The sequence below is a fragment of the Pseudomonas sp. PI1 genome (assembly GCF_000812405.1).
Classification (GTDB): Bacteria; Pseudomonadota; Gammaproteobacteria; order Pseudomonadales; family Pseudomonadaceae; genus Pseudomonas; species Pseudomonas citronellolis.
Map to the genome: position 1 here is coordinate 1 of NZ_JWMC01000102.1, position 168914 is coordinate 168914.

The following is a 168914-nucleotide window of genomic DNA, read 5'->3' on the forward strand; positions in this document are numbered from 1 at the left end:
GCGCTCCTACAGGGGAATGGCGCGGGTGGGGTTGCGTAGGAGCGGATCTCATCCGCGAATCGCGCCGGGACGTCCGGCTATCGCGGACAAGGTCCGCTACGACCGTGCCCCCTGGAATTGTAGGAGCGGGCCCTGCCCGCGATTCGCGCGCAAGGCGCGCTCCTACAGGGGAATGGCGTGGGTGGGGTTGCGTCGACATCGTAGGATGGGTTGAGCGGAGCGATACCCATCGCCATGGTCCGATGGGGATCGCAAGCTCAATCCATCCTGCGAAGAGCGTCCCTGCACGGTTGGCGTACAACCGCGAACGGTTGTACGCCCTACAACGCGGCGCCTTGCCCGGCCGGGCGGATGTCGTGGTCGGCCAGCCAGTCCAGGGCGCATTCGCGCAGGCGTTCGGACTGGTAGTCGTACCAGGCCTGGAGCAGGTCCGGGTAGCCCATGAGCACGTGGCGGAAGGCCTTGAACGGCTTGCGCCCTTCCAGGGCCGAGGCCATGGCGGCGTAGGCGTGGGGTTCGCCGACCTCGCGGAGGAAGTCGCGCATCAGCTCCAGGGATTCGCGGCTGCTCAGCGGCTCGATCGGCAGCAGCCGCTCCGGGTCCTGCTCCAGCAGGAGCAGCAGGTCCGGGTCGGGGGAGTCGCTCAGCAGCGGCACCACCTGGCCGCTGCCCAGGTCCAGGTAGTGCTCTATGTCGCCGGTGTCGAGGGCGACGGCGAGTTCGTCGAGGTCGATGGTCAGCGGGCGCATGGTCACTCTCCGGTTGGGCGAGAGCCCAGCCTATCCCATGCGCGGCCTTCCTGTCCGCTGCAATCCTGTTACAGGCGGAAGCGCCCGACCTGGCCCTGCAGGTCGCTGCCCAGGCGCGCCAGTTCGTTGCTCGAGGCGGCGGTCTGCTGGCTGGCGGCGGCCGATTGCTCGGCGATGTCGCGGACCTGGCCGACGCTGCGGCTGATCTCGGCGGCGACGCTGCTCTGCTGCTCGGCGGCGGAGGCGATCTGCAGGTTCATGTCCTGGATCTGCGCCACGCTGCGGGCGATGGCGGACAGCGCGTCGCCGGCGCGGCGCGTCAGCTCGACCGAGTCGCCGGTCAGCTCGCGGCTGTCGTCCATGCACTGGGCGGCATCCTCGGCGCCGCGCTGCAGGGCGGCGATCAGCGCCTCGATCTCGGCGGTGGATTGCTGGGTGCGCTGGGCCAGCGCGCGCACCTCGTCGGCGACCACCGCGAAGCCGCGCCCGGCCTCGCCGGCGCGGGCCGCTTCGATGGCGGCGTTGAGGGCCAGGAGGTTGGTCTGCTCGGCCACCGACTTGATCACGTCGAGCACGCTGCCGATCTTCCCGCTGTCGCCGCGCAGGCGCGCCATGGCCTGGGTGGAGCGTTCCACCTCGGCGGCCAACTGGTCGATGCGGGCGATGGCCTGGCCGACCACCTGCTCGCCGTCGCGGGCCTGGGCGTCGGCCTGGCGGGCGGCACCGGAAGCCTGCTCGGCGTTGCGCGCCACTTCCTGCACGGTGGCGGCCATTTCCTCGATGGCGCTGGCCACCTGCTCGGTTTCCAGGCGCTGGCTGTCGACGCCGGCGCGGGTCTGCTCGGTGACCGCCGACAGCTCGTCGGCGGCGGTGGCCAACTGGCCGACGCTGCCGCCGATGTGGCCGATCAGCTCGCCCAGGCTGTCGCGCATGCGCAGCATGGTGCGCTGCAACTGGCCCAACTCGTCGCGGCGCTGCAGGTGCAGGTCGCCGCCCAGGTCGCGGGACAGGTCGCCCTGGGCGATGTGCTCGGCCAGTTCGAGGGATTCGTGCAGCGGGCGGACGATCTGGCGGTTGATCGCCCACACCGAGAGGGCGCCGAAGAACAGCGCGAACAGGGCGGTCAGCGCCTGGTGCCATTGCGCCTGGCTGGCTGCCGCGTCGCGCTGTTGCAGCCCTTCTTCGAACAGGGCGCCGCTGGCGCGGAACAGGGCTTCGGCACGGCTGTCGAGGCTGGGGTTGGCTTGGGCGCGCTGCTGCTGGTCGGCGCGCAGCAGGTCGTCGGCGGCCTGGGCGTAGTCGGCAAGGGCCTGGCGCAGGGCGTCGAGGCGGGGCCCAGCGAGGCCGTCGCGGGCCAGGCGCTCACTGCCGGCCTGCAGTTCGCCCAGTTCCGAGCGCAGGCGCTGGGCCTGCTCCGCGCTGCCTTCGAGCTGGTAGCGTAGGCGCGCCAGTTCCGCCTGGCGGGCGCCGCCGTCGAGCTGACCGATGTGCGTCAGGCGTTCGCTGTAGGCGCCCTGTTCGTTCAGGCCCTGGATGCCGCCGAGCAACACCAGCAGGGTCAGCAGCAGGCAGATGCCGAAGCCCACGGCGAGCTTGAGGCTGACGTTCATGCGGCCGAGCTGAAGGACCAGCCAATCGTACATGTCGAATACTCCAGGCAGACGAGGCCGCGGGACGGGCCCGAAGCCGGAAATGCAGGCTGTTTTGTCGTTCTTCTTGTCGTACAGGCGAGGGACTTTTTCGGGACGCATCTGTGTGCGTCACAGCTTATCGGCGATGCTGTCTGAAACTTCAGTGCCAGATTGGTAATTTTTCTTACGTCGGCAAAGGCCCGCCAGGACGGCGGGCCGGAGGGGAGGGCTCAGAGGCGGAAGCGGCCGACCAGGCCCTGCAGCTCGGTGCCCAGGCGCGCCAGCTCGACGCTGGAGGCGGCGGTCTCCTCGCTGGCGGCGGCGGTCTGCTCGGAGATGTCGCGCACGCTGAGCACGCTGCGGTTGATCTCCTCGGCCACCGCGCTCTGTTGCTCGGCGGCGGCGGCGATCTGCTGGTTCATCGACTGGATGCCGGAGACGGTGCGGGTGATGGCCTCCAGCCGCTCGCCGGCGCGGCGCGCCAGTTCCACGGTGTTGTCGGTGAGCGCGCGGCTGCTCTCCATGCGCTGCACGGCCTGCTGGGTGCCGCTGTGCAGGCCGGCGATCAGTTCCTCGATCTCCTCGGTGGACTGCTGGGTGCGCCGGGCCAGGGCGCGCACTTCGTCGGCGACCACCGCGAAGCCGCGCCCGGCGTCGCCGGCGCGGGCCGCCTCGATGGCGGCGTTGAGGGCCAGCAGGTTGGTCTGCTCGGCCACCGCCTTGATCACGTCGAGCACGCTGCCGATCTTCTCGCTCTCGCGCTTGAGCTGCTGCACCGCCTCGTTGGAGCGGCCCACCTCGCCGGCCAGGCGGTCCATCTGCCCGACCGCCTCGCTGACCGCCTGGGCGCCGGCGCCGGCCTCGCGGTCCGCGGCGCTGGCGGCTTCCGAGGCTTCCTCGGCGTTGCGCGCCACTTCCAGCACGGTAGTGGCCATCTCGGTCATGGCCGTGGCCACCTGGTCTGTCTCGCTCTTCTGGTTGTTCACCCCGGCGCTGGTCTGCTCGGTGACCGCCGAGAGTTCCTCGGCGGCGCTGGCGATCTGGGTGACGCCGTCGTGGATGCGGCCGATCAGCTCGCGCAGCGACTGGTTCATGCGCTGCATGCTGGCCTGCAGCTGGCCCAGCTCGTCGCGGCGCTCGACGCGCAGTTCCTGGCTGAGGTCGCCGTCGGCGATGCGCGCGGCGGCGGCCAGCGACTGGCGCAGCGGCAGGACGATCTGCCGGGTGATCAGCCAGGCCGCCAGCACGCCCAGCACCAGGACCAGCAGCGAGGCCAGGGCCAGCAACTGCTTGGCGTGGCTGGCGTCTTCATTGCGCTTGGCGGTCTGGCCGTCGCTCAGTTCAACGCTGAGTTTCTCGATCAGCAGGCCGCTGTCGCGCATCTGGTCGCGCGCCTGCTGGCTGTTGTTGACTTCGTTGCGGTAGCGGTCCAGCGCCTTGCGGTAGTCGCGCAGGGCGTTCACCACGGCCTGGTAGTTGGCCTGCTGCTCCGGCACGGCGGCCTGGGCGCGCTGTTCCACGGTGGCGGTGACCTGCTCCAGGGCGCTGATCGCGCCCTGTTCGAGGCTGGGGTCTTCGTTGGCGGTGTAGCTGAGCACCTGGAAGCGGGCGTCCATCAACTGGCGGCCCAGCTCGGAGACGTCGGCGATGGCCTTGAGGGAGTCGACGCTGCCGCTCTCCACCAGGTGCTGCTCCACCAGCTCCAGCCCCTGGGTGACCACCGAGGCCTTGCGGATCAGCGTCTTGCGCGCGCTGTCGCGGCTGTCGAAGGACTTCCGCAGGCCCTTGAACAGGGTGCGGTACTGGCTGGTGAGCTGGCGTTGCTGCTCGACCTTCTCCAGGTCCGAGGGCACGACGAGCAACTGGCCGACGCGCTGTTGCTGCCGGTCCAGCTCGTTGATGCTCTGTTCCACCAGCTTGGCGTCTTCCGCGGTGCGGCTGGACTGGTATTTCAGGCGGGTGGTGCGCAGGTCCTTGGTCATGGCGAGCAGCTTGGAGATTTCGCCGATCTTGTCGCCCCGGGATATCAGGCTGTTCAGGTTGAGCGCGCCGGTCAGCGCGATGAGCAGGGTGAGCAGCAGCACCAGGCCGAAGCCGATGGCGAGTTTCCAGTTGACCGTGAGATTGCTGAACCAGCGGGACATGAACGCGGCGCTCCAGGGGACGATGGGGCTGCGGCTGCCGCGGGGGCGGCCGCCGATTGACCAATGCCTGTCATATCGGCGAGGCGACACGAATCTGAAATTTCTTTAGTAAATTTCTGACCGACGATTCCCGGTGGGGGCTGCCGAGAGGGTTCGGGTCAGAACAGCCGGGCCAGCAGGGCGGTGACCGCGGTTTCCACGCGCAGGATGCGCTCGCCCAGTTGCACCGGGGCCAGCCCGGCCTCGCGCAGCTTCTCGACTTCGTAGGGAATCCAGCCGCCTTCGGGGCCGATGGCCAGGGTCACGGCCTGCTCGACTGCGCGCGGGCACTCCGGCCAGGGCCCGGGGTGGCCGATCAGCCCCAGGCTGCCGGCGGCCAGGGCCGGCAGGCGGTCTTCGACGAAGGGCTTGAAGCGCTTTTCGATGGTCACTTCCGGCAGCACGGTGTCGCGGGCCTGCTCCAGGCCCAGGACCAGTTGCTCGTGGATGGCTGCGGGCTCCAGGAAGGGCGTCTGCCAGAAGCTTTTCTCCACCCGGTAGCTGTTCAGCAGCACCAGGCGCGGCACGCCCATGGCGGCCACGGTCTGCAGCACGCGGCGGAGCATCTTCGGCCGCGGCAGGGCCAGCAGCAGGGTCAGCGGCAGCTTGGCCGGCGGCGCCTGGGTGAAGCTCACCTGCAACTGCGCCTCGTCGCGGGAAAGGCTCAGCAGGCGGCCTTCGCCCATCAGCCCGCCCAGGCGGCCGACGCGCAGGCTGTCGCCGCTTTCGGCGCGGTGCACTTCGTGCAGGTGGGTGAGGCGGCGGTCGCGCAGCAATACGCGGTCCGCCGCGACGAAGTCGGCGTCGTCGAGCAGCAGCAGGTTCACGGGCGCGTCGCTGGCGGCTGGTCGCCTTTCTCTTCGGGCTGCTCGTCCTCGTCGCGGTTGCGCTTGCGGATCAGCCGGCTGAACAGCACCCCGGCCTCGAACAGCATCCACATGGGCACGGCCAGCAGCGTCTGCGACATCGGGTCCGGCGGGGTGAGGACCATGCCGACCACGAAGCAGCCGATGATGACGTAGGGGCGGATCTTCTTCAGGTAGGCCACGTCGACCACCCCGATCCACACCAGCAGCACCGTGGCCACGGGGATTTCGAAGGCCACGCCGAAGGCGAACAGCAGGGTGAGGAAGTCCAGGTAGCTGTTGATGTCGGTCATCGGCGTCACCCCTTCCGGGGCCTGGCCGAGGAAGAAGTGGAACATCAACGGGAACACCAGGAAGTAGGCGAAGGCCATGCCGGTGTAGAACAGCACCACGCTGGAGGCCAGCAGCGGCAGGGCCACGCGCTTCTCGTGCTTGTACAGGCCGGGGGCGATGAAGCCCCAGATCTGCGCCAGGATCACCGGCATGGCCAGCAGCACGGCGACGATCATGGTCAGCTTCAGCGGCGCGAGGAAGGCCGAGGCCGGGTCGATGGCGATCATGGTCGCGCCTTCCGGGAGGAAGCGGCGCAGCGGCGCGGAGGCCAGGGCGTAGATCTTCTGCGAGAAGTACAGCAGGCCGATGAAGATCACGAAGATCGCCACCACGCAGCGCAGCAGGCGCGTGCGCAGCTCGGTCAGGTGCGAGACCAGGGGCATTTCCTGGTCGTTTTCGGGCTGTTCGGGTTTTTCGTCGCTCATGGGGTACGCGGCGTCTCGGACGGAGGGGCGGCGGCCGGCGCGGCCGGGGCCTCGGGCGCTGCTGGCGCGGCGGGTGCCTCGGGTGCGGCCGGGATACCGACGCCGGGCATGTTGGCCAGGCGGCTGTTCGGGGCGATGGTCGGCGGCGCCGGCGGTGCCGTGGGCTCGGCCTGCGCGGCGCTATCGGCCGGCGGCTGCTGGCCGGTGAGCGGCGCCATCAGCTTCTGCGCTTCACGCTCCATCTGCAGGATGTGCTCGTTGTGCAGTTGCCGGCGGATCTCGTCGGCGCCCAGCTCGCGTTCCACTTCCTGCTTGATGGCGTTGAAGCTGCGTTTCAGCCGGCCGATCCACAGGCCCGCGGTGCGCGCGGCGCCGGGCAGGCGCTCGGGGCCGAGCACCAGCAGGGCGACCAGGCCCACCAGCAGCAGTTCGCTGAAGCTGATTCCGAACATGGCGTTCTTCCCATCAGTCCTTGCGCTGCGGCTCTTCGACCTTCTGCGCCTGGGCGTCGATGGTGTGCGGCTGGTTCAGCGGCGGGTTGGCCGGCGGCTGCTGCTGGGGCTTCTCCTCCTCTTCGGTGTTCATCGCCTTGCGGAAGCCCTTGACCGCCTCGCCGACGTCCGAGCCCAGGGTCTTCAGGCGCTTGGTGCCGAACACCAGCACCACCACGATCAGGATGACGACCCAGTGTTTCCAGTCAAAGATGCCCATCTTGTTCTCCTCGAAGTAATCGGGTTCAGGCCGACGGCTGGCGCGCAGCTTTCTCGTCGTGGCCGGAGAGGCCGAAACGGCGCTCCAGCTCGTCCAGCACCGCCTGGGGATGCTGGCCGAGGGCGGCGAGCATGACCAGGGAATGGAACCAGAGGTCGGCGGTTTCGTAGATCAGGTCCGTGCAGTCGCCGCTCTGCGCGGCGTCCTTGGCGGCGAGGATGGTTTCCACCGATTCCTCTCCGACCTTTTCCAGGATCTTGTTCAGTCCCTTGTGGTACAGGCTGGCCACGTAGGAGCTTTCGGGGGCGGCGTTCTTGCGCCCCTCCAGCACCTCGGCCAGGCGCGCGAGGGTGTTGTCACTCATGGCTGTGCCCCGGCTTGTCGTAGATGGCGTGCGGGTCCTTGAGCACCGCGTCGACGACCTTCCAGCCGCCGTCCTGGTAGACCCGGTAGAAGCAGCTTTCGCGGCCGGTGTGGCAGGCGATGCCGCCGACCTGCTCGACCATCAGGATGACGACGTCGGCGTCGCAGTCCAGGCGCAGTTCGTGCAGCTTCTGTACGTGGCCGGACTCCTCGCCCTTGCGCCAGAGCTTGCCGCGCGAGCGCGACCAGTAGATGGCGCGGCCCTCGGCGGCGGTCAGGGCCAGGGATTCGCGGTTCATCCAGGCCATCATCAGCACGCGGCCCGTCTTGTGGTCCTGGGCGATCGCCGGCACCAGGCCGTCGGCGTTCCAGTGAATTTCGTCCAGCCAGTCTTTCATCTTCGCTTCCGTACAGCGGGCGTTTTCGCGCCCCGCGGCAGTTTCATCAACGACCAAGTGTGCCAGCAGTGGCGACGACTGGCTATCGGCGCAGAATCAGATACAGACCGCCGGCCAGCATGGCCCAGGCCGGCCAGGCCTCGATACTGTGGGTGGCCAGGCCGATCTGGGTGGCGCCGGCCACCAGCACTGCGCCGATCAGTCGCGGCACCCAGGCGCCGGCCAGGGGCTGGGCGCCGGTCGCTTGCGGCTCCCGGGGCTGCGCCAGGCGCTCCAGGGTGTCGCGGGTCATCTGCGCCAGGTGCGGCAGCTGCTCGACGTGCTGCTGGGCGTTGCGCAGCAGCTGGGCGGGGCTCATGCGCTCGCGCATCCAGCGTTCCAGGTAGGGCTGGGCGGTGCTCCACAGGTCCAGCTCGGGGTAGAGCTGGCGGCCCAGGCCCTCGATGTTCAGCAGGGTCTTCTGCAGCAGCACCAGTTGCGGCTGCACTTCCATGTTGAAGCGCCGCGCGGTCTGGAACAGGCGCAGCAGCACCTGGCCGAAGGAGATGTCCTTGAGCGGCTTCTCGAAGATCGGCTCGCACACCGTGCGGATCGCCGCCTCGAAGTCGTTGACGCGGGTTTCCGCCGGCACCCAGCCGGAGTCGATGTGCAACTGGGCGACCTTGCGGTAGTCGCGCTTGAAGAAGGCGATCAGGTTGCGCGCCAGGTAGTCCTGGTCCTCGTCGGTGAGGCTGCCGACGATGCCGCAGTCCACCGCGATGTACTGCGGGCTCCAGGGCGTGCGGGTGCTGACGAAGATGTTGCCCGGGTGCATGTCGGCGTGGAAGAAGCTGTCGCGGAACACTTGGGTGAAGAAGATTTCCACGCCGCGCTCGGCCAGGGCCTTGAAGTCGGTGCGCTGGTCGCGCAGGGTGTCCAGGTCGGTGACCGGGATGCCGTAGATGCGCTCCATCACCAGCACCTTGGGCCGGCACCAGTCCCAGTACACCTGGGGCACGTAGAGCAGCGGCGAGCCGTCGAAGTTGCGCCGCAGCTGGCTGGAGTTGGCCGCCTCGCGCAGCAGGTCGAGTTCGTCGTAGATGGTCTTCTCGTAGTCGCTGACCACCTCCACCGGGTGCAGGCGGCGGGCGTCGGCGGAGACGCGCTCGGCCAGGCGGGCGAGGATGAACAGCCAGGACATGTCGGCGCGGATCACGGGCTTCAGGCCCGGGCGGATCACCTTGACCACCACTTCCTCGCCGCTTTTCAGCTGTGCGGCATGCACCTGGGCCACCGAGGCCGAGGCCAGCGGCTCGCGCTCGAAGCGGGCGAAGACCTGCTCGACCTTCGCCCCCAGCTGTTCCTCGATCAGCGCCACCGAGGCTTCCGGCGGGAACGGCGGGACCTTGTCCTGCAGGCGCGCCAGCTCATTGGCGATGTCGTCGGGCAAGAGGTCGCGGCGGGTGGAGAGGATCTGCCCGAACTTGATGAAGATCGGCCCCAGGCCTTCCAGGGCCAGGCGGATGCGCTCGCCGCGGCTCAGCTCCAGCTTGCGCCGCGGCAGCCAGCGCCAGGGCAGCAGGCCGCCGAGCAGGCGCAGATACCAGGGCAGCATCGGCAGTTCGAGGATGAGGTCGTCGAGGCGGTAGCGGATCACCACGCTCTGGATGCGCAGCAGGCGGCGGAAGGCGAGCAGCTTCATGCGTCGGGTTTCAGCTTCTTGGACAGGCGCGCCAGGCGCGCGTCGAGGCGGTCGAGGGCGACCTTCAACTGGTCGAGTTCGGCGAAGCGCGCTTCGGCTTCGTTGCGCCCGACCAGGGTGCGGCTTTCCTCGGCGAGGTAGTCGGCCAGGCTCAGGCGCAGGCTTTCCAGGCTGTCGCCGGCCCAGCGCGCGCCGCCGCGCAGGCGGCTGCCGAGCAGTTGCGCGGGCAGCGGGCCGAGCCAGCGCTGCACTTCGTATTCCCAGTCCAGCTCCAGGCTCTGGAGGATGTCGGCCAGCTCCAGGAGCAGGGCGCTATCGCCGCCCATCTCCACTTCCGGGCTGTGCAGCACGCTGGTCTTGTCGGCCGCCAGGGCCAGCTGCAGCAGGCGCCCGGCCGGGGCGCGCAAGGTGCAGTCGACCGCGGCCTCGTGGTGCGCGGCCAGGTGCAGGCCATCGGCGTCGGGGAGGATGAACAGGCGCAGCGGCGGCGCCTGGCAATCCACTTCCAGGACCCGCCCGGCGAGCCGGGCGAGGCGCTGCAGGGCCACGCCGTCCAGGCGCAGCACGCGGTTCACGCCGGCTTCGGCGCTGGCCAGCAGCGCCTGGGTCAGGAGCGCCATCTCAGGGCTTGATGCCGCGGTGCAGGGCGACCACGCCGCCGGTCATGTTGTGGTAGGTGACGCGGTCGAAACCGGCCTCGACCATCATCGACTTCAGGGTTTCCTGGTCCGGGTGCATGCGGATCGACTCGGCCAGGTAGCGGTAGCTGTCGGCGTCGTTGGTGACCAGCTTGCCCATCAGCGGCAGCAGGGTGAAGGAATAGGCGTCGTAGGCCTTGGACAGCAGGCTGCTGGTGGGCTTGGAGAATTCCAGCACCAGCAGGCGCCCGCCCGGCTTGAGCACCCGCAGCATGGAGCGGATGGCGGCGTCCTTGTGGGTGACGTTGCGCAGGCCGAAGGCGATGCTCACGCAGTCGAAGTGGTTGTCCGGGAAGGGCAGCTTCTCGGCGTCGGCCTGGACGAACTGGACGTTGCCGGCCACGCCGCTGTCCAGCAGCTTGTCGCGGCCGACCTTGAGCATGGAGGCGTTGATGTCCGCCAGCACCACCTCGCCGGTGGGGCCGACCAGGCGCGAGAACTGGCGGGTCAGGTCGCCCGTGCCGCCGGCGATGTCGAGCACGCGGTTGCCGGCGCGCACGCCGGACAGCTCGATGGTGAAGCGCTTCCACAGGCGGTGGATGCCACCGGACATCAGGTCGTTCATCAGGTCGTACTTGGCGGCGACCGAGTGGAACACCTCGGCGACCTTCTCGGCCTTCTCGCTCTCGCGCACGGTCTTGTAGCCGAAGTGCGTGGTGGGGTCGGCGGGGCCCTGGTCCCCGGCGGGTTTGCGCGGCTCGCTCATGGCGTTTCTACCCTGGAAGTCAGTGGCGGGCATTCTAACAGGATGTGGGAAAAACGCCGCCCCGTGGCGCGGGGTGCGGCGAAACGTCGTGCGGCGTATCATCCACCGGTCTGTCATTCCGGAGTCGCCCATGTCCCGCATCCACGTCGAACGTCCCCATTGCCTCGGCCGCGAAGCCGCCCGCGAGAAGGCCCAGAAGCTGGCCGAGAAGCTCGCCCGCGAGCACGGCGTGAGCTACGAGTGGCAGGGCGACGTGCTGACCTTCAAGCGCAGTGGCGTGGACGGGCGCATCGAGGTGGGCGAGGACCGCGTGGCGGTGGAGGTCAAGCTGGGCCTGCTGCTGTCGGCCATGGGCGGGATGCTCAAGGGCGAGATCGAGCGCGCGCTGGACAAGGCGCTGGCCTGAGGCCGAGCACCTTGTCCGGCGCTCCGCGCCGGCTGGTATGTGTTTTCTAATTTTCCCCGATACCTTGCACTCAAGCTCGCAACGCTGCGGGCCTCTACGGACCCCCGAGAACAGTGTGAGGAAACCATCATGGCCAAGGTCGCCAGCAAGAAGAAAGTCGAGAAAGCCGTCAGCGAATCGTCCCTGATCACCGACGTCAAGCACTACGCCCGCCAGATCTGGCTGGCCGGCCTGGGCGCCTATGCGCGTGTCGGCGCCGAAGGCACCGAGTACTTCAAGTCGCTGGTGAAGGAAGGCGAAGGCCTGGAAACCAAGGGCCGCCAGCTGGTGACCGAGCAGGTCGAATCGGCCAACGACAGCGTCAAGAGCAGCGTCTGGCTGGTGAAGGACAAGTTCGAGGTGCAGCTGGACAAGGTCGAGAAGGCTTTCGACAGCCGCGTGGCCTCCGCGCTGAACCGCATGGGCATTCCGTCGCGGCAGGATGTCGAGGCGCTCTCTGCTAAGCTTGACGAGCTGAGCGCGGTGCTCGAGCGTGTCGCGAAAACTCATTGAGGAGAGCGGGATGGCTGGCAAGAAAACTACCGATAAAAAAGAGTCCAGTTGGGTCGGCGAGATCGAGAAATACTCGCGGCAAATCTGGTTGGCTGGTCTGGGGGCCTACTCGAAGGTCAGCAAGGACGGCAGCAAGCTGTTCGAGACCCTGGTCAAGGATGGCGAGAAGGCCGAGAAGCAGGCCCGGACCGAAGTCGATAAATCCGTCGGCGCGGTGAAGTCCACCGCCCGTTCGGCGCGTTCCAAGGTCGACGAAGTGAAGGACCGCGCCCTGGGCAAGTGGGGTGAGCTGGAAGAGGCGTTCGACAAGCGCCTGAACAGCGCCATCTCGCGCCTGGGCGTGCCGAGCCGCAACGAGGTGAAGGACCTGCATGCGAAGGTCGAGACCCTGACCAGGCAGATCGAGAAACTCACCGGCGTCAGCGTCAAGTCGGTGGCCAAGCCCGCCGCCAAGGCCGCTGCGAAACCTGCGGCCAAGGCTGCAGCGAAGCCCGCCACCAAGCCGGCCGCCAAGACCGCGGCGGCCAAGCCCGCTGCCAAGGCTGCTGCGAAACCGGCTGCGGCCAAGGCCGCGGCGAAGCCTGCAGCCAAGCCGGCCGCCAAGCCTGCTGCTGCGAAGGCCGCGGCGAAACCGGCCGCCAAACCGGCTGCCGCCAAGCCTGCGGCGAAACCGGCTGCTGCTAAACCGGCAGCCAAGCCTGCCGCGGCGAAGAAGCCGGCGGTGAAGAAGCCTGCGGCGCCCAAGGCGGCCAAGCCTACTGCAGCGGCCACGCCGGCCGCGGCTCCGGCTCCGGCGGCCACCCCGGCGCCGGCTGCGGCAGCTCCGGTCGCTCCGGTAGCGGCTCCGGCCACGCCGCCGACCCAGGCCTGACGCGTTACCCGTGGTACCCGACGCCCGGCCTCGTGCCGGGCGTCTTCATTTCAGGCGTTCAGGTAGCGCTGCGCCAGGCGCTCGGCAGCCAGCCGCGAGTCGCCGCGCAGGTGCGGCGCCACCAGCATCATCACCTGGTAGACCACCAGGCGTATCTCGCCTTCGCGGCCGAGGATGCGCTGGTAGTCCAGGGAGAACAGCAGGGTCAGGGTGATCTGCTCCACCAGTTGGCCGAGGGCGTCGGTGTCGCTGGTCAGCTCGCCGTCGGCCTTGAGCCGGGCGAGCAGGGCGGCCAGGGTGCGCTTGAGCGCATTGAGCCAGCTGCGCATGCCGCGGGCCAGCTTGGGCAGGCGCCCGGCCAGGTTGGAGAGGTCCTGGAAGAGGAAGCGGTAGTGCGCCAGGCGCTCAACGATCAGGTGCAGGAACAGCCAGTAGTCCTCGGCGCCCAGGCGCGCGTCGGCGGGCGGGTCGAGCAGCGGCTGCAACTCCTCCTCGAAACGGGCGAACAGGGCCAGTACCAGCGGCTCCTTGCCGTGGAAGTGGTAGTACAGGTTGCCGGGGCTGATACCCAGCTCGGTGGCGATCTCCAGGGTGGAGACGTTGGGTTCGCCCTGCTCGTTGAACAACAGCAGGGCGCATTCGAGGATGCGGTCGCGGGTTTTCATCCGTGTGCTGGTTCCGGCTTCGGGAGGCTCGACGATAGCCGGGGCGGGGCGCGCCGGCCAGTCCCTCGAAAGCGTGAGGGGGTGGGTTTTCTGCGACCGTGCTGCCCTGAAGTCGTAGGGCGCATAACCGTTCGCGGTTATCCGCCGATGCGCCGGGGCCACAGCCAACGCCCAGGTCAACCCCGGAGCCGCCGGAAACCAAGGCCAAACGGCGGATAACGCCGTAGGCGTTATGCGCCCTACGTCAGACCTGTCCGGTACAGCTCCATCGAGACTCACCGCTCGTGCACGTAAGTCCCCGGCGCCGCTTCCATCGGCGGGTGCTCGGCGTTGCCCAGTTCGAAGCTCACCGGCCGGCGTTCGCCCGAGCGTTCCTGGATCCACGCCAGCCACACCGGCCACCAGCTGCCTTCCTGGCGCTGGGTGTCGTAGTACCAGGCGCGCGGGTCGGAGGCGAGCTTGCCGTTCTCGAAGTAGCAGGCCTTGGGGTTGCCCGGCGGGTTGAGGATGCTCTGGATGTGCCCGCTGTTGGACAGCACGAAGCGGCTGTCGCCGCCCAGCAGCAGGGCCGAGCGGTAGACCGCGTCCCAGGGGGTGATGTGGTCGGTGATGCCGGCGACGTGGAAGTTGTCCACCGCCACCTTCTTCAGGTCGATGGGCGTGCCGCAGATTTCCATGGCGCCGGGGCGGGCCAGCGGGTTGTGTTTGAAGAAGTCGAGGAAGTCGCCGTGCAGCGCCGCCGGCAGGCGGGTGTTGTCGTTGTTCCAGTAGAGGATGTCGAAGGCCGGCGGCAGCTTGCCCAGCAGGTAGTTGTTGACCCAGTAGTTCCACACCAGGTCGTTGGGGCGCATCCAGGCGAACACCTTGGCCATGTCCTTGCCCTCCAGCACGCCGTGCTGGTAGGAGCGGCGCTTGGTGCTTTCCAGCGTCTGCTCGTCGGCGAACAGCGCCGCCGGGGTTTCCACCTGGCTGTCCAGCAGGCTCACCAGGTAGGTGGCGCTGGCGATCTTGCGCAGTTGCCGGCGCGCCTGCAGGTGGCCCTGCAGCGCGGCGATGGTCAGGCCGCCGGAGCAGGCGCCCATCAGGTTGACGCTGCGGCTGCCGCTGATCGAGCGGACCACCTCGATGGCCTCGTCCAGGGCCTTCACGTAGGTCGACAGGCCCCACTCGCGGTGGCGCGCATCGGGGTTGCGCCAGCTGACCATGAACAGCTGCAGGTTGTTCTTCAGGGCGTACTGGACGAAGCTCTTTTCCGGGCTCAGGTCGAAGATGTAGTACTTGTTGATCTGCGGCGGGACGATCAGCAGCGGCTTGGCGTGCAGGTGCTCGCCCAGGGGCTTGTACTGGATGAGTTCGAGCATCTCGCTGCGGAACACCACGGCGCCCGGGGTGGTGGCCAGGTTGCGGCCGACCTCGAAGGCGTGCTTGTTGACCTGGCTGGGCATGCCGCCGTTGTGCAGCAGGTCGTCGAGCAGATGGCGGCCGCCCTTGAGCAGGCTCTGCCCGCCGGTGTTGAACAGCTCCTTCACCGCCAGCGGGTTGATCAGGCTGTTGGTCGGCGCCATGGCGTCGGCGAACAGCGACAGCAGGAAGCGCGCGCGGGCGCGGTCGTCGCCGTCCAGGTCGCTCTCGTCGATCCACGCCAGCAGTTGCTGCTGCCAGGCCAGGTAGGCCTGCAGGGTGCGCCGGTAGAAGGGGTTGAGGCGCCAGGACGGGTCCTGGAAGCGGCTGTCCTGGGGGTTGGGCTGCAACGGCGAGTCACCCAGCAGCACGTGGCCCATCTGCTTGCCGAAGGCCGCCAGGTGGCGGGCGCTGTGCAGCGGCCGGCGCACGCCCTGGACGGCGAGCTGGCGCAGGGTGGACAGCATGTCCTTGCCGCGCAGGCCGACCATGGCGCTCTGGGCGTTCATGAAGTCGGCGGGGGCCGGCAGCCTGCCGGTGCTGGAGTTCTCTCGCATGTGCAGCTCTCCCTGGGAAAAGAACCGTCGTCAGTCGGGCGCAGCAAGGCCCGTACCAGAATCGGCGCAGGTGCATTCCTGACGCACGCAGGGGCTGAAGCATAGGCACGAATCGGCGCGCCTGCCGGTCACCGACGATGAACGTGCACTGTTACGAGGCGATGATCGAGGCCGGGGGTCAGCCGGCCTTGGGGGCGAACGGGCGCGGGTGCATGACCGCGCGCTGCCGTTCCTCGGCGAGGAACTTCATGATGATCGGCGCCACCGTCTCGGCGCGGGTCACCAGGAACAGGTGGCCATCGTCGATCACGTGCAGCTCCGCGTTGGGGATGCGCCAGGCCAGCAGGCGCATGTTCACCAGCGGGATGATCGGGTCGTCGTCGCCGGCCAGCACCAGGGTCGGCTGCTGGATGCGGTGCAGCCAGTGGATGCTGGTCCAGCCCAGGCCGGCGAACAGCTGCCAGTAGTAGCCCAGCTTGCCCGAGGAGCGCACCTTGGCGGCGAAGGCCATGGCCAGCCGGGGATCGCGGCGGAAGGCCCCGCCGTAGATGTCCGGGGCGATGTGCGCGCCATAGGATGGCTGGATGTAGCGCCGCGGGCTGGCCATGCGCCAGAGCACCTTGGGCTTGCCCGGGACCATCACCGCCCCGGCGGCGGTGGCCGCCAGGATCAGCTTCTTGCAGCGCTCGGGGTAGTCGTGGGCGAACTGCTGGGCCAGGGCCCCGCCCCAGGACACGCCGATGGCGGTGACCTGCCCGTAGTCCAGGTAATCGAGCATGCGCGCGGCCAGCTTGGCCAGGCCGGGGAAGCGGTAGGGCGTGCTCGGCGTGGACGAGCCGCCGACGCCGGGCACGTCGAAGGCGATCACCTCCAGGTCCGGGTCCAGCGCGGCGACGAAGGGGAACACCAGCTCCAGGTTGGCGCCGATGCCGTTGAAGATCAGCAGCGGCGTCATGTGCCCCTTGCCCGGGCGCACGGCGGTGCGGATGGTCTGCCCGTCGAGGTCGATGGTGCGGAACACGAAGGGCTGCGGGGCGAGCACGCGCGCCCGCGTCTCGGCCGGCTGCTGCGGCTCGGCCGCCTTGGCGGCGGGGCGCGCCTTGCGCTGGCGCGTGGCCTGCGGCGCCGGCTCGGGCTGGGCCGGCGCCTCCTGCTGCGCGGTGGCGTCGGGGAGGTTTTCTGTCTTCATCGTTCGTGTACGTAGGTGCCGGGGGATGCTTCGCCAGCCGGGTGGGCCTTGTTGCCCAGGGCGGTCGGCGCCTTTTTCAGCTTGCCCGCGCGCTCGGCCAGCCACTGTTGCCAGTGCAGCCACCAGGAGTCGGCGTGCTTGCTCGAGTTTTCCTGCCAGGTCTTCGGATCGACGGACAGGTCCGGGCCGGTCATGAAGCGGGCCTTGGGGTTGCCCGGCGGGTTGAGGATGCTCTGGATGTGCCCGCTGTTGGAAAGGATGAACTCGCACTTGCCGCCGAGCAGGCGCGCCGAGCGGTAGCAGGCTTCCCAGGGGGTGATGTGGTCGCTGAGGCCGGCCACGCAGTAGAAGTCGCAGGTGACCTGCCTGAGGTCGATGGGCGTGCCGCCCACTTCCAGGGCGCCGGGGCGGGTCAGCGGGTTGCTCTTGAACATCTCCACCAGCTCGCCGTGCAGCGCGGCCGGCAGGCGCGTGGTGTCGTTGTTCCAGAACAGGATGTCGAAGGCCGGCGGCTCGTTGCCCAGCAGGTAGTTGTTGACCCAGTAGTTCCAGATCAGGTCGTTGGGGCGCATCCAGGCGAACACCTTGGCCATGTCCTTGCCCTCCAGCACGCCGGACTGGTAGGAACGGCGCTTGGCGGCTTCCAGGGTCTTCTCGTCGGCGAACAGGGCGACGGTGGTGTCCAGCTCGAAGTCCAGCACGCTGACCATCTGGGTGAAGGCGTGCACCTTCTCCTCGCCCAGGGCCGCGTAGTGGCCGAGCAGGGTGACGGTGGTGATGCCGCCGGAACAGGCGCCGAGCATGTTCAGGTCCTTGCTGCCGGTGATGGCCAGGACCACGTCGATGGCTTCCTTGAGCGCCTCGATGTAGGTGGTCAGGCCCCATTCGCGCTGGGCCTTGGTCGGGTTGCGCCAACTGACGATGAAGGTCTGCACCTGGTTGCGCAGGCAGAAGCGCGCCAGGCTCTTCTCCGGCGACAGGTCGAAGACGTAGAACTTGTTGATCTGCGGCGGCACCACCAGCAGCGGGCGCTCGTGCACGCTCTCGGTGATCGGCCGGTACTGGATCAGCTCCAGCACGTCGTTGCGGAACACCACCGCGCCCTCGGTCAGGGCCAGGTTCTTGCCGACCTCGAAGGCGTCCATGTTGACCTGGCTGGGCATGCCGCCGTTGTTCACCAGGTCCTTGGCCAGGTGGCTGAGGCCGTCGAGCAGGCTCTTGCCGCCGGTCTCGAAGAAGCGCTTGACCGCGGCCGGGTTGCTCAGGGTGTTGGTCGGCGCCATGGCTTCGGTCATGAGGTTGATGACGAACTGGCCGCGGTTGATGTCCTGGGGCGACAGGTCGCTGTTGCCGATCCACTGCTGCAGCTCCTTGCGCCAGGCCAGGTAGGTCTGCAGGTAGCGGCGGTACAGCGGGTTCTGGCTCCAGGCCGGGTCGTTGAAGCGGCGGTCGTCGTCGGCCGGGCGCAGCTGCGAGGTACCGAGCAGGACATTCTTCAGCTCCAGGCCGAAATGGCCGACGTGCTTGACGCTGTGGAAGGGCTGCCGGAGGGCCTGCAGCAGCACCATGCGGGCAGTGGACAACAAATCCTTGCCGCGAATGCCTATCACCGGGTTGAGGTTCAGGGTGTTTTCCGCGGCTTGCTGGGGCAGATCGTTGTTCTTCTTTTCGGTCATCGGCGACGCTCCATTGTCCTGAGACGAATACTGGCGGGGCTGCACCTAGGTGACGGGCCAAGTACTGCTCGGGTTAGCGGAACGTGGAGCAGGCTCCACGCAGGTCAACACTTGGCGGCATCGCTGGGGTCCTGGGCCCGCGTCTGCAACGGCGTTGCACTGACTTGGTTACCCGAGATTCCCCCGCCGCGCAAGCTGGTGCAGCGTGGTTCCCTGCGCCCGAGTATGTCGCGAAAGATTAGAAAACGCGCCCTAGAGCGCTCGCTCGTCCGCGGCTCGAACACGGGGAACACGCGGTTTCCAGTGTGCAGGGCGAATGTTGCAAATGACGTGCCCTGATCGGGGGCAGGAGGATGGCGAGGCGCCGGCGCCGGGTAAACCGGCGCAAAGGTGGGTTCAGAGCATCAGCCGGACCACCGACTCGTCGGGGTCGCGGGACTTGCCGGCGGCGGCCAGCTCGGCGAGGTATTCGGCCCACAGCTGGTCCTTGCGGGTGCACAGCTGGTAGAGGTAGTCCCAGCTGTACAGGCCGCTGTCGTGGCCGTCGTCGAAGGTCAGCTTGAGCGCATACTGCCCGGCCGGCTCCAGGCCGATGAGGGCGACGTTCAGCTTGCCGACCTGCAGCACCGGGTTGCCATGCCCCTGCACCTCGGCCGAGGGCGAGTGCACGCGCAGGAACTCGGCGGAGAGGTCGTAGGACTGCTCGCCGTACTTCAGCGTGAGGGTGCGCGAGGCCTTGTGCAGCTGGATGGCGGTGGGGATGTGCATGGGAAACTCCGACTAAAGGCTGCTCTTCGTAGGATGGGTTGAGCTTGCGAAACCCATGCGGTTGCGGTGATGGGTATCGCTGCGCTCAACACCATCCTACGACGGTGAGGGGCATCGGCTTTTCGCTCTTGCCTATAGCTTCCAGCCTATAGCCTCCAGCGGCTGTTAGAGAATATACCGCGACAGATCCTCGTCCTGCGCCAGCTCGCCCAGGTGGCCGTTGACGTAGGCGGCGTCGATCACGATCGGCTTGTCGCTGTGCTCGCTGGCCAGGTCCGCGGCGTCGAAGGAGACTTCCTCCAGCAGGCGTTCCAGCAGCGTGTGCAGGCGGCGGGCGCCGATGTTCTCGGTCTTCTCGTTGACCTGCCAGGCGATCTCCGCCAGGCGCTGGATGCCGTCGTCGGCGAAGGCGATGTCCAGGCCCTCGGTCTTGAGCAGCGCGGTGTACTGCTCGGTGAGCGAGGCGTGCGGCTCGCGCAGGATGCGCTTGAAGTCGTCCGGGCTCAGGGCCTTGAGCTCGACGCGGATCGGCAGGCGGCCCTGCAGCTCCGGCACCAGGTCGCTGGGCTTGGACAGGTGGAAGGCGCCCGAGGCGATGAACAGGATGTGGTCGGTCTTGACCATGCCCAGCTTGGTGTTGACGGTGCAGCCCTCGATCAGCGGCAGCAGGTCGCGCTGCACGCCCTCGCGGGAGACGTCGGCGCCGCCGACGTTACCGCGCTTGGCGATCTTGTCGATCTCGTCGATGAAGACGATGCCGTTCTGCTCCACGGCTTCCAGGGCGCGGGCCTTGAGGTCTTCCTCGTTGACCAGGCGCTGGGCCTCCTCGTCGCGGATCAGCTTCATGGCCTCGGCGACCTTCAGCTTGCGCGTCTTGCGCTTGCCCTTGCCCATGTTGGAGAACAGGTTCTGCAACTGGTTGGTCATCTCCTCCATGCCGGGCGGCGCCATGATTTCCACGCCGGCCGGGACGTCGGCCACTTCGATGTCGATTTCCTTGTCGTCCAGCTGGCCTTCGCGCAGGCGCTTGCGGAACAGCTGGCGGGTGTTGGAGTCCTCGCGCGCCGGCTCGTCGCCGAAGCCCGCGGTGCGCGCCGGCGGCAGCAGGGCGTCGAGGATGCGTTCCTCGGCGGCGTCCTCGGCGCGGTACTTGACCTTCTGCACTTCCTGCTCGCGGAGCATCTTGATGGCGGCGTCGGCCAGGTCGCGGATGATCGACTCGACGTCGCGGCCGACGTAGCCCACCTCGGTGAACTTTGTCGCTTCCACCTTGATGAACGGGGCGTTGGCCAGCTTGGCCAGGCGCCGGGCGATCTCGGTCTTGCCCACGCCGGTGGGGCCGATCATCAGGATGTTCTTCGGCGTCACCTCGGCGCGCAGCTCGGCCGGCAGCTGCATGCGCCGCCAGCGGTTGCGCAGGGCGATGGCCACGGCGCGCTTGGCGTCGTCCTGGCCGATGATGTGGCGGTTGAGTTCGTGGACGATCTCGCGGGGAGTCATGGACATTTGTTCGGCTACTCCGGAGCGACAGGGCCTCAGACGGCGCTGTCGAGCTCCTCGATGGTGAGGTTCTGGTTGGTGAACACGCAAATGGAGCCGGCGATGTTCAGCGCCGTTTCGGCGATCTCGCGGGCGGACATGGCGTCATCGGCCTTTTGCAGCAGGGCCATGGCCGCGGCCTGGGCGAAGCCGCCGCCGGAGCCCATGGCGATCAGGCCGTGCTCGGGTTCGACCACGTCGCCGTTGCCGGTGATGATCAGCGAGGCGTCCTTGTTGGCCACCGCCAGCATGGCTTCCAGGCGGCTCAGGGAGCGGTCGGTGCGCCAGTCCTTGGCCAGCTCGACGGCGGCGCGGACCAGGTGCCCCTGGTGCTTTTCAAGCTGCTGCTCGAAGCGTTCGAAGAGAGTGAAGGCGTCGGCGGTGGCGCCGGCGAAACCGGCCAGCACCTGGCCGTGGTAGAGGCGGCGGACCTTCTTCGCGTTGCCTTTCATGACGGTGTTGCCAAGGGAAACCTGGCCGTCGCCGCCCATGACGACTTTGCCGTTGCGGCGGACAGAAACGATAGTGGTCAAGGGGGAGTTCTCCACACAGCGGGGCATTGGTGCCCGAATGCGGAGTCATATGGGGATGAAGGACGCGGCCTTCAAGGCAGGGCGACGGACGTGCCTTGAAGGCGGTGTCCTGCGGGCGCCGCGCGAGCCCGCCCAAGGCGGGCCCGCGCGGGGCTTCAGCGGGTCTGGCGCTGCTGTAACAGCAGGTTGCTGAAGCCGTTGGCCGACAGTTGTTTCTGCGCCGCGGAAACCTGCGAGCGGTCGCTGAACGGGCCGACCATCACCCGGTACCAGGTCTCGTCGCGCACCGCGCCGGATTCCACCCGCGCGCTCTGGCCGAGGAGGATCACCTGGGCGCGCACGCGGTCGGCGTCGGCCTGCTTGCGGAACGAACCGGCCTGCAGGAAGAACTGGGTGGCGGCCACCGCCGGCGGGGCGATCGGCTTGCTCGCCGGGGCCGTGGCCGGCGGCGTGGCCTTGGCCTGGGCGGCCGGTTGCTGCGCCGTTGCCGGTTGCGGCGGCGTGGCCGGCTTGACCACCGCCGGCGGCGGCGGAACCTGGCCGTTGAGCGCGGCCTGGGCGCGGGCGGCGTCGATCTTTGCCGCTTCCTCCGGGGTGCTGACCACCGTCGGCGTCTGCGGTTTCTCCGGCACGGCTTCCGGCGGCACCACCACTTCCGAGCCCGGCAGCAGGGTGTAGAAGTCGTACTTGGGCTTCACCGCGATGGCCGCCGGCGGCTGCGCCGGCGTGGCCGGCTTGGCGCCCTGGGCGATGCCCGGCTTCTGCTGCTCGGGCTTCTCCCGGCGCACGTCGTTGCGGCCCGGTTCCAGCTTCGTCAGGAACATGATGAAGCCGCCGATGGCAAGGCCTGCGACCAGCCACACCCAGCCGGGGACCGAGGTCTTCTTGGCCGGGGCCTGGTAGCGGCTGGCGCCGCGCTTGGGAGCGGGTTTCTTCTTGGCCATGGAGGGTTACATGCGTTCCAGGGTTTCCAGGCCCAGCAGTTCCAGGCCCTGCTTGAGGGTGCGGCCCGTCAGTGCGGCCAGTTTCAGGCGGCTTTCCTGCTGCTCCGGGGTCTGCGCGGCGAGGATCGGGCAGTGCTCGTAGAAGCTGGAGAACAGCCCGGCCAGTTCGTACAGGTAGGCGCAGAGGATGTGCGGCACGCCCTTGAGCGCGACATTGTTGAGCAGGTCGCCGAACTGCGCCAGCTGGGCGGCCAGGGCCTGCTCCTGCGGGGCTTCCAGGACGATCTTGCCGCCGACCTCGTCATAGCCCTTGCCCAGCTTGCGGAAGATGCTGGCCACGCGGGTGTAGGCGTAGAGCAGGTAGGGCGCGGTGTTGCCCTCGAAGCTGAGCATCTGCTCGAAGTTGAAGCTGTAGTCGCTGGTGCGGTGCTTCGACAGGTCGGCGTACTTCACCGCGCCGATGCCCACGGCATGGGCGATGTGGCGCAGTTCGTCCTCGCCCAGCTCGGGGTTTTTGGCCTTGACCAGGGTGTAGGCGCGTTCCTCGGCTTCGTCGAGCAGGTCGATCAGCTTCACGGTGCCGCCGTCGCGGGTCTTGAACGGCTTGCCGTCGGCGCCGTTCATGGTGCCGAAGCCCATGTGCTCCAGGTCCATGCCGGCCGGGACGAAGCCGGCGCGGCGCGCCACCTCGAACACCTGCTGGAAGTGCAGGGCCTGGCGCTGGTCGACGAAGTACAGCACGCGGTCGCAGTGCAGCACCTTGTTGCGGTAGCGCATCGCCGCCAGGTCGGTGGTGGCGTACAGGTAGCCGCCGCCGGCCTTCTGCACGATCACCGGCAGCGGGTTGCCTTCGGCGTTCTTGAACTCGTCGAGGAACACGCACAGGGCGCCGTCGTCCTCGGTCAGCAGGCCCTTGGCCTTGAGTTCGTCGACCACGTTGGCGAGGTCGTCGTTGTAGGCGCTCTCGCCCTTGACGTCGGCCATGGTCAGCTTCACGCCCAGCTGGTCGTAGACCTTCTGGCAGTGCGACAGGGAGATTTCGTTGAAGCGCGTCCACAGGCGCAGGCACTCGGCGTCGCCGGCCTGCAGCTTGACCACCAGTTCGCGGGCGCGGTCGGCGAACTCGGCGGACTCGTCGAAACGCTTCTTGGCGGCGCGGTAGAAGACTTCCAGGTCGTGCAGCTCGGCCTGGGCGTCCACCGGCTGCTCTTCCAGGTAGGCCAGCAGCATGCCGAACTGGGTGCCCCAGTCGCCGACGTGGTTCTGGCGGATCACGGTGTCGCCGAGGAATTCCAGCACGCGGGCCACGGCATCGCCGATGATGGTCGAGCGCAGGTGGCCGACGTGCATCTCCTTGGCCAGGTTCGGCGAGGACATGTCGATGGCCACGCGCTGCGCCGGGCCGGCCTTGCGCACGCCCAGGTGGTCGTCGCCCAGGGCGGCGTCGAGGCTCGCGGCCAGCCAGGCCTGGTCCTGGAAGAAGTTGAGGAAGCCGGGGCCGGCGATCTCCACCTTGGCCACCTGCGGGTTGGCCGGCAGCGCGGCGACCAGCTTGGTGGCCAGGTCGCGCGGCTTCAGGCCGGCGGGCTTGGCCAGCATCATGGCGATGTTGCTGGCGTAGTCGCCGTGGCTGCGGTCCTTGGTGGTCTCGACCTGGATGTCCGGGCTCAGCCCGGCCGGCAGGGTGCCGTCCTCGACGAGGCTGGCGAGGGCGTGCTGGATCAGCTGGCGGATGGTGTCTTTCATGGCGTTTCTCCGTGCTCGCGCGCGACTCGGGGCGCTCGACCGCATATCTGGCTCAGAACCGCGCATTATCGGTGCCTGAAGGGCGCAGCAGCAAGCCGTAAGCTTAAAGCTACAAGCAAAAGCCCTTCCGTACCTTGATTTGCCCCAGTCAGATCGCCGCTTTTGCTTTTTTCAGCTTTCAGCTTTCAGCTTCCAACTGCTCTTTCTAGAACAAATCGATCGGATCGACGTCCAGCGACCAGCGCACCTGGCGCCCGCCGGGCATGCTTTCGAGGATCGGCAGCCAGCACGACAGCAGGCGGTGCAGCGGCACGCGGGCGCTGCTCATCAGCAGCAGCTGGGCGCGGAAGCGGCCGGCGCGGCGTTCCATGGGCGCCGGCACCGGGCCGAGCAGCTCGACGTCGCTGCCCAGCTGCGCCTGCAGGCGCTCGGCTTCGGCGCAGGCTTCTTCGAGGAAGCCTTCGGCCTGGCCCGGCTTGTGCGCCTCGGCGCGCAGCAGGGCCAGGTGGCAGAACGGCGGCAGGCCGGCGGCGCGGCGCTCGGCCAGGGCCTGGTCGGCGAAGGCGAAGTAGCCCTGCTCGGTGAGTTGCACCAGCAGCGGGTGGTCGGCCAGGTGCGTCTGGATCAGCACCCGGCCGGGCTCCTCGGCGCGGCCGGCGCGGCCGGCGACCTGGACGATCTGCTGGGCCATGCGCTCGCTGGCGCGGAAGTCGGCGGAGAACAGCCCGCCGTCGGCGTCGAGGATGGCCACCAGGGTGACGCGCGGGAAGTGGTGGCCCTTGGCGAGCATCTGGGTGCCGACCAGGATGCACGGCTCGCCCTTGTTGATGGTGGCGAACAGGTCGCGCATGGCGTGCTTGCGCGAGGTGCTGTCGCGGTCGATGCGCAGCACCGGGTAGTCGGGGAAGAGGATGCGCAGGCGCTCCTCGGCGCGCTCGGTGCCGGCGCCGACCGGGCGCAGGTCCAGTTGGCCGCACTTGGGGCATTGGCGCGGCGGGCGCTCGCGGTGGTCACAGTGGTGGCAGCGCAGCTCGCCGGAGCCCTGGTGCAGTGTCATGCGCGCGTCGCAGCGCGGGCACTGGCTGATCCAGCCGCAGTCGTGGCACAGCAGGGTCGGGGCGAAGCCGCGGCGGTTCAGGTACACCAGCACCTGCTGGCCGGCGCCGAGGGTTTCGCCGATGGCCCGTTGCAGCGGCATCGACAGGCCGGCGTCCAGCGGCAGGCTCTTCACGTCCAGGCGCTGGAACTTCGGCGCCTGGGCGCCGCCGGCGCGCTGCGTCAGGCGCAGCAGGCCGTAGCGGCCGCTGGCGGCGTTGTGCAGGCTTTCCAGCGAGGGTGTGGCCGAGCCGAGCAGGATCGGCACCTTCTCCAGGCGCGCGCGCACCAGGGCCAGGTCGCGGGCGTGGTAGCGCAGGCCTTCCTGCTGTTTATAGGAGGCGTCGTGCTCCTCGTCGATGATGATCAGCCCGGGGTTCTTCAGCGGGGTGAACAGCGCCGAGCGGGTGCCGATGACGATGTCCGCCTCGCCGTCGCGCGCCGCCAGCCAGGCGTCCAGGCGCTCGCGGTCGGTCAGCGCCGAGTGCAGCAGGGCGATGCGCGCGTTGAAGCGGCGCTCGAAGCGGCTCAGCGTCTGCGGGCCGAGGTTGATCTCCGGGATCAGCACCAGCGCCTGCTTGCCGGCCTCCAGCACCTGGTGGATCAGCTGCAGGTAGACCTCGGTCTTGCCGCTGCCGGTGACGCCGGCCAGCAGGTAGCTGTGGAAGGCGCCGAAGCCGGCGCGCACCGCTTCGCAGGCGGCGCGCTGCTCGGCGTTGAGCGGCAGCTCGGCCTGGGCCAGCCAGCCGCCGTGGTGTTCCGCCGGCACGTGGCGGCGGCTCTCCAGCGTGGCCAGGCCCTTTTCCACCAGCAGGTCGAGGCTGTCCTTGTTGATGCCCAACTGGCTCAGCAGTTCATGGAGCACGCCGTGGGGGTGCTGCTGCAGCGTCTGCAGGGCCTGGCGCTGGCGCGGCGCGCGGGCCAGGCGCGGATCGTCCAGGCGCGCGCCGGGGACGGCGAGCCAGAAGCGCTGCACCCGCGCCTCGGCCGGCTCGCCCTGGCGCAGCAGGTTGGGCAGCGCCCAGGACAGGGTGTCGCCGAGGCTGTGCTGGTAGTACTGCGCGGTCCAGCGGCACAGCTCCAGCAGGTGCGCCGGCAGCGGCGGCTCGCGGTCGAGCACGGCCAGCGCCGGGCGCAGCTTGTCCTCGGGCACTTGCGAGCTGTCCGCCAGCTCCACCAGCACGCCGACGATCTCGCGGCGGCCGAAGGGCACGCGCAGGCGCACGCCGGGCTGCAGGCGGCTGGGGTCGAGCCCGCGCGGCGGCAGGTAGTCGAACAGGCGGCGCAGCGGCGAGGGCAGGGCGAGGCGCAGGATGCTGGGTCGGGGCACGCTGTGGGCTTTCCGGGGCGTCGTGAGGCGGCGATCTTAGCACGGGCCGCGGCGACGGTCGGTCGGCGCCCCGACTTGCGCTGGACAAAGTCTCTGGTATGATCCACGCCCTTAATTTGCGTGCGGTGCCCGGTAAAAGATCCCGCCCGCGGTCCTCGAAGGCCGTGGCTCGGCTTCTGCCAGAGACTGGGTGGCGGCACACCAACCAGAGGAAGACATCATGAAACCGGAAATCCATCCCGCGTACGAAGAAATCGAAGCCACCTGCAGCTGCGGCAACGTGATCAAGACCCGTTCGACCCTGTGCAAAGGCATCCACCTGGACGTCTGCTCCGAATGCCACCCGTTCTACACCGGCAAGCAGAAAGTCGTGGACACCGGCGGCCGTATCGATCGCTTCAACCAGCGCTTCGCCATGTTCGGCGGCAAGAAGTAAGAGCGATTTCCGGAAAAGCCCCGATGGCCTTTCCCGATCTGCTGAAAAAGGCGCCCCTGCGGGGCGCCTTTTTTGTGCTCGCGATTTGCCTGGGCGCACCGGCCCTGGCGGCGTCCTGCCCGGCGCCCAGCGGCGCCGGCACGGTGCGCGTGGCGCGGGTGGTGGATGGCGACACCCTGAAGCTGGCCGATGGCCGCAACGTGCGCCTGATCGGCGTCAACGCCCCGGAACTGGCCCACGGCGGGCGCAGCACCGAGCCCTTCGCCGAGGCCGCGCGGCAACGCCTGCAGGCGCTGGTGGCGGCCAACGACGGCGAATTAGGGTTGCGGCTCGGACGCCAGGGCAAGGACCATTACGGTCGCACCCTGGCCCACCTGTACGACCGCCAGGGGCGCAACATCGAGGCGCAACTGCTGGCCGAGGGCCTGGGCTACCTGGTGGCGGTGGCGCCCAACACCGAGTTGACCGCCTGCCAGCAGGCCGCCGAGCGCGAGGCGCGCAAGGCCGGCCGCGGCCTGTGGAAACGCCCGCCGGTGCGGGACGCGCAAAGCCTGCGCCAGAGCGGCTTCGTCATCGTCCGCGGGCGCGTCGCCCAGGTGCAGCGCAACCGCGGTGGCCTGTGGCTGGAGATGGACGGTTCGCTGGTCCTGCGGATCGAGCCTAAGCTGTTGAAAGCGTTCGATAAGCGCACGTTGGCGGCGCTGCCCGGGCGCACCCTGGAAGCGCGCGGCTGGGTGATCGACCGCGCCGCGCGCGGCGCCGTGAAACCGGGGCAGGCACGCTGGATGCTGCCCATCACCGACCCGGCCATGCTGGAGCTGCTGCCATGACCAAGACAAGGATGCTGTTGCTCACCTGCCTGTTCACGCTGGGCGGCGTGCTGGGCGGCTGCGCGGTCAACCCCGCCACCGGCGAGACCGACTTCGTCACCATGAGCGAGCAGGACGAGCTGGCCCTCGGCCGCCAGGCCAGCCAGGAAGCGGCCAAGCAGTACCCGCGCTACGCCGACGAGAAGCTCCAGGCCTACGTCCAACAGGTGGGCGAACGCGTCGCCCGGGTCGGCGACCGGCCCACCCTGCAGTACCGCTTCACCGTGGTCGACAGCCCCGACATCAACGCCTTCGCCCTGCCCGGCGGCTACATCTATATTCACCGCGGGCTGATGGCCTACCTCAATTCCGAAGCCGAGCTGGCCGCGGTGCTGGGCCACGAGATCGGCCACGTCACCGCCCGCCACAGCGTGCGCCAGCAGAGCCAGGCCAGCGCCTGGAACGTGCTCGGCGCGGCCGTGGCCATCGGCACCGGGGTCAGCGCCGCCGGCGACCTCACCAACGTCCTCGGCACCGCCGTGGTGCGCGGCTACGGCCGCGACATGGAGCTGCAGGCCGACGGCCTGGGCGCCAAGTACCTGGCCCGCGCCGGCTATGACCCCAAGGCGATGATCCAGGTGGTGCGGGTGCTGAAGAACCAGGAGGACTACGCCCGCCAGGTCGCCCAGGCCAAGGGCGAGGCGGTGCAGCCGGTGGGCTACCACGGGCTGTTCGACACCCACCCGGACAACGACCGGCGCCTGCAGGAGGTGCTGGGCCCGGCCCAGGCCCTGGCCGGCGGCCAGCAGGAGGTCGGCCGCGACCGCTACCTGAAAGCCATCGACGGCATGCCCTTCGGTGATTCCGCCGAGTCCGGCATCCGTCGCGGGCAAAGCTTCTACCACGGCGAACTGGGCTTCACCCTCAGCTATCCCAGGGGCTGGGGCATGCTCAACCAGCCCACCGCGCTGATCGGCTACCCCGAGGACCAGCAGGCCTACATCGGCATGAAGCTGGTGCCACGCGACGGCCAACTGAGCCCGCTGGAATACCTGCGCAAGGGCGCCGGCGGCCGCCTGACCGACGAGCAGGAACTGAACCAGGCCGGCCTGAAGGGCGCCAGCGCGGTGATCCCCGGTTCGCCCGCGCGACGTGTGGCGGTGATCTACAAGGACCAGGGCGCCTACCTGTTCGTGGGTGTGGTCAAAGGCCGCGCCTCGCTGGAAAGCCGCGACGCCGAGTTCCTCTCGGTGATCCGCAGTTTCCGCCCGTTGCGCGCCGACGAACGGAAGCTGGCCGAGCCGCGGCGCCTGCAGCTGGTCCAGGCGAGGGCCGGGCAAAGCCTGGAACAGCTGGCAAAGGGCGGAAACGAGCCGGAATCTGACGCGATTTCTCGTATACGATTACTCAATGATTTGTATCCAACCGCTCAGCCAAAACCCGGGGAATGGTTGAAAATCGTGCGTTAGCAGCATTGACACCGGAGCCCTGAAGCTATCTTGGCAGGCGCTTTCTTCCCGCGTATGCTCGGTCGCCCGTCTGTCCAACAAGCAATAAAGCGGAAGTGCCAAAAATGTCTGATCTCAAGACCGCTGCCCTCGAATATCACGCGCAACCCCGCCCCGGGAAACTCAGCGTCGAGCTGACCAAGCCCACCGTCACCGCCCGCGACCTGTCGCTGGCCTACAGCCCGGGCGTGGCCGAGCCGGTCCGCGAGATCGCCCGTGACGCCGAACTGGCCTACAAGTACACCGGCAAGGGCAACCTGGTCGCGGTGATCTCCGACGGCACCGCCATCCTCGGCCTGGGCAACCTCGGCCCGCTGGCCTCCAAGCCGGTCATGGAAGGCAAGGGCGTGCTGTTCAAGCGTTTCGCCGGCATCGACGTGTTCGACATCGAGGTCGACGCCGAGAGCCCGCAGGCCTTCATCGACACCGTCAAGCGCATCTCCATCACCTTCGGCGGCATCAACCTGGAAGACATCAAGGCGCCGGAGTGCTTCGAGATCGAGCGCGCGCTGATCGAGCAGTGCGACATCCCGGTGTTCCACGATGACCAGCATGGCACCGCCATCGTCACCGCCGCCGGCATGCTCAACGCCCTGGAAATCGCGGGCAAGAACCTGGAAAGCGCGAAGATCGTCTGCCTGGGCGCCGGCGCCGCCGCCATCTCCTGCATGAAGCTGCTGGTGAGCATGGGCGCCAAGGTCGAGAACATCTACATGATCGACCGCCAGGGCGTGATCCACGCCGGCCGCACCGACCTGAACCAGTACAAGGCGGTGTTCGCCACCGAGACCGACAAGCGCACCCTGGCCGACGCCCTGGAAGGCGCGGACGTGTTCGTCGGCCTGTCCGGCGCCAACCTGCTCAGCGCCGAAGACCTCAAGCGCATGGCGCCGAACCCGATCGTCTTCGCCTGCTCCAACCCGGACCCGGAGATCAAGCCGGAACTGGCCCACGCCACCCGCAACGACGTGATCATGGCCACCGGCCGTTCGGACTACCCGAACCAGGTGAACAACGTGCTGGGCTTCCCCTTCATCTTCCGCGGTGCCCTGGACGTGCGCGCCACCCGCATCAACGAAGAGATGAAGATCGCCGCCGCCCTGGCCCTGCGCGACCTGGCCAAGGAGCCGGTGCCCAAGGACGTGTGCGAGGCCTACGGCGTATCGTCCCTGGAGTTCGGCCGCGAGTACATCATCCCGAAACCCATGGACAAGCGCCTGATCACCGTGGTCTCCGATGCCGTGGCCAAGGCCGCCATCGAGAGCGGCGTGGCTACCCTGCCGTATCCGAAGCACTATCCGCTGCAGTCGGTGGAAGACGTGTTCAAGGGCTGACCGGGCCGCTCTCTTCGGCTTGAGGCCGAAGGTGAAAGCGCCGTTTCTTCCGTGAGGGGGGAACGGCGTTTTCGTTTGTGCATCGGCGCGGGGCGGATGAATCGCGGGCGGCGTCCGCTCCTACCGTATGAGCGAGCATGGCTTTTCGTAGGATGGTGTTGAGCGAAGCGATACCCATCACCGCCACCGCATGGGTTTCGCAAGCTCAACCCATCCTACGAAGAGCGCCTCGGCGTGGCCCGCGAGACAGGTGCTCCTCCGCATCCCTCACCCCAGCCCTCTCCCAGGGGGAGAGGGGGCTAGTCCGTGCCGAGAGAAGGCTTGGTTTCAGCCGGTAGTCCCTGTGCTAGCCGGCTAACGCCGAAACATCAGCGCACTCCGAACGGTCCCCTCTCCCTTCAGGGCGGGGCGCGCAGCCGAGGGTTAGGGAGAGGGAGCGGAGCCAAGCCAGGGCAGCGGAATCGCCGGGGAGTTCCATTCGCGAGCAAGCTCGCTCCTACGAGAAGCCGGCTAGGAGTTCTCCCGCAAAACACCCTGCAACAGCCTGTCACGGGCATCCCGGGGCAGGGGACTATGCTGTAGGAAGGCGCCGCCCCTTCATTCGCCCGCGGCGCCGCTTCGGTCCTGGCCGGGGAGGCGTGCCATGTCCACGCTGTTTCGCCGCTGCGCTTTGCTCCTGCTGCTGTTCGCGGCCGGGGCGCTGGCGGCCCCTCCGGCGGTGGTGCTGACGGTGGACGGGGCCATCGGCCCGGCGACTTCCGACTACGTAGTGCGCGGCCTGCAACGCGCCGTGGACGAGGGCGCGCCTCTGGTGGTGCTGCGCATGGACACCCCCGGCGGGCTGGACAGCGCCATGCGCGACATCGTCAAGGCGATCCTCACCAGCCCCATCCCCGTGGTCGGCTACGTCGCCCCCAGCGGCGCGCGGGCGGCCAGCGCCGGCACCTACATCCTCTACGCCTGCCACCTCGCCGCCATGGCCCCGGGCACCAACCTGGGCGCCGCCACCCCGGTGCAGATCGGCGCGCCCGGCGCCCCGGAAAAGCCCCAGGGCAAGGACGGCAAGCCAGCCGTCAGCGAGGAAGACACCCTCAAGCGCAAGCAGGTCAACGACGCGGCGGCCTACATCCGCGGCCTGGCGCAGCTGCGCGGGCGCAATGCCGAATGGGCCGAGCGCGCGGTGCGCGAGGCGGTCAGCCTGTCCGCCGAAGAAGCCATGAAGCAGAAGGTCGTCGACCTGCAGGCCGGCGACCTCGACCAGTTGCTGCGCGCCATCGACGGGCGCAAGGTGCAGGTGGCTGGGCAGGCGCTGAGCATCCACAGCGCCGGTCTCGCCTGGGTCGAGCACCAGCCCGACTGGCGCACCCGCCTGCTGGCGGTGATCACCGACCCCAGCGTAGCGCTGCTGTTGCTGATGATCGGCGTGTACGGACTGATCTTCGAATTTGCCAACCCCGGCCTGGCGCTGCCCGGCGTACTCGGCGGCATCTGCCTGCTGCTCGGGCTCTACGCCATGCAACTGCTGCCGGTGAACTACGCGGGGGTGGCGCTGATCGTCCTCGGCCTGGCCTTCATGGCCGCCGAGGCCTTCGTGCCCAGCTACGGCAGCCTGGGCATCGGCGGCATCGCCGCCTTCGTGATCGGCGGGCTGATCCTGCTGGACACCGACGCGCCGGGCTTCGGCATTCCCCTGGGGCTGATCGTCGGCGTGGCCACGGTCAGCGCGCTGTTCATCGCCGGGGTGCTGGGCGTGGCCATGAAGAGCCGGCAGCGCCAGGTGGTCAGCGGCGCGGCCGGCCTGGTGGGCAGCCTGGCGACCGTGGACGCGGTGGCCGACGGGGATGCCCACGCCGGCTGGGTACAACTGCAGGGCGAACAGTGGCAGGTCCGCTGCGCCCGGACCCTGCGCGCCGGCCAGCGGGTCAAGGTGCTGGCGCGCGACGGCCTGCGCCTGGAGGTGGCGGCCGACGACGAATCGGGAGGTGACTGATGGGTATTCCCTTCGGACTGCTGGTGGCGCTGGTCCTGCTGCTGATGCTGGTGGCCAGCGCCCTGCGCATCCTGCGCGAATACGAACGCGGGGTGGTGTTCCAGCTCGGCCGTTTCTGGAAGGTCAAGGGCCCGGGGTTGGTGCTGGTGATCCCGGTGGTGCAGCAGATGGTCCGCGTCGACCTGCGCACCGTGGTGCTCGACGTGCCGCCGCAGGACGTGATCTCCCGCGACAATGTCTCGGTGAAGGTCAACGCGGTGGTGTACTTCCGCGTGCTCGATCCGCAGAAGGCCATCATCCAGGTGGAGAACTTCCTCGCCGCCACCAGCCAGCTGGCCCAGACCACGCTGCGCGCGGTGCTCGGCAAGCACGAGCTGGACGAGATGCTGGCCGAGCGCGAGCGCCTGAACCTGGACATCCAGAAGGTGCTGGACGCGCAGACCGACGCCTGGGGCATCAAGGTGGCCAACGTCGAGATCAAGCACGTCGACCTCAACGAGTCCATGGTCCGCGCCATCGCCCGCCAGGCCGAGGCCGAGCGCGAGCGGCGGGCCAAGGTGATCCATGCCGAGGGCGAGCTACAGGCCTCGGAGAAGCTGATGCAGGCCGCGCAGATGCTCTCCCGCGAGCCCGGCGCCATGCAGCTGCGCTACATGCAGACGCTGGGCAGCATCGCCGGCGACAAGAACTCCACCATCGTCTTCCCCATGCCCATCGACCTGCTCAAGGGGCTGCTCGAAACAAATGGACAGACTAAGAAGTGACTGACGGCAGGTCGGATGGGACTGAGGCGTCTACCCTGTAGGTTTTCTGAAAATTCCTTACCGTCCCCTAGCGGACGGACTACGGGGGAAACCATGAGCTACCGCAACCTGGCGGCCCTGACCCTAGTGTCATCCGCCCTTTTCGCCGGCTGCGCCGGCTCCCCGCAGATGAGCTGGTCGCGCGTCGGCGACTCCGCCCAGCGCGCCGTCCTCGACCCCGGCACCTGGGCGCCGGTGGCCGGCGCCGCGGTGATCGCCGCCGGCAACTGGGACCACAAGTGGCAGAAGTCCGCGGCCAACCACGAGTGGCTGTTCGGCGGCGACGCCAACTCCGCCGCCGACCACATGCTCAACGCCAGCACCGCGCTGAGCGTGGTCACCGGCCTGGTGGCCGCGCCCAGGGGCAGCGAGGGCGAGGAGAAGTGGGCCTGGCGCGGGCGCAACCTGGCGCTGCTGGCCACCGACCGCTACGCGGTGACCGGCCTGGTGGAGGAGTGGAAGGAGGTGTCCGGGCGCGACCGCCCCGACGGCATTCCCGACGACTCCTTCCCTTCCAAGCACACGGCCGTGACCGCCGTGCACAACAGTTTCACCCGGCGCAACCTGGACTACATCGACATGGACCCGACCCTGCGCTTCACCGCCAAGGCCGGGCTCTACACGGTGGACGGGCTGACCGCGCTGGCGCGGGTGGAAGGCTCCAAGCACTACCCAACCGATACTTTGGTGGGCATGGCGGTGGGTAATCTCGCCGCCAACTTCACCTACAATCTGTTCCTTGAGGGATCGCCAGACAGCGCCTATTCCTTCGGCGTTCTGCCCGAAGCCGGTGGGGGAATGAGCCTGCGCGCGGCGATGCTTTTCTGAGTCCGCCCGCTTGCCGGTAGCGGGGCGCGGGCCTCGAGCAAGGAGAGCCATGCTGCTGCGTGCCCTGCTGATCGCCCTGGCCTTGCCGTTCTGCGCCCAGGCCGAAGAGCCGCTGAACCTGGTCGCCGACCGCTGGCCGCCCTATGCCGACGCGCAGATGCCCGGCCGCGGCCTGGCGGTGCATTTCGTCAGCACCGCGCTGACCCGCGCCGGCTACGCCATCCACTACGCCGAGGTGCCCTGGCCGCGGGCCCTGCACGGGGTGCGCAACGGCGAGTACGACGTGCTGGTGGATTCTTGGTACAGCGCCGAGCGCGAGACCTTCGGGCAGTATTCCGAGCCCTACCTGGTGAACCGCCTGCGCTTCCTCAAGCGCAAGGGCTCGCCCATCGTCTTCGAGCGCCTGGCCGACCTCTACCCGTTCCGCATCGCCGTGGTCCGCGGCTACAGCTACACCCCCGAGTTCAATGAGGACCGCCGGCTGCACAAGGTGCCGGTGCTGTCCTTCCCCAACGCCGCGATGATGGTGGTCGCCGGCCGCGTCGAGCTGACTCTGGAGGACGAGTGGACCGCCCGCTACATCCTCGAACACGACCTGAAGGATGAGCGCCACAAGCTGGAGTTCCTGCCTCAGCCGCTGTCGGAGAACCCGCTGTACATCCTGGTCAGCCGCGCCAACCCGCGCCACGCGCAGATAATCGAAGACTTCAACCGCGAACTGCGGCTGATGCGCGAGGACGGCAGCTACGACGCCTTCATGGACCTGCGCGGGCCCTGAGCCGGGCTCAGGCGGCGGCTTCCTGCTCGGCGCCGATCTCCTTCTTCAGCAGGTGCGCGGCCAGGCTGCGCAGCGGCGCCAGCTCGCGGCAGATCAGCGCCAGCTGCGTCTGCACCAGGCGCTGCGGGTCTTCCAGTTCCTCCGGCACCTGTTCCAGGCGCTTGGCCAGGTCTTCCTCGGTATCGCTGTGGATGGCCACCGGCTTGCGCTGGGCGAGGCTGGCGGCGATGTCGTCGAGGCTGGCGGTGAGCTGCTCGGCGGCTTCGCCGATCAGCGCGTTGGCCGGCGACTCCGGCAGGCGGTCGCGGTGCGCGCCCAGGGCCGAGAGGTAGCTGAGCAGGGTGTGCGAGAGCACCAGGAAGCGGAAGCCCAGCTCGGCGTCCTTGCGGAAGTGGCCGGGCTCCAGAAGCATGTTCGACAGCGTGGTGGAGAGCGTCGCGTCGGCGTTGTGGGCGTTGCGCCGGGCGGTGCGGTAGATGAGGTCGTCGCGCTTGCCGCTGGCGTACTGCTGCATGATCTCGCGCAGGTAGCGGGCGTTGCAGGCCAGGGTGCCGCCGACCAGGCTGTGCAGGCGCCGGCCCTGCCAGTCGGGGAGGATGAGGAACACCGCCAGGCCGGCGATGAAGGCGCCCAGCAGGGTGTCGAACAGGCGCGGCAGGATCAGCCCGTAGCCGTTGCCCACCTGGTTGAAGCACAGCAGCACCAGCAGGGTGATGGCCGCGGTGGCCAGGGTGTAGCGGGTGCTGCGGGTGGCGAAGAAGGCCACCCCGGCGACCACCGCCAGCAGCGACTGCACCAGCGGGTTGGGGAACAGGTCGATCAGCGCCCAGCCGGCCACCAGGCCGACCAGGGTGCCGAGGATGCGCTGCACCAGGCGGATGCGCGTGGCGCCGTAGTTGGGCTGGCAGACGAACACCGTGGTCAGCAGGATCCAGTAGCCCTGGGTCGGGTGGATCAGGTGCAGCACGCCGTAGCCGGCGGTCAGCGTCAGGCCCAGGCGCAGGGCGTGGCGGAACAGCAGCGAGGTGGGCGTGAGCTGCTGGCGGATGCGTTCGAAGGCGTCACGCAGCGAGCGTGGCGAGCGGTCCAGCAGGGCGCTGTCCTGTTCCTCGGCGAGGGCGTCGGGGTTGCTCGCGCCGCTGAGCTTCTGGTCGAGGGTGGCGAGGTTGCCGGCCAGGGCGCCGAGGGAGCGCAGCAGCGAGCGCCAGGCCGGGTTGCCCTGCTGGCGCAGGTATTCCAGCGAGGCCTGCAGGTCGGCCAGGGCCTGCTCGCTGTCGTTGTAGTCGAAGCGCTGGCGCAGGCGGATGGCCCGCGACAGCGCCTGGCAGGCCTTGCCCTGCTGGTTGAGCAGGCGCTGGCAGCGGAACAGCACGTCGCTGTGGAAGAAGGCCTCGGCCAGGCGGTTGTAGGGGTAGTGCGAGGAGCTGGCGCGCTCGTGGACGTCCTGGGCGATGAAGTACAGCTTCAGGTAGCGGCTCAGCTTGGGCCCCGGGCGGCCATGGCTGAGGCGGCTGAGGATGGTTTCCTTGGCCTGGTTGAGCGTCACCACCAGCCTGCCGTTCTGCCGCGCCAGGGCCAGGCGCCGGTCCTCGACGTTGAGCTGGCGCAGCGGTTCGAACAGCGTCGATTTGATCTTCAGGTACTCGCCCAGCTCGAAGTAGGCGCGGGCCAGCACCTGCTGCACCGGCTGGTTGGCGAAGAGCGCGTTCCACAGCACCGAGAGCGCGCCGTACCAGGCCGCGCCGGCCACCAGCAGCAGCGGCTCCTGCCACAGGTCGCCGGGGGCGCCGCCGCGCTGGTCGACGCCGATCATGGTGTAGATGGACAGGATCAGCGTGGCCGAGGCGATGGCCGCATAGCGCTCGCCCAGCGCGCCCAGCAGCGTCATGCCGAACGCCGACAGGGCCAGGCCGGCGACGAACAGCCAGGGGTAGGGGAACAGCAGCTCCACCGCCAGCGCGGCGATGAGGAAGCACACCAGGGTCACCAGCAACGCCTTCAGGCGGCCCAGCCAGTGGTCGTCGGTCTCGGCCAGGGCGCTGGCGATGATGCCCAGGAACAGCGGGATCACCAGCTCGGTGCGGCCCAGCAGCAGGCAGGCGGCCATGGCCCCGGCCAGGGCGATGAACACCCGCAGGCTGTAGGCGAACTTGTCCAGCGCCCACAGGCGCCGCAGGGTCTCGAACAAGGGGGAGGAAAGCATGCGCGTCGGGGACTTCCGAGGTGTCTCTGCGCTGAGACTAGCGGATCGCCTGGCGCGCGGCTATTGGTTGCGGGGGATGCTTTTCGTGGGAGCGAGCTTGCTTGCGAAAGGTGCTTGCCCTGAAGAGCGCCCTCTCCCTAACCCTCGGCTGCGCGCCCCGCCCTGAAGGGAGAGGGGACCGTTCGGAGTGGATGAGTATCCCGCAGTCAGCCGGCAGCTCCGTCGGTTTTCGGCTGAAACCATTCCTCCTCTCGGCACGGACAAGCCCCCTCTCCCTTCAGGGAGAGGGCTGGGGAGAGGGGACGGCGGTGACCTCATGCACCGTTATGACCAGGAAACTCCGTTCGCGAGCAAGCTCGCTCCTACGAAGAGCCCCGCGCGTCAGAGGATGCGCACCTTGAACGAACGCCCCTTGATCCTGCCTTCCTGCAGGCGCTTGAGCGCCGCCTTGGCCTGGTCGCGCTGCACCGCCACGTAGGCCTGGAAGTCGAAGATGGCGATCTTGCCCACCGCGCTGCCGGGCAGGCCGGCGTCGCCGGTGAGGGCGCCGAGGATGTCGCCGGGGCGCAGCTTGTCCTTGCGCCCGCCGGCGATGTTCAGGGTGGTCATCGGCGGCAGCAGCGGCGCCGGGTTGGCGCGCAGGAAGTCGATGCGCTCCCAGTTCAGCGGCTTGCCCTGCAGGTCCTCGATGGCCTGGGCGCGGGAGGCTTCGGCCGGGGCCACCAGGGACAGCGCCAGGCCCTTCTCGCCGGCGCGGCCGCTGCGGCCGATGCGGTGCACGTGGACCTGGGCGTCGCGGCTCAGCTCGACGTTGATCACCGCCTCCAGGCCCTCGATGTCCAGGCCGCGGGCGGCCACGTCGGTGGCCACCAGCACGCTGCAGCTGCGGTTGGCGAACATCGCCAGCACCTGGTCGCGCTCGCGCTGCTCCAGGTCGCCGTGCAGGGCCAGGGCGGAAATCTTCTGCGCGTCCAGCGCCTGGGCCAGCTCCACGCACTGCTGGCGGGTGTGGCAGAAGGCTACGGCGGACTGCGGGCGGAAGTGCTGCAGCAGGCGCACCACCGCATCCATGCGCTGGCGCGGCTCGATTTCGTAGAAGTGCTGTTCGATCTGGCTGTCGTCGTGCAGCGCCTCCACTTCCACACGCTCGGGCTGGCGCAGGAACTTCGCCGCCAGTTGCTCGATGCCGGCCGGGTAGGTGGCCGAGAACAGCAGGCTCTGCCGGCGCGCCGGGAGCTGGCCGATGATGTCGGCGATGCTGTCGTAGAAGCCCATGTCGAGCATGCGGTCGGCCTCGTCCAGCACCAGGGTGTTCAGCCCGTCGAGCACCAGGGAGCCGCGGCGCAGGTGCTCCTGCACCCGCCCCGGGGTGCCGACCACCACGTGGGCGCCGTGCTCCAGCGAGCCGATCTGCGGGCCGAAGGGCACGCCGCCGCAGAGGGTCAGCACCTTGATGTTGTCGGCGGCGCGGGCCAGGCGGCGGATCTCCTTGGCCACCTGGTCGGCCAGCTCGCGGGTCGGACACAGCACCAGCGCCTGGCAGCCGAAGTAGCGCGGGTTCAGCGGGCTGAGCAGGCCGATGCCGAAGGCCGCGGTCTTGCCGCTGCCGGTCTTGGCCTGGGCGATCAGGTCGCGGCCCTTGAGGATGACCGGCAGGCTGGCGGCCTGGATCGGCGTCATCTCTTTGTAACCGAGGGCTTCGAGGTTGGCGAGCAGGTCGGCGGAGAGGGGCAGGCTGGAGAAGGCGGTGGAGGTCACGAAGAAAAAACCCGACAGGCGTGTGGGCGCGCAGTGTAGCAGGAGGGGCGCCGCAGGGCCCTGGAGAAACGGGTAAAACCCGCGAATCCACTGGCGTTGGTCAACACCCGTCCGAAACGGACGGACGGTCGTATAGTGTATGTTTATACAGATTCGCTTTCCGCAGGTTTTTGTCGTAGAGTGCCTCCACTGTGTTTGCATGGGTCGCCGTCGATCGTGACCTGATGCGGTCGGTTATTCCACCCCGTCCTGCTCGACTCCTTGTAACTCCTTGCAACTCAGTTCCTGCCACTCTTTTGTGGCTATTTCTACATCTACGTTCCAAGGAGAACACCATGTCGAATCGTCAGAACGGCACCGTCAAATGGTTCAACGAGACCAAAGGCTACGGCTTCATCACCCCTGAGAGCGGCCCGGACGTCTTCGTTCACTTCCGCGCCATCGAAGGCCACGGCTTCAAGACCCTGGCCGAAGGCCAGAAGGTCAGCTTCGAAGTCGTGCAAGGCCAGAAAGGCATGCAAGCCGAGCGCGTTCAGGTAATCAACTAAGATTCCCTGGCGTCGCCGAAAACCCCGGATGGAAACATCCGGGGTTTTTTGTTGCCTGATTGGCGTAGGCCATCTGTACTGCCATTGCCCCCGACTCCGGAGCCCGATCCATGAAACCGCGCCTCGCCGGCCTGTTGCTGGCCTTCATCTGCCCCACGCTGTTCGCCGCGCAGCCGGCCACCTGGGGTTGGGTCGAGCAGGCCAGGCTGATGCCGGAGAACGCCCTGCTCAAGGTGCGCCTGGACACCGGCCTGCAGACCTCGGTGATGGACGCGCGCAACCTGGTGAAGATCCGCAAGAACGAGCAGCGCTGGGTGCAGTACGACATCCTGGTCAAGGACGCGGCGACCGGCCAGGTGCAGCGCCTGCCCTTCGAGCGGCCCGTCGAGCGCACCCTCAAGGTTCGCGGCGCCAACGGCATCGAGCATCGCCCGGTGGTGAGCATGGACCTGTGCCTGGGCGACAAGGTCTACCGCGAGCAGTTCGCCCTGGCCGACCGCGAGGGCAGCGACTACCCGGTGCTGCTGGGCCGCCGCAGCCTGGAGCACCTGGGCGCCGTGGACGTGTCGAAGACGCTGACCACTCCGCCCACCTGCAAGCCCTGATTCAGTGCCCGTCGTCGGGCTCCAGGCGCCGTGGCGCCTGGGCCGAGCGGCCGTCGTCGCGGGCCAGCTGGAAGAAGATCGCCGCCGCCGCCATCGACATCAGCCCGACGCTCAGGTAGGTGGCGTGGAAGGCGCCGAGCACGTCGCCGGCGTTGATCTCGACATCGCTCTTGAAGCCGCCCAGCAGCGCCGCCGCGCAGGCCACGCCGAGGCCGATGGACAGCTGCATCACCACCGACAGCAGGCTGTTGCCGGCGCTGGCGTTGTCGTCGCGCAGGTCGATCAGCGTCAGGGTATTCATCGCCGTGAACTGCAGCGAGTTGACCCCGCCCAGCAGGCCCAGGTGGATCAGCAGCCAGAGGTAGGGCGTGTCCTGGTCGATCAGCCCCAGGCCGGCGATCAGCGAGCCCAGCAGCAGGGTGTTGCCCACCAGCAGGCGGCGGTAGCCGAACAGGTCGAGGATGCCCTTGGCCAGCGGCTTGACCACCATGGCCATGGCCGCCAGCGGGATCATGGTCATGCCCGCCTTGGCCGGCGCGAAGCCCAGGCCCACCTGCAACAGCAGCGGCGTGAGGAAGGGCAGGGCGCCGCTGCCCTGGCGGGCGAACAGGTTGCCCAGCACGCCGACGGCGAAGGTGCGCGTCTTGAACAGGCTGGGCGGGAACAGCGGCGCCTCGACGTTGAGCGCGCGCAGCCAGTAGGCGGCCAGCAGCACCAGGCCGCCGATCAGCAGCATCACCACCCGCACGTGGGGCATGTGCAGCTCGCCCAGGCCTTCCAGGGCGATGGTGATCAGCACCATGGCGCCGCCGAAGAGCAGGAAGCCGGGGCTGTCGAAGCGGCTGCGCGCGGCGCCGCGCAGGTCGGGCATGAGACGGATGGCGAAGACGATGCCGAGCAGGCCCACCGGGATGTTGATGAGGAAGATCCAGTGCCAGCTGGCGTACTCCACCAGCCAGCCGCCGAGGGTCGGGCCGGTCAGCGGGCCGAGCAGGCCGGGGATGGTGACGAAGCTGAGCACCCGCACCAGGTCGCTGCGCGGGTATACGCGCAGGATCACCAGGCGCCCCACCGGCATCATCAGCGCGCCGCCCAGGCCCTGCACCACGCGGGCGACGACCAGCACCCCGAGGCTCGGCGAGAGCGCGCAGAACAGCGAGCCGAGGCTGAACAGGAAGATCGCGAAGATGAATACCCGGCGCGTGCCGAAGCGGTCGGCGATCCAGCCGGAGGCGGGGATCAGCAGCGCCACCGTGAGCAGGTACGAGATGACCACCGCCTGCATGCGCAGCGGGTCTTCGTTCAGCGAACGGGCCATGCTCGGCAGCGCGGTGTTGAGGATGGTGCCGTCCAGCGCCTGCATGAAGAAGGCGACGGCCACCAGCCAGGGAAGGATGCGGGCGATGCGCGGGGTGAGGATGAAGGGCTCGCTCATGATGGGTCCTTGTTCGGCTCCCGCAAGCATAGGCGGGGAGGGCGGTGCTGCGCGAGGGGCGCGCCAGAGCCGTTGCGCTGGCGCGGCGGTGCGCCTGTGCTGGACCTGAAGGGGCTTTCGAGGGGATCGACAGGCATTCGCCGCGACCCGGGCGCAGGCGCCGCAAGTTCGCGCCGAGGTGGCGGAACAATGGCACCCGCCGCCAGTCCAATCTGCGTCCCGCGCACCTTCGGCGCCGGACGCCACTGCATCAGGAGATGTCGATGACCGTCAGATTCCGTGTCACCTGCGCCGCCGCGGCGCTGCTCGCCGCCAGTTCCGCCTTCGCCTTCAACCTGGGGGACGCCGCCAAGGCGGTGTCCGGCGTGGCCGAGGGCGGCAACCCGGGCCAGGTGGCTTCCACCCCGCAGACCAGCGGCCTGCTCGGCGCCCTCACCGGGCAGCTGGGCGTCAGCGACGAGCAAGCCATCGGCGGCACCGGCGCGCTGCTCGGCCTGGCCAAGAACAAACTCAGCGGCACCGACTACACCCAGCTGGTGAAGGCCGTGCCGGGCCTGGACAAGCTCAGCGGCGCCAACGCCCTGGGCGGCCTCGGCGGCAGCCTGGGCAACCTCGGCGGCACCGGCGCCAAGGGCCTGCTGGGCAACGTCGACAGCATGGGCGACGTGAACAGCGCCTTCAGCACCCTGGGCATGGACCAGGGCATGACCGGCAAGTTCGCCGGCGTGCTGCTGGACTACTTCGGCAAGCAGGGCGTGAGCAGCAACCTGCTGGGCAGCCTGGGTAGCCTGTGGGGCGTGGGCGGCTGACGCTGGGTATATCCCTGTAGGAGCGCGCCCTGCGCGCGAATCGCGGGCAGGGCCCGCTCCTACAGTCCACCGAGAGGCATGGCGTTCCATTGTAGGAGCGGACCTTGTCCGCGATTCCGACGGCGAGGCCGGCGCCTGCTGGGTATCGCTTCGCTCAACGCCATCCTACGGTTAAACCTGACGGAGCGTTCGGAACGAAGGGCATGGCCATCAGTCGAAGCCAGTGACCGCCCATGCCGAGGCGGGACCTGCCTGCCGCGGAGCCTCCGATGATCGCCCGAGCCCTTCCCATCCTCGCCGCCTGCGCCTGGCTGGCGGCCTTCCCGGCCGCCGCCGAGACCTTCGAGGAAATCCCCAGCGCCGAGTCCGGTGCCGCAGCCACGGCCGCCAACGGCCTGGTGGAGACCCTCGGCCAGCGCCTGAACATCAGCGACGAACAGGCCATCGGTGGCGCCGGCGCCTTGATCGGCCTGGCCATGAACCGCCTCGACGACAGCCAGGGCACGCAGTTGCAGAAGCCTACCGGGGCTGGACCAGCTGTCCTCGGGCAACCTCGGCGGCGGCATCGGCGCCCTGCTGGGCGGCGCCGGGCAGTTGCTCGGCGGCATCCAGAACCTGCAGGACGTCGACCAGGTGTTCAACGTGCTGGGCATGAGCGAAGGCATGGTCGACCGGTTCGCCAGCGTGATGCTCGACTACCTGGTCAAGCAGGGCCTGAACAGCCAGTTGCTGGGCACCCTAGGCAAGCTCTGGGAAAGCGCCCCGCTGCCTTCCACCCCGGCCACCACGGTGGCCGGCAAGGCGATCTAGCTCAGAACTCGGCGCGCAGCGCGTCGATGCGCGCGTCCTTCTCTTCCCACAGGCGCGACACCCAGGCCTGCACGTACTGGCGGAATTCCGCGTCGTTCTCGTAGTCGCCCTGCCACAGCGCGGGGTCGATGCCGTGGGTGCGGATGTCGACGATCACCCGCGGCACCCTGCCGCTGAGCAGGTCCCAGAAGCCCGGCTTGGGGCCCTTGGGGTAGACCACGGTGACGTCGAGCATGGCGTCCAGCTGCTCGCCCAGGGCGGCCAGCACGAAGGCCACGCCGCCGGCCTTGGGCTTGAGCAGGTTCTGGTAGGGCGACTGCTGCTGGGCCTGCTTGGCCGGGGTGAAGCGGGTGCCTTCCAGGTAGTTCACCACCGTCACCGGCATGCCCTTGAACTTCTCGCAGGCGGCCCGGGTTATCTCCAGGTCCTTGCCCTTGAGCTGCGGGTTCTTCTCCAGGAAGGCCTTGGAGTAGCGCTTCATGAAGGGGTAGTCCAGGGCCCAGAAGGCCAGGCCGAGGAAGGGCACCCAGATCAGCTCCTTCTTCAGGAAGAACTTGAAGTAGGGCGTCTTGCGGTTGAAGGCCTGGACCAGGGCCGGGATGTCGACCCAGGACTGGTGGTTGCTCACCACCAGGTAGGAAGTGTCGCGGCGCAGCTGGTCGCCGCCGCGGATGTCCCAGACGGTGGGCGTCATCAGGGCGAAGATGGCCTTGTCGATCTCCGCCCAGGTCTCGGCGATCCACATCACCCCGTTGGAGCAGGCGTCCTTCAGCGCCTTGCCCGGCAGCACCAGCTTGAGCAGGGCGATCAGCAGCATCGGGCCGATCAGGATCAGGGTGTTGAGCAGCAACAGGAGGCTGGTGACGATTCCGGTCAGCGTGGCCCACATGGCGGTGCGATTCCTTGTTCCGGTTGGCGCGGCCATGATACGCAGGCGGCGCGGCCAGCCCAAGCCACCCCCTCCCGCGACGTGCGCCGGCGCACTATGCTCTGGGAACCTGTTCCGATGATTGCCTGCCATGCCTGACTCCTTCTATGTGCGCCTGCCGGTCAAGGACGTGACCCTCGGTATGTACGTCCACGAGCTGTGCGGCTCCTGGATGGAGCACCCGTTCTGGCGCCGGCGCTTTTTGCTGGAAGACCCCGAGGACCTCAAGCGCCTGCGCGAAAGCGGCGTGCACGAAGTGCTGATCGACCCGGCCAAGGGCCTCGCGCCCCGCCCAGCGCTGGCCCCCGGCGAGCCCGCCGCACCGCCGCCGGCCTCGCCCGAGGAGGCGCCGGAGAAGCCCTGGCGCGCCATGGAAGACGAACTGCGCGCGGCGCACTGGCTGTGCGTGCAGTCCAAGCGCGCGGTCATGGCGATGTTCCAGGACGCGCGCATGGGCAAGGCGGTGAACGGCGAGCACGCCCAGGAACTGGTGGAGGAGATCGCCGCCTCGGTGCAGCGCCATCCCAATGCGCTGATCAGCCTGGTGCGGCTGAAGAACGCCGACGAATACACCTACCTGCACTCGGTGGCGGTGTGCGCGCTGATGATCGCCCTGGCGCGCCAGCTCGGCCTGGACGAGGCGCTGGTGCGCGAGGCGGGCGCGGCCGGGCTGCTGCACGACATCGGCAAGATGCACGTGCCCATGGAGCTGCTGAACAAGCCGGGGCGCCTGGACGAACAGGAGTTCGCCCGGGTCCGCGAGCACCCGCAGCGCGGCCTGGACATCCTCCTCCAGGGCCGCCAGGTCGGCGCCCTGGTGCTGGATGTGTGCCTGCACCACCACGAGAAGCTCGACGGCAGCGGCTACCCGCACCGCCTGGCCGGCGAGCAGATCAGTCTGTTCGCGCGCATGGGCGCGGTCTGCGACATCTACGACGCCATCACCTCCGACCGCCCCTACAAGGCCGGCTGGGACCCCGCCGAGTCGATCCGGCGCATGGGCCAGTGGTGCGGCACGCACCTGGACGAGCAGGTGTTCCGCGCCTTCGTCAAATGCCTGGGCATCTACCCGGTGGGCTCGCTGGTGCGCCTGGAGAGCGAGCGCCTGGCGGTGGTGCTGGAACAGCATCCCGAGGCGCTGCTCACCCCGGTGCTCAAGGTGTTCTATTCGATCCGCACGCGCGCGGCGATTCCCCAGCAGGTGCTCGACCTGGCCAGGCTCAAGGGCCGCGAGCGCATCGTCGGCCGCGAGTCGCCGGCGCAGTGGGGCTTCCGCAACCTGGAGACGCTGTGGAGCGGCCTGGACCGCCGCCGCGGCTCGCTGTTCGACGCCTGACAGCGGCCGCTGGCGAACCCCGGGCCGGCATGGTAGTCCTATGCGCCAAGCATCCCGAACTGCCCTGGAGATTCCCGTGAAACCCGTTCTCGCCCTGCTTTCGCTGCTCGTCCTGCCCGGCCTGGCACTCGCCGCCGAGCCCAAGCTTTACGGGCGCTACGAATGGGTCGGCCTGCCCGAGCTGGATCAGACGCTGCAGGCCAAGATGGACACCGGCGCCTACACCTCGTCGCTGTCGGCCAAGGACATCCAGCTGTTCCAGCGCGACGGCGACCAGTGGGTGCGCTTCCGCCTGGCCACCAAGGACGGCGGCGACTCGCAGTACGAGCACAAGCTGGCGCGCATCTCCAAGATCAAGAACCGCGCCGACGGCCGCGAGGAAGACGACGAGGAGGAGAACCCGGTGGCCCTCAGCGAGCGCCCGGTGATCCTGCTGCCGGTGTGCCTGGGCGGCGACCAGCAGGTGATCGAGGTCAACCTGGTCGACCGCAGCCACTTCAACTACCCCTTCCTGATGGGCGCCAAGGGCCTGCGCAAGTTCCACGTGGCAATTGACGCCAGCGAGCGCTTCGCCGCCGGCAAGCCCAACTGCTCGGGCAGCCGCGAAGCCGATTGACGGGGCGCGGCCCTTGCGGCTTGATGGAAGGCCCGCCACACCGCGCACGGAAGCCATGCCGCACATCCTCATCGTCGAAGACGAAGCCGCCATCGCCGACACCCTGCTCTATGCCCTGCAGGCCGAAGGCTTCGCCACCACCTGGCTGAGCCTGGCCGGCGAGGCCCTGCAGCGCCTGCGCGAGGAGGCCTTCGACCTGGTCGTCCTCGACGTCGGCCTGCCCGACATCAGCGGCTTCGAGGCCTGCCGCCAGCTGCGCCGCTTCTCCGAGGTGCCGGTGATCTTCCTCACCGCCCGCGATGCCGAGATCGACCGCGTGGTGGGCCTGGAGATCGGCGCCGACGACTACGTGGTCAAGCCCTTCAGCCCGCGCGAGCTGGCTGCGCGGGTCAAGGCCATCCTGCGTCGCGGCCCGCCCCGGGCCAGCACCGAGGCCGTCCCGGCGGGGCCCTTCCGGGTGGACGAGGAGCGCTGCCTGATCCACTACCGCGGCCAGGCGCTGAACCTCACCCTCCACGAATTCCGCCTGCTCCAGGCGCTGCTGGCGCGCCCGGGCCGGGTGTTCAGCCGCGAGCTGCTGCTGCAGGCCCTGGGCGTGGCGGCCCAGGCCGGCTACGAGCGCAACATCGACAGCCACATCAAGAGCCTGCGCGCCAAGCTGCGCCAGGTGGCCGCGGACGCCGAGCCGATCCAGACGCACCGCGGCCTGGGCTACAGCTACGCGGCGGAGAAGGCCTGATGCCGCTGGGCGTGCGGATCTTCCTGGCGTACTTCCTGTTCGTCGGGCTGACCGGCTACTTCGTGCTGAGCACGGTGATGGACGAAATCCGCCCCGGGGTGCGCCAGTCCACCGAGGAAACCCTGGTGGACACCGCGAACCTGCTGGCCGAGATCCTGCGCGAGGACCTGAAGAACGGCACCCTGGTCCACAGCCAGTTGCCCGAGCTGCTCAAGGCCTACGGCGCGCGCAGCCCCCAGGCGGACATCTGGGGCGTGCGCAAGAACGCGGTGAACCACCGCATCTACGTCACCGACGCCCGCGGCATCGTCCTGCTGGACTCGGCGGGCGAGGCGGTGGGCCAGGACTACTCGCGCTGGAACGACGTCTACCTGACTTTGCAGGGCAAGTACGGCGCGCGCTCCAGCCGCGAATCGGCGGACGACCCGGACTCCTCGGTGATGTATGTGGCGGCGCCGATCAAGGATGGCGAGAAGATCATCGGCGTGGTCTCCGTCTCCAAGCCCAACCGTACCCTGCAGCCCTACATCGAGCGTTCGCAACGGCGCCTGGCCTGGCTCGGCGGCGGCCTGATCGTGCTCGGCCTGCTGGTTGGCGGGCTGCTCTCCTGGTGGCTGAGCGGCGCCTTGCGCAAGCTTACCCGCTACGCCCAGGCGGTCAGCGAGGGCCGCCGCGCCGAACTGCCGCGTTACCGCGGCGGCGAGATGGCGCAACTGGCCGAGGCGGTGGAGCGCATGCGCGTACAACTGGAGGGCAAGGCCTACGTCGAGCGCTACGTGCACACCCTGACCCACGAGCTGAAGAGCCCGCTGGCGGCCATCCGCGGCGCCGCCGAACTGTTGGAAGGCGAGATGCCGGCGGAGCAGCGCAGGCGCTTCGTCGACAACATTGCCGGCGAGAGCCAGCGTTTGCAGCAACTGGTGGAGCGCCTGCTGAACCTGGCCCAGGTGGAGCAGCGGCAGGGGCTGGAGGACAGCGAACCGGTGTCGCTGCGTGAGCTGGTGGCGGAGCTGTTGCAGGCCAACCTGGCGCGGCTGGAGGGCTTGCGGGTGGAGAATGCTGTGCCGGCGGAGGCGGTGGTGACGGGGGAGCGTTTCCTGTTGCGCCAGGCGCTGGGCAACCTGTTGGACAATGCGCTGGATTTCACGCCGGTTGGTGGGGTGATTCGCTTCGGTGCGCTGCGCGAGGATGGGCGCTGGCGACTGGGGGTGTTCAACGAGGGACCGGTGATTCCGGGCTATGCGCTGGAGCGGCTGACGGAGCGGTTCTACTCCTTGCCGCGGCCGGGGACGGGGCGCAAGAGCACGGGGTTGGGGTTGAACTTCGTTGCCGAGGTGGCGGGGTTGCATGGTGGAAGGTTGGGCGTGGGGAATGTCGAGGGTGGGGTGGAGGCTTGGTTGGAGTTGCCGGGGGGCTGACAAGGGAAGAGCCTGAGAGCCCCTCTCCCCAGCCCTCTCCCTGAAGGGAGAGGGGGCTTGTCCGTGCCGGCTGAAAGCAAGACTTCAGCCGGGCGTCACAGCATCCGGCGAACTCCAGAGCATCCAAGCACTCCGAACGGTCCCCTCTCCCTTCAGGGAGAGGGTTAGGGAGAGGGAAAGGCGCCCACCGACCACACCAAAGCAAGCCCCCACACAATCCCCACAAATTCCCCATCCCCCCACCACGAAGCCCCCACAGTACCGACCCAGACTCTCCACCACCCCAATCCCCCCGGAGAGTCCCCATGAACCGACCCCTGCTCTTCAAGCTCGGCGCCATCGCCGTGCTCATGCTCCTGCTACTGGTCCCCCTGCTGATGATCGACGGCCTGGTCGGCGAGCGGCAGGCCTACCGCGACGGCGTGCTGCAGGACATCGCCCGCAGCTCCGCCTACGCCCAGCGCCTGCGCGGGCCGCTGCTGGTGGTGCCCTACGTGCGTCAGGTGCTGGAGTGGGAGCGCGACGAACGCAGCGGCACCCGCGTGCAGGTGCAGCGGGAGAAGCGCGGGCGCCTGTACTTCCTGCCGGAGACCTTCCTGGTCGATGGCCAGATGACCACCGAGCTGCGCCACCGCGGCATCTACGAGGCGCGCCTGTTCCACCTGGAAAGCCGCGTCAGCGGCAGCTTCGTGGTGCCGGCGCACTACGGCGTGGGCGACGACCTGGCCAGCTATCGCTTCGAGCAGCCGTTCCTGGCGGTGGGCATCAGCGACGTGCGCGGCATCCAGAACGCCCTCAAGCTGAACCTTGATGGCCGCACCCTGGACTTCGCCCCGGGCAGCCGCTCGCAGCGCCTGGGCGAGGGCGTGCATGCGGCGCTGCCGCTGGAGGCCAGCGCCGCCGAGCAGCGCTTCGACTACGCCTTCGAACTGGCCTTGCTGGGCAGCTCGCGGCTGGACATCACCCCGGTGGGCCGCGACAGCCAGGTCAGCCTCAAGGCCGACTGGCCGCACCCCAGCTTCGGCGGCGAGTTCCTGCCGGTGGAGCGCAGCATCGGCGCCGACGGCTTCAGCGCGCGCTGGCGCACCAGCTTCTTCGCCAGCAGCATGGAAGAGGCGCTGCAGAACTGCTTCGCCGGCAAGGGCTGCGACACCTTCGACTCGCGCGGTTTCGGCGTCAGCCTGGTGGACCCGGTGGACCAGTACCTCAAGGCCGACCGCGCGCTGAAGTACGCGCTGCTGTTCATCGGCCTGACCTTCGCCGGCTTCTTCCTCTTCGAGGTGCTCAAGGGCCTGGCCCTGCACCCGGTGCAGTACGCGCTGGTCGGCCTGGCCCTGGCACTGTTCTACCTGCTGTTGCTGTCGCTGGCCGAGCACATCGGCTTCGAGCGCGCCTACCTGGCCTCCGCCGGCGCCTGCGTGGCGTTGATCGGCTTCTACCTGTGCACGGTGCTGCGCAGCGTGGTGCGCGGCTGTGCCTTCGGCGCCGGCCTGGCACTGCTCTACGCCATGCTCTACGGCCTGTTGCGGGCCGAGGACTATGCGCTGCTGATGGGCTCGCTGCTGCTGTTCGCGCTGCTCGCCGGGGTGATGGCGCTGACCCGCCGGCTGGACTGGTACGGCGTCGGCCGGCGCGCGGACGAGCCGAGCTTCTCCCTGGACGAAGTGAGCCACGAAGGCTGAAGGAGGCCGCTATGCACCTGCTGACGCGTTTCACCCTGTGCCTGGCCGGCGGTCTGCTGCTGAGCGTGATGGCCCTGCCGCTGCTGATGTTCGTCGGCCACTTCGAGCTGATCGCCTGGCTCGCCGCCAGCGGCAAGCCGCTGGCCTGGTTGGCGCTGCACCTGCCGCCGGCGGATTTCTGGGACGGCCTCACCGGCGCCCGGGACGCGGCGAACAATCCCCACGTGCGCTCCTTCCTGGAACTGTGCGCGGGCTTCGCCCAGCTCGGCCTGCTGCTGGCGCTGCCGCTGTACTACTGGGGCGCACGGCGATGAGCGCCTGGCGCGGGTTGCGCGAGGAGCGCCGGGCCGGCCGGCGCTTGGCGCGGCAGATCGCGGTGCTGGTGCTGCGGGCGCGCGAGGAAGGGTTCGCGAGCAAGGCTGGACCCGCTCTTCGTAGGATGGGTTGAGCTTGCGAAACCCATGCGGTCTGGTGATGGGTATCGCTTCGCTCAACGCCATCCTACGAGGGGCTGCCGTAGGCTTTTCGTAGGGCGAATAACGCGCCAGCGTTATCCGCCGTCGACGCCGCGCCGCTCCGTCAGACCGGCTGCGTGGCCTGCAGCGATGGGCGCTGGGCGGCCTCGGCGTACCAGGCCGCGAGCTTCGGGTACTGCTCGCGCCAGGCCCAGTCGGGGCGGCGGAAGTCGAGGTAGCCCAGGGCGCAGGCCAGGCCGATGGCGGCGATGTCGAAGCGCTCGTTCAGCGCCGCGAAGGCCTCGCCCTCGAAGTGCGCCAGGGCGCGTTCGATCTTCTGCTGCTGGCCTTGCAGCCAGCCATCCCAGCGCTTCTCCTCGGGGCGCACGAAGGTTTCGTAGCGGCTGATCACGGCGGCGTCCATGATGGCGTCGGCCAGCGCGGCGAGGGTCAGGCGCTGCCAGCGCTGCGGGCCTTCGCGGGGGATCAGCGGTGCGCCGGCGTGCTGCTGGTCGAGGTATTCGACTATCACCCGGCTGTCGTACAGGGCCTGGCCGTCGGCCAGGCGCAGGCAGGGGATCTTGCCCGCCGGGTTGCAGGCGTTGACGCCGCTGTCCGGGCTCACCGGGCTGAGGTTGGCGGCCTGCAGGCGCACTTTGTCGAGCTGGCCGGTCTCGTGCAGCAGCACCATGACCTTGCGCACGAAGGGCGAGGCGGGGGCGTGGAACAGGGTGAGGGTGGGGCTCATGGAATCTCCTGGTTACTCGCGGATGACCAGCAGGCGGTCGCTGCCGGCGTCGGCGCCCCAGACCTCGCCGGGGCGGCCGCTGAGCTGGCTGACTCGGGCCTCGGCCTGGTCGCTGGGGTAGGCGGTGAATTTCTCGCTCTGCGGGTCGAAGCGCAGCACGGCGTCGCCGCCCAGGTCGCTGAGCCACACGCGGTCCATGGCATCGACGTAGAGCGCGCCGGGCTGCGGATGGTCGCCCGGCAGGCGCCAGCTCTTCCACTTGCCGTCGCTGGGGTCGAAGCGCCCGAGCCGTCCGCTGCCGGCCTCGCTCACCCACAGCCGGCCGATGGAGTCGGCGCCCAGTTGCTGCGGCCGGCCGCCCTGTTCGGGCAGCGGGAAGCGGGTGACGGCCTGGCCGAGAGGGTCGATGCGGTTGATGCTGTCGTCGTCGGCGGAGGCGTACCAGACCTGGCCGTCGGGCGTCACCGCCAGGCCCTGGGCGCCCTTGCCGCCGGGTGTGGCCCAGACGTCGAGCTTGCGCGTGGCGGGGTCGATGCGGCCGTAGAAGCCCTTCGCGCCGGTGAACCAGATGTCGTGGTCGTCATCGAACACCAGGCTGTCCAGGCCCGCGTCGGCGGCCTCCTTGGGCAGCGGCACGACTTCGCTGCCGAGGCGGTCCGGGTCGACGCGGACCAGGGCGTTGAGGCCGCTGTCGGCGATCCAGGCCTCGCCATCCGGGCCGGCCAGCACGGCGCGCGGCACCGAGCCCTTGCCCAGGCTGACCTGCTCGTCCTGCCCGCTTTGCGGGTCGAAGCGGCCCAGCGAGCCGTTGCCCTCGGCGACGTACCACAGCCGGCCATCGTCGAGCATGGCCACGGCCTGGGGCGCGGCGCCCTTGGTCAGGGGGTAGTACTGCGGGTCGGCGGCGTGGGCGGCGCAGCTCAGCAGAAGGCCGAGCAGGGCGGGCAGGAATCGCGGGCTTTGCGGCATTGGGGAGGCTCCCGGGCGTGGCCGTTGGAAGGCGCACTGTAGCGCGCCACGCGCCGGGAGGCGAACGGCGCGCGGGGAACGCGCCAGGGGAGGGACTTCAGCTGGCCGTCACCACTTGTAGGTCAGGCTAGCCACCACCTTGCGCTGGTCGCCGTAGTAGCAGTAGTAGCCATCGCAGGTGGAGATGTAGTCCTTGTTGAACAGGTTGCTGGCGTTGACCGCGACCGAGGCACCCTTGAGCGAGTTGTCCAGCTTGCCCAGGTCGTAGTGCACGGCGGCGTCGGACAGTGTGTAGGAGCCTGCGTAGCCGTCGAAGGTGTTGGCCTGGTCGCCGTAGGTGTCGCCCACGTAGCGGATGCCGTAGCCGACGCCGAAGCCATCCAGCGCGCCGGCGTGCCAGGTGTAGTCGGCCCACAGCGAGGCCTGGTTGCGCGGGATCAGTTGCAGGCGGTTGCCATCGTACTGGCCCTTGCGCACCTCGGTGTCGGTGTAGCTGTAGCTGCCGATCAGCTTGAGGTTCTCGGTGAGGTTGGAGTTGGCTTCCAGTTCCAGGCCGGTGACCTTGACCTCGCCGGTCTGGCTGGTCACCGAGACGCCGCCGACGTTGTCGGAGACGCTCACGTTCTTCTGCCGCAGGTCGTACACGGCGGCGGTCAGCAGGGTGTCGCTGCCGGGGGGCTGGTACTTAACGCCCAGCTCCCACTGCTTGCCCTCGGTGGGCTTGAAGGAGGAGGTGCTGGTGACGTCGGCGCCGCTGGAGGGCTGGAACGACTCCGCATACGACAGGTAGGGCGCCACGCCCGAGTCGAACACGTAGCTGATGGCGGCGTTGCCGCTGAACTTCTGGTCCGACTCGGAGTTGGTGGCGTTGCCGGCGTTGTGGAACTTGGTGCCGGTGTGTACCCAGTCCTGGCGGCCGCCGAGGGTCAGGCGCCAATGGTCGAGGGCGATCTGGTCCTGGATGTAGGCGCCGGTCTGGAAGGTCTTCTGGTCATAGTCGTAGAAGGCCGAGGAGCGCGGCGGGCGGACGATCGGCTGGCCGTAGACCGGGTTGATCACGTTGCTCGGCGGCACGCCGAAACCGAAGATCGACAGGTAGTTGGTGTTGCTGCGGTTGTGGTCCAGGCCCAGCAGCAGAGTGTGCTTGAGATCGCCGGTGGCGAAGTCGGCCTGGAAGTTGTTGTCCACCACGAACTGGGTGACGTCCTCTTCGGTCGAGGTGCTCATGCGGCTGATGGTGCCATCGTCGGTCACTACCGGCGGGCTGCCGGCATAGAGGGTGGTCGGGGTGATGGCGTCGAACGACAGGTCGTTCTTCATGTAGCGCAGGTTCTGGCGGAACTGCCAGACGTCGTTCAGGCGGTGCTCGAAGCTGTAGCCCAGCCAGTAGGTGGTGCGGTCGTAGTGTTCCCAGTCCGGATCGCCCAGGTTCTTGTGATGGGAGATGTCGCCGAAGGGGGCGTCGTACTTGGTGCCCTTGAGCGGCAGGAACTGGGTGGTGATGCCGGTATCGTCTCGGGTGAACTGGCTGAGGAAGGTCAGCTTGGTGTCGTCGTCGATGTTCCAGGTAAGGCTGGGGGCGATGTTGTAGCGCTTGTCCGGGATGTGGTCGACCTGGGTGTTGCTGTCGCGCACCACGCCGCTGACGCGGTACAGCAGCTTGCCCTGGTCATCCAGCGGGCCGGTGCTGTCGAAGTTGATCTGCTTGTGGTTGTAGTTGCCCACCTGCAGCTGCACGGCATTGGCCTGCTCGGCCTGCGGGCGCAGGCTGACCATGTCCAGCAGACCGCCGGGCGGCGTCTGGCCGTACACGGAAGAGGCCGGGCCACGCAGCACGGCGACGCGCTCCAGGTCCCAGGTATCGAGCTTCGGGTTGGCGTAGACGCCGGTGGCCATGGGCAGGCCGTCGAGGAACTGGGTGGGCTTGAAGCCGCGCACGCGCAGCCAGTCGGAACGGGTGTCGCTGCCATAGCTGCCGGCCACCGTGCCAGGCATGTAGCGCACGGCATCGTCGAGGTTCAGCGCTGCGCGGTCCTGCATCTGCTCGCGGGTGGCCACGGAAATCGACTTGGGCGTTTCGAGGATCGAGCTATCGGTCTTGGTGCCGGTCATGGTGCGAGTGGCGACGTAGCCGACGGTCGGCCCTTCGGGGTCTTCCTGGGAAGCGCTCACGGTGGTGGCGCCCATGGCCAGGGTGTCCTTGGGCAGCGGGCGCACGCTGTAGCTGCCGGATGCGTTCTCCACCAGCTCCAGGCCGGTGCCTTCCAGCGCCTGGCGCAGCGCGCCGAGGCCGTCGAAGCGGCCCTGCACGGCATGGGCGCTGCGGCCGTTGGCCAGGGCCGGGTCGATGCTCAGGCTGATGCCGGCTTGCGCGGCGATGCGGTTGAGGGTGCTGGCCAGCGGGGCGGCGGGCAACTGGTAGTCGCGCATGGCATCGGCTGCGACGCAAGCCAGCGGGCTGGCGAGAAGGATGGCGGCGGCCAGCAGGTGCGGGCGGAAGGCCATGGTGGGGGACGGCATCGGGGATTCACTCCTGGGTGTGAATATGTCTCGTTCGCCTGATTGCCGGTCGAGAATCGAAAAGTGATAGGGCTGTGCGGAAAAAAATTTCGCGGGGCCTGTTTCCGGACCGCCCGGCCGCGCGTAGGGGCGGATTCCATCCGCGATCCGGCTACCAGGCCGGCACCATGCCTTGTAGCGGCATGGCAGGAGAAACACGAACGTAGGATGGGTGGAGCGAAGCGATACCCATCGCCATGGCCGCATGGGTTTCGCCAAGGCTCAACCCATCCTACGAAGAGCGTTTCGCGCGGCCGGCAAGGGGCTCAGCCCCGCGGCACCACTTTCGTCCACCAACCGCCGTGCCGCTCGATGCGCACCGGCAGGCTCGGCGGCAGCGAATCCAGGGCCAGGTCGGTGTCGCGCAGGGAGAAGCTGCCGCTGATGCGCAGGTCGGCCAGCGCCGGGTCCAGGCCCAGGTAGCCGCTGCGGTACTGGCCGAGTTTCTCCAGCAGGTCGGCCAGCCGCATGTTGTCGGCCACCAGCATGCCGTGGGTCCAGGCGTCGGCGGTGGCGCTGTTGGCCTCCAGCGGGCCCAGGCCGTCGGCGCGCAGCAGCACGTGGCGGCCCTGGGGCACGACGGTTTCGTCGCGGCCCCGCTCGGGCCTGGCCGCCACCGCCGACTGCAGCACGCTGAGCAGGGTGCCGTCGGCCTGGCGTTCCACCAGGAAGCGGGTGCCCAGGGCGCGCAGGCGGCCGTCGCGGGTTTCGACGATGAATGGGCGGCTGTCGCCGTGGGCGGTCTGCACCATGATTTCGCCGCTGAGCAGGACGATGCGCCGCTCGCTGGCGTCGAAACGGATGTCCAGGGCGGTGCGGCTGTCCAGTTGCACCAGGGTGTCGTCGGGCAGGCGCAGTTCGCGCAGCTCACAGGTGCCGGTGACCACGTCGGCCAGGGCGTAGCGCAGCGGCAGGTAGCGGTTGCCCACGCCCAGCGCCAGCACCCCGGCCAGCAGCAGCGACAGGCCGGTGCCGGCCAGCCGGCGCAGCTTGCGCCGCGATTCGCCCGGCGCGCGCAGCAAGGCGCTGCGCGCCGCGGGGCCGGCGGCCGCGCTCAGGTTGCGGTCGAGCATGCCCAGCTGGCGCCAGGCGCGGGCGTGTTCGCTGTGGGCGGCGTGCCAGTGGGCGAAGGCGGCTTCGTCCTCGGCATGGGCCTCGCCCGAACCCAGGCGCAACTGCCAGGCGATGGCCTCGTCGAGAATGCGGACCGAGACCGGGCCCTTCATGTCGGCTCGCCGTACAGGGCGATGTAGCACTGGCGCAGGCCCTGGGCGATGTACTGGCGCACCCGCGGCACCGACACGCCCAGGCGCTCGGCGATCTCGGCGTGGCCCAGGCCGTCCAGGCGGTTGAGCAGGAAGGCGCTGCGCGCGCGGCTGGACAGCTTGCCCAGCAGGCGGTCGATCTCGCGCAGGTCGGCGAGGATGAGGAACTGGGTTTCCACCGAGGGCTGTTCGGCCTCGGGCAGTTGCAGCAGCTCGTCGAGGTAGGCCTGCTCCAGCGCCTGGCGGCGCCAATGGTCGACCAGCAGGCCCTTGGCCACGGTCACCAGGAAGGCCCGCGGCTCGCGCAGGCTGGGCAGCTCGCGGCGGCCGAGGATGCGCACGAAGGTGTCCTGGCCGAGGTCCTCGGCGCGCTGCGGGCAGCCGACGCTGCGATTGAGCCAGGCGAGCAGCCAGTCGCGGTGGTCGCGGTAGAGCGCGCCTACGAATTCGCCATTGCCAGTCTGGACTGCCGACACCTTTGCTCCCCCACCCCGATTCGGAATGAACGACAAAACGATAACTATTCGCAAATGATCGCAAAGTGCAACCAGCCAGCGCAATCGGCGCCTGTCGGTTTTCGGGAAAAAGGCGGGCCGGAAATGAAAAAACCGCCCCGAAGGGCGGTTTTTCAGCTTACGCAGGCGCGAATCAGAGGCCGTTTTTCGCCTTGAATTCGCGACGACGGCGGTGCAGCACCGGCTCGGTGTAGCCGTTGGGCTGCCTGGTGCCTTCGACCACCAGTTCCAGCGCAGCCTGGAAGGCCACGTTGTCGTCGAAGTTCGGCGCCATCGGGCGGTACAGCGGGTCGTTGGCGTTTTGCCGGTCGACCACCGCGGCCATGCGCTTGAGGCTCTCGACCACCTGCTCCTCGGTGATCACGCCGTGGCGCAGCCAGTTGGCCAGCAGCTGGCTGGAGATGCGCAGGGTGGCGCGGTCTTCCATCAGGCCGACGTCGTTGATGTCCGGCACCTTGGAGCAGCCGACGCCCTGGTCGATCCAGCGCACCACGTAGCCGAGGATGCCCTGGGCGTTGTTGTCGATCTCGTTCTTGATCTCTTCCGCGCTCCAGTTGGTGTTGGGCGCCAGCGGAATGCTCAGGATGTCGTCGACCGAGGCCGGCGCGCGCTTGGCCAGTTCGGCCTGGCGGGCGAACACGTCGACCTTGTGGTAGTGCAGGGCGTGCAGGGTGGCCGCGGTGGGCGAGGGCACCCAGGCGGTGTTGGCGCCGGCCAGCGGGTGGGCGATCTTCTGCTCGAGCATGGCGGCCATCAGGTCAGGCATGGCCCACATGCCCTTGCCGATCTGCGCCTTGCCCTGCAGGCCGGTGGCCAGGCCGACGTCGACGTTGTTGTTCTCGTAGGCGCCGATCCACTTCTCGGTCTTCATGGCGCCCTTGCGCACCACGGCGCCGGCTTCCATGGAGGTGTGGATTTCGTCGCCGGTGCGGTCGAGGAAGCCGGTGTTGATGAACACCACGCGCTCGCGGGCTTCCTTGATGCAGGCCTTGAGGTTGATGGTGGTGCGGCGTTCCTCGTCCATGATGCCGACCTTCAGGGTGTTGCGCGGCAGGCCCAGCACGTCTTCGACGCGGCCGAACAGCTCGTTGGTGAAGGCGACTTCTTCCGGACCGTGCATCTTCGGCTTGACGATGTACACGCTGCCGGTGCGGGTGTTCTTGCGGGTGGTGTTGCCGTTGAGGTTGTGCACCGCGATCAGGCTGGTGAACAGGCCGTCCTGGATGCCCTCGGGCACCTCGTTGCCGTTCTTGTCGAGAATGGCGTCGTTGGTCATCAGGTGGCCGACGTTGCGCACGAACAGCAGGGAGCGGCCGTGCAGGGTCAGCTCGGAGCCGTCGGCCTTGGTGTAGACGCGGTCCGGGTTCATGGTGCGGGTGAAGGTGGTGCCGCCCTTGCTGACTTCTTCGGCGAGGTCGCCCTTCATCAGGCCCAGCCAGTTGCGGTAGATGACCACCTTGTCGTCGGCGTCGACCGCGGCGACCGAGTCCTCGCAGTCCATGATGGTGGTCAGCGCGGCCTCCATCAGCACGTCCTTCACGCCGGCGGCGTCGGTCTGGCCGATGGGGCTGGCGGGGTCGATCTGGATCTCGAAGTGCAGGCCGTTGTGCTTGAGCAGCACGGCTTGCGGCTTGGCCGCCTCGCCCTGGAAGGCGATGAACTGGGCGGCGTTCTTCAGGCCGCTCCGGCTGCCGTTCTTCAGGGCGACGACCAGCGCGCCGTTGTTCACGCTATAGGCGGTGGCGTCGACGTGGCTGCCGGATTCCAGCGGCGCGGCTTCGTCGAGGAAGGCGCGGGCGAAGGCGATGACCTTGTCGCCGCGGACCTTGTTGTAGCCCTTGCCCTTCTCGGCGCCGTTCTCTTCGCTGATGGCGTCGGTGCCGTACAGCGCGTCGTACAGCGAGCCCCAGCGGGCGTTGGAGGCGTTCAGGGCGAAGCGCGCGTTCATCACCGGCACCACCAGCTGCGGGCCGGCCATGTGGGCGATTTCTTCGTCGACGTTCTGGGTGCTGGCCTGGAAGTCTTCGGCTTCGGGCAGCAGGTAGCCGATCTCCTGCAGGAAGGCCTTGTAGGCCGCGGCGTCATGGGCCTGGCCGGCGCGGGCCTGGTGCCAGCCATCGATCTTGGCCTGCAGCTCGTCGCGCTTGGCGAGCAGGGCCTTGTTCTTCGGGGCCAGGTCGTTGACCACGGCCTCCACGCCTGCCCAGAACTTGCCGGCGTCTATGCCGGTACCGGGGATGGCTTCGTCGTTGACGAAGTCGAACAGGACTTTGGCGACCTGCAGGCCACCGACTTGAACGCGTTCAGTCATTGCTTGCCTCACTCTGCTCAGGACCAGCTCGGAACCCAGGCAAGACGCCTTGTAGTCCGAGCCGCGGAATACTACATGATGCCGTGGGAAAAATCAGTGGGCTTGCGTCGCGGTTAGACCAAAGAACGCATCTCAGTCACGTAGCAGCAATAATGTTCGCAAAAAAATGGTGGATTGTTCCAGATAAATCTGAAAACAGTACACGATTTATTCGGCGAGGAACCTGCGACGCCCCGTCGCAGCTGGCTCCGCGCCGCGGCCTATACTCAGGCTTCACCCTCGGAGGATCACCATGCCCATCGCCCGCGCCACCCTTGCCGACCTCGACGACCTGGTACCGCTGTTCGCCGGCTACCTGGACTTCTACGAAGTGCCGGCGCCCCCGGCGGACATCCGCGACTTCCTCGGCCAGCGCCTGGAGCGCCACGAGTCGGTGGTCTACCTGGCGCGCAGCATCGACGGCGTGGGCCTGGGCTTCGTCCAGTTGTACCCCTTCTTCGCCTCCCTGGCACTACGCCCGGCATGGCTGCTCAGCGACCTCTACGTGATCCCCGCGGCGCGCCGCGACGGCTATGGCGAGGCGCTGATGAACGCCGCCCGCGCCCACGCCGAGGCCAGCGGCGCCTGCGGCCTGCAGCTGGAAACGGCGAAGGACAACCGCAACGCCCAGGGCCTGTACGAGCGCCTGGGCTACCAGCGTGACGAACGTTTCTACACCTACTGGCTGGACCTGGGCCAGGCCCGGGGCTGACGCATCGACGCAGGAGGCTGCCATGAATCATCTCGTGCTCACCATCATCGCCCAGGATCAGCCGGGGCTGGTGGAACGCATCGCCCAATGCATCGCCGGCCACGGCGGCAACTGGCTGGAGAGCCGCATGTCGCGCATGGCCGGGCAGTTCGCCGGGATCCTGCGGGTGGCGGTGCCGGCCGAAGGCTACGACGAACTGGTAGAAGGCCTGCAGGAGCTGGGCGACCACGGCATCCGCGTGCTGCTGGCCGACAGCGGCATCGAGCCCTCCTGCAACTGGAAGCCGATCCACCTCGACCTGGTGGGCAACGACCGCCCGGGCATCGTCCGCGACATCACCCGCCTGCTGGCCGAGCACGGCGTCAACCTGGAGCGGCTGACCACCGAGGTGCTGCCGGCGCCCATGAGCGGCGAACCGCTGTTCCACGCCGACGCGGTGCTGGCGGTGCCGCTGACGTTGCCGCTGGAGCAGTTGCAGCAACACCTGGAGGACCTGGCCGACGACCTCATGGTGGACCTGAATTTCCACAAGGAGGACTGACGCACAGGTGAAAGGCCTCCGTCCTGTGCATAAGTCTGTTGAGGAAATGTGTGTCAAGCGCTGAATGCCCCGCAGAGTGGGGCTCCAAGCGCAGCCGATCGTTGTGAACAGAACGCCAGGGGTTGCCCACAATCGCCGTGGGTTGTCCTGTTGGTTGGCTGTGGATGGATGGCTACACATCAGGCCAAACGTGGCCTGTGGCGGATCGCTCAGAAAATGATCCGTGCCCGGGGCACTCGCTGGCGGGGGCGGCTTATCCACGTCTTTGCACAGAAACCGTGGGTCGCGCTGTGGGCAACTGTTGTATGCCTGGCTACAGGCCGCGTGGAATCCGGGCTTGGAGGAAGTGATCAAAAATGCGCCAGGGCCGTCGAAGCCCTGCACAGAAACCCGGGAAAGCCCTGTGGAAAACCCCTGGGTAGATCGCCAGGGGCCTTTATCGACGAGCCTTGCGGGAATTTGTACTAGTTCTGAACAGCCATTCTCGCCGCCGTCAGGGTGTTCCGATTGTGTGGCGGCGCTATGGGGTTATCCCCGGCAGCGCTGGATGAAGCTGTGGAAAAGTTCCGGATGCCTTGCTGCAGGCCCCGCCAGGCGGGGCCTGCAGCTTGTCGCTCAGGAAATGATCAGGCGCGCCGCAGGCGGTACCAGATGTCCACGCTGTACACCACCAGCGCCAGCCAGATGCAGCCGAAGGCCACCAGGCGGGTGGAGTCCAGGTGCTCGCCGAACAGCAGGACGGCCTGCAGCAGCACCAGGGTCGGCGCGATGTATTGCAGGAAGCCGAGGGTCGCGTAGGGCAGGTGGCGGGCGGCGGCGTTGAAGCACACCAGCGGCACCAGGGTGATGGGGCCGGCGGCGGCCAGCCAGAGCGCCTGCGGGGTGGTCCAGAAGGCCAGGTGGGCGCTGGGGCCGTCGGCGAACAGCAGCAGCCAGCCCAGGGCCAGCGGCAGCAGCATCCAGGTTTCCACCACCAGGCCGGGCAGGGCGTCCACCGGCGCCTGCTTGCGGATCAGCCCGTAGAAGCCGAAGGTCAGCGCCAGCACCAGCGACACCCAGGGCAGGCTGCCCAGCTGCCAGACCTGCTGGGCCACGCCCAGCGCCGCCAGGCCCACGGCCACCCATTGCAGCGGGCGCAGGCGCTCGCGCAGCACCGCCAGGCCGAGCAGCACGTTGATCAGCGGGTTGATGTAGTAGCCCAGGCTGGCTTCGAGCATGTGCCCGTTGTTCACCGCCCAGACGTAGACCAGCCAGTTGCTGGCGATCAGCACCCCGCTGGCGCCGAGCACGGCCAGGCGCCGCGGGTTGTCCAGCAGCTCGCGCCACCAGCCGGGGTGCTTCCACACCAGCAGCAGGGCGGCGCCGAACAGCGCCGACCAGATGGCCCGGTGGGTGATGATTTCCAGGGCGGGAATGCTTTCCAGCAGTTTGAAGTAGACCGGGAAGAGTCCCCAGATGACATAGGCGGTCAGGCCCAGGGCATAGCCCCGGCGGGGATTGGCGGTGGCCATCGGACGTCCTTGCGGCAGAAGAAAAGAGTGGCCGCGCCATTCTAGGGGGCGCGGCCGATGTTGTCTGTGCGTTCAGTTTCTGCCGGGCGTAACGGCGGACGTTACGCCGCGGCCAAACCGCGGGAACCTAGAAAACAACGTAAGCGGGCCCTGCCCGCGATTTCGCGCGCAGGGCGCGCTCCTACAGGGGAATGGCATCGGCGCTCGGGCTTTCCCCTCACCCCAGCCCTCTCCCGGAGGGAGAGGGAGCCAGTCCGTGCCGGGAGGAGGCCTGGTTTCAGCCGGCGATCCCTGTGCCAGCCGGCTAACGCCGAAATACCCGTGTACTCCGAACGATCCCCTCTCCCGGAGGGAGAGGGAGCCAGTCCGTGCCGGGAGGAGGCCTGGTTTCAGCCGGCGATCCCTGTGCCAGCCGGCTGACGCCGAAACACCCATGTACTCCGAACGGTCCCTCTCCCGGAGGGAGAGGGAGCCAGTCCGTGCCGGGAGGAGGCCTGGTTTCAGCCGGCGATCCCTGTGCCAGCCGGCTAACGCCGAAACACCATGTACTCCGAACGGTCCCCTCTCCCGGAGGGAGAGGGAGCCAGTCCGTGCCGATAGGGGGCCTGGTTTCAGCCGGCGATCCCTGTGCCAGCCGGCTGACGCCGAAACACCCGTGTACTCCGAACGGTCCCCTCTCCCAGAGGGAGAGGGAGCCAGTCCGTGCCGGGAGGAGGCCTGGTTTCAGCCGGCGATCCCTGTGCTAGCCGGCTAACGCCGAAATACCCATGTATTCCGAACGGTCCCCTCTCCCTCCGGGAGAGGGTTAGGGTGAGGGGGCCGCAGGCCTGCTCGCTCGATTCCGTGCCCCTATGCGCTCCGTGAGGCACGGCGTTTCCCCCGCACAAACAGGCCCGTGAATCGCGCGCAGGGCGCGCGATGGGATGGCTCAGAACAACCGCAGCGGCTCCTCGTCCAGCGCCGCCAGCTGCTCGCGCAGCACCAGCACCTGCTCGCCCCAGTAGCGCTCGCTGCCGAACCAGGGGAAGCTCGGCGGGAACGCCGGGTCGTCCCAGCGCCGCGCCAGCCAGGCGCTGTAGTGCATCAGGCGCAGGGCGCGCAGGCCCTCGATCAGCGGCAGTTCGCGCGGGTCGAAGTCGTGGAACTCCTGGTAGCCGTCGATAAGCTCGGAGAGCTGCAGCAGGCGCTCCTGGCGCTCGCCGGCCAGCATCATCCACAGGTCCTGCACCGCCGGGCCCATGCGGCAGTCGTCGAGGTCGACCATGTGGTAGACCTCGTCGCGGCACAGCAGGTTGCCCGGGTGCAGGTCGCCGTGCAGGCGGATGGAGGTGTAGCGGTTGTCGGCGAACAGGGCGTCCAGGCGCTTGAGCAGGTCGCGGGCCACCGATTCGTACGCCGGCAGCAGGCTCTTGGGCACGAAGTTGCCTTCCAGCAGGGTGGCCAGGGACTCATGGCCGAAGTTATCCACAGTCAGCTGCTCGCGGTGCTGGAAGGGGCGGACGGCGCCCACCGCGTGCAGGCGGCCGAGCAGCTGGCCGAGGCGGTACAACTGATCCAGGTTGCCCGGTTCCGGCGCGCGGCCGCCGCGGCGGGGGAACAGGGCGAAGCGGAAGCCGGCGAACTCGAACAGGCTTTCGCCGTCGCGCACCAGCGGCGCCACCACCGGCACCTCGCATTCGGCCAGCTCGGCGGAGAAGGCATGTTCCTCGCGGATGGCCGCGTCGCTCCAGCGTCCGGGGCGGTAGAACTTGGCCACCAGCGGCTCGCTGTCCTCGATGCCCACCTGGTAGACGCGGTTCTCGTAGCTGTTGAGCGCCAGCACCCGGGCGTCGCTGAGGTAGCCCAGGCTTTCCACCGCGTCGAGGACCAGGTCGGGCGTAAGGGCGGAGAAGGGATGGGACATGGCTGCGATCCAGGGCAGTGAACAGGCCCCTAGTCTACGCACACCGCCACGGGATTGCTGGCCCCTGCGCCATTACGCCTGGGGAGGCTCTTCGTAGGATGGGTTGAGCGAAGCGAAACCCATGCGGTCATGGCGATGGGTATCGCTTCGCTCAACGCCATCCTACGTTGGGGTTCTCCTGCGGGGCCGGCGTTAGTTGCCGCAGACGCTGAACTGGAAGCCGGCCTTTGCCAACGCCTCGGGATGTGCCTTCAGGTAGCTGAAGAAACGCTCCGCCAGCTCGCGTCGCGGGCCTTCCACCAGCACTTGGTAGTACTGCGGTTGCGGGGCGCAGGCGTAGGGCAGCGGCGCTTCGCCGCGGCCCCGGGTGTGCAGCGCCTGCACGCTGTGGGCGCCGTCGTCGGCGAAGAACAGGTCGAAGGCCATGCCCTGGCCGATGTCGCGGGCCAGCTCGGCGCTGTCGCCCTCGATCAGCAGGACCTTGTTGCCGGTCTGCAACTGGTACTGGTCGGCCAGCGCCTCCAGGGCCGCCATCGGCTGGTGACCGCTGGCCACGCGCAGCACGTCGGGGGTGGCCTGGCCGAGCGACGGCAGCAGGGCGCTGCATGTCAGCAGCAGGGGGATCAGGAAGCGGCGCATGGGCGGGGGCTCCGGCAGTGGGATGGCCTATTGGAACCCCAGGGCCGGCGCCGGCCCTTGACTCAAGGCAGGCTTCGCTCAGACCGGCGTGCCGAGGATCACCTGGGCCGGGGAGAATTGCGTGCGCACCCGGCTGCCGGCGGCCAGGCGCAGGATGTCGATGCGTTCCTGGTCCACCAGGGCGCAGAGCATCTGCCCGCCGGGCAACTGGATGCGCACTTCGCTGGGGCCGTCGCCGGCCTCGCGGATGTCCTCGACCCGTCCTTCCAGGGCGTTGAGCCCGGCCGGGCATTCGATCTGCGGCAGGTCGACGTAGAGCCAGCCGGCCTTCATCAGCGCGATCACCGGCAGGCCCTCGCGCAGCTCCAGCTTCTCGGTGCTTTCGCGGGTGATACGCGCGTGGATGCGCGCGCCGCCGGGCAGGTCGACGCCGATCAGGTCGTTCAGGCCCGCCGGCTCGATGCTGCAGACGCGCCCGTGCAATTGGTTGCGCGCGCTGGTGCGCAGCATCAGGCGGCCGATCAGCTCCAGGTCCTCGCCGTCTTCCTCGATGCTTTCGAGCATGCGCTCGCGCAGTTCCTCCAGGCGCTGGTACAGCGCCAGCAGGCGTTCGCCGGCCGGCGTCAGGCGCGCGCCGCCGCCGCCCTTGCCGCCGACGCTGCGTTCCACCAGCGGGCGCTCGGCCAGGTTGTTCAGCTCGTCCACCGCATCCCAGGCGGTCTTGTAGCTCATGCCGGCGGCCTTGGCGGCCTGGGTGATGGAGCCCAGCGCGGCGATCTGCGCGAGCAGGGCGATGCGTTGCGGGCGGCGGGTGACGTGCTGGGTGAGAAGGCTGAGGCTGGTCATCGTTTTCGTTGTTGTGTTCGCGATAGGGCGAGGCTGGTAGCTGCGCCGGCAAAAGGCAAGTGGAATCCGTCGGCTGCCGGTGCCGGGGTCAGCCCGGCTTCGGCGTGCGGGCCAGGCAATAGACGTCCACCCGCGCGGCGCCGGCACGCCGCAGCAGCTGCGCCAGGGCCGCGGCGGTGGCGCCAGTGGTCAGTACGTCGTCCACCAGCGCCAGATGCAGGCCGCGCAGGGCCGCGCCGTCGTCCAGGGCGAAGGCCTGGCGCAGGTTGCGCTTTCGCTCGGCCTTGTCCAGGCCCTGTTGCGCCGGGGTGTCGCGCACCCGGCGCAGCGGCTGGCGCCAGGGCAGGCCGAGGTCCGCGGCCAGGCGCCGGGCCAGCAGCTCGGCCTGGTTGAAGCCGCGCTGACGCTGCCGGCGCGGGGCCAGGGGCACCGGCAGGAGCAGGTCGGGCACCGGCAACCCCTCGGCGAAGGCGTGGCGCAGGTGGCGCCCCAGCAACTGGCCGAGCAGCCGGCCCAGGGGCCGGTCGGCCTGGTGCTTGAAGCGGGTGATGGCGCCGTCCAGCGGGAAGGCGTAGCGCCAGGGCGCCAGCACCTGCTCGAAGGGCGGCGGCCGGCGCAGGCATTCGCCGCAGGTCAGGCCGTGTTCCGGCAGCGGCAGGGCGCAGGTGTTGCAGTGGCTGCCCAACCAGGGCAGGTCGGCGTCGCAACCGGCGCACAACGCCAGGCCGGTGTCGGCCGGGCCGCCGCAGAACAGGCAGTCCGGCCGCAGAACGAAAAGCTCGCGCAGGCGGGCGAAGGTGAGCAGGGTGGCGTCCTCCGGGTGAGGCCCCGGCGGACGCTCAGTGGATCAGCCAGCTCATCACGATCAGGCCGAGCACGGTGAGCAGGGTGCCGCCGAAGAAGGAGCGCCGGACGAAGGCGCGGATGCCACTGTAGAGCAGCAACAGGCCGAGGAAGAGTAGGACGAAGCTGAAGATCGACACGTCCATTCCGATGGCCCGGGCCAGGCCGTGGAGGAACTGGTCCATGGCCGCCCAGATGGCGCCCAGCAGGCCGGAAAGGAGGTCGACGACGAAGCGGATCGCCTTGCCGAGGGTCTGGCCGAGCCAGTCGAAAGTGCCTTCTGTTTCCATGAGCTCGCGGGATTCCTTCGAGTGCCTGTGCTGTTGGAGTGGCGTTCTGCCCCCAGGTTCACGGCGCATGAATGATTGTTCAAATAATAGTCACTTGTCGACTTGTGACTTCAACTTGGTTGACAGCGACCAAGGCTTACATATCATGCCTCCAAAGCCTGAACCGTCGCGCCCTGCCGTGGCGGCCGAGAACAACGAGGCGTCAGCCCGCGTCCGAAGGAATTCCCCATGAGTGCAACCGCCTCCATCGCCACCCGCCACGACTGGACCCTCGCCGAAGTGACGGCGCTCTTCGAGCAGCCCTTCAACGACCTCCTGTTCCAGGCGCAGACGGTGCACCGCGCGCACTTCGACCCGAACCGCGTGCAGGTCTCGACCCTGCTGTCGATCAAGACCGGCGCCTGCCCGGAAGACTGCAAGTACTGCCCGCAGTCCGGCCACTACAACACCGGCCTGGACAAGCAGAAGCTGATGGAAGTGCAGAAGGTGCTGGAAGCGGCCGCCGAGGCCAAGGCCATCGGCTCCACCCGCTTCTGCATGGGCGCCGCCTGGAAGCACCCCTCGGCCAAGGACATGCCCTACGTGCTGGAAATGGTGAAGGGCGTGAAGAAGCTCGGCCTGGAAACCTGCATGACCCTCGGCAAGCTGACCCAGGAGCAGACCCAGGCCCTGGCCGAGGCCGGGCTGGACTACTACAACCACAACCTCGACACCTCGCCGGAGTTCTACGGCAACATCATCACCACCCGCACCTACGGCGAGCGCCTGCAGACCCTGGCCTACGTGCGCGAGGCGGGGATGAAGATCTGCTCCGGCGGCATCCTCGGCATGGGCGAGTCGGTGGCCGACCGCGCCGGCCTGCTGATCCAGCTGGCCAACCTGCCGGAACACCCGGAGTCGGTGCCGATCAACATGCTGGTCAAGGTCAAGGGCACCCCGCTGGCCGAGGAGAAGGACGTCGATCCCTTCGACTTCATCCGCACCCTGGCCGTGGCCCGGATCATGATGCCGAAGTCCCACGTGCGCCTGTCCGCCGGCCGCGAGCAGATGAACGAGCAGATGCAGGCCCTGGCCTTCATGGCCGGCGCCAACTCGATCTTCTACGGCGAGAAGCTGCTGACCACCCGCAACCCGCAGGCCGACAAGGACATGCAACTGTTCGCCCGCCTGGGCATCAAGCCCGAGGAGCGCGAGGAGCACGCCGACGAGGTGCACCAGGCCGCCATCGAGCAGGCCCTGGTCGAGCAGCGCGATTCGCAGTTGTTCTATTCGGCCGTCTGACGACGGCAAGCTGGAAGCTTGAAGCCGGAAGCTTGAAGTAGCCGGTCCGGGCTTCTAGCTTTCAGCTTCTCGCTTCGAGCTTCCTGCCATGTCCTTCGATCTCTCCCCCCGCCTCGCCCAGCGCCAGGCGGACGATCTCTACCGCCAGCGGCCGTTGCTGGAGTCGCCGCAGGGCCCGCTGGTGCGGGTGGACGGCCGGCCGATGCTGGCCTTCTGTTCCAATGACTACCTGGGCCTGGCCAACCATCCCGAGGTGATAGCCGCCTTGCGTACCGGCGCCGAGCGCTGGGGCGTGGGCGGTGGCGCCTCGCACCTGGTCAACGGCCATTGCGGGCCGCACCACGAGCTGGAGCTGGCGCTGGCCGAATTCACCGGGCGGCCGCGCGCGCTGCTGTTCTCCACCGGCTACATGGCCAACCTGGGCGCGGTGACCGCGCTGCTGGGCAAGGGCGACACCGTGCTGGAAGACCGCCTCAACCATGCCTCGCTGCTGGACGCCGGGCTGCTCAGCGGCGCGCGCTTCTCGCGCTACCTGCACAATGACGCGGCCAGCCTGGCGCAGCGCCTGGGCAAGGCCGAGGGCAACACCCTGGTGGTCACCGACGGCGTGTTCAGCATGGACGGCGACCTCGCCGAGCTGCCTGCGCTGTGCGCCGAGGCCAAGCGCCACGGCGCCTGGGTGATGGTCGACGACGCCCACGGCTTCGGTCCGCTGGGCGCCAACGGCGGCGGCATCGTTGAGCACTTCGGCCTGGGCCTGGACGACGTGCCGGTGCTGGTCGGCACCCTGGGCAAGGCCTTCGGCACCGCCGGCGCCTTCGTCGCCGGCAGCGAGGAACTGGTGGAGACGCTGATCCAGTTCGCCCGCCCGTACATCTACACCACCAGCCAGCCGCCGGCGCTGGCCTGCGCCACGCTGAAGAGCCTGGAACTGCTGCGCGCCGAGAGCTGGCGCCGCGAGCACCTGGGCAGGCTGATCGCGCGCTTCCGCCGTGGCGCCGAGGCCATCGGCCTGACGCTGATGGACAGCTTCACGCCGATCCAGCCGATCCTCATCGGCGGCAGCCGCCAGGCCATGGCGCTGTCGGCCGCGCTGCGCGACCACGGCATCCTGGTCGGCGCCATCCGCCCGCCCACCGTGCCGGCCGGCAGCGCGCGGCTGCGCGTGACCTTCAGCGCCAGCCACAGCGAGGAGCAGGTCGACCGCCTGCTCGAAGCCCTGGAACAGAGCTGGCGCCAGGTCTCCACCAGCCTGCTGGCGGAACTCGATGCCGAGGAGGGCGAGGATGCGTGACCAACTGATACTGCTGCCCGGCTGGGGCCTGGGCAGCGCGCCCCTGGAGCCGCTGCGCGACGCGCTGCTGGAGCAGGCGCCGCACCTGCACGTGCACATCGAGCCGCTGCCGCGGGAGGCCGACCCGGCGCTATGGCTGGACGAACTGGACGACGAGCTGCCCGAAGGCAGCTGGCTGGCCGGCTGGTCCCTGGGCGGCATGCTCGCCGCCGAGCTGGCCGCGCGCCGCGGCGAGGCCTGCCGCGGGCTGATCACCCTGGCCGCCAACGCCAGCTTCCGCCAGCTCGACGACTGGCCGCAGGCCATGCCCAACAGCGTCTTCGAGGACTTCTTCGAAGCCTTCCTGCTGGAGCCGGAGCTGACGCGCAAGCGCTTCACCCTGCTGGTCAGCCAGGGCGCCCGCGACGCCCGCACCCTGGCGCGGCAGCTGCAAGTGGCGCTGCCGGCGCTGGAAGCCGGGGCGCTGAGCGCCGGCCTGCAACTGCTGGGGCGCCTGGACACCCGCGCGGCGCTGGAGCGCTACGACGGCCCGCAGCTGCACCTGTTCGCCGGCAACGACGCGCTGGTGCCGGCCGGCGCCGCCGATGCGCTGCTGGGCTGGTTGCCGGACGTGGAGGTGAACACCATCGCCGGCGCCAGCCACGGCCTGCCGCTGGAGCGCCCGGACGAGGTGGCCGCGGCCATCCTGGCTTTCATCCACGAGGGCGACGATGTCTGATCCCCTGGGCGGCGCGCTGCCGGACAAGCGCCAGGTCGCCGCTTCCTTCTCCCGTGCGGCCGCCACCTACGATGCGGTGGCCGAACTGCAGCGCGGCGTCGGCGACAGCCTGCTGGCGCGCCTGCCGGTCGACCTGGCGGTGCGTCGCTGGCTCGACCTGGGTTGCGGCACCGGCCACTTCAGCCGTGCCTTGGCCCGGCGCTTTGCCGAAGCTGAAGGCCTGGCGGTGGACATCGCCGAAGGCATGCTGCGCCACGCCCGCGAGCACGGTGGCGCGCAGCACTTCATCGGCGGCGACGCCGAGCGCCTGCCGCTGCGCGGCGAATGCTGCGACCTGCTGTTCTCCAGCCTGGCCATCCAGTGGTGCGCCGACCTGCCGGCGGTGCTCGGCGAAGCGCGCCGGGTGCTGCGCGAGGGCGGCGTGTTCGCCTTCAGCAGCCTGTGCATCGGCACCCTCGGCGAGCTGCGCGCCAGCTGGCAGGCGGTGGACGGCTTCGTCCACGTCAACCGCTTCCGCGCCTTCGCCGACTACCAGGCGCAATGCGCGGCCAGCGGGCTGGAAGTGCTGCAGCTGTCCACCGAAGACCGCGTGCTGCACTTCCCCGACCTGCGCAGCCTGACCCACGAACTCAAGGCCCTGGGCGCCCACAACCTCAACCCCGGCCGCCCCGGCGGGCTCACCGGGCGGGCGAGGGTGCGGGCGCTGATCGAGGCCTACGAACGCTTCCGCCAGCCCGAGGGGCTGCCGGCGACCTATAGGGTGGTCCACGCCATCCTGCGCAAACCCATCTCTTCGTAGGAGGGGACTCCGGCAAACACGACGCCCGTAGGATGGGTTGAGCGAAGCGATACCCATCACCGCCACCGCATGGGTTTCGCAAGCTCAACCCATCCTACGAAAGCCCCTCGGCGCAGCCGGCACCTACACGTATAGCCCTTGAGGAACCCCATGCCACACGCGTTTTTCATCACCGGCACCGACACCGAAATCGGCAAGACCACCATCGCCGCCGGCCTGCTGCACGCCGCGCGCATGGCCGGTATGTCCACCGCCGCCGCCAAGCCGGTGGCCTCCGGCTGTGAGCGCCGTCCCGAGGGCCTGCGCAACGGCGACGCCCTGGCCCTGCTGGGCGAGTGCAGCCTGCCGCTGGCCTACGAGGAGGTGAACCCCTTCGCCTTCGAGCCGGCCATCGCCCCGCACCTGGCGGCCCGCGAGGTTGGCGTGGCGCTGAACGTCGACACCCTGGCCGGGCCGGTGCGCCACGTGCTGGCGCGCGGCGCCGACTTCACCCTGGTGGAAGGCGCCGGCGGCTGGCGCGTGCCCCTGGCCGGCGAAGAGAGCCTGTCGGACCTGGCCATCCGCCTCGACCTGCCGGTGATCCTGGTGGTGGGCGTGCGCCTGGGCTGCATCAACCACGCGGTGCTCAGCGCCGAGGCCATCCTGCGCGACGGCCTGCCGCTGGCCGGCTGGGTGGCGAACATCGTCGACCCCAGGACCTCGCGCCTGGAAGAGAACCTGGCGACCCTCGCCGAACGCCTGCCGGCGCCCTGCATCGGCCGCGTGCCTCACCTGGCCGCGCCGACGCCCATGGCAGTGGCCGCGCACCTGGACCTGGGCATTCTTGATCTTCCGGACTGATGGCCTTTGAATATCATCGGCGATCCTGCTTGAATAGGCGGCAGGTTCCTCCGAGGAAGATCGACCATGGAAATCTCCGGTAACGCATTCAGTACCGGTCTGCAGGGGCTGCAGCGCGGCCTGCAGCAGGTCGACCGTGCCGCCGCGCAGGTGGCCGCGCAGCCCGTGGCCAAGGACGACATCGCCCGGCCCGTGGTGGACATGGAAATGAGCAAGTACGCCGCCCTGGCGTCCAGCCGCGTCCTGCAGACCGCCGACGAAACCCTCGGGACGCTGATCGACATCAGCGTCTGACGCTTTTCCTCCCTTCAGAATTTCCTCTCAGCAGCTTCGGATAGTCGTCTGTCGACGGCCTGCGGCTGGGCTTTACTTATCCCTATCGATACCTGCGAATGCAGCGCTCTGGCCCGTGCCCTTGCGCGTGACCGGGCGGTCGGTTTGCGCGCTTGACAAGGGTAGGGCGTAAACGTATGTTTCAAACGCCTGTTTGAGAGTCGAGGCGCGCGGCGCATCGGCTGGGCGGCCGGGAACGCTCCCGTACAGCGACCGCAAGCACCGGTCGCCCATTAACCAGAACCCTTCGTAGAGGTTTACCGCTATGCCTGATTACAAGGCCCCCTTGCGTGATATCCGTTTCGTTCGCGACGAGCTGCTGGGCTACGAAGCGCACTACCAGAACCTGCCGGGCGCCCAGGACGCCACGCCGGACATGGTCAATGCCATCCTCGAAGAGGGTGCCAAGTTCTGCGAACAGGTGATCGCCCCGCTGAACCGCGTCGGCGACCAGGAAGGCTGCACCTGGAGCCCCGAGGGCGTGAAGACCCCCAGCGGCTTCAAAGAGGCCTACCAGCAATTCGTCGAAGGCGGCTGGCCGAGCCTGGCCCATGACGTCGAGCACGGCGGCCAGGGCCTGCCGGAATCCCTGGGCATGGCCATCAGCGAAATGATCGGCCAGGCCAACTGGTCCTGGGGCATGTACCCGGGCCTGTCCCACGGCGCCATGAACACCCTGCACGCCCACGGCACCCCGGAGCAGCAGGCCACCTACCTGACCAAGCTGGTGTCCGGCGAGTGGACCGGCACCATGTGCCTGACCGAGCCGCACTGCGGCACCGACCTGGGCATGCTGCGCACCAAGGCCGAGCCCCAGGCCGACGGCACCTACAAGGTCACCGGCACCAAGATCTTCATCTCCGCCGGCGAACACGACATGGCCGACAACATCGTCCACATCGTGCTGGCCCGCCTGCCCGACGCCCCGCAGGGCACCAAGGGCATCTCGCTGTTCATCGTGCCGAAGTTCCTGCCCAACGCAGAAGGCGGCGTAGGCGAGCGCAACGCCGTTTCCTGCGGCTCCATCGAGCACAAGATGGGCATCCACGGCAACGCCACCTGCGTGATGAACTTCGACGCCGCCACCGGCTTCCTGATCGGCCCGCCGAACAAGGGCCTGAACTGCATGTTCACCTTCATGAACACCGCTCGCCTGGGCACCGCGCTGCAAGGCCTGGCCCACGCCGAGATCGGTTTCCAGGGTGGCATCGCCTACGCTCGCGAGCGTCTGCAGATGCGTTCGCTGACCGGCCCGAAAGCCCCGGAAAAGGCCGCCGACCCGATCATCGTGCACCCGGACGTGCGCCGCATGCTGCTGACCGCCAAGGCGTTCGCCGAAGGCAACCGCGCCATGCTGTACTTCGCCGCCAAGCAGGTCGACATCGTCCAGCGCAGCCAGGACGAAGAGCAGAAGAAAGCCGCTGACGCGATGCTGGCCTTCCTCACCCCGATCGCCAAGGCGTTCATGACCGAAGTCGGCTTCGAAGCGGCCAACCACGGCGTGCAGATCTACGGCGGCCACGGCTTCATCGCCGAGCACGGCATGGAGCAGAACGTCCGCGACAGCCGCATCTCCATGCTGTACGAAGGCACCACCGGCGTTCAGGCGCTGGACCTGCTGGGCCGCAAGGTGCTGATGACCCAGGGCGAGGCGCTCAAGGGCTTCACCAAGATCGTGCACAAGTTCTGCCAGGCCAACGAAGGCAACGAAGCCGTCAAGGAATTCGTCGCCCCGCTGGCCGCGCTGAACAAGGAGTGGGGCGAGCTGACCATGAAGGTCGGCATGGCCGCCATGAAGGACCGCGAGGAAGTCGGCGCTGCGTCGGTGGACTACCTGATGTTCTCCGGCTACGCCTGCCTGGCCTACTTCTGGGCCGACATGGCGCGCCTGGCTGCCGAGAAACTGGCGGCCGGCACCAGCGAGGAGGGCTTCTACAAGGCCAAGCTGCAGACTGCGCGCTTCTACTTCCAGCGCATCCTGCCGCGTACCCGCGCCCACGTCGCCGCCATGCTGTCCGGCGCCGGCAACCTGATGGACATGGCCGAGGAAGATTTCTCCCTCGGTTACTGATCCTGCCGCTGCCGTCAGCCCGCTGCATGGCGGGTTGCTCAGAAAGCACCCTGCGAGCCCAGTGCTCGCAGGGTGTTTTCGTTTCCACGCCTGCACTTCTTGGCGCACGGCTTGATCGCTATACCAATATGGGTATAGATTCGTTCGGCCATTCACAAGGAAGCCGAGCCATCAGTGAAGTCGTTGATCTGGATGGGCAGCAGCAAGAGGGATCTTCTGGATATGCCTGACGATGTCCAGGATGTGTTCGGCTTTGCCCTGCACCAGGCGCAGGAAGGTGGCAAGCATCCCCAGGCCAAGCCGATGAAAGGCTTCTCGGGTGCCGGCGTGCTGGGGGTTGTCGAAGACCATGATGGCGACACCTATAGAGCGGTCTATACAGTGAAATTTGCAAGGGCGGTCTATGCTCTGCACTGCTTCCAGAAGAAATCGACCAAGGGCATAGAGACTCCGCAGCACGACCTGGAGCTGATCAGGAAAAGGCTGAAGGATGCGCAAGCCCATGCGAAGAGCGTAGAGAATGATTGAGTTCGAAGAAGGCAGCGGCAACGTCTATGCCGACCTCGGCAGGGCCGATGCAGGCGAGATGCAGGTCAAGGCCAGGCTGGCATCCAAGATCGGCAGCATCATCAAGGCCCGCCACTTGACCCAGACCCAGGCGGCGGAAATCCTCGGGCTCCCTCAACCCAAGGTTTCCGACATGTTGCGTGGGAAATTCAGAGGCATCAGCGAGGCCAAGATGATCGACTGCCTGGCCCGGCTCGGACGTGACGTGCAGATCGTGGTCAAGGCCGCACCCCGTTCACGCCGTGAGGGCCGGGTGGAAGTAGTCTTTGCCTGATCGAGCCCGCCCTCCGGCGGGCTTTTTCGTGTGTGGCCGCAGTGTCGGCCAGGCGCCGGTTATGGCCGCGCATTCATCGCGCGCAGAGTGATTGCCGGGGCTTTCCGGCGCACAGTAGGTTCGGGGTTGATCCGCGCCGTTTTGGCGCCGAACCGACTGGAGAACCGCCATGCCCGAGTACAAGGCACCCCTGCGCGACATGCGCTTCCTGATCGACGAAGTCTTCGATTTCGCCGGCCGCTACCAGGCCCTGGGGGCGACCGATGCCAGCCCGGACATGGTTTCCGCCATCCTCGAGGAGGGCGCCAAGTTCTGCGAGCAGGTGCTGGCCCCGCTGAACCGCTCCGGCGACGAGGAAGGCTGCCACTTCGACAACGGCGTGGTGACCACGCCCAAGGGCTTCAAGGAGGCCTTCGCGCAGTACGTCGAGGGCGGCTGGAACGGTGTGTCCTCCGACCCGGCCTACGGCGGCCAGGGCCTGCCGCATTCCCTCGGCCTGCTGGTCAGCGAGATGATCGGCGCGGCCAACTGCTCCTGGGCCATGTACCCCGGCCTGACCAAGGGCGCCATGGCCGCCATCCACGCCCACGGCAGCGCCGAGCAGAAGCAGGCCTACCTGCCGCGCATGACCGCCGGCACCTGGACCGGCACCATGTGCCTGACCGAACCGCACTGCGGCACCGACCTGGGCATCATCAAGACCCGCGCCGTGCCCAACGCCGACGGCAGCTACGCCATCAGCGGCACCAAGATCTTCATCTCCGCCGGCGAGCACGACCTGAGCGAGAACATCATCCACCTGGTGCTGGCCAAGCTGCCCGACGCGCCGGCCGGCACCAAGGGCATCTCGCTGTTCATCGTGCCCAAGTTCCTGCTCGACGCCAGCGGCGAGGCCGGGGCGCGCAACGCCGTGGCCTGCGGCTCCATCGAGCACAAGATGGGCATCAAGGCCTCGGCCACCTGCGTGATGAACTTCGACGGCGCCACCGGCTACCTGATCGGCGAGGCCAACAAGGGCCTGGCCTGCATGTTCACCATGATGAACCACGCGCGCCTGGGCACCGGCATGCAGGGCCTGTGCCTCGGCGAAGTGAGCTACCAGGGCGCCGTGAAGTACGCCCAGGAACGCCTGCAGATGCGCGCCCTGACCGGGCCCAAGGCGCCGGACAAGCCGGCCGACCCGATCATCGTCCACCCCGACGTGCGGCGCATGTTGCTGACCATGAAGGCCTTCAACGAGGGCAACCGTGCCCTGGCCTACTTCACCGCGCAGTTGCTGGACATCGAGCACCTGTCCGACAACGCTGAGGAACGCGAGCAGGCGGCCAACCTGCTGGCCTTCGTCACCCCGATCTGCAAGGCCTTCATGACCGACACCGGGCTGGAGGTGACCAACCACGGCATGCAGGTGTTCGGCGGCCACGGCTTCATCCGCGAGTGGGGCATGGAGCAGTTGGTGCGCGACTGCCGCATCGCCCCGATCTACGAAGGCACCAACGGCATCCAGGCCCTGGACCTGCTGGGCCGCAAGGTGCTGGGCAGCCAGGGCAAGCTGCTGCTGGGCTTCACCAAGCTGGTCCACCAGCTGTGCCAGGCCAACGCCGAGCACCCGCAGCTCAAGGCCCAGGTGGCGCAGCTGGCGGCGCTGAACAAGCAGTGGGGCGAGTTGACCCAGAAGGTCGGCATGGCGGCCATGAAGAACCCCGACGAAGTGGGCGCGGCGGCGGTGGACTACCTGATGTTCTCCGGCTACGTCACCCTCGGCTACTTCTGGCTGCGCATGGCCCTGGTGGCCCGGCAGAAACTGGAGGAGGGCGCCGCCGAGGCGGACTTCTACCAGGCCAAGCTGGCCACCGCGGACTTCTACTTCGCCCGCCTGCTGCCGCGCGCCGCGGCGCACCTGGCGGCGGTGGAAGCCGGCGGCGAGACGTTGATGCGCCTGTCCGCCGAGCAGTTCGCGCTCTGATCGCGCTGCCAGCGGCCCCGGTTGCCCCAGGGCGGCCGGGGCCGCTGGCTGTCCGGTGGATAAATATTGTGACCAATAATTAATTATTCGGTCACAACATGACGCTATGTCTCTGAAGTGTTTGCGGAGTAAGCTCCGCCGGCGTACCCTTGCGTACCTTCTATCCTGAATACCGCTGGCTGCTTGTTCAGCCGTTGTTTCGCTCGAGGATTCCCAACATGGCTGACTACAAAGCACCCCTGCGCGACATGCAATTCGTCCTCAACGAAGTCTTTGAGGTCAGTAAGCTCTGGGCCGAACTGCCCGGCCTGGCCGAGATCGTCGACGTCGATACCGCCGGCGCCATTCTCGAGGAAGCCGGCAAGGTCACCGCGGGCGTGATCGCCCCGCTCAACCGCAGCGGCGACGAGGAAGGCTGCAGCTGGAGCGCCGAGGGCGTGAAGACCCCGGCCGGCTTCCCCGAGGCCTACCGCACCTACGCCGAAGGCGGCTGGGTGGGCGTGGGCGGCTCGCCGGAGTTCGGCGGCATGGGCATGCCCAAGGTGATAGGCGCGCAGGTCGAGGAAATGGTCAACTCGGCCAACCTGTCCTTCGGCCTGTACCCGATGCTTACCGCCGGCGCCTGCCTGTCGCTGCTCAACCACGCCAGCGAAGAGCTCAAGGCCAAGTACCTGCCGAACATGTACGCCGGTACCTGGGCCGGTTCCATGTGCCTGACCGAGCCCCACGCCGGCACCGACCTGGGCATCATCCGCACCAAGGCCGAGCCCCAGGCCGACGGCAGCTACAAGGTCAGCGGCACCAAGATCTTCATCACCGGCGGCGAGCACGACCTGACCGAGAACATCGTCCACCTGGTGCTGGCCAAGCTGCCCGACGCGCCGGCCGGCTCCAAGGGCATCTCGCTGTTCCTGGTGCCCAAGGTGCTGGTCAACGAGGACGGCTCCCTGGGCGAGCGCAACGCCGTGTCCTGCGGCTCCATCGAGCACAAGATGGGCATCAAGGCCTCGGCCACCTGCGTGATGAACTTCGACGGCGCCACCGGCTGGATCGTCGACGCGCCGAACAAGGGCCTGGCGGCCATGTTCACCATGATGAACTACGAGCGCCTGGGCGTCGGCATCCAGGGCCTGGCCACCGGCGAGCGTTCCTACCAGAGCGCCGTGGAATATGCCCGCGAGCGCATCCAGAGCCGCGCGCCCACCGGCCCGGTGGCCAAGGACAAGGCCGCCGACCCGATCATCGTGCACCCCGACGTGCGCCGCATGTTGCTGACCATGAAAGCGCTGAACGAGGGCGGCCGCGCCTTCTCCAGCTACGTCGCCATGCAGCTGGACACCGCCAAGTACAGCGAAGACACCGCCGTGCGCCAGCGCGCCGAGAGCCTGGTGGCGCTGCTGACCCCGGTGGCCAAGGCCTTCCTCACCGACATGGGCCTGGAAACCACCGTGCACGGCCAGCAGATCTTCGGCGGCCACGGCTTCATCCGCGAGTGGGGCCAGGAGCAACTGGTGCGCGACTGCCGCATCACCCAGATCTACGAAGGCACCAACGGCATCCAGGCGCTGGACCTGGTGGGCCGCAAGATCGTCGGCAGCGGTGGCGCCTTCGCCAAGCTGTTCAGCGACGAAATCCGCGCCTTCACCGCCTCGGCCGGCGCCGAGCTGGCCGAGTTCACCGGCCCGCTGAACGCCGCCGTGCAGAACCTGGAAGAACTGACCGCCTGGCTGCTGGACCGCGCCAAGGCCAACCCCAACGAGATCGGCGCGGCTTCGGTCGAATACCTGCACGTGTTCGGCTACACCGCCTACGCCTACATGTGGGCGCTGATGGCCCGCGCGGCGCTGGGCAAGGAAGGCCAGGACGACTTCTACGCCAGCAAGCTGGGCACTGCGCGCTTCTACTTCGCCCGCCTGCTGCCGCGCATCCACTCCCTGACCGCCTCGGTGAAAGCCGGCAGCGAGTCGCTGTACCTGCTCGACGCTGCGCAGTTCTGATCGGCGCAACCTGACAAGGCCCCGCTTCGGCGGGGCCTTGTCGTTTCAGGGGTGCAACGGTTTTGTAAGCCTAGGCTTACACGTCGTGGTGTCATTTGGCGTCTATCAGCTCGTCGGCGCGAGGGGTAACCTTCTCCTCAGTCAGGACATTGCGCAGGAAGCGCCAACGACAAAACGGAAAGAAAGGGATTCCACCACGGACGGTGGCCAGCACGGACGTCAGGATATCGGTCTGCAAAACCCCGCTCGCAAGGCGGGGTTTTCTTTTGCCTGCGATTTTTCCTGCCCGGCCAACTGTAGCGGGCCTTGCCCGCGATTCGCGCGCAGGGCGCGCTCCTACAGGGGGACGGTGCGGGTGGGGCGGCGTAGCGGATCTCATCCGCGATCCGCGCCGGGACGCCCGGCTATCGCGGACAAGGTCCGCTCCTACGGGGGAGGAATACCGTGCCTCCCGGCAACCTGTAGGAGCGGGCCCTGCCCGCGATTCGCGCGCAGGGCGCGCTCCTACAAGGGGAATGGCGCGGATGAGATCCTACGCCCTCCGGCAAACACAACGACCCGTAGGATGGTGTTGAGCGAAGCGATACCCATCGCCACGACCGCATGGGTTTCGCCAAGGCTCAACCCATCCTACGAAGAGCACTCTGGCGCGGCCTGCAAGACCGGTGCGCCTACGAAAAGCTCTGCACCACGCCTTCCAGCAGCGAGCGCAGCAACTCAACGGTGCTGTGCTGGCGCTGCGCATCGCGGTACACCAGCCCCACGCTCAGCGGAATGCGCGGCTCGCTCAACGGTTTCCACAGCAGGTCGCGGTTGCTGTGCAGTTGCCGCGCGCGGCCCGGCAGCACCGTGGCGAAGCGGCTGTGGGGCAGGCTGTCGAGGATGCCGCTCATGTGGTTCAGCTCGGCCTGCACCCGCGGCCGGCGGCCGATGGCGGCCAGTTGTTCCTGCCAGATCTGCCGGGCGCGGAATTCCTCGCCGAGCAGCAGCATCGGCAGCTCCGCGGCCTGGGCCAGGGACACCTTCTTGAACTCGCGCAGCGGGTGGTCGGCGGGGATCACCAGTTGCAGCTCGTCCGGGTACAGCTCCACACCGTGCAGCGCCGGCTGGCGCGGCGGCAGGAAGCCGATGCCGATGTCCAACTGCCCGGCCAGCAGCCGGCGTTCGATCTCCACCCCGGACAGCTCGTAGATGCGCACCTGCAAATGCGGCTGCGCGGCGTGCAGGCGCTCCACCAGATAGGGCACCAGGCTGGCGTTGACCGTCTGCAGCACGCCGATGGCCAGGCTGCGCGCGGCCTGGCCGCGGAAGCCGCGCAGGGCCTCGTGGGCGCGCTCCAGGCCTTCGAGCAGGGGCACGGCATGGTTGTACAGCGTGTGTGCCGCCACTGTCGGCACCAGGCGCTTGCCGACGCGCTGGAACAGGGCCACGTCCAGGCTCCGCTCCAGTTGGCGGATCTGCTGCGACAGCGCCGGCTGCGACAGGGCCAGGCGCTCGGCGGCACGGCCGACGTGGCCTTCCTCGTAGAGCGCGACGAAATAGCGGAGCTGGCGGAAATCCATAAGCTTGGCTTATCAACGAAACTGGAAAATCGAAATGGATAGGAGGCTATCCGAGGCTCTAGTCTAGTGCCTGTCCGCTGCTGCAGACGGGTAGACAAAGGTGGAAGGCATCGTCATCCAGGGTGTTTTCATAGGCAAAGTCGAAGAGTGCTGGGGCGGTCTGGTCAGCGCCATCGACAAGCTGGAAAGCCGCGAAGAAGTCTGGCTGGGCAGCGAAGGCCTGCCCGGCGACGAACAGGCCGACCTGCGCCACCACGGCGGCCTCGACCGCGCGCTGCACCACTACCCGGCCGAGCACTACCGCCACTGGCGCAAGCAGCACCCGCAACAGCGCTGGCAGCAACCGGCCTTCGGCGAGAACCTCTCGACCTTCGGCGTCAGCGAGGCGGATGTGTGCATCGGCGACCTGTTCCGCTGGGGCGATGCGCTGATCGAGGTCAGCCAGCCGCGTTCGCCGTGCTACCGCCTGGGGCGCCGCTGGAACCTTCCGGAACTGCCGCTGGAGTTGCAGCAGCAGGGCCGCTGCGGCTGGTTCTACCGGGTGCGCCGCGCCGGCATGGTCAGCGCCGCCGCGCCGCTGGAGCTGGTGCAGCGGCACTACCCGCAGCTGAGCGTCGCCAGCCTGCTGCGCTGGTATTTCGGCGAACCGCTGGAGCGTTGCGGCTTGCGCCAGATGATGGCGTGCGACGCGCTCTCGCTGCGCTGGCGCAAGACCGCCGCGCAACGCCTGGCCAGTGGCGTGGTGGAAGACTGGACGGCCCGCCTGCAGGGCCCTGAATGCCTGGGCAGCGGCCCCGCCTGACGCGGCGGCTGCCCACAACCTGCCTCGCGCCCGCCCCCGGACGTCGTTTTGGTCCATCGGGGCGGCTTTTATTCCCGGCCGGGGCGTTCTGCCCCGGGACCGGCGGCGGCCTGCCGGCCGCATCGCGGATGAATCCGTTCCTACGCTGCACCAGCCATGGCGTAGCCCATGTAGGAGCGCGCCCTGCGCGCGAATCGCGGGCAGGGCCCGCTTACACCCTCAGGCGAACACACACCGTAGGATGGGTTGAGCGTAGCGATACCCATCGCCAATGACCGCATGGGTTTCGCAGGCTCAACCCATCCTACGAGGGAAAGGCAGGGCTTCAGAGTTCGATCTCGCCCCCCGCCAGCGCGCACAGCTCGGTGAAGTCGACGATCTCCGTCTCCCTCCCGTTGACCCGCAGCAGGCCGTTCTTCTGCAGGCGGGTGAAGCTGCGCGACACGGTCTCCACCGCCAGCCCCAGGTAGTCGCCGATCTCGTGGCGCGACATGCTCAGGCGGAAGCGCAGGGCGGAAAAGCCGCGCTCGCGGAAGTGCGCGGAAATGTTCAGCAGGAAGGCGGCGATCCGCGAATCGGCGTTGAGCCGCGAGAGCAGCAGCTTCATCTGCTGGTCCTCGCGGATCTTGCGGCTCATCATCAGCAGCAGCTGGTGCGACAGCCCGGGAATCTGCTGCGACAGCAGCTCCAGTTGGTCGAAGGGAATCTCGCTGCACAGGGTGCTTTCCAGGGCGATGGCCGACACCGGGTAGCGGCCCTCGTCCATGCCGGAGAAGCCGAAGATCTCGTTGGCGTAATAGAAGCCGGTGATCTTCTCCAGGCCCTGCTCGTTGGTGGTCACCGTCTTCAGCGAGCCGGACCGCACCAGGTAGACGTTGTGGAAGGCGTCGCCCTGGCGGAACAGGTGGTCGCCCTTGTGCAGCAGGTGACCGGGCTTGATGAGGGCTTCCAGCTCCTGGAGCTTGTCGTCGCTGAGGGTGGGCGGTGCCAGTCGGCAATTCTTGCAATAAGGCTGCGGCTTCAGCATCCGATTCATCCGGTTATCCCCTGTACGCCCGACCGAACCGCGTCCGGCGGCCTTTTTATCTCCTAAGAACATAGCAATAGATGGGCGTCTGTCATCCCGCGCGCACGGTCAGGCTTCCCCTTGGCTGGGCTGCCGCGGGTCGCTGTGGATTTGTGCCGGGCTGGCTTCATGAAATTAGGTGTGTTAGTTTTCATGAAAAACAAGCATGACAATTTCACGAGGTCGCCATGTTCCTGCAATCCAGCCAGCCCGTCGGCACTTACTACGCCGCCGCCAACCCGGAGTTGCTGCAGCCCCGCGCGCAGCTGACGGATGCGCTGGAGGTCGAGGTGCTGGTGATCGGCGCCGGCTTCAGCGGCCTGCACACCGCGCTGCAACTGGCCGAAGGCGGCCGCCAGGTCTGCGTCATCGAGGCCAGCCGCATCGCCTGGGCGGCCTCCGGGCGCAACGGCGGCCAGGCGCTGCCGGGCTGGTCCAGCGACCTCGGGCCGATCGAGGCCGACCTCGGCCATGAAGGCGCCCTGCGCCTGTGGCAAGGCATGCTCTGGGCCGCGCGGGAAATGCGTGACCTGCCGCAGCGCCACGGCTTCGACTGCGACTACCGCGTCGGCCACCTGTGGACCGCCGTGCTGCCGCGCCGCGTCGGCATGCTCGAAGAGTGGCAGGGCGAGGCTGCGCGCCGCTGGGGCTACGAAGGCCTGCAGATGGTTTCCCGCGCCGAGCTGCCGCAGTGGATCGCCAGCGAACGCTACCTGGCCGGCCTGTACGACCCGAATTCCGCGCACCTCAACCCGCTGAAACTGGCCTACGGCCTCGCCGGCGCGCTGGAGAAGGCCGGCGGGCGCACCTTCGAGCAGACCCGCGCGCTGCGCTACAGCGAGCAGGGCAACGGCTATCTCGTCGAGACCGAGCACGGCAGCATCCGCTGCGCCGCCCTGGTGCTGGCCTGCAACGCCTACATCGACGGCCTGGACAAGGAAGTCTCCGCACGCATCCTGCCGGTGGGCACCTACCAGGTCGCCACCGCGCCGCTGGGCGCGGAGCTTGCGCACTCGCTGCTGCCGAAGAACTGCTGCGTCACCGACAACCAGTTCGTCCTCGACTACTTCCGCCTCACCCCCGACCACCGCCTGCTGTTCGGCGGCGGCTGCACCTACCTGGGCGGAATGCCCTCGGACATCCGCGCCGCCACCCGGCCCTACGTCGAGCGGGTGTTCCCGCAACTGCGCGGGGTGGAGCTGGAATACGCCTGGGGCGGGCACATCGACTGCAGCATGCGGCGCACCCCGGACGTCGGCCGCCGCGGCGACCTCTACTGGCTGCAGGGCTATTCCGGGCATGGCGTGCTGCCCAGCCTGGCCGCTGCCCACGCCGTCAGCCAGGCGATGCTGGGGCGCAGCGAGGAGCTCGACCTGTACCAGCGCCTGAGCAATCCCGGCTTCCCCGGCGGCCAGCGCTTCGCCGCGCCACTGGAAGCCGTCGGCAAAGCCTGGTATCGCTTGCGGGACTTCTTCTGATCCGAGCCGGAAAGCGCCTATGCAAGAACACCAGAACGAACACCTCGCGACCCTCATCCGCGACCTGCGCAAGCACAAGAACCTGACCCTCGGTGCCCTGGCCGAGCGCATCGGCCGCTCGGTGGGCTTCCTCTCCCAGGTCGAACGCGGCCTGTCGCGCCCCACCGTGGCCGACCTGACGGCCATCAGCGAAGCCCTCGGCGTGCCGACCACCTACTTCTACGCCGAGGGGCCGGCGCGCGAGCTGGCCTGGGTGACGCGCCCGGCCGACCGCCGCACGCTGTACTACGCCGGCGGCATCACCGACATCCTCGCCTCGCCGAACATGTCCGGCGGCTTCTCGATGCTCGACAGCATCCTCGCCCCCGGCGCCACCAGCGGCGAGGACCACCTCAACGACAGCTCCGAACAGGGCGGCTTCGTGCTGGAGGGCGAACTGACCCTCTGGTACCAGGACGAGACCGTCACCCTTTACCCCAACGACAGCTTCCAGCTGCCGCCGCACGCGAAATTCCGCTACGGCAACCTGACAGACAAACCAACGAGGGTGCTCTGGATCTTCACCTGAAGGCATCCGGCCGCGCCCGACACAGGCACCAAGAAGATGAACCGCCAAACCTTCCCCGACCTGCTCAGCGAAGTACGCGCCTTCCGCGCCCAGAACCCGGACGTGCGCTACGTCGACCTGATCTGCCTGGACATCCCCGGGCACTTCTACGGCAAGCGCTACCCGGTGGACATGCTGGAGAAAGTCGCCGCCGGCTCGCCCCTGAAACTGCCGCAGAACTGCGTGCTGCTGGGCGTGCAGGGCGGCCTGCACCCGATCGGCGACTACTGCTTCAACGACGGCGACCCGGACGCGCCGCGCCGGCTGATCCCCGGCACGCTCAAGCCGGTGCGCTGGGAGAGCCAGCCACTGGGGCAGATGATCATCAGCTCCGACGGCACCGAGGCGCCCATCGAGTTCGAACCGCGGGAAGTGCTGGCGCGTGTGCTCAAGCGCCTGGAAGGCAAGGGCATCCGCCCGGTGGTGGCCTTCGAGCTGGAGTTCTACCTGTTCGACAGGAAACTCAAGGACGGCCTGCCGCAGTACCCGCGCGACCCGCTGTGCGACGACGAGGACGACCAGCCGAACATGCACATCGAGCGCCTGTCGCGCTTCTCCGACGTGCTGCATGAAATCGTCGAAGCCTCGCGCGAGCAGGGCGTGGACGCCAACGTGATCACCGCCGAGATCGGCCCGGGCCAGTTCGAGATCAACTTCGCCCACTGCGAGGACGGCCTGCACGCCGCCGACCAGGCCGCGCTGTTCACCCGCGCCACCCGTGGCGTGGCGCTCAAGCACGGGCACCGCGCCAGCTTCATGAGCAAGCCCTACCTGCATGCGCCGGGCAGCGGCATGCACGTCCACGTCAGCCTGTACGACCGCGACGGCCGCAACCTGCTCGACGGCGAGGGCCAGCGCCCGCTGCGCCACGCCGTGGCCGGCTGCCTGGAGCTGCTGCCGCACTGCATGCCGATCTTCGCCGCCAACCACAACGCCTACCGCCGCTACGGCTCGCGGGTGAACGCGGCGAGCAAGGCCAGCTGGGGCTTCGAAGACCGCGACGCCTGCATCCGCATCCCCGAGTCCGACGGCAGGAACCTGCGCATCGAGCACCGCCTGGCCGGCGCCGACGCCAACCCGTATCTGGTCCTGGCGGCCATCCTCACCGGCATGGAATACGGTCTGGAAGCGGGCAAGGAACCCATCGCCCCGCTGAACGAGGACCGCGACAGCGGCATCGACTTCCCCCGCGACATGCTCGGCGCGGTGGCGGCCATGGAGAACCATCCGATAGTGAAGGAAGGGCTCGGCAGCGAGTTCGTCTTCGTCTACTGCGAGAACAAGCGCCACGACCATCTGGAATTCATGGACGAGGTCAGTGCGCGGGAATACCGCTGGTTCCTGTAGGAACCGGCCCATGGTCGGCTGCGCGTCGGCATAACTGCGTTGGAAACAGGCGAGAGCTTGCTCATTTACCGCGCGTAAACTCCGCGCTCTCGCCTGTCTCCGCCTTGTTCTGCTCTAGCTCGCCGGCCCTGGGCCGGTTCCGGTATTCAAGGAAGCGGCGGGGAGGGTAGCCCCGCCGCGGCGTCCGCCGTTTGGGTGGACGCAAGGCATGGAATGCCTGGAGGGAAAGCCGCGCTGCCGGGCGGGTAGCCCCCTCGACGAGGGCGGTAGCGCGGTTCGCGCCGCAAGGGCGCGGGTGTCGCTGGCGGCGGCCGGGTAGGGCCGCCGCCGTCGCATCAGCCGATGGTCATCAGGCTGGCGTTGCCGCCGGCGGCCGCAGTGTTCACGCTCAGGGCGTGCTCCACCAGCAGGCGTTCCAGCGGTACGTCGGTTTCACCCTTGCCCAGGCCGTGCACGCCAACGATGGCGCCCTTGCGCTTGGCAGCCTGTTCGCACACCTCGCGCAACTGGTCGGAATCGCCGTGGTGCAGGATGGCGTCGAAGGCGGCTTCGGCGGCGGTCCAGTCGTTGACCAGCTCGATACGCTTCTGCACTTCCTTCGGCAGGCTGTCGCGCAGCTCGCGCTGGCTAGCCGGCCATACCGCCAGGCTGCCCACCGCCAGGCTGGCGGCCAGTTGCACCAGCAGGTCGGCGCGCTCCTCGGCGAGGTTCAGCACACGCTCGCGCGGCAGCAGGGTGTAGGTGTTGCGCTCGCCGGTCGGGCCGGTCAGCACGTGGCAGGCATAGCTCTGCGCCAGGCTGGCGAACTCGTCCGCCACCTTCGCCAGTTCCGGCTCCTGCTTGGCCGCCCAGTCGCGCAGGGTTTGCAGGGCCTTCTCCCGCTCGGCCGGGCGCGGCAGGGCCTGCACGTTATCGCCGGCCAACTGCTTGGCCACCGCATCGCGCGGGCGGGTCGACAGCAGGCGGAACAGGTACAGCGGGCCGCCGGCCTTCGGGCCGGTGCCGGACAGGCCTTCACCGCCGAAGGGCTGCACGCCGACCACGGCGCCGACGATGTTGCGGTTCACGTACAGGTTGCCGACGTGGGCGTTGCCCACCACCTGGCTGATGGTCTCGTCGATGCGGGTGTGCACGCCGAGGGTCAGGCCGTAGCCGGAGGCGTTGATCTGCGCCAGCAGCTGGTCCAGGTCGGAGCGCTCGTAGCGCACCAGGTGCAGCACCGGGCCGAAGATTTCGCGCTTGAGCTCGTCGAAGCTGTCCAGCTCGATCAGCGTCGGCACCACGAAGGTGCCGCGCTTGAGCGCGTCGCCATTCACCCGCGCGGCCTGGAAGACCTTGCGGCCCTTGTCGCGCATGGCCTGGATGTGGCGGTCGATGTTGCCCTTGGCCTCGGCGTCGATCACCGGGCCGATGTCCACGTTCAGGTGCTCCGGCGAGCCGAGGGTGTATTCGGCCATGGCGCCCTTGAGCATCTGCACCACGCGGTCGGCCACGTCGGCCTGCACGCACAGTACGCGCAGGGCCGAGCAGCGCTGGCCGGCGCTGTCGAAGGCGGAGTTGATCACGTCCACCACCACCTGCTCGGCCAGCGCCGAGGAGTCGACGATCATCGCGTTCATCCCGCCGGTCTCGGCGATCAGCGGAATGGCGCGGCCCTGGGCGTCCAGGCGGCCGGCGATGTTGCGCTGGAGGATGCCGGCGACTTCGGTGGAGCCGGTGAACATCACGCCGCGCACGCGCTCGTCGCCGACCAGGCGGGCGCCAACGGTTTCGCCGCGGCCCGGCAGCAGCTGCAGCACGCCGGCCGGCACGCCGGCTTCGAGCAGGATGCGCACGGCCTGGGCGGCGATCAGCGGGGTCTGCTCGGCCGGCTTGGCCAGCACGGTGTTGCCGGCGGCCAGGGCGGCGGCCACCTGGCCGCTGAAGATCGCCAGCGGGAAGTTCCACGGGCTGATGCACACCACCGGGCCCAGCGGGCGGTGGCTGTCGTTGGAGAAGGTACGGGCCTGGGCCGCGTAGTAGCGCAGGAAGTCCACCGCCTCGCGCACCTCGGCGATGGCGTTGGCGAAGGTCTTGCCGGATTCGCGCACCAGCAGGCCCATCAGCTGCTGCATCTCGCCTTCCATCTGGTCGGCGGCGCGCTCCAGCACGGCGGCGCGCTCTTCCGGCAGGGTGGACTGCCAGATCGGCCCGCTGGCCTGGGCGCTGAGCAGGGCGTTGTTGACGTCCGCCTCGCTGGCCTCGTGTACCTGGCCGACGATGTCGCGGTGGTCGGCCGGGTTCTTCACCGGCTCGGCCGCGGCGGGCGCCGGGGCTTCGCCGCCGAGCACCGGCTGGGCGACGTAGGCCTGGTTGGTGCTGGTCAGCAGCGCCGAGGAGAGCGAGCCCAGGCGGTGTTCGTTGGCCAGGTCCAGGCCGGCGGAGTTGGCCCGGCCTTCGCCGTAGAGGTCACGCGGCAGCGGGATGCGCGGGTGTGGCAGGCCGAGGGTGCCTTCCTGGGCGGCCATCTGCTCGACCTGCTGCACCGGGTCGGTCACCAGGTCCTGCAGGGAGATGCTGTGGTCGGCGATGCGGTTGACGAAGCTGGTGTTGGCGCCGTTTTCCAGCAGGCGGCGCACCAGGTAGGCCAGCAGCGTCTCGTGGCTGCCCACCGGGGCGTAGATGCGGCACGGGCGGTTGAACTTGCCGTCGGCGACCTTGCCCACCACCTGCTCGTACAGCGGCTCGCCCATGCCGTGCAGGCACTGGAACTCGTACTGGCCGGGGTAGTAGTTCTGCCCGGCGATCTGGTAGATGGCCGACAGCGAATGGGCGTTGTGGGTGGCGAACTGCGGGTAGATGGCCTCCGGCACCGCCAGCAGCTTGCGCGCGCAGGCGATGTAGGAAACGTCAGTGTAGGGCTTGCGGGTGTAGACCGGGTAGCCCTCCAGGCCGTTGACCTGGGCCAGCTTGATCTCGCTGTCCCAGTAGGCGCCCTTCACCAGGCGGATCATCAGGCGGTGGCGGCTGCGCTTGGCCAGGTCGATCACATAGTCGATCACGTAAGGGCAGCGCTTCTGGTAGGCCTGGATGACGAAGCCGATGCCGTTCCAGCCGCTCAGCGACGGCTCGAAGCACAGGCGTTCCAGCAGGTCGAGGGAGATTTCCAGGCGGTCGGCTTCCTCGGCGTCGATGTTGATGCCGATGTCGTACTGCTTGGCCATCTGCGTCAGGCCCAGCAGGGTCGGGTACAGCTCGTCCATCACCCGGTCGTACTGCGCGCGGCTGTAGCGCGGGTGCAGCGCCGAGAGCTTGATGGAGATGCCCGGGCCTTCGTAGATGCCGCGGCCGTGGGAGGCCTTGCCGATGGCGTGGATGGCCTGCTCGTAGGAGGCCAGGTAGCGCTTGGCGTCCTCGTCGGTCAGTGCGGCCTCGCCGAGCATGTCGTAGGAATAGCGGAAGCCGCGGCTTTCCATGTTCGCGGCGTTGGCCAGGGCCTCGCCGATGGTCTCGCCGGTGACGAACTGCTCGCCCATCAGGCGCATGGCCATGTCCACGCCCTTGCGGATCAGCGGCTCGCCGCTCTTGCCGATGATGCGGTTGAGCGAGGAGGTCATGCCCGCCTCGGTGTGGGTGGACACCAGCTTGCCGGTGATCAGCAGGCCCCAGGAGGCGGCGTTGACGAACATCGACGGGCTCTGGCCCAGGTGCTGGCTCCAGTTGCCGTTGCTGATCTTGTCGCGGATCAGCGCGTCACGGGTGGCCTTGTCCGGAATGCGCAGCAGCGCCTCGGCCAGGCACATCAGCGCCACGCCCTCCTGGGACGACAGCGAGAACTCCTGCAGCAGGCCCTGCACCAGGCCCTGGCGGCCGCCGGCGCTCTTCTGGTTGCGCAGCTTCTCGGCGATGCCCAGGGCCATCTTGTTGGCGGCCTCGGCCTTGTCCTGCGGCAGCCGGGCCTGCTCCAGCAGCATCGGCAGGGCCTCGGTTTCCGGGCGGCGGTAGGCGGAGGTGATGGCGGCGCGCAGCACCGACTGCGGCAGGATGCTTTCGGCGAAGTCCAGGAACACCTGTAGGCCCTGCTCGTTCAGCGCCTCCAGCGATTCGTCGCCGGCCGCGGCGGCCAGCCCGGACTGCGCGGCGGGGGAGAGACCACCCTCGATCTGTTCCAGATAGTTGAAGATCGCCTGCTTGATGATCCAGTGCGGCGTGCGCTCGATGGCTTGGGCGGCTTGCTTCAGACGTTCACGGGTGGCGTCGTCCAGCTTCACGCCAAGGGTGGTGGTGGCCATGGTTGTACCTGTTATTGAAAGTGGGCACGGCGGAAATGTGGCGAGAATTTAAACGCCGGACGACAAAGGTGCAACCAGGTGCAACCAGCCGTTGGTCGAACTCGACGGACTGTGTAGAAAGGTGACCTTGCCGGCGGATGCAGCGGATGCCCGGCGATCGCTGCAAGAAGCGGACCTTGCCTTGCATTTTAGGAGAGCGGGCATCTGCGCGCTGGGGCGGGAGCGGGGTTGCACCTTTTCGGTACGCAGAGGCCTGGCCCTGCCCGCAACCATGGCCCGCAAAAGGATTGAACGCCAGCGAAGCGGCCGTGGTCGATGCTGGTGTCAGTAGCCACAGTTACAAGGAGCACCCGCCATGGACCTGATCCGCATCCTCATCGCCATCATCCTCCCGCCCCTGGGCGTGTTCCTCCAGGTCGGCTTCGGCGGGGCGTTCTGGCTGAACATCCTGCTGACGTTGCTGGGGTACATCCCCGGTATCGTGCATGCGGTTTACATCATTGCGAAGCGATGAGGGCTGCTGCATGGCCGGGGTGTCGCCGCCGGGGTGGCGTTCGGTAGCCCTCTCCCTAACCCTCTCCCTGAAGGGAGAGGGGACCGTTGGGCAGACGCTGGCGCTCTGGAGTCAGCCGGCAACACCGAAAGTTAACGACTGAAGCCGGTCCCCCTCTCGGCACGAACAAGCCCCCTCTCCCTTCAGGGAGAGGGCTGGGGAGAGGGAGCCCAAGTCAAAGACCACACCAGAGCCAACCCTGGCGCCCCGTAGGATGGCGTTGAGCGCAGCGATACCCATCACCATGCATACCACCCAACCCTACGACTCCCGCCGGACCTCCCGCTCCATCAACCCCACCGCATCCCCAAATCGCACCCACAACTTCCCCTGCCAATCCAGCACGCTCAACTGCTGCCCCTGCACCCGCTTCACCCTTCGCCGCGGCAAATCCGGATCACTCTGCCGCGCATCCCGCAACGCCGGCACCACCTCATTGCTCAACCACTGCCGCAAGCCCCGGTTCTCCGGGTGATAGAAATGCACCATCAGCAACGCATACACGCCGCTCTCGCTGACCAGCCACTCACGCGTCATCTCGCCGCCAGCCACCTGCAGACACTCGAACCGCTGCTGGTCGGCATCCAGTTTGTGGATAACCCGCGTGGACACATGGCTGTTGGTCAGCCGCGCCAGGTCGCGCCCGACGAACCACGCCTGGTTCTCGATCAGCATCGCCCGCAGGGGTCGGCGATGGCGCAGGAAAACCGAAGGGACGAGAACGGAATCGGAAGTAGAAGAAAGGGTCATGCTGTCGCTCTTTGCTGCATCGAAGAAGCCGCCACCCAGGCAATCCGGAGAAGGGAGGCGGACCGTGCAAGGGTGGAATCCCGGAAGCAACCAACCGGTCGGGCAAAAGCCCGCCTCGCACGGCCCGCCATAGACAGCCGAAGATCGTTCGGTGAACGCCGAAGAACTCCGCTATGGCGTGTATTGCGATGGTTGCTAGCAGGATTCCACACCTGGCCACGTCTGATCCGTGGCAGGTGGAACGCTACGCAGCCGTCTTGTAAGACGGCAACGCCAATGCTTCGCAGGAAACTTCCCTGTTTTCAGCTCCCGCCAACCCCCTCGCACCGCCCAAAGCCTCGGCACTCTTCAATTGCGGCGGAGCGCCTGACGGCAAGATCGAAATTCGGGTGTGTAGTGTGTGTAGATAATCACAGTCTTGGTGTGTAGCATACACACCAAGGCTGGGCGGAGGGACGATGCGCAGTCGAGAAATCATGGAGTTGATCCGGGCGGATGGCTGGTTCCTTGTGGAAGTGAAAGGCAGTCATCACCAGTTCCGGCATTTCACCAAGAAGGGGCGGGTGACGGTTCCCCACCCCAGGAGCAACCTGCCGATCGGGACCGTGAACAGCATTCTGCGCCAGGCCGGCCTGCGATGAGTCGGCCGTCAGCCCAGGAGGAGGGCATCAACATGAAATTCCCCGTGGTTCTGCACAAGGACGCCGACTCGGATTACGGCGTGACCATCCCTGACGTGCCTGGCTGCTTCTCCGCCGGCGGCACCGTCAGCCAGGCGCTGGAAAACGTCCAGGAAGCCCTGGCCCTGCACTTCGAAGGCCTGGTGGCCGACGGCGAGACGCTCCCGCAAGCCCAGGAAGTGGACACCCACATGGGCAACCCCGACTACGCCGGCGGCGTCTGGGCGGTGGTCGACTTCGACGTCACCCCCTACCTGGGCAAGGCCGTGCGCTTCAACGCCAGCCTCCCGGAAAACCTCCTGCAACGCATCGACGAACGCGTGAAGCGCGACCATCGCTACGCCTCTCGCTCCGGCTTCCTGGCTACCGCCGCGCTGCGTGAGTTGTCTTCGAGCTGAGCCAGACGCTGCGCGATCAGGCGGCTTTTCATGGACAGCTTGCTATCAATGTAGCAACATACCTACATTGGTAATTCATGTGGGAGGTGCCGCCATGACCATCACAACCCTATCCAGTCGAGAACTTAACCAGGATGTTACCCGCGCAAAGAAGGCGGCCAAGCAGGGGCCGGTGTTCATCACGGATCGCGGCAAGCCCGCTCATGTGTTGTTGAGCATCGAGGAATACCAGCGGCTTACGAAGCAGCGCCGCAACATTGCCGACTCTCTGGCTATGCCGGACGTTGCGGACATCGAGTTTGAAGCGCCGCGTGTGACCATCGGTACCCAGCCGGCTGACTTCTCATGATGTTCGTTCTCGACACCAACGTGGTGTCCGAACTGCGAAAGGTTCGGGCCGGCAAAGCTGACCCGAACGTTGCGGCATGGAGTGAAAGCGTCGATGCCGCCGAGCTTTTCGTGTCTGCCATAACCATCATGGAGCTGGAACTCGGTGTTCTGTCGATTGAGCGAAAAGACGCCACTCAAGGGGCCTTGCTGCGCTCGTGGCTGGAGCAACATGTATTGCCGGAGTTCTCTGGACGAACATTGCCAATCGATACAGCGGTGGCGCAACGCTGCGCCCGGTTGCACGTACCCGACAAGCGGGGCGAGCGTGACGCGCTCATTGCCGCGACGGCCCTTGTCCATGGCATGACGGTAGTCACTCGCAATGTGGCTGATTTCGAAGCTACAGGAGTGTCCATCCTCAATCCGTGGGAAGCGATGCAATAAGGCTTATTTTCTGCACGATTCAGCGCTCTTCGCGGTCGTCCTGTCGCTTGGCTGCTGGCAAGGACGAGGCAGGCCAATTGATCTGGTAGCGAGTGCTGCGCCCGCCGCCTGGCAGGCGGACCAGGCAGCCCTTGTCGAGCAGGTCACTCAGGTGACGGGTTGCGGTTGCCTTGGAAACCTTCGCTACAGCCTGGTACTGGGCGGCGCTGATGCCTTGCTCGAACCCACCGCGTTCGCCCAGCAGGTCGCCATCGAGCAGGCGGTTGAGCACCTTCAGCTGTTCGGCTGAAAGCGCCTGCTCGCGGTGCGCCTGCCAGAAGCGCGCCTTGCCCAGAACCCGGTCGATACGTGCCAGCGCCTGCTCCAGGCTTTTCAGCAGGGTGGCCAGGAACCACTCCAGCCAGGCGGTGATATCGAGCGAAGCCTTCTGGCTGCTTTCCAGTATCCGGTAGTAGCCGCGCCGATCCTCAAGAATACTGGCCGACATGGCATAGAAGCGGATAGCCTGCTGCTCGCCCTGAGCCAGGGCCAGGTCGGTGATGGCGCGAGTCAGCCGCCCGTTGCCATCATCGAAAGGATGCAGAGTCACGAACCAGAAGTGCGCGATGCCGGCTCGCAGCAGTGGGTCCAGAGCGACATCAGTGCGGCTGCTGGCGAACCATTCGAGAAAGGCCTGAAGCTGCACTTCTAATCCCGCGCGCGGCGGTGCCTCGAAATGCACCGTGGGCCGGTCGAGCCGTCCGGAGACCACCTGCATTGGCTCATCGCCCCGCAGATCGCCGACGTGGATTCGAGCGTGTGGAGACGTATCGCCCATTGGAAAAAGCAGGCGGTGCCAGTGCAGCAGGCGCTCCAGCGTCAACGGCTGGGCATGGCCGCGCGTGGCATCCAGCATCAGCTCGGCCAAGCCCTCGGAGCGCGGCGTACTGCGCCCGCCACTCTCCAGGCCCAGCCGCCGCGCCAGGGAGGAGCGCACCGACTCGACATTCAGCTGTTCGCCCTCGATGGCGGAACTGGTGACGATATTCTGCAGCAACGCATCCAGCGCATTCTCCGCATCACTGCCGGCATCGATCGTCCCAGCCATGCCCAGCAGACGCCCCTGGGCCTGGGCACAACTGCGCAGCAGCGGGGCAAGACGCTCGGCCTGCCAGCGGAAATCCGGCCAGTCAGGCTGCTGCCAGATCCAGAGGGGCTCGTTCATGGCAAGTCTTCCAGGGGCGGTGAGCCGAATAAATGGATTATTCGGCTCATTGAGTGAGCCGATTGTGCGAGCTATTCGGCTCAGCGTCCAGCTACCCGTGGAGTGGATGTGGACGTCTTGTGGACACTTCGGCGGGCTCTGAAGGGAACGGAAGGGCCTGAAAAGCCTCTCCCAGAAATGCCAAAGCCGCGCAATGCGCGGCTTTGAAGGTGGTGGGCCCACACGGACTCGAACCGTGGACCAAAGGATTATGAGTCCTCTGCTCTAACCGACTGAGCTATAGGCCCCCAGAAGGCCGGCGGATTATACCGGCGTCCCTTGCGCGGTGCCAATCGGATGCAGCGGGGTGAGGAAGCGGGCTGCGAACTGTTCCGCAGGCAGGGGCGGGCTGAGGGCGTAGCCCTGGACCTGGTCGCAGCCTTCTTCGGCGAGGAAGCGTTCCTGTTCTTCGCGTTCCACGCCTTCGGCGATGATGGTCAGGTTCATGCTGCGGCCCAGGGCGATGATGGCGCGGGCGATGGCGGCGTCGTGCGGGTCGTCCGGCAGGCCGTGGACGAAGGATTGGTCGATCTTGAGGATGTCCAGCGGCAGTTGCTTGAGGTAGCTGAGCGAGGAGTAGCCGGTGCCGAAGTCGTCGATGGCCAGTTGCACGCCCAGGCGCTTCAGGGCGTGCAGGGTGGTCAGGGCCTCGTCGGTCTGGTGCATCAGGAAGTTCTCGGTGATCTCCAGTTGCAGCCTGGGGGCGTGCAGGTTGTAGCGCTGCAGCAGTTCGCGCACCTGGTCGACCACGTCGTGCTGGTACAGCTGGGCGCCGGCGAGGTTCACCGACAGCGGGCCGAAGGCGGCGTGGCTCTGTTGCCAGCGGCTCATCTGCCGGCAGGCTTCTTCCAGCACCCAGGTGCCCAGGGGCAGGATCAGCCCGGTTTCCTCGGCCAGGGGGATGAAGCGGTCCGGCGGGATGGCGCCGTACTTGGGGTGGCTCCAGCGGATCAGCGCCTCGGCGCCGACCAGCGCGCCGGTGTCCAGGGCCTGCTTGGGCTGGTAGTACAGCTGCAGCTGGTGGGTTTCCAGGGCGCGGCGCAGTTCGTGTTCCAGGGCCACGCGTTCGTTGGCCTGGAAGGTCAGCTCGCGGGTGTAGAACTCGACGCGGTTGCGGCCTTGGGCCTTGGCCCGGTACATGGCCGCGTCGGCGTTCTTCACCAGGGTGGCGACGTCCTTGCCGTCCACCGGGAACAGGCTGATGCCGATGCTGGCGCTGACGAAGAATTCCTTGTCGTCGGCGACGAAGGCGTGGCTGAAGCAGTTCAGCAGTTTCTTCGCCACGTGTTCGGCATCGGCGCTCTGGTGCAGGCCGGGCAGCAGGATGATGAATTCGTCGCCGCCCTGGCGGGCTACGGTGTCGATGTCGCGCAGCTGTTCGCGCAGGCGCCGGGCGATGGATTTCAGCAGTTGGTCGCCGACCGGGTGGCCGAGGCTGTCGTTGATGTGCTTGAAGCGGTCCAGGTCGAGGAACAGCACGGCGCCCAGCTGCTGTTCTTCCTGGCTTTCCTTCAGGGCGGAGGTCAGGCGCGATTCGAACAGCAGGCGGTTGGGCAGGCCGGTGAGCGGGTCGTGGTGGGCCTGGTAGTCGAGGCGGGCCTGGGCGTACTTGAGCGTGGAGATGTCGGCGAAGACGCCGACGAAGTGGCTGGTTTCGCCGTTGTTGCCCCGCACGGCGCTGATGGTCAGCCATTCCGGGTAGAGTTCGCCGCTCTTGCGCCGGTTCCAGATCTCGCCCTGCCAGTGGCCTTCGGCGTTGAGGTGGTGCCACATGGCGACGTAGAAGCTGCTGTCGTGCTGCCCCGAGGCCAGCAGGCGCGGCGACTGGCCCAGCACTTCGTCCTCGCCGTAGCCGGTGATTTCGCTGAAGGCGCGGTTGACCGCGATCATGCGCTGGCTGGCGTCGGTGATCATCACGCCTTCGGCGGTGCTTTCGAACACGGTGGCGGCCAGGGTGAGCTTTTCCTGCATCTGCTGGCGTTCGGTGATGTCGCGGGCGATGGTCAGCAGGCAGTCTTCGCCGCTGATGACGATGTGGTGCGCCGAGAGTTCGCAGAGCCGGGCGGCGCCTTCGCGGGTGCGGATGAAGGCGGTGAAGTCCTGCACCGTCGAGCGTTCGCGGATCATCTGCAGCAGGCGCTCGCGGTCCTGCGGGTCGGCCCACAGGCCCAGTTCCAGGGTCGAGCGCTCGCTGGCGCTCTCGCGGCCGTAGCCGGTGATGCGGGTGAAGCCTTCGTTGGCCTCCAGCAGCAGGCCGTCGCGGATGCGGGTGATGAGCATGCCGTCGGGGGAGGCGTGGAAGGCCTTGGCGAATTTTTCCTCGGAGGCGCGCAGTTGCTCCTGGGTCTGCTTGAGCTGGGAGATGTTGCGCGCCACCACCACCAGGGCGGGCGTGTCGTCCAGGGCCACGTGCTGGGCCGAGAGCAGGGCGGTGAAGCGGCTGCCGTCGCGGCGATGCAGGCTGATCTCGATGTTGTTGAGGTTCTCGCCCTGCAGGCGTTCGAGCATGCGCGGGCCCATGCCCGGTTCGCTCCAGATGTTCAGCTCGGTGGCGGTCTTGCCCAGGGCTTCGCTGGCGGGGATGCCGACCTGTTGTTCGAAGGTGCTGTTCACCGCCAGCAGGCGCCCGTCGATGCGCCGGGCGAGGACGATGATGTCCGGGCAGTGGTGGAACACCGAGGCGAATTTCTGTTCGGACAGGCGCAGGGCCTGCTCGGTGCGCTTGGCTTCGGTGATGTCGATCATCAGGCCGCGCAGGATGAGTTCGTCGCCGTGGCGGATGAGGGTGACGATGTCGCGGATCCACACCACGCGGCCATCGGCGGCGAGCATCCGGTAGTCCAGGCTGTGGTTGCGCCCGGCGCGGCTTTCCGAGAAGCAGAAGCTCATGGCCTGTTCGGCATCGGCCGGGTGCAGGGTGCGCTGCCAGAAGCCCGGCTGCAGCCATTCGTGCTGCGGGTAGCCCAGCAGTTCCTGGGCGTGGGGCGAGACGTAGGTGAAGCGGTTTTCCGACAGGCGCATTTCCCAGGCGATGGCGGCCATGCTCTCTACCAGGCCGCGGAAATGCTGCTCGCTGTCGCGCAGGGCTTGTTCGAGCCTCACCCGCCGCGCCACTTCGCCGCGCAGGCGGCGGTTCATCGCCACCAGGGTGGCGACGATCGCCAGGCTCACCAGCAGGGCCGGCAGGCCGATGCTCAGCAGGTGGTGCGACCAGGCCGGGCGGTTGTCCAGCAGGCCGCCGACCCAGGGCGTCTGCAGGGCTTCGACCTCGTCGCTGCTGAGCTCGGCGAAGAGCTTGTCGAGGATACCGGCGAGCATCGCGTCGCTGCGCGGCACCGCCATGGCAAGTTGGTAGCGATAGGGCGTCTCGCCGCTGATCTGGATGCCTTCGAGCTTGAGCTGGCGCAGGCTCCAGACGCTGGAGGCGAAGTCGCCGACGAAGGCGTCGACCTGCCCGGTGGCCAGGGCCTGCAGGGCTGCCGCGACGCTCGGCAGGGGCAGCAGGTTGAGGTCCGGGTGCTTGGCGATCAGCAATTCATGGGGCGCGTAGTGGTCGACCACGCCGACCTTCAGGCCGTACAGCTCGCGCAGGTTTTCCGGGTTGGGGCCATCCTTGCGGGCGAGGATGACGATGGGGAAGTCCAGGTAGGGGCGGGTGAAGGTCAGGTATTCGCTGCGTTCGGGCGTGGCCATGATGCCCGGCAGCAGGTCGACCTGGCCGTTGTGCGCCTGTTGCAGGACTTCGTTCCAACTGCTCGGTTCGCTGGGCTGCATGCCGACCTGCAGGCGGTCGCTGATCAGTTGCACGTAGCTGGCGGCGAGCCCCTGGTAGCGGCCCTGGTCGTCACGGAATTCGAAGGGCGGCCAGGAGGCGTCCACGCCCAGGCGCAGCTGCGGGTGCTGGCGCAGCCAGGCCTGTTCTTCCGGCGTTAGGGTGAGCGCCTGCGCCTGGAGGACCCAGCATGCCAAGCACAACAGAAGAGCCTGCAGACGCGGCATGGGAGCCTCGGACCCGGGGAGTGGATATGCCGAAGTGTAGTCGGGCCCCGGCCGCTCCAGTAGCCCCCTGCCAGTATCCCTGAAAGAAAAACCCCCGGGCTGTGCCGGGGGTTTTTCGATCACTCGTCGAGGAAGGAGCGCAGGTGTTCGCTTCGCGACGGATGGCGCAGCTTGCGCAGCGCCTTGGCTTCGATCTGGCGGATACGCTCGCGGGTCACATCGAACTGCTTGCCGACTTCCTCGAGGGTGTGGTCGGTGTTCATGTCGATGCCGAAGCGCATGCGCAGCACCTTGGCTTCCCGCGCGGTGAGGCCGGCGAGGACTTCGCGGGTGGCTTCCTTGAGGCTCTCGCTGGTCGCCACTTCGATGGGCGACTGCATGGTGGAGTCCTCGATGAAGTCGCCCAGGTGCGAGTCTTCGTCGTCACCGATCGGGGTTTCCATGGAGATCGGTTCCTTGGCGATCTTCAGGACCTTGCGGATCTTGTCTTCCGGCATGTCCATGCGTTCGCCCAGCTCTTCCGGGGTCGGTTCGCGGCCCATTTCCTGCAGCATCTGGCGGGAAATGCGGTTGAGCTTGTTGATGGTCTCGATCATGTGCACCGGGATACGGATGGTGCGCGCCTGGTCGGCGATCGAACGGGTGATCGCCTGGCGGATCCACCAGGTGGCGTAGGTCGAGAACTTGTAGCCGCGGCGGTATTCGAACTTGTCCACCGCCTTCATCAGGCCGATGTTGCCTTCCTGGATCAGGTCGAGGAACTGCAGGCCGCGGTTGGTGTACTTCTTGGCGATGGAGATCACCAGACGCAGGTTCGCCTCGACCATTTCCTTCTTGGCGCGGCGGGCCTTGGCCTCGCCGATGGACATGGCGCGGTTGACGTCCTTGATTTCCGAGACCTTGAGGTCGACGTTGCTTTCCAGCGCGGACAGCTTCTGCTGGTTGCGGATGACGTCGTCCTTCACGCGCTCCAGGGCTTCGGCGTACTTCGGCTTGGCCTTGAGCACGCTGTCGACCCAGGCTTCGTCGGTTTCCCGGCCGGGGAACAGGCGCAGGAAATCGGCGCGCGGCATGCGGGCGTCACGCACGCACAGTTGCATGATGGCGCGTTCCTGGCGGCGCACCTGGTCCAGGGCGTCGCGCACGCGGGTGACCAGGGCGTCGAACTGCTTGGGCACCAACTTGATCGGCATGAACAGCTCGGCCAGGGCGAGCATTTCCGCATCGGCCTGCTTGCTGCCGCGGCCGTGCTTCTTCAGCGCCTTCTTGGTCTTGTCCAGCTGGTCGGCGACCAGGCCGAAGCGGCGCGCGGCCTCTTCCGGGTCCGGACCGCCGTCGCCTTCGTCTTCGCTGTCGTCGTCGGACTCCTCGTCCTCTTCCTCGTCATCCTTGGCCTTGGCGTCGCCGCCCTTGTCCTTGAGGTCGAGTTCGACTTCCTCGGCGGGAACCGAGCCGTCGTCCGGGTCGATGTAGCCGCTGAGGATGTCGGACAGGCGGCCGCCTTCGCTGACCACCCGCTGGTATTCGTCGAGGATGCCGTCCACCGCGCCAGGGAACTGGGCGATGGCGCTCATGACTTCGCGGATGCCTTCCTCGATGCGTTTGGCGATTTCGATCTCGCCTTCGCGGGTCAGCAGTTCCACGGTGCCCATTTCGCGCATGTACATGCGCACCGGGTCAGTGGTGCGGCCGACGTCGCTCTCCACCGCGGCCAGGGCAGCGGCGGCCTCTTCGGCTGCGGCTTCGTCGGTATCGGTTTCGGCCAGCAACAGGGCATCCGCATCCGGGGCTGTCTCGAATACGTTGATCCCCATGTCGTTGATCATGCGGATGATGTCTTCCACCTGTTCCGGATCGGAAATATCCTCCGGCAGGTGGTCGTTGACCTCCGCGTAAGTCAGGTAGCCCTGCTCACGACCACGGCTGATCAACTCTTTGAGACGAGATTGCTGTTGCGCTTTTCCGGACATAACACCCTATCCACTGAAGGTCTTGGCGGGCTGAAATAAGCCGAGGATTATACCAGCTTCGAGGCTTCAGGCGCCAGTTCAGCTCTGGGGGCCTGGTGAAGAGGCATTGCTGAAGTGTTCCCTCAATAGAGCTTTCTCTTCGTCAGTCAGTTCACTGGGGCTCTTCTGCATCACGCTGCGCAGCCGCGCCTCGCGGCTGTTGTGCAGTTGACTGTGTGCAAGTGTAGTAATGGTGTCGCAGAACTGCTTTTCAAGATTGCCCTGGTCGATCAGCCATTCCTTTTCCGCCAGGGCCTGCAGCAGGCGTCCTTGCGGGGTGCCGTGCCAGCGCGCGATCAGTTGCATCGAGCGCTGCTTCGGGTTCTTCTGCAGCGCTTCGACGAGCGCTGCCAGCAGCTGCGAGTAGGTCTGCCCTTCGTTGGCGAAATGGCTGGCGTCCTCGACCTTCTGCGCCAGCTGCGGGTGATGCAGCAGGGTGCGCAGCGCGGTCAGGGTGGGCGATTCGACGCTGATCTCGGTGCGCGGCTGGCGCGGGGCGAAGTCGCCGCGCTTGCCGCCCTTGCCACCTTTGCCGTCCCATTTGCGCTCGCCCTTCCAGGGCTTCTTGCCCGCTTTGCCGCCAGCGAAATCCGACGGCGCCTCGAAATAGCTGGCGCTGTCCTGGTAGCTGGGCTCGCCGTGATCGGCGAAGTGGCCTACATCGTAGTCGCTGTATTCATGCGCGTGGCTGTCCGGGGCGACGCTTGGCGTGGCCTGGCCGTGCCCTTGGGCATGGCTCTGGCCGCCGCTTGAGCGTGGCGCGTTCAGGTGGTTGAGCGCCTCGCCGCTCAGTCCGGTGAGCTGGCCCAGGCGCTGGCGCATCAGCAGGCGCAGGGTGTTGCCGGGGATCTTCTCCAGCAGCGGGCCGGCCAGGGTCGCCAGGTGCGCCTTGCCTTCCAGGGTGCTGGGGTCGGCTTCCTGCATCAGTTGCTGGAAGAAGTAGTCGGCCAGCGGCTGGGCCTGCTGCACCAGGCGCGCACGGAAGGCGTCGGGGCCTTCGGCGCGGACCAGGCTGTCCGGGTCCTCGCCCTCGGGGAGGAACAGGAAGCGGATCTTGCGGCCGTCCTGCAGGTTCGGCAGGGCCGATTCCAGGGCGCGCCAGGCGGCCTTGCGTCCGGCCTGGTCGCCGTCGAAGCAGAACAGGATGTTCGGCACCAGGCGGAACAGGCGCTTGATGTGTTCCTCGCTGGTGGCGGTGCCGAGGGTGGCCACGGCGTTGCGGATGCCCTGTTGCGCCAGGGCGATCACGTCCATGTAGCCTTCCACCACCATGATTTCGTCGAGGTCGCGGTTGTTCTTGCGCGCCTCGAACAGCCCGTAGAGTTCCTGGCCCTTGTGGAATACCGGGGTTTCCGGGGAGTTCAGGTACTTGGGCTTGTCGTCGCCCAGCACCCGGCCGCCGAAGGCGATCACCCGCCCGCGGCTGTCGCGGATGGGGAAGATCACCCGGTCGCGGAAGCGGTCGTAGCGCTTGCCGCTGTCGGGGTTCTCCACCAGCAGGCCGGCGTCGAGCATGGCCTTGAGCTGCAGGTTGTCGCCGCCCAGGTGCTTGAGCAGGTTGTCCCAGCCCGGCGGGGCGAAGCCGAGGCCGAAGTCGCGGGCGATCTCGCCGGTCAGGCCGCGGCCCTTGAGGTATTCCACCGCGGCCTTGCGCGCCGGGTGGCTTTTCAGTGCCTGGCGGTAGTAGTCGGCGGCGGCGCTCAGCAGCGGGTACAGCGGCGAGTCGGTCGGCTGCCGCGGCTTGCCGCGCCGGCCCTCCTCGCGGGGGATGTCCATGCCGGCGCGCTTGGCCAGGTCCTCGACAGCCTGGACGAAGTCCAGGTTGTCGTGGTCCATGATGAAGCCCAGCGCGTTGCCGCCGGCGCCGCAGCCGAAGCAGTAGTAGAACTGCTTGTCGGGGCTGACGGTGAAGGAGGGCGTCTTCTCCTTGTGGAACGGGCAGCAGGCGCTGTAGTTCTTGCCGGTCTTCTTCAGCTGGATGCGCGAACTCACCACATCGAGGATGTCGGTGCGGTTGAGCAGGTCATCGATGAAGGATTGCGGAATCAGGCCGGCCATAGACTCGTCGGGACGCAGGATGGACCCAGGCATACACCCAAGGCTGGCTTGGAGTATGGCATTTCATGGGGCGTGAAAAGCAAAAAACTCCGAGCTTCGCCAGGTGCGAATCGGAGTGCGGTGTAGCTTTTCAGGCACTCGCCCGGCGAGTGGGCCGGGCGATGTGCAGAGCGTGCGGCTGAGTCGAACTCAGTACAGACGCTCGCGGCGGCGCTGTTCGCGCTGCACTTTCTTGGCGTGACGCTTGACAGCGGCAGCGGCCTTGCGCTTGCGCTCGGCGGTGGGCTTCTCGTAGAACTCGCGGCTACGGACTTCAGCCAGTACACCGGCTTTTTCGCAGGAGCGCTTGAAACGACGCAGGGCTACGTCGAAGGGTTCGTTCTCTTTAACTTTGACGGCGGGCATCCAGGTCGTACCTTCAATGATTACCGGGGATTTATCGCGCTCCTGGCAGTAGGCACTGGAGACGGCGGTTTTCAAGGGTTGCGGATATTAACGGTTCGGGCTCAGGAATGCAAAGCCTCCGATCGAAAAACGCTGGTCGGTACCCGCAGCGGGCGATTATCATGCGCCGCTTCCCATTTGCCCAGAGTTGAAGGCTCGAACCCATGCGTGTGCTGGGGTTGGAAACCTCCTGCGACGAAACCGGCGTCGCCCTCTACGACAGCGAGCGCGGCCTGCTGGCCGATGCGCTGTTCAGTCAGATAGACCTGCATCGCGTCTACGGCGGGGTCGTGCCCGAGCTGGCCTCGCGCGACCACGTCAAGCGCATGCTGCCGCTCATCCGCCAGGTGCTCGACGAGGCCGGCTGCCAGAGCGGCGACATCGACGCCATCGCCTACACCGCCGGCCCCGGCCTGGTGGGCGCGCTGCTGGTCGGCGCCTCCTGCGCCCAGGCCCTGGCGTTCGCCTGGGGCATACCGGCGGTCGGCGTGCACCACATGGAAGGCCACCTGCTGGCGCCCATGCTGGAAGAGCAGCCGCCGCAGTTCCCGTTCGTCGCCTTGCTGGTCTCCGGCGGCCACACCCAGCTGGTGCGGGTGGATGGCATCGGCCGTTACCAGCTGCTCGGCGAGTCCCTGGACGACGCCGCCGGCGAGGCCTTCGACAAGACCGCCAAGCTGCTCGGCCTGGGCTACCCCGGTGGCCCGGAGATCGCCCGCCTGGCGGAACAAGGCACGCCGGGGCGCTTCGTCTTCCCGCGGCCGATGACCGACCGTCCGGGCCTGGACTTCAGCTTCAGCGGCCTGAAGACCTTCGCCCTGAACACCTGGCAGCGTTGCCGGGAGGCGGGCGACGACGGCGAGCAGACGCGCTGCGACATCGCCCTGGCGTTCCAGCAGGCGGTGGTCGAGACGCTGACCATCAAGTGCCGCCGCGCCCTCAAGCAGACCGGCCTGAAGAACCTGGTGATCGCCGGCGGGGTGAGCGCCAACCGCGCCCTGCGCGAGCACCTGCAGAAGATGCTCGGCGAACTCCGCGGCCAGGTGTTCTATGCCCGCCCGCGGTTTTGCACCGACAACGGCGCGATGATCGCCTACGCCGGCTGCCAGCGCCTGCTGGCCGGCCAGCACGACGGCCCGGCGATCGACGTGCGCGCGCGCTGGCCGATGGAGTCGCTGCCGGCGGTATAAAAAGATGGCTGCAAGCGACAGGCGGCAAGCTGCCAGCGGCGTGCCGCCACTTTTCGCTTGCAGCTTGTCGCTGGTGGCTTGAAGCTCCCTGCCCTAGAAATGTCGCTCGCGCCCGGCCACGAGGTCGCGCAGGTTGCCGCGGTGGCGCCAGACGATGAGCCCGGTCAGCACCGTCATCGGCAGCAGCGCCGCCGGCAGTTGCCAGGCCAGTAGCGGCAGGGTGAGCGGGGTGGCGACCAGCGAGGCGAGCGAGCTGGTGCGCGACAGTTTGAAGGTGAGCAGCCAGGCCACCGCGGCGAGCAGCGCGGCCGGCGGGTAGAGCGCCAGGAGCATGCCGGCGGCGGTGGCCACGCCCTTGCCGCCGCGGAAGTTGAAGTACAGCGGGTAGAGGTGGCCGATCACCGCCGCCACGCCGACCCAGGCCTCCTGCATCGCGCCCAGGCCGAACAGGCGGGCGACGAGCACCGGCACCAGGCCCTTGGCCAGGTCGCCGGCGAGGGTGAGGATGGCGGCCTTCTTCCCGGCCAGGCGCAGCATGTTGGTGGCGCCGGGGTTGCCGGAGCCGCCGGCGCGCGGGTCGGCGGTGCCGAAGAGGCGACTGAGGAGTACCGCGAAGGACAGCGAGCCGAGCAGGTAGGCGAGGATCGCCAAGAGCCAGACCATGGTTTCCACCGGGGACGAGACTGTCCCCGATTCTAGCGGGGTGGCGTACGCTTGTCGTGCACTGGCCTTGGAGCAGCAGTAAGTGGACAAAGTTTTTATCGAGGGCCTGGAAGTGGACACCGTGATCGGCGTCTACGACTGGGAGCGGGGGATACGCCAGTGCCTGCGTCTGGACCTGGACCTGGGCTGGGACATCCGCCCGGCGGCGGCCGACGACGACATCGCCAAGGCGCTGGACTACGCGGTGCTCTCCGAGCGCATCGGCGGGTTCGCCCGTGACGCGCATTTCCAGCTGGTGGAAACCTTCGCCGAGCGCCTGGCCGCGCTGCTGATGGGCGAATTCGGCATCCGCTGGCTGCGCCTGCGGGTGACCAAGCCGGGGGCGGTCGCCGCTGCCGCCGGCGTTGGCGTGGAGATCGAACGCGGATGCCGCTGACCACCGTTTTCCTCGGCCTGGGGAGCAATGTCGAGCGCGAGCGCCATCTGCACGCCGGGCTCGAGGCGCTCACCGGCTTCGTCCGCAACCTGCGCTGCTCGCCGGTGTTCGAAAGCGAGCCGGTGGGCATCCGCAGCGGCCCCTTCATCAACCTGGTGGTGACCGGCGAGACCGAGCTGCCGCTGGCCGAGCTGAGCCTGCGGCTGAAGCACATCGAGGCCGACAACGGCCGCTATGCGCCGGAGCGCAAGGGCCTGCCGCTGGACATCGACGTGCTGCTCTACGGCGACCTGCATGGCGAGTTCGATGGCCTGGTGCTGCCGCGCGCCGAGGTGCTGAAGAACGCCTTCGTGCTCTGGCCCCTGGCGCTGCTGGCGCCCGATGTGCGTCATCCGGGCGCCGGGCGTGATTTCGCCAGCCTCTGGGCCGAGGCGGACATCGACCAGCGCCTGTGGCCGGTGCCCTTCCAGTGGCGCGGCGCCGAGCTGACGCCGGCGGCGTTGATCGCGGCGCATCCGGCAGCCTGATTCCGTCTGCCTTTCGTAGGAGCGAGCTTGCTCGCGAACCCTGGCCTTGCTCGGTGCCGGGGCTGTTCGCGAGCAAGCTCGCTCCTACAAGAGGGCTGGGCGTAGGGCGGATAACGTTCGACGTTATCCGCCGTTTGACCTGGGCCCCAGGTTACTCCGGGTTCAGCCTTGGAGTTGACGGTGGTCTGGGGTGTGGCGGCGTATGACCGCGAACGGTTATACGCCCTACGGTTGGGCTTCCTTGTAGGCCTTGAGTGCCTTCAGGCGTTCGCGCTTGAGCGCTTCGCCCAGTTCCGCGCCCTTGAAGCCCTTTTCCAGCAATGGCTGCACCGCTACTTCGCGGGCTGCCCTGGCGGCGCCGCGCAGGTAGTCGGCCTGTGGATAAGCGCGGTTTTCCAGGCCGTGGCGGCCGCGGGCGTCCATTTCGCTGGCGGCGATGAATTCCTCGAAGCGCTGCGGCCGGCGGTAGACGTCGAAGGCCTGCAACAGCTCCAGCAGAGTGCTGGGCCGCAGTTCCAGGGCGCGGTGGGCATGGGTGTGGTACTCGCCGACCAGGCGCGCCAGTTCCTGGCAGTCGCGCGGCGCCTTGAAGCGGGCGTTGACCGCATCGATCAACGGCAGGCCCAGGTGTTCGTGGGCGATGTGCCGGGGCCAGTCTTCGCGGCGGGTGCGCGCCTTGCCCAGGTCGTGGAGCAGGCAGGCCCAGCGCACGGTCAGCGGCTGACGGTGCTCGGCACACTGGCGCAGCACGGCCAGCAGGTGTTCGCCGGTGTCGATTTCCGGGTGGTGCTGCGCCGGTTGCGGCACGTCGAACAGGGCGTCGACCTCGGGCATCAACACGGCCAGGGCGCCGCAGTCGCGCAACACCTGGATGAACACGTCGGGGCGGGCTTCCATCAGCGCGCGGGCGATTTCCTTCCAGCTGCGTTCGGGCGTCAGGGCTTCCAGCTCGCCGGATTCGGACAGCTCGCGCATCAGCGCCAGGGTTTCGTCGGCGACCTTGAAGCCCAGTGGGGCGAAGCGCGAGGCGAAGCGGGCCACGCGCAGCACGCGCAGCGGGTCTTCGACGAAGGCCGGGGAGACGTGGCGCAGCAGGCGCGCTTCGAGGTCGCGCTGGCCGCCGTAGGGGTCGATCAGCCGGCCGTTGTCGTCCTCGGCCATGGCGTTGATGGTGAGGTCGCGGCGCACCAGGTCTTCTTCCAGGCTCACGTCGGGGCTGGCGTAGAAGGTGAAGCCGCCGTAGCCGCGGCCGCTCTTGCGTTCGGTGCGGGCCAGGGCGTATTCCTCGCCAGTCTTGGGATGGAGGAATACCGGAAAGTCCGCGCCCACCGGGCGGTAGCCCTTCTCGAGCATGTCTTTGGCGCTGGCGCCGACCACCACCCAGTCGGTATCGCTGACCGCTTGGCCGAGCAGACGGTCGCGAACGGCGCCGCCTACCTTGTAGATCTGCATGAAGCTTTCTCCTGTCAGGGGGATAGCTTCGGGCTTCGGAGAGCGGGGGGCAAGCCTGTAGGCGCGCGCCCTGCGCGCGAATCGCGGGCAGGGCCCGCTTACAGGGGAATGGCGTGGAGCGGATCTCATCCGCGAATCGCGCCGGAACCTCCGGCCATCGCGGACAAGGTCCGCTCCTACGAGGAAACTCCATACCTCACAGCAAATTGTAGGAGCGGGCCCTGCCCGCGAAATCGCGCGCAGGGCGCGCTCCTACAGGGGAATGGTACGGGTGGGGCAGTGTAGCGGATCTCATCCGCGAATCGCGCCGGAACCTCCGGCTATCGCGGACAAGGTCCGCTCCTACGGCAAACGCGCACCCGTAGGATGGGTTGAGCTTGCGAAACCCATGCGGTTGCGGTGATGGGTATCGCTTCGCTCAACACCATCCTACGGGGTGGCCTGGGGAATCTGGCTTATCAGCGCTTCGACCGCGTGCTGCAGCAGCTCGCTGCTGGCGTGGGCCGGGCTCAAGCCGGTGCTGACGGTACCTTCCCAGAGCACCCGGTCCTGCAGGTCGGTCAGGCGCACGCGCAGGGTGCCGGTTTCGTCGCGCAGGCGGTGGATGGCCAGGTAGGGGCCGAGGGATTGCGGCGGCGGCACGTCGACCTTGAATTCCAGCGGCGCGTCGCGCAGGGCCAGCCAGTAGTAGACGCGCAGTTGCGCGGCGCCGGCTTCGCGGTAGCCGCGCCTTTCCAGGCCCTGGCGCAGCCAGGCGTTGATCAGCGGGTAGCGGCTGGCGTAGGGCAGGGCGTCGACGGCGTTTTCCGGGGGCATCAGCTGGAAGGCCTGCAGGCCGGCCAGGCGGCTGTCCGCCGCCTGGGTCACGCGGGCCTGGGGGACCTGCGTGGTGCAGGTCGCGAGAGCGAGGCAGAGCAGGAGGATGGCGAAAAGACGCATGGCGACCTCGGCTGGGCTTGGCGTCATGCTCGATCCTGCCCCGGGTAGGGTCAACCGATCAAATGGGCGGGATGATCAGGTCCAGCCGCGGGTAGCCGTCCTCGTTCTCGCGTTCACCCTTTGGGGGCATGTGGTGGGTCTGCACGACCTGCTCGCCGTTGAGGGTTTCCAGGTGGATGTCGAAGCCCCACAGGCGGTGCAGGTGCTTCATCACGTCCTCGGTGGATTCGCCCAGCGGCTGGCGGTCGTGCTGCTGGTGGCGCAGGGTCAGGGAGCGGTCGCCGCGGCGGTCGACGTTCCAGATCTGCACGTTGGGCTCGCGGTTGCCCAGGTTGTACTGCGCGGCGAGGGTCTCGCGGATCTTGCGGTAGCCGTCGTCGTCGTGGATGGCGTCGACCAGCAGGTCGTCCTTCTGGTCGTCGTCGAGGATGCTGAACAGCTTGAACTCGCGGATCACCTTGGGCGAGAGGAACTGCAGCACGAAGCTCTCGTCCTTGAAGCTCTTCATGGCGAACTTGAGGGTGGCCAGCCAGTCGCTGCCGGCGATGTCCGGGAACCAGCGGCGGTCTTCCTCGGTGGGTTCCTCGCAGATGCGGCGGATGTCGCGGTACATGGCGAAGCCCAGGGCGTAGGGGTTGATGCCGCTGTAGTAGGGGCTGTCGAAGCCGGGCTGGTAGACCACGCTGGTGTGGTACTGGAGGAACTCCATCATGAAGCCGTCGGTGACCAGGCCCTCGTCGTAGAGGTCGTTGATCAGGGTGTAGTGCCAGAAGGTTGCCCAGCCTTCGTTCATCACCTGGGTCTGGCGCTGCGGGTAGAAGTACTGCGCCACCTTGCGCACGATGCGCACCACTTCGCGCTGCCAGGGCTCCAGCAGCGGGGCGTTCTTCTCGATGAAGTAGAGGATGTTCTCCTGCGGCTCGCTGGGGTAGCGCGCCAGTTCCTGTTCCTTGTCCTTGCCGGCGGCGCGCGGGATGGTCCGCCACAGGTCGTTGACCTGGCGCTGGATGAGTTCCTCGCGTTCCTTCTGGCGCTGCCGTTCTTCCTCGGCGGAGATGGGGTAGGGCCGCTTGTAGCGGTCGACGCCGTAGTTCATCAGGGCGTGGCAGGAGTCCAGCAGGTCTTCCACCGCGTCGATGCCGTAGCGCTCCTCGCACTGCATGATGTACTGCTTGGCGAACACCAGGTAATCGATGATCGAACTGGCGTCGGTCCAGGTGCGGAACAGGTAGTTGCCCTTGAAGAAGCTGTTGTGCCCGTAGCAGGCGTGGGCGATCACCAGCGCCTGCATGCACTGGGTGTTCTCCTCCATCAGGTAGGCGATGCAGGGGTCGGAGTTGATGACGATCTCGTAGGCCAGGCCCATCTGCCCGCGCTTGTAGTTCTTTTCCGTGCTGAGGAAATGCTTGCCGTAGGACCAGTGGTTATAACCGATGGGCATGCCGACCGAGGCGTAGGCGTCCATCATCTGCTCGGCGGTGATGACCTCGATCTGGTTCGGGTAGGTGTCCAGCGCGTAGCGCTCGGCGATACGGCTGATCTCCCGGTCGTACTGGCGGATCAGGTCGAAGGTCCATTCCGAGCCGGTGGCGATGGGCTGGCGCTTGCTCATGCGACTAGCCTCCTCTGGAACAGTTCGCGGAACACCGGGTAGATGTCCGCGGCGGAGACGATCTGCTGCTGGGCGAAGCTGTCTTCGAAGGCTTCGCGCACCCGTTCGTATTCGAACCACAGCGCCTGGTGCTCGCGCGGGGTGATCTCGACGTAGGTGTAGTACTGCACGAACGGCATGATCTGTTTCATCAGGATATCGCGGCACACCGGCGAATCGTCATTCCAGTTGTCGCCGTCGGAGGCCTGGGCCGCGTAGATGTTCCACTCGTGGGTGGGATAACGCTCGGCCATGATCTCCTGCATCATCTTCAGCGCGCTGGAGACGATGGTGCCGCCGGTCTCCCGGGAATAGAAGAATTCTTCCTCGTCCACCTCGCGGGCGCTGGTGTGGTGGCGGATGAACACCACTTCGATCTTCTCGTAGTTCCGCTTGAGGAACAGGTACAGGAGGATGAAGAAGCGCTTGGCGATGTCCTTGGTCGCCTGGGTCATGGAGCCGGAGACGTCCATCAGGCAGAACATCACCGCCTGGGAGGTGGGGTTGGGCTGCTTGATCAGCAGGTTGTACTTGAGGTCGAAGGTGTCCAGGAAGGGCACGCGGTCGATGCGCGCGCGCATGCGGTCGATTTCCTGCTCCAGCGCCTGGATGTCGCCGAGGTTGTCCGGTTCCTCGCGCTTGAGCCGTTCCAGTTCGGCCACGGCGGCGCGCAGCTTGCCGCGGGTGGAGCCGGTCAGGGCGATGCGCCGGGCGTGGGCCGAGCGCAGGGTGCGGACGATGTTGATGCGCGAGGGATTGCCGTCGTTGCTGATGCCGGCGCGCACGGTCTTGAAGGTGTCGCTGCCGGTGATGTGGCGCTTGACCAGGTTGGGCAGCTCCAGGTCCTCGAACATGAAGTCGAGGAATTCCTCCTGGGTGATCTGGAAGACGAAGTCGTCCATCCCCTCGCCCTGGTTGCTGGCCTTGCCGGCGCCACGGCCACCGCCGCCGCCCTGGGGCCGGGCGATGTGCTCGCCGGTGGTGAATTCCTTGTTGCCCGGGTGGACGATGGTCTGCCGCCCGCCACGGCCGTGGTGGAGGATGGGTTCGTCGATGTCGCGGCCGGGGATGCTGATCTGCTCGCCGTGCTCCATGTCGGTGATCGAGCGCCGGCTGACGGCCTCCTCGACCGCCTTCTTGATGTGCTCACGGTAACGCCGCAGGAAGCGCTGGCGGTTCACCGTGCTTTTGTTCTTGCCGTTCAGACGCCGGTCGATGACGTAGCTCATACAGGCCCTCCGGGCTGAGCTGGAAGCTGGAAGCGGTAAGCTGGAAGCAGGCCGCAACCGGGGGTTACGGTATGCCTCTGGCTTCCGGCTTCCAGCATCCGGCTTTCAACTGCTTTTTACTGCGACTTACGTACGCGCAGATACCATTCCGACAGCAGGCGCACCTGCTTCTCGGTGTAGCCGCGCTCGACCATGCGCCGGACGAAGTCGTTGTGTTTCTGCTGGTCCTCCTTGCTGGCCTTGGCGTTGAAGCTGATGACCGGCAGCAGGTCCTCGGTGTTGGAGAACATTTTCTTCTCGATCACCACGCGCAGTTTCTCGTAGGACAGCCAGCTGGGGTTCTTGCCGTTGTTGCCGGCGCGGGCGCGCAGCACGAAGTTGACGATTTCGTTGCGGAAATCCTTCGGGTTGCTGATGCCGGCCGGTTTCTCGATCTTCTCCAGCTCCTCGTTGAGGGCGGCGCGGTTGAGGATTTCGCCGGTTTCCGGGTCGCGGTATTCCTGGTCCTGGATCCAGAAGTCGGCGTAGAGCACGTAGCGGTCGAAGATGTTCTGGCCGTATTCGCTGTAGGACTCGAGGTACGCGGTCTGGATTTCCTTGCCGATGAACTCCACGTAGCGCGGCGCCAGGTATTCCTTGATGAAGCGCAGGTAGCGCTCGCGGGTTTCCGGCGGGAACTGTTCCTGCTCGATCTGCTGCTCCAGCACGTAGAGCAGGTGCACCGGGTTGGCCGCCACTTCGTGCGGGTCGAAGTTGAACACCTTGGAGAGGATCTTGAAGGCGAAGCGGGTGGAAAGCCCGGCCATGCCCTCGTCGACCCCGGCGGCGTCGCGGTATTCCTGGATCGACTTGGCCTTGGGATCGGTGTCCTTGAGGTTCTCGCCGTCGTAGACGCGCATCTTCGAGTAGATGTTGGAGTTGTCCGGCTCTTTCAGGCGCGACAGCACGGAGAACTGCGAGAGCATCTTCAGGGTGTCCGGGGCGCAGTGCGCGTGGGCCAGCGAGCTGTTGATCAAAAGCTTGTCGTAGATCTTGATCTCGTCGGTGACGCGCAGGCAGTACGGGACCTTGACGATGTAGATACGGTCGATGAAGGCCTCGTTGTTCTTGTTGTTGCGGAAGCTGTGCCACTCCGATTCGTTGGAGTGGGCGAGGATGATGCCGCTGTAGGGCAGCCCGCCCAGGCCCTCGGTGCTGTTGTAGTTGCCCTCCTGGGTGGCGGTCAGCAGCGGGTGCAGGACCTTGATCGGCGCCTTGAACATCTCGACGAATTCCATCAGGCCCTGGTTGGCCCGGCACAGCGCGCCCGAGTAGCTGTAGGCGTCGGCGTCGTTCTGCGGGTACTCCTCGAGCTTGCGGATGTCCACCTTGCCCACCAGGGCGGAGATGTCCTGGTTGTTCTCGTCCCCCGGTTCGGTCTTGGCGATGGCGATCTGGTTGAGGATCGAGGGGTGCAGCTTGACCACGCGGAACTGGCTGATATCGCCGCCGAACTCGTTGAGCCGCTTGGTCGCCCACGGCGACATGATCGAGCGCAGGTAGCGCCGCGGGATGCCGTAGTCTTCCTCGAGGATGGCGCCGTCCTCATCCGGGTTGAACAGCCCCAGGGGCGATTCGAACACCGGCGAGCCCTTGATGGCGTAGAAGGGCACCTTCTCCATCAGCTGCTTGAGCTTTTCCGCCAGGGACGACTTGCCGCCGCCCACCGGGCCGAGCAGGTAGATGATCTGTTTCTTTTCTTCCAGGCCCTGGGCCGCGTGGCGGAAGAAGGCGACGATCTGGTCGATGCATTCTTCCATGCCGTGGAAGTCGGCGAACGCCGGGTAGCGGCGGATCACCTTGTTGGAAAAGATTCGCGACAGCCGTGGGTCGGTGGAGGTATCCAGCAGTTCCGGCTCGCCGATGGCCATCAGCATGCGCTCGGCCGCGGTGGCATAGGCGGTCTTGTCCTGCTTGCAGATATCCAGGTACTCCTGCAGGGAGTATTCCTCCTGGCGGGTCGCTTCGAAGCGTTCCTGGAAGTGACTGAAAATACTCATGACGTCTCCTCGCTCGATGCATGGAGCCGGCACGGGATCGGTGTGAGTGGGTGCGGGCGGGCTGCCAGCGTGGCCGGCGAATTTCCCCCAGAACTCCAACGGTACCTGGCTTGCGCCCTGAACCGCCCCAAATGGTCACTGCCGATTCCCGGAAGCCGGTGGGCCGGCTCTCCCCTTTTGGATGGCCTGAGGAAAAGGATAGTTCGTTATCCGGCCTGTAAAGGGGAATCGGGTGAGAAGTTACAGATTTATTTGTGGAACCTCGGCCGGGCCCCTCAGTCCGCCTGGCCGCTGCTGGTATCCGCGGGATAGACGCTGCGCCACAGTTCGAAGCCGCCGTCGACGCTGTACACGTCGGTGAAGCCCTGCTGGACGAAGTAGGCGGCCGCGCTCTGGCTGGAGTTGCCGTGGTAGCAGAACACCAGCAGCGGCGCATCGAGGTCGGCCTGGCGGATGAAATCGGCCACCGAGTAGTTATCGATGTGGCGGGAACCGGTGACGTGGCCCATCGCGTAGCTCTGCGGGTCGCGGATGTCCACCACCTGGGCGCCGGCCTGGCGCAGCTGGTGGGCCTGTTCGGGGGCGATGCGCTTGAATTCGCTCATGTTCTCTGCTCTGTGGGTGGGCTCAGCCGGCGTTGCCGGCGCAGCTGCAGGCGATGCGTTCGCCGTTGTCGACGTTCAGCAGGGTCATGCTACCGCCCCACACGCAGCCGGTGTCCAGTGCGTAGAGGCCGGGCACGTCGCACTGGCCTTCCAGCGCCGCCCAGTGGCCGAAGATGATCTTGCGCCCGGCGGCCTTGCGCTCGGGGTAGCTGAACCAGGGGGCGTAGCCGGCCGGCGCGGTATCCAGGCCTTCCTTGCTCTTGAGGTCGAGCTTGCCGTCGGGGGTGCAGAAGCGCATGCGGGTGAAGTAGTTGGTGATCACCCGCAGGCGGTCGATGCCGTGCAGCTTCTTGTCCCACTTGGCCGGCTCGTTGCCGTACATGCCTTCGAGGAACAGCGGCAGGCGCTGGTCGTCGCGCAGGGCCTCTTCCACTTCGGCGGCGCGCTGCAGGGATTTCTCGATGCTCCACTGCGGCGGGATGCCAGCGTGCACCAGGGTGACGTCGCGTTCGGCGTCGTGGTGCACCAGGGGCATGTTGCGCAGCCAGTCGAGCAGGTCGTCGCGCTCCGGCGCCTCGAGGATTTCGCGCAGGGTGTCGGCCTTCTTCAGGCGCTCGGCGTTGTAGGCCACGGCCAGCAGGTGCAGGTCGTGGTTGCCCAGCACGCAGACCACCGAATCGCGCATGGCGTAGAGGAAGCGCAGGGTTTCCAGCGACTGCGGGCCGCGGTTGACCAGGTCGCCCACCAGCCACAGCTTGTCGCGGGCGGGGTCGAAGGCAACCCGCTGCAGCAGTTGCTTGAGCGGTTCCAGGCAGCCCTGCAGGTCGCCCACGGCGTAGGTGGCCATCAGTGCAGCGCTCCGGGAACGGCGAGGCGGAACACCGGGATTTCGGCATCGAAATGGTGGCCATCGGCGGCGACCATCTGGTAACTGCCGGACATGCTGCCGACCTTGGTGGCCAGCACGGTGCCGCTGGTGTAGGTATGGCTGGCGCCCGGCTCGATCAGCGGCTTTTCACCTACCACGCCGGCGCCGCGCACTTCCTGCACGTGGCCGTCGCCGTCGGTGATGATCCAGTGGCGGCTCAGCAGCTTGGCCGCCTGCTCGCCCTGGTTGTGGATGGTCACCGTGTAGGCGAAGACGTAGCGCTGCTGCTCCGGCTGCGATTGTTCGGGCAGGTGGCGGGTGGTGACGCTGACGGAAATCTGGTATCGGGGGTCGCTCATGCTCGGCTCGGGCGTCTCGTCGAGGGATTCACAGCTCGGGGGCCAGTTCCGCCAGGCGGTTGGCTAGGCGCACGAAGTCGGCTACGTCCAGTTGCTCCGGGCGCAGGCTGGGGTCGACGCCGGCGGCCTCGATGTCTTCGATGGACATCAGGCTGCGCAGGGTGTTGCGCAGGGTCTTGCGGCGCTGGTTGAAGGCTTCGCGGACGATGCGTTCGAGCAGGCGGTGGTCCTTGGCCGGGTGCGGCAGCTCGGCGTAGGGCGCCAGGCGGACGATGGCCGACTCCACCTTGGGTGGCGGGTTGAAGGCGCCCGGGCCGACGGTGAACAGGTAGTCCACCCGGCAGAAGTACTGGACCATGATCGACAGCCGGCCCCAGTCGCCGCCGCCGGGCTTGGCGGCCAGGCGCTCGACCACTTCCTTCTGCAGCATGAAGTGCATGTCCTGGATGATCCCGGCGTGCTCCAGCAGGTGGAAGATCAGCGGCGTGGAGATGTTGTAGGGCAGGTTGCCGACCACCCGCAGCTTCTCGCCGGCCTGGGGCAGGGTGGCGAAGTCGAACTTCAGGGCATCGCCCTGGTGCAGGCGGAAGTTCGGCTTGAGGCCGAAGCGCCATTTCAGCTGCGGGATCAGGTCGAGGTCGAGCTCGATCACGTCCAACTGCGCGCCGCTGTCCACCAGGCCTTCGGTGAGGGCGCCCTGGCCCGGGCCGATCTCCAGCAGGTGCTGGCCTTCCTTGGGGGCGATGGCGCGCAGGATGCGGTGGATCACCCCGGCGTCGTGCAGGAAGTTCTGGCCGAAGCGCTTGCGCGCGCGATGTTGGAAAAGCTCGGAAGACATAGGGAGTTCCAGGGAGCAGCTAGAAGCCTGAAGCTAGAAGCTGGAAGAGAAAGACGCATATGCCGATGTTACCAGCCTGGCGCTGGTACGAAAAATGCGCTTTCGTCCTGGCTTCCAGCTTCCAGCTTCCAGCTTCCAGCTTCCAGCTTCCAGCTTCCAGCTTCCAGCTTCCAGCTTTCAACTATCAATCCGACTAGCCGCCATCTGGTAAGCCGTCTCCAGCGCCACCTGCAGGCTGCCGCCGTCGATGCGGCCAGTGCCGGCCAGGTCCAGGGCGGTGCCGTGGTCCACCGAGGTGCGGATGATCGGCAGGCCCAGGGTGACGTTCACCGCCGCGCCGAAGCCCTTGTACTTGAGCACCGGCAAGCCCTGGTCGTGGTACATGGCCAGCACAGCGTCGCAGTGTTCCAGGTGCTTGGGGGTGAACAGGGTATCGGCCGGCAGCGGGCCGACCAGATGCATGCCTTCGCCGCGCAGGCGCTCCAGGGTGGGCTCGATGACGTCGATTTCCTCGTGGCCCAGGTGGCCGCCCTCGCCGGCGTGGGGGTTGAGGCCGCAGACCAGGATGCGCGGCTCGGCCAGGCCGAACTTGTCGCGCAGGTCGGCATGCAGGATGCGGGTGACGCGCGCCAGGCGCTCGGGCGTGATGGCGTCGGCCACCTCGCGCAGCGGCAGGTGGGTGGTCACCAGCGCCACGCGCAGGCCGCGGGTGGCGAGCATCATCACCACCTGCGGGGTACGGGTCAGCTCGGCGAGGAACTCGGTGTGCCCGGAGAAGGCCACGCCGCCTTCGTTGATCACGCCCTTGTGCACCGGCGCGGTGATCATCCCAGCGAAGCTGCCGTCCAGGCAGCCCTGGCCGGCGCGGGTCAGTGTCTGCAGCACGTAGCCGGCATTGGCCGGGTCGAGCTGGCCGGCTTTTACCGGCGCGCCCAGCGGGGTGTCCCAGACATAGAGCGAGCCTGCCGGGGCGGGCGCCTGCGGCCACTGGCCTGGGCCGGTTTCCAGCAACTGGATGTCCAGGCCCAGCAGGGCGGCGCGCTCGGCCAGCATCTGCCGGCTGGCGATGGCCACCAGCGGCTGGGGCTGAGCCTGGCGGGACAGCAGCAGGCACAGGTCCGGGCCGATGCCGGCCGGCTCTCCGGGGGTGAGGGCGAATGGCTTGGAGGCTTGCATGGCGGGTGTCTCTGAGGCATCGGCCGCGCCGGCGGCCGGGGTTGTTCGGGATGGGCCCACTCTACGCCCAAGTGGGGCGCGGATAAAAAGAAACCCGGCCTTGGGGCCGGGTTCCTGTGTCGCGCGCGGGGCTTACAGCTTGATCTCGACGTAGGCTTCGTCGCGGATCTGCCGCAGCCAGGCCTGCAGTTCCTCGTCGTACTTGCGGTTGCGCAGGACCTGGGCGGCCTGCTGCTCGCGGAACTTGTCGCTGCTGTCGGTGGCGCGGCGACCGAGGACTTCCAGGATGTGCCAGCCGAACGGCGAGCGGAACGGCTTGGACAGCTGGTTCTGCGGGATGCTGTTCATCACGTCGCGGAATTCCGGCACCAGGGATTCCGGATCGACCCAGTTGAGGTCGCCGCCGTGCAGCGCCGAGCCCGGGTCTTCGGAGAACTGCTTGGCCAGCTTGCCGAAGTCTTCGCCGCTCTGGATGCGCTCGTAGAGCTTCTGCGCCAGCTTCTGGGTTTCCTCGTCGCTGCGGATTTCGCTGGGCTTGAGCAGGATGTGGCGGACATGCACCTCGTCACGCACCATCTTGCTGCCGCCGCGCTTCTCTTCCAGCTTGAGGATGATGAAGCCGCCGGGGGTGCGCACCGGCTCGGTGACGTCGCCCACGGCCAGGCTGCCGACCATGCCGTCGAACGGGGAGGGCAGCTGGGCGGCCTTGCGCCAGCCGATCTCGCCGCCTTCCAGGGCGTTGTCGCCGGCCGAGCGGGAAATCGCCAGCTGGTTGAAGTCGGCGCCCTGCTTGAGCTGCTGGTAGATCTCCTGGGCCTGCCTGCCGGCGGCCTGGAGGGTTTCCGGCGAAGCGCCGTCCGGCACCGGGATGAGGATGTTGGCCAGGCGGTACTCTTCGGAGAGCTGGATCTTGCCCAGGTCGGAGGCCAGGAAGTTCTGCACTTCCTGGTCGCTGACCTGGATGCGCTCGGCCACGCGGCGCTGGCGCACGCGGCTGATGATCATCTCGCGGCGCACCTGCTCGCGGGCGTCGTCGTAGGACAGGCCGTCGCGGGCGAGGGCGGCGCGGAACTGGTCCAGGCTCAGGTTGTTGCGCTGGGCGATGGTGCCCATGGCCTGGTTCAGCTCCTCGTCGGTGATGCGGATGCCGGAGCGCTCGCCGATCTGCAGCTGGATGTCCTCGATGATCAGGCGCTCGAGCACCTGCTGCGTCAGCACGTGCTCGGGCGGCAGCGGCGCGCCGCGCTTCTCGATGGTCTGGCGGACTTCGCGCAGGCGTTGGTCGAGCTGGCTCTGCATGACCACGTCGTTGTCGACGATGGCCACGACACGGTCCAGCGGGGTGACTTCGGCGTGGGCTGCGGAACAGACCAGCAGGGCGCCCAGCATCAGCGGGCGCAGGGCATTACATAGAGCTGTCTTCACGTTGACGATAACCTTGGATGCCTTGGTCGAGGAAGCCTTCGACTTGGTTGCCTACAACGCCGCCAAGGCCCTTGAGGATGATTTGCAGGAAGATGCCGCGGTCGGCCTTGGAGTCGGACGTGTAGAAGTTGTCGTCGTCGTACTTCAGCCAGTAGCGGTTGACCAGTCGCAGTTTCCAGCAGCAGCTGTCGTATTCGAAGCCGCCGAGGGCCTCGAGGGTGCGGTTCTGGTTGTAGTCGTACTGCCAGCGGGCGATGGCACTCCACTGCGGGACGATCGGCCAGATGACCGAGAAGTCGTGCTGCTCGATCTTGTACTCGTCGCTGTTGTAGCTGAAGCGGCCGAGGTTCGGGTCGAACGACTTGCTGTCCGCGCGGTAGCGGTAGCCGGCGTTGAACACCTTCTGCGGCTCGGCTTCGGGCTGGTAGTGGAACATCACGCTGCCGCTGTCGGTGTGGTGCGTGTTGGGGTTCCAGTTGTAGTCCGAGCTCAGGCGCCAGTCGTGGTTGAAGCGATAGACGCCCTGCAGGGCGTAGGGCGAGCGCCAGGTGTCCGCGTCGGGGTTGTCGATCGGGTTGTTCGGGTTCGCCAGGTTGTAGTTGCGGATGTACTTCTCGGTCAGGCCCGGCAGCTGCACGCGGCGGTCGGAGAAGTAGTAGATCTGGCCGGCGCTGACGGAGGCGCGCTCGAAGCCGTTGTCCTCGATGAAGCGCGAGGTGGCGCCCAGGGACAGCTGGTTGGCGTCGCCGATGCGGTCCTTGCCGGTGAAGCGGTTCTCGCGCCACAGCGAGTCGTAGCTGAAGTTGAACTCGCCGGTGTCGAAGCTCGGCAGGTTGTCCTGGTTGCGGTACGGCACGTACAGGTACATGGCGCGCGGCTCCAGGGTCTGGCGGAACTTGGTGCCGCCGAACGTGGTGTCGCGGTCGAAGTACAGGCCGCCGTCGAGCTTGACCAGCGGCAGCGAGCGGTCGGGGCTGCTGTCGTAGCTGACTTCGCCGTAGTTGGTCGAGCTGTTCAGCTGCGCCTTGCCGGTGCCGTCCAGGTCCAGGTCGTACTTGGTGTACATCGCCTTCAGCGTCGGCGTCAGGAAGCCCCAGCTGCTGGCCAGCGGCAGGCTGACACCCGGCTCGAAGTGCGCACGGTCGCCGGTGGCGCGGGCCAGGCCGGAGATGTTCACGTCCGGGCGCTGACCGAGCACGTTGCCGTCGGTATCGAAGTAGACGTCCTCGTCCAGGTCGCGGTCGAAGCGCACCAGTTCGCTGCCGTAGGTGAACTCCAGGCCGCCCGGGTGGTAGGGCAGGCGACCGTCGAGGGTCAGCTGCGGCAGGCGGTCATATGGCGTCACGTCGGTCACGGTGGCCAACTGGTAGGCCTGGGCGTTGAGGCGCGCGGTGAAGTCGTCGCCGCGGTAGGTCAGGGCGCCCTGCTGGTTCACGTAGGTCGGCGAGCCCAGGCCCAGGGAGGTGTCCAGGTCCTGGAAGTAGTACGGGTCGCTGATCTTGGTGTAGTCCACCTGCGCCAGCCAGCGCGAATCCAGGCCGCTGGTGTTCTTCCAGCCGTACATCCAGCGCTGGTCGGTGAAGTGCGGCTGGCCTTCGCGGTCGTCGTCCTTGTCGTTCAGGTAGGCGGCGGTGACCTGGCCCTCGCTGCTGTGGGTCAGGTAGCGGAACTCGCCTTCCATCATCAGACCGCGCTTGGCCATGTAGCGCGGGAACAGCGTGGCGTCGTAGTTCGGCGCCAGGTTGAAGTAGTACGGGGTGACCACGAACATGCCGGTGTCGCTGGTGCTGCCCAGGGTGGGCGGCAGGAAGCCGGACTGGCGGCGATCGTCGATCGGGAAATAGATGTAGGGGGTATAGAACACCGGAATGTCCTTCACCCGCAGGGTCGCGTTGGTCGCGGTGCCGAAGCCGGTGGCCGGGTTCAGCTTGATGTTGTTGCCCTTGACGTACCAGGAGTTGCTGCCCGGCTCGCAACGGGTATAGGTGCCGTCCTTGAGCTGGATGATGGCGTCTTCCTGGCGCTTGGCGTAGAGCGCGCTGCCGCGGACCTGGGCCTGGTGCATGACGTACTCGGCGTTGTCGATCTTCGCCTCGCCGTTGTCCAGTTGCAGGTCGGCGTGGTCGCCGACGATCAGCGCGCCGTTGTCGCGCAGGCGCACGTTGCCGGCCAGCTCGCCGCGGTTCTCGGCCTGGTGCAGGTTGGCCTCGTCGGCCTCCACCTGCATGCTGCCCTGGCGCAGGACCACGTTGCCGGCCAGGGTCGCGACCTGCGACTCCTGCTCGTAGCGCGAGACCTTCGCCGAGACGTAGGTCGGGGCCTCGTCGCGCGGGGTCTTGTCGTTCATGCCCGGGCGGGTCGGTTCGATGTAGGCGCCGCTGCAGTACGGGCCGACTTCCGCCAGCTGGGCGGCGGTGAGCTTCTCCCGCGGGACCCAGTCGAGGTGGCTGTAGTCGGCGCTGCGCGACTTGAGGCCCTTGCCGCCGCTCTCGGTGACCAGCTTCTGCCTGGGCTCTTCGGCGCCGGCAGCCGCACCTGCGACGGCTGCGCCTTCAGCGCCGCCGCTGGCGGGGGTGCTGACCGAGCTTTCGGTATGCTCCGGACGCGGCGGCAGGGCGCTGGCCGGCTGCTGCGCGGAGCAGTCCCAGCTGCCGCCGGAGGGGGTGCAGTTGAACTGTTCGGCCGCCGTGGCGGTCGAGGAAGCGAGCGGCTGCATAGCCAGCAGGCCACCGGTCACCAGTAAGGGGAACTTTCTACGGAACACGGGGAGAATCACTGCCATCTTGTTAATCCGGGCTTCCTGCGAGCCATCGGCCAGATTCGGCCATAGCCACTCGATGGGCTCAAAAAGATGCTGGATAATAAAGCATGACCCGCGCAACGGCTAGGGCCGTGGAGAACCCCCAAAGATGTCTGAGGATGCCCGTTACCAGCTCCTGAATCGCTGGTTGGACTCTTGTTTACCCGTAGTGTTCAGTGCCGAGGGATGGGGGCCGGTGCCGCCCGCCGAGCTCACCCCGGCCAGCAGCGACGCCAGCTTCCGCCGCTATTTCCGCTGGCAGGGCGAGGGCCGCACGCTGATCGTCATGGACGCGCCGCCGCCCCAGGAGGACTGCCGCCCCTTCGTCAAGGTGGCCGGCATGCTCGCCGAGGCCGGGGTGCACGTGCCGCGGATTCTTGCCCAGGACCTGGAGCAGGGCCTGCTGCTGCTCGACGACCTGGGCCGCCAAACCTACCTGGACGTGCTCAACCCGCAGAACGCCGAGGAACTCTTCGAGGACGCCCTGGACGCCCTGGTGGCCTTCCAGCGGGTGCCGGCCGAAGGCCGCCTGCCGGCCTACGACGAGGCGCTGCTGCGCCGCGAGCTGGGCCTGTTCCCCGAGTGGTACCTGGGCCGTCACCTGAACATCGAGCTGCAAGGCGAGCAACTGGCGCGCTGGCAGCGCACCTGCGACCGCCTGGTGAGCAGCGCGCTGGAGCAGCCGCGGGTGCTGGTGCACCGTGACTACATGCCGCGCAACCTGATGCTCAGCGAGCCGAACCCCGGCATCCTCGATTTTCAGGATGCGGTGTACGGCCCGGTGACCTACGACGTCACCTGCCTTTATAAGGACGCCTTCCTCAGCTGGCCCGAGCCGCGCGTGCACGACGGCCTCAGCCGCTACTGGCGCAAGGCCCAGGCCGCCGGCATTCCGTTGCCGCCGACCTTCGAGGAGTTCTTCCGCGCCAGCGACCTGATGGGCGTGCAGCGCCACCTGAAGGTGATCGGCATCTTCGCGCGCATCTGCCACCGCGACGGCAAGCCGCGTTACCTGGGCGACGTACCGCGCTTCTTCCGCTACCTCGACAGCGTCGTCGCCCGCCGCCCCGAGCTGGCCGACCTGGGCGCGCTGCTCGCCGAGCTGCCGCAACCGGTGGCGCCATGAAGGCGATGCTCCTCGCCGCAGGCAAGGGCGAGCGCATGCGCCCGCTGACCCTGCACACGCCCAAGCCGCTGGTGCCGGCCGGCGGCCGGCCGCTGATCGAGCACCAACTGCTGGCCCTGCGCCGAGCCGGCTTCCATGATCTGGTGATCAACCATGCCTGGCTGGGCCAGCAGATCGAGGACTACCTCGGCGATGGCTCGCGCTTCGGCGTCGCCATCCGCTATTCCGCCGAAGGCGAGCCGCTGGAGACCGGTGGCGGCATCTTCCGCGCCCTGCCGCTGCTCGGCGAGGCGCCCTTCGCCCTGGTCAACGGCGACATCTGGACCGACTTCGACTACGCGCGCCTGCCGGGCGCGCTGGCCGAGGGCGACCTGGCGCACCTGGTGCTGGTGGACAACCCCGGGCACAACACCCGCGGCGACTTCCGCCTGGAGGGTGAACGCGTCGGCGACTATCGCGAAGGCGAGCCCAGCTACACCTACAGCGGCATCGCCGTACTGCACCCGGCACTGTTCGCCGCCTGCACGGGCGGCGCCTTCAGGCTGGCGCCGCTGCTGCGCGAGGCCATGGCCGCCGGCCGTGTCAGCGGCGAGCTGCACCGCGGGCGCTGGGTGGATGTCGGCACCCACGAGCGCCTGGCCGAAGTCGAACGTCTGCTGGCGGCCGGTTGAATGTTCTGGCCGGGCACCCTGATAGGCATAGTCGCCGGCTGGGCGCTGGCGAGCATCCCCGGGGCCATGCTCGGCGGCCTGCTCGGCCAGGTGCTGGACCGTCGCCTGCGCCGGCGCAGTTGGCGCGAACTCCTCGATGAGCTGCGCGGCGGCGCGCGGGTGCCGGAGGAGGAGCTGCTGTTCCTCCTGCTCGGCCGCGTGGCCAAGAGCCGTGGTCGCGTGCAGGACGCGCACATCCAGCAGGCTCGGGCGGAAATGTTGCGCCTGGGCCTGGACGAGGCCGGCCGTCTGCGCGCCATCGATGCCTTCAACCGCGGCAAGCACGGCGGGCCGCGCCTGGAGGAGGGCGTGCAGCAATGCCGGGGCCTGCGGCCCAGCGTCGACGGCCTGCTGCAGGCCTGCTGGCGCATGGCCTGGGCGGCCGGCGCGCCGAGCGCGGCGGAGAAGGCGCTGATCCTGCGCTGGGGCGAGAGCTTCGGCCTGCCGCGCGCCACCGTGCTGTCCCTGGCCGCCGGCGCCGAGGCCCTGCGCGCGCCGCCGAGCCGGGCGGAAAGCTATCGCCAGGCGCTGCGTTTATTGGGCGTGGAGGATGACAGCCCGGTGGAGGAGATCAAGCGCGCCTACCGCCGGCTGATCAGCCAGCACCACCCGGACAAGCTGGCCGGCGCCGGCGAGGCGCGCATCGCCGCCGCTACCGAGAAGACCCGCGAGATCCAGCAGGCCTATGCGCTGGTGCGCGAGCGTCGCGGCTTCCGCTAGGGCTCGGGGCCGGTTTACTCGGCGGGCGCCTGCTTGATGTGCAGCGACAGCCAGCCGCGGATGCGCCGGTAGAGCTGGTCCTGCTCGGTGGCGCGGTCGGCCGGCAGGGCGTTCATGCCGATCTGCACGTAGGTCTTGCCGGTCTCGCGCCGGCTCGCCTGCAGGCGGGCCTTGGCGGCGTCGCGGTCGACGCGCCTGTCCTTGTAATAGAAGTCGCCGGTGGCCAGCTGCAGGCGCGGCACCATGTCTTCCAGCGCCGGGCGGAAGTCCCGCGGCACTTCGGCATCGACGATCAGCAGGTTGTGGATTTCGCCGGGTTCGCGCTCGGCCAGGTAGCGTGCCGCCCAGTAGGCGCCGGTGCCGTGGCCGAGGAGGACGATGCTCCTGGGCTTGCCTTGCAGGGCGAAGTCGAGGCCGGCCTGGATGCGCGCCATGACCCGCTCGGCATAGGCCTTGCGCCGCTCGATGGCCGCATCCGGCGCCGGCGGCGCCTCGCTGCTGGCCTGGGCCGGTTCGCCGCTGCCGGCCTCGGCGGTGCTTTCCGGCGTGGGCGTGGCGGCGCCGGATTCGCCCTGGACGTCCTTGCTGCTGGCGCCGGCGTCGCTGTCGGCGGCGGCCTTGTCCGGGCTTTCCTTGCGCGGCACCGGCTGGCTGTCCTGCGGGTCGGGCAGGCCGAGGGCGAGGGTCTGCCAGCCGGCATCGGGCAGCTTGCGCCGCAGCGGGCCCACCGCCACCGGCCAGTCGGGGTTCTCGCCATCGCCGGGGACTATGATCACCACGCCCTCGGCCTGCGGCGCGTTGGCCGGCAGCCACAGGGCGAGGAAGCTTTCCTCGCCGGCCTGCAGCGTCTGTTGCTGCTTCTGCGGCAGGCGCTGCTGCAGGGCGCTGGCTTCGTCCTGGCTGCGTTCCTCCAGGGCCGGGCGCGCGGGCGCTGCCGGCGCCACCGCCGGGCCGGGCGGGCTGGCCGGTGTGTCTTCGGCCCAGCCCGGCACCAGGGGCGCCAGGCTCAGGGCCAGGCAGAGGGCGAGGCGGGTAGGCTGTGCGGGACGGGACATGGGGCGGGTTCCTTGCGTGGCTCGGGCTGGCCTGGCAAAACGGCCAGACTAATCCCTTGTTTCTGCTTTGTCAGGCACCGGCCTTTCCGGGTTCCCCCCGCCATGGGGTAATGTAGGCGCGCTTTTTTCTCGGGGAGCGGGCATGGGACGACTGTGCTGGAACGCCGTGGCGGCGTTCCTGTTGTGCATTCCATTGTGGGGCGCCGCGCAGGACGCGCCGCCCGGTGTGCCCCTGGACGCCGCCCAGCGCGCCTGGCTGCAAGCGCACCCGCAGCTGCGCGTCGGGGTGGTCCTGGATGCGCCCTACGCCCAGCAGGACCGGCGCCTGCAGCAGCTCTCCGGCGCCCATGTCGAACTGCTCGACTGGATCGCCGGCGCGTTGCAGGTGAGCCTGCAGTGGCGCGTCTATGCCGACCAGGATGAACTGGAGCGTGCCGCCCGCGCCGGCGAAATCGACCTGGCGCCGGGGCTCGGCCAGACCCCTTCCAGCCTGCGCGATTGGCTGTTCTCCGACCCCTACCTGCGGGTGCCGCGCCTGCTCATCGGCTTCCGCGACGGTCCCGGCTCCGTGGAGCTGGAGCGCCTGGGCGTGCTCGAACCCGTGGCGCTGCGCGGCCCGGGCGCGGTATCCGACTACCTGCGCGGCACCTACCCGGGCCTGGAACTGCAGCTCACCGACAGCGACCGCGAAGCCCTGCGCCGGGTGCTCGGCCAGGAGGCCAGCTATGCGGTGGTCGACGAGGCGCACCTGGCCCGCCTCAGCCGCGAGGTCGAGTTCTCCGGCTTCCGCGTGCTGGCCGACATCGGTTATCCACAGCTGTTGCGCCTGGCTACCCGCCGCGATCTGCCGGAGCTGGCCGGCATCCTCGACGCCAGCCTGCGCGCGCTGCCGGCCAAGCAGCTGGACCAGTTGCACGAGCGCTGGCTGCAGCCGCAGTACCCGCGCCTGGGACAGTCCCCCGGTTTCTGGCAGAACCTCTGCATCCTCCTCGGCCTGTTGCTGCTCATGGCCCTGGCCACCGCGCTGTGGCTGCGCCGCCAGCGCAACGTGCTGGAGCAGCGCCTGCTCGCCGCGCGCCGCGACATGGAGTTGCGCCAGGCGGCCGAGGAAGCCCTGCGCCTGACGCAGTTCGCCATCGACAGCAGCACCGTGGGCATCCTCTGGGTCAACTGGGACAGCCACGTGCGCTACGCCAACCGCGCCGCCGAGGACATGCTCGGCTACGCCCCCGGCGAGGTGATCGAGCGGCCCCTGGCGGACTTCGAGCCCGGCCTGGACATGGACGCCTGGCTCGACCTCTGGCGCCGCGCGCGCAACAGCGAAGAAGGCCCGCTGAGCTTCGAAAGCCACCTGCGCCGCGCCGACGGCCAGTGGCTGCCGGCGGAGGTGTCGCTGAGCTTCCTGCGCTTCGGCGGCTCGGAATACCTGCTGGTGTTCCTCAACGACGCCACCGAGCGGCGCCGCGCTCGCGCCGCCCTGGAAGAGAGCGAGGCGCGCCTGCAGGGCATCGCCGCCAACGTCCCCGGCCTGGTGTTCCGCCTGGAGCCCAGCGCCCCGGGCGGCTCCGACTTCGCCCATCTCAGCTTCATCAGCGGCGGCAGCGAGGCCTCGCTGGGCTATTCCCCCGGCTACCTGCGCGAAAGCGGCCTGGGCATCCTCGGCCTGGTGCACCCGGGCGACCGCGACGGCTACCTCGCGAGACAACTGGAAGCGGTGGCCGGCGGCAAGAACTGGCACTGGCAGGGGCGCATCCTGACCCGTTCCGGCGAGCCGCGCTGGGTGGACATCAAGGCCACCGCGCGGCGCCTGGACGACGGCCGCCTGGCCTGGGACGGCGTGGTCTGGGACATCAGCGAGAACAAGCAGATCGAGCTGGAGCTGGCGCAGTCGCGGGCGCAGCTGCGCGAGCTGTCGGCGCACCTGGAGAGCGTGCGCGAGGAAGAGAAGGCGCGCATCGCCCGGGAAGTGCACGACGAGCTGGGCCAGGTGCTGACCGTGCTCAAACTGGAAACCTCCATGTGCGAGCTGGGTTACGGCGAGCTGGACCCCGGCCTGAGCGAGCGCCTGGGCAACATGAAGAAGCTCATCGCCCAGCTGTTCCAGCTGGTGCGCGACGTGGCCTCGGCCCTGCGCCCGCCGATCCTCGACGCCGGTATCGGCTCGGCGCTGGAGTGGCAGGCGCGGCGCTTCGAGACGCGCACCGGCATCCCCTGCCTGGTGGAGGTGCCGGAGAACCCGCCGCGCCTGGGCGACGCCAAGGCCATCGGGTTGTTCCGCATCCTCCAGGAGGCGCTGACCAATGTCATGCGCCACGCGCAGGCGCATACTGTGGAACTGGCCCTGCGGGTGGAGGGCGACGAACTCTGCCTGAGCATCAGCGACGATGGCTGCGGCTTCGACACCGCGGCGGCCTGGGGCGGCAGCTCCTTCGGCCTGGTCGGCATGCGCGAGCGCGTGCTGATGCTCGGCGGCGAGCTGGAGATCGACAGCCAGCCGGGGGAGGGCAGCAGCCTGCGGGTGCGCGTGCCGCTGGATGCGGGGGAATTGCCGGAGCCGGGGCCGTGAAGGGCCGGCGCGGTTTTGTCTGTTCGGGGAGGGCAGCGTGATTCGAGTACTGGTGGCCGAAGACCACACCATCGTCCGCGAGGGCATCAAGCAACTGATCGGCATGGCCAAGGACCTGCAGGTGGTGGGCGAGGCCACCAACGGCGAGCAGTTGCTCGAAACCCTGCGCCAGGTGCCCTGCGAGGTGGTCCTGCTGGACATCTCCATGCCCGGCGTCAACGGCCTGGAGGCCATCCCGCGGATCCGCGCGCTGAACGATCCGCCGGCGATCCTCATGCTGTCCATGCACGACGAGGTGCAGATGGCCGCCCGCGCGCTGAAGATCGGCGCCGCCGGCTACGCCACCAAGGACAGCGACCCGGCGCTGCTGCTCACCGCCATCCGCAAGGTCGCCAGCGGCGGCCGCTACATCGACCCGGAACTGGCCGACCGCATGGTCTTCGAGGTCGGCCTGACCGACTCGCGGCCGCCCCACGCGCTGCTCTCCGAGCGCGAGTTCTCGGTGTTCGAACGCCTGGTCAAGGGCGAGGGCGTCAACGAGATCGCCCAGCACCTGGCGGTCAGCAGCAAGACCATCAGCACCCACAAAGCGCGGCTGATGCAGAAGCTCGGCGCGCATTCGGTGGCCGACCTGGTCAAGTATGCCGTGGAGCATAAGCTGGTCTGAAACGGCGCGCGGCGGGGCGATTCGCCGATGCTTATGTGAGTCCCTTCCGGTTTTTGCAACGCCCGGCTACCTCGCCGGCTGGCGAAAGGGAATCATTGCCCGCTCAGTGGGGTACTTCATCAGAACAAGGAGAAGAAGGATGTTGTTGCGAGCGGTACGGGGCGGGCTGCTGGCCGGCCTGCTGGGGACTGTCGCCACGCCGGCGCTGGCGGACTACGTGACAGTGATTTCCTTCGGTGGGGCCAACAAGGCGGCCCAGGAGAAGGCCTTCTACGAACCCTTCAAGGCGGCCACCGGCACGGCGGTGGTGCATGGTTCCTATAATGGCGACCTGGACAAGCTCAGGCAGATGGTGGAGATCAGCCATGTGTCCTGGGACGTGGTCGAGGTGGAGGCCCCGGAACTGGCGCGCGGCTGCCAGGAGGGCCTGTTCCAGAAGCTCGACCAGCGCCTGATCGGCGACCCCGCCGACTTCGTGCCCGGCGCGGTGCAGCCCTGCGGCGTCGGCATTTTCGTCTGGACCACCCTGCTGGCCTACAACCAGGACAAGCTGCAGGGCAAGCCCCAGGGCTGGGCCGACTTCTGGGACCTGAAGAAATTCCCCGGCAAGCGCGGCCTGCGCTGGGGCGCCAAGTACAGCCTGGAGTTCGCCCTGATGGCCGACGGCGTGGCGCCCAAGGACGTCTACCAGGTGCTGGGCACTCCCGGCGGCGTCGACCGCGCCTTCCGTAAGCTCGACGAGATCAAGCCGAGCATCCACTGGTGGAAGTCCGGCCAGGACCCGGTGCGCGACCTGTCCGACGGCACCGTGGTCATGAGCTCGGCCTACAACGGCCGCATCGCCGCGGCCCAGCCCGAGCAGAAGGGCCTGCGCATGGCCTGGGCCGGCGGCATCTACGACTTCGACTTCTGGGCGCTGCCGTCCGGGGCGTGGAAGAAGGAGCTGGCGGAGAAGTTCATCGCCTTCGCCAGCCAGCCCGAGCAGCAGAAGGTCTATGCGCAGAACATCGCCTACGGCCCGACCAACCGCAAGGCGGTGGAGCAGCTCGACCCGCAGGTGGCCGCCAACCTGCCCACCGCGCCGCGCAACATGGCCGACGCGCTGGGCATGAACGTGGCCTTCTGGGCAGAGCATGGCGATGCTCTGGAGAAACGCTTCCAGGACTGGGCCAAACGCTGAGAACCTGCCTACGATCTGCTGTGCGTCGGCATGACTGCGTTGAGAACAGGCGAGCGATGCTCATTTAGCGACCTGAACTCCGCTCACTCGCCTGTTCCCGCCTTGTCCTGCTCTAGCTCGCGAGATCGTAGACAGGCTCCAGGTCGCTTTCGGATATGCCGGTGTCGCAGTCAATGCGACGCCGGCTTTCTGCGACTGATGGCCACACTTTTCGTGTAGGGATCGCCCTACAGACGATCCTCTTCTACCCTTATAGCAAGTTCTCTTCCCGCCCGATTTGCGCGCGCTGCAGGCTTCTCTAGTCTTGCTTCACGGCAACTTCTTACAAATACAAAAGGTGCGGTTATGGCCGAGACTCAGGCGAACGATGTGCTGGTGAGCTTCCGTGGCGTCCAGAAGAGCTACGACGGCGAGACGCTCATCGTCAAAGACCTCAACCTGGATATTCGCAAAGGCGAATTCCTCACCCTGCTGGGGCCGTCCGGTTCCGGCAAGACCACCAGCCTGATGATGCTGGCCGGTTTCGAAACCCCCACCTCCGGCGAGATCCAGCTGGCCGGCCGCTCCATCAACAACGTCCCCCCGCACAAGCGCGACATCGGCATGGTGTTCCAGAACTATGCCCTGTTCCCGCACATGACCGTGGCGGAGAACCTGGCCTTCCCGCTCTCCGTGCGCGGCATGAGCAAGACCGACGTGGCTGAGCGCGTCAAGCGCGCGCTGTCCATGGTCCAGCTCGACGCCTTCGGCGGGCGCTACCCGGCGCAGCTCTCCGGCGGCCAGCAGCAGCGCGTGGCCCTGGCCCGGGCGCTGGTCTTCGAGCCGCAGCTGGTGCTGATGGACGAACCCCTGGGTGCGCTCGACAAGCAGCTGCGCGAGCACATGCAGATGGAGATCAAGCACATCCACCAGCGCCTGGGCGTGACCGTGGTCTACGTGACCCACGACCAGGGCGAGGCGCTGACCATGTCCGACCGCGTGGCGGTGTTCCACCAGGGCGAGATCCAGCAGATCGCCCCGCCCCACGAACTCTACGAACACCCGCGCAACTCCTTCGTGGCCAACTTCATCGGCGAGAACAACCGCATCGCCGGGCAACTGGCGAGCCACGAGGGCGAGCGCTGCGTGGTGACCCTGGCGCGTGGCGAGAAGGTCGAGGCGCTGGCGGTGAACGTCGGCCAGCCCGGCGACCCCGTCAGCCTGTCGATCCGTCCCGAGCGGGTGCGCCTGAACGGGCACAGCGAAAGCTGCGTGAACCGCTTCTCCGGCCGTGTGGCCGAGTTCATCTATCTTGGCGACCACGTGCGCATCCGCCTGGAGGTTTGCGGCCGCACCGATTTCTTCGTCAAGCAGCCGATCGCCGAGCTCGACCCTGCGCTGAGCGTGGGTGATGTGGTACCGCTGGGCTGGGCCGTGGAGCACGTGCGTGCCCTCGACCCGCTGTCGGCGGCCTGATTCGAAGAAAAACAAACCAGCACACTGTGGAGAGAAGAATAATGTCGAAGTCCCCGTTCCACCCGTCGAAGGCCGGCCTCAAGCTCGCCGCGCTGACCCTCGGCCTGGCTTGTGCCGCGCAGTCCATGGCGGCCACCGATCTGACCGTGATCTCCTTCGGCGGCGCCAACAAGGACGCCCAGACCAAGGCTTTCTACCAGCCCTTCGAGAAGGCCACCGGCAACAAGATCGTCGCCGGCGAGTACAACGGCGAGATGGCCAAGGTGAAGGCCATGGTCGACACCAACAGCGTGACCTGGGACCTGGTCGAGGTGGAGTCGCCGGAACTGGCCCGCGGCTGTGACGAAGGCATGTTCGAGGAAATCGACCCGGCCATCCTCGGCAAGGCCGAGGACTACGTCCCGGGCGCCGTGAGCAACTGCGGCGTCGGCTTCTTCGTGTGGTCCACCGTGCTGGCCTACAACGCCGACAAGCTCAAGACCGCCCCCACCGGCTGGGCCGACTTCTGGGACCTGAAGAAGTACCCGGGCAAGCGCGGCCTGCGCAAGGGCGCCAAGTACACCCTGGAATTCGCCCTGATGGCCGACGGCGTCGCGCCCAAGGACGTCTACAAGGTGCTGGCCACCAAGGAAGGCCAGGACCGCGCCTTCAAGAAGCTCGACGAGATCAAGCCGAGCATCCAGTGGTGGGAAGCCGGCGCCCAGCCGCCGCAGTACCTCGCCTCCGGTGACGTGGTGATGAGCTCGGCCTACAACGGCCGCATCGCCTCGGTGCAGAAGGAAAGCAACCTGAAGGTCGTGTGGAACGGCGGCATCTACGACTTCGACGCCTGGGCCATCCCGAAAGGCGACAAGAAGAAAGAAGAAGCCCTGAAGTTCATCGCCTTCTCGGTCAAGCCCGAGCAGCAGAAGATCTACGCCGAGAACATCGCCTACGGCCCGGTGAACAAGAACACCGTGAGCCTGCTGGACAAGAGCGTGCAGGCCAACATGCCGACCACCCCGGAAAACATCGCCAACCAGGTGGGCATGGACGTGACCTTCTGGGCCGACTACGGCGAGCAGCTGGAACAGCGCTTCAACGCCTGGGCCGCCAAGTAAGGCAGGTCCCGCCGCCCGCCCGGGCGGCAACCGCGGCAGCGATGCCATGGCCCGCAGGCCCTGCGGGCCGTTCCCGCCGGGAAAAGCTCCCGGCGCGGCGGCGCTCGCCGTGACACACCCGATACACCACACCTTGGCCGCCCTCGCGGGCGGCCCGTTTTACCGGAGTTCGCTATGGCCACCGCTGTGTCCTTGAACGAGGTCGCCGGCCCCACCCTGAAGCAGCGCCTGGCGCGTGCGGAGCGGATGAACCGCCTGAAGTCCCAGGCGCTGGTCCTGCCGCTGCTGCTGTTCCTTCTGCTTACCTTCCTGGTGCCGATCGCCGCGCTGCTCTACAAGAGCGTGTACAACCCCGAAGTGGTCGGCTCGCTGCCCAAGACGGTCAACGCCATCACCACCTGGGACGGCAAGTCGCTGCCGCCGGACGCGGTCTACCAGGCCCTGAGCGAAGACCTCTACGCTGCGCGCAAGAACCAGACCATCGGTGACCTCTCCAAGCGCCTGAACATGGAACTGGCCGGCTACCGCAGCCTGATGGCCAAGACCGCCCGCGCCCTGCCGTTCAAGGAGCAACCGGCTTCCTACAAGGACGCCATGGAGACCATCGACGAGCGCTGGGGCGATCCGGCCTACTGGCAGGTGATCCGCCGCAACGCCAGCAGCATCACCCCCTATTACCTGCTCGCGGCCCTCGACCACCGCATCGACGACCTCGGCGAGCTGGCCCCGGCCACCCCGGACCAGTCCATCTACCTGGACATCTTCGCCCGCACCTTCTGGATGGGCGCGGTGATCACCGTCATCTGCCTGCTGCTGGCCTACCCGCTGGCCTACCTGCTGGCCAACCTGCCGACGCGCAAGAGCAACCTGCTGATGATCCTGGTGCTGCTGCCGTTCTGGACCTCCATCCTGGTGCGCGTCGCGGCCTGGATCGTGCTGCTGCAGTCCGGCGGGCTGATCAACGGCGCGCTGCTCAAGCTGGGCCTGATCGACCAGCCGCTGCAACTGGTGTTCAACCGCACCGGCGTGTACATCGCCATGGTGCACATCATGCTGCCGTTCATGATCCTGCCGATCTTCAGCGTGATGAAGAGCATCTCGCCCAGCTACATGCGCGCGGCCATCTCCCTGGGCAGCCACCCGTTCGGCGCCTTCTGGAAGGTCTACTTCCCGCAGACCGTGGCCGGCGTCGGCGCCGGTTGCCTGCTGGTGTTCATCCTGTCGATCGGCTACTACATCACCCCGGCCCTGCTGGGCAGCCCGAACGACCAGATGGTCAGCTACTTCGTCGCCTTCTACACCAACACCACCATCAACTGGGGCATGGCCACGGCCCTGGGCGGCCTGCTGCTGTTCGCCACCCTGGTGCTGTACGTGATCTACGGCTGGCTGGTGGGCGCGAGCCGCCTGCGCCTGAGCTGAGGAGAGAAAGACGATGCTGAGTCCCTACATGTCCCCGGTCGAGCGCCTGTGGTTCTACACCCTGCGCATCCTCTGCGGCCTGGTGCTGCTGTTCCTGGTGCTGCCGGTGCTGGTGATAGTGCCGCTGTCGTTCAACTCCGGCACCTTCCTGGTCTACCCGCTGCAGGGCTTCTCGCTGCGCTGGTACGCCGACTTCTTCCACAGCGCCGAATGGATGCGCTCGCTGACCAACAGCATGATCGTGGCCCCGGCGGCCACCTTCCTGGCGATGGTCTTCGGCACCCTGGCGTCGATCGGCCTGACCCGCGGCGAGTTCCGCGGCAAGGCCCTGGTGATGAGCCTGGTGATCTCGCCGATGGTGGTCCCGGTGGTGATCATCGGTGTGGCCGCCTACCTGTTCTTCGCCCCGCTGGGCCTGGGCAACAGCTACATTTCGCTGATCATCGTGCACGCGGTGCTGGGCGTGCCCTTCGTCATCATCACGGTGTCGGCGACCCTGCAGGGCTTCAACCAGAACCTGGTGCGCGCTGCCGCAAGCCTGGGCGCGCCGCCGCTGCTGACGTTCTTCAAGGTGACCCTGCCGCTGATCGCCCCCGGGGTGATCTCCGGCGCGCTGTTCGCCTTCGCCACCTCGTTCGACGAAGTGGTGGTGACGCTGTTCCTCGCCGGCCCCGAGCAGGCCACCCTGCCACGGCAGATGTTCAGCGGCATCCGCGAGAACCTCAGCCCGACCATCGCCGCCGCGGCGACCCTGCTGATCGGCTTCTCGGTCCTGCTGCTGCTGACCCTGGAATGGCTGCGCGGCCGCAGCGAGAAGATGCGTACCGCCCCCAGCGCCTGATCCGCCGCTCCTGCGCCGCGGGGACGATTTTTCGTAGGATGGCGTTGAGCGAAGCGATACCCATCACCACTACCGCATGGGTTTCGCAAGCTCAACCCATCCTACGAAAAGCGCCTAGGCGCAGCTTGCAAGACAGTTGCTCCTACAACCATCGCCTCGATCCCCCTCGCTCGCTCCGAGCGGCTACAATGCGCGCCATCCGTGATTCCGCCCACAGAGGTGCGCCATGCAACCCTACGCCATCGCCCCGTCGATTCTCTCCGCCGACTTCGCCCGCCTGGGCGAGGACGTGGACAAGGTGCTCGCCGCCGGCGCCGACATCGTCCACTTCGACGTGATGGACAACCACTACGTGCCGAACCTGACCATCGGCCCGATGGTCTGCTCGGCGCTGCGCAAGTACGGCGTCACCGCGCCCATCGACGTGCACCTGATGGTCTCCCCGGTGGACCGCATCATCGGCGACTTCATCGAGGCCGGCGCCACCTACATCACCTTCCACCCCGAAGCCAGCCAGCACATCGACCGCTCCCTGCAACTGATCAAGGATGGCGGCTGCAAGGCCGGCCTGGTGTTCAACCCGGCCACCTCGCTGGACGCGCTCAAGTACGTGATGGACAAGATCGACATGGTCCTCCTGATGAGCGTGAACCCCGGCTTCGGCGGGCAGAAGTTCATCCCCGGCACCCTCGACAAGCTGCGCGAGGCCCGCGCGCTGATCGACGCCTCCGGCCGCGACATCCGCCTGGAGATCGACGGCGGGGTGAACGTGAAGAACATTCGCGAGATCGCCGCGGCGGGCGCCGACACCTTCGTCGCCGGCTCGGCCATCTTCAACGCCCCCGACTACGCCGAGGTCATCCGCGCCATGCGCGCCGAACTGGCGCAGGCCGGCAAGTGATGAGCGCTGCCCAAGCGCTGTTCGCCGGGCGCCTGCCGCGCCTGGTGATGTTCGACCTGGACGGCACCCTGGTGGACTCGGTGCCGGACCTGGCCGCCGCGGTGGACAAGGCCCTGCTCGGCATGGGCCGCGCGCCCGCCGGGCTGGAGCAGGTGCGCCACTGGGTCGGCAACGGCGCCCGGGTGCTGGTGCGCCGCGCCCTGGCCGGCGGCATCGAGCATGAAGGCGTCAGCGAGGAGGACACCGAGCGCGCCCTGGCGCTGTTCATGGACGCCTACGCCGACAGCCACGCGCTCACCGAGGTCTACCCCGGCGTGGTGGACACCCTGAAATGGCTGAAGAAACAGGGCGTGGAGCTGGCGCTGATCACCAACAAGCCCGAGCGCTTCGTCGCCCCGCTGCTGGACGAGATGGGCCTGGGCAAGTTCTTCCGCTGGATCGTCGGCGGCGACACCCTGCCACAGCAGAAGCCCGACCCGGCCGCGCTGCTGTTCGTGATGAAAGCCGCGGGCGTTGCGCCCGGCGAGGCGCTGTTCGTCGGCGACTCGCGCAACGACGTGCTGGCCGCCAAGGCCGCCGGGGTGCGCAGCGTCGGCCTGACCTACGGCTACAACCACGGCCGGCCGATCGCCGAGGAGCAGCCGAGCCTGGTGCTGGACGACCTGCGCCAACTGCTGCCTTGCTTCGACCCGGGCAAAGCGATAGTGTTGCCGGACGACGGTTCCAACCCCGCCCATCGAGACTCCAACGTGCTGGACACGGCTCCCCGCAAACTCTGGATGAAAGTCATCAAGGCCCTGGCCCGCTGGCGCTGGCGCGCCTGACATTCCTCCGGCCGGACCTCCCGGCGCCCGTTTGCCACTGCCCGTTCCACCTCCTCGCACGAGACCGCTCATGAACCGCGACGCATTCCAGCGGCTGGCCGCCGAAGGCTACAACCGCATCCCCCTGACCTGCGAAACCCTCGCCGACTTCGACACCCCGCTGTCGATCTACCTGAAGCTCGCCGACGGCGCCAACAGCTACCTGCTGGAATCGGTGCAGGGCGGCGAGAAGTGGGGCCGCTACTCCATCATCGGCCTGCCGTGCCGCACCGTGCTGCGCGTCTACGGCCACAGCGTGAGCATCAGCGTCGACGGCGTGGAAAGCGAGCGCTTCGACTGCGAGGACCCGCTGGCCTTCGTCGAGCAGTTCAAGGAGCGCTACCGCGTGCCGACCCTGCCGGGCCTGCCGCGCTTCAACGGCGGCCTGGTCGGTTACTTCGGCTACGACTGCGTGCGCTACGTCGAGCCGCGCCTGGCGCAGTGCCCGAACCCGGACCCGCTGGGCAACCCGGACATCCTGCTGATGGTCTCCGACGCCGTGGTCGTCTTCGACAACCTGGCCGGCAAGCTGCACGCCATCGTCCTCGCCGACCCGGCCGAGGCGGATGCCTACGACAAGGGCCAGGCGCGCCTGGAAGAACTGCTGCAGCGCCTGCGCCAGCCGATCACCCCGCGCCGGGGCCTGGATTTCGCCGCCGTCAACGCGCCCGAGCCTCAGTTCCGCGCCAGCTTCACCCGCGAGGACTACGAGCGCGCGGTGGACACCGTCAAGGAATACATCCTGGCCGGCGACTGCATGCAGGTGGTGCCGTCGCAGCGCATGTCCATCGATTTCAAGGCCGCGCCCATCGACCTGTACCGCGCGCTGCGCTGCTTCAACCCGACGCCCTACATGTACTTCTTCAACTTCGGCGACTTCCACGTGGTGGGCAGCTCGCCGGAGGTGCTGGTGCGCGTGGAGGACGGCGAGGTCACGGTGCGTCCGATCGCCGGCACCCGCCCGCGCGGCGTCACCGAGGAAGCCGACCGCGCCCTGGAGCAGGACCTGCTGTCCGACGCCAAGGAAATCGCCGAGCACCTGATGCTCATCGACCTGGGCCGCAACGACGTCGGCCGCGTGTCGCAGACCGGCTCGGTGAAGGTCACCGAGCAGATGGTCATCGAGCGCTACTCCAACGTCATGCACATCGTTTCCAACGTCAACGGCCAGCTCAAGCCCGAGCTCAGCGCCATGGACGCCCTGCGCGCGATCCTGCCGGCCGGCACCCTGTCCGGCGCGCCGAAGATCCGCGCCATGGAAATCATCGACGAGCTGGAACCGGTCAAGCGCGGCGTCTACGGCGGCGCGGTGGGCTACCTGGCGTGGAACGGCAACATGGACACCGCCATCGCCATCCGCACCGCGGTGATCAAGAACGGCGAACTGCACGTGCAGGCCGGCGGCGGCATCGTCGCCGACTCGGTGCCGGCGCTGGAGTGGGAAGAAACCATCAACAAGCGCCGCGCCATGTTCCGCGCGGTGGCCCTGGCCGAACACACCGCGCGCCTCGAAGACTGAGCGCTGCTGCCGTAACGCAGAACGCCGTTTCCCCGGGAGGGGACACGGCGTTTTCGTTGGTGCCCGCGGTTTTCCCGTAGGAGCGGACCTTGTCCGCGATGGTTGAGCCCGTGCCGGGCAATCGCGGATAAATCCGCTCAGGAAGCACGGCTTTTCGTAGGATGGCGTTGAGCGAAGCGATACCCATCACCACGACAGCATGGGTATTGCAAGCTCAACCCATCCTACGGAGGGCACCTCGGCGCAAGACTGTTGCTCCTACGATGCGAGCGCGGCATGTTCGCTCACCCCATCACGCCTGCTGCCCCGCCCGGCGCCGGGCCAGGGCGGCGTCGGCCAGGCTGGCGCGCTGCTCGACGTAGGCCGCCAGGTGATCCACCGCCACGTACTGCATGGCCTTGTGGCTGTCGTCCAGGGTGGTCACCGGCAGGGCGATGCGCCCGCAGGCCAGGGCCTTGCCGAAGTTCTCCCGGTTGAGGTTGCGGAACCAGCGCTCGCGCACCTGCTCCAGGGGCACCAGCACGTCGCCGAAGATCTGGTAGACCAGCGCCACGGTTTCCTGGCGTGGCGCCGGTTGGGTGTCGGAGTTCGACGGCAGCATGGCTTCCTCCTGCTTGCGGTTGTCGTTCGATGGAGGAAATATAGCTTTTGTTGTTTTTTCTGGCAATCGCCGTTCGCCCGGCTTTCCTTCGCGCAGAAGAAACCCCGCCGCGGCGGGGTTGGGGAGGGCTCAGCGAACCAGCGTGGGCGCTCGGCGGTGGCGCACCGTCGACCACCAGAACACCCAGCCGATGATGCTCAGCTGGCTGGCCTGGATGGCCTGGGCGTCGTATTCCTCGTCGCCGTACTCGTCGCGGTTGAAGCTGCGCAGGCGGATACCGCCGCCCGGCAGGCGGTAGAGGAACTTCACCCGCAGCATGCCCTCGTGCTCCAGGGCGTAGATCTCGCCGTCGGTGATGTGCGTCGTCGCCGTATCGATGCCGATGGTGGAACCGTCCATGATCAGCGGCTCCATGCTGTTGCCGGTGAGCTGGGCGCAGATGGCCGCGTCCGGGTCGACCCCGGCGGCGCGCAGGGTGGCGTAGGAGAAGCGCAGCTTGCGCCCTTCGATCTGGCGCACCGCGGTACGCCCGGCGCCGGCGGACATTTCCACTTCCTTGTACAAGGGCAGTTCCACCTCGTCTTCGTCCAGCGGCGTGCTGCTGTCCCAGGGGTGCAGCGGCTCCAGGCGCAGCGGGCTGCCGTCGGCCGGTGGCGTGGCGGCCTGCGGCGAGCCTTCGCCGGTGCCCAGCCAGACCGGCGAGACGCCCAGGGCCGCGGCGATCTCGATCAGCTTGCGGGTGCTCTGGGCCTTGCCGGCAGTCAGCTTGTGGATGGTGTTCTGCGAGACCCCGGCCGCTTCGGCGAGGCTCTCCTGCTTGAGGTTGCGCGCGGCCATGGCCTGCTTGAGGCGCTCGGCGAGCGTGGAGGGGCGGGCTGTGCTGTTCATGGCGGCACTCTACCGCCCGTTCCGGGGAAGTGTAAATAGCTTAGGTGTTGACGTTAAATAGCTTTGGTTGTAGTTTTTCCTTCGCCGGCCTTCTGAAGGTTGTTTCCGAGCCGGCGGCGGACGCGATCCGACACGAGGGTGCCGGCGCTTCCGTCTTCCGCGGCAGGGAGGCCGTGGGTTGCCTGCGGCCCGTGCGTCACGGGGCAGGCTGACGGCGGAAGCGGGCGAGGAGCGCAGCGCTTCCGCGCGGCGAGTGGCGTCCACCTGGGCGCCACGCATCGACAAACAGCACGCGAATGACCTGGCAACGCGGCCGCGGGACGGCACGCGCAGGGCGGGTCGTCGCCCGGAGAAAAGCATGAACGTACCAGCGCAACACCACGGGGAGGTCGCCCATGGCTGATCTCGCCGACTACGCCAACGACCTGGCCCTGGAACGCCTCGACGCCCTGCTGGCGGCACGGCGCGGCAGCGAGCCGGAGCCAGCCGCCGTCGACTGCCAGCTCTGCGGCGAGCCCATCCCCGAGGCCCGCCGCCTGGCGGTGCCCGGCTGCAACCGCTGCCTGGACTGCCAGGCCCTGGACGAACTGGAACGGCGCCGCTGAAGGCGCGGGAGGCAAACGTGATCAAGCCGATCGATGAAATGCTCAGGCTCTGGGCCGAGGAAATGCACAGCCCGGGCGTGGCCGGTGGCGGCTATGCCGGCGGCAACCTGCTGGCGCTGATGATCGCCAACAAGGGCGAGATGATCCGCGGCACCCGCGGCAGCCGGGTACTGCTCGACCGCGTCGCCGAGCTGGACCTGATCGTCAACGGCCTGCCCGAGCAGCAGAAGCAGGTGGTCAGCGAACACTACCTGAACCGCGACAGCGAACCCGAGCAGAAGTACCGCCACTGCCGCTGCAGCCGCAACACCTTCTACCTGCGCCTGCATGTGGCGCACCAGAGCATCCAGGCCCGCCTGCTGCGCCGCGTGGCCTGACCCCGCCAAGCCCGGCCCCCGCGCCGGGCTTGCTCCACCCATGCGCCGCTGCGCTATGCTCGCGGCCATGGACAGCACCTCCCTCACCCTGCGCCCCGCGAACCCGGCCGATGCCGAGGCGATCCTGCGGATACTCGGCGAAACCTACGAAACCACCTGGAAACCCCAACTGACCGCCGAGGCGCGGGCGCGCTTCGAAGCGGCAGGGCGCACCCGCGCCTACGTCCAGGCGCGCCTCGGGCATTTCCACCTGGCCTGCCTGGGCGGCGAGGTCGTCGGCCTGGTCGACTGGCGCGACGACTTCATCGATGCCCTGCACGTCTCGCCTCGCGCCCAACGCGCCGGTGCCGGCAGCGCCCTGCTGCGCTTCGCCGAACGGCGGATGGCCGCGGCCGGCCACGCGTTGGCGCGCCTGGAGACCGACACCTTCAACACTCAGAGCCGCGCCTTCTACGCCAGGCACGGCTACGCGGAAATCGACTTCTACCCCGACGAGGAATGGCACAGCGGCTTCACCACGGTGCTGCTGAGCAAGTCCCTGGGCTGAATCGCAGTGCATCGCCGGTGCGTTGCCGGTGCATTGCCCACCTATTGCGGTGCCAGGGCGGAAATGCCTTGTCCGGCCGGGAATCGGGGGGTACAAAGTCATCAATCTTGCAAAGGTGCGTCCCCAGGGAGCACCGCTGAAAACCTCGTCGAGCCCGGCCCCAGCGCCGGGCTTTTTCGTTTCCGCCGCCCGCTTCCGCGGCCTGCGGCCGTAATCCCCGGCTGGCTGATAGCCGCCGGTTCCGCCCGCCGGCGCGGGCGTTTGTCTTCAAGGTGAACCCATGGGCAATGAACCCGAGATGCCGCTGTGGGTATCGATCCTGCTGGCCGCCGTGGGCGGCATCAGCGGCGAGATGTGGCGGGCCGACAAGGCCGGCCTGGGCGGCTGGGGGCTGCTGCGGCGCCTGGCGTTGCGCTCCGGCGCCTCGATCGTCTGCGGCGTGGCGGTGATGTTCCTGGCCCTGGCCTGCGGCGCCTCGCTGCTGCTCAGCGCCGCCGTCGGCAGCCTGACCGCGGCGGCCGGCGCCGAGATCGCCGTCGGCCTCTACGAACGCTGGGCGGCCCGCCGCCTGGGTGTCTGCCAATTGAGCGAGAGCGACCACGAGCGTCGCTGAACGAATCCATCGGAAACAGGGAGGCGCCATGCCTGACCAGGAGTTGACCCTCGAAAGCCTGCTGGCCGCCGTCGAACAGCGGCTGCGCGCGGTACTGCCGGAGGCCGTGCAGATACTTCGCGGCCCACTGGGAACGGCCACCCCGCAGCCACCCGCCCTGCTGCTGGAATACGCCGCGCTGGCGCCGGGCCGCGACCCCGGCACCGGCGAGACGGCGCTGCTGTGCCGGCTGCAGGCACGCCTGCTGCTGCAGCGCGACGACGCCGATGCGGAAGTGCTGGCGCTGCAGCTGGCTTCGCTGATCGCCGTCCTGCTGCGTGCGCAGACCTGGGACCTGCCGCTGGAGCCGGCCGGCTTCGTCCAGGCCCGGCCTGAGGCCAGCGAGGCCTACCGCGTCTGGCTGCTGGAGTGGGACCAGCCGCTGCTGCTGGGCACGCCGGAATGGCCCTGGGAGGACCAGCCGCCGGGCTCGCTGCTGCTGGGCATCGAGCCGCAGACCGGCCCCGGCCACGAGGCCGACTACTTCGCCCCGGAGGACCTGGCATGAACCCGACCTACGTGAGCGCCGAGCACGACCGCATGCTCGCCTCGCTGATCGTGCCCTGCGTGGTGGTGGCCGTGGACCTGGCCGCCGCCAAGGTGCGGGTGCGCAATGGCGACTGGACCAGTGCCTGGGTGCGCTGGCACGCCCAGGGCGCAGGCCCGGCGCGGCACTGGCGGGCACCGGGCATCGGCGAGCAGGGCGTATTGCTCAGCCCGTCCGGGGTGCTGGCGATGGGCACCTTCGTGCCCGGCCTGTATGGCGATGCCGGCGCCCCGGCGGACAGCCGCGACCACGTCGAGACCTGGCGCTTCGCCGACGGCGGCAGCCTGAGCTACGACTGGGCGGCGCACAGCTACAGCATCGAGCTGCCCAGCGGCAGCGTCACGGTGAAGGTGGGTGGGGCGCAGGTACTGGTCAGCGATGCCGCGGTCAGCGTCAAGGCCGGGCAGATCAGCCTGCAGGGCGAGGTGGCCATCCAGGGCAACCTGGCGGTGCAGGGCAACGTCACCAGCAGCGGCTCGATCATGGACACCACCGGCAACAGCAACCACCACACCCACTGAACCGTCACTTTCATCCACAGGCCCGCCATGCGCGGGCCTCTTCGTTTCTGGAGAACAGCATGGGCAAGCACAACCGCCCGCCACAGGGGAGGGCGCGGCCATGATCGGCATGGACAGGCGCAACGGCCGGCCCCTGGGCGGCCTGGCGCACCTGAAACAATCCATCGAGGACATCCTCGGCACGCCCCTGGGCAGCCGGCGCATGCGCCCGGAATACGGCAGCCAGCTGCGGCGCATGGTCGACCTGCCGCTCAGCGAAGGCTGGAAAAGCGCGGTGCAGGCCGAGGTTGCCCGTTCCCTCGGGCGCTGGGAGCCGCGCATCCGCCTGCAATCGGTGAAGGTCAGCGCGGTGCTCGATGGCCGCGTCAGCCTGCTGTTGAGCGGGTTCTACCAGGGTGACGGTTTCCAGCTGGAGGTGCAGGCATGAGCATCATCGATCTGTCGCAGCTGCCACCGCCGGACGTGGTGGAGAGCCTGGACTTCGAGAGCCTCTACCAGGAGCTGCTGGAAGCCTTCCGCGCGGCCATGGGGGAAGGCTGGGACGCCGCGCTGGAGTCCGATCCGGTGGTCAAGCTGCTGGAGCTGGCGGCCTATCGCGAGCTGCTGCTGCGCGCCCGCATCAACGATGCCGCGCGGGCAGTGATGCTCGCCTACGCCACGGGCAGCGACCTCGAGCAACTGGCCGCCGGCTACAACGTGGCGCGCCTGGTGATCCAGCCCGCCGATCCGTCGGCGGTGCCGCCGCTGGAGGCGCTGCTGGAGAGCGACGACTCGCTGCGCAACCGCACCCAGCTGGCGTTCGACCAACTCTCGGTGGCCGGGCCGCGCAATGCCTACGTGGCCTTCGCGCTGGGCGCCGACGGGCGCATCGCCGATGTCTCGGCGATCAGCCCCGCGCCCTGCGAGGCGCTGATCAGCGTGCTGTCCCGCGAAGGCGATGGCAGTGCTACCGAGGATATCCTCGAAGCGGTGCGCCTGGCGCTGTCCGACGAGGACGTGCGGCCGGTGGGCGACCGCGTCACCGTGCAGTCGGCGAGCATCGTCGACTACCGGGTGGAGGCGGTGCTCTACATCTACCCGGGGCCCGAGGCCGAGCTGATCCGCCAGGCGGCGGAAGCCTCGTTGCAAGGCTACATCGCCACCCAGCGTCGGCTCGGCCGCGACATCCGCCGCTCGGCGCTGTTCGCCGCGCTGCACGTGGAGGGCGTACAGCGCGTGGAGCTGGCGCAACCGGCCGCCGACGTGGTGCTGGACGCCACCCGGGCCGCCTATTGCACCGGCTACGCCATCAGCGTGGGAGGCTCCGATGAGTAGCCGGCTGCTGCCCAGCAACGCCACGCCGCTGGAACGGGCGCTGGCCGACGTGCAGGTGAGCGATCTGCCGATCCCGCTGCGTGAGCTGATGGACCCGCAGCACTGCCCGTTGGCGCTATTGCCCTACCTGGCCTGGGCCTGGTCGGTGGACCGCTGGGACCCGGACTGGGCCGAGCCGGTGAAGCGCAAGGCGATAGCCGCGGCGTTCCGCATCCACCAGCACAAGGGCACCATCGCCGCGCTGCGCCGGGTGATCGAGCCGCTGGGCTACCTGATCGAAGTGATCGAGTGGTGGCAGGGCACGCCTACGGGCGAGCCGGGCACCTTTCGCCTGCGCATCGGCGTGCTCGACAGCGGCATCAGCGAAGCCATGTACCAGGAGGTGGAGCGCCTGATCGACGACGCGAAGCCGCTGACCCGCCACCTCATCGGGCTGGACATCAGCCTGGAAACCCAGGGGCCGATCTATGTCGGCTCCGGCCAATACGACGGCGACATCACCACCGTCTACCCCTATCTCCCGGACGTCATCGAGACCCGCGGCGGCTACGGCCTGCCCGGCCGGGAACACACCATCGACCAACTGAGCGTCTACCCATGGCCGTGACCTACTACGCACTCCTGACCACCATCGGTGCCGGCAAGCTGGCGAATGCCACCGCGCTGGGCACCACCCTGAAAATCACCCAGCTGGCCGTCGGCGACGGCGGCGGCAGCGTCCCGACCCCGGACGCCAGCCGCACCGCGCTGGTCAACGAAGTCCGCCGCGCGCCGCTGAACCAACTGAGCGTCGACCCGGCCAACGCCGCGCAGATCATCGCCGAGCAGGTCATCCCCGAGGACGTCGGCGGCTGGTGGATCCGCGAGATGGGCCTGTACGACGAGGCCGGCGCACTGATCGCCTACGCCAACTGCGCGCCGTCCTACAAACCGCAACTGGCCGAAGGCAGCGGCCGCACCCAGACCGTGCGCATGGTGCTGATCGTCAGCAACACCGCTTCGGTGGAGCTGAAGATCGATCCGAGCGTGGTGCTGGCTACCCGCGAGTACGTGGATAGCGCCATCGTCAGCGCGATGAACAAGCTGGACCAGAAGCAGTCGGTGCGTGCGGCGACCACCGCGAATATCACCCTGAGCGGCTTGCAGACGCTGGATGGCGTGGCGCTGGCTGCTGGCGACCGGGTGCTGGTGAAGAACCAGACCAACGCGCCGGACAACGGCATCTACCTGGCGGCCAGCGGCGCCTGGAAGCGTGCGGGGGATGCGGACGCAAGCGCCGAGGTGACGCCGAACCTGACTGTTGCGGTGGAGGAGGGCAGCACCCAGGCGGACAGTATCTGGCAGCTCACCACCAATGCCCCGATCGTGCTGGGGACCACTGCGCTGGTGTTCCAGAACATCACTACCGGGCTGGCGCCGCTGGCTTCGCCGGTGTTTACCGGGAATCCGACGGCGCCGACGGCGGCGCAGTTCGACAACGATATTTCAATAGCGACGACGTCGTTTGTACAACGTGCTCTTGGGAGCCTTGCCGGACAGGGTGGTTACTCGGTTAGTACCAGGCTGAATGTTGCGGATGTAGGCAAGCTGATAGGGGTCAGTGGCAATGTCACGATTACATTGCCAATGGCCTCGGATGTTGTCGCTGGCTCCCTGATTCATTTGCGCATCGGTAATGGATCGACAGTGACAGTTGTTCCCGCTTCTGGACAGACGTTATCCGACTTGCGAGCAATGTCTATTGCTTCTCTCGTTGCGACAGGGGCCACCTATATTGTGCTGCGCAGTTATCCAGACGGGACCGGGTGGGAGGTGTTAGGTGGTGATACGGCTTTGCGCAGCTCGGCTTTATTCCAATCTTCACTATCTGCTTCCGGATATCAGAAGCTACCAAGCGGCCTGATTTTCCAATGGGTCTACGGTAGCTCCGACGCCAATGGAAACGTGTCGCTTACGTTACCGATCCAGTTTCCCAATGCACTTCTCGGTGGTGTGGCCTGTGAATTCAACCCCAGTGGTTGGGGAGCTACACGGGCAACTGTTTGGGCTGTGGATCAGAACGCCAGCAGTACGTCGGTGGTGGTGGCACGAATTCGGGACATCCGTGGGACGGCGGGACCGGTAATCAGTTCCGGTGTGGCTGGGCGCCTTCTCGTGTGGGGATACTGAAAATGACAATCTATTTTTCTTCTGAAACTTTTGGCTTTCTGACCCCAGAATTGCACGGTGACAAGATTTATGAGGGAGCCGTGGAAATCTCCCTGGAACAGTATGAGGAACTCCTCCAGGAGCAGGCGAAAGGACGGCGGATCGTCGCTGACGAGGATGGAAGGCCGCAGCTACTTGATCCGGCGCCGGTCACTAAGGACGTGCAGAGAAGCCTGATTGCATCCCGACGGCTCTCGGCAGAAACCTCTGGCATTAGTATCAAGGGGATTGGTTTCTCAACCTCCCGTGACAGCCAAGCACTGGTGAATGGTGCTCTGTTGGCTGCCATGCTTGATGCCAACTACCGTTGCCAGTGGAAAACCACCAGCGGCTTCGTCGAGATCGATGCTGTGGAGATTAAGGCTATCGCCAGCTCTGTTCGTGCCCACGTCCAAGCCTGTTTCGATCGCGAAGCCGAACTCCTGGCCCATCTGGAAGCTGGCACCTTCGAGGAATCCATGCTCGACCAGGGCTGGCCCGCCTGAGCCAACGCCTACCGCAATCCAGCCCACCGCACCCGCGGCCCGGGCCAACCAAGCAACCGCCTACCGGCGGTTTTTTTATGTCTGGAGAAAACCCTATGAGCTTCTTTCACGGCGTTACCGTGACCAACGTCGACGTCGGCGCGCGCACCATCGCGCTGCCGTCGTCCTCGATCATCGGCCTGGTGGATACCTTCACCCCGGGCGCTCCGGCCAGCGCCGAGCCGGACGTGCCGGTGCTGCTGACCAGCCTGCGCGAGGCGGCCGCCGCCTTCGGCACCGGCTCGGCGATCTACAAGGCCTGCACCGCCATCTTCACCCAGGCCTCCGCCGTGGTCGTCGCGGTCGGTGTGGCCGAGGTCGAGGACCCGGCGCAGCAGACCTCGGCGATCATCGGCAGCGTCACCGAGTCCGGCCAGCGCACCGGCCTGCAGGCGCTGCTCGACGGCAAGTCGCGCTTCAATGCCCAGCCGCGCCTGCTGGTGGCGCCGCAGCATTCCGCCACCGAGGCCGTGGCCACCGCCATGGACGCCCTGGCCGGCAAGCTGCGCGCCATCGCCATCGTCGACGGGCCGAACAGCACCGACGAGGCGGCCATCGCCTATGCCGGCGAGTTCGGCAGCAAGCGCGTGTACCTGGTCGACCCCGGCGTGCAGTACTGGGACACCGAGGCCAGCGCGACCGCCGACGCCCCGGCCTCGGCCTACGCCGCCGGGCTGTTCGCCTGGACCGACGCCGAGTACGGCTTCTGGTCCTCGCCGTCGAACAAGGTGTTCACCGGCATCACCGGCACCACCCGCCCGGTGGAGTTCCTCGACGGCGACGCGACCTGCCGCGCCAACCTGCTGAACAATGCCAACGTCACCACCATCATCCGCGACGACGGCTACCGCCTGTGGGGCAACCGCACCTTGTCTAGCGACCCGAAGTGGGCCTTCGTGACCCGCGTGCGCACCCTCGACATGGTGATGGACGCCATCCTCGCCGGGCACAAGTGGGCGGTCGACCGCGGCATCACCAAGACCTACGTCAAGGATGTCACCGAGGGCCTGCGCGCCTTCATGCGCGACCTGAAGAACCAGGGCGCGGTGATCGACTTCGAGGTCTACGCCGACGCGGAACTCAACACCGCCAGCCAGCTGGCCCAGGGCAAGGTGTACTGGAATATCCGCTTCACCGACGTGCCGCCCGCCGAAAACCCCAACTTCCGCGTGGAAGTCACCGACCAGTGGCTCACCGAAGTCCTCGACGCCTAAGGAGCAACACCCATGATTCCGCAAACCCTGAGCAACACCAACCTGTTCGTCGACGGCGTCAGCTTCGCCGGTGACGTGCCGTCGCTGACCCTGCCCAAGCTGAGCATCAAGACCCAGGACTACCAGGCCGGCGGCATGGATGCGCCCATCGCCCTGGACATGGGCCTGGAGAAGATGGAGGCGAAGTTCTCCACCAACGGCGCCCGGCGCGAGGCGCTGAACTTCTTCGGCCTGGCCGACCAGAGCGGCTTCAACGGCGTGTTCCGCGGCTCCTTCAAGGGCCAGAAGGGCGACGCCGTGCCGGTGATCGCGACCCTGCGCGGCATGCTCCAGGAAGTCGACCCGGGCGACTGGAAGGTCGGCGAGCTGGCCGAGTTCAAGTTCAACGTGGTGGTCAGCTACTACAAGCTGGAGGTCGACGGCCGCGAGGTCTTCGAGATCGACCCGCTGAACTCGGTGCGCCGCGTCAACGGCGTCGACCAGCTGGCCGCCCTGCGCGGCCACCTCGGCCTGTGAGGTGCGCGCCATGACCCAAGCACAACCGGCCTGGCTCAGCCTGGGCGCCGACGCCGCCACCGTGCGCCTGTCGCGCCCGGCGCAATGCAACGGCGTCAGCGTCGACAGCCTGACCCTGCGCGCCCCCACGGTGCGCGACATTCGCCTGGCCACCCGTGTCGGCGGCGATGCGGAGGAGCGCGAGCTGCAACTGTTCGCCTCCCTCGCCCAGGTCAGCGCCCAGGACCTGGAGGGGCTCAAGCTCAGCGACTACCAGCGGCTGCAGAACGCCTACTTTCGCCTGGTGCGCGAAGACGGCGACGAGCCCGGCGCGGATGCGTGAGCTGGCGCGGCGCCTGGCCCGCGAACTGGGCTTCGGCGCCGCCGACCTCGACGGCATGAGCCAGGGCGAGCTGCTCTGGTGGCTGGCCGAGGACGCTGCCTGAGGGCGCGGGAGCGGCGTGCATGCGCCGCTCCCGCCTTTGATGGATGGAATGAGCGATGAGCGAGAAACAGAAGATCAGCATCGTGCTCGGCGGGGTGCTCGACGCCAGTTTCGGGGCGGTCGTGGCGGACGCCAAGGCGCGTGTGGAAGCGCTCCGGCGCGGCAGCGAGCGTGCCTTCGACCTCCAGGGCCTGGTCGGCGAAACCCGCGACCTGCAGGCGGAATACCTGCGCCTGCAGCGCATCGGCGACGCCCAGGCGGGCACGACCCTGCGGGCACTGGAAGGCAACCTGGCGCTGCTCAAGCGGCAAGGCCTGGAGGTGGGCAACCTGTCGAAGCTGTATGAGCGCCTGGGCCGCAGCGTGCGTGGCAGCGAACTCAGGGCCCGGGGCTGGGAGCAGCTGGAGAGCGCCGGCCGCCGCTTCGGCGAGCTGGGCAGGTTCGGCAGCGCCATGGGCGTGCCCATCGGCATCGCCGCGGATTATCAGGAGCGCATCCGCGCCCTGGCGATCCGTGGCGGTATCGCCGGCACCGCGCAGGAACGGCAGCTGTCGCAACGGATACAGGAAAGCGCGCAAGGCAGCGGGATGAGCCGGGACGACAGTGCAAGCCTGCTTGCTGCGCTGATGGACAGTGGCATGCGGCAGCAGGATGCCCAGGCGCTCCTGCCGCTGGCGGCGAAATTCGCCCGCAGCCAGGGCGCCTGGCTCGCCGACACCGCGGCGCTGCTGCGCAGCCTGCAGGTGAAGGCCGGGCTCGATACTCCCGCCGAGCTGGCGAAGACGCTGGACTCCCTGGCCTTCCTCGGCCAGCAGGGCGAGTTCGAGACGGCGGACCTGGCGCGCCACCTGCCGGAACTGTTGTCCAGGGCGCGCCCGCGAAAGGGGCGGGGCAGCGAGGCCGTCGTCCGCCTGGGGGCCATGCTGGAACTGCAGATGCGCAGGAGCGGTTCGCCCGAAGAGGCAGCCGAAAGGGTGAGCAAAGGACTCAAGGGCCTGCTGCCGGCCTCGGGCGGCGGGGAGGAGTTGCGGCGCCTGCAAGCGCAGGCCCTGAAGGCCAGTGGAGTGGTCGACAGCCTTCTCCTCCAGCGCAATGACACGACCTCGGCCCGCATCGGTGCGGCGCGGGCATCCAGCGAGACGCTGCTGGGAGCCGTCGGCGATGCGCTCGTGCCCTATGTGGACCCCGCGCTGGAGGTGGGCTCCGAGGGTTTCCGCCGCGCGACGCAACTGGTCAACGAGAACCCCGGCGTGGTGGCCTCGGCGGTGGGCCTGTTCGGTGCCTACAAAGGGGGCCGGGCGCTGTTCGATGCGGGGCGCGGCGCCGTGAACCTGGCGCGGGGCGGCCTGCTCGGCGCGAGAGCCGGGAAGCTGCCGGAGATTGCGTTGCGCACAGGCAACACGGTGAGTGGAGTGCCCGCCGTGCTCGACGCGGCCGGCAAGGGCGGCGCGCAACTGGCCCGCGGCGGTCGCCTGCTGCTGCGCGGTGCCGTACCGCTGAGTGCCGGGCTGGCCGTGCTGGGTGCAGTGGATACCTACGCCAGCGACGGCTCTGCCCAGCAGAAGGGCGAAGGCTATGGCGGTGCCGCCGGCGCCCTGGTGGGAACCGCGCTGGGCGCTGCCGTGGGCTCGATAGTCCCGGTGGTGGGCACGGCCATCGGCGGTGCGCTCGGCGGCCTGCTGGGCGAGAAGCTGGGCGGCTGGGGCGGCGGCAAGCTCGGCGCCTGGCTGGGCAAGGAGAGTGCAGCGGCGAAGGCCGAGGCCGCCAGTGCGCCCGAAGCGAAGCTGCCTCCCGCCGCGCCAGCGATACCGCCGGTGCAGAACTGGCACTTCTCCCCGCAGATCACCCTGAACGTTGGCGGCGGCCTGTTCGAGCCGCGCCTGCTGGCCGAGCAGCTGCTGCCGCAACTGCGCCGGCTGCTCGACGAATTCAACAGCCGCCAGCGCAACGACAGCCTGTTCGACCTGCCGAGGCTCTGAACGGCGACCTGACGAATGAGGAGCCAGCATGGCTTACATGGAGCAACTACAGGCCGGCCTGCGGTCCATTGGCCAGGCCATCGAGGCCGGCCGCCGCGAGCTGAAGGGCACGATCGACCCACTGGACCAGGCCATCGGCGAACTGCAGGACGCCAGCGGCCAACTGGAGAAACTGCTGAGCCTGCCGCCCGGCGTGTCGGCGCAACTGCAGCGCGTGATGCGCGGCATCGACCAGGCCAATGCGCGGCTGGACAAGGTGGTGGCCGTCTATTCGAAGGCCGAGCGCGCCGTGCAGCGGGTGGACGAGCGCCTCGACGCGCTGGGCCGGCAGGCGGCGCGGGCCGGGCAGGCGATCAACCGCATCGCCGGGGCGATCAGCCCGAAACTGGCCAACATCATCCCCAGCGAGCTGCTGGCGCCGCTGACCACGCCGGCGGCGGAAGCGGTCAAGCCGCAGCCCCACCTGCTGGTGATGCGGCCGCTGGCGCCGAACGCCACGCCCTTCTACTTCAACCTGTCCACCGCGGCCTTCGACAAGCTGGTGCGCGACACCCAGTACAGCTGGGTGCCCCAGGCGCGTCTGGACCGGCGCCCGGCCCTGCAGTCGCCGGGGCAGGGCGCGGAGACGCTGAGCCTCAGCGGCACCATCGCCACCCTGCTGGGCGCCGGCGTCGGCCAGTTGCAGAAGCTGCGCGACATCGCCGCGCGCCGCGAGCCGCTGAGCCTGAGCAGCTGGTCCGGCCAACTGCTGGGCAACTGGTGCATCACCCGCATCGGCGAGAACCAATCCAGCCTGCTGAGCGACGGCGTGCCGCGCAGCCAGGCCTTCACCCTGGAGTTCACCCGCTATGGCGACGATCTGTAGAACCGCGGACGGCGACTGCCTGGACAGCCTCTGCCAGTACCACTACGGGCACTTGCTGGGCAGCGTGGAAGCCGTCCTCGAAGCCAACCCCGGCCTGGCCGACGAGCCCCAGCCGTTGCGCGCCGGGCTGCTGATCCGCCTGCCCGAGCTGCCGCCCCCCAGCGATCCCCGGGTTCGCCTGTGGGACTGACCCCCGACCCCGCTCCGGCGGGGTCTTTCCTTTCCGGAGGCCCGAAGTGCGCCCGACCTTCCGTCTGCTCGCCAACGGCAGCGACATCACCCACCTGCTCAGCGACCGTCTGCTCAGCCTGGTCCTGACCGACAAGCCGGGCCTGGAGTCCGACACCTTCGAGCTGGTCCTCGACGACCGCGACGGCGCCATTGCGCTACCCGCGCGCGGCGCCTGGCTGGACCTGTTCCTCGGCTACGCCGGGGAGGAGCTGGCGCCCATGGGCCGCTACCGGGTGGATGCGCTCCGCTTCGACGGGCCGCCCCGCCGGCTGACCCTGAGCGGCCGCGCCGGCGACATGCACGGCGAGGGCAAGAGCACCCGCTGCGCCGCCTGGGAGAACGCCAGCCTGGCGCGGATCGTCTTCGACCTGGCCGCGCGCAACCACTGGAGCGCGCGCTGCCCGGTGCAGGTGAACGTCGCCCGCGCGGAGCAGTTGAACGAATCGGACTTCAATTTCATCACCCGCCTGGCCCGCCAGCGCGACTGCACCGCCAAGCTGGCCGACGGCCTGTTGCTGGTGCTGCCGCGCCAGGCCGGGGAGAGCGCTTCCGGGCGCGCCATCGCGCCGCTGGAGCTGATGCCGGGCGATGTCGGCTCCTTCGACCTGCGCCTCGACGACCGTACCGTCTACCGCCGGGTGAAGACCTGCTACCAGGACCCGGCCAGCGGCGCCATGCGCCAGGTGGCGCTGGAAAACCCGAAGGCGCCGGAGGACGTCGGCGCCGAGTTCATCGACCGCCATCCCTACCCGGACCGCGGCGCCGCCGAGCAGGCGGCCAGGGCGCGGCTGGCCGACTTCAACCGCGGCAGCGCCTTCGTGCGCCTGCAGATGCCCGGGCGCAGCGACCTGTTCGCCGAGCGCAGCGTGCGGCTTAGCGGCTTCAAGGACGGCCTGGACGGCGAGTTCCTCACCGACTCGGTGGAACAGCGCCTGGATGCCAGCGGCTGGAGCACCACCATCACCTGCAACGGTGGCGCCCAGGGCAAGGCCGATGCCGCGGGTGGCAAGGGGCGCAGCTGAAGGAGGGCAGCATGGAGATCACCGACCAACAACTGCTGCAGCTGTTTCCCCGGGCCGGCCAGGTCCTGCCCTGGCTGGCGCCGGCGATGCGTGCCCACGGGGTTGACCGAGCGCCGCGCGCCGCCGCTTTCCTCGCCCAGGTCGGCCACGAGAGCGCCGGGCTGACGCGCCTGGTGGAAAACCTCGCCTACAGCGCCCAGGGCCTGGCGGACACCTGGCCGCGGCGCTTCCGCAACGCCGCCGGCAAGCCCACCGCGCTGGCTTGCCGACTGGCCTACCAGCCCCAGGCCATCGCCAACTGTGCCTACGCCGGGCGCAACGGCAATGGCGACGAGGCTTCCGGCGATGGCTGGCGCTACCGCGGCCGTGGCTTGCTGCAGATCACCGGCCGGGCCAACTATCGGCGCGTCGGCATGGCGCTCGGCCAGGCCTTCGAGGCCCACCCGGAGTCGCTCGCCGAACCGCGCTGGGCCTGCGAGTCGGCGGCCTGGTGGTGGGCGGACGCGGGCCTGAACGAACTGGCCGACGCCGGGCGCTTCGAGGACATCACCCGGCGCATCAACGGCGGCCTCAATGGCCTGGCCGAGCGCCGGAAACTGTGGCGACGGGCGCAGGAGGTGCTGGGATGAGCCTGTACCGGAAGCTCGCCGTCGTCCTGCTCCTGATCGGCCTCGGCGTTGCCGTGGGCGCCTGGCTCGCGGCCCGGCACCTGCGTCCGCAACTGGATGCCGCCCGCGTCGAGGGTGTGCTCTGTGCCCAGGGCCGCAGCACGTTGCAGGCCCAATTGACCGAGCAGAACCGCCGCCTGGATGAACTGGCGCTCGCCGCGCGGAAGCGCGAGATCGACGCCGCCCAGGCGCTGCGGGCGGCCCAGGTGCAGGCGGATGTCCACGAGGCGGCCGCCCAGCGCCTGCTGGCGGGGCACAGCGACGGCGAGGACTGCGCCGCTGCGCGCCAGCTCATCGACCAGGAGCTGGCGCCATGAAAGTTCTTCTCCTCGTGGGCCTGCCGCTGCTGGCGGCCTGCACCGCCGCGGCGCCAACCCAACCGGCCGCGCTCGAAGTGCGGGTGCCGGTCGCCATTCCCTGCCGGGCGCCGGCTGTCCCCATGCCGGTGTTCGCCACTTCCCTCCTGCATCCTTCCGACTCGCTGCAGACCAAGGTCCGCGCACTGCTCGCCGAGCGCCAGCAGCACCTGGGCTACGAGGCCCGCCTGCGCGCTGCGCTGGAGGCCTGCCGCTAGCCGCCCGCCGGCTCCCGGCGCCGCGCGGGCCCGTGCGGCTTGCGCTGCCGGGCGGCCATCGGCTACTGTTCGGCAATCATCTGGCGAGATCGCTACCGTGATTCACCGCAACAGCATCCTCATCTCCCTCCTCAAGGCATTCGCCCGCTGGCGCTGGCGCGCCTGATTCCTTCTTTCCCGGCCCTCGCGCCGGTCCCTTCCCCGCGTTCGTCCCCCCATCCGCTGGCATAATGGCCAGGTCCTGCCCAGGCCGCCCCGGGTGCGCCGGCGACGCGAACCGAAAGCAGTGCAATCATTGAGGTCCGAGCAGACATGCTGCTGATGATCGATAACTACGACTCCTTCACCTACAACCTGGTGCAGTACTTCGCCGAGTTGAAGGCCGACATCCACGTCATTCGCAACGACGAGCTGAGCGTCGACGAGATCGCCGCGCTGAACCCCGAGCGCATCGTGCTCTCCCCCGGGCCCTGCACCCCCAACGAGGCGGGTGTGTCGCTGGAGGTGATCCGGCGTTTCTCCGGCAAGCTGCCGCTGCTGGGCGTGTGCCTGGGGCACCAGTCCATCGGCCAGGCCTTCGGCGGCGACGTGGTGCGCGCGCGCCAGGTCATGCACGGCAAGACCAGCCCGGTGTTCCACACCGACCAGGGCGTGTTCGCCGGCCTGAACAACCCGTTGACGCAGACGCGCTACCACTCCCTGGTGGTCAAGCGCGAAACCCTGCCCGAGTGCCTGGAGATCACCGCCTGGACCGCCCATGACGATGGCTCCGTGGACGAGATCATGGGCCTGCGCCACAAGACGCTGAACGTCGAGGGTGTGCAGTTCCACCCCGAGTCCATACTTTCCGAGCAGGGCCACGAGATGCTGGCCAACTTCCTCAAGCAGCAGGGCGGGGTGCGCGCATGAACATCAGGGAAGCCCTCGACCGCGTGGTCAACCAGCTCGACCTTTCCACCGAGGAAATGCAGGCGGTCATGCGCGAGATCATGACCGGCCAGTGCACCGACGCGCAGATCGGCGCCTTCCTCATGGGCATGCGCATGAAGAGCGAGACCATCGACGAGATCGTCGGCGCGGTCTCGGTGATGCGCGAGCTGGCCGACGGCGTGAAGCTGCAGAGCCTGGACCGCGTGGTCGACGTGGTCGGCACCGGCGGCGACGGCGCCAACATCTTCAACGTGTCCTCGGCCTCGGCTTTCGTGGTCGCCGCCGCCGGGGGCAAGGTAGCCAAGCACGGCAACCGCGCCGTGTCCGGCAAGAGCGGCAGCGCCGACCTGCTGGAAGCCGCCGGCATCTACCTGGACCTGAAGTCCGAGCAGGTGGCCCGCTGCATCGAGAGCGTCGGCGTGGGTTTCATGTTCGCCCAGGTCCACCACAAGGCCATGCGCTACGCCGCGGGCCCGCGGCGTGAGCTGGGCCTGCGCACCCTGTTCAACATGCTCGGCCCGCTGACCAACCCGGCGGGCGTGCGCCACCAGGTGGTCGGCGTGTTCAACCAGGCCCTGTGCCGGCCGCTGGCCGAGGTGCTCAAGCGCCTGGGCAGCGAGCACGTGCTGGTGGTGCATTCGCGCGATGGCCTGGACGAGTTCAGCCTGGCCGCCGCCACCCACGTCGCCGAGCTCAGGGACGGCGAGGTGCGCGAGTACGAAGTGAAGCCGGAAGACTTCGGCATCCGCAGCCAGACGCTGATCGGCCTCACCGTCGACAGCCCGCAGCAGTCCCTGGAACTGATCCGCGACGCCCTCGGCCGGCGCAGGACCGAGGCCGGGCAGAAGGCCGCCGAGCTGATCGTGCTCAACGCCGGCGCCGCGCTCTACGCCGCCGACCTCGCCAGCACGCTGCACGAGGGCATGCACCTGGCCCACGATGCCCTGCACACCGGCCTGGCCCGGGAAAAAATGGACGAATTGGCCGCCTTTACCGCCGTTTACCGAGAGGAGAATGCACAGTGACTGTGCCCACGGTTCTGCAGAAGATTCTGGCCCGCAAGGCCGAGGAAGTCGCCGAGCGCCGCGCGCACGTCTCCTTCGCCGAGCTGGAGCAGCGCGCCCGCGCCGCCGACGCGCCGCGCGGCTTCGCCGCGGCGCTGCTGGCGCAGGTCCAGCGCAAGCAGCCGGCGGTGATCGCCGAGGTGAAGAAGGCCTCGCCGAGCAAGGGCATCCTGCGCGAGAACTTCTCGCCCGCGGACATCGCCCGCAGCTACCAGGAAGGCGGGGCTACCTGCCTGTCGGTGCTGACCGACATCGACTACTTCATGGGCAGCGACGCCTACCTGCAGGAAGCCCGCGCCGCCTGCGCGCTGCCGGTGATCCGCAAGGATTTCATGATCGACCCCTACCAGGTGGTCGAGGCCCGCGCCATCGGCGCCGACTGCATCCTGCTGATCGTCTCCGCGCTGGACGACGCGCGCATGGCCGAACTGGCCGCGGTGGCCAAGGAACAGCACCTCGACGTACTGGTCGAGGTACACGACGGCGATGAGCTGGAGCGTGCGCTGAAGACCCTGGACACCCCGCTGATCGGCATCAACAACCGCAACCTGCACACCTTCGAGGTGAGCCTGGACACCACCCTCGACCTGCTGCCGGAGATTCCGCGCGATCGCCTGGTGGTGACCGAGAGCGGCATCCTCAACCGTGCCGACATCGAGCTGATGGAGGTCAACGAGGTGTATGCGTTCCTGGTCGGCGAGGCGTTCATGCGTGCCGATGATCCGGGTGTCGAGCTCAAGCGGCTGTTCTTCCCCGAGCGCCGTAGTGCTGTGCTGGGCGCCGATCCGGATTGAGTTTGTAGGGAGGCGCAATCAGGAAGGCTGGCATTGTTGTAGAGGGGTCAGCAAAGGTGTTCGCCTTTGCCTCCGATCCCTCTCCATGTGCGCCCCGTCCTGACGGGAGAGGCGGCGTTCCGTCCGGCGTGGCCGAGGAGTCCAATCGCGGACAAAGTCCGCTCCTACCGCATGAGCGAGCATGGCTTTTCGTAGGATGGCGTTGAGCGAAGCGATACCCATCAGCGCAACCGCATGGGTTTCGCAAGCTCAACCCATCCTACGAAAAACGCCTCGGCGCAGACAGTTGCTCCTATGCCCGAGCCTCCCTACGTTCTGCGCCCCACTCCGCAGGCGAAGCCGCACCACGGGCACAGCTGGAAGAACGCCGTTCCCCCATGGAGGCAAGCGGCGCTCTTGCTGCCGGAGTTCAGCGGGTGCCGAACACCACCATGGTCTTGCCCTTCACATGCACCAGACCCTGCTCTTCCAGGCTCTTCAGCACGCGGCCGACCATTTCCCGGGAGCAGCCGACGATACGGCCGATTTCCTGGCGGGTGATCTTGATCTGCATGCCGTCGGGGTGGGTCATGGCGTCCGGCTGCTGGCACAGGTCCAGCAGGGTGCGGGCGACGCGTCCGGTGACGTCGAGGAAGGCCAGGTCGCCGACCTTGCGCGTGGTCTTGCGCAGGCGCTCGGCCATCTGGCTGCCAAGGGTGATGAGGATCTCCGGGTCCTGCAGGCAGAGTTCGCGGAATTTGGTGTAGCTGATCTCTGCGACCTCGCATTCACCCTTGGCGCGAACCCAGGCGCTGCGTTCCTGGGCGGCGCTGCCGTCCTTCTCGAACAGCCCCATCTCGCCGAAGAAATCACCGCTGTTGAGGTAGCCGATGATCATTTCCCGGCCATCGTCGTCCTCGATCAGGACGGTGACCGAGCCCTTGATGATGAAGAACAGGCTTTCGCAACGATCCCCGGCGTAGATGATGGTGCTCTTTGGGGTGTAGCGGCGGCGGTGACAGTGTGCGAGCAACTTGTCGAGGTTTTTGTGTTTGGGTGTAAGGGTAATAGCTACCATGCCCGAGTCCCGAAATTATAAGAATGGCCCTGTGCACGACAGGCGCTTTTGTCGAGTTGTTATGTGTCGTCCCTGGCTGGCTTACCGTGACGTTACGACGCTCTCCCCCGAGCATCGGTGCCGCAGCTCGATGGCTGGCGGTCTTTTTTGATGGCAAGAGCTTAAACAGACGTTCTGGCGCCGACAATCAAAAGCTGGTCGGGCTGTCAATTTAACCTCGTGAGTGTGCCAGTAAAATGACGCCAGCATAATAGAACGTTAAGGTGTCAGGGCTCGAATTGAGACCTGGTCAACATCGCCGGGCATTCCAGGCCTTGTGATAAGCTGTCGCCCCCTTTTTTCCGGCGGAAGCCTGTGCATGAAAGCGAGAATCCAGTGGGCCGGCGAGGCCATGTTCCTCGGTGAATCCGGCAGCGGTCATGTGGTGGTGATGGACGGTCCGCCCGATGCCGGTGGCCGCAACCTGGGCGTGCGCCCGATGGAGATGCTGCTGCTCGGCCTGGGCGGCTGCACCAACTTCGACGTGGTCAGCATCCTGAAGAAGGGCCGCCAGCCGGTGGAGAGCTGCGAGGCCTTCCTCGAGGCCGATCGCGCCGGCGAGGACCCGAAGGTGTTCACCAGGATCCACGTGCACTTCGTGGTCAAGGGCCGCGGCCTGAAGGAAGCCCAGGTCAAGCGCGCCGTCGAGCTGTCGGCGGAGAAGTACTGCTCGGCCTCGATCATGCTCGGCCGCGCGGGCGTGGAGATCACCCACGACTACGAGATCGTCGAGCTCGGCTGACATCCTCTCGTCACGGGATCGTCATGGCGGTGGCGTAAAGGCTGGCAGAGGTCGCCCGACCTCTGCATAATGCGCCACCTTTTTTCGGGGCCAGGCCCCAAACCAAGCAACCACAATCGCCAACGCGAAGAGGTGTAAACCGTCCTACGCAGGTGCGCCGTAAGCATCTGACGGGCATGCTCAACCACGCGGCAGAGCCGCATTGAAGAGAGTTCCCCCACGGTGAAAAGCAAACTCAAGCTCCACGGGTTCAACAACCTGACGAAGACCTTGAGCTTCAACATCTATGACATCTGCTACGCCGAGACGCCGGAAGACCAGCAGGCGTACGTGCAGTACATCGACGAAGAGTACGATGCCGAGCGCCTGACGCAGATCCTCACCGATGTTGTCGACATCATCGGCGCCAATATCCTGAACATCGCCCGTCAGGACTACGACCCCCAAGGCGCCAGCGTTACCATCCTGATCTCCGAGCAGCCGGTCACCCCGACCGACAGCCAGATCGAGGAATCCCCCGGGCCGCTACCGGAAACCATCCTGGCGCACCTGGACAAGAGCCATATCACCGTGCACACCTACCCGGAGATCCATCCGGTGGAAGGCATCGCGACCTTCCGGGTGGACATCGACGTCTCCACCTGCGGGGTGATCTCGCCGCTGAAGGCGCTCAACTACCTGATCCACCAGTTCGACTCGGACATCGTCACCGTGGACTACCGCGTGCGCGGCTTCACCCGCGACGTGGAGGGCAAGAAGCACTTCATCGACCACGAGATCAACTCGATCCAGAACTACCTCTCCGATGACACGTACGAGGCCTACCAGATGACCGACGTGAACGTGTACCAGGAGAACCTGTTCCACACCAAGATGCTGCTCAAGCAGTTCGACCTGGACAACTACCTGTTCGGCGATGCCACGAACAACCTCTCGCCGGAGCAGCGCAAGCAGGTGGAAGAGCGCGTCCGCCACGAGATGCTGGAGATCTTCTACGGTCGCAACATGCCGCACTGAGATGGCTGCAGGTTTTAGGCGGTAGGCGGTAGGCGGTAGGCGGTAGGCAAGAGCGAAGAGCGCGTCATGCTGTTCGCCTGAAGCCTGAAGCCTGAAGCCTGAAGCCTGAAGCCTGAAGCCTGAAGCCTGAAGCCTGAAGCCTGAAGCCTGAAGCCTAGATGCGGTAGGTGGTCTTGGTCATCACCCTGGACAGCAGCGTCATGCCGAACTTGACCGGCGCCGGGAAGCGCAGGCCGCCGGCCTCGATGGCGTTGCTGGCGTGCTGTTCCTCGTCGATGCGCATCTGTTCGAGGATGGCGCGGCTCTTCTGGTCTTCGGCCGGCAGTTGTTCCAGGTGTTCGTCGAGGTGCTTGCACACCTGGTCCTCGGTGGCGGCGACGAAGCCCAGGCTCATGCGGTCGCTGATCAGCCCCGCCGCCGCGCCGACGCCGAAGGACAGGCCATAGAACAGCGGGTTGAGCAGGCTTGGGCGGCTGCCCAGTTCGCGGATGCGCTGTTCGCACCAGGCCAGGTGGTCGACCTCCTCGTCGGCGGCTTCTTCCATGGCCTTGCGCACGTGCGGCAGCTTGGCCGTCAGCGCCTGGCCCTGGTACAGCGCCTGGGCGCAGACCTCGCCGGTGTGGTTGATGCGCATCAGCCCGGCGATGTGGCGGCTGTCGGCCTCGTCGAGCTCGGCGTCGGGCTGCACGATGGCCGGCGACGGACGTGCCGGGTGACCGCTGAAGGGCAGCAGGGTGCGCAGCGCGGCATCGGCCTGCAGCAGGAAACGGTCGGCGGGGGAGTAGTGACGGTCGGCGGACATGGCGCACCTCCGAAAGGGAAAACAGCGGCCAGTTTAACGGATTGCCGATGACAGGTCTTGCGGTGGGGCGGCTGCGTGGCCGCCCTGCGCTTGGCGGCTCAGCCCGGCGGCCAGTGCATCTGGCGCTGGCCGAGGACGTGCATGTGGATGTGGTGCACGGTCTGGCCGCCCAGGTCGTTGCAGTTCATCACCACCCGGAAGCCTTCCGCGCAGCCCTGCTCGGCGGCCAGGCGCTGAGCGGTGAGGAGGATGTGCCCGGCCAGCGGCTTGTCGGCTTCCTCCAGGTCGTTGAGGGTGGCGATGTGGCGCTTCGGCACCACCAGGAAATGCACCGGCGCCTGCGGGCCGATATCGTGGAAGGCGATGACCTGGTCGTCTTCGTAGAGCTTGCGCGCCGGGATTTCCCCCGCGGCGATCTTGCAGAACAGGCAGTCCATGGGAATGTCCTCCGGTAGGGGGCGATGGTCCGCAGTTTAGCCGGCCGCGGCCGGGGAACACAGCCTGGCGCGCTGGAGCTACGGGTTGGGCAGCACCGAGCGGTTGGCCCGCCCGGCGATCCAGCGCACCAGCCAGCGCGGCGCCAGGCGCGGGCTCCAGGCCATCAGGCGGTTGCGCCAGCCGGGGATGATGATGGCCTTGTTGCGCCGCAGGGCCTTTACCGTGATCAGCGCCACTTCCTCGGGGCTCATCATCAGCTTGCTGCCATCCAGGCGGGCGGCCTCTACGCTGGCATTGCGGAAGAAGGCCGTGCGCGTCGGCCCCGGGCACAGCACCGAGACCTTGACGCCGTGGCGCTTGAGTTCGCTGCGCAGGGCCTCGGACAGGTGCAGGACGTAGGCCTTGCTGGCGTAGTAGTTGCTCATCCAGGGGCCGGGCATGAAGCCGACCACCGACGCCACGTTGAGAATCTGCCCGCCGCCGCTGCGCGCCATCTGCCCGCCGATGGCGTGGCACAGGCGCGCCAGGGCGAGGACGTTGAGCTCGATCATCTCCTGCTCGCGGGACCAGTCCTGCTCGACGAAGGCGCCGCCGCTGCCGAAGCCGGCATTGTTCACTAGCAGCTCGATCTGCCGGCCGGACTGCTCCAGCTCATGCAGCAGCCCGGAGAGCTGCAGCGGCTCGGACAGGTCGCAGATACGGAACAGCACATCCACGCCGAAACGCTGGGCCAGCTCATAGGCGATGCTTTCCAGGGCATCGCGCTGGCGCGCCACCAGGATCAGGGCCTGGCCGCGGCGCGCCAGGGCCTCGGCCAGGGCGAGGCCGATACCGCTGGAGGCGCCGGTGATCAGGGCATAGCGAGGCATCGATGGGTCTCCGGAATGGGGCGCGGATTCTAGCGCGCCCCATTGCCGTGGGCTATTGCTCCGAGGGCTCGTCGGTTTCGACGGCGGCCGCGTCCTCGTCGTCGTAGGCCTGGGGCTCGGCGGTCGCGGCCGGGTCGTAGCTCTGGTCCTGGCTGTAGGCCGCCTCCTGGGCGCGGGTGAGGTAACCCTGGTAGGCCGGGATGGCGATCGCGGCGAGGATGCCGACGACGGGCACCAGGATCGACGCCCAGGCCAGGCCTGTCACGCCGCGGCTGTTCGGCGGCGGCGGCGGGCCGTAGCGGTTGGCGCCGACGCTGCCCGGCACCAGCAGCATCAGCAGGGCCATGACGCTGCCCACCACGGGCACGAAGTTGAGCAGCCACAGCCAGCCGGACCAGCCGATGTCGTGCAGGCGCTGGACGCCGAAGAAGATGCTGACCACGACCATGCCGACGCAGGCGGCGATCAGCACCAGGGCGCCCAGCGTCTGGGAGGCCGCAGTGAGGGCGGCGAAGAGGATGAACAGCGGGATCATGGCGAGGATCATGCCCATGCTCCAGCCCAGGTAGCGGACGCGGCCGATGCGCCCCTGGACGGTGAAGTACTGCAGCTCGCCGTATTCCGGCAGCGCCTCGCCGACCGGTGCCTGCGGGGTGGCGTAGGGCGATTGGGCAGCATTGCTGGAACTGGAACTGGAACTGGAGCTGGCAGTGGCGGCCGGCGCCGCGGCGATGGGCTGGCTCGCGGACAGCTCGGCCTGGCGCGCCAGGTACTTGTCGATGATGATGCCGCAGGCGCTGCACTCGCTGGCCTTGGCCTGCTCGTGCCCGCACTTCGGGCAGGTCATCCGCTCGGCGCTGGCCGCCTGTTCCGCGGCTTGGGGCTCGGCGCCGGGGTGATCCTCGGTCTCCACCAGCGACAGGCTGGATACCAGGTCGGATTCCTTGCGCGCCTGGGCGCCGGCGTTGTGCAGGGCCTGCAGGTACTTGTCGGCCTCGCCCTCGGAAAGGTCGCGCTTGAGCACGACCAGTTGCCCGCTGAACAGTGCCTCGATGCGCGCCAGGTCGCTCTTGAACAGGCGGGCGAGGTTCTCCTTGGCGGTTTCCAGCGGCGTCTGCGGCATCAGCGTGCCGTCGAACACGATCTTGTAGCGTGGTTCATCCATCGAGGGGCATCCTTGTCGGTTGATTGGGCTGCAGCTTCTGGCTACAGCCTAATCGCAGGCCCAGAGGGCAACAAGCCAGCATGCGCGGATTTGCGAGCCCCGTTCAGGGACGCAGCAGGCCGGGCAGGGCGCCGCCGCGCTGGAGGGCGTCGCGGTATTCCCGGTCCAGGCGCGCCACCAACTCGTCCACCGACGGCAGGTCGCTGATGTTGCCCACGCCTTGGCCGGCGGACCAGACGGTCTTCCAGGCCTTGGCCTCGTCGTTGACCGGCTTGAGTTTCTCGCCGTAGTTGAGCTCGCCCTTCTCGTTCAGGCGCGCCATGTCGAAGCCGGCGGCCTCCAGGCTCTGGCGCATGAAGCTGGCCGGCACGCCGGAGACCGCGGGGGTGTGGATGATGTCGGCGGCGCGGGCTTCCAGCAGCATCTTCTTGTAGGCGGTGGAGGCGTTGCTCTCGCGGGTGGCGATGAAGCGCGTGCCGAGGTAGGCGAGGTCGGCGCCGAGGATCTGCGCCGCCAGGATCTCGTGCCCGCGGTTGATGCAGCCCGCCAGCAGCAGCGTCTTGTCGAAGAACTGGCGGATCTCCGCGACCAGCGCGAAGGGGCTCCAGGTGCCGGCATGGCCGCCGGCGCCTGCGGCCACCGCGATGAGCCCGTCGACCCCGGCTTCGGCGGCCTTCTCCGCATGGCGGCGGGTGGTCACATCATGGAACACCAGACCGCCATAGCTGTGCACCGCATCGACCACTTCGCGCACCGCCCCCAGGCTGGTGATGACGATGGGCACGCGGTGCTCCACGCACAGCGCAAGGTCCGCCTGCAGGCGTGGGTTGCTGTGGTGGACGATGAGGTTCACCGCATAGGGCGCCGCTTGCGGGGCGTTGGCCAGGCCGGCCTCGATCTCTTCCAGCCAGGCCTTGAAGCCGCTGCTCTCGCGCTGGTTCAGCGCCGGGAAGCTGCCGACGATGCCGCTGTGGCAGCAGGCCAGCACCAGTTGCGGGTTGGACACCAGGAACATGGGCGCCGCCACCAGGGGCAGGCGCAGACGGCGGTCGAGCAGGGCGGGCAGGGACATGGGAGGCTCCGGGCAGGATTCAGAAAGGTTTGACCACGACCAGAATGACGATGGCCAGCAGGAAAAGCACAGGGACTTCGTTGAACCAGCGGAAGAACACGTGGCTGCGGCGGTTCTCGCCACGGGCGAAGCGCTTGAGCATGGCGCCGCAGGCGTGGTGGTAGCCGATCAGCAGGACCACCAGGGTCAGCTTGGCGTGCAGCCAGCCCTGGCTCAGCCAGCCCGGGGTCAGGTAGAGCATCCAGGCGCCGAGCAGGATGGTGAGGATCATCGACGGGCCCATGATGCCGCGGTAGAGCTTGCGCTCCATCACCTGGAAGCGCTCGCGGCTGGCGGCGTCCTCGCTCATGGCGTGGTAGACGAACAGGCGCGGCAGGTAGAACAGGCCGGCGAACCAGCAGACCACTGCGACTATGTGCAGGGCCTTTATCCACAGATACAGCATCGATAGCTCCTCGGGTCACGGTTGCGCTGATAGTAGTGGCAGCCCCGTGCCAGCGTCATCCCCGCGAAGTCGCACGCCCCTGCCGGCGACTCGTCGCCCGCGGCGCTTCGGCCTGTTCATGCGGGGCCCGCGCTCTTATCATTGGCGGTTCTGAGTGAGCCCCTTATTGGCGGAGTGACGGACAGATGATCAAGGTCGGTATCGTAGGTGGTACGGGTTACACGGGTGTGGAGCTGCTGCGCCTGCTGGCCCAGCATCCGGAGGCGCGCGTCGAGGTGATCACCTCGCGCTCCGAGGAGGGTGTGAAGGTCGCCGACATGTACCCGAACCTGCGAGGCCACTACGACTACCTGTCCTTCAGCGTGCCGGACGTGCAGCGCCTGGGCGCCTGCGACGTGGTGTTCTTCGCCACCCCGCACGGCGTGGCCCATGCCCTGGCCGGCGAGCTGCTGGCCACTGGCACCCGCGTCATCGACCTGTCCGCCGACTTCCGCCTGCAGGATGCCGATGAGTGGGCCAAGTGGTACGGCCAGCCCCACGGCGCGCCGCAGCTGCTGCCTGAGGCCGTCTACGGCCTGCCGGAAGTGAACCGCGAGGCCATCAAATCGGCGCGCCTGATCGCCGTGCCCGGCTGCTACCCGACCGCCACCCAGCTGGGCTTCATCCCGCTGCTGGAAGCCGGCCTGGCCGATACCTCGCGGCTGATCGCCGACTGCAAATCCGGCGTCAGCGGCGCCGGTCGCGGCGCCAAGGTCGGTTCGCTGTTCTGCGAGGCCGGCGAGAGCATGATGGCCTACTCGGTCAAGGGCCACCGCCACCTGCCGGAAATCAGCCAGGGCCTGCGCCGCGCCGCCAAGGGCGATGTCGGCCTGACCTTCGTCCCGCACCTGACGCCGATGATCCGCGGCATCCACGCCACCCTCTACGCCCAGGTGGCCGATCGCGGCGTGGACCTGCAGAAGCTGTTCGAGGAGCGCTACGCCAATGAACCCTTCGTCGACGTGATGCCGGCCGGCAGCCACCCGGAGACCCGCAGCGTGCGCGGCGCCAACGTCTGCCGCATTGCCGTGCACCGTCCGCAGGGCGGCGACCTGGTGGTGGTGCTGTCGGTGATCGACAACCTGGTCAAGGGCGCGTCCGGCCAGGCGATCCAGAACATGAACATCCTCTTCGGCCTGGACGAGCGCCTGGGCCTGTCCAACGTGGCCCTGCTGCCCTGAGGCGGGCCCCGGGCTCCCACTGCGGGAGCCCGTCCCGAAGGATGTTCGACGAAGGATTGACCTGGCTTAGTTGACCATTTTTCTCGGGTAAGCGGATAATAGCCCGCAATGTTGTAACGTACGGCTTCGGCCGGGAGACATCTGACATGACCATCGAGACCTTCACCCCCACCCCGCTGATCTTCTCCAACGGGGCCGCGCACAAGGTGAAGACGCTGATCGACGAAGAAGGCAATCCGCGTCTGAAACTGCGCGTCTTCGTCACCGGCGGCGGCTGCTCGGGCTTCCAGTACGGCTTCACCTTCGACGAGGACACCGCGGACGACGACACCGTGGTGGAACGCGATGGCGTCAGCCTGGTGGTCGACCCGATGAGCTTCCAGTACCTCGCCGGCGCCGAGGTGGACTACCAGGAAGGCCTGGAAGGTTCGCGCTTCGTGATCAAGAACCCGAATGCCGCCACCACCTGCGGGTGCGGACAGTCGTTCTCGATCTGAGTCGGCCGTAATGACGAAACGCCGCGCATCTGCGCGGCGTTTTCGTTTGTATCAGGCGGGGTAGAGGGCGCCGAGTATCCGTGGCCCGGCCGCGCCTGTGACTTCCGGGCGGTTGCCGGGCAGGCGCTGGAGGAAACGGTGCGCCAGCCAGGCGAAGGCCATGGCCTCCATCCATTCCGGCGCCACGCCGTATTCCGCGGTACTGGCCACCTTTGCCTTGGGCAGGTGCGCCGCCAGGCGCGCCATGAATGCGCCATTGAAGGCGCCGCCGCCACATACCAGCACCTCTTCGCAACCCGGCTGCGCATGCAGCAGGGAGTCGGCGATGCTGCGGGCGCTGAGCTCCAGCAGGGTGGCCTGCACATCCTCGGCGGGCAGGGCGGGGCCTTCGGCCAACTGCGCCTTCAGCCAGGGCAGGTTGAAACGCTCGCGCCCGGTGCTCTTCGGCCCGCGGGTGGCGAAGAAGTCATCGGCGAGGAAGCGCTGCAGCAGTGCGTCGTTCACCTGGCCGCTGGCCGCCCAGGCGCCGTCGCGGTCATAGGATTCGCCGCGCTGGTCGTGGATCCAGCTGTCCAGCAGCACGTTGCCCGGGCCGCAGTCGAAGCCGCGTACCGGCTCGCCCGGGGCGAGCAGCGAGACGTTGCTGAAGCCGCCGACGTTGAGGACGGCCCGCTGCTTCTCGTTGCCGAACAGCGCCTGGTGGAAGGCCGGGACCAGCGGCGCGCCCTGGCCGCCGGCAGCCAGGTCACGGCGGCGGAAGTCGGCCACCACGTCGATGCCGGTCAGCTCGGCGAGCAGGGCGGGATTGTCGATCTGCACGGTGAAGCCGCGCTGCGGCTCGTGGCGCACGGTCTGGCCGTGGCTGCCGATGGCGCGGATGGCTTGCGGCGGCAGTTGCTGGCGCTGCAGCAGTTCCAGGATGCCCTGGGCTGCGAGCCGCACCCAGGCATTCTCGGCGCAGGCGCCGCGGGCGATCTCGTCGGGGCCGCTGGCGCACAGGGCCAGGAGTTCGGCGCGCAGGTCCGCGGGCATGGGCAGGTAGTGGGAGGCGAGCAGGGTAGTGGAGTCTTCACCCTGCTCGACCAGGGCGATGTCCAGGCCATCGAGGCTGGTGCCGGACATCACCCCCAGGTAGAGCGCCATGGTTCAGCGCTGCTGCTCTTGCTGCTTGTTCATGGCCAGGGAGGTGGGCTTCTCCTGGTCCATGCGCGCCATCAGCGGCTGGGTCTGGGCCAGGAAGCGCTTGCGGTCCGGGCCGGCCAGCGGGTCGGCCATCGGCAGCTTGGCGCTCAGCGGGTCGACGTACTTGCCGTTGATATGGAACTCGTAGTGCAGGTGCGGGCCGGTGGCCAGGCCGGTCATGCCGACGTAGCCGATGATCTGCCCCTGCTTGACCGCGACGCCGCTGCGGATGCCCTTGGCGAATCGGCTCATGTGGCCGTAGACGGTCTGGTAGGTCGAGCCGTGCTGGATGACCACCGCGTTGCCGTAGCCGCCCTTGCGCCCGGCCTCGATCACCTTGCCGTCGCCGGTGGCCTTGATCGGCGTGCCGATGGGCGCGGCGTAGTCGACGCCCTTGTGCGCGCGGATCTTGTTCAGGATCGGGTGCAGACGGCCCATGGAGAAGCGCGAGCTGATGCGGGCGAAGTCCACCGGGGTGCGGATGAACGCCTTGCGCATGCTGGTGCCGTCGGCACGGTAGTAGCTGGTGTTGCCGGCCTTGTTGGTGAAGCGCACCGCGGTGTATTCCTTGCCGCGGTTGATGAAGCGCGCGGCGAGGATGTTGCCAGTGTCCACCTGGCGGCCGTTGACCACCTTCTTCTCGTAGATCACGTCGAACTGGTCGCCTTCGCGCAGGTCGAGGGCGAAGTCGATGTCGTAGCCGAAGATGTTCGCCAGGGCCATGATCAGGTCATGGGACAGGCCGGCTTCCTTGCCCGCGGTGAACAGCGAGCTGTCGATGCGGCCATGGGCGTAGGCGGTGTGCACGTCCGGCTTGACCAGGTCGCGCTTGAACGCATAGCCCTTGGCGGACTTGTTCAGGCTGATGGTCTCCAGGTCGCTCTGCTTGATGCGCAGGCTCTGCAGCTCGCCTTGCGGGCTGATCAGGAACTCGACTTCGTGGCCGACGTCCAGGCGGGTGAACTGCTTGGCGTCCTTGCCGCTGGCCAGCACGTCGTGCACCAGGCCGGCCGGCAGGCCAGCCTTGGCGAAGACGGTGGAAAGGGTGTCGCCCTTGCCCACGGTCACGCGCTTCCAGGCCGGTTCGGCGGGAGTGGCGGGCTGGGTATCGTTGGAGGCCTTGAGTGCTTTCTTTTCTTCTTCCGCGTCTTTTCCGGCGCGGTTGTCGTCGTTCTGCCCTTCGATCCGTGCGAAGGGAGAATCGCTGTTCTCGGTGACCTGCGGGCTTCGCAGGTCGTCCTTTTCCTGAATGATGCGGTCGGAACCGCCGTCCAGCTCCAGATTGAGCGTGGTCTTCTTCGCCTCGACTTCACTCGAGGGGAACACCAGCAGAGCCAGGCTGAGGAGCGCTGCTACACCGCTTGCGGCCAGCAGATGGCTCTTCGGATAGTAGGGCGCTTTCTGATTCGATTGCGTCATGGCATGAGTGGTGTTTTTGGAATGTGAAATAACTGCCTAAAATATAACCAAATTCCCCTCGAAGCAAGTCTATCGCCCAGGGTTTGACGCCATTTCCCCGTACGCCGGGCAAAACTTGTTTTTAGTGTCCGATCTTGTATGGTTGGTTCCCTTTTGATTGCCGGAAAAACGGAACGGGAACTGTGATGAAGTCGGTCGAAGAGCAGCTGGCGCTGATCAAGCGTGGTGCGGATGAACTCCTGGTGGAAGCCGAGCTGGTCGAAAAGCTCAAGCGTGGCCAGCCACTGCGGATCAAGGCGGGCTTCGACCCGACCGCGCCGGACCTGCACCTCGGGCATACCGTCCTCATTAATAAGCTGCGCCAGTTCCAGGACCTCGGCCATCAGGTGATCTTCCTCATCGGAGACTTCACCGGGATGATCGGCGACCCCAGCGGCAAGAGCGCCACCCGTCCGCCGCTGACCCGCGAGCAGGTGCTGGAGAACGCCGAGACGTACAAGTCCCAGGTCTTCAAGATCCTCGACCCGGCCAAGACCGAGGTGGCATTCAACTCCACCTGGATGGACAAGCTGACTCCGGCCGATTTCATTCGTCTCGCCTCCCAGTACACCGTCGCCCGCATGCTCGAGCGCGATGACTTCAGCAAACGCTATGCCAGCAACCAGTCCATCGCCATCCACGAGTTCCTCTATCCGCTGGTGCAGGGCTACGACTCGGTGGCGCTGCGCGCCGACGTGGAACTGGGCGGCACCGACCAGAAGTTCAACCTGCTCATGGGGCGCGAGCTGCAGCGCGCCTACGACCAGGAGCCGCAGTGCATCCTGACCATGCCGCTGCTGGAAGGTCTGGACGGCGTGAAGAAGATGTCCAAGTCCCTGGGCAACTACATTGGTATCCAGGAAGCGCCGGGCGTCATGTACAGCAAGCTCGTTTCCATTCCGGACACTCTGATGTGGCGTTACTTCGAGTTGCTCAGCTTCCGCTCGATGGACGAGATCAATGCCCTGCGCAAGGATGTCGAGGCCGGTGCCAACCCGCGCGACGTCAAGATCAAACTGGCGGAAGAGATCGTCGCCCGCTTCCATGGCGAAGAAGCCGCTGCCAATGCCCACAAGTCCGCAGGCAATCGCCTGAAGGAAGGCGAACTGCCGGAAGACATCCCGGAAGTGGAAGTGGCCGCCACCGAGGACCTGCCCATCGGCGCCGTGCTGAACCGCGCCGGCCTGGTGAAGAACTCCGCCGTGGCTCGCGACCTGCTGGGTGCCGGGGGCGTGCGCGTCGACGGTCATGCCGTGGGTCGCAGCTTCGTCTTCAAGGTCGGTGCTACTCATGTAGTGCAGGCCGGCAAGAAGGCGTTCGCGAAGGTCACTTTGCTGGCCGAGTGAAAACTTTCAGAAAAGTGTTGACGGGGGGTTTTAACTCCATATAATGCGCACCACTCCCAGCGACGAAACGCTGAAAGAGCTTGAAAATCAAGCACTTAAGCATGTTGGAAGTTGGGGTGGTGGTCAGGCGGGTGATTCACTTGCCGCCTTTGGGTTCGACAGCTGCTCCGGCAGCGAGCCAAAGGGGAGATCGCCGAGGTGCTTGACAGCGAGTTTGATCGCTGTAGAATGCGCCTCCCGCTGACGAGAAGCTCCGGCCGATCGAAAGCGCAAGCGGTTGAGTAGGAACGAAAAATTCTGAAAATAACGCTTGACGAAATAAGAGGTTGGCGTAGAATGCGCGGCCTCGGTTGAGACGAAAGAATCAGCCAACTGCTCTTTAACAAGTTGAATCAAGCAATTCGTGTGGGTGCTTGTGAGTTAAGACTGGTGATCGCAAGATTATCAGCATCACAAGTAACA

160 protein-coding genes, 1 tRNA gene and 2 pseudogenes are annotated in these 168914 nt (G+C 67.7%); 88 read left to right on the forward strand and 75 right to left on the reverse strand.

The features are described from left to right. Positions 1-320: 320 nt before the first annotated feature. The 13 genes and pseudogenes from RN02_RS30240 to ubiE all read right to left on the reverse strand — a co-directional run bounded on the left by RN02_RS30240 (position 321) and on the right by ubiE (position 10744). On the reverse strand, positions 321-749 hold the full coding sequence (locus tag RN02_RS30240) for a UPF0158 family protein (RefSeq protein ID WP_043319115.1): 429 nt from the start codon (positions 747-749) through the stop codon (positions 321-323). Between the two features lie 68 nt (positions 750-817). Continuing rightward, entirely contained in the window at positions 818-2392 is a 1575-nt protein-coding gene (locus RN02_RS30245; protein ID WP_043319116.1) for a methyl-accepting chemotaxis protein, read from the reverse strand. A 218-nt stretch (positions 2393-2610) separates the two neighbouring features. Then, positions 2611-3483 carry a methyl-accepting chemotaxis protein gene (locus tag RN02_RS34800; protein ID WP_407733508.1) on the reverse strand — a complete coding sequence of 291 codons (873 nt, stop codon included), beginning with the start codon at positions 3481-3483 and terminating at the stop codon, positions 2611-2613. Continuing rightward, positions 3469-4524: pseudogene (locus RN02_RS34805) on the reverse strand (methyl-accepting chemotaxis protein); the annotation flags it as partial. The pseudogene RN02_RS34805 and the gene RN02_RS34800, both read right to left, overlap by 15 nt. 158 nt (positions 4525-4682) lie before the next feature. Continuing rightward, positions 4683-5390, reverse strand: a complete 708-nt coding sequence (locus tag RN02_RS30255; protein ID WP_043319120.1) for a 16S rRNA (uracil(1498)-N(3))-methyltransferase — start codon at positions 5388-5390, stop codon at positions 4683-4685. Next, positions 5387-6187: a twin-arginine translocase subunit TatC gene (tatC, locus tag RN02_RS30260; RefSeq protein ID WP_009615398.1), complete on the reverse strand. Its 801-nt coding sequence runs from the start codon at positions 6185-6187 to the stop codon at positions 5387-5389. The genes RN02_RS30255 and tatC overlap by 4 nt, the downstream gene beginning before the upstream one ends. Next, the gene (gene tatB / locus RN02_RS30265; RefSeq protein ID WP_043269458.1) at positions 6184-6639 is read right to left on the reverse strand and encodes a Sec-independent protein translocase protein TatB; all 456 of its coding nucleotides are present in this window, start codon (positions 6637-6639) and stop codon (positions 6184-6186) included. The genes tatC and tatB overlap by 4 nt, the downstream gene beginning before the upstream one ends. A 13-nt stretch (positions 6640-6652) precedes the next feature. Then, positions 6653-6898 carry a twin-arginine translocase TatA/TatE family subunit gene (locus RN02_RS30270; RefSeq protein ID WP_043319122.1) on the reverse strand — a complete coding sequence of 82 codons (246 nt, stop codon included), beginning with the start codon at positions 6896-6898 and terminating at the stop codon, positions 6653-6655. A gap of 25 nt (positions 6899-6923) precedes the next feature. Further along, the gene (locus RN02_RS30275; RefSeq protein WP_009615404.1) at positions 6924-7262 is read right to left on the reverse strand and encodes a phosphoribosyl-ATP diphosphatase; all 339 of its coding nucleotides are present in this window, start codon (positions 7260-7262) and stop codon (positions 6924-6926) included. Then, complete coding sequence (gene hisI, locus RN02_RS30280; RefSeq protein ID WP_009615405.1) at positions 7255-7659, reverse strand: phosphoribosyl-AMP cyclohydrolase; 405 nt, start codon at positions 7657-7659, stop codon at positions 7255-7257. The genes RN02_RS30275 and hisI overlap by 8 nt, the downstream gene beginning before the upstream one ends. Positions 7660-7741: 82 nt before the next feature. Beyond that, positions 7742-9340 carry a ubiquinone biosynthesis regulatory protein kinase UbiB gene (gene ubiB, locus RN02_RS30285; protein ID WP_043269455.1) on the reverse strand — a complete coding sequence of 533 codons (1599 nt, stop codon included), beginning with the start codon at positions 9338-9340 and terminating at the stop codon, positions 7742-7744. Beyond that, the gene (locus tag RN02_RS30290) at positions 9337-9960 is read right to left on the reverse strand and encodes a ubiquinone biosynthesis accessory factor UbiJ (RefSeq protein ID WP_043319123.1); all 624 of its coding nucleotides are present in this window, start codon (positions 9958-9960) and stop codon (positions 9337-9339) included. The genes ubiB and RN02_RS30290 overlap by 4 nt, the downstream gene beginning before the upstream one ends. Before the next feature lies 1 nt (position 9961). Beyond that, complete coding sequence (gene ubiE / locus RN02_RS30295) at positions 9962-10744, reverse strand: bifunctional demethylmenaquinone methyltransferase/2-methoxy-6-polyprenyl-1,4-benzoquinol methylase UbiE (protein WP_043319126.1); 783 nt, start codon at positions 10742-10744, stop codon at positions 9962-9964. Between the two features lie 130 nt (positions 10745-10874). On the opposite strand from ubiE, the gene RN02_RS30300 reads away from it, so the two are divergent. The 3 genes from RN02_RS30300 to RN02_RS30310 all read left to right on the forward strand — a co-directional run bounded on the left by RN02_RS30300 (position 10875) and on the right by RN02_RS30310 (position 12573). Continuing rightward, positions 10875-11150: a polyhydroxyalkanoic acid system family protein gene (locus tag RN02_RS30300; protein WP_009615409.1), complete on the forward strand. Its 276-nt coding sequence runs from the start codon at positions 10875-10877 to the stop codon at positions 11148-11150. A 129-nt stretch (positions 11151-11279) separates the two neighbouring features. Next, positions 11280-11702: a phasin family protein gene (locus RN02_RS30305; protein WP_009615411.1), complete on the forward strand. Its 423-nt coding sequence runs from the start codon at positions 11280-11282 to the stop codon at positions 11700-11702. A gap of 10 nt (positions 11703-11712) precedes the next feature. Continuing rightward, on the forward strand, positions 11713-12573 hold the full coding sequence (locus RN02_RS30310) for a phasin family protein (RefSeq protein WP_043319127.1): 861 nt from the start codon (positions 11713-11715) through the stop codon (positions 12571-12573). A 50-nt stretch (positions 12574-12623) separates the two neighbouring features. On the opposite strand, the gene RN02_RS30315 is transcribed toward RN02_RS30310, so the two are convergent. From RN02_RS30315 to RN02_RS30360, 10 genes are all read right to left on the reverse strand, one after another. Next, entirely contained in the window at positions 12624-13238 is a 615-nt protein-coding gene (locus RN02_RS30315) for a TetR/AcrR family transcriptional regulator (protein ID WP_043319129.1), read from the reverse strand. Between the two features lie 275 nt (positions 13239-13513). Beyond that, positions 13514-15196 carry a class II poly(R)-hydroxyalkanoic acid synthase gene (phaC, locus tag RN02_RS30320; RefSeq protein ID WP_043319131.1) on the reverse strand — a complete coding sequence of 561 codons (1683 nt, stop codon included), beginning with the start codon at positions 15194-15196 and terminating at the stop codon, positions 13514-13516. Between the two features lie 178 nt (positions 15197-15374). Beyond that, on the reverse strand, positions 15375-16385 hold the full coding sequence (gene phaZ, locus RN02_RS30325) for a poly(3-hydroxyalkanoate) depolymerase (RefSeq protein WP_236695238.1): 1011 nt from the start codon (positions 16383-16385) through the stop codon (positions 15375-15377). After that, positions 16382-18061, reverse strand: coding sequence for a class II poly(R)-hydroxyalkanoic acid synthase (gene phaC, locus RN02_RS30330; protein ID WP_043319133.1), 1680 nt, complete (start codon positions 18059-18061; stop codon positions 16382-16384). Before phaC (RN02_RS30330) ends, phaZ begins: the two co-directional genes overlap by 4 nt. A 396-nt stretch (positions 18062-18457) precedes the next feature. Beyond that, the gene (locus RN02_RS30335) at positions 18458-18829 is read right to left on the reverse strand and encodes a gamma-butyrobetaine hydroxylase-like domain-containing protein (RefSeq protein WP_009615423.1); all 372 of its coding nucleotides are present in this window, start codon (positions 18827-18829) and stop codon (positions 18458-18460) included. A 165-nt stretch (positions 18830-18994) separates the two neighbouring features. Next, positions 18995-20335 (reverse strand): ATP-dependent protease ATPase subunit HslU, encoded by a 1341-nt coding sequence (hslU, locus tag RN02_RS30340; protein WP_043319135.1) that lies wholly within the window; start codon positions 20333-20335, stop codon positions 18995-18997. 29 nt (positions 20336-20364) lie between these two features. Continuing rightward, positions 20365-20901, reverse strand: a complete 537-nt coding sequence (hslV, locus tag RN02_RS30345) for an ATP-dependent protease subunit HslV (protein ID WP_024128800.1) — start codon at positions 20899-20901, stop codon at positions 20365-20367. Positions 20902-21056: 155 nt separating this feature from the next. Further along, a complete protein-coding gene (locus tag RN02_RS30350) occupies positions 21057-21845 on the reverse strand; it encodes an SPOR domain-containing protein (protein WP_043319138.1) in 789 nt (262 codons plus the stop codon). A 6-nt stretch (positions 21846-21851) separates the two neighbouring features. Next, positions 21852-23591: an arginine--tRNA ligase gene (gene argS / locus RN02_RS30355; protein ID WP_043319139.1), complete on the reverse strand. Its 1740-nt coding sequence runs from the start codon at positions 23589-23591 to the stop codon at positions 21852-21854. A gap of 205 nt (positions 23592-23796) precedes the next feature. Continuing rightward, positions 23797-26016, reverse strand: a complete 2220-nt coding sequence (locus tag RN02_RS30360) for a primosomal protein N' (RefSeq protein WP_043319141.1) — start codon at positions 26014-26016, stop codon at positions 23797-23799. A 220-nt stretch (positions 26017-26236) separates the two neighbouring features. Between RN02_RS30360 and rpmE the strand changes: the two genes are divergently transcribed. The 8 genes from rpmE (at position 26237) to RN02_RS30400 (ending at position 34502) form a co-directional block, all read left to right on the forward strand. Further along, positions 26237-26452, forward strand: a complete 216-nt coding sequence (gene rpmE, locus RN02_RS30365; protein WP_009615432.1) for a 50S ribosomal protein L31 — start codon at positions 26237-26239, stop codon at positions 26450-26452. 23 nt (positions 26453-26475) lie between these two features. Next, positions 26476-27282, forward strand: a complete 807-nt coding sequence (locus RN02_RS30370) for a thermonuclease family protein (RefSeq protein ID WP_043269420.1) — start codon at positions 26476-26478, stop codon at positions 27280-27282. After that, positions 27279-28730, forward strand: a complete 1452-nt coding sequence (locus tag RN02_RS30375; protein ID WP_043319143.1) for a M48 family metalloprotease — start codon at positions 27279-27281, stop codon at positions 28728-28730. Before RN02_RS30370 ends, RN02_RS30375 begins: the two co-directional genes overlap by 4 nt. A 104-nt stretch (positions 28731-28834) precedes the next feature. Beyond that, entirely contained in the window at positions 28835-30103 is a 1269-nt protein-coding gene (locus tag RN02_RS30380) for a malic enzyme-like NAD(P)-binding protein (RefSeq protein WP_043269415.1), read from the forward strand. 643 nt (positions 30104-30746) lie between these two features. Continuing rightward, a complete protein-coding gene (locus RN02_RS30385; RefSeq protein WP_043319146.1) occupies positions 30747-32093 on the forward strand; it encodes an NfeD family protein in 1347 nt (448 codons plus the stop codon). Next, a complete protein-coding gene (locus RN02_RS30390) occupies positions 32090-32857 on the forward strand; it encodes a slipin family protein (protein ID WP_141766302.1) in 768 nt (255 codons plus the stop codon). The genes RN02_RS30385 and RN02_RS30390 overlap by 4 nt, the downstream gene beginning before the upstream one ends. Positions 32858-32950: 93 nt before the next feature. Further along, positions 32951-33724, forward strand: coding sequence for a phosphatase PAP2 family protein (locus tag RN02_RS30395; RefSeq protein ID WP_043269411.1), 774 nt, complete (start codon positions 32951-32953; stop codon positions 33722-33724). Positions 33725-33773: 49 nt separating this feature from the next. After that, a complete protein-coding gene (locus tag RN02_RS30400; protein ID WP_043319149.1) occupies positions 33774-34502 on the forward strand; it encodes a substrate-binding periplasmic protein in 729 nt (242 codons plus the stop codon). A 7-nt stretch (positions 34503-34509) separates the two neighbouring features. Here RN02_RS30400 and yccS read toward each other — a convergent pair whose 3' ends face one another. Both yccS and dbpA read right to left on the reverse strand, forming a co-directional pair. Continuing rightward, on the reverse strand, positions 34510-36705 hold the full coding sequence (gene yccS, locus RN02_RS30405; RefSeq protein WP_043319151.1) for a YccS family putative transporter: 2196 nt from the start codon (positions 36703-36705) through the stop codon (positions 34510-34512). Positions 36706-37086: 381 nt separating this feature from the next. Further along, a complete protein-coding gene (gene dbpA / locus RN02_RS30410) occupies positions 37087-38463 on the reverse strand; it encodes an ATP-dependent RNA helicase DbpA (protein ID WP_043269405.1) in 1377 nt (458 codons plus the stop codon). 335 nt (positions 38464-38798) lie between these two features. Between dbpA and RN02_RS30415 the strand changes: the two genes are divergently transcribed. Together RN02_RS30415 and rloA3 are read left to right on the forward strand one after the other, a co-directional pair. Beyond that, a complete protein-coding gene (locus RN02_RS30415) occupies positions 38799-39011 on the forward strand; it encodes a cold-shock protein (RefSeq protein ID WP_009615451.1) in 213 nt (70 codons plus the stop codon). Positions 39012-39121: 110 nt separating this feature from the next. Then, a complete protein-coding gene (gene rloA3, locus RN02_RS30420; RefSeq protein WP_009615452.1) occupies positions 39122-39616 on the forward strand; it encodes a retropepsin-like aspartic peptidase RloA3 in 495 nt (164 codons plus the stop codon). Position 39617: 1 nt separating this feature from the next. On the opposite strand, the gene mdtD is transcribed toward rloA3, so the two are convergent. After that, positions 39618-41051, reverse strand: coding sequence for a multidrug transporter subunit MdtD (gene mdtD / locus RN02_RS30425; protein WP_043319153.1), 1434 nt, complete (start codon positions 41049-41051; stop codon positions 39618-39620). Between the two features lie 263 nt (positions 41052-41314). On the opposite strand from mdtD, the gene RN02_RS30430 reads away from it, so the two are divergent. Together RN02_RS30430 and RN02_RS30435 are read left to right on the forward strand one after the other, a co-directional pair. Then, a complete protein-coding gene (locus RN02_RS30430) occupies positions 41315-41860 on the forward strand; it encodes a DUF2780 domain-containing protein (protein ID WP_082033932.1) in 546 nt (181 codons plus the stop codon). Between the two features lie 269 nt (positions 41861-42129). Continuing rightward, positions 42130-42670, forward strand: a pseudogene (locus tag RN02_RS30435) (DUF2780 domain-containing protein). A gap of 1 nt (position 42671) precedes the next feature. Here the strand turns inward: RN02_RS30435 and RN02_RS30440 are convergent. After that, the gene (locus tag RN02_RS30440) at positions 42672-43559 is read right to left on the reverse strand and encodes an acyltransferase (RefSeq protein ID WP_043269396.1); all 888 of its coding nucleotides are present in this window, start codon (positions 43557-43559) and stop codon (positions 42672-42674) included. Between the two features lie 130 nt (positions 43560-43689). Here RN02_RS30440 and RN02_RS30445 point away from each other — a divergent pair, with 130 nt between their 5' ends. The 6 genes from RN02_RS30445 to RN02_RS30470 all read left to right on the forward strand — a co-directional run bounded on the left by RN02_RS30445 (position 43690) and on the right by RN02_RS30470 (position 49703). Next, positions 43690-44934: an HD-GYP domain-containing protein gene (locus RN02_RS30445; protein ID WP_043319157.1), complete on the forward strand. Its 1245-nt coding sequence runs from the start codon at positions 43690-43692 to the stop codon at positions 44932-44934. Between the two features lie 76 nt (positions 44935-45010). After that, a complete protein-coding gene (gene rloA2 / locus RN02_RS30450) occupies positions 45011-45550 on the forward strand; it encodes a retropepsin-like aspartic peptidase RloA2 (protein WP_043319159.1) in 540 nt (179 codons plus the stop codon). Between the two features lie 55 nt (positions 45551-45605). Then, positions 45606-46289, forward strand: a complete 684-nt coding sequence (creB, locus tag RN02_RS30455) for a two-component system response regulator CreB (protein WP_043319161.1) — start codon at positions 45606-45608, stop codon at positions 46287-46289. Next, complete coding sequence (creC, locus tag RN02_RS30460) at positions 46289-47707, forward strand: two-component system sensor histidine kinase CreC (RefSeq protein WP_043319163.1); 1419 nt, start codon at positions 46289-46291, stop codon at positions 47705-47707. The genes creB and creC overlap by 1 nt, the downstream gene beginning before the upstream one ends. 305 nt (positions 47708-48012) lie before the next feature. Beyond that, complete coding sequence (gene creD, locus RN02_RS30465) at positions 48013-49389, forward strand: cell envelope integrity protein CreD (RefSeq protein WP_043319165.1); 1377 nt, start codon at positions 48013-48015, stop codon at positions 49387-49389. Positions 49390-49400: 11 nt separating this feature from the next. Beyond that, the gene (locus RN02_RS30470; protein WP_009615462.1) at positions 49401-49703 is read left to right on the forward strand and encodes a hypothetical protein; all 303 of its coding nucleotides are present in this window, start codon (positions 49401-49403) and stop codon (positions 49701-49703) included. Between the two features lie 265 nt (positions 49704-49968). On the opposite strand, the gene RN02_RS30475 is transcribed toward RN02_RS30470, so the two are convergent. From RN02_RS30475 to RN02_RS30500, 6 genes are all read right to left on the reverse strand, one after another. Then, the gene (locus RN02_RS30475; RefSeq protein ID WP_043319167.1) at positions 49969-50592 is read right to left on the reverse strand and encodes a glutathione S-transferase; all 624 of its coding nucleotides are present in this window, start codon (positions 50590-50592) and stop codon (positions 49969-49971) included. Between the two features lie 12 nt (positions 50593-50604). After that, on the reverse strand, positions 50605-51561 hold the full coding sequence (locus RN02_RS30480) for a Vgb family protein (protein ID WP_043269380.1): 957 nt from the start codon (positions 51559-51561) through the stop codon (positions 50605-50607). Positions 51562-51669: 108 nt separating this feature from the next. Continuing rightward, positions 51670-54081 (reverse strand): TonB-dependent siderophore receptor, encoded by a 2412-nt coding sequence (locus RN02_RS30485; protein WP_009615468.1) that lies wholly within the window; start codon positions 54079-54081, stop codon positions 51670-51672. A 305-nt stretch (positions 54082-54386) separates the two neighbouring features. After that, on the reverse strand, positions 54387-55346 hold the full coding sequence (locus RN02_RS30490) for a FecR family protein (RefSeq protein ID WP_043319170.1): 960 nt from the start codon (positions 55344-55346) through the stop codon (positions 54387-54389). Beyond that, complete coding sequence (locus RN02_RS30495; RefSeq protein ID WP_009615470.1) at positions 55343-55861, reverse strand: RNA polymerase sigma factor; 519 nt, start codon at positions 55859-55861, stop codon at positions 55343-55345. Before RN02_RS30495 ends, RN02_RS30490 begins: the two co-directional genes overlap by 4 nt. A 172-nt stretch (positions 55862-56033) precedes the next feature. After that, entirely contained in the window at positions 56034-58211 is a 2178-nt protein-coding gene (locus RN02_RS30500) for a malate synthase G (RefSeq protein ID WP_043319172.1), read from the reverse strand. A gap of 292 nt (positions 58212-58503) precedes the next feature. Between RN02_RS30500 and RN02_RS30505 the strand changes: the two genes are divergently transcribed. Then, complete coding sequence (locus tag RN02_RS30505) at positions 58504-58962, forward strand: GNAT family N-acetyltransferase (RefSeq protein ID WP_009615473.1); 459 nt, start codon at positions 58504-58506, stop codon at positions 58960-58962. 22 nt (positions 58963-58984) lie between these two features. Beyond that, positions 58985-59503, forward strand: coding sequence for a glycine cleavage system protein R (locus RN02_RS30510; RefSeq protein ID WP_043319174.1), 519 nt, complete (start codon positions 58985-58987; stop codon positions 59501-59503). A gap of 626 nt (positions 59504-60129) precedes the next feature. On the opposite strand, the gene rarD is transcribed toward RN02_RS30510, so the two are convergent. The 6 genes from rarD to RN02_RS30540 form a co-directional block, all read right to left on the reverse strand. After that, positions 60130-61014 carry an EamA family transporter RarD gene (rarD, locus tag RN02_RS30515; protein WP_043319176.1) on the reverse strand — a complete coding sequence of 295 codons (885 nt, stop codon included), beginning with the start codon at positions 61012-61014 and terminating at the stop codon, positions 60130-60132. Between the two features lie 928 nt (positions 61015-61942). Further along, positions 61943-62917 (reverse strand): serine/threonine protein kinase, encoded by a 975-nt coding sequence (locus RN02_RS30520; RefSeq protein ID WP_009615480.1) that lies wholly within the window; start codon positions 62915-62917, stop codon positions 61943-61945. 192 nt (positions 62918-63109) lie between these two features. Continuing rightward, the gene (locus tag RN02_RS30525) at positions 63110-63556 is read right to left on the reverse strand and encodes a substrate-binding domain-containing protein (protein WP_052267962.1); all 447 of its coding nucleotides are present in this window, start codon (positions 63554-63556) and stop codon (positions 63110-63112) included. Between the two features lie 78 nt (positions 63557-63634). Next, positions 63635-64402 carry a TOBE domain-containing protein gene (locus tag RN02_RS30530; RefSeq protein WP_043319178.1) on the reverse strand — a complete coding sequence of 256 codons (768 nt, stop codon included), beginning with the start codon at positions 64400-64402 and terminating at the stop codon, positions 63635-63637. Positions 64403-64490: 88 nt separating this feature from the next. Further along, positions 64491-65207: a ComF family protein gene (locus RN02_RS30535; protein WP_043300403.1), complete on the reverse strand. Its 717-nt coding sequence runs from the start codon at positions 65205-65207 to the stop codon at positions 64491-64493. Between the two features lie 34 nt (positions 65208-65241). After that, a complete protein-coding gene (locus tag RN02_RS30540) occupies positions 65242-65535 on the reverse strand; it encodes a hypothetical protein (RefSeq protein ID WP_043319182.1) in 294 nt (97 codons plus the stop codon). A 228-nt stretch (positions 65536-65763) separates the two neighbouring features. Between RN02_RS30540 and bioB the strand changes: the two genes are divergently transcribed. From bioB to RN02_RS30595, 11 genes are all read left to right on the forward strand, one after another. Then, positions 65764-66816: a biotin synthase BioB gene (gene bioB, locus RN02_RS30545; protein ID WP_043319184.1), complete on the forward strand. Its 1053-nt coding sequence runs from the start codon at positions 65764-65766 to the stop codon at positions 66814-66816. 88 nt (positions 66817-66904) lie between these two features. Then, positions 66905-68110 carry an 8-amino-7-oxononanoate synthase gene (gene bioF / locus RN02_RS30550; protein ID WP_043269361.1) on the forward strand — a complete coding sequence of 402 codons (1206 nt, stop codon included), beginning with the start codon at positions 66905-66907 and terminating at the stop codon, positions 68108-68110. After that, positions 68103-68828 carry an alpha/beta fold hydrolase gene (locus tag RN02_RS30555; protein ID WP_043269359.1) on the forward strand — a complete coding sequence of 242 codons (726 nt, stop codon included), beginning with the start codon at positions 68103-68105 and terminating at the stop codon, positions 68826-68828. The genes bioF and RN02_RS30555 overlap by 8 nt, the downstream gene beginning before the upstream one ends. Beyond that, positions 68821-69627, forward strand: coding sequence for a malonyl-ACP O-methyltransferase BioC (gene bioC / locus RN02_RS30560; protein ID WP_043269357.1), 807 nt, complete (start codon positions 68821-68823; stop codon positions 69625-69627). The genes RN02_RS30555 and bioC overlap by 8 nt, the downstream gene beginning before the upstream one ends. Positions 69628-69777: 150 nt before the next feature. Next, entirely contained in the window at positions 69778-70467 is a 690-nt protein-coding gene (gene bioD, locus RN02_RS30565) for a dethiobiotin synthase (protein ID WP_009615494.1), read from the forward strand. Between the two features lie 66 nt (positions 70468-70533). Then, the gene (locus RN02_RS30570) at positions 70534-70761 is read left to right on the forward strand and encodes a hypothetical protein (protein WP_009615495.1); all 228 of its coding nucleotides are present in this window, start codon (positions 70534-70536) and stop codon (positions 70759-70761) included. Positions 70762-71065: 304 nt separating this feature from the next. Next, positions 71066-72871 (forward strand): phenylacyl-CoA dehydrogenase, encoded by a 1806-nt coding sequence (locus RN02_RS30575; RefSeq protein WP_043319187.1) that lies wholly within the window; start codon positions 71066-71068, stop codon positions 72869-72871. 222 nt (positions 72872-73093) lie between these two features. Beyond that, positions 73094-73399 (forward strand): type II toxin-antitoxin system RelE/ParE family toxin, encoded by a 306-nt coding sequence (locus RN02_RS30580; RefSeq protein WP_043319301.1) that lies wholly within the window; start codon positions 73094-73096, stop codon positions 73397-73399. After that, on the forward strand, positions 73392-73712 hold the full coding sequence (locus RN02_RS30585) for a helix-turn-helix domain-containing protein (RefSeq protein ID WP_043269347.1): 321 nt from the start codon (positions 73392-73394) through the stop codon (positions 73710-73712). The genes RN02_RS30580 and RN02_RS30585 overlap by 8 nt, the downstream gene beginning before the upstream one ends. A 169-nt stretch (positions 73713-73881) precedes the next feature. Beyond that, positions 73882-75678, forward strand: coding sequence for an acyl-CoA dehydrogenase C-terminal domain-containing protein (locus RN02_RS30590; RefSeq protein WP_043319190.1), 1797 nt, complete (start codon positions 73882-73884; stop codon positions 75676-75678). Between the two features lie 218 nt (positions 75679-75896). Next, positions 75897-77675 (forward strand): acyl-CoA dehydrogenase C-terminal domain-containing protein, encoded by a 1779-nt coding sequence (locus tag RN02_RS30595; protein WP_043319192.1) that lies wholly within the window; start codon positions 75897-75899, stop codon positions 77673-77675. 671 nt (positions 77676-78346) lie between these two features. Here RN02_RS30595 and RN02_RS30600 read toward each other — a convergent pair. Next, the gene (locus RN02_RS30600) at positions 78347-79237 is read right to left on the reverse strand and encodes a LysR family transcriptional regulator (protein WP_043319194.1); all 891 of its coding nucleotides are present in this window, start codon (positions 79235-79237) and stop codon (positions 78347-78349) included. A 100-nt stretch (positions 79238-79337) separates the two neighbouring features. On the opposite strand from RN02_RS30600, the gene RN02_RS30605 reads away from it, so the two are divergent. Then, positions 79338-80039: an MOSC domain-containing protein gene (locus tag RN02_RS30605; protein ID WP_043319196.1), complete on the forward strand. Its 702-nt coding sequence runs from the start codon at positions 79338-79340 to the stop codon at positions 80037-80039. Positions 80040-80364: 325 nt separating this feature from the next. Here RN02_RS30605 and RN02_RS30610 read toward each other — a convergent pair whose 3' ends face one another. Further along, positions 80365-81066, reverse strand: coding sequence for a transcriptional regulator FNR (locus RN02_RS30610; protein WP_009615508.1), 702 nt, complete (start codon positions 81064-81066; stop codon positions 80365-80367). 227 nt (positions 81067-81293) lie between these two features. Here RN02_RS30610 and RN02_RS30615 point away from each other — a divergent pair, with 227 nt between their 5' ends. From RN02_RS30615 to RN02_RS30625, 3 genes are read left to right on the forward strand one after another with little or no spacing between them, the layout of a single operon-like run. Further along, entirely contained in the window at positions 81294-82583 is a 1290-nt protein-coding gene (locus tag RN02_RS30615) for an NAD(P)/FAD-dependent oxidoreductase (protein ID WP_043319198.1), read from the forward strand. A gap of 19 nt (positions 82584-82602) precedes the next feature. After that, complete coding sequence (locus RN02_RS30620) at positions 82603-83151, forward strand: helix-turn-helix domain-containing protein (RefSeq protein WP_043319201.1); 549 nt, start codon at positions 82603-82605, stop codon at positions 83149-83151. Positions 83152-83187: 36 nt separating this feature from the next. Continuing rightward, entirely contained in the window at positions 83188-84537 is a 1350-nt protein-coding gene (locus tag RN02_RS30625; RefSeq protein ID WP_043319203.1) for a glutamine synthetase family protein, read from the forward strand. Positions 84538-84872: 335 nt separating this feature from the next. Here RN02_RS30625 and putA read toward each other — a convergent pair whose 3' ends face one another. Continuing rightward, positions 84873-88808: a trifunctional transcriptional regulator/proline dehydrogenase/L-glutamate gamma-semialdehyde dehydrogenase gene (gene putA / locus RN02_RS30630; protein WP_043319205.1), complete on the reverse strand. Its 3936-nt coding sequence runs from the start codon at positions 88806-88808 to the stop codon at positions 84873-84875. A gap of 355 nt (positions 88809-89163) precedes the next feature. On the opposite strand from putA, the gene RN02_RS32955 reads away from it, so the two are divergent. Then, entirely contained in the window at positions 89164-89322 is a 159-nt protein-coding gene (locus RN02_RS32955; RefSeq protein WP_009615518.1) for a YqaE/Pmp3 family membrane protein, read from the forward strand. Positions 89323-89622: 300 nt separating this feature from the next. On the opposite strand, the gene RN02_RS34515 is transcribed toward RN02_RS32955, so the two are convergent. Further along, complete coding sequence (locus RN02_RS34515; protein ID WP_043319207.1) at positions 89623-90111, reverse strand: BRO-N domain-containing protein; 489 nt, start codon at positions 90109-90111, stop codon at positions 89623-89625. Between the two features lie 458 nt (positions 90112-90569). On the opposite strand from RN02_RS34515, the gene RN02_RS30645 reads away from it, so the two are divergent. From RN02_RS30645 to RN02_RS30660, 4 genes are all read left to right on the forward strand, one after another. Beyond that, the gene (locus RN02_RS30645; protein WP_009615522.1) at positions 90570-90752 is read left to right on the forward strand and encodes a type II toxin-antitoxin system HicA family toxin; all 183 of its coding nucleotides are present in this window, start codon (positions 90570-90572) and stop codon (positions 90750-90752) included. Positions 90753-90784: 32 nt separating this feature from the next. After that, on the forward strand, positions 90785-91189 hold the full coding sequence (locus RN02_RS30650) for a type II toxin-antitoxin system HicB family antitoxin (protein ID WP_043319209.1): 405 nt from the start codon (positions 90785-90787) through the stop codon (positions 91187-91189). A 94-nt stretch (positions 91190-91283) separates the two neighbouring features. Then, positions 91284-91538 carry a type II toxin-antitoxin system Phd/YefM family antitoxin gene (locus tag RN02_RS30655; RefSeq protein WP_043270302.1) on the forward strand — a complete coding sequence of 85 codons (255 nt, stop codon included), beginning with the start codon at positions 91284-91286 and terminating at the stop codon, positions 91536-91538. Further along, positions 91538-91963 carry a type II toxin-antitoxin system VapC family toxin gene (locus tag RN02_RS30660; RefSeq protein ID WP_043319303.1) on the forward strand — a complete coding sequence of 142 codons (426 nt, stop codon included), beginning with the start codon at positions 91538-91540 and terminating at the stop codon, positions 91961-91963. The genes RN02_RS30655 and RN02_RS30660 overlap by 1 nt, the downstream gene beginning before the upstream one ends. Positions 91964-91982: 19 nt before the next feature. On the opposite strand, the gene RN02_RS30665 is transcribed toward RN02_RS30660, so the two are convergent. The 6 genes from RN02_RS30665 to rpsU all read right to left on the reverse strand — a co-directional run bounded on the left by RN02_RS30665 (position 91983) and on the right by rpsU (position 101677). After that, positions 91983-93167 (reverse strand): Fic family protein, encoded by a 1185-nt coding sequence (locus RN02_RS30665; protein WP_052267964.1) that lies wholly within the window; start codon positions 93165-93167, stop codon positions 91983-91985. Positions 93168-93377: 210 nt separating this feature from the next. Next, positions 93378-93454: transfer RNA gene (locus tag RN02_RS30670), tRNA-Ile, on the reverse strand. Between the two features lie 16 nt (positions 93455-93470). Next, the gene (locus tag RN02_RS30675) at positions 93471-97205 is read right to left on the reverse strand and encodes a bifunctional diguanylate cyclase/phosphodiesterase (protein ID WP_043319212.1); all 3735 of its coding nucleotides are present in this window, start codon (positions 97203-97205) and stop codon (positions 93471-93473) included. A gap of 119 nt (positions 97206-97324) precedes the next feature. Further along, positions 97325-99175, reverse strand: coding sequence for an RNA polymerase sigma factor RpoD (gene rpoD / locus RN02_RS30680; protein WP_009615539.1), 1851 nt, complete (start codon positions 99173-99175; stop codon positions 97325-97327). 78 nt (positions 99176-99253) lie between these two features. After that, the gene (gene dnaG / locus RN02_RS30685) at positions 99254-101272 is read right to left on the reverse strand and encodes a DNA primase (RefSeq protein WP_043269310.1); all 2019 of its coding nucleotides are present in this window, start codon (positions 101270-101272) and stop codon (positions 99254-99256) included. A gap of 189 nt (positions 101273-101461) precedes the next feature. Further along, positions 101462-101677, reverse strand: coding sequence for a 30S ribosomal protein S21 (gene rpsU, locus RN02_RS30690; protein ID WP_003085057.1), 216 nt, complete (start codon positions 101675-101677; stop codon positions 101462-101464). A gap of 203 nt (positions 101678-101880) precedes the next feature. On the opposite strand from rpsU, the gene tsaD reads away from it, so the two are divergent. After that, positions 101881-102906: a tRNA (adenosine(37)-N6)-threonylcarbamoyltransferase complex transferase subunit TsaD gene (gene tsaD / locus RN02_RS30695; protein ID WP_043269309.1), complete on the forward strand. Its 1026-nt coding sequence runs from the start codon at positions 101881-101883 to the stop codon at positions 102904-102906. 93 nt (positions 102907-102999) lie between these two features. Here tsaD and plsY read toward each other — a convergent pair whose 3' ends face one another. Beyond that, complete coding sequence (gene plsY, locus RN02_RS30700; protein WP_043319214.1) at positions 103000-103569, reverse strand: glycerol-3-phosphate 1-O-acyltransferase PlsY; 570 nt, start codon at positions 103567-103569, stop codon at positions 103000-103002. An 82-nt stretch (positions 103570-103651) separates the two neighbouring features. Between plsY and folB the strand changes: the two genes are divergently transcribed. After that, the gene (gene folB / locus RN02_RS30705) at positions 103652-104005 is read left to right on the forward strand and encodes a dihydroneopterin aldolase (protein WP_043319216.1); all 354 of its coding nucleotides are present in this window, start codon (positions 103652-103654) and stop codon (positions 104003-104005) included. Next, positions 103996-104532: a 2-amino-4-hydroxy-6-hydroxymethyldihydropteridine diphosphokinase gene (folK, locus tag RN02_RS30710; RefSeq protein ID WP_043319218.1), complete on the forward strand. Its 537-nt coding sequence runs from the start codon at positions 103996-103998 to the stop codon at positions 104530-104532. Before folB ends, folK begins: the two co-directional genes overlap by 10 nt. A 225-nt stretch (positions 104533-104757) precedes the next feature. Here folK and RN02_RS30715 read toward each other — a convergent pair whose 3' ends face one another. From RN02_RS30715 to RN02_RS30770, 12 genes are all read right to left on the reverse strand, one after another. Beyond that, positions 104758-105984, reverse strand: a complete 1227-nt coding sequence (locus RN02_RS30715) for a multifunctional CCA addition/repair protein (RefSeq protein WP_043319220.1) — start codon at positions 105982-105984, stop codon at positions 104758-104760. 429 nt (positions 105985-106413) lie between these two features. Then, the gene (locus RN02_RS30720; protein ID WP_043319222.1) at positions 106414-106923 is read right to left on the reverse strand and encodes a DUF4136 domain-containing protein; all 510 of its coding nucleotides are present in this window, start codon (positions 106921-106923) and stop codon (positions 106414-106416) included. A 58-nt stretch (positions 106924-106981) separates the two neighbouring features. Beyond that, on the reverse strand, positions 106982-108535 hold the full coding sequence (locus tag RN02_RS30725) for a SpoVR family protein (protein ID WP_009615572.1): 1554 nt from the start codon (positions 108533-108535) through the stop codon (positions 106982-106984). After that, positions 108532-109803, reverse strand: coding sequence for a YeaH/YhbH family protein (locus RN02_RS30730; protein WP_043269296.1), 1272 nt, complete (start codon positions 109801-109803; stop codon positions 108532-108534). Before RN02_RS30730 ends, RN02_RS30725 begins: the two co-directional genes overlap by 4 nt. Positions 109804-109919: 116 nt before the next feature. Next, positions 109920-111842, reverse strand: a complete 1923-nt coding sequence (locus tag RN02_RS30735) for a PrkA family serine protein kinase (RefSeq protein ID WP_009615576.1) — start codon at positions 111840-111842, stop codon at positions 109920-109922. A gap of 275 nt (positions 111843-112117) precedes the next feature. Then, positions 112118-112447 carry a thiosulfate sulfurtransferase GlpE gene (gene glpE / locus RN02_RS30740; protein ID WP_043269294.1) on the reverse strand — a complete coding sequence of 110 codons (330 nt, stop codon included), beginning with the start codon at positions 112445-112447 and terminating at the stop codon, positions 112118-112120. A 22-nt stretch (positions 112448-112469) separates the two neighbouring features. Then, on the reverse strand, positions 112470-113294 hold the full coding sequence (locus RN02_RS30745) for a symmetrical bis(5'-nucleosyl)-tetraphosphatase (protein ID WP_009615579.1): 825 nt from the start codon (positions 113292-113294) through the stop codon (positions 112470-112472). Then, entirely contained in the window at positions 113294-113674 is a 381-nt protein-coding gene (gene apaG, locus RN02_RS30750) for a Co2+/Mg2+ efflux protein ApaG (protein WP_043319225.1), read from the reverse strand. Before apaG ends, RN02_RS30745 begins: the two co-directional genes overlap by 1 nt. A 28-nt stretch (positions 113675-113702) precedes the next feature. Further along, a complete protein-coding gene (rsmA, locus tag RN02_RS30755; protein ID WP_043319227.1) occupies positions 113703-114512 on the reverse strand; it encodes a 16S rRNA (adenine(1518)-N(6)/adenine(1519)-N(6))-dimethyltransferase RsmA in 810 nt (269 codons plus the stop codon). Between the two features lie 177 nt (positions 114513-114689). Continuing rightward, positions 114690-115688: a 4-hydroxythreonine-4-phosphate dehydrogenase PdxA gene (pdxA, locus tag RN02_RS30760; RefSeq protein WP_043319229.1), complete on the reverse strand. Its 999-nt coding sequence runs from the start codon at positions 115686-115688 to the stop codon at positions 114690-114692. Positions 115689-115820: 132 nt separating this feature from the next. Next, positions 115821-117113 (reverse strand): peptidylprolyl isomerase SurA, encoded by a 1293-nt coding sequence (gene surA, locus RN02_RS30765; RefSeq protein WP_043319231.1) that lies wholly within the window; start codon positions 117111-117113, stop codon positions 115821-115823. Then, entirely contained in the window at positions 117094-119895 is a 2802-nt protein-coding gene (locus tag RN02_RS30770; RefSeq protein ID WP_043319233.1) for an LPS-assembly protein LptD, read from the reverse strand. The genes surA and RN02_RS30770 overlap by 20 nt, the downstream gene beginning before the upstream one ends. Before the next feature lie 127 nt (positions 119896-120022). Here RN02_RS30770 and RN02_RS30775 point away from each other — a divergent pair, with 127 nt between their 5' ends. From RN02_RS30775 to RN02_RS30785, 3 genes are read left to right on the forward strand one after another with little or no spacing between them, the layout of a single operon-like run. Then, positions 120023-121039 (forward strand): aminoglycoside phosphotransferase family protein, encoded by a 1017-nt coding sequence (locus RN02_RS30775; protein WP_043319235.1) that lies wholly within the window; start codon positions 120023-120025, stop codon positions 121037-121039. After that, entirely contained in the window at positions 121036-121710 is a 675-nt protein-coding gene (gene murU, locus RN02_RS30780; protein ID WP_043319237.1) for an N-acetylmuramate alpha-1-phosphate uridylyltransferase MurU, read from the forward strand. Before RN02_RS30775 ends, murU begins: the two co-directional genes overlap by 4 nt. Beyond that, positions 121711-122469 (forward strand): DnaJ domain-containing protein, encoded by a 759-nt coding sequence (locus RN02_RS30785; RefSeq protein ID WP_009615593.1) that lies wholly within the window; start codon positions 121711-121713, stop codon positions 122467-122469. A gap of 14 nt (positions 122470-122483) precedes the next feature. Here RN02_RS30785 and RN02_RS30790 read toward each other — a convergent pair whose 3' ends face one another. Further along, complete coding sequence (locus RN02_RS30790; RefSeq protein ID WP_043319240.1) at positions 122484-123524, reverse strand: alpha/beta hydrolase family protein; 1041 nt, start codon at positions 123522-123524, stop codon at positions 122484-122486. A 142-nt stretch (positions 123525-123666) separates the two neighbouring features. Here RN02_RS30790 and RN02_RS30795 point away from each other — a divergent pair, with 142 nt between their 5' ends. The 10 genes from RN02_RS30795 (at position 123667) to trpE (ending at position 136038) form a co-directional block, all read left to right on the forward strand. Then, complete coding sequence (locus RN02_RS30795) at positions 123667-126090, forward strand: PAS domain-containing sensor histidine kinase (protein ID WP_043319242.1); 2424 nt, start codon at positions 123667-123669, stop codon at positions 126088-126090. 37 nt (positions 126091-126127) lie between these two features. After that, positions 126128-126757, forward strand: coding sequence for a response regulator (locus RN02_RS30800; RefSeq protein WP_043269277.1), 630 nt, complete (start codon positions 126128-126130; stop codon positions 126755-126757). 142 nt (positions 126758-126899) lie between these two features. After that, entirely contained in the window at positions 126900-127937 is a 1038-nt protein-coding gene (locus RN02_RS30805) for an ABC transporter substrate-binding protein (RefSeq protein ID WP_141679871.1), read from the forward strand. A 345-nt stretch (positions 127938-128282) separates the two neighbouring features. Continuing rightward, entirely contained in the window at positions 128283-129392 is a 1110-nt protein-coding gene (locus RN02_RS30810) for an ABC transporter ATP-binding protein (RefSeq protein WP_009615598.1), read from the forward strand. A 41-nt stretch (positions 129393-129433) separates the two neighbouring features. After that, positions 129434-130492 (forward strand): ABC transporter substrate-binding protein, encoded by a 1059-nt coding sequence (locus RN02_RS30815; protein ID WP_043319244.1) that lies wholly within the window; start codon positions 129434-129436, stop codon positions 130490-130492. Positions 130493-130666: 174 nt separating this feature from the next. Then, positions 130667-131914, forward strand: a complete 1248-nt coding sequence (locus tag RN02_RS30820; RefSeq protein ID WP_009615600.1) for an ABC transporter permease — start codon at positions 130667-130669, stop codon at positions 131912-131914. Between the two features lie 13 nt (positions 131915-131927). Further along, entirely contained in the window at positions 131928-132755 is an 828-nt protein-coding gene (locus tag RN02_RS30825; RefSeq protein WP_043319245.1) for an ABC transporter permease, read from the forward strand. A gap of 226 nt (positions 132756-132981) precedes the next feature. Further along, positions 132982-133656, forward strand: a complete 675-nt coding sequence (gene rpe, locus RN02_RS30830) for a ribulose-phosphate 3-epimerase (protein ID WP_043269271.1) — start codon at positions 132982-132984, stop codon at positions 133654-133656. Beyond that, a complete protein-coding gene (locus tag RN02_RS30835) occupies positions 133656-134480 on the forward strand; it encodes a phosphoglycolate phosphatase (RefSeq protein ID WP_009615605.1) in 825 nt (274 codons plus the stop codon). The genes rpe and RN02_RS30835 overlap by 1 nt, the downstream gene beginning before the upstream one ends. Before the next feature lie 70 nt (positions 134481-134550). Continuing rightward, positions 134551-136038 carry an anthranilate synthase component I gene (gene trpE, locus RN02_RS30840; protein ID WP_043319247.1) on the forward strand — a complete coding sequence of 496 codons (1488 nt, stop codon included), beginning with the start codon at positions 134551-134553 and terminating at the stop codon, positions 136036-136038. A gap of 292 nt (positions 136039-136330) precedes the next feature. On the opposite strand, the gene RN02_RS30845 is transcribed toward trpE, so the two are convergent. Together RN02_RS30845 and RN02_RS30850 are read right to left on the reverse strand one after the other, a co-directional pair. After that, entirely contained in the window at positions 136331-136639 is a 309-nt protein-coding gene (locus RN02_RS30845) for a pyocin activator PrtN family protein (protein WP_043319249.1), read from the reverse strand. A gap of 129 nt (positions 136640-136768) precedes the next feature. Further along, on the reverse strand, positions 136769-137527 hold the full coding sequence (locus RN02_RS30850) for an XRE family transcriptional regulator (RefSeq protein ID WP_043269263.1): 759 nt from the start codon (positions 137525-137527) through the stop codon (positions 136769-136771). A 395-nt stretch (positions 137528-137922) separates the two neighbouring features. Between RN02_RS30850 and RN02_RS30855 the strand changes: the two genes are divergently transcribed. From RN02_RS30855 to trpC, 24 genes are all read left to right on the forward strand, one after another. Continuing rightward, the gene (locus RN02_RS30855) at positions 137923-138132 is read left to right on the forward strand and encodes a TraR/DksA C4-type zinc finger protein (RefSeq protein ID WP_043319251.1); all 210 of its coding nucleotides are present in this window, start codon (positions 137923-137925) and stop codon (positions 138130-138132) included. Between the two features lie 17 nt (positions 138133-138149). Then, complete coding sequence (locus tag RN02_RS30860; RefSeq protein ID WP_009615611.1) at positions 138150-138509, forward strand: PA0613 family protein; 360 nt, start codon at positions 138150-138152, stop codon at positions 138507-138509. A gap of 40 nt (positions 138510-138549) precedes the next feature. After that, positions 138550-139056 (forward strand): GNAT family N-acetyltransferase, encoded by a 507-nt coding sequence (locus tag RN02_RS30865; RefSeq protein ID WP_236695239.1) that lies wholly within the window; start codon positions 138550-138552, stop codon positions 139054-139056. 280 nt (positions 139057-139336) lie between these two features. Further along, positions 139337-139669, forward strand: coding sequence for a phage holin family protein (locus RN02_RS30870; protein WP_043319253.1), 333 nt, complete (start codon positions 139337-139339; stop codon positions 139667-139669). A gap of 28 nt (positions 139670-139697) precedes the next feature. Continuing rightward, positions 139698-140216 (forward strand): hypothetical protein, encoded by a 519-nt coding sequence (locus RN02_RS30875; protein ID WP_043319255.1) that lies wholly within the window; start codon positions 139698-139700, stop codon positions 140214-140216. Then, complete coding sequence (locus RN02_RS30880) at positions 140213-140776, forward strand: phage baseplate assembly protein V (RefSeq protein ID WP_009615615.1); 564 nt, start codon at positions 140213-140215, stop codon at positions 140774-140776. The genes RN02_RS30875 and RN02_RS30880 overlap by 4 nt, the downstream gene beginning before the upstream one ends. A gap of 100 nt (positions 140777-140876) precedes the next feature. Continuing rightward, on the forward strand, positions 140877-141203 hold the full coding sequence (locus RN02_RS30885) for a GPW/gp25 family protein (protein ID WP_043319256.1): 327 nt from the start codon (positions 140877-140879) through the stop codon (positions 141201-141203). After that, on the forward strand, positions 141200-142090 hold the full coding sequence (locus tag RN02_RS30890; protein WP_043319259.1) for a baseplate assembly protein: 891 nt from the start codon (positions 141200-141202) through the stop codon (positions 142088-142090). Before RN02_RS30885 ends, RN02_RS30890 begins: the two co-directional genes overlap by 4 nt. After that, positions 142083-142697, forward strand: a complete 615-nt coding sequence (locus tag RN02_RS30895; RefSeq protein WP_043319261.1) for a phage tail protein I — start codon at positions 142083-142085, stop codon at positions 142695-142697. The genes RN02_RS30890 and RN02_RS30895 overlap by 8 nt, the downstream gene beginning before the upstream one ends. Continuing rightward, complete coding sequence (locus RN02_RS30900) at positions 142688-144259, forward strand: phage tail protein (protein ID WP_043319263.1); 1572 nt, start codon at positions 142688-142690, stop codon at positions 144257-144259. The genes RN02_RS30895 and RN02_RS30900 overlap by 10 nt, the downstream gene beginning before the upstream one ends. Before the next feature lie 2 nt (positions 144260-144261). Next, complete coding sequence (locus tag RN02_RS30905) at positions 144262-144783, forward strand: DUF4376 domain-containing protein (protein WP_043319265.1); 522 nt, start codon at positions 144262-144264, stop codon at positions 144781-144783. 95 nt (positions 144784-144878) lie between these two features. After that, complete coding sequence (locus RN02_RS30910) at positions 144879-146036, forward strand: phage tail sheath subtilisin-like domain-containing protein (protein ID WP_043319267.1); 1158 nt, start codon at positions 144879-144881, stop codon at positions 146034-146036. Between the two features lie 12 nt (positions 146037-146048). Continuing rightward, positions 146049-146552: a phage major tail tube protein gene (locus RN02_RS30915; RefSeq protein WP_043269248.1), complete on the forward strand. Its 504-nt coding sequence runs from the start codon at positions 146049-146051 to the stop codon at positions 146550-146552. 10 nt (positions 146553-146562) lie between these two features. Then, complete coding sequence (locus RN02_RS30920; RefSeq protein WP_009615639.1) at positions 146563-146874, forward strand: phage tail assembly protein; 312 nt, start codon at positions 146563-146565, stop codon at positions 146872-146874. 158 nt (positions 146875-147032) lie between these two features. Then, complete coding sequence (locus tag RN02_RS30925) at positions 147033-148955, forward strand: phage tail tape measure protein (RefSeq protein ID WP_043319269.1); 1923 nt, start codon at positions 147033-147035, stop codon at positions 148953-148955. 28 nt (positions 148956-148983) lie between these two features. After that, entirely contained in the window at positions 148984-149820 is an 837-nt protein-coding gene (locus RN02_RS30930) for a phage tail protein (protein ID WP_043319272.1), read from the forward strand. Further along, a complete protein-coding gene (locus tag RN02_RS30935) occupies positions 149804-150010 on the forward strand; it encodes a tail protein X (RefSeq protein ID WP_009615647.1) in 207 nt (68 codons plus the stop codon). The genes RN02_RS30930 and RN02_RS30935 overlap by 17 nt, the downstream gene beginning before the upstream one ends. 46 nt (positions 150011-150056) lie before the next feature. Beyond that, positions 150057-151073 (forward strand): phage late control D family protein, encoded by a 1017-nt coding sequence (locus tag RN02_RS30940; RefSeq protein WP_043319274.1) that lies wholly within the window; start codon positions 150057-150059, stop codon positions 151071-151073. 11 nt (positions 151074-151084) lie between these two features. Beyond that, entirely contained in the window at positions 151085-151702 is a 618-nt protein-coding gene (locus RN02_RS30945; RefSeq protein ID WP_043319275.1) for a glycoside hydrolase family 19 protein, read from the forward strand. Beyond that, positions 151699-152058, forward strand: coding sequence for a hypothetical protein (locus tag RN02_RS30950; protein ID WP_043319277.1), 360 nt, complete (start codon positions 151699-151701; stop codon positions 152056-152058). The genes RN02_RS30945 and RN02_RS30950 overlap by 4 nt, the downstream gene beginning before the upstream one ends. Beyond that, a complete protein-coding gene (locus RN02_RS30955; protein WP_043269236.1) occupies positions 152055-152315 on the forward strand; it encodes a hypothetical protein in 261 nt (86 codons plus the stop codon). The genes RN02_RS30950 and RN02_RS30955 overlap by 4 nt, the downstream gene beginning before the upstream one ends. Before the next feature lie 312 nt (positions 152316-152627). Continuing rightward, complete coding sequence (locus tag RN02_RS30960) at positions 152628-153224, forward strand: aminodeoxychorismate/anthranilate synthase component II (RefSeq protein WP_009615655.1); 597 nt, start codon at positions 152628-152630, stop codon at positions 153222-153224. After that, on the forward strand, positions 153221-154270 hold the full coding sequence (gene trpD, locus RN02_RS30965; RefSeq protein ID WP_043319279.1) for an anthranilate phosphoribosyltransferase: 1050 nt from the start codon (positions 153221-153223) through the stop codon (positions 154268-154270). The genes RN02_RS30960 and trpD overlap by 4 nt, the downstream gene beginning before the upstream one ends. Further along, a complete protein-coding gene (gene trpC / locus RN02_RS30970) occupies positions 154267-155103 on the forward strand; it encodes an indole-3-glycerol phosphate synthase TrpC (RefSeq protein WP_043319281.1) in 837 nt (278 codons plus the stop codon). The genes trpD and trpC overlap by 4 nt, the downstream gene beginning before the upstream one ends. A gap of 409 nt (positions 155104-155512) precedes the next feature. Here trpC and crp read toward each other — a convergent pair whose 3' ends face one another. Next, positions 155513-156160: a cAMP-activated global transcriptional regulator CRP gene (crp, locus tag RN02_RS30975; RefSeq protein ID WP_043319283.1), complete on the reverse strand. Its 648-nt coding sequence runs from the start codon at positions 156158-156160 to the stop codon at positions 155513-155515. A gap of 358 nt (positions 156161-156518) precedes the next feature. Between crp and RN02_RS30980 the strand changes: the two genes are divergently transcribed. Then, positions 156519-156941 carry an OsmC family protein gene (locus RN02_RS30980; protein WP_009615662.1) on the forward strand — a complete coding sequence of 141 codons (423 nt, stop codon included), beginning with the start codon at positions 156519-156521 and terminating at the stop codon, positions 156939-156941. A 222-nt stretch (positions 156942-157163) separates the two neighbouring features. Further along, the gene (gene speD, locus RN02_RS30985; protein WP_043319285.1) at positions 157164-157958 is read left to right on the forward strand and encodes an adenosylmethionine decarboxylase; all 795 of its coding nucleotides are present in this window, start codon (positions 157164-157166) and stop codon (positions 157956-157958) included. 154 nt (positions 157959-158112) lie between these two features. Here the strand turns inward: speD and coq7 are convergent, their stop codons facing one another. The 6 genes from coq7 to hemJ all read right to left on the reverse strand — a co-directional run bounded on the left by coq7 (position 158113) and on the right by hemJ (position 162746). Continuing rightward, complete coding sequence (gene coq7 / locus RN02_RS30990; protein ID WP_043319287.1) at positions 158113-158760, reverse strand: 2-polyprenyl-3-methyl-6-methoxy-1,4-benzoquinone monooxygenase; 648 nt, start codon at positions 158758-158760, stop codon at positions 158113-158115. Positions 158761-158858: 98 nt separating this feature from the next. Further along, positions 158859-159197 (reverse strand): histidine triad nucleotide-binding protein, encoded by a 339-nt coding sequence (locus RN02_RS30995; RefSeq protein WP_009615667.1) that lies wholly within the window; start codon positions 159195-159197, stop codon positions 158859-158861. Positions 159198-159275: 78 nt separating this feature from the next. Next, on the reverse strand, positions 159276-160067 hold the full coding sequence (locus tag RN02_RS31000; protein ID WP_009615668.1) for an SDR family NAD(P)-dependent oxidoreductase: 792 nt from the start codon (positions 160065-160067) through the stop codon (positions 159276-159278). 52 nt (positions 160068-160119) lie between these two features. Further along, the gene (locus RN02_RS31005; RefSeq protein WP_043319289.1) at positions 160120-161232 is read right to left on the reverse strand and encodes a DUF805 domain-containing protein; all 1113 of its coding nucleotides are present in this window, start codon (positions 161230-161232) and stop codon (positions 160120-160122) included. A 103-nt stretch (positions 161233-161335) separates the two neighbouring features. Beyond that, positions 161336-162304 carry an NAD(P)H-dependent flavin oxidoreductase gene (locus RN02_RS31010; RefSeq protein ID WP_009615670.1) on the reverse strand — a complete coding sequence of 323 codons (969 nt, stop codon included), beginning with the start codon at positions 162302-162304 and terminating at the stop codon, positions 161336-161338. A gap of 19 nt (positions 162305-162323) precedes the next feature. Beyond that, positions 162324-162746 carry a protoporphyrinogen oxidase HemJ gene (gene hemJ, locus RN02_RS31015; RefSeq protein WP_173427880.1) on the reverse strand — a complete coding sequence of 141 codons (423 nt, stop codon included), beginning with the start codon at positions 162744-162746 and terminating at the stop codon, positions 162324-162326. Between the two features lie 188 nt (positions 162747-162934). Here hemJ and argC point away from each other — a divergent pair, with 188 nt between their 5' ends. After that, positions 162935-163969 carry an N-acetyl-gamma-glutamyl-phosphate reductase gene (gene argC, locus RN02_RS31020; protein ID WP_009615672.1) on the forward strand — a complete coding sequence of 345 codons (1035 nt, stop codon included), beginning with the start codon at positions 162935-162937 and terminating at the stop codon, positions 163967-163969. A 146-nt stretch (positions 163970-164115) separates the two neighbouring features. After that, positions 164116-164466 carry an iron-sulfur cluster insertion protein ErpA gene (gene erpA, locus RN02_RS31025; RefSeq protein WP_009615673.1) on the forward strand — a complete coding sequence of 117 codons (351 nt, stop codon included), beginning with the start codon at positions 164116-164118 and terminating at the stop codon, positions 164464-164466. Positions 164467-164517: 51 nt separating this feature from the next. On the opposite strand, the gene RN02_RS31030 is transcribed toward erpA, so the two are convergent. Further along, positions 164518-165609 (reverse strand): anhydro-N-acetylmuramic acid kinase, encoded by a 1092-nt coding sequence (locus tag RN02_RS31030; protein WP_043319291.1) that lies wholly within the window; start codon positions 165607-165609, stop codon positions 164518-164520. 3 nt (positions 165610-165612) lie between these two features. Continuing rightward, positions 165613-167067: a peptidoglycan DD-metalloendopeptidase family protein gene (locus RN02_RS31035; protein ID WP_043319295.1), complete on the reverse strand. Its 1455-nt coding sequence runs from the start codon at positions 167065-167067 to the stop codon at positions 165613-165615. Positions 167068-167252: 185 nt separating this feature from the next. Here RN02_RS31035 and tyrS point away from each other — a divergent pair, with 185 nt between their 5' ends. Continuing rightward, complete coding sequence (tyrS, locus tag RN02_RS31040; RefSeq protein WP_043319297.1) at positions 167253-168452, forward strand: tyrosine--tRNA ligase; 1200 nt, start codon at positions 167253-167255, stop codon at positions 168450-168452. Positions 168453-168575: 123 nt separating this feature from the next. Here tyrS and RN02_RS34090 read toward each other — a convergent pair whose 3' ends face one another. Next, on the reverse strand, positions 168576-168848 hold the full coding sequence (locus tag RN02_RS34090; protein ID WP_177331086.1) for a hypothetical protein: 273 nt from the start codon (positions 168846-168848) through the stop codon (positions 168576-168578). Positions 168849-168914 lie beyond the last annotated feature (66 nt).

Coding starts and splice junctions, on each gene's coding strand:
- RN02_RS30995 (WP_009615667.1), bottom strand. CDS start 159,197: ATGGACTGCCTGTTCTGCAAGATCGCCGCGGGGGAAATCCCGGCGCGC.
- RN02_RS30745 (WP_009615579.1), bottom strand. CDS start 113,294: ATGGCCACCTACGCCGTGGGCGACCTGCAGGGCTGCCTGGAACCGCTC.
- RN02_RS30490 (WP_043319170.1), bottom strand. CDS start 55,346: ATGAAGGGCCCGGTCTCGGTCCGCATTCTCGACGAGGCCATCGCCTGG.
- rloA3 (WP_009615452.1), top strand. CDS start 39,122: ATGAAACCGCGCCTCGCCGGCCTGTTGCTGGCCTTCATCTGCCCCACG.
- RN02_RS30415 (WP_009615451.1), top strand. CDS start 38,799: ATGTCGAATCGTCAGAACGGCACCGTCAAATGGTTCAACGAGACCAAA.
- rpmE (WP_009615432.1), top strand. CDS start 26,237: ATGAAACCGGAAATCCATCCCGCGTACGAAGAAATCGAAGCCACCTGC.
- RN02_RS30300 (WP_009615409.1), top strand. CDS start 10,875: ATGTCCCGCATCCACGTCGAACGTCCCCATTGCCTCGGCCGCGAAGCC.
- RN02_RS30335 (WP_009615423.1), bottom strand. CDS start 18,829: ATGCACATCCCCACCGCCATCCAGCTGCACAAGGCCTCGCGCACCCTC.
- ubiB (WP_043269455.1), bottom strand. CDS start 9,340: ATGAAGCTGCTCGCCTTCCGCCGCCTGCTGCGCATCCAGAGCGTGGTG.
- RN02_RS30715 (WP_043319220.1), bottom strand. CDS start 105,984: ATGCAGATCTACAAGGTAGGCGGCGCCGTTCGCGACCGTCTGCTCGGC.
- trpD (WP_043319279.1), top strand. CDS start 153,221: ATGAACATCAGGGAAGCCCTCGACCGCGTGGTCAACCAGCTCGACCTT.
- crp (WP_043319283.1), bottom strand. CDS start 156,160: ATGGTAGCTATTACCCTTACACCCAAACACAAAAACCTCGACAAGTTG.
- RN02_RS30950 (WP_043319277.1), top strand. CDS start 151,699: ATGAGCCTGTACCGGAAGCTCGCCGTCGTCCTGCTCCTGATCGGCCTC.
- hisI (WP_009615405.1), bottom strand. CDS start 7,659: ATGAAAGACTGGCTGGACGAAATTCACTGGAACGCCGACGGCCTGGTG.
- RN02_RS30895 (WP_043319261.1), top strand. CDS start 142,083: ATGAGTAGCCGGCTGCTGCCCAGCAACGCCACGCCGCTGGAACGGGCG.
- RN02_RS30315 (WP_043319129.1), bottom strand. CDS start 13,238: ATGAAAACCCGCGACCGCATCCTCGAATGCGCCCTGCTGTTGTTCAAC.
- RN02_RS30650 (WP_043319209.1), top strand. CDS start 90,785: ATGAAATTCCCCGTGGTTCTGCACAAGGACGCCGACTCGGATTACGGC.
- yccS (WP_043319151.1), bottom strand. CDS start 36,705: ATGCTTTCCTCCCCCTTGTTCGAGACCCTGCGGCGCCTGTGGGCGCTG.
- RN02_RS30525 (WP_052267962.1), bottom strand. CDS start 63,556: ATGCGCCGCTTCCTGATCCCCCTGCTGCTGACATGCAGCGCCCTGCTG.
- bioC (WP_043269357.1), top strand. CDS start 68,821: ATGTCTGATCCCCTGGGCGGCGCGCTGCCGGACAAGCGCCAGGTCGCC.
- RN02_RS30725 (WP_009615572.1), bottom strand. CDS start 108,535: ATGAGCAAGCGCCAGCCCATCGCCACCGGCTCGGAATGGACCTTCGAC.
- RN02_RS30270 (WP_043319122.1), bottom strand. CDS start 6,898: ATGGGCATCTTTGACTGGAAACACTGGGTCGTCATCCTGATCGTGGTG.
- RN02_RS30615 (WP_043319198.1), top strand. CDS start 81,294: ATGTTCCTGCAATCCAGCCAGCCCGTCGGCACTTACTACGCCGCCGCC.
- RN02_RS30305 (WP_009615411.1), top strand. CDS start 11,280: ATGGCCAAGGTCGCCAGCAAGAAGAAAGTCGAGAAAGCCGTCAGCGAA.
- RN02_RS30655 (WP_043270302.1), top strand. CDS start 91,284: ATGACCATCACAACCCTATCCAGTCGAGAACTTAACCAGGATGTTACC.
- RN02_RS30810 (WP_009615598.1), top strand. CDS start 128,283: ATGGCCGAGACTCAGGCGAACGATGTGCTGGTGAGCTTCCGTGGCGTC.
- tatC (WP_009615398.1), bottom strand. CDS start 6,187: ATGAGCGACGAAAAACCCGAACAGCCCGAAAACGACCAGGAAATGCCC.
- RN02_RS30505 (WP_009615473.1), top strand. CDS start 58,504: ATGCCCATCGCCCGCGCCACCCTTGCCGACCTCGACGACCTGGTACCG.
- RN02_RS30380 (WP_043269415.1), top strand. CDS start 28,835: ATGTCTGATCTCAAGACCGCTGCCCTCGAATATCACGCGCAACCCCGC.
- pdxA (WP_043319229.1), bottom strand. CDS start 115,688: ATGCAAGCCTCCAAGCCATTCGCCCTCACCCCCGGAGAGCCGGCCGGC.
- RN02_RS30850 (WP_043269263.1), bottom strand. CDS start 137,527: ATGAACAGCACAGCCCGCCCCTCCACGCTCGCCGAGCGCCTCAAGCAG.
- RN02_RS30955 (WP_043269236.1), top strand. CDS start 152,055: ATGAAAGTTCTTCTCCTCGTGGGCCTGCCGCTGCTGGCGGCCTGCACC.
- RN02_RS30595 (WP_043319192.1), top strand. CDS start 75,897: ATGGCTGACTACAAAGCACCCCTGCGCGACATGCAATTCGTCCTCAAC.
- folK (WP_043319218.1), top strand. CDS start 103,996: ATGCCGCTGACCACCGTTTTCCTCGGCCTGGGGAGCAATGTCGAGCGC.
- RN02_RS30485 (WP_009615468.1), bottom strand. CDS start 54,081: ATGCCGTCCCCCACCATGGCCTTCCGCCCGCACCTGCTGGCCGCCGCC.
- putA (WP_043319205.1), bottom strand. CDS start 88,808: ATGGCCACCACCACCCTTGGCGTGAAGCTGGACGACGCCACCCGTGAA.
- RN02_RS30470 (WP_009615462.1), top strand. CDS start 49,401: ATGCACCTGCTGACGCGTTTCACCCTGTGCCTGGCCGGCGGTCTGCTG.
- RN02_RS30510 (WP_043319174.1), top strand. CDS start 58,985: ATGAATCATCTCGTGCTCACCATCATCGCCCAGGATCAGCCGGGGCTG.
- RN02_RS30870 (WP_043319253.1), top strand. CDS start 139,337: ATGGGCAATGAACCCGAGATGCCGCTGTGGGTATCGATCCTGCTGGCC.
- apaG (WP_043319225.1), bottom strand. CDS start 113,674: ATGAGCGACCCCCGATACCAGATTTCCGTCAGCGTCACCACCCGCCAC.
- rpsU (WP_003085057.1), bottom strand. CDS start 101,677: ATGCCCGCCGTCAAAGTTAAAGAGAACGAACCCTTCGACGTAGCCCTG.
- RN02_RS30865 (WP_236695239.1), top strand. CDS start 138,550: ATGCGCCGCTGCGCTATGCTCGCGGCCATGGACAGCACCTCCCTCACC.
- bioB (WP_043319184.1), top strand. CDS start 65,764: ATGAGTGCAACCGCCTCCATCGCCACCCGCCACGACTGGACCCTCGCC.
- RN02_RS30900 (WP_043319263.1), top strand. CDS start 142,688: ATGGCCGTGACCTACTACGCACTCCTGACCACCATCGGTGCCGGCAAG.
- argS (WP_043319139.1), bottom strand. CDS start 23,591: ATGAAAGACACCATCCGCCAGCTGATCCAGCACGCCCTCGCCAGCCTC.
- RN02_RS30625 (WP_043319203.1), top strand. CDS start 83,188: ATGAACCGCCAAACCTTCCCCGACCTGCTCAGCGAAGTACGCGCCTTC.
- dnaG (WP_043269310.1), bottom strand. CDS start 101,272: ATGGCCGGCCTGATTCCGCAATCCTTCATCGATGACCTGCTCAACCGC.
- RN02_RS34515 (WP_043319207.1), bottom strand. CDS start 90,111: ATGACCCTTTCTTCTACTTCCGATTCCGTTCTCGTCCCTTCGGTTTTC.
- RN02_RS30395 (WP_043269411.1), top strand. CDS start 32,951: ATGAGCTACCGCAACCTGGCGGCCCTGACCCTAGTGTCATCCGCCCTT.
- RN02_RS30720 (WP_043319222.1), bottom strand. CDS start 106,923: ATGCGTCTTTTCGCCATCCTCCTGCTCTGCCTCGCTCTCGCGACCTGC.
- RN02_RS30795 (WP_043319242.1), top strand. CDS start 123,667: ATGGGACGACTGTGCTGGAACGCCGTGGCGGCGTTCCTGTTGTGCATT.
- RN02_RS30585 (WP_043269347.1), top strand. CDS start 73,392: ATGATTGAGTTCGAAGAAGGCAGCGGCAACGTCTATGCCGACCTCGGC.
- RN02_RS30480 (WP_043269380.1), bottom strand. CDS start 51,561: ATGCCGCAAAGCCCGCGATTCCTGCCCGCCCTGCTCGGCCTTCTGCTG.
- RN02_RS30610 (WP_009615508.1), bottom strand. CDS start 81,066: ATGCTGAAGCCGCAGCCTTATTGCAAGAATTGCCGACTGGCACCGCCC.
- RN02_RS30245 (WP_043319116.1), bottom strand. CDS start 2,392: ATGTACGATTGGCTGGTCCTTCAGCTCGGCCGCATGAACGTCAGCCTC.
- RN02_RS30980 (WP_009615662.1), top strand. CDS start 156,519: ATGAAAGCGAGAATCCAGTGGGCCGGCGAGGCCATGTTCCTCGGTGAA.
- RN02_RS30925 (WP_043319269.1), top strand. CDS start 147,033: ATGAGCGAGAAACAGAAGATCAGCATCGTGCTCGGCGGGGTGCTCGAC.
- phaC (WP_043319133.1), bottom strand. CDS start 18,061: ATGACCGAAAAGAAGAACAACGATCTGCCCCAGCAAGCCGCGGAAAAC.
- RN02_RS30275 (WP_009615404.1), bottom strand. CDS start 7,262: ATGAGTGACAACACCCTCGCGCGCCTGGCCGAGGTGCTGGAGGGGCGC.
- glpE (WP_043269294.1), bottom strand. CDS start 112,447: ATGAGCGAATTCAAGCGCATCGCCCCCGAACAGGCCCACCAGCTGCGC.
- rarD (WP_043319176.1), bottom strand. CDS start 61,014: ATGGCCACCGCCAATCCCCGCCGGGGCTATGCCCTGGGCCTGACCGCC.
- argC (WP_009615672.1), top strand. CDS start 162,935: ATGATCAAGGTCGGTATCGTAGGTGGTACGGGTTACACGGGTGTGGAG.
- RN02_RS30555 (WP_043269359.1), top strand. CDS start 68,103: ATGCGTGACCAACTGATACTGCTGCCCGGCTGGGGCCTGGGCAGCGCG.
- RN02_RS30350 (WP_043319138.1), bottom strand. CDS start 21,845: ATGGCCAAGAAGAAACCCGCTCCCAAGCGCGGCGCCAGCCGCTACCAG.
- RN02_RS30370 (WP_043269420.1), top strand. CDS start 26,476: ATGGCCTTTCCCGATCTGCTGAAAAAGGCGCCCCTGCGGGGCGCCTTT.
- RN02_RS30880 (WP_009615615.1), top strand. CDS start 140,213: ATGAACCCGACCTACGTGAGCGCCGAGCACGACCGCATGCTCGCCTCG.
- RN02_RS32955 (WP_009615518.1), top strand. CDS start 89,164: ATGGACCTGATCCGCATCCTCATCGCCATCATCCTCCCGCCCCTGGGC.
- RN02_RS30310 (WP_043319127.1), top strand. CDS start 11,713: ATGGCTGGCAAGAAAACTACCGATAAAAAAGAGTCCAGTTGGGTCGGC.
- RN02_RS30475 (WP_043319167.1), bottom strand. CDS start 50,592: ATGAGCCCCACCCTCACCCTGTTCCACGCCCCCGCCTCGCCCTTCGTG.
- RN02_RS30930 (WP_043319272.1), top strand. CDS start 148,984: ATGGCTTACATGGAGCAACTACAGGCCGGCCTGCGGTCCATTGGCCAG.
- plsY (WP_043319214.1), bottom strand. CDS start 103,569: ATGGTCTGGCTCTTGGCGATCCTCGCCTACCTGCTCGGCTCGCTGTCC.
- mdtD (WP_043319153.1), bottom strand. CDS start 41,051: ATGAGCGAGCCCTTCATCCTCACCCCGCGCATCGCCCGCATCCTTCCC.
- RN02_RS30905 (WP_043319265.1), top strand. CDS start 144,262: ATGACAATCTATTTTTCTTCTGAAACTTTTGGCTTTCTGACCCCAGAA.
- RN02_RS30665 (WP_052267964.1), bottom strand. CDS start 93,167: ATGAACGAGCCCCTCTGGATCTGGCAGCAGCCTGACTGGCCGGATTTC.
- RN02_RS30910 (WP_043319267.1), top strand. CDS start 144,879: ATGAGCTTCTTTCACGGCGTTACCGTGACCAACGTCGACGTCGGCGCG.
- RN02_RS30570 (WP_009615495.1), top strand. CDS start 70,534: ATGGAAATCTCCGGTAACGCATTCAGTACCGGTCTGCAGGGGCTGCAG.
- bioF (WP_043269361.1), top strand. CDS start 66,905: ATGTCCTTCGATCTCTCCCCCCGCCTCGCCCAGCGCCAGGCGGACGAT.
- RN02_RS30600 (WP_043319194.1), bottom strand. CDS start 79,237: ATGGATTTCCGCCAGCTCCGCTATTTCGTCGCGCTCTACGAGGAAGGC.
- RN02_RS30675 (WP_043319212.1), bottom strand. CDS start 97,205: ATGCCGCGTCTGCAGGCTCTTCTGTTGTGCTTGGCATGCTGGGTCCTC.
- RN02_RS30945 (WP_043319275.1), top strand. CDS start 151,085: ATGGAGATCACCGACCAACAACTGCTGCAGCTGTTTCCCCGGGCCGGC.
- RN02_RS30540 (WP_043319182.1), bottom strand. CDS start 65,535: ATGGAAACAGAAGGCACTTTCGACTGGCTCGGCCAGACCCTCGGCAAG.
- RN02_RS30440 (WP_043269396.1), bottom strand. CDS start 43,559: ATGTGGGCCACGCTGACCGGAATCGTCACCAGCCTCCTGTTGCTGCTC.
- RN02_RS30820 (WP_009615600.1), top strand. CDS start 130,667: ATGGCCACCGCTGTGTCCTTGAACGAGGTCGCCGGCCCCACCCTGAAG.
- RN02_RS31000 (WP_009615668.1), bottom strand. CDS start 160,067: ATGCCTCGCTATGCCCTGATCACCGGCGCCTCCAGCGGTATCGGCCTC.
- bioD (WP_009615494.1), top strand. CDS start 69,778: ATGCCACACGCGTTTTTCATCACCGGCACCGACACCGAAATCGGCAAG.
- hslU (WP_043319135.1), bottom strand. CDS start 20,335: ATGTCCATGACTCCCCGCGAGATCGTCCACGAACTCAACCGCCACATC.
- RN02_RS30400 (WP_043319149.1), top strand. CDS start 33,774: ATGCTGCTGCGTGCCCTGCTGATCGCCCTGGCCTTGCCGTTCTGCGCC.
- rpoD (WP_009615539.1), bottom strand. CDS start 99,175: ATGTCCGGAAAAGCGCAACAGCAATCTCGTCTCAAAGAGTTGATCAGC.
- RN02_RS30290 (WP_043319123.1), bottom strand. CDS start 9,960: ATGGCGCTCCTGACCCAGGCGCTGCTGGCCAGCGCCGAAGCCGGCGTG.
- RN02_RS30890 (WP_043319259.1), top strand. CDS start 141,200: ATGAGCATCATCGATCTGTCGCAGCTGCCACCGCCGGACGTGGTGGAG.
- RN02_RS30575 (WP_043319187.1), top strand. CDS start 71,066: ATGCCTGATTACAAGGCCCCCTTGCGTGATATCCGTTTCGTTCGCGAC.
- RN02_RS30520 (WP_009615480.1), bottom strand. CDS start 62,917: ATGTCCCATCCCTTCTCCGCCCTTACGCCCGACCTGGTCCTCGACGCG.
- rpe (WP_043269271.1), top strand. CDS start 132,982: ATGCAACCCTACGCCATCGCCCCGTCGATTCTCTCCGCCGACTTCGCC.
- creC (WP_043319163.1), top strand. CDS start 46,289: ATGCCGCTGGGCGTGCGGATCTTCCTGGCGTACTTCCTGTTCGTCGGG.
- murU (WP_043319237.1), top strand. CDS start 121,036: ATGAAGGCGATGCTCCTCGCCGCAGGCAAGGGCGAGCGCATGCGCCCG.
- RN02_RS30770 (WP_043319233.1), bottom strand. CDS start 119,895: ATGGCAGTGATTCTCCCCGTGTTCCGTAGAAAGTTCCCCTTACTGGTG.
- RN02_RS30445 (WP_043319157.1), top strand. CDS start 43,690: ATGCCTGACTCCTTCTATGTGCGCCTGCCGGTCAAGGACGTGACCCTC.
- tatB (WP_043269458.1), bottom strand. CDS start 6,639: ATGTTCGGAATCAGCTTCAGCGAACTGCTGCTGGTGGGCCTGGTCGCC.
- rsmA (WP_043319227.1), bottom strand. CDS start 114,512: ATGTCTTCCGAGCTTTTCCAACATCGCGCGCGCAAGCGCTTCGGCCAG.
- ubiE (WP_043319126.1), bottom strand. CDS start 10,744: ATGAGCGAGCCGCGCAAACCCGCCGGGGACCAGGGCCCCGCCGACCCC.
- RN02_RS34800 (WP_407733508.1), bottom strand. CDS start 3,483: ATGCAGCGCATGAACCAGTCGCTGCGCGAGCTGATCGGCCGCATCCAC.
- RN02_RS30430 (WP_082033932.1), top strand. CDS start 41,315: ATGACCGTCAGATTCCGTGTCACCTGCGCCGCCGCGGCGCTGCTCGCC.
- phaC (WP_043319131.1), bottom strand. CDS start 15,196: ATGCGAGAGAACTCCAGCACCGGCAGGCTGCCGGCCCCCGCCGACTTC.
- RN02_RS31030 (WP_043319291.1), bottom strand. CDS start 165,609: ATGGCGCTCTACCTGGGGGTGATGTCCGGCACCAGCCTCGATGGCCTG.
- RN02_RS30645 (WP_009615522.1), top strand. CDS start 90,570: ATGCGCAGTCGAGAAATCATGGAGTTGATCCGGGCGGATGGCTGGTTC.
- RN02_RS30785 (WP_009615593.1), top strand. CDS start 121,711: ATGTTCTGGCCGGGCACCCTGATAGGCATAGTCGCCGGCTGGGCGCTG.
- RN02_RS30825 (WP_043319245.1), top strand. CDS start 131,928: ATGCTGAGTCCCTACATGTCCCCGGTCGAGCGCCTGTGGTTCTACACC.
- RN02_RS30500 (WP_043319172.1), bottom strand. CDS start 58,211: ATGACTGAACGCGTTCAAGTCGGTGGCCTGCAGGTCGCCAAAGTCCTG.
- erpA (WP_009615673.1), top strand. CDS start 164,116: ATGACCATCGAGACCTTCACCCCCACCCCGCTGATCTTCTCCAACGGG.
- RN02_RS30845 (WP_043319249.1), bottom strand. CDS start 136,639: ATGCTGCCGTCGAACTCCGACACCCAACCGGCGCCACGCCAGGAAACC.
- RN02_RS30590 (WP_043319190.1), top strand. CDS start 73,882: ATGCCCGAGTACAAGGCACCCCTGCGCGACATGCGCTTCCTGATCGAC.
- RN02_RS30580 (WP_043319301.1), top strand. CDS start 73,094: ATGCCTGACGATGTCCAGGATGTGTTCGGCTTTGCCCTGCACCAGGCG.
- trpE (WP_043319247.1), top strand. CDS start 134,551: ATGAACCGCGACGCATTCCAGCGGCTGGCCGCCGAAGGCTACAACCGC.
- RN02_RS30855 (WP_043319251.1), top strand. CDS start 137,923: ATGGCTGATCTCGCCGACTACGCCAACGACCTGGCCCTGGAACGCCTC.
- creB (WP_043319161.1), top strand. CDS start 45,606: ATGCCGCACATCCTCATCGTCGAAGACGAAGCCGCCATCGCCGACACC.
- RN02_RS30935 (WP_009615647.1), top strand. CDS start 149,804: ATGGCGACGATCTGTAGAACCGCGGACGGCGACTGCCTGGACAGCCTC.
- RN02_RS30835 (WP_009615605.1), top strand. CDS start 133,656: ATGAGCGCTGCCCAAGCGCTGTTCGCCGGGCGCCTGCCGCGCCTGGTG.
- RN02_RS30875 (WP_043319255.1), top strand. CDS start 139,698: ATGCCTGACCAGGAGTTGACCCTCGAAAGCCTGCTGGCCGCCGTCGAA.
- tyrS (WP_043319297.1), top strand. CDS start 167,253: ATGAAGTCGGTCGAAGAGCAGCTGGCGCTGATCAAGCGTGGTGCGGAT.
- RN02_RS30960 (WP_009615655.1), top strand. CDS start 152,628: ATGCTGCTGATGATCGATAACTACGACTCCTTCACCTACAACCTGGTG.
- RN02_RS30920 (WP_009615639.1), top strand. CDS start 146,563: ATGACCCAAGCACAACCGGCCTGGCTCAGCCTGGGCGCCGACGCCGCC.
- creD (WP_043319165.1), top strand. CDS start 48,013: ATGAACCGACCCCTGCTCTTCAAGCTCGGCGCCATCGCCGTGCTCATG.
- RN02_RS30790 (WP_043319240.1), bottom strand. CDS start 123,524: ATGTCCCGTCCCGCACAGCCTACCCGCCTCGCCCTCTGCCTGGCCCTG.
- phaZ (WP_236695238.1), bottom strand. CDS start 16,385: ATGAAGACAGAAAACCTCCCCGACGCCACCGCGCAGCAGGAGGCGCCG.
- RN02_RS30735 (WP_009615576.1), bottom strand. CDS start 111,842: ATGAGTATTTTCAGTCACTTCCAGGAACGCTTCGAAGCGACCCGCCAG.
- RN02_RS30620 (WP_043319201.1), top strand. CDS start 82,603: ATGCAAGAACACCAGAACGAACACCTCGCGACCCTCATCCGCGACCTG.
- RN02_RS30530 (WP_043319178.1), bottom strand. CDS start 64,402: ATGACCAGCCTCAGCCTTCTCACCCAGCACGTCACCCGCCGCCCGCAA.
- RN02_RS30915 (WP_043269248.1), top strand. CDS start 146,049: ATGATTCCGCAAACCCTGAGCAACACCAACCTGTTCGTCGACGGCGTC.
- RN02_RS30730 (WP_043269296.1), bottom strand. CDS start 109,803: ATGAGCTACGTCATCGACCGGCGTCTGAACGGCAAGAACAAAAGCACG.
- RN02_RS30775 (WP_043319235.1), top strand. CDS start 120,023: ATGTCTGAGGATGCCCGTTACCAGCTCCTGAATCGCTGGTTGGACTCT.
- tsaD (WP_043269309.1), top strand. CDS start 101,881: ATGCGTGTGCTGGGGTTGGAAACCTCCTGCGACGAAACCGGCGTCGCC.
- coq7 (WP_043319287.1), bottom strand. CDS start 158,760: ATGTCCGCCGACCGTCACTACTCCCCCGCCGACCGTTTCCTGCTGCAG.
- RN02_RS30375 (WP_043319143.1), top strand. CDS start 27,279: ATGACCAAGACAAGGATGCTGTTGCTCACCTGCCTGTTCACGCTGGGC.
- RN02_RS30660 (WP_043319303.1), top strand. CDS start 91,538: ATGTTCGTTCTCGACACCAACGTGGTGTCCGAACTGCGAAAGGTTCGG.
- RN02_RS30885 (WP_043319256.1), top strand. CDS start 140,877: ATGATCGGCATGGACAGGCGCAACGGCCGGCCCCTGGGCGGCCTGGCG.
- RN02_RS31010 (WP_009615670.1), bottom strand. CDS start 162,304: ATGTCCCTGCCCGCCCTGCTCGACCGCCGTCTGCGCCTGCCCCTGGTG.
- RN02_RS30385 (WP_043319146.1), top strand. CDS start 30,747: ATGTCCACGCTGTTTCGCCGCTGCGCTTTGCTCCTGCTGCTGTTCGCG.
- RN02_RS31005 (WP_043319289.1), bottom strand. CDS start 161,232: ATGGATGAACCACGCTACAAGATCGTGTTCGACGGCACGCTGATGCCG.
- RN02_RS30815 (WP_043319244.1), top strand. CDS start 129,434: ATGTCGAAGTCCCCGTTCCACCCGTCGAAGGCCGGCCTCAAGCTCGCC.
- RN02_RS30240 (WP_043319115.1), bottom strand. CDS start 749: ATGCGCCCGCTGACCATCGACCTCGACGAACTCGCCGTCGCCCTCGAC.
- RN02_RS31035 (WP_043319295.1), bottom strand. CDS start 167,067: ATGACGCAATCGAATCAGAAAGCGCCCTACTATCCGAAGAGCCATCTG.